Consider the following 230,686-nt stretch of genomic DNA (forward strand, 5'->3'; position numbering starts at 1 on the left):
GCTAGGTGACGCAGGTACCGTGACGTTACCCAGCACAGACGTCATCAAAGATTTCACGCTAGGGACCTTTGGCGTTGATGAGAATGCTGACAAGCTGGACATCTCTGACCTTCTTCAAGATGCCACCGCACAAGATGTCGACGACTACGTGCGCGCACATCAGGAGGGTGAGGATACCGTTCTTTCTGTCAAGACCCGTGGCGGCATTGGTGATGATGGCGAGGGTGCTGAGCAAGTTATCACACTGATTGGGGTCGATATGGAGGGAGATTCGAGCACCAGCTTCTTGTCGAACCTTATCAGTAGAGGACAGCTTGAAGTTGAATAACACTAGCCACTCTCGTCTTCATCGTTAATTTACCTATATATCTTGTCCCTGACCGAAAGCTCTCGCTTAGCGGGAGCTTTCTTTTCGCCTTCCTCATGCATCACTCCCTACAGCACCTCACGATCACTACGGCGAAAAAAAGACGAAATAAGCCAACGTATAGCACGATCAATCTGCAAAATAATACTAGCCGAATATGCATACTATCGTTAGAAATATGCTCCAACACATTACTTTCCCTGCTCTATCTCACGATACCTGAACACCGGTACAGTACTCACCTTTCTATTCCTTGATATAGGTTTAGTTTTCTACCGCCGAAAAAAACCTACTATCCGAGGATATTTCATGAGCACTGAGTTACCTATCGACGCTCCTGACACCACTTCACTGCTACCAGTGAAACTGCTTGGCCTCGAAGGCGCTGCCTCGGACACTCTGCTCGAGACATCAGGCCTCTCCCGAAGCGAGGCTCACAACGATCGTTCCAAGACGCCCTATTCCGACTGCGAGCCCGACACTGAGCACGCTCGGGCGGTGGTTGACGAGGATGGATTGGCATCCGGAATTGCCGGCGGCCTTAACGACGTTATCGGCGAAAACACTATCGACGGAGGAGTGCTTGGCTATCATTTCGGACAAGATGGCCAAGGCGGATTCCAGTGGGTCTCTCGCTCACTTCCCAGCCTGACCTCGGCGGGACACCCTGTCACCTGGACCATTAGTGACGACGGTCAAACGATCACTGGCAGTAGACACCAGGACACGCCAGTGATTCACATACGACTCATAGACGTGTCCGTGGGGCGCTACGACATTCAACTACTCGCCCCCCTGGATCACCCACGAGGCATCGTCGAGGACGATATCTCCTTCGATCTTGACTACGTCATCACTGATGGGGACGGCGACACCGCAACAGGCCGGCTGGAAATCATCATCGATGACGATACCCCCGTCTCACGTCATCGTCTTATAACAACGGATAGCGGCACATCCATTGCTATCGACGTGTTCGACGGCGTTTCCTTTGGTGCCGATGGTCCTGGTCAGCTCGTTAGTGCCAGCGTTCAAGGCGGCAGCGATATTGGGACACTCGTCTCTTTGCCGGACGGCAGCCTGTGGTTTGTCCCAAATACGCACTTTAGCGGTACGGCCATCGTCGACTACACGGTGACAGACGCGGATGGCGACCCGGTCGATGGCCAGCTCTCCATCCAGGTTAGTGCCCCCGACGACAGGCCTATTACACCCGAGACAGATGGAAACCCGGAGACCAGTGCTCCCGTGGCGGCCGTTGACGAGGATGGGCTCGCGAATGGTCTTGCTGGTGGTATCGGGGATACCCCTGGTCAAACCGTCGTTGCCGTAGGCCAGCTTGGCTATCACATCGGCAACGATGGCTTTGGCAGCTTCCTCTGGTCTACTGACGGTCTTCCCTCCATCACCTCTGGAGGCCATCCCGTGGCCTGGGCTCTTGAGGACAACGGCCTTGTTGTCTTGGGTACCGACGTTCACGGGCAGCAGGTGATATCGATCCAGCTGACGGATGTTGCCAGCGGCAGCTACTCAGTGACACTGCACGGCCCCTTGGACCATGCCGTGACTGACGCCGAGGACGACATCCCTTTCGCCATTGGCTACACCATCACCGACCGCGATGGCGACAGCGCGTCAGGCGTTCTCAATGTCCTGGTCAACGACGATAGCCCCGAGGCGAGCGATGATGTTGCCAGCGCCGACGCGGGCGCCCCCCTCATCATCGATGTGCTGGCCAACGACTCTCCCGGCGCTGACGGCCTGGATCGCATTACCAGCGCCAGCGTCGACGGCGGTTCTGCTATCGGTGAAGTCAGGATCAATGCCGATGGCAGCCTGACCTTCACCGCCAACCCGGCTTTCGATGGCACTGCAACGCTTTCCTACACCCTCATGGATCGTGATGGAGATAGCAGCGCCGCCAAAGTGGCCGTGCGTGTCCTTGCGGCGGACGACGTCCTCCGGGTCGGTGGCAACGACGACAACAGCATGACCGGCGATGCGGGCAGTGACGTCTTGATCGGGGATATCGGCGGCACTCAGCAACATATCGTGCAAGGGGGCGACTACAATGTCGCGATCATGATCGATGCCTCTCAGAGCATGCAGAGAGAGGCTGAGGGCGGCTACACTCGACTTGAACTGGTGCAGCGCTCACTCCGCTCGCTGATTCGGCAGCTCGCAGATCATGAAGGCACCATCAATCTGCGCCTGATCACCTTTAACCGTGAGCTCAGTGACACCCTTCAAATCAACCATCTTGGCACGGAAGATGTTGCCAGAGCCCTCTCCTTCATCAACCACATCGCCACCCAGAACGGCACCAATTTTGAGTCCGCCTTTGCAGATGCCAGCGACTTCTTTGAGCGAGTGAGTCACAACGGCTTCGATAACCTGAGCTACTTCTTGACCGACGGCCGGCCCAACAGTTACTTGAACAATGCGGGTGAAGCAGTGACTCCTGGCGATGGCATGTCCACGACGCGCGTCGTCATGGGGCAGAGTATTGCCGCCTTCAAGGAATTGTCGGATTTCTCCGAGGTTCACGCCATAGGCGTCAGCTTCCTGGCCAAGGAGCAACAACTGCAGTTCTTTGACAATACCGGCCAGACCGGCCGTGAGACACTGACTCTGGAAGATGGCCAGGTCTCTGGCATGGTTGGACAACCACAGCGAATTACTAGTGTCACCGAACTCGACGCAGCATTGCAAAACGACAGCACGACGGTAGCTCCGCTGGTAGTAGGCAGTGACAGGCTGAATGGCACCCAGGGTAATGATGTGATCTTCGGGGATACCCTGAACACAGATCACTTGTCGTGGATCAATCAGGACTCAGGCGTCGCCTTTTCGGCTGGCAGCCACGACGGGCTAGGCTATGCGGGATTGACCGAATATCTACGCTGGGCCGTGAACGACGGGACGGTTCCGACGGAGGATGACATCATCCACTACGTCAGAGAGCACTACCAACAGCTAAGGGACATCGGCCGCGTCGATGGTGGCAATGACATCCTTGCGGGAGCGAATGGCGATGACGTCCTGATAGGTGGAGGCGGTGACGATCTCCTTATCGGAGGAAGCGGCAACGACATACTGATTGGTGAGCTCGGCGCCGACACCTATGAGTGGCGCACCGCAAACCAAGGGACGACCGATCAACCTGCGCTGGATGAGGTCAAGGGATTCCGGTCGGGGCACTTCGGTGTCGATGCAAATGCTGACAGACTTAACCTGGCAGATCTGCTGGTGGATGCCAGCAACGGCAGCGTCGAAGACTACGTTGTGGCAAGCGGGGAACACAACCGAGTAGAACTGGCGATCAAGACGGACGGCGGCATTCACTTGGATGGGAGTAACGCTGATCAGCGGATTGTTCTGACAGGACAGATCGACTACTCAGGAGACGGCAACGACTTCCTTCATCAGCTGATCGCCAACGGGCAGCTCAACATCGAGTAATTCGCAACAAATCGGGGCACCCTGAGGTGCCCCGATACTTGTCACTATCTTGTCCACTGCCTTGACGCCAGTCTTAGCGTTCGCGCAGCACCTTGAGCATCCGCTTGAGCGGCTCGGCGGCCCCCCACAGCAGCTGGTCACCCACGCTGAAGGCGCTAAGATACTCGCCGCCCATGTTCAGCTTGCGCAGACGTCCCACCGGGATGTTCAACGTGCCGGTTGCCGCGGTCGGCGTCAGCCCGTCGATGGTGGCGTCCTTGTCATTGGGAATGACGCTGACCCACTCGTTGTGGGCAGCAATGCGCTCTTCGATCTCATCCAGCGGTACATCCTGGCGCAGCTTGATGGTGAACGCCTGGCTGTGGGAGCGCATGGCACCGATACGGACGCACAGGCCATCGATCGGCACCGGCGCGTCCTGGCGACCGAGAATCTTGTTGGTCTCGACGAAGCCCTTCCACTCCTCGCGGCTCTGACCATTGTCGAGCTTGGAGTCGATCCACGGCAACAGGCTACCGGCCAGCGGTGCACCAAAGTTGTCCGTCGGAATCTCGCCGGAGCGCATGGCCGCAGTGACCTTGCGATCGATATCCAGAATCGCGCTGGCGGGATCGGCCAGCTCGCTGGCCACGCTGTCACGCAATCCGCCCATCTGGTTGAGCAGTTCGCGCATGTGCTTGGCACCGGAGCCTGACGCCGCCTGATAGGTCATGGACGTCATCCATTCGATCATATCGGCTTCGAACAGACCGCCAAGGCCCATCAGCATCAAGCTGACGGTACAGTTACCGCCGACAAAGGTCTTCGCGCCAGCATCAAGCTGAGCGTCAATCACCTTGCGGTTGACCGGATCAAGCACGATGGTGGCATCATCGCTCATGCGCAGGGTGCTGGCAGCGTCAATCCAGTAGCCCTTCCAGCCACCGCCACGCAGGTCCTCATAGACCTTCTTGGTGTAGTCACCGCCCTGACAGGTGATGATCACGTCCAGCGCCTTCAACGCCTCGATATCGAAGGCGTCTTTCAGCGGAGGCACGTCCACACCTACGTCGGGGCCGGCCTGACCAACCTGGGAGGTGGTGAAGAACACCGGCTCGATGCCGTTGAAATCCCCATCTTCCACCATCCGCTGCATGAGCACGGAACCCACCATGCCACGCCAACCGACGAAACCGACTTTCAACATGTGAAGTCCTCTAGAAATCGAGTGAGACAATCATTATACAGAAACCGGCAGCACCTTTCAGATGCTGCCGGTAGGCTTTCCGCTTCACCCTCGCGAGACGCCGATGGCCCCTCGCTCAGCGTTGTGTTCCGCTCTCGCTCAGTCCAGTGCGGCGAGCACCGCGTCACCCATCTCGGCAGTGCTGACCTGGCGGGTGCCCGGGTAGGCGATATCCGCCGTGCGAAGCCCCTGATCCAGCACCTTGCCCACCGCCGCCTCGATGCGCTCAGCCATGGCTGGCTCATTAAGAGAGTAGCGCAACATCATCGCCACCGACAGAATCGTGGCCAGCGGGTTGGCGATGCCCTTGCCGGCGATATCCGGGGCACTACCGTGACAAGGCTCATACATGCCCTGACCGGATTCATTGAGAGACGCTGAAGGCAGCATGCCGATGGATCCCGTCAGCATGGCGGCGGCGTCCGACAGAATATCGCCGAACATGTTGCCGGTTACCACCACATCAAACTGCTTGGGCGCACGCACCAGCTGCATGGCCGCGTTGTCCACGTACATGTGGGACAGCTCGACATCGGGATACTCTGGTGCCAGACGCTCCATGACCTCACGCCACAGAATGGTGACTTCCAGCACGTTGGCCTTATCCACGCTGCACAGTTTCTTGCCGCGCTTCTGAGCCATCTCGAACGCGACACGCCCGATGCGCTCGATCTCGCTTTCGCTGTACACATAGGTATTGAAACCGACCCGCTCACCGCCACGTTCTTCGACACCACGGGGCTGACCGAAGTAGATCCCGCCCGTCAGTTCACGCACGATCATGATGTCGAGCCCAGACACAACGTCGGGCTTGAGCGTTGAGGCTTCTGCCAGCTGCGGATACAGGATCGCGGGGCGCAGGTTGCCGAACAGGCCCAGCTCCTTGCGCAGGCCCAGGAGCCCCTTCTCCGGGCGCTTGCTGAGGTCCTCGATGGTATCCCACTGAGGGCCTCCCACCGCCCCCAGCAGAATGGCGTCGGCCTGTCGCGCCTTGGACAGCGTCTCGTCAGGCAGCGGCACCCCATGCACGTCATAGGCACCACCACCCACCAGCCCCTGCTCGACCTCGACGTCCAGCCCTTTCGCCTTCAGGGCGTCCAGCACGCGAGTGGCCTGGGCGGTAATTTCCGGTCCGATGCCATCACCGGGAAGGACAAGAATCTTGCGGGTCATAACCATGTATTCCTGAGACAGTGCAAACAGTCACCCGGCCTGCTCCAGGCCGGGCGGTAAATCGCCTAGGCCTTGGCGGGCTCGCGGAACAGCCACGGACGAGCGGCCCGATGGCGAGACTCAAAGGCCGCGATGGCGTCTTCATCCTGGAGGGTGATGCCAATGTCATCCAGCCCTTCAAGCAGACAGTGCTTACGGAACGCATCTACCTCGAACTCGAGAATCTCGCCACTGGGTGTCGTCACCCGCTGGTGCTCAAGATCCACATCGAGGCAGTACCCCTCGTTGGCGTGCACTTCAGCAAACAGACGATCCACCTGATCTTCACCCAACGTGATCAACAGGATGCCGTTCTTGAAGGCATTGTTGTAGAAGATATCGGCAAAGCTCGGCGCGATGACAACGCGGAAGCCGAAGTCCTCCAGCGCCCAGGGCGCATGCTCGCGCGAACTCCCGCAACCAAAGTTACGGCGCGCAAGCAACACCTTGGCCCCCTGGTAGCGCGGCTGATTGAGCACGAAGTCCGGATTCAAGGGACGCTGACTGACGTCCTGACCCGGCTGCCCTTCGTCCAGGTAGCGCAGTTCGTCAAACAGGTTGACGCCAAAGCCGGTGCGCTTGATCGACTTGAGAAACTGCTTGGGAATAATCAGGTCGGTGTCGACATTGGCGCGATCCATTGGCGCCACCAGACCTTCGAGGCGTTCGAACTTTTGCATGGCTCAGGCCTCCTGGCGAGCGGTAGTGGAATCAAAGCTGCGCACGTCGACAAAGTGTCCGGCGATCGCAGCGGCGGCGGCCATGGCCGGGCTCACCAGGTGGGTGCGACCGCCATACCCTTGGCGACCTTCGAAGTTACGGTTGGAGGTGGAGGCACAATGCTCTCCCGCACCCAGCTTGTCGGCATTCATCGCCAGGCACATGGAACAGCCGGGCTCGCGCCATTCAAAGCCCGCCTCGATAAATACCTTGTCGAGACCTTCCTGTTCGGCCTGACGTTTCACCAGACCGGAGCCGGGCACGACCATGGCCAGCTGAACGCTGTCCGCCACCTTGCGGCCACGGGCCACCTTGGCCGCTTCGCGCAAATCCTCGATGCGCGAGTTGGTGCAGGAGCCGATGAATACCTTGTCGAGCCGGATATCGGTAATCTTCTGACGTGGCGCAAGGCCCATGTATTCCAGCGCACGGGTGATGCCGGTGCGTGCGGTGTCGTCTGCCGTCTGAGCGGGATCCGGCACCTCGCCACTGATTCCGGTCACCATTTCCGGGCTGGTACCCCAGCTGACCTGAGGCTCGATGCTCTCGGCGGCGATGGTCACTACCTTGTCGAAGACGGCATCGGCATCAGACACCAGCTGGCGCCAGTCAGCCACCGCTGCCTCCCACTGCTCGGCGGTAGGTGCGAAGGGACGTCCGGCGAGATAGTCGATGGTGGTATCGTCGACGGCAATCAGCCCAACCCGTGCTCCTGCCTCGATGGCCATGTTGCAGACTGTCATGCGCCCTTCCATGGTCAGGCTCTGGATCGCACTACCCGCAAACTCGATCGCATACCCGGTACCGCCAGCGGTGCCGATCTCGCCGATGATGGCAAGCACCACGTCCTTGGCGGTGACGCCCTGACCCAAGGCGCCCTCGACACGCACCTGCATATTCTTCATCTTCTGCGCCAGCAGACACTGGGTCGCCAGCACGTGCTCGACCTCAGAGGTGCCGATCCCGTGGGCGAGCGCGGCAAAGGCGCCATGGGTGGCCGTGTGAGAGTCACCACACACCACGGTCATGCCGGGCAGGGTTGCACCCTGCTCAGGGCCGACCACATGCACGATGCCTTGACGCGGATCATTGATGCGGAATTCCTCGATGCCAAACGCATCGCAGTTGTCATCCAGCGTCTGGACCTGGATCAACGACACTGGATCCTTGATTCCGGTATTGCCCTCAGCCCGCTCTTTTACGGTCGTTGGCACGTTGTGATCGGGGGTTGCCAGGTTGGCATCCAGGCGCCAGGGCTGGCGACCGGCGATCCTGAGCCCCTCGAACGCCTGGGGCGAGGTCACCTCGTGGAGCAGCTGCCGATCAATGTAGATCAGCGCCGTGCCGTCGTCGCGCTCTTTCACCAAGTGCTGCTGCCACAACTTGTCGTAAAGCGTCTGGCCTGCCATGCGGAATCTCCTGCCTCAAGTCCTGCCTCGAGCGTTTGCGTCAAGGTCTGTCTAAGCGTTGCGGAGGCTTGCCACGGACCGCCATGTCGGCTGGCTCGGTATCCGTGTGTCATGCCTCTCTGCGTGCTGCCACGGTGTAAGGGTATCGCTGATCTTTTCAGTGCCACTGCCCAGTGGCTTGTGCTGTGACCGGGTCGGGTTATCACAACCAGGTGCCCTGTCGGGTCATGCTGCCGGGTCATTCTGCCGGGCTAGCCGGGCACGTCGCGCTGGCGATAGAACGAGTCTCGCGCCACTCGCCAATAAAATCAATTCATGTTATTTATTCAAACGATTCCTGTATGGAATACATCTTTTTCTGGAGCCCGTCATGGATACGCAAAGTCTGCAGGCGTTCCTGGCGGTGGCGGACAGCGGCAGCTTCTCTCGCGCCGCGGAACAGCTGCATCTGACGCAGCCGGCTGTCAGCAAGCGCATCGCCACCCTGGAAACCCTGACCCGTGCGCGCCTGTTCGACCGTATCGGCAGGCGCGTCAGCCTGACCGAAGCGGGACGCCTGCTATTGCCCAGGGCGCGCCAGATCCTGGTCATGGTCGACGACAGTCGCCGGGCGCTTGGCAATCTTACCGGCGATGTCTCGGGCGCCCTGATTCTAGCGACCAGCCATCACATTGGCCTTCACCGCTTGCCGCCTATTCTGGAGGACTACGTCAGGCGTTTTCCCAAGGTGCGGCTGGACCTGCGCTTTCTGGACTCGGAACAGGCCTATCAGGGCGTGCTGGACGGCGACATCGAGGTCGCACTGGTCACGCTGTCTGCCGCGCCAGACAGCCAGCTGCATGCTCGCCAACTGTGGACGGACGAGCTGAGCTTTGTCGCGTCTCCTGAACATCCGCTGTCTCGAGAGCACCCGCTGGACCTGGCGTCCCTGGCACGCCACGACGCACTTCTGCCGGGCCCGCTGACCTTCACCCGGCAGCTGATCCTCGAGCGGCTGGCCGCCCATGGCCTGGTGCCTACCGTAGGACAGTCGACCAACTATCTGGAAACGCTGAAAATGATGGCTACCGCTGGGCTAGGCTGGACCCTCTTGCCGGACTCCATGGTCAGGCGCGAGATTGTCGATGGACGGCTCGTTAGACTGATGCCAGACGCCCAGCCTATCCATCGTCCCCTCGGCTACCTGACCCACCGGGACCGGACGCTCTCCAATGCGGCCCGCTCACTGCTGGAGCTGTTTGACACGCATGCAGAAACGCCTGCTGCCGCTGCCGATTGACACCTGGTCGTCGTAAGGTGCCTCCCTTCATGACAGCGCACCTTGCCAGCACACCGAACTCGTCACTCGACCCACTTCGTCACTCGACCCAACAGGACCACCAACGCCAAAGGGACTCAGGCATGCACACCTCATCCGCCGCGAACACGCCTCCGCTGCCCCCCTTGCGCCATCGCCTGGCGGCGCTACTGCTGCTTACCGGCTTGGCCATGCAGGTTGCGAGCATGCTGGCGCCATGGCTGCCGAGCGTGAGCGTCAGCCTCCCGTTCTGGCTCGCCAGCGCCCTGCTATGGCCGGATATCCCTCGGCGAAACCAGTGGCAGGCGGGTGTTCTGGCGCTACTCGGCGTCCTCTTTCTGGCCGTGGCAATGACGCTGTTCGATGCGCGCCCAGCGCTGATGACGTTGCTGGACGGTAACGCCTTCGTGGTGGCCATGTTGACCGGCGTCAGCTTCATCGCGCTGATCGGACGCCCGCCAACGCGCGAGCCCACAAGTCAGCCCGTCACGGGTCGCAGGGGGTTGATCGGGACCTGGCTAGGGGTCCATCTGCTCGGTGGCATCCTCAATCTGTCCACCGTCTTCATGGTCGGTGATCGCCTTGAGCGGCGCGGCCCTTTGTCGGAGCCTCAACTGCTTGGGCTCAACCGTGGATTGTCCAGCGCAGCGCTGTGGTCACCCTTCTTCGCCGCCATGGGTGTCGTGCTGTCCCTGGCGCCGTCACTCCAGTACACCACCCTGCTCAGCGTTGGCCTTCCGCTGGCCTTCGCTGGAGGGCTCTACAGCGTGATTGAACTGTCACGTCGCTTCGACGTGTCGACGGTGCCAGGCTTCTCACTATCCCCTGCTAGCCTGTTGATGCCGGCCGTCATCGCCGTCCTGGTCATGTTGTTCCACTTCGTCGTGACACCGTCACTGACGATCGTCAGCATCATCACCTTTCTTATGCCCCTACTGGCTATCGTGACGAATCTTGCACGGGGACTGAGCGTGGCCCGCGAACGCATGGTCCGGCACTTCCACTACCGACTGCCGGGCATGCGCGGGGAGATCACCCTGTTTCTCTGTGCCGGTCTGTTGACCAAGGGACTGTCGGTACTGGTGGATGCGGCAACGGCGGGCAACTGGACGCTCTTCCCCGAGTTTGGCGCGCTCGCCGCGGCCTCAAGCTACCTGGCCATCGTCATCAGCGCGATCGCTGGCCTGCACCCGATCATTGGCGTGTCGGTACTGGCCTCCATGCTGGAACTGGACGGCCCCCACCAGACCCTATTTGGCTTTGTCGCGCTTGCCTCCTGGGCCGTAGGCACCAGCGTCGGCCCACTGTCGGGCATCAACCTCTCGCTGCAGGGACGCTACGGGGTCAGCGGTTACCGCATGATGCGACACAACTTGCGTTACGCGCTGGTCATGTCACTGCTGGTGCTGGCCGCCATCGCCTGGCTCGGCCACGCCGTGGCGGCCTAAGCCCAGTCCAGGTCGCAAGGGCGCGCATTCACTCAGCGAAGGGGCCGACGCCCCTTCGCCCAAGCATCGTCACCCGACACCCGTACGCCTCAGGCAGCGCGCACGAAATAGCGATGCCCGCATTGGTGGCATGGTTCAATGCGCGTGACGCCGTGCAGCTCGACAGCCGCATCGCAGTGCACGCAGGACATCCGTCCCGGCGCGGCAAGTTCGCCCGCCGTATAGTCGGCACGGGACGCCTCCAGGTCGTCTTCAAGCCTCTCGCGCTCGATGACGCTGCGGTCGGCAATGGACAACAGCGAATCCACCACCTTTCTCGACAGAATGGTCAGGTCAATCCCCAACCAGCTGGCGACCCCCTCTCCCCCGGCGGCCAGGTAGCGGCGCATGTCTCTCAGGTCACGCTCGACCCAGGCTCGCAGCAGCGCCAGCTCATCCTTGGTGTATTCCTCAAGCTCTGCCTCGAACTCGACCGCGTCGTCCAGATCCTTCTGCAGGTTGTCCCAGGTCAGGTCCTCGGCGCCTTCCTTGAGGCGCGCAAGCATCCGCTCATAGCCGTCCCTCAGCCGATGCTCTCCTGGATTGGAATGCTGTTCACTCATGACCGTATCCTCCTTGAGATGAACGTTGCTGCCCGGACTTACCAGGCGCAACACAAGCGGCCCACCATAGCCGGACCCCAGGCAGCTGGGGTATCCTTGCGTGCATCATTGCCGCGCCGGTGGTCGCCGCGCTAACTGTTGATTCTGCACAACCCTGCCACCGGACGATACCCACACCCTGCGCGCCGCCTTGGGCGCGCCTTGATTGCAAGGTACTCGAAGACCGCGATGGACGCCCAGTACAAGCCCCACGAAATCGAACGCGACGCTCAGACATTCTGGAACGACAATCAGTGCTTCAAGGCACTAGAGGACGCGAACCGGGAAAAGTTCTACTGCCTGTCGATGTTCCCCTACCCCAGCGGCAAGCTGCACATGGGGCATGTACGCAACTACACCATCGGCGACGTGGTAACACGCTTCCAGCGCATGCAAGGCAAGAATGTGATGCAGCCGATGGGCTGGGACGCCTTTGGCATGCCTGCCGAAAATGCCGCGATCAAGAACCAGGTCCCCCCCGCCAAATGGACCTACGAGAACATCGACTATATGCGGGCACAGCTCAAGGCGCTGGGCTTCGCCTACGACTGGGACCGCGAGTTCGCCACCTGCGACAGCGACTACTATCGCTGGGAGCAGTGGTTCTTCACCAAGCTGGTCGAGAAGGGCCTGGTCTACAAGAAGATGTCCACCGTCAACTGGGATCCGGTCGATCAGACGGTCCTGGCCAACGAACAGGTCATCGATGGCTGCGGTTGGCGCTCCGGCGCGCCGGTCGAGCGCAAGGAAATCCCGCTGTGGTTCCTCAAGATCACCGACTACGCAGATGAACTGCTGGCAGACCTCGACAAGGTCGAGTGGCCTGAGCAGGTCAAGACCATGCAGCGCAACTGGATCGGCAAGTCCCGCGGCGTAGAGCTGGCCTTCGATGTGGCTGGCGACGACCCGCTGCGCGTCTACACCACCCGTCCTGACACGCTGATGGGGGTGACCTACGTGGCCGTGGCCGCCGGTCACCCGCTGGCCATCAAGGCAGCCAGCGACAAGCCCGAACTGGCCGCCTTTATCGAAGAGTGTGCCCAGGGGGGAACGTCCGAGGCCGAGCTTGCCACCATGGAAAAGCGTGGCATGGCCACAGGCTACGAGGCGATTCATCCGCTGACCGGCGATCGCGTGCCGGTATACGTGGCCAACTTTGTGCTGATGGAGTATGGCACCGGCGCCGTCATGGCCGTGCCTGGCCACGACCAGCGCGACTGGGAGTTCGCGACCAAGTACCAGCTGCCGATCCGCGCGGTGATTGCCGACGCTGACGGCAACGCCCCCGACCTGTCCGCAGGCGCCTGGGTCGAGCACGGCCCCCTGATCAACTCTGGTGAGTTCGACGGCCTCGACTTCCAGGCCGCCTTCGATGCCATCGCCGCTCGCCTCGAGCAGGAGGGCCGTGGCAACGTCAAGACCAACTACCGCCTGCGCGACTGGGGCGTCGCTCGTCAGCGCTACTGGGGCGCGCCGATTCCGGTCAAGTACGGCCCTGAAGGCCAGACCGTGCCGCTCACCGATGACGAACTGCCGGTCGCCCTGCCGCTGGAAGTCACCGTGGACGCGTCAGGCTCGCCGCTCAAGAAGATGCCCGCCTTCAGCGACCTGGGCGACGGCTGGACCCGGGAAACCGACACCTTCGACACCTTCATGGAGTCGTCCTGGTACTACGCCCGTTTCTGCTGTGCCGACAACACCGAGGCCATGCTGGATGAACGGGCCAATTACTGGCTGCCTGTCGATCTCTACATCGGCGGCATCGAACACGCCATCCTGCACCTGCTGTACGCGCGCTTCTTCCATAAGCTGATGCGCGACTTTGGCCTGGTCGACTCAGACGAGCCGTTCCAGCGTCTGCTGACCCAGGGCATGGTCATCGCAGAAACCTTCTATCGGCCCCAGTCCAACGGTGGCAAGGAATGGTTCAACCCGGCCGACGTCGAGGTCAAGCGCGACGACAAGGGCCGTCCGCTTAGCGCCACCCTGATCAGCGACGGCCAGCCGGTAGAGATGGGCGGCATCGAAAAGATGTCCAAGTCGAAGAACAATGGTGTCGATCCCCAGGCCATGATCGATCGCTTCGGGGCCGACACAGTGCGCCTGTTCATGATGTTCGCCGCACCACCGGAGCAGTCGCTGGAGTGGTCCGACTCTGGCGTTGAGGGCGCACACCGCTTCCTCAAGCGCCTGTGGCGCCAGGTCTCCGAACACCTGGACGCCGGTGCGCCGGGCACGCTTGACCAGGCCACTCTTGAGGCGCTCGATGACACCCAGCGGGAACTGCGTCGCAAGACCCACGAAACGATCAAGAAGGCCGGTGACGACATCGGTCGTCGCACCACCTTCAACACCGCCATCGCCGCGGTCATGGAGCTGAGCAACGCGCTCGCCAAGTTCAACGACACCTCCCCAGCCGGCCTGGCTGTGGAGCGGGAGGCCATCGAGGCCTGTGTGTTGCTGCTGGCGCCGATCACCCCCCATGCCTGCCACGCCCTGTGGCAGACACTGGGCCACGAAGGCGCCGTCATCGACGCCAGCTGGCCTGAAGTGGACGACAGCGCCCTCGCTCGCGACAGTATCGAGCTGGTGGTACAGGTCAACGGAAAGCTGCGAGCGCGCCTGGAAGTGCCCGCAGACGCCGACAAGGCCCAGGTTGAAGCCCTGGCGCTGGCCAACGACAACGTGCAGCGTCACGTGGATGGGAAGACGTTGCGCAAGGTCATCGTCGTGCCTGGCAAGCTGGTGAACATCGTTGCCAATTGAATGCACTGGCTCCGTCCTGCACGGGGCTCAACGCTAAATGCAGACCGCCGGGGCATCCGCCCCGGCTTCTCCGTATCGCGACAAGGAGTTCACATGCAACGACGCGACTTCCTCGGCCTGGCCCTGGCCTCAGGCGCAGGACTTTTGTTGGCCGGTTGCGGTTTTCACCTCAGGGGCGTCGGCGGCGAGGTGCTGGCTCTCGACAGCCTGGCGCTGGAAGGTGCCGACACAGACTTTGCCAAGCAGTTGGCCTCGCGCCTTGAAAACCTCGGCACTCGCATCGACGCCGATGCCCCGCTGCGCCTCAACCTGGGTGGGGAAGATATCATTACCCGTCAGGTGGGTGTGCTGGATACCGGCTCACAGGACCAGGAGCTTGTCCTGCGAGTGCCATACTCCATCCAGCGAGCCAGCGACGGCGCCTACGTGGCGGACCGCCAGGCGGTGGAAGTGATCCAGGAATTCTCGATCACCGACGACAACCTGCTGTCCCAGGACGAACTGCGTAACGATGCTCTCGAGGATGCCCGCCGCGAGGCCGTGCGTCAGATGATTGATCGCCTGCGCGCCATCCAGGAAATCTGAGTCGTTCATGAAGGTTTTCGCCGACAAGCTGCCTGACGCCCTGGCAAAATCCATTCCCCCGGTGATCATCGTCGCCGGTGATGAACCTCTGCAGCATATGGAAGCCTGCGACCTGGTACGAGCCAAGGCCAAGGACAGCGGCGTCGAGGAACGCGACGTGCTCCACGTGGAAGCCAATTTCGCCTGGGGTCGGCTGATCGAATCTGCTGCCAGCATGTCGCTGTTTGCCTCGCGCAAGCTGATCGAGTTGCGTCTCGGCAGCGCCAAGCCCGGTCAGGAAGGTGGCAAGGCGCTGAAGGAGTACGCGGAGCAGGCCCAGGGCAGTGACAACATACTGCTGGTCAGCTGTGCCAAGCTCGATGCCAGAGAGCAGAAAAGCGCCTGGTTCAAGGCCCTCGACAAGCTGGGTCTGTTTGTACCGGTGTGGCCGGTCGATGCCTCCCGTCTAGGTTTCTGGCTCAGGGACCGCGCCCAGCGACACGGCCTGTCCATGTCGATGGACGCCGCTCGGCTGCTGGGCGAGCGCACCGAAGGTAACTTGCTGGCAGCAGACCAGGAGCTGCAGAAGCTCGCCCTGATCCTGCCCGCCGGCACACAGGTATCGCCACGGGAGGTGGCTGGAGGGGTCGAAAGCAGCGCCCGCTACGACGTATTCACCCTGGTGGATGCCTGCCTCAAGGCAGAACGTGAACGCGTGCTGCGGATCCTGGCTGGCCTGGCGGCCGAGGGTACTGAACCTCCCATCATCCTGTGGGCCCTGACCCGGGAAATTCGCACGCTCCTCTCCCTGCATCAGCACCTCGATCAGGGCCAGAGCTTCGAACACGCCTGCAAGGCGCAGAAGCCCCCCATCTTTGACCGTCGACGACCCGCCTATCAGGAAGCGATTCGACGATTGCCGCTGAAACGTCTTCACAAGCTGCTGATGTTCGCTCAGCGCCTTGACCTGGCCATCAAGGGCGCCGCGGACCTGCCCCTGGAGCAAGGCATTCAGGACCTTACCCTGACGCTGGCCGGCGGACGTGGCCTGCTGGCCGAAATGCCCTGGGCCTACCGGGTAGCGCAGTAGTCGGCTACGGACGCCTCTACGCTGCCAGACGACTGCCAGACGACTGTCAGATCGTCTGACCGGTCGGCTGGCAGATCTGCTGACCGTTCTGTTGCCAGGGCCGTCGATGCTGACAGCGGGCCTGCCCGCTGCATCAGTGCTGGTGGTAGCGACGGTGATGGGTACTGACGTCGCCGCTGGGGCTACAGGTTCAGGCCCAGAAGAGGTAGTGGCCCGCAGCGTGGCGCAGAAGGCGTAGACTGAGGCAATTCCCGCTTCCCTCTTGCCCACTGAACAGCGGTCCGCCAGCGTATGAACTCTCCCGCCCCCTCCCTCAAGCGGGCCGTCATCATGCCCCTGACCATCGCCGCCACCCTGGTCCTGGCGATGGCCGCTCTGCTGCTGATCTGGCACCTCGGCGAAAATCGACAGCTGCTGGGGGCCAACCACAATGCCTTGATGGTCGACGTCGCCAGGGCCCAGGAAGAAGCGATCCGGCTACGGGCGTTGCTCAACATTCGTGATAGTGACGACGTCAGCTACTTCGAGGAAATGCAAAAGGTAGTGGTCCTGGTTGGCCATCGGCTGCATCGACTCGGTGACTCCATGTCCATGGTCGCCGCCCCCCAGGATGACGACTTCTCCCTCCATGTCTCGAGCTTGAGCGATCAACTCAGTGAGGCCGATGGGCTACAGCAACGTCTGGCCCAGGCGTTGTCTCATCCGCCGGAGCCGCTGACACCAGATACCCTCAAGGCACACACCCTGACGCCGGAAACCCTGATGCTGGCCGAGCGCCTGGAGCTGGCGCTGGAAGATATCTACACCGAGCTGGACAAACGCCTGCACGAGAGTGGCGCCCACTTGATCGAAACCAATCGCGACCTGGCGCTGGCCGTCATTTTACTGGTCTGCATGGTGCTGGCGGTTAGCATGGGCCTCCTCATCACCTGCCTGCGGCTGCGACGCTACAGCCACTCGCTGCGCCAGCTGGCCATGACCGACGAACTGACGCAGCTCAGCAATCGCCGCCAGTGGTTGGGTCAGGTGCACCGGCAGCTCGCCATGCGTCAACCACCGGATAGCCCCGTGGCGCTGCTGCTGCTCGACCTCGACCACTTCAAACAGGTCAACGATACCTTCGGACACCCCACGGGGGACAATGTTCTGGCGGCCTTTGGCATCATGCTCAAACGCCTGGCTCGCCGCGGGGACCTGGCGGCGCGTCTTGGTGGCGAGGAATTTGGCCTGCTGCTCGCCAACAGCAATGCCCACAGCGCCGAGGTAGTGGCTGAACGCATTCGCTGCGAGACCGAACGATTTACCCTGCCCGAACCTGCCCACCGCATGCAGCTGACCGTCAGCATCGGGATTGCGGTGTCTGGCCATCGCGACGACGACTTCGGCACCTTGTATCGACGTGCTGATCAAGCCCTGTACAGCGCCAAACAGGAAGGCAGAAACTGCGTTCGCCTGGGCTAGCGTGCCGCCGCTGTCAGCAACGACGACCGCTTTACCTTGACGGGGGCATGACGGACTCCGCTTTGCCACGCTGAGCACAGACTGGCGTTGCCTGGGCGTGGAATTCATCCCTCCTAGCTACATGAAAAAACTGGTGCATCTTGGTTATACTCCCCCTGTCGCGCGATATCGACGCACAGGAGGTTCGTCGCTATCGGTCGCCATCACAGAACGCTCAACAAGACACCCAGCCCTACAAGGAAGCCGCTATGACCCTTACACTTCGCCGACTGCTGTGTACTGCCCTGATGGTCTGCCTGATCCTTGGCACCGCCAGCGCCAGTGCCGCCACTGCCGTCTCAATGGCCTCCACCAGCGACGTGCTGGCAAGCCAGCAGACACAAGATGCCCGCGAGCGCATCCACAGCGTGCTGGCCCGTGACGATGTCCGCCAGCAGCTGGAGCTGCAGGGTGTCGATCCTGCCGATGTCGAACAGCGTGTCGCCGCCCTATCCGATCAGGAAGCCCAGCAAATGGCTGACCAGCTTGACCAGATGCCTGCCGGCGCCAGCGTTATCGGTGTGCTGTTTGCGGTTTTCGTGATCTTGCTGGTCACTGACATTCTGGGCCTGACAGACGTCTATCCGTTCACGCGGTAAGCCGATGTCTGTCTCGCACGTGATCATGTCGAGCGCCCGCCTGGCGGGCGCTCTTGCGTTGTTGGCTGTGCTCTCAGGCTGTGCCGCTACACCCGACCTGGATACCCGCCGCACGCAATCGCTGTCGGCCCAGCGACTGCTGGACGACGTTCCCTTTCACCCCCAGCGTGACTACCAGTGCGGACCGGCGACCCTGGCCATGTCGCTCAACCATACTGGCGTCGATGTCAGCGTCGACGATCTGATCCCGGATATCTACGTCCCGGCGCGCAAGGGCAGCTACCAGCCGGAAATGCTGGCCGCAACGCGGCGCCATGGGCGCATCCCCTTTGTGCTGGCACCGCGCCTGGAGTCTCTGCTTGAGGAAGTCGACGCCGGGCGTCCCGTGGTGGTGCTCCAGAACCTGTCACTACCCGCCTTTCCTCTGTGGCACTTCGCCATCGTCAATGGCTACGATCTGAATCAGCAGGTGCTGCGACTACGCACGGGCGTAACGCGCCAGGACAGTACCGAGTTTGGGCGTTTTGACGCCACCTGGCAGCGTTCCGATCGCTGGGCCTTCGTTGCCCTGCCGCCAGGCCAGCTGCCGGTTTCCCTCTCGGCCAGCGAGGCGATCCAGGCCACCTCCGATTTTGAACGGGTGCAGGGCGCTGGCAATGCGTTACCGGCCTGGGAGGCCGTCGTGGAGCGTTTTCCGGACGCGGCCATGGCGCGCTTTGGCCAAGCGAACGCCTATCACGCGCAAGGCCGGTTGGAAGATGCCATCGATGCCTGGAGGGCTGCGACGCAATACGATCCTGAGCTCGCCCCCGCCTGGCTCAACCTGGGTCTCACCCTGGCCTCTCAAGATGAGCCTCAGGAGGCGGTACAGGCGCTGCAGCGGGCGGCAGCATTGCCTGGACCCTGGCAGACCAGCGCACAGGAGGCACTGATCGAGCTGGAGGGCACACCATGATGCGCTACGACATCGTCATCAAGCGCGTCTACCAGGCCCCGGCCGACGACGACGGCGCGCGGGTATTGGTCGACCGGCTCTGGCCCCGAGGATGTCGACGGGAGTCACTGGCGCTGACCGACTGGTATCGAGAGGCCTCCCCCAGCCAGGCTCTGCGCCGCCAGTACCATCAAGGCGAGATCAGCCGTGCGGTGTTCGAGATCCGCTATCGCGGCGAACTGCGGGACCACCCGCATAAACTGCTGCCGCTGATGCGACTGGCACGCCGCGGGCGCCTGACGCTGCTGACGGCCACCCGCGAACTCGACGCTTCCTATCTGGCGCAGCTGCGCGAGCGCCTGCTGGAAGCCCTGCAGCAGGAAGACAGGGATGACCTCGAGCCAGCATCGCCGCCATGCATGGCCCACTTGCTTGGCGACAATGACTAGCCGGCACCCGCTCAGCCCATGCGGGGCGAACCCCGCCTGCAGGCGCATCCCGTAGACCCAAAAAAAGGTGCCTGTTGGCACCTTTTCTGGTCATGGCCGCTGGCATCAGAAGACTCGGTTCAAACCATTCTGAGCCGCCACCCGGTAGGCCTCGGCCATCGTCGGGTAGTTGAACGTGGTGCTGACGAAGTACTTCAGCGTGTTCGCCTCGCCTTCCTGCTGCATGATGGCCTGGCCAATGTGCACGATCTCCGACGCCTGGTCGCCAAAGCAATGAATGCCGTAGATCTCGAGCGTGTCCTGATCGAACAGGATCTTCAACATCCCCACCGTATCTCCGGTGATCTGCGCACGAGCGGTATCCTTGAAAAAGGCGTGCCCCACCTCGTAGGGCACCTTGGCTTCTGTCAGCTCTCGCTCGGAACGGCCAAAGGAGCTGATTTCAGGGATGGTGTAGATACCGGTAGGCACCTCGGTCACATAGCGGAAATCCCGATCCAGCAGCTCGTCGCAGGCATTCAGCCCCTGGTCGTAAGCCGCGCTGGCCAGACTCGGCCAGCCCACCACGTCGCCCGCTGCATAGATGTGCGGCAGCGCCGTGCGATAGTGTTCATCGACCTGCAACTGTCCACGACCATTCGCGGTGAGGCCGATGTTCTCAAGCCCCAGCTGGTCGGTATTCCCGGTGCGTCCGTTGGCCCACAGGAAGGCGTCCGCGCGCAACCGCTTGCCTGACTTCAGGTGAACGGTGACCCCATGCTCGTCACCCTCGACGCGCTCGTACTCTTCGTTATGACGAATCAACACACCATGCTTGCGCAGGTGGTAGGACAGCGCATCACTGATTTCGTCATCCAGAAACGACAGCAGGCTACCGCGGTTATTGATCAGGTCCACCTTGAGCCCAAGGCCGGAAAAGATCGACGCGTACTCACAGCCGATAACACCAGCGCCAAAGATAATCAGCGTGCGCGGCGTATGCTGAAGGCTGAGTATGGTGTCCGAGCAGTAGATCCGCGGGTGTCGAAAATCGATATCCGCCGGGCGGTAAGGACGTGACCCAGTGGCGATGATCACCTTGTCGGCGATCAGTTCTTCCTGGTTGTCTCCCTGCCCGCGCACCGTCAAGGTATGCTCGTCCTTGAAGCGGGCAATGCCGTGATACAGATCGATGCGGTTACGCGCGTAGAAGTTGGTACGCATCGCCACCTGCTGATCGATCGTCACCCGGGAACGTTCGCGGACCTTGGGAAAGGAAAACCAGCGGGGTTCACCGATGTCGCGAAACATCGTATTGGTGTTGAACGACATGATCTGGCGAACCTGATGACGCAGCGCCTTGGACGGGATGGTGCCCCAATGGGTGCAGTTACCGCCCACGCGCGCCTGCTTCTCGATCACTGCCACTCGCTTACCGTGCTTCGCGGCGTTGATCGCGGCGCTTTCGCCGGCGGGGCCTGTACCGATCACCACTACGTCGTAGTTGTGCACTGCCATCGTGTCATCCTTATCCTGGAAAAGTCCCTCGACCGTACAAGGGACAGCATCATCATGCAGACGGCGCCCACAGGGCGCCGTCACGGTCAGGCAAACCAAAGCATGCGTCACGCATACCGGTAGACGCAGGCTGCTCGCTGCAACGCCTTATCGGCGGGTGGCGTCGTAGCCCAGATCAAGCCCGCGATTCTCATCGGAGCGGCGACGTGCGCTGGCGGCGCGCTTCTTCGACTCCTCCTCACACACGTCGTCCTTACCGCCACAAATCTCGCAGCCATCCTTGAGGCCAAGCTGGTTAAGCCCGCCGCAGGAGCCGGCGATCGGCTTGCGTCCAAGGATGACGCCGATGGCCATGGCGCCGATAATCAGCAACATAGCGCCAAATACGATCAGGTAGGTGGTCATACGAGTGTCCTCTTGATGGAACGACAGGCCTGCCGAAGTGAGTAGCACACAGCTGCGTGAACCTTGCACCGCATCGGTCTGGGATCAGCCGTCGCATGCTCGGCACACGGGCCTTGCCCCAGCAACACGACCGACGGCCCTGACGCCGTCGAGTCGCACGCCCTGTCGACCAAAGGATTATGCCAGATTTATCCTCTGGGCAGAAACCGTCACGGCGACTACTGCCCTTTGCTTTCTTTCAAGGCACTTTCACGGCGCCTCCAAGACACTTTCCCAGCGTCAGCGGGACCGATAAACGAAAACCTCGCCACGAGGGCGAGGTTTTCGACATGCCATGGTAGGCAAGGCATCAGCCGCCAAAGTCATCCAGCATGATGTTCTCGGGCTCGACACCCAAGTCCAGCAGCATCTTGATGACAGAAGCGTTCATCATGGGCGGCCCACACATGTAGTACTCGCAATCCTCAGGCGCCGGATGGTCCTTGAGGTACATGTCGTAGAGCACGTTATGGATGAAGCCGGTCGGCCCCTCCCAGTTATCCTCGGGCTGGGGATCTGACAATGCCAGATGCCAGTCGAAGTTGTCGTGCTCTTCAGCCAGCTTGTCGTATTCTTCGTTGTAGAACGTTTCACGCCAGGAGCGTGCACCGTACCAGAACGTCATCTTGCGCTTGGTATCAAGACGCTTGAGCTGGTCGAAGATGTGGCTGCGCATCGGTGCCATGCCGGCACCACCGCCGATGAAGACCATCTCGGCGTCAGTGTCCTTGGCGAAGAACTCACCGAACGGCCCCATCACCGTCACCTTGTCACCAGGCTTGAGACTGAACACGTAAGTGGACATCAGGCCGGGCGGGTGACTGGAATTGGGCGGCGGCGTGGCGATCCGGATATTGAACTTGAGAATGCCCTTCTCTTCCGGATAGTTGGCCATTGAGTAGGCGCGAATGACCTCCTCAGTGTTCTTGTGGGAGACGTTGAACAGGCCAAACTTCTCCCAGTCACCACGGTACTCTTCCTCGATATCGAAGTCGGAGAACTTGATATCGTAGGCAGGAGCCACCAGCTGCACATAGCCGCCAGCGCGGAAGGCAACTTCCTCGCCCTCAGGCAGCTTGAGGTTCAGCTCCTTAATGAAGGTGGCGACGTTGGGGTTCTCGATGACCTCGCATTCCCACTTCTTGACGCCGAAGACCTCTTCAGGGACCTGGATCTTCATGTCCTGCTTGACCGGCACCTGGCAGGACAGACGCCAGCCCACCTTCTTCTCACGCAGGGTGAAGTGACTTTCTTCCGTGGGCAGGATGGAACCGCCCCCTTCTTCAACGCGGCACTTGCACTGGGCACAGGAGCCACCGCCGCCGCAGGCGGAAGAAAGGAAGATGCCGTTGGCTGCCAAGGTGTTGAGCAGCTTGCCGCCGGCCTGGGTGGTCAGGGTGTTCTCGGGATCGTCGTTGATCTCGATGGTCACATCGCCCGAGCTCACGAGCTTGGAGCGGGCCGCCAGAATCACCGCCGTCAGACTGATGACGATGACGGTGAACATGACGACGCCGAGCACGATGACTGTTGTATCAACCATGTCGGTTTCCTATTGCTAGCGTTCGGAACCGAGAAGAGTGCTGTGGCACCCTTCCCGTCTCACTCAGAGCTGGATGCCGGAGAAGGACATGAAGCCCAGGGACATCAGACCCACGGTAATGAAGGTGATGCCCAGCCCCTGCAACGAGGCAGGCACGTCACTGTACTTCAGCTTCTCACGAATTCCAGCCAGCGCAGTAATGGCAAGTGCCCAGCCAACACCAGCGCCCAGGCCATAGACCACGGACTCGCCGAAGTTGTAGCTACGCTCGACCATGAACAGGGTGCCACCGAGGATGGCGCAGTTCACGGTGATCAGCGGCAGGAAGACGCCAAGCGCGTTGTAGAGCGAGGGCACGAACTTGTCCAGGAACATCTCGAGGATCTGCACCAGAGCGGCGATAACGCCAATGTAGGACAGCAGACCCAGGAAGGTCAGATCGATGTTCTCGGCACCGGCGATACCGGTCCAGGACAGGGCTCCCTCCGCCAGCAGGTACTTCAGGATCAGATTGTTGACCGGAACGGTGATGGTCAGAACCGCGACCACCGCGATACCCAGGCCAATGGCAGAGGACACCTTCTTCGATACCGCCATGAAGGTACACATGCCCAGGAAGAACGCCAGGGCCATGTTCTCGACGAAGACCGAGGCAACGAAAAGGCTCAGATAGTGTTCCATCTTACACGGCCTCCTTCGGCTGGGTGTTTTCCTTCATCACGAACTCGTTGTCCTCGACCTGCTCCGGGTTGAGGCTACGCAGCACCCAGATGATCAGACCAATGATGAAGAAGGCAGACGGCGGCAGCAGCAGCAGGCCGTTCGGTACGTACCAGCCACCGTTCTGCACGGTCTCGAGGATGGTCACGCCAAACAGGCTGCCGGAACCGAACAGCTCACGGAAGAAGCCGACCGTCATCAGAATGAAGCCATAACCAAGACCGTTACCCACGCCATCCAGGAACGACAGCGCAGGCGTGTTGGTCATGGCAAAGCCTTCAGCGCGACCCATCACGATGCAGTTGGTGATGATCAGGCCAACAAAGACCGACAGCTGCTTGGACATCTCATAGGCAAACGCCTTGAGGATCTGGTCCACCACGATGACCAGCGACGCAATGATGGTCATCTGCACGATGATACGGATAGAGGACGGAATATGATTCCGAATCAGCGAGACGAACATGCTGGAGAATGCCGTCACGAAGATAACCGCCAGACTCATGACCAGAGATACGCTGAGACTGGAGGTCACCGCCAGCGCCGAGCAGATGCCAAGGATCTGCAGGGCGATGGGGTTGTTCTTGAAGATCGGCGTCAGGATGACGCCCTTGGTTGTCGGTGCGGACATCGTCAGACTCCTTCGCTGTCGTCAGAGGGGCTGGCGCTGGCAGTCGCCTGGCTGTCACCACCGTCGCGGAAGTGCTCCAGGTAGGGGCCAAAGCCTTCTTCGCCCAGCCAGAATTGCACCAGATGCGTCACCCCACGGCTGGTCAGGGAAGCACCGGACAGTGCGTCGACCTCAGTGGAATCGCTGGCGCCACCCTTCACCAGCTCGATGGCCGGATCCATGGAGTCGCTGGAGGCGTAGATTTCCTTGCCTTCCCACTGCGCTTTCCAGCGCGGGTTGTCGACCTCACCACCCAGTCCGGGTGTCTCGGAGTGGGAATAGAAGGTGATGCCACCGATGGTATTGCCATCGCCCTGCACGGACAGGTAACCACGCATCAGGCCCCACAGGCCCTGACCGCGGATCGGCAGCACGATCTGCTCGGGGTTCTCCTCGTCACCGACCAGGTAGACGGTAGAGTACTTTTCCTGACGACCGATACCGGCGACGTCACGCTCCCCGGACAGGGTACGCGACTGTGCAGGATCCTTGGCCGCCTGGAAGCCATCATAGGTCTCGGGGTCGACCGCGTCGGTATACTCACCGGTTTCCAGGTCGACGACCTTGGCGGTCACGGCCTGGGAGAACTCCTTGCCGACGTCCATTCCAGGCTCGTAAAGGTCCGCCACGGCCAGGATGTTGGACTTGCGGTCCAGCTCCTGGTTGCGCTCCTGACGCGCCTTGAGCCCCACTGCCGCCGTCGACACGATGATCGAGCAAACGATACACAGGGAGAAGGCGACCGTAAGGATCTTCTTGATGGAATTGTTGCCTTGTGCCATCAGGTGGTCTCCTCAGCCACAACCGCCGTGCGCTTGACGCGACGCTTGATGTTGGCCTGAACAAAGAAGTGATCGATCAGCGGGGCAAACAGGTTGGCAAACAGAATCGCCAGCATGATGCCTTCCGGGAAGGCCGGGTTGACCACGCGAATCAGGACCGTCATCACACCGATCAGGGCACCGAACAGGAAGCGACCCGGGTTGGTCATGGACGCAGACACAGGGTCAGTGGCCATGAACACCATGCCAAAGGCAAAGCCGCCCACCACCAGATGCCAGTACCAGGGCATCGCAAACATGGCGTTGGTGTCGGAGCCGATCAGGTTGAGAATCGAGCTCATCGCCACCATCCCCAGGAACACCCCGAGCACGATGCGCCAGGAGGCAATTCGCATGCCCAGCAACACAACGGCACCGATCAGGATCGCCAGGGTCGAGGTTTCACCCACCGAACCAGGGATGAAGCCGAGGAAGGCGTCCCACCAGCTGTACTGATCCTGCAGGGCTGCCATGCCGCTCTGATAGGCCGTGGAAAGTGCAGTGGCACCGGTATAGCCGTCTGCCGCGACCCAAACCGAGTCACCAGAGATCTGGGCCGGATAGGCGAAGTAGAGGAAGGCACGACCTGTCAGCGCCGGGTTGAGGAAGTTCTTGCCGGTACCGCCGAAGATTTCCTTGCCGATCACCACACCGAAGGTGATGCCCAGTGCGACCTGCCACAGGGGAATGGTGGCCGGAAGAATCAGGGCGTAGAGCACGGAGGTGACGAAGAAGCCTTCGTTGACCTCATGGCCGCGCTTGATCGCGAACAGCACTTCCCAGAAACCACCGATGGCAAACGTCACCAGGTAGATGGGCAGGAAGTAGGTCGCACCCAGCACGAAGTTCGACCACAGGCTGCCTGCGTCATGACCACCCGCCAGGGTCAGCAGGATCATTTCGCGCCAGCCACCCATGGAGTCGTAGCCCGCGGCGATCGCTTCGTTGGCCTGCCAGCCGGCGTTCCACATGCCGAAGAACATGGCCGGGAAGGTGCAGAACCACACGGTGATCATGATGCGCTTGAGGTCAATACCGTCGCGCACGTGAGCCGTGGTCTTGGTCACGCTGGGGGGAGAATAGAAAATCGTGTCTACCGCCTCGTAGAGCGGATAGAACTTCTCGTATTTGCCGCCCTTGTGGAAGTGCGGCTCGAGATTGTCGAGTGTCTGTCGAATACCCATCATCAGGCCTCTTTCTCGATCATGGTGAGGTTGTCACGCAGGATGGGACCGTACTCGTACTTGCCCGGGCACACATAGGTGCACAGCGCCAGGTCTTCTTCATCCAGCTCCAGACACCCCAGCTGCATGGCAGTCTCGATGTCACCGACGATCAGCGAACGCAGCAGCTGCGTGGGCATGATGTCCAGCGGCATGATCTTCTCGTAAGCACCTACCGGTACCATCGCGCGCTCGGAGCCGTTGGTAGAGGTAGTAGGTGCATAGTTGCTCAGCCCCTTGAGGCTGGAGAGGTAGATCCCGAGCACCGAGTGACGGTTGCCACCTGGGGACAGCCAGCCCATGAAGGCACGCTTGTTACCCTCTTCCAGCAGGCTCAGCTGGGTGTGGAAACGGCCCACGTAGCGCAGGCTGCCCTCGGCAGTGAAGCCAGAGAACACACCACCGCTGATCACCCGGGTGTCGTCCGGAGACTTCACTTCATGATCGAGCAGCTCATCGGTGCTGGCGCCCAGGCGCGTGCGTACCAGACGCGGACGCTCTGCACGCGGACCTGCGACGGCCACCACACGACTCATGTCCAGCTTGCCTTCTGCAAACAGCTTGCCGAACGCAATCACGTCCTGATAGCCGATGTGCCAGACGCGACGCTGCAGCGACACCGGGGACAGGAAATGGATATGGGTACCGACCAGACCAGCCGGGTGGGGACCAGCAAAGCTCTCGTGCTTGACGCCCTTGACCTTGGTGCCAGGAATCTGCGCGTCCGTTGCGGAGCACAGGAACACCTGGCCCTTGGTCAGGCGCGACAGTACCGTCAGGCCATCTTCGAAGGCTTGCGCCTGCTCGTTGATGACCACGGCCGGATCGGCAGCCAGCGGCTGGGTGTCCACCGCGGTGACAAAGATATCGGTAGGCTCAGCATCCAGCGCCGGAGTCCGCGAGAACGGGCGAGTTCGCAACGCGGTCCACAGGCCGGATTCCACCAATTGGTCGACAACCGTCTGACGTTCCAACGACGCCAGCGCATCACGCCCATGGGCCGTGAAGGTTTCGGCTTCTTCGCTCTCGTCGACCTTGATCACCACCGACAGTAGCTTGCGTTTCTCACCGCGGTTGATCGCCACCACTTCACCGGCCGCCGGAGAAGTGAAGCGTACACCGTCGATCTTCTTGTCGGTAAACAGGAGTTGGCCCAGCTTGACCTTGTCCCCCTCCTTGACCTCCATAGTCGGCTTCATGCCGATATAGTCGGTACCCAGGAGCGCCACGTGGCGCACCGGTCGCGCATCCTCGATACGCTGCTCCGGTGCTCCCGTGATGGGGAGATCCAGGCCTTTCTTGACTTCGATCATAGACTCGCCCAGTTGATGGATCGTAGATAATGGACGGAGGTTCGGTGGAAATGAGAGGAATTCTTGTTATTGACCACGCATCACCAGTCACGCCGAGGCGACATCGAACCACCCCGAAAAATCCCCAGCATTATAAAGACAAGCCAGTGAATTGACCACATGATCGAACGTAGCAGAAATGACTGTTTCGGCAGATCAGGCCCCCGACAGAAAGAAAAAACCCCTTGCCAAACAAGGTTGGCAAGGGGTTATTGAGATACCTAAAAACGGGCCGTTCCGCCCGCGCGACGCGGCTTAGGCGTGGCTGCGCGGCAGCTTGCAGAAGGACACGTTGGAAATCTGCTGCAGGATACGAATGACCTGGCAGCTGTAGCCAAACTCGTTGTCGTACCACACATAGACCACCGCATGACGGCCCTGGGCGATGGTGGCCTTGGCATCGACGATGCCCGCATGGCGATTGCCGACAAAGTCTGTGGACACGACTTCTGGAGAGTCGACGTAGTCGATCTGCTTCTGGAAAGCAGAATCGATAGACATGCGACGCAAGTAGTCGTTGAGCGACGCGGCATCGGTCTCGCGCTCGAGCGACAGGTTGAGAATCGCCATCGACACATTCGGCGTCGGCACCCGGATGGCGTTGCCGGTCAGCTTGCCACCCAACTCGGGCAGCGCCTTGGCCACTGCCTTGGCGGCACCGGTCTCGGTCAGCACCATGTTCAACGGAGCACTGCGCCCGCGACGGTCACCCTTGTGATAGTTATCAATCAGGTTCTGGTCGTTGGTGTAGGAGTGAACGGTCTCCACGTGACCATGCTCGATGCCGTACTCGTCATTCATCACCTTCAGCACCGGCACGATGGCGTTGGTGGTGCAGGAAGCGGCCGAGATGATGCGATCATCGGCAGTGATATCGGAGTGGTTGATGCCGTAGACGATATTCTTGAGGTCACCCTTGCCCGGCGCGGTCAGCAGCGCCTTGGACACTCCCTTGCACTGCAGGTGCTGGCCGAGGCCGGCCTCATCGCGCCAGATGCCGGTGTTGTCCACGACGACCGCATTGTTGATACCGTAAGCGGTGTAGTCGACATCACTCGGTGAGTCAGCGTAGATCACCTGGATGACGTTGCCGTTGGCGGTCAGGGTGCGAGATTCAGCGCAGACACTGATGGTGCCATCGAACGGACCATGGACGCTGTCGCGGCGCAGCAGGCTGGCACGCTTCTCCAGATCCTTGGCGATATCGCCGCGCCCACGCACCACGATGGCCTTGAGCCGCAGCAGGTTGCCGCCGCCGGCCTTCTCGATCAGTACGCGCGCCAGAATGCGACCAATGCGACCGAAGCCGTACAGCACCACGTCCTTGGGTTCGCCGTTACCCGCATCCGGGTCGTGGCTGTCGACGATGTCGGCCAGCTGCTCGCGCATAAAGGCCAGGGCGTCACCACCACCCTGCTTCTTGAACGCCACCCCGAGCTTGCCCACGTCAACGTGCGCCGGCCCCAGGTTGAGCTGGGTCATCGCCTGAACCAGCGGGAAGGTGTCCTGAACCGACAGCTCAGTCCCTTCAATCTTCCGCACGAAGCGATGATCCTTGAGAATTCTGATCACGCTACGGTTGAACAGGGAGCGACCGAACATGGTCGTCACCACGTTGTTGCGACGATACAGGCTGCCAATCAGCGGGATCATCTGCTCGGCCACGGCCTGGTTGTCGTGCCACTCCTGGAAGACGATGTCGGGTTGCTGGCTCACGAGAGACCTCTAAGTCTGTTGGGAAACGCGAGTATTATCTGCGCCCCCATGAGGCGGGGCAATGCCTGTATGGTCGCACTCCATGTAGGCTCGTTACAGAAATCCCAGTTTGACTACACGACCAAGATGGGGCTGGTATGATGCCTGCTCGCCCACTGAACGCCAGCGAAACGACACCGTCTATGCCTACCTTCTCGCCGCTTGACCCGCCGTTGCCTCAAGGAGTTCGCGACACCCTGTTCCTGACGACGCCTCCAGGCAGCGCTGCCGCGCTTGCCCTGGCGCGACTGGCCTCTCGGGAGCCGCTACTGGTGGTCACTCAGGACACCGCTGAAGCGCTGAGACTCGAACAGGAGCTGGCCTTCTTCGCTGACGTGCCGGTACTGCCCTTTCCCGATTGGGAAACCTTGCCCTACGACAGCTTCTCGCCACACCAGGACATCGTCTCCTCGCGACTGCGAACCCTGAGACAGCTTCAGGATGGCGTGCACGGCATCGTGCTGGTCCCCATCAATACGCTGATGCAGCGCCTGCCGCCGGTCGACTACATTGCTGGCCGCGTACTGACACTGGAAGTGGGCGCCACTCTGGAGCGAGAGGCGTTTCGAGAAACCTTGTCCCGTGCAGGCTATCGCGCGGTCGAGACCGTCTTCGAGCCTGGCGAGTATGCCCTGCGCGGTGCCTTGATCGACCTCTTCCCCATGGGCGCGGAGCATCCCCTGCGCATCGATCTGTTCGACAATGAGATCGACACGCTGCGCAGCTTTGATCCAGACACCCAGCGCAGCCTCGACAAGGTAGAACGCATCGAGCTTCTACCTGCTCACGAATATTCGCTGTCGCGCTCTGCCATTGCCTGTTTTCGCGAGGGCTTCGAGACGCTTTTCGACGTCGACCCGCGCCAATGCCCGCTATACGTCGATGCCCTCAAGGGCATTCCGTCGGCGGGACTCGAGCAATATCTGCCGTTGTTCTTCGAGACAACGGCTTCCCTGTTCGACCACCTGCCGGACGGCACCCACGTGGTCATGATGGCTGGCTGCCGCGACGCTGCTCAGCACCACTGGCAGTCCATCAGCAGTCGCTATGAAAACCTCTGCGTGGACCCCACCCGTCCGCTGTTGCCACCCCATCGGGCCTTTATTCCAGAGGCAGAGCTGTTTGCGCTGATCAAGGCCCACCCACGGATCGAACTGACCGACGCCACCGATCACCCCCATGCCCATCGCTGCCAGGCGCAGGCCGCACCCGACGTCGCCATCAACGCGCGCGCCAAGGAGCCACTGGCCGCACTAAAGAACTTTCTCGAACAGCACTCGCAGCAGCGCGTGCTGTTCGTGGCCGAGTCACGCGGTCGCCGGGAAGCCCTGGAAGACACCCTGGCGCCGGTCACCGGCGCGCTGCCGGCAAGCACCGGCTTCCTGGAATTCCTCGATGGCGACATGGCACTCGCCATCGCTGAAGGTCAGCTCGCCAACGGGCTGCTGCTCGAGCAACCGGCGCTGACCGTCATCACCGAGACCGAGTTGTTCGGTGACGTGGTGCGCCAGACCCGGCGTCAGGCCAAGGCGACGGACGACAATGAGCTCGCGGTCCGCCACCTGTCCGAACTCAAGGCAGGCGCGCCAGTGGTCCACCAGGCCCATGGCGTTGGTCGCTATCGTGGACTCGAAACCCTGGAGGCAGGCGGCCAGGCAGCCGAATTTGTCAGCCTCGAATACGCCGACGGCGCCAAGCTCTATGTGCCGGTCGACAGCCTGCATCTTATCTCCCGCTATGCCGGCGCCGACGATGAGCTGGCCCCCCTGCACCGCCTGGGCTCGGAGCAGTGGGACAAGGCCAAGCGCAAGGCCGCCGAGAAGATTCGCGATACCGCGGCAGAACTGCTCGACATCTATGCCCGGAGAGAGGCCCGCGAAGGCTTTGCCTGCGCGCCCCCGGATGCCGAATACGCCCGCTTCGTGGCCAACTTCCCGTTCGAGGAGACGCCGGACCAGCGGGTGACCATTCAGGCGGTGATTCAAGACATGACTGCACCACGCCCCATGGACCGCGTGGTCTGCGGCGACGTCGGCTTCGGCAAGACAGAGGTGGCCATGCGCGCCGCCTTCCTGGCCGTCCAGTCAGAACGGCAGGTGGTGGTGCTGGTGCCCACCACGCTGCTGGCCCGCCAGCACTACGAGAACTTCCGTGACCGCTTCGCCGATACTGCTGTCGATATCGAGCTACTGTCTCGCTTTACCAGCAGCGGCGGTCAGACCGAGACCTTCAAGCGTATCCGAGAGGGCAAGGTCGACATCGTCATCGGCACCCACAAGCTGCTGTCCCGTCAGCTCGATTTTCCTCAGCTCGGCCTGGTCATCATCGATGAGGAACACCGCTTCGGCGTCGCTCAGAAGGAGCGCCTGAAGAGCCTGCGCGCCGAGGTCGATGTATTGACCATGACCGCCACCCCCATTCCCCGCACCCTGAACATGGCCATGAGCGGCATTCGCGATCTGTCGATCATCGCGACTCCCCCTGCCCGACGACTATCGGTGAAGACCTTCGTCCAGCAACGCGAGGAAGCCGTCATCAAAGAAGCGTTGCTGCGTGAAATCCTGCGTGGTGGCCAGGTCTACTACCTGCACAACGAAGTGAAGACCATCGAGACCGCCGCCGAAAAGGTCCGAGAACTGGTGCCGGAAGCTCGCGTCGCGGTGGCTCACGGCCAGCTGCCGGAACGTTCGTTGGAGCGCGTGATGTCCGACTTCTATCACAAGCGCTTCAACGTCCTGGTGTGCTCGACCATCATCGAAACCGGCATCGACGTCCCCAGCGCCAACACCATCATCATCGAACGCGCCGACAAGTTCGGCCTGGCCCAGCTCCATCAGCTGCGTGGGCGGGTTGGCCGCAGTCACCACCAGGCCTACGCCTACCTGCTGGCCCCTCCCCCACGTTCGATGACACGAGACGCGGTAAAGCGCCTGGAAGCCATTGGCCAGGCCGAGGATCTGGGGGCTGGCTTCACCCTGGCCAGCCACGACATGGAAATCCGTGGCGCGGGCGAGTTGTTGGGTGACGAGCAGAGCGGTCAGATGGAAGCGGTTGGCTACAGCCTTTACATGGAAATGCTGGACCGCGCCGTCAAGGCCATACGCGAGGGCCGCACACCCAACATCGAGTCGCCCCTTCAGGACGGCGTGGAAGTCAGCCTCAACTTGCCTGCGCTGATTCCCGACGACTACCTGCATGACGTGCAGCAACGCCTGGTCATGTACAAGCGCATTGCCAACGCCAGCAATGAGGCGGAACTCAAGGAACTGCGGGTAGAAATGATCGATCGCTTTGGCCTGCTGCCGGGGCCGGTCAAGACACTGCTGCGTCAGACCCACCTGCGACAACGCGCTGAACGACTCGGCATCACTCGCCTGGAAGCCGGCGCCGAGCGCGGCAGGATCCTGTTTGGCGGCCAGACCGCCGTGGACCCCCTGACCCTGGTCGAGCTCATCCAAAGCGACCCCCAGAGGTATCGGCTCGAGGGTGCTGACACGCTTCGCTTCAGCGTCGACATGGCTGACGAAGAGGCACGCTTCGAAGCGATCGAAGCCCTGCTCGAACGGCTCAACCGAAAGGCTCAGGCCGCCTGACATTTGCTCTGTAAAGACTGGCGCAAAGACGCATTAGCGGGCAATCTATAGCTATCGACACACTGCCACCTGTGGCCGGGTGATCCCCGGCCCTCACACAACATCGAGACTGTTGCAATGACTTCGATTTCACTTCGCCGACCGTTAGCTCGCGCCGCCACCCTGTGTGGCCTGCTCGGCGTGCTGGCGACTCCTCTGGTGGCGGCGGACGAACTGCCCAGGGGACACTACCTGCTGCCCGAAGACGGGGACCTTATCGGCGAGGTCTACACCGTGGAAGCGGACGAAGACGACACCCTCATCGATATTGGTCACGACCATGGCATTGGCTTCAATGCAATCACTCGCGCCAATCCCGACGTCAGCATCTGGTATCCCGGAGAAGGCACCGAGGTCGTCATTCCCGCCCAGTTCATCCTGCCCGACGCACCGCGCACGGGCATCGTGGTGAACGTCGCCGAGATGCGCCTCTACTACTATCCTCCGGCCAAGGAGGGAGAACCGCGCACCGTCCAGACCTACCCGATCGCCGTCGGGCGCATGGACTGGAAAACGCCGCTGGGCTCTACCACCATCACCGAGATGGTCAAGAATCCTTCCTGGTACCCGCCCGCCTCCATTCGCCGCGAGCACGCTGAAGCCGGCAACCCGCTCCCCGGCGTGGTACCGCCAGGCCCGGAAAACCCCATGGGCACCCGCAAGATGCGCCTAGGCATTCCTGGCTACCTGATCCACGGCACCAACAAGCCTGAAGGTGTGGGCATGCGCGTCACCCACGGCTGCATTCGCATGCTGCCTGATGACGTCGAGAACCTGTTTGACCAGGTCTCCGTCGGTACGCGTGTACGCCTGGTCAACGAGCCCCTCAAGCTTGGCTGGTCTGATGAGCACCTGTATGTGCAGGCGTATCCCTATCTGGACGAGGAAGAAGGCGCGCCCATTGAGGACATGACTGCCGCCATCGAAGAAGTGGAATCCGCCGTCGAGGACAAGGATTACAGCGTCGACTTTGCACGCCTGAGAGCCGCCATGGAGACCCCCAGCGGACTGCCCGTAGCGATGCAGGCGACAGCACCGGAGCGCCCGACTCCCCTGCCTGGCAGTCTTTACGACCACATAGAACTGGTCGCTGGAGAACCCCCGCTGCTTAGCCAGGCAAGCCAGGGAGAGTAAAACCTCCGCTCCCTGCATGTCCGTCCAAAGGCGCCCTTGTGGCGCCTTTTTTTTCGCTCTCATCAGGCTCGGTCATGTAAGCAAAGTGACCGACAGAGTTGGGTGCCACGCGGCTGCTATTGCGTCTGTCATGAGATCGAACAGGCGCGGCGACTTGCGCACCCGAGACACGGATAAGGCCTGGCGCGCAAGGACATCAGAGCCGTTTTCGTCAGCGTTCACCTAGACCAGCGGCGCTTTAGTGAGCGCGCTACACCTGCCCCTTTCAGCCTGCCAGTGGCCCATCGAGCAGCCCCCGTAAACCCTGCCAAGGGGCGCCGAGTCGCGCCTACCCGCGCCTGCAGGTATGAAGTTGATGCAGGAGGACCTGCGCCAGCACGCAGGTCCCGAAACGGCCATTGCCATCGTCGATCAAGGTATTTGCCGCTGCTGCATGTCTTCACCATGCAGAGCCGTGACACTGACCCAAAAACGACTGAGGCCCAACCTTTCGGTTGGGCCTCAGCCTATCGCTTCACGACCTGGCGGACGGACAATGTCCGCACCGTTCAGGTCATCCCCCGAGGGGGCAAGGAAACGATTACTTGCGCATGGAGCGCTCGAACATGCGGTTCATCTCTTCACGGTTCTGCTGAGACAGCTGCAGAGCCGCTTGAGCGTCACGCTGTGCCTGGTTGGCAGTGTTCTGAGCCTGAGTGGCGATGCTGCGAGCTTCAGCAGCGTCGGCCTGAGCGGACTCAGCAGTCATGCGAACTTCTTCCAGAGCGCTGGAGGAAGCACAGCCAGCCAGAACGGCCAGAGAAGCGGCGGCGGCGGTCAGCTTCAGGGTAGTCTTCAGAGTCATGGTGTTCTCCTTGAGTCTTCCTTGGTACTGCGATAATGACGTCTACATGCCCCTTAGGGGAATGCATCCATCAGGCTTCCTGCAAAGGCAGGCCTTTCTTGCAGCGACTTGTGCTGCTAAGCACAGGAGTCAAACGCTGTTTTATAATACACAACGGCGCTTGTCCATAGTCTTGAACGTCCCTAGTCCACAGTCTTGAACGTCCCTAGCGCCCCTAAAGACTAGCGGATGACGACGCGAGTGCCAACACCAATCAGGCCAGAGAGTTCTCGAATTTCCTGATTGGTCACGGCGACACATCCGTTGGTCCAGTCAAAGTTGCGGTGAATATCCATATCTCCATCGCCGACACCGTGTATCCCGATATAGCCACCGAGAACCGTCTGCTGCGGAGGGCTACGATGCCGCCGATAGTAGTCGAAATACTCGTCGTAGTCTTGCTGAGAGTAGAGCCCCGACTCAAGCGCCATTCTCGCATGGGTCGGGGTGGGATAGTCCAGCCCGATGAAGATGTCGAATTTGCTGTCGAAATTGAAGCGATCGACGTGGAATTCCCCACGCGGCGTCGTCTTGTCACCCATCACTCGCTGTGATTTTGCACCGCCCCTGCCCACCGATATCGGCGAGTAGCGGGCCAGTTCCACCCCACCACGATAGACCGTGAGCCGTGACTCCTGATTGTCGATGAGCACCCACACCTCACTCGAGGAATCGGGCACGATGGCTCGCCTAAGCTGATCCTCGACCATATCGAAGCTGGCAAGGACTGCGGTGGGGAGTAGCAGCCAGGCACCAAGTATCATTTGGATAAAAAGACGACGATGACCCCGCTGGAACATGACAAGACTCACTGTGTGTAAAAGAAATGATTGGTGACTGAGTGTAAACCACGCTCTGCGAGGCATCATCAACTATCTGGCAGACACTAGTGCGCCATGGCCAACCAGGACCTCCCCTGCCTATTCATCTCAGGCCCGGCGTCTCCCTGTGGCGACACATCGCCTTTACCATTCCTCACTCGTCTGCCTTAGGGTCGCTATCTCTGCCTTTGCCATCGTTAGACAATCTCTCAAATCCTGTCGGAGATCGCGCCGACCGCCGACAGCAATAACGCCAGGTGGCCCCACGGAAGTTCCCTGACTTGCCCCCCCATCACTCTCCAGCGCGTCCAGATATGAGATCAATCGACCTAACCAACTGTCACGATCATTGGCGAGTTCACGCAAACGACGAACTTCCGCTATGTCGGGATAACGATCGCCCACCAGCATCGTATGCCAGTCGTGCTCGACCAGGTGAGCATGCTCGCTGACATCACGCAGCAGCGCATCCAGCGCCAAACCAAATAGCGCCAGCGCGCCCTCCTCGCAGGCGCGCCGGTGGGCGTCTTGGTGTTCATCGTCCCGGACCGGTGTCGCAAGCAGCAACTCCACCTGGTACAGCAACTGGTTGGTACGCGCTCTGGGGGTCACTTGCGCTTGTCCTCGACCTGCCATGAGGAGCCGTCCCAGCTTGCCTTCCATCCGCTGGCCTTGCCGTTATCACCATCCGTCATCACGAACTGCTCCTTGAGCTTGCGTGAAAAACGGATCTGCGCGGGGCGGCCATCGGGGTCCTGCTCGGGCGCGCTAAGAAGGTAGTGATACTTCTCGGGCAACTCCTCGGCGTGAGGCTTCAGCTCCTTGACCAACGGCGGGCGCGTTTCGCGATTCTTGGGAAACTTGCTCGCCGCGAGGAACAAGCCACTCGCGCCATCGCGCAGCACATAATGGTCCTCGACCTTCTGACACGCCAGCTCGGGCATCGGGATGGGATCCATCTTTGGCGGTGCGACTTCCCCGTTGCGCAGCAGCTTGCGGGTATTCTTGCAGCTGTCATTGGTGCAGCCGAAGTACTTGCCGAAGCGCCCCGACTTGAGCTGCATCTCGGAGCCACACTTGTCACACTCGATGACAGGACCATCGTAGCCCTTGATCCGGAACTTGCCTTCCTCGATCTTGTAGCCTTCGCAGTCCGGGCTGTTACCGCAGATATGCAGCTTGCGGCCCTCGTCGATCAGGTAGCTGTCCATGGCGGTGGCACACAGCGGACAGCGCTCCTTAGCGCGCAGCGCGTCGGTTTCCGCCTCTTCACCCGCGTCGGCCGCTACGGCCTCTTCACCGGGAAGCAGGTCGATCGTGGTCTTGCAGCGCTCCTTCGGCGGCAGGTTATACCCACTGCAGCCAAGGAAGACGCCGGTGGACGCGGTACGAATCTGCATCTTGCGCCCACAGCTGGGACAGTCGATGTCCGTCGGCACGGGCTGGTTGGGACGCATGCCGTCCTCACTTTCCGCCTTCGCCAGCTCCTCACGAAACTCCTGATAGAACGCATCCAGCAGCTCGCGCCAGCTGCGCTCGCCCTCGGCAATCTCGTCGAGACTATCCTCCATGCGCGCGGTGAAGGAGTAATCCATCAGGTCAGGAAAGGACTCCTTGAGACGCTCGGTGACAATGTCACCCAGCTTCTCGGCGTAGAAGCGCCGATTCTCCAGCTTCACGTAGCCGCGATCCTGAATGGTCGAGATGATCGCCGCGTAGGTCGACGGACGACCGATGCCGCGTTTCTCGAGCTCCTTGACCAGACTCGCCTCGGTGTAGCGTGCCGGCGGCTTGGTAAAGTGCTGCTTCGGGTCGAGGGCGTCCAACGCCATAGGCGTACCCTCACCCAGGTCAGGCAAGGCCTGATCGTCTTCCTTGCGCCCCATGGGCGTCATGACGCGGGTATAGCCGTCAAACTTGAGCACACGCCCCTTGGCCTTGAGCTCGTAACCGTCCACCGCCACGGTCAGCGTCGACGACAAGTACTCGGCAGGGGTCATCTGACAGGCCACAAACTGACGCCAGATCAGCTCATACAGACGCTCTGCATCGCGCTCCATGCCAGTAAGGTCGGTAGACCTGCGAGTCACCTCGGAGGGGCGAATCGCCTCGTGGGCCTCCTGGGCCCCTTCCTTGCTCGAGTAGCGATTCGGCGCCTCGGGCAGGTAACGATCACCATATTCGCTGCCGATGTACTCGCGCACGCTTTCCACCGCGTCTCTGGACAAGTTGGTCGAGTCCGTACGCATATAGGTGATGTAGCCCGCCTCGTAGAGCCGCTGGGCCAGCGTCATGGTCTTCTTCACCGAGAAGCCCAGGCGACCACTGGCAGCCTGCTGCAGGGTCGAGGTGATAAAAGGCGCGTTCGGCTTGGAACGGGTGGGCTTGTCTTCACGGGCCGAGATGGCAAGGGTTGCCTTGCGCAGCGCAGCGATCCGCTTTTCGGTCTCTGCCTCACTGGTGGGGCGAAACGCCTTGCCGTCCTGACGCACCAGCTCGAAGCGAATCGCCTCGCCCTCTGGCGTCACCAGATCAGCATGCACATCCCAGAACTCCTCCGGCACGAAGGCCCGGATCTCGCTCTCACGCTCGCTGATCAGTCGCATGGCGACGGATTGAACGCGCCCTGCCGACAGGCCTCGCGCCACCTTGGCCCACAGCAGCGGGGACAGCATGAAGCCCACCACCCGGTCGAGGAAGCGCCGTGCCTGCTGGGCTTCGACTCGCGGGATATTCAGGCTTCCCGGATCGGTAAACGCCTCCTGGATGGCATTCTTGGTGATCTCGTTGAACACCACTCGACGATAGCGTTGCTCATCCCCTCCGATGGTCTCGCGAAGGTGCCAGGCAATGGCTTCCCCTTCGCGATCAAGGTCGGTCGCGAGATAGACGGTATCGGCTTTCTCAGCCAGTTTTTTGAGCTCGGCAACGACCTTTTCCTTGCCTGGCAGCACCTCGTAATTGGCCTGCCAACCATTGTCAGGATCGATACCCATACGCCGGATGAGCTGTGTATGCGCCTTCTGGCGCTGATACACCGCCTTCTCCTCCGCCGACATCTTGCGTGTCGCGGCCGCCTGGCGAGCCCGCTCCTTAGGATCGGAGGCCGCCTTGCCAGAGCCGCTGGTCGGCAGGTCACGGATGTGGCCCACACTCGACTTCACGATGAAATCGTTGCCGAGATATTTATTGATCGTCTTGGCCTTGGCAGGCGACTCGACGATGACCAGAGACTTGCCCATAGTACTCCACGAAAGTCAGGGCGCCGCGCTCCTTGGCGTACGCCAGTATGTAACATACCCGCCGAAGCTTGACGGGGAAAAATGCGCTTACCCTAACCCAGTGCCGAACATCGCGCCAGTCACATCGACGGTTGCCCCTGGAACAGTGCGGGTCGTGTCACGGATCACGCGGCGCCTTCTATACGACGCCCGACTCGCATGGGCAAGAGACTAGCCTTAACCCCGTCGTCCGACAAGCAGCGGCCACATAACGACCTTGCCCCCGCTGGGCGGGGGCAAGGACATAGCGAGAATACGCCACAGGGCCGATCGAACGTGGCGATCAGCGCAGCGCCATAGTCACGAGCGCCGCGTCTGTCCCCGCGAGCGACTGGTCGAGCGCCGGCGCGAAGCCGCAGGTGTCGCCTGTGCGCCCTCAGGCTTGGCCGCCCCCGCAGGCTCTGACGTCGTTGCAGCAGCCCCAGCGCTGTCGGCCTTCGTGCTGTCCGCCTTCGTGCTGTCGGCCTTCGTGCCGGACGCCGAGGTAGTGGCGCCTGAAGCACTGGACGTCTTGGTGTCGCTGGACGCCTCGGAAGCGCTGGATGCCTTCGTCGTGCTCGGCTCCTTGGAAGCGCTGGGCGTCTCGGAAGCACTGGATGCCTTGGTAGCGCTGGACGCCTTGGTAGCGCTGGATGCCTTGGAACCGCTAGGCGTCTTGGAAGCGCTGGATGCCTTGGAACCGCTAGACGTCTTGGAAGCGTCCGATGCCTTCGCCACGCTAGGCGTCTTGGAAGCGCTGGATGCCTTGGGAGCGCTGGATGCCTTGGGAGCGCTGGATGCCTTGGGAGCGCTAGTTGTCTTGGACGCGTTGGGCACCTTGCCACTGCCGCTGGTGTTCCCACCCGCACCGCCATCAGAGGATGACGACCGTGTTGACCTGCGACGGCTGGCCGGCCTCGCCTTGAGGAACAACGACTTGATTCGCTCAAAGCGAGCGGCCGCGTGCTCGCTCAAGTCACCGCTGGCCGCCAGAACGTGCTCCATATGCTCGATATGGCTGTCAATTTCCTTGGCATCAAGGCCCTCAAGCAACGCAGGCACTGCCTCAAGGGCGGCTTCACGATCCTGTTTCAGAATGAAGAACTGATCGCGCATCAAGTGCTTGAAGTCCTGCAGCTGAAGCTCGGGCTCCAGCTCGCTCCGGGAGGCTTGCAGCCGGCGGAAATTACGTCCATCGGTGGCCGGAGCACCGCCAAGGACGAAGATGATCGACCTCATGACCGCTTCATGAGCTCCACCACGGGCGACCTGAGCACGGATTTCGTCGCGACGACGCTGGATGAAACGACGCCGTTCGGGTTCGGCGCCCGGCAGCCTTCGATCCGCGTCCACGGCACCGCGCAAGCCGACCAGAGACTGCAACAGGGGCTGGCCATAGATATCCAGAAATGCCTTCTCAATGGAACGGTCACGCAGCACACGCCAGGCATCAAGACTACGGGAGATCAGGCTTGAACCGATGTCTTCGTACACCCGGAAAACGTTGTCGTCGCTAAGCGCACGGCGACGTTCGCGCACCATTTCTGCCAACACCGGCAGTGGCGCCATCAGCGGGTTGCGGTCCGACAGCAGGCGATAGCCCATGCGATTGGGATGCATCCGACGCATCCAATGGGCAGACTCCGGCGTGGAAAGCGCCCGAATCCACGGCTGCAGAAACTGACGGTACAGGCCAAGATTGATCTCGGACACTCTGGCCACGGTCGCAAAGCGACGATCATCCTGCGGCTGTGGCTTGACGACCTCGTCCAGGTCGTCCAGGTCACGGGTAGAGAACTCAAGCAGGTAATCGCGCTCGATAAGCTCCGCATCAGGACGGTCGCTGGCCTTGGATACCGTGGTCTCATACAGCCCTGGTGGCAAGACGTCGATGTAGTCCATGTTGGCCGTGAACTCGGCGTGCTCCTTGCGCGACACGCTGCCCGAGACAAAGATGCCGAGGTGACCCGTCTTGTCGTGCACGCAGTAGACGATGGTCTGCTCGTTGGCAATGATGTCGTCGACACCGCCATACAGATCACGCACCCACCCCAACGCCTGGGGTGGAGGCGTAATGTCATCACCCTGGGAGCAGAACACGATCACCGGGGAGCGCACGTTGCGCAGATCAATGCGACGACCGTCTGACGTCACCAACTGCGCCGTCGACAGCCGATTACCGACGAACAGATTATCGACGATGTACTGGATCTCCTCTCCCCCCAGTACCACGTGTCCGCCCCACCAGCGTTCGAACTGAAGATAGCGTTCGGCTTCGGTATCGACATGGGCATATAGGTGGTATTGCTTGTCCCACCAAGTGTTGGCCGGGTTGAGCCGCTCGAAATTCTGTACCAGCCAGGCACCATCGAACACCCCATCCCCCATGTCCGACAGCATGTGGGTCGCCCAGCTGCCTCCGGTCATGCCACCGGTATAGCGCATCGGCGCCTTGCCGCGCTCACCGGCCCAGTAGGACAGTGGAGCCCCGGCAATCAGGATCGGCCCAAACACTTCCGGCTCCAGCGCGGCGGCCATCATGATCTGCCAGCCAGCCTGGCAGTTGCCGACCACCATCGGCTTCTCACTGTCAGGGTGAAGCTCGTTGACGTGGCGCAGGAAGGTGACCTCGGCCTCGACCACGTCCTCGACCCGCTGCCCCGGAATCGGGTACGGCATAAAGGCGATGAAGTAGCACGGATGGCCAGCCCGCAGCGCCACACCGATCTCGCTGTCGGGCTTGAAGCCACCGATCCCCGGGCCATGCCCCGCACGGGGGTCGACCACCACGAAGGGACGTGCGAGCTCATCCGTTTCGACGCCTTCCGGGGGATGCACGCGCAGTAACTCGTAGTTGACGGGACGTGGCAGCTCTTCCCCGAGCATGACGATGTCGGTATCGAAACCGAGCACCGAGGGACGGGTCTTTTCGATATGCTCGAGGTACTCGTTGCCGCGCTGCCGCATCACATCCCAATAGAGGATGCTGCGCTCGACGCTATCGCGCCAGTAATCGGCGGCGGCGCGTCCGAAACCAAAGGGATCGAGCAACGGTGCAAAGGGTTCCGCCATCGCGAACAGCGGCGCGGCAGCGCCAGGCATCAACGCATTCATAGGGACTCCTGGGGTTGCGTGACGCGCAGGAGGCGATCCGTGCGCCTGCGCACTTGTTGCACTGCAATATAGCGCATTCCCCCTGGGACTGCGAAGCCCCTTCACCATGCCACGGCACATAAGGTAGGAGTAGGCGCAAAAACACGTAGGCTAAAACGCACAATGCCCGGCATTACCGGGCATTGCTTTCATCTAACGCTGCGCATCGAACCGTTACTTGACCTCGATGCCATGGGCCTGCTGGTCGGCGTGATAGGACGACCGCACCAGAGGACCAGACGCCACGTGGGTGAAGCCCATGGCTCGGCCTTGCTCGGCAAACCAGTCAAAGGTCGCCGGCGGGACCCAACGGTCCACTGGCAGGTGATTGCGAGACGGCTGCATGTACTGACCCAGCGTCAGCATATCGACATTGTGGGCTCGCAGGTCCTTCATGACCTCGATCACCTGCTCGTCGGCTTCACCTACCCCGAGCATCAGCCCAGACTTGGTCATGACCTCCGGACGGCGCTCCTTGTAGCCCTTGAGCAGATCCAGAGACCACTGGTAGTCGGCACCAGGGCGCACCTTGCGATACAGGCTGGGCACCGTCTCCAGGTTGTGATTAAAGACGTTGGGCGGCGTGGTTTCGAGGATATCCAGCGCGACCTCCATGCGCCCCCTGAAGTCCGGCACCAGCACTTCGATCTCGATGCTCGGGCTGTCGCGGCGAATCTCGCGAATACAGTCGGCGAAATGCTGGGCACCGCCATCGCGCAGGTCGTCACGGTCAACCGAGGTCACTACCACGTACTTCAGTCGCATCTCGGCGATCGCCTCGGCGAGCTCTCGCGGCTCACGCTCATTCAAGGCATTGGGCCTGCCGTGGGCAACATCACAGAACGGACAACGACGGGTGCAGATGTCGCCCATGATCATGAAGGTGGCGGTGCCCCCGTGGAAGCACTCCCCCAGGTTGGGGCAAGACGCTTCTTCGCAGACCGTGTGCAGGCCGTGGCGACGCAGCGTGTCCTTGATGCGGGTGACTTCCTTGGATACCGGCATGCGAACCCGAAGCCAGTCGGGCTTGCGCGGGATCTCCTCGGTGGGAATCACCTTCACCGGAATCCGGGCCACCTTCTCGGCACCACGCAGCTTGACACCTCTTTCGCTGCGAGCACTTTTCTTGGCCTTGGCGGCGGCGGCCGCCGCCTGGATGGCGGAGCTGTCAGTCATGTCTCTATCCTGTGGAAGATCGCCGTCACGACTCCAGGGCGATCAATCAAAATGTTGGCCGTGGAAAGCCTCTGGCTGACCAGAACGCTCAACCAGTTCACGTTGCCCCAGCCGAAGGGCCAAGGCATCCAATAGACGCTGCGCCTCAAGCCTGGCATCCACATCAGTAGACGTCAGGTCGGCCAGCCGAGTCATCTCTAGCCCCGCATAGCCGCAGGGATTGATGAAGCTGAACGGCGTCAGATCCAGGTCCAGATTGACGGCAATGCCGTGAAAACTCGCGCCACGCCGAATCCGCAACCCCAGGGAGGCAATCTTGCGCTCCCCGACGTAGACACCGGGTGCATCTGGCCGGGCATGAGCCTCAATACCATGCTGTCCCAGGGCATCGACAACGCTGTCTTCCAACGCGCTTACCAGGTCCCTGACCCCCAGTCGCGCGCGCTTGACGTCGATCAGGGGATACAGCACCAACTGACCCGGTCCATGGTAGGTAATCTGACCACCACGGTCCGTCTCCACCAACGGGATCTCGCTGGGCATCAGCAGATGCTCTGCCTTGCCGGCCTGTCCCTGAGTGAACACCGGGGGATGCTGGACCACCCAGATCTGGTCGGGCGTCGTGCCGTCCCGCTGATCGGTCAGCTCACGCATTGCTTGCCATACGGGCTGGTAGGGCACTAGCCCAAGATGATAGACCTCGATGGGCTCCATCACACCACCATGTGCACGCGACCGGTCGCCTTGAGCTCCTCGAACAGCGCCTTGAGCTGGGTTTCACCCGTGGCACGCAGGGTCAAGCGAACAGACTGAAAACGTCCGTTGCGGCTATCGATGACCTCGAGGCTGCTCCCGGTAAAACTCGGATCATGCTTGAGCACGATCTGACTCACCGTCGCGGCAAAGTCTTCAGACGCATCACCGACCACCTTGATCGGGTAGTCACAGGGAAACGTGATGGTCACATCTGTCGGATCAGGCCCAGCTTGTGAGCGAAGATCCCGGAAGGTTCGATCGTTCATCCGATGACCCTTTGAGTGGATACCCGACTATTCTACTCAACCTTGGCGACTCGACCAAGCCAGGTGACTCGACCAGGCCGGGCGCATCGCACCCGGCTGCCCCCTCGTCGGCGGCGGACTCTGCCCGCTCACCGATCGGGTCACCTGCTCGATCGCGACAGCTTCAGTCGAACCAGCCACCCACCAAGTCACTGAAGAAACGCTGAACCTTGTCGATCATGCGCTTGAAGAAGCCACCCTCCTCGACCGCCTCCAGGGCCACCAGGTCGCGCTCGCCAACCACTTCATCGCCCAGTCGCACTTCCATGGTGCCAACCCGCTGCCCCGCGGCAATCGGCGCCACCAGACCGCTGTCGATGTCCAGGCGCGCAGTCAGCTCTCCATTGCGGTTACGCGGCACAGTCATGTAGACGCCATTGTCGACGCCTACCTTGAGCTCATTGGTGGCACCTTCCCAGACACGCGGGGTATTGAGCACCGCGCCACGATCATAGAGTTTCAGGGTCTCGTAATAGCGGAAACCGTAGCTCAACAGCTTTTGCGTTTCCTGTGCCCTCGCTTCATCGGAGTTGGTACCCATCACCACAGAAATCAGGCGCATGTCATCGCGCTTGCCCGACGACACCAGGCAGTAGCCGGCTTCTTCGGTCCAGCCCGTCTTCAGGCCATCGACGCTCGGGTCGCGCCACAGCAGGCGGTTGCGGTTCGGCTGTTCGATACCGTTGTAGGTAAAGTGCTTCTGGCTATAGATCGCGTAGTGTTCCGGGTAGTCCAGAATGATGTGACGGGCTAGACGCATCAAGTCACGGGCAGACGAGTAGTGGTTTTCGCCGGGCAGACCGGTGGCATTCTCGTAGTGGGTGTTCTCCATGCCCAGCTGGGTGGCATGCTGGTTCATCAGGTCGGCGAATGGCTCCTCACCGCCGGCCAGATACTCGGCCATGGCAACGCTGGCGTCGTTGCCGGAGACGATGACGATCCCGTGCAGCAGCTCTTCTACCGGCACCCGGGTGCCGACCTCGACGAACATCTTGGAACCGCCGGTGCGCCACGCCTTCTCGCTGATAGGCACCATGTCATCGCCCTGGATATTACCGCGGTCGAGTTCACGTTCGACCAGGTAGGCGGTCATCAGCTTGGTCAGGCTGGCCGGCGGCAGACGCTGATCAGAGTTGTGTTCAGCCAATACGCGACCACTGTTGGCGTCGATCAGAATCCAGGACTTTGCAGCGAGCTGTGGCGGAGCAGGAATCATGACCTGGGGCTCGGGCATGTCCGGCGTGGGAGCGTCAGGCTGCTGGGCACTGGTCAAGGGAGCCACCAGGGCCGCGCACACAAAAGCAACTGGCAAATAGCGGCGAGAAAGAGATGACTTGAAAATCATGGTGAACGTCTCGTTACAACAGTCGGGGAAAGCGGCGTTAAACGTCGCCGCACAATTTTAATCACACATCGATACCCGCGAACTTCACCGTGGCGCCGGCTTAACGGCGCCCACGGCTAGCGCCCATCGACGACAAAGGTCTGCTCAAAACCGGCCTGGCGCAAGCGTTCTCTGATCGGCTCCGCCTGGCCTCGACTGGCCAACGGCCCAACCTGCACCTTGTGCAGGCCAGCGTCACTGGCCACCCGCACATCCTGGTTCAAGCGCTGCTCCAGGTCTGACTTGAGGTCTCGAGCGCTGGTCGCGGAACCCAATGCCGCCACCTGAATGTAGACACCCTCGGCAGCACCCGCACTCGCCGGCGCTGGGGCCTCTGCGCGGGCATCACGCTGAGCTACCGCGGGAGCCGGTGCCGCAGACCGGGACGGCGTCGCCGCTGGCGGTGCTGATGTTTGCCCAGCCTGGGCTTGGGACGCAACAGCCCCGGACGACGCCTCAGCACCTCGCCCACCGTTGGCCTGCCACTGACCAGCATCGATGGCACTGACGCGGACTCGGCCAGTGCCATTATCGAGGATGTCCAGGCGCGCTGCCGCCGCATAGGACAGGTCGATCTCGCGGTCGTCATGAAATGGACCGCGGTCATTGACCCGCACGATGACCGAGCGACCGTTATCCAGATTGGTCACGCGAGCAAAGGTCGGCAGCGGCAACGACTTGTGGGCGGCGGTCATCTTGTACATGTCATAGATTTCGCCGTTTGAGGTGGCATAGCCATGGAACTTCTGGCCGTACCAGGAGGCTGTGCCTTCGCGCTGATACCCGCTCGGGTCGTCCATCACGTGATAGGTCTTGCCCCACACCTCATAGGTCGACCGGTTGCCTGCACGGGAGCGAGGCTCATTGCGCGGCACCGCATCCGGCACCTGACTGACATCAGGTGGGCTTTGAGGATACGCATCACCACTCATGGCGTAGCGGCCACCACTGGAACTGGGCGCCTCACTCTGGGTGGCCGCCCCGTCCGCACTTGGCGCATTGCCGGGACCACCGCTGGCACACCCGCCCAGTGCGACCAACAGCGACATGGTAGGCAGCAAGCGCGATCGCAGGCTCATGTGGTCGCCTCCAGCTCCAGCGCATTCCACCACTGGCGCTTTCCCAGGTCACGCACCTGGGCGATGGCCTCGGCAAGCTCGGTCACCGCCATGGCGTACAGATGGCTGTGATTGTACCGGGTGATCACGTAAAAATTGGTATCGGCAAGGCGATAGCGCACGCTGCCATCTTCGCTGTCGAGTGCCAGCGGAATCACCTTGCGATCGCCCGCCAGTGGCTCCTGCGGGCGAATGCCCTGGGCTTCCAGTGCGGAGACCTGCACGTAAGGGCGCTGGGTACGATTGAAATTGATCGCAGCAGGTGTGGTCGCAGGACCCTGCGCTTCCCAGTACACCTCGCCGCCGGGCTGCCAACGGTGCTCGGCAAAGTAGTTGCCAACGCTCCCAATGGCATCGACGGGGTCGGTCCACAGGTTGCGATGCCCATCGCCGTCAAAGTCCACGGCGTAGGCTTGATAGCTGGTAGGAATAAACTGGGGATAGCCCATGGCACCGGCATAGGAGCCTTTCAGGCTGCCAGGATCCACACCCTGCTCGTAGGCGATATCGAGAAAGGCCTCCAGTTCGCCCTCGAAGAACTCTCCCCGACGCGGATGGTGGAAGGCCAGCGTCGACAAGGAGTCCAGCACTCGGTGGTCGCCGGTAATCCTGCCATAGCGGGTCTCGACGCCAATGATGGCAGCGATGACCTCCGGTGGGACTCCGTAGCGCTGCTCGGCCCGCTCGAAGGCATCAAGATGGGTCTCGATAAAGGCGGCACCCTCGTTGATGCGCTCCTCTCCGAGGAAGATATTGCGATAGCGCTCCCAGGTCATATGATGCTCGGCGGCACCACTCATGGCTTCGAGCACCGACGGCTGGAACTGCGCGCTGGCCATGGTCTGCTCAAGCCATTCCCGGGAGATCCCCTGCCGCTCCAGGCGTCCCATCATGTCGTTGACGTCGGGGGTCGCGAAGTCCTGCGCCGCCGCCGACAGCGACAGCGTCGCAAGCAGGCTGCCCAACACGCTGCCCAGCCAGCCACGGCGTGTCGCACCAACGCCTTCCCTTCCCTGGATCAGGGGTACTGTCATCAATCTTCTCCCTTGGGACACGCCGTGTCGCCTGCCAGCACTATCGTAGATGCGATGGCGAACAGGGTGGCGACGGCTGTCGCACGCCCATGTGCGCTCTCTGGCGGCGATCTGGCATGAACCCGTAAGCCTGTTCATCGACGCTATCGAGGCAGCAGTCGACGGTGTGCATTGACCGCCATGAGAATACCGAAACCGGCCATCAAGGTCACGCTGGACGTCCCTCCGTAACTGACCAGAGGAAGCGGCACGCCGACCACGGGAAGAATTCCACTGACCATGCCGATATTCACAAACACATAGATGAAGAACGTCAACATGATGCCACCGCCCAGCAAGCGGCCAAAGGTGTCTTGCGCCGCGCCAGCCAGCCACAGCCCCCGCGCAACAATCAGCAGGTAGAGCACCAGAAAGGCCAGCATGCCTACCAGGCCGAATTCCTCACCCAGCACCGCGACGATGAAGTCCGTATGTCGCTCAGGCAGAAACTCGAGCTGCGACTGGGTCCCCTCTAGCCAGCCCTTGCCCCAGATACCGCCGCTGCCGATGGCCGTGGTCGACTGGATGATGTTCCAACCAGCGCCGAGCGGATCGCTCTCGGGGTCCAGAAAGGTCAATACCCGCTGCCGCTGATAATTGTGCATGTTCATCCACAATAGCGGTAAGGCGGCCCCCGCCAGGGCCACCATGGCACCGATGAACTTCCACGAAAGGCCCGCCAGCAAGATGACAAACACCGCCGCCGAAGCCACCAGCAACGAGGTACCAAGATCGGGCTGACGGGCGATCAGCCCCACCGGCAAGGCGATCAGCAATGCGCAGCCCGCCAGCACCCTCCAGTTCGGGGGCAACTCGTGCCGACTGATCCAGGCAGCGATCATCATCGGCATGGCGATCTTCATCATTTCGGAGGGCTGGAAGCGCACCACGCCAGGAATCACCAGCCAGCGCTGCGCCCCCATACCGATGTCACCGAGAATCTCGACCGCCACCAGCATGACCACACCGGTCATGTAGGCGGGCAGCGCCCAGCGCATCAAGGTCGCCGGAGAAAACTGAGCGAGCACCAGCATCACGGTCCAGGCCACACCGAAGCGAATTGCCTGGGCGGTGACCACCCGCATGTTCTCGCCGCTGGCGCTATACAGCACCGCCAGGCCGCTGACCATCAGCAGCAGCAGCATCGCCAGCAGCCACGGATCGATATGCAGCCGCTGCCACAGAGAAATGCGCCTGGCGATGCCGCTGGCGGGGGGGCGTACCGGATGACCACGCAATGATCGCACGAAATCGACGGCCATCAGTTGGCCTCCTCTGGGTCATCTTGCAGCGGATCGCTAGCGTCGGATACCGGCTTGCCGGCGTTGTGATCCAGGATCCAGGCATCCGCCATGGCTCTGGCAAGACCGGCGGCGTGGGTCGAGCCACCGCCGGCGTTTTCGACGATCACCGCGATGGCAATCTGGGGGTCTTCCACCGGAGCGAAGGCCATGAACAAGGCATGGTCGCGCAGACGTTCGCGCAGCTCGGCGGCGTTGTACTTCTGGTTCTGGCCCAGCGAGAACACCTGGGCGGTGCCGGACTTGCCGGCCATGCGATACTGAAGCCCTGCCCCCGTGCGCCGGGCGGTGCCCTCACGACCGGACAGCACCTTCTCCATGCCATTGAAGACCCGTGTCCAATAGGCATCGGGAGCATCGATATCCGCTGGAGTGTCCGGCAAGTCGACCGGCACATCTTCCGCGCCGATGCGCTTGGCCAGACGCGGGCGCACCCAATGCCCGCGATTGGCCAGTACCGCGGTGGCCGACGCCAGCTGTAGCGGCGTGATCTGCAGGTATCCCTGCCCAATGCCTACCGACAGCGTCTCCCCGGGATACCAGGGCTGGTTGAAGCGCGCACGTTTCCAGTCGCGGGACGGCAGCAGGCCATCACCCTGGCCCGCCACATCGGCGGCAACGCGAGTACCGAAGCCGAACGCGCCCAGGTTGGCGTCGATCCGATCGATGCCGAGCTCGTGTGCCAGGGAATAGAAGTAGGTGTTGTTGGACACCGCCAAGGCACGTTCGAGATTGACCCGACCGTGGCCCCAGCGCAGCCAGTTGCGATAGCGGCGCTCATCATTGGGCAGCTGGTAATAGCCAGGATCGTAGATCACTTCATCGGGCGTGACGGCGCCCTCGATCAACCCGGCCATGGCCATGAACGGCTTGATCGTGGAGCCGGCGGGATAGCTGCCGCGAGTGGCCCGGTCGAACAGCGGCAGATCGATATCGTTCTGCAGGCCACGATAGGAAGCGACATCGATACCGGTCACGAACTGATTGGTATCAAAGCCAGGCACCGATGCCATGGCCAGAATCTCGCCGGTCTGGGGGGCAATCGCGACGATGGCACCGCGGCGGTCATCCAGAAGGTCCACCGCGAGCTGCTGCATGTCCATGTCCAGGGTAAGGGTCAGGTCCTGCCCCGGTTCAGGATCGGTGTGCCCAAGCTCGCGCAACACCCTGCCGCGGGCGTTGGTCTCCACCTTGCGAAGTCCCGCTCGCCCATGCAGCTGGTCCTCGTAGAACCGTTCCACGCCAGTCTTGCCAATGAAGTGCGTCCCGGCGTAGTTGCCCGGGTCAAGAGACTCCAGCTCCTCGGCATTGATTCGCCCGACATAGCCCAGGGCGTGGGACATGATTTCGGCATCGGGATAGAAACGCAGCAACTGCGCCTGGACCTCTACCCCTGGCAAGCGGTGGCGGTTGACCGCCAGTCGCGCAATCTGCGCTTCCGTCAGATCACTCATCAGCAGCGCCGGCTGGTAGGGCCGCTGCCGCTGACGTGAGCGCACCTTGAACGCCTCGACCTCTTCTGCCGGCAGATCCAGCAGGTCGACCAACAGCTCGAGAGTGGCGTCGAGATCGTCCACCCGCTCGCGCACCAGGGTCAGGTTATAGGTGGGACGGTTTTCTGCCAGCAGCTGACCGTTGCGGTCGTAGATCAGGCCCCGCGTGGGCGGCAGGGGCTCGACCCTGACGCGATTTTTCTCGGAACGCGTGCTGTAGACCTCGTGCTGAACGATCTGCAGGTAGCAAAGGCGGCCAACCAGCAGGCCCGACAGCAGTACCACCACGACGCCAGCGAGGCTTGCTCGCATGCGGAAGATGCGTAGCGCTTGCTCGGGATTCTTGAGGGTGTCTCGACGCTTACGCATGCGAGGGGCAATCCTTGTCTGGCTCAGAAGCCGTCACCGATGGTAGGGATGCCCCACCATCAGCGTCCAGGCACGATAGAGTTGCTCGGCCAGTACCAGCCGAACCAGAGGGTGAGGCAGGGTCAAGGGGGACAATGACCAGCGCTGATGAGCCCGCGCCGACAGCGCGGGATCGAGACCATCAGGACCACCTACCAGCAACACAACGTCACGCCCACCGTGGCGCCACTGATCGGCGTGCTCTGCCAGGACTTCCGTCGTCCAGGGCTTGCCCAGCACTTCCAGCGCCACCAGGTGCTCGTCTCCACGCAAGCGCGCGTCGATACGTTCTGCTTCCTGGGTGATCGCGCGTGCCGTATCGGCATTCTTGCCACGATGCCCCGGGGCAATCTCTTCAATCTCGAGACGAAAGTCCTTGGGTAGGCGCTTGCGGTACTCCTCGACGCCGTCAGTGACCCAACCTGGCATGCGTGTACCGACCGCCAGCAGGCGGACCCTCATGCCTTGGCCTCTTCCTCTGGTGCCGGGCTGTCGCTGGGCAAGTCTGACCACAGGCGCTCTAGGTCATACAGCGCGCGAGTGTCAGGCATCATCACATGCACCACCACGCTACCGAGATCCACCAGCACCCAGTCAGCACCGTTGTCGCCTTCCACGCCAAGCGGCTGAACACCCTGCTCCTTGGCGTTGGTAATCACGCTGTTGGCCAGGGCCGCCACATGCCGTGTCGAGGTGCCGCTGGCCACCACCATCCAATCCGTTACGCTGGTCAATCGCGACACGTCGAGCACTTCGACGTCCTTCGCCTTGATATCGTCTAGCGACTCGATTACGAGCGCTTTCAATGCTTCAATCTGCATAGCCCCTCATCACTGGGTATTCATCGACCATCTATTGTACCCGCTGACGCGCCTTATGGCAGCGCGATTCCAGCGCTTCCACGAATTTCTCACTCAGCGCCGGAAATCGCTGGATTCCGATACAGTCCTTGGGACTCAATACGCTGCACCACCGGCTCGGGCAGTAGATAACGCACGCTCTCACCCAGAGCCAGGCGCTCACGCACAAAGGTGGCGGATATGGCCATGCGTGATGGCAGCGACAGGCGCAGCAAACGGCCCTGGGCCTCTTCCATCAGTGCCTGGCAGTCATTGACCTCACGACCGGCTATCAGTTCCTCAAGAGCCGCCGGCAAGGCGCCGATATGGTCTGGACGGTCGATCACGACCACATGGGCCAGGTCGAACAGCTGCTCGGGCCGATGCCACTGCGCGAGCTTCAAAAATGCGTCATGTCCCAGCGCCATGACGATCCGCGCCTTTTCACCGTAGCGCTGTCGCAATGACGCCAGGGTCAGAGCGCTGTAGGACGGCCCTTCTCGCTCCAGCTCGCACGGGTCCGCCAGCAGACCCGGGGTGTCTCCGATCCCCAACCGCAGCAGCGCCAGGCGCTCCTGAGCCGACACCTGTGGACGGCCCCTCAAGGGCGGCTGCGCCGCCGGAATCATGTGCACGCCGTCCAGGCCGAGCACGTCCCTCAGCTCTACCGCCGTGCGTAGATGACCGTGATGCACCGGGTCGAAGGTCCCCCCCAGCATGCCGATGCGTGCGGGCCCATCGGTGATGGAAAACGACACCTGCTCACTCACTGGCGAATCTGACCATCACCCAGCACCACGTACTTGCGCGTAGTGAGGCCTTCGAGACCGACGGGGCCGCGGGCGTGCAAGCGGTCGGTGGAAATGCCGATCTCGGCACCCAACCCGTACTCGAATCCGTCGGCAAAGCGAGTGGACGCATTGACGATCACTGAGCTTGAGTCAACCTCGGCCAGGAAGCGCCGCGCCAGGGTATAGTTCTCGGTGACGATCGCTTCCGTGTGTCCGGAGCTGTACTGCTCGATATGCGCCATCGCAGCGTCGATGCCATCGACCACCTTGACCGCCAGGATCGGCGCCAGATATTCGGTCGCCCAGTCCTCATCGCTGGCAGGCAACCAGCTGCCCACCACTTCGCGGGCACGCTCGCAGCCGCGCACTTCAACCCCTTTTTCCGCGTAGACACCCGCGAGCCTCGGCAGCAGAACGTCGGCCACTGCCATGTCCACCAGCAGGGTCTCCATCGCGTTACAAACACCGTAGCGATGGGTCTTGGCATTCACCGCAATGGCCTCGGCCTTGTCGAGATCCGCATGGGCATCCACGTAGACGTGGCAGATACCGTCCAGGTGCTTGATCACCGGCACCCTGGCCTCCCGACTGATGCGCTCGATCAAGGACTTTCCACCGCGGGGTATGATCACATCAACGTAGTCAGGCATGCTGATCAGATGACCCACCGCAGCGCGGTCAGTGGTCGCCACACACTGCACCGCAGCGTCCGGCATGCCCGCTTCGCCAAGCCCCTTGGCGATGCACTGCGCCAACGCGAGGTTGGAGGCACTGGCCTCGGAACCGCCACGAAGAATGCAGGCGTTGCCCGATTTGAGGCAGAGACTGGCCGCTTCCAGCGTGACGTTGGGACGCGATTCATAGATGATACCGATAACGCCAAGGGGGACGCGCATCTTGCCCACCTGGATACCACTTGGCCTGGCGGACAGATCACTGATCTCGCCGACCGGGTCGGGGAGAGCCGCGACCTGATGCAGCCCTTCGATCATCGCATCGATACGTGCATCGTTCAGCGCCAGGCGGTCGAGCAGCGCGTCATCGAGCCCCTTGTCACGACCACGCGCCATGTCATCACGATTGGCCGCTAGAATCTCTGGTCGCGCCTCATCCAGTGCCTTCGCCATGGCCTTCAGCGCATGATTCTTGGCGGCCGGAGTCACACGGCGCATGGCAGAGGCAGCCTGACGGGCACGCTGGCCGACGGCATTCATGTAAGCACTGACATCGTCGATGGTGGCGGAGGTGGCGCTGGCAGAGTCGGACACGATGGGAAGTTCTCCTTGACGTGTTCCACCCCCGAACTGGACACCAGCTAGGGGGCAGGGGAAAGCGTGGGGCGGGTCAGGAACCACTGAAGAGGCCATAGTAAGACAGCATGCGGATCAAGTACAAAGTCGGACTGTTCAAGCTGAATATCTTTGCCGCTGCCGGGCTGCTGGCAGCCTGCGCGCTGCTGTCCGACCAACCCTGGGACGGCATCTTGCTGAGCCTGGCCGCCCTGTGGTTTGCCCTGACCGGCCTGGCCCTGGAGTTCAGCCATCGGCGGCATGCCTACCGCCCCTGGCTCGCGGTCGCCAGCCTTCTGCTGGCGGCCCTGGTCATGCTGCCAGGACATACCAACGCTGCCTGGCTATGGGCCTGGCCATGCCTGCTCGCGCTGCCTCAGCCGCGCTGGATGCAGCTGCTCAATGCTTGCCTTGCCGGCCTCAGCTGGTGGAGCCTGATCGACCGACTGAGTCCTCATCACTGGATCCTGGTGGGTCTGCTGCTCACCTGCCTATGCCTTTACGCCATCAGCCGCTCATTGCCTGGAGGCCACTCCCAGCGCCTGGTGCGCAAGCGAGCCAGGCTGGCGCCAGGCCTGGCGCTGTGGTCGGCGGAGCAACTTGAACGCGACCTGGTCAAGGAAAATAGCCGTGCTGCCCGTGACGATGTCCACGCCGAGCTGCTGCTGATCCATGTCCAGGGACGGCAGCTGTGGCGCATCGCTCAAGAGGTATGCAGCCAGATCAAGTCCTTTGAAAACGCTTACCAGCTAGACCAGCGGACGCTTGGCGTGCTGTTGACCAGCCGCGACGCGGATCAGGCAAGACAGCGCCGCCAGGAGCTGCTGGATGCTATCAACGCTCCCTCGCAGTCGCGCGCAGTGCCCTTGACCCGGCTGGATAATCTACCGCGAATCCTGGAGACCCTCGGCCAACAGCGCCCTTCCCCCCAGGTGGTGGAGAAAGCGCATGACTGAACACCCGCACTGGCGACGCTCCTGGCGTCTGCTCGCCGACCTGCTCGCTGCCTTGCTGCTTGCCGCCGTCGCGCTGTGGCACTACCTGATCGGTCAGTACGAATACATCCTGCTGCCTGCCGTGCTGTGCTGTCTGGTCGGCGTCATCGCCTACCTCGACGCCCGGCGCAACTCGCGCATTACTCACTACCTGCTGCTGATATGCGCCTGCCTGATGCTATACGATCAGGCACTGATCCACTCCTCCCTCGATCCTATCTGGACGAGCCTGCCGATTGCCCTGGTCTTGCTGCTGCTGCCGCTGGGACCCGCCTTGCTGCTGTCATGCTTGGCTCTCCCCCTGTGGTTTTTGATCCACCGTCAGATGGCACCGGACGTGGCCCAGGCCGTCACCATGTTGACCTTCCTGGCGTGCTGCACCCTGGCCAGCTGGGAGCATCTGCGCCAACGGGACCTCGCTCGCGCTACCGACCCGAGCGATGCCGACTGCGACGCCCTCAATCACGCCACCCTGCACGAGCGTCTGACGGGAGAGCTTGAACGCGCCCAACACCTGGACCAGCGCCTCGCCGTGGTCATTCTGCATCTGCCTCAGCTTGAGGTTGCCAGCGAGCAGCACGGCTCACGTCTACAGCTGTCACAGCTCGATCAGCTCTGTCGTGCGGTCCACCTGCACTGCCGCGACCACGACATCCTGGGCAGGCACTGCGCCGACACCTTCTGGCTGATCCTCCCTAACACCACGGAAAGCGGCGCCTTGCTGGTGACCAAGCGACTCGAACAGGCCCTATCCGAGGTTCGCCTGGCGGACCTGGGCCCGCTGACCCTTCGCTCGCAATTGTGTGCCCTCAAGCCGGAAGAGGACTGGCAAATCTTCCTGGAGCGCTTGCAGCGACGCACCCAGACCATGACGGCGGACTGACCGGTCAGCCAATGCCCAGCGGCTCGCGACTGTGGCATCATGCCGCCTCGCCGCCAAGCAAAGGAGAGTAAGGGTGGGAAATGCCGGGGACTGGCTGATTCAATGGGCGCCTTCGCCTGGCCTGCTACTGCTATCCGTGTTCGCCATCGCGCTAGTGGAATCACTGGCCCTGGTGGGGGTGGTGGTGCCAGGCGTGGTCCTGATCACCGCAGCAGCGTCGCTTGCAGGCCATCAGGAAATCGCGGTGGGCTGGGTCATGGCGTGCGCGTTTGCCGGCGCGATCGTTGGCGATGGGGTCAGCTATACCATTGGCTACCGCTATCGGGAGCAGGTCACCACCATGTGGCCGCTGTCCCACCATCCGGAATGGCTGTCACGGGGCGCCCGCTTCTTCCAGCGTCACGGCCCACTATCGGTACTGCTGGGCAGGTTCGTCGGTCCCGTAAGGCCGATCGTGCCGCTGGTCGCGGGCATACTGCACATGCCACCCGCCACCTTCACCTGGGCCAACGTAGGCTCGGCCGCACTTTGGGCGCCAGCCTACATCCTGCCTGGCTATCTGCTGGGGCGTACCTGGCAACAGTGGCTTGCCCTGCCCCAGGACCTGCATCCCTGGCTCACCGCTCTGGGCATCACGGTTGTCGCGCTCGCCATCATCTTCTCCTTGGTCCGCCACCATGCGTCACCGCCAGGGTTCCTCTTTCGCAGCCTTTCCTGGCTGACCCTGCGCCTGCCGGGTGGCCAGCGCCTGTGGCGCTGGCTCGCCCCGACCCACGAGGACGAGCCACCACTGGCTACCTGGCTATTGCTGCTGGGCAGCCTCACCGCGCTGTGCGCCTGGACCCTGGTGGTGCTCCAGGCGGACGGCCCACTGCCCATGGACGAACGCCTCAACGCACTGGTCAGCAGTCTCGACATCCCCCACCTAGCCACCCTGTCTACGAGCCTGGCCAAGGCAGGCGACACGCTCGGGGTCATCGTTCTGGCGCTGCCCTGGCTGGGCTGGCTACTGTGGCGTCGCCGCTGGGCGGCGCTGAGTCACATCGCCGCGGGGCTTGCGGGCATCGGCCTGCTCAACACCCTGGGCAAGAGCGTCATTGGCCGACTGCGCCCGGATGCACCGGACTATCTGGCGGACTCCCTGTCCTACCCCAGCGCCCACACCTCCACGGCCGTCGTGCTCTACGGCCTCGCCGCTGCCTTCATTGCCCAGCGACTCCCCCACCATCGGCGCTTCTGGCCCTACTGGGTGGCGATTGCCATCATCGTTCCCATGGCCCTGTCACGTATTGTGCTGGGGGTACACTGGTTAAGCGACCTGATCGGCGGTGCCCTGCTGGGTCTGGTGGTGTGCGCGATGGTGCAACTGTCATGGCTGAGGCGCGAGCGGCCTGGCTTTGCGGGCTGCCCAGGCGCATATCTGGGGCTGGCGTCCCTTGTGCTGATCAGCGCCCGGATGCTGTGGCTGCCGCCCGTATAGCCAGGAACGTAAGGAGCGAGCTGCCTGAGAAACAGGGCGTCTGTGTCAGCGCTTGCCATTCCCGCTGGCCATTAGCACGTCTATCACCGACGACGGCTACCCCAGCGCCAGCCAGAAGCCGACGCCGATCATCAAGGTCCCGGCAATACGATTGAGCAGCCTGACGCTACCGCCTCGTGCCAGCAGGTGGCGAAGGCTCTTGCCACCACTCGCGTAGAGCAGCAGGCAGCTGAACTCGAGACTCAGAATAATCACCACAAGCCCCGCCAACTGCCCCATCAGCGGCCGCGAAGGCTCAAGGAACGGCGGCAACAGCGCGACGAAAAAGGCCCAGCCCTTGGGGTTGGCCACCGCAGTGACAAAGCCCTGCATCGCCAACTCCCGTCGCGCCGGAGGGGCCGCCGCGTCGATCTCATCGGGGATCGCCATGCGCCCGCGGGAGCGCCACATCAGCACCCCCAGGTAGACCAGGTAAGCGCCGCCCAGCCACTTGAACAGCGCAAACAGCGCCGGCAGCTTGAGCATCAGGGCGGCAACGCCAGCACCGGCCGAGAACGCAACCAGGCCGACGCCAACCAGCTCACCCAGCATCATCCAGAGCGCGCGCCTGACGCCTTGGGTCATGCCCAGCACCATCGCCAGCGTCATGCACATGCCAGGGGTAAGCGAGACCAGGAAAAACGTAGGGATGAAGACAGAAAGTACCGAAAGGCTGGGCATGGGTTTCCTTTCCCATAGGATTCAAAGAACAGGCGGACCTTCAATCGCCGAATGCTGGCTCGCCCCAGCGCGGCATTAAGCGATGATCGATGCCTAGCTGGTTCAAGATTCGCGCCACGATAAAGTCCACCAGATCATCGATGCTCTGTGGCTGGTGATAGAACCCGGGAGCCGCTGGCAGCACGATGGCCCCCATGCGCGTCAGGCTCAGCATATGCTCGAGATGAATGGCGGACAGCGGCGTCTCGCGAGGGACCAGCACCAGCTTGCGGCGCTCCTTCAGCGCCACATCGGCGGCACGCTCGATGAGGTTGTTGCTGGCACCACAGGCCACCGCGGACAGCGTACCGGTGGAGCAGGGACAGATCACCATGGCACTACTGGCGCCAGATCCGGAGGCCACCGGCGACATCCAGTCCTCCCGCCCGAAACAGCGAATCTGCCCCTTTTGCGCCGCAAAGCGCGAGGTCAACGCCTCCTCCAGCAACGCTGGACGTGGCGACAGCGACTCCTCGGTCTCGGTGGCGATCACCAGGTGCGCCGCCTTGGAGATCATGACCCACACCTCATGCCCGGCGCTGACCAGCACATCGATCAGCCGCAGCCCGTACTGGGCACCCGAGGCACCCGTGATGGCAACGGTGACGGGCGACTTGAAGTCCTCAGCCATGAGCGCGCTCCAACGCATCCAGCAACAGCTGATGAATGCCGCCAAACCCGCCGTTCGACATCACAACGATACGATCATAAGGCCGCGCCTCTGCGACCACTGCCGCGACCAGAGCCTCGATGTCAGTCGCCAGGTGGGCGGTGACCGGTGACGCCTCGACCACACTGTTGAGCGACCAGTCGAGCCCCGCGGGCTGATACCACCAGACCTGGTCGGCCGAGGCTACGCTGGCGGCCAGGCGGTCGCGCAGGGTGCCCAGACGCATGGTATTGGAGCGTGGCTCGATCACCGCCAGCAGCCGTCCGCGCTGGGTGGACGCCTGCAAACCCGACAGGGTGGCTTCTATCGCGGTGGGGTGATGGGCGAAGTCATCAATGACCTGAATATTGGCGATCTCGCCCCGCACTTCCTGGCGCCGCTTGGGGGTTTCGAAGCGAGACAGTGCCGCCGCTCCACGGGCAAGATCGACATCGAAGTAGCGGGCGGCGGCCAGCGCTGCCAGCGCATTGTGCGCGTTGTAGCTGCCAGTCAGCCCCCAGTCGACCACCGCGTCTTCCTCGACACCCAGGGGGTCGCGATGAATGACCCGGAAACGGCTGGCGTCTTCGCGCTCCAGCTCGATTCGCCAAGGCGACGTCGTGGCCAGCCCCATGCGCTCCACCGGCGTCCAGCACCCTGCCGCCAGCACTCTCTCCAGTGCATCGTTGTCGTCGCTGACCAGCAGCAGGCCGCGACCGGGAACGGTACGCACAAGATGGTGAAACTGCCGCTCGATAGCCGCCAGGTCAGGAAAGATGTCGGCGTGATCGAACTCCAGGTTGTTGAGCACGGCGACCAATGGGCGGTAATGCACGAACTTAGAGCGTTTGTCGAAAAAGGCGGTGTCGTACTCATCGGCTTCCACCACAAAGGGGGCCGACGCCTCGCCCAACCTGGCGGACACACCAAAGTTGCGCGGTACACCGCCGATCAGGAACCCAGGCTCGAGCCCTGCGCTGTCGAGCAACCAGGCCAGCAGACTGGCGGTGGTGGTCTTGCCGTGAGTCCCTGCCACGGCCACCACAGGACGTCCCGGCAGAACGTGTTCGGCGAGCCATTGCGCCCCTGACACGTAGGGCAAGCCCTGGTCCAGTACCGCCTCGACTTCAGGATTGCCCCGCGACAAAGCGTTGCCGATGACCACGAGGTCCGGTGCAGGCGTCAGGTGATCCCCGCTAAAGCCGTTCTGCAGCGCGATACCTGCTGCTTCCAACTGGGTGCTCATGGGCGGATAGACATTGGCATCCGAGCCGCTGACCTGATGGCCCAGTTCACGGGCCAGCAACGCCAGGCTACCCATGAAGGTGCCACAGATACCGATGATGTGAAGATGCATGTCGCCTCCATCGCTCCGCCTGACTCACCCCGACCCCCGCCCACAAGGCTCAGGGAGCGCCATGGCGACGTTAAGTTGGCGGCAGACTAGCACGCCGTGACCAAGGCCTCCAGAGCCACCCAGACAGCGGGGCGTGTTGCCTGTCACCCACCAATTTACTTTGTGTTGCCCTCGCCCACCCTTGGCAGCGCGTCACCGCCGATCTACAGTCGCCCTCGATCCGGCAACGCCCTGGCCAGTCACAGCGCCAGGGTACACGCCAGGGGCGATCCCTTGCGGGCCAGCCAGATGGGCTGGCACCTAGGGCGCCTATTGCCACAGCAGCACGCACTCAGGGTGCAGGGGACCGGGTGATCGGATAGAATCGCCGACCATGCCGGCGACCCACGCCACAGCGGCTGCACCGCAGGCCGTGCATGTCGCACTCGGAGACGGCGGCCAACCACGGCCCGACACGGACGCGACACGGCCTCCGCCTGTCCCGGGATCATCCTTCTTTCCGACCCTAGCAACCCAGGAGCCCCACGCCTCATGGCCCAGCACAATGCTTTCTACGCCCAGTCCGGTGGCGTCACCGCGGTCATCAACGCCAGCGCCTGCGGCGTCATCGAGACCTGCCGCCGCCACAGCGACCGTATCGGAAAGGTCTATGCAGGCCATAATGGCATCATCGGCGCCCTGACCGAGGATCTGATCGACGTCAGCCAGGAGTCAGACGACACCATTGCTGCGCTGCGCCACACCCCGGGCGGCGCCTTCGGCTCCTGCCGTTACAAGCTCAAGGACATCGAGAGCCACCGGGCCCAGTACGAGCGTCTGATCGAGGTGTTCAAGGCCCATGACATCCGCTACTTCTTCTACAACGGCGGCGGCGACAGTGCCGATACCTGCCTCAAGGTGTCGCAGCTCTCTGAAAAAATGGGCTATCCGCTGACCGCCATCCACGTTCCCAAGACCGTGGATAACGACCTGCCCATTACCGACAACAGCCCGGGCTTTGGCAGCGTCGCCAAGTACATCGCCACCTCCACCCTGGAAGCCTCCATGGACATCGCCTCCATGTGCGCCACCTCCACCAAGGTGTTCGTACTCGAGGTCATGGGACGCCACGCGGGCTGGATCGCCGGCGCAGGCGGCCTGGCGGGACAAGGGGAAGGCGAGCCGCCCCACCTCATCATCTTCCCCGAGATCCCCTTTGACCGTCGCCAGGTCATGGAGCGCGTCGAGTACGCCGTCAAGAACTACGGTTACTGCGTCATTGTCGTCTCCGAGGGAGCACGCTACGAAGACGGCACCTTCCTTGCCGACTCCGGCAACACGGATGCCTTTGGGCATCGCCAACTGGGCGGTGTGGCACCGACACTGGCCGGCATGGTCAAGCAGGACCTGGGCTATAAGTATCACTGGGCCGTGGCAGATTACCTGCAGCGTGCAGCACGCCACCTTGGCGCCAAGACTGACGTCGAGCAGGCCTACGCTGTCGGAGTCAAGGCAGTCGAACTGGCGCTGGACGGCCACAATGCCCAGATGCCCGCCATCAAGCGGGTCAGCGAGAACCCCTACCGCTGGGACATCGAGGCCGCGCCCCTGGCGGACGTAGCCAATCGCGAGAAATTCATGCCCCGCGACTATATTCGCGAGGACGGCTTTGGCATCAGTGAAGCGGGTCGCACCTACCTGGCCCCCCTGATCCAGGGCGAAGACTTCCCGCCTTTCGAGAATGGGCTGCCGAAAATGGCCAAGCTGAAGCTCGCCCGGGTCGCCAAGCGCCTGCCAGAGTTCAGCCTCTAAGCCACGCCCCAAGACAAACCCGAGGCTCTGCCTCGGGTTTTTTTGTGCTCCTGGCTAGGCTCAGCGCAACCACCACGACAGCACCAGCAGCACCAGCAGTACGCCGGCAATGCCTTGCCATAGGTTGGCAGGCTCCTGCCAGGCGCGGATGGACCTCGGCGCCTGTTCCTTGGGCTGCTGCCGGCTCGGCCTCACGCTATACAGGAACTCGGACAGCCGACGGAAGCGCAATGATCGCTGCGGATCCAGCGCGCGCTTCAATGCCTCATCCAGCTCCTGACTGACATCCGGACGACGACTGCGCACGCTGCGGTAGCTCAGCTGCTCCAGGTCGGTATGACTGCGTAACTGGTGGGTCGGGATGTCGTAAGGCAGCTGCCCACTCAGCAGCCAGTACACCGTCGAGGCCAGCGCGTACTGATCGCTGCGCCGCCCCACCTCGTCATCGAGCGCATATTCCGGCGCACTGTGTTCGTTGAGCCCGACCTGTTGCACCAGACGGCGTGAGCGCCGATGACCATCGACGTCACGCAGATGGCAGGCGCTGAAGTCGGCCAATACCACTTGGCCATGCTCATCGATCAGCACATTATCCGGATGGATCTGCTGATGAATCAGGTCCCGATTGTGCAGCGCCTGGATCGCCTTGCCGAGTTGCAGCGCGATGTCGAGCCGCTGCCCAAGGCTGGCACGAGGAAAGCGCGCCACCCACTGGGACAGGGTCATGCCCTCCACGTGCCGCATCAGGTAGTAGAGATGACGACGCTGGCGGGACGGTTCCACCACGCTGACCACGAAAGGCGAATGCACGCGCTCCACCACCCACTGCTGCAGCAAAAAGTGCTCCAGGTAGGCGTTTCGATTCGACAACTCAGGGCTCGGTGCCTTTAGCACACAGATGCGATCGGTCTGCAGGTCTCGCACCCGATACACGCGAGAGTGGGCTGTCCGTGACAGCACCTCCTCGATCAGCAGGCCGTCGATCTGATTGCCTGGAGCAAGCTCCGGGGGAATCGGCAGGTCGCCGTACAGGCGGCTGGGGGCATCCGGCGACACGTCGGGCAGCTCATCGACCCTGACCAGCTGGAAACAGAACGGATCGCTGCCGTAGCCGCGCTCCCCCGCTCTGGCCCCGGCCGCGGCAGCCAGCCGCTCACAGGCGGCGTCCAGGTCACTGGCATCTTCGCGTATCAGGCGCACGTAGTCCGACGGCAGCAAGGTGCCCCGCACCCCCTGGGTGGTGAACAGAAAGATATCGCCCTGCTTGAGTGGCCACTCGGTGTAGTCGATATCGATACCGACATCCATGCCCAGCGCCCTGGCCGGATAGCGGTAGCCGCCAAGGTCAGTGACGTGGTCCCGCGACAGCTGCTCGAATTCGGCCCCTCGAAGACGAAAGACCAGGGTGTCACCAACATGGAAAAGGTGGGCACTTCGCTCCTTGAACACCACGGCAGACAGTGACGACACGTAGCTGCCGCTGTCCATCTGTCGCGTCATGCCGTGACACCAGGCATTCAGGGATCGAATGACGCGCTGGGCCGACGCCTTGACGGTCCAGTGGCTGGGTGTGGCGTAGTAGTCATTGAGAAACCCGCGAACACTGAGGTCCCCGGCCTGTTTGGCCAGCGCATGCCCGGACGCTGAGTCGCTGATCAACGCGCATGCACCCTTGGGCTCTCCCTCTTCCGGCAGGCGCACCGACATCGAGCTACGCTGGCGATGCCGCTCCGGGGCAACAAAGGCCTGTCCATAACTCAGTGCAAGACGTGCAGTGGCCAAGATCACCTCCTGTGGCTCCAGCATGGGCGGTACGACTCCGGCGAACGAGGGACCACCACCATTCTGGGCGGTATGATACACATCATGTGGCGCTTATGTGTGACAACAGGCTTGTCGCCGACGGCCAGACCACTTGCGCCCATTATTGCACCGCGTCAAGATACCGCCCAACGATTGGTAATCCCGTTCAGGGGTTCGTATAATTCGACCGATTTTTTTCCGCCAGTCAGGCGGACATCTGCCCAACGAAGGACACGAGCATGAACTTCGACAACATCCCCGCCGGCAAGGATCTCCCCAACGATCTCTACGTGGCGATCGAGATTCCCGCCAACCACGCGCCGGTGAAGTACGAAATTGATAAGGACATGGGCGCCCTGCTCGTCGATCGCTTCATGGCGACCCCGATGTTCTACCCGGCCAACTACGGCTTCATCCCTCACACCCTGGCCGATGATGGCGACCCCCTCGACGCTCTGGTCGTGACACCGTATCCGGTAGCACCGGGCAGCATCGTGCGTGCGCGTCCCGTCGGCATCCTCAACATGACCGACGAAGCGGGCGAAGACGCCAAGCTGGTCTGCGTGCCGCATCCCAAGCTGTCCAGCCTCTACGACGACGTGCAGGAAGTCACCGACCTGCCTGAGCTGCTGCGTCAGCAGATTGCTCACTTCTTCGAGAACTACAAGGACCTCGAGAAAGGCAAGTGGGTGAAGGTCGAGTCCTGGGAAGGCGTCGAGGCAGCGCGCAAGGCCATCGAAAAGTCCGCCGCCGCCTACGCCAAGGCCTGATTGTTACGTAGTCTGGTTTTTACGTAGAGAACCAAGCGCCTTGATGCAAGAAGCCGCCCCTGAGGCGGCTTCTTGCGTTATGGCGATAACACGACGGTCACGACGCGCCGTCGTCAGGCAGCTCGCCATCATCCTCCGGCGAAGCTGGAGCGGCATCTTCCGCTGAGGCTTCGTCTACCTCGTCATCTGCCGCCTCGTCATTCATTGCAGCAGTTTCACCGCTTGCCGCATCCGCCTCCTGGGTGGAAGCCGAGGCTGCTGCTGAACCTCCGCCCTCACTGGCCAGTCCCTCTGTCAGGCTTAGCAGCACGCTGTCCAGACGACTGAGATGGTGGGCCATGCTCAGCGGATAGTTGGCAAAGATGCCGAGGCCGCTACCGCGCAACACCAGCGGGCTCCAGAACTGGCGTTGCATGCGCTCCAGCTCGGCCAAGGCCCGCGCATAATCATCGCTCAGCCCCGCGGCGGCGATGCTGTCGGCCTGGTCTCGCTCCAGCGCCATCAATAACTGATACAGCGCCCAAGTCTGGCCACGCGTTTCATGGAAGACATCGTCCACTCGATACCAGGGCACCTCGGCCTCCCGTGGCACCTCAATGCCAAGTTCAGTGAGCCGCTCCGTATCCGCCACGGCCGACGACAGGCGCTCCCGCAAGGCCGCCAAGGCCTCCCTTACTGACTCAAGATAGCTAGCGGCACCTACCCCCTGTTCGCCGAACGACGCACCAGCGCCATCATCGAAGCGCGCCAGGTACTCCCGAGCCGCCTGACCCGCCAATGCCAGATGATCCTCCATGGACGGCGCCAGCCAATCATCCGCGTCCTGATAGAGGGCGGCGACCAGCTCGTCGACCGCAGCGCCCGACTGGGTATCGAAGCGTGACAGGCTCGACGCCATGATCCGCGCCTGGGTCAGCACACCGGTCTCCCAGGCCGCCATATTGTCCATCCACAGCCCAGGGGGCAGCAGGTCATTACGCACGTAGCCCCCAGGCTTGTCCTGCAGGGTATCGATCAAGGTCGCCAGAGTGGCCACACTGACGGTACCGCGGGCGGCCGGAGCGGCGGAAATACGCTGCTGTTGGGTAGCGGTCTCCACGTCGAACCGGGAAGGCGCAACGCTCCACCATATGCTGAGACCCACGGCGACCATGACCAATATGGCCAGGAGGATCACCAACGGTTTCCAGATCCAGCCATAGCGTGGTGTTTCCAGCTCCTGTCGGCGCTGCTCTGCCCGCTGTCGTCGACTGCTCATTTTGCTCTCCTTGTCGCCCCTCGAACACCGCTCGCGACTTCCCCGCTGGAGGAAAGTCATCGCCCCAGTGGTAGAATAGCCCCGACCCCAGACATGCATCAGACCATAGCGCGACAGTATCGGGAACCCTGCTGTGCTTCCACGGTCTGAAGCGGAGCTCGTCGCGCGTGGCCACGATAAGCCGCGGGGACCACGTATGTGCACCAGCACACATCGCAGGCCAGTTCGCGAGCACCGTCACTGGGCCGGGTGAATGAGCAGACCGCGCAGGCTGCCTCTCTCCCACAGTTGATCATTCGTCACGTGCGCCCGACACCCTCACCGTCAACAAGGATTCGACGTGTTCCTCGCCACACGCCTACTCATCGTGATCTGCTTGTCACTGGCTCCCTGGACCGCGCAAGCACAGTTCTTCTCTTCTTCTTCCGACGAGTTCCTGCCCGTCCACGAGGCATTCAGCGCCACTGCATGGCATGACGGCGAGCGGGTTTATGTCGGCATGGAAAACGCCGACGGCTACTATCTCTACCGCCATCGCTTTGCCCTTGCCCTGCAAGACGGCTCGGGCGAACTGGGCGAGCTGACACTCCCCCCCGGGGAAGCCAAGACCGATGAGTTTCTGGGTGACGTCAATGTCTTCTATGACAGCGTCGTCTTCAGCGCGCCGCTGAACGCTCCCCAACAGGGCCCGCTGCCGCTGTCCCTGACGTTCCAGGGCTGCGCCGATGCGGGGCTGTGCTACCCGCCCGAAACCCTCAGCTTGAGCGCCCCGGAGTCCGAACCACCGCCGGCCTTTGCCGACGCCGTAAAGGCAACAGGCACTCCGTCAGCGGACACTCCGTCGGCCAGCGCCTCGGATGCCGACGTCAGCGCCGCAGCCGACAATGCCTTTGCCAGTGCCCCGATCAGCGAGGACGGCCACTTCCGTGCGTTGATGCAGGACGCCAGCCTGCCCTTGATGCTTGGCCTGTTCTTCCTCGCTGGACTGGGCCTGACCTTCACCCCCTGCGTGTTGCCGATGATCCCGATTCTGTCGTCCATCATCGTTGGCCAGAACCCAGGGCGCGGCAGGGCCTTCGTGCTGTCGGCCAGCTATGTCGCAGGCATGGCCTTTACCTATGCCCTGGTCGGCGTCCTAATGGGATTGTTCGGGGCCGGGCTCAACCTCCAGGCGAGACTGCAGTCCGCTCCGGTACTGATCGTCTTTGCCCTTCTGTTCACCCTGTTTGCGCTGGCCATGTTCGGCGTATTTGAGCTGCGTGTCGGCTCTCGCCTGGGCTCGCGCATCGACGCCTGGCAGAGCCGAGCCCAGCAAAGCGGGCCGCTCGGCCTGGCCGCCGCCGGCGCTCTCTCGGTACTGGTCGTGTCTCCCTGCGTTTCAGCCCCCCTGGCTGGCGCCCTGGTCTTCATTTCCTCCACCGGCGATGCCCTGGTGGGCGGGGCAGCCCTGCTGGCCCTCGGCCTTGGCATGGGTGTTCCTCTGCTGCTGGTCGGTGGCTTTGGCACATCCCTGCTGCCACGCTCTGGCAACTGGATGAACGGGGTCAAGATCGCCTTCGGCATTCTCTTGCTGGGGGTGGCCATCTGGCTGGTGGAACGCCTGTTGCCGGCGACCGCGTCGTTGCTGTTGTGGGCTTGCCTGGCGACCGGTACAGCACTGACGCTGGGGGCTCTGGACATGCGCTCACCCACGGGCTGGCCGCGGGTGCGACAGGGACTCGGAATCATTCTGCTGGTCTGGGGGATCACCCTGGTAGTCGGTGCTGCTGGCGGCGCAAGCGACCCGCTCAGGCCGCTGCAGGGTCTGACCTCCCCATCCAACGCAGGTAGTGCCGGAGGTACACAAGCGGTGGCCCACGCCGACCAGGTCGTGACCGGGCTCGATCAGCTTGAGGCGGGCCTTGCCCAGGACCAGGGGCCCGTATTCGTCAACGTGACGGCAGAGTGGTGCATTTCCTGCAAGATCATGGAGCGTGACGTCTTTCCCGATCCGCAGGTACAGGCAGCGCTCGACGGCTATCGCTGGATCGATGTGGACGTGACCGAGTCAAATGCCGACAGCCGAGCCCTACTGGACCAGCTGGGCCTGTTCGGCCCTCCCAGCCTGCTGTTCTTCCACAACGGAACAGAAATTCGGCAGGCCAGAATACAGGGCGAGCTTGACGCCGCCTCCCTCGCACAGCACCTCGACGCGGTCACCGAACTGCTGACTGCGACACCCGCAGCGTCGGCATCAGCGACGCCGAAAGACCATGAACGAACACCGTTCGGCCTCGCTGGACAACCCGCGCAATTTTCGGCAAACTCCGCACTACTCTGAATTCTGACACGATAGAGGCGCCATTAAACGGTAACGTGCGGCGATCTCTAACAACTTGCGTCAGGTTTACAGCGCCTGACAGACACTTCACACGATCGAGACAACGTCATGGATATTCGTAAAGTCAAGAAGCTGATTGAACTGCTGGAAGAGTCCAACATCAGCGAAATCGAGATCCAGGAAGGCGAAGAGTCGGTCCGCATCAGCCGTCATCCCCAGGGTGGCAGCTGGCAGCCGGCCCCGGCGGCTCAGCCATGGCCTGCCGCCGCTCCAGCACCGGCAGCTGCCCCTGCGCCAGCGCCTGCCGAGGCCCCGGCCGCCAGCGCCGACAGCGGCCCCAGCTATCAGGGCCAGGCGGTCGTCTCGCCGATGGTCGGTACCTTCTACCGCTCCCCCGCTCCTGGCGCCAAGCCGTTCATGGAAGTCGGCTCCAGCGTGCGCAAGGGCGACACCATCTGCATCGTCGAAGCGATGAAAATGATGAACCAGATCGAAGCCGACCGTGACGGCGTCGTCGAGGCCATCCTGGTCGAAGACGGTGAGCCGGTTGAATTCGACCAGCCCCTGGTTGTCATCTCCTGAGAAGGCCCTGGCCTTCCCTGACCATTCACTTTCGGCGGACACCACCATGTTGGACAAGGTTCTAATCGCCAACCGCGGCGAGATCGCTCTTCGCATCCTGCGCGCCTGCAAGGAGCTCGGGATCAAGACCGTCGCGGTGCATTCCAAGGCGGACCGCGAGCTGATGCACGTGCGTCTCGCCGATGAGGCGGTGTGCATTGGCCCGGCCTCCTCGGCCCAGTCTTACCTCAACATTCCTTCACTGATCAGCGCGGCCGAAGTCACCGACGCCAGCGCGATCCATCCCGGCTACGGCTTTCTGTCCGAGAACGCCGACTTCGCCGAACAGGTTGAACGCTCCGGCTTTACCTTCATCGGCCCGAAAGCCGAGACCATCCGCCTGATGGGCGACAAGGTCAGCGCCATCAACGCGATGAAGAAAGCCGGCGTGCCCACCGTACCGGGCTCTGATGGCCCGCTGAGCGACGACGAAGGCGAGCTTATCGCGACCGCTCGCCGCATCGGCTACCCGGTGATCATCAAGGCCGCAGCTGGCGGCGGTGGCCGCGGCATGCGCGTCGTCCACACCGAAGCCCACCTGGTCTCCGCCGTGACCGTGACTCGCACCGAAGCGCACGCCGCCTTCGGTGATGGCACGGTCTACATGGAGAAGTTCCTGGAGAAGCCGCGTCACGTGGAAGTCCAGGTACTGGCAGACGGTCAGGGTAACGCCATCCACCTGTACGATCGCGACTGCTCGCTGCAGCGGCGCCATCAGAAGGTCCTGGAAGAAGCCCCCGCCCCGGGCCTCGACCCCGATGCACGGGCCAAGGTACTCGACGCCTGTCGCGAGGCCTGCATCGAGATCGGCTACCGCGGCGCTGGTACCTTCGAATTCCTGTACGAGGACGGCGAGTTCTTCTTTATCGAGATGAACACCCGCGTCCAGGTGGAGCACCCGGTCACCGAGATGGTCACCGGCGTGGACATCGTCCGCGAGCAGCTGCGCATTGCCTCCGGCCTGCCGCTGTCGATCCGTCAGGAAGACGTCGAGCTGAACGGCCACGCCTTCGAGTGCCGGATCAATGCCGAGGATGCACGCACCTTCATGCCATCTCCTGGCAAGGTCACCCTGTACCATCCCCCGGGTGGTCTCGGGGTGCGCATGGATTCGCACCTGTACACGGGCTACACCGTACCGCCGCACTATGATTCCCTGATCGGCAAGCTGATCACCTGGGGTGCCGACCGCGAGACATCGCTGACACGCATGCGCAACGCGCTTGACGAGCTGCTGGTGGAAGGTATCAAGACCAATACCGATCTGCACAAGGATCTGGTGCGCGACGGGTATTTCCAGCAGGGTGGGGTCAACATCCACTACCTGGAAAAGAAACTGGGCCTCTAAGCGAGCGCTGGCCTAGGCCGGCGCACTCCAGGCCTTCCATCGCTTGACGGGCAGCTAGCGCCGCACGTCAAGCGCCAGCGGGGCGGCTTCGGCCGCCCCGCTGACGTTTACCTGACATCGAGGAACACCCCCATGCCCTGGCTCCAACTCAAGGCCGAGGTGCCTCCCCAGCACGCCGAGCTGCTCGAGGAGCTGCTGCTCGCAGAAGGTGCGACGGCCATCACCTTGCAGGACGGCGAAGACGACCCGGTGTTCGAGCCCGACAGGGGCACGACCCCGCTGTGGGATCACACCGTCCTGACCGGACTCTACGACGACCTGGATGGCCTCGCCGACATGCTGGAGCGGCTGGCCGGCGCCTGGGCGGAAACGATGCCCGATGAGCCTTGCCCGACGATCACTCACGAACTGATCGATGATCGTGACTGGGAAAGAGAATGGATGGACAGCTTCGAGCCTCTGCGCATGGGGCAGCGCCTGTGGATCGTCCCCAGCTGGCACCAGCCACCCGAGGATGACGCGGTGAACCTGCACCTCGACCCCGGACTGGCCTTCGGCACCGGCACCCACCCCACCACAGCGCTGTGCCTCGAATGGCTCGACGGGCTGGCCGTTGATGGCGCCCTGGACGACGTTGAACTGCTGGATGTGGGCTGCGGTTCAGGCATCCTCGCCATTGCCGCCCTGAAACTCGGTGCCGCCAGTGCCGTGGCCACCGACATCGACCCACAGGCGCTGACCGCCAGCCGCGACAACGCCGAGCGTAACGCTATCGAGGCCTCACGCCTGACGCTGCGCTACCCGGAACAGATGGGGGGTGAGACCTTTCCGCTGGTACTGGCCAACATCCTGGCTGGCCCTCTGGTTGAACTGGCCCCTACCATCGCAGGCCATGTCGCTCCCGGAGGCCGACTGGCGCTCTCCGGCATCCTTGAGGCCCAGGCCGATGAGGTCATCGACGCTTACCGCGATCAAGGGCTCTACATGGACGATCCTGAGCTGCGCGACGGCTGGGTACGCCTGACCGGTTATCGCCCAGAGACTCGCTGAACATTGATGACCCTGGTCACTCCCAGCGTTTGATCAGGAAAACGCCTCGTTGATGCCTTCACCAAGGCGCCTTCGAGGCGTATGATATGCAGCCCCGGAACGACGGCAACGCCCATGTCAGACCAACGTCCCAGTCACCAGCCACAGGTCAGCCAGCCTTCAGCTCGCCGGACCACGCCCCGTCAGGACACCTGGATAGGCCCGCACAAGCTGGCCAGCCCGGTGATTCTTGCGCCTATGGCGGGCGTGACCGACAGGCCCTTTCGTGCCTTGTGTCGACAGCTGGGAGCAGGCCTGGTCGTGGGCGAGATGGTCACCTCTGACCCCAACCTGTGGCATACCAGAAAGTCACGGCTGCGCATGGATCACCGCGGCGAACCCGGACCACGGGCGGTGCAGATCGCTGGAGGCGACGCCGAGATGCTCGCTACCGCCGCTCGGCTGAATGCCGAGCAGGGGGCCGAAATCATCGACATCAACATGGGATGCCCAGCCAAGAAGGTCTGCAACAAGGCTGCCGGCTCAGCCCTGCTTCGTGACGAAGCGCTGGTGGCCGAGATTCTCGACGCGGTGGTCGCTGCCGTGGACATACCGGTGACCCTGAAGATCCGCACCGGCTGGTGCGAGGACAGCAACAATGCGGTACGCATTGCGACGCTGGCCGAGAACGCGGGGATCCAGGCCTTGGCGGTGCATGGCCGCCATCGTCAGCAGCGCTACCAGGGCGACGCGGAATACGACACCATTGCCGAGGTCGCATCGAGGATTCGCATCCCGGTGTTCGCCAATGGCGATATCACCGACCCGCTAAAGGCACGCCGCGTGCTCGACTATACTGGTGCAGATGCCGTGATGGTTGGCCGCGGGGCCCAGGGCAACCCCTGGATTTTCCGCGAAATCGCTCACTATCTGGCGCATGACGAGCTACTGCCACCGGCGACCGATGATGAGCGCCGGGAGGTGTTGGGAGCGCATCTTAACGCCTTGCACGCCTTCTACGGCGAGCATATGGGCGTGAAAATCGCGCGCAAGCACCTGGGATGGTACCTGTCCAGCGATCAGCGTCTGGAGGACGATAGTCGCCGCGCGCTGAAGGCCACGTTCAATGGCCTGACGTCGGTCCAGGGCCAGCAAGACTTTATCGACGAACTTTTTCGTCACGACCCAGCTACCGCCGCGGAGCGTGTGGCCAGGGCCGTGGCACACCATGGAACCCGTGCCGCATGACCAGCCAGCCACCCATCGACCAGTCGGCATCTGCCTCGCCACTCGACACCTCAGAGCGGTCCATCGACGGCCTCCCGCCGACAGCGGCTCAGGCCGCCGATGAGCGCCCTCTGCGCGAAGCCGTATTTGCCGCCATGGAACGCTATTTTGATCACCTGGATGGGGGAACCGTGACCGACCTGCATGCCATGGTGATGGCGGAGGTCGAGGCTCCCTTGTTGTCTTCGGTACTCAGCTATACCCGCGGCAATCAAACCCGGGCGGCTGAGATGCTGGGGCTCAACCGCGGCACGCTGCGCAAGAAGCTCAAGCAATACGACCTGATCTAGACCGATTCGAGGGAGCCTGACGGCTCCCTTTTCTCGCCCTATCGTTTTTCCTCGCAATAGAGACCTTCCCATGGCCCAGTCCTCTCCCCTCCCCGTTCGCCGCGCCCTGATCAGCGTGTCGGACAAGACCGGCATCGTCGATTTCGCCCGCGCCCTGTCCGATATGGGGGTCGAACTGCTCTCCACCGGCGGCACCTACCGCCTGCTGGCCGACAACGCCATTGCCGTGACGGAAGTCTCGGAGCACACCGGTTTCCCGGAGATCATGGACGGCCGGGTCAAGACGCTGCACCCCAAGATTCACGGTGGCATCCTGGGTCGGCGCGGACAGGACGATGCCGTCATGCAACAGCATGACATCGCCCCTATCGACATGGTGGTCGTCAACCTCTACCCCTTCGCTGCCACGATCGCCCGCCCGGACTGTCGTCTCGAGGATGCCATCGAGAACATCGATATCGGTGGCCCCACCATGGTGCGTTCCTGCGCCAAGAACCATGCCCATACCAGCATCGTGGTCAACGCGGCGGACTATGACCGAGTGATTGCTGAAATGCGCGACAATGCAGGGGCCGTCACCCAGCCCACGCGTTTCGACCTGGCCGTCAAGGCATTCGAGCACACCGCAGGCTACGACGGTGCCATTGCCGACTACCTGGGACGCCTGGTCGAAGGTAGCGATGACGGCTTCCCGCGCACCTACAACCTTCAGCTCACCAAGAAGCAGTCGATGCGCTACGGCGAGAACCCTCACCAGCAGGCGGCCTTCTACGTGGAAGACAACGCCAGCGAGCCGAGCGTCTCCACCGCCGTGACCCTGCAGGGCAAACCGCTGTCGTTCAACAACGTGGCTGACACGGACGCCGCACTCGAGTGCGTGAAGAGCTTTGCGGACACTGCATGTGTCATCGTCAAACACGCCAACCCCTGTGGCGTGGCCGTAGGCGCCAGCGCGCGCGAAGCCTATGACAAGGCCTTCGCCACCGACCCGACCAGCGCCTTTGGCGGCATCATCGCCTTCAACGTGCCGCTGGATGCAGACACCGCCCGTGCGATCATCGATCGTCAGTTCGTTGAAGTCATCATCGCCCCAGGGGTGAGTGACGACGCCATCGCCATCGTCGCCGAAAAGAAGAACGTGCGACTGCTGGATATCAGTGCTCACTGGCCCGGCGAGCAGCTCGCTGCCCACGACCTCAAGCGCGTCACCGGTGGCCTGCTGGTCCAGGATCGTGACCTTGGCATGGTCGAGCGCGACGATTTGACCGTGGTGTCCGAGCGGGTGCCCAGCGAGCAGGAAATGCGTGACCTGGCCTTCGCCTGGAAGGTGGCCAAGTACGTCAAGTCCAATGCCATCGTCTACGCCAAGGATGGTCAGACCATCGGCGTGGGCGCAGGCCAGATGAGCCGCGTCTACTCCGCTCGTATCGCCGGCATCAAGGCGGCCGACGAAGGACTCTCAGTGCCCGGCTCGGTCATGGCCTCAGACGCCTTCTTCCCGTTCCGGGATGGCATCGATGCCGCCGCCAGTGCCGGCATTACCGCCGTCATTCAGCCTGGCGGCTCGATGCGCGACCAGGAAGTGATTGACGCCGCCAATGAGGCCGGCATCGCCATGGTATTTACCGGCATGCGTCACTTCCGCCACTGAAGGCAGCTACCCGCTACCTCAACGGGTGGCGGGCGCTACGCGGGCACCGGCAACGGTGCCTGCCTGCACTCAATAAAAGGGCCTCGACGCATGCGTCGAGGCCCTTTTATTAAGCGTCAGGGAAGCGGCCGCTATCGCTCACGGCCGCTCAGTTTGACGTCACTCACCGATGTCCATGCACAGATACTTGGTTTCGAGGAACTCGGCCAGGCCCTGGTGACCGCCTTCGCGCCCCAGACCTGACGCCTTGACGCCGCCAAACGGGGCCGCAGCATTGGAAATCAAGCCAGTGTTGATGCCGACCATACCGTACTCAAGTGCATCGGCAACCCGCCATACGCGGCCCAGGTCCTTCGAGTAGAAGTAGGCGGCAAGCCCAAATTCGGTATCGTTGGCCAGGGCAACCGCGTCTTCCTCGTCATCGAAGGGAAACACCGCCGCCAATGGGCCGAAGGTTTCTTCTCGTGCCACCTTCATTTCGCTACTGGCGCCACTGACCAGGGTCGGTGTGAAGTAGTTGCCGCCCAAGGGATGAGGATGACCGCCAATCCACAGCTCGGCGCCCTTGTCGACCGCATCCTGAACATGCTCATTGACCTTGCTGACGGCATTTTCGTCGATCAGCGGACCAATATTGACACCGTCCTCGGTCCCGTCGCCAACCTGAAGCTCGCTGTTCATTGCCACCGCGAGTTTCTCGCTGAACGCGTTCACCACGCTCGACTGGACCAGGAAGCGGTTGGTGCAGACGCAGGTCTGACCGGCATTTCGGAATTTGGCCGCCATGGCACCGCTGACCGCAGCGTCCAGATCCGCATCCTCGAACACGATGAACGGCGCGTTGCCGCCCAGTTCCAGCGACACCTTCTGGATATTCTGGGCCGCCTGGGCCATCAGCGTGCGGCCGACTTCGGTCGACCCGGTGAAGGTGATCTTGCGCACAACCGGCGACTCGGTCAGCGCAGCGGCGATCTCGCTGGCCGAACCCGGCACCACATTGAACACGCCACGCGGCACACCCGCCCGCTCGGCCAGCAGCGCCAGCGCAGTGGCCGACAAGGGGGTCTGACTGGCCGGCTTGACCACGATGGTACAGCCCGCCGCCAAGGCAGCCCCGGCCTTGCGCGTAATCATCGCGGCCGGGAAGTTCCATGGGGTGATCGCGCCACAGACGCCTACCGGCTGCTTAGTGACCACGATGCGCTGGCTGGACTTCACCGCTGGAATCGTCTCGCCATAGACGCGGCGCCCTTCCTCGGCAAACCAGCGCAGGAAGCTGGCGGCATAGACGATCTCACCAGCGGCTTCCTTGAGCGGCTTGCCCTGCTCAAGGGTCATGATGGTCGCAAGCTCGTCCTGATGCTCGAGCATCAGCTCGTACCATTTCATCAGGATGTCCGCACGTTCTTGTGCGGTCAGCGACCGCCAGGCCGGCAAGGCGGCCTCGGCCGCTCCGATAGCGGTCTCCGTCTCGGCCCGGCCAAGACGTGGCACTTGCGCGATGACCTCGCCATTGGCCGGATTGACGACCTCGATCTGATCCCCGCTGTCGGCTGCCACCCAACTGCCATCAATGTAGGCGAAGGGGCGATACAGCGGCATTTCCTGTAGGGCTTTCATTTAGCCTCCTGGCGATATGGCGAAAGGAACATCACTTTCATGCTAAGCGCTTCACCGGCGGATCGCCAACCCGTATCACACTGGCATCAAGCCGACGTCGCATCCGCGGCGCGGGATGCTGACAGGGTGATCGAAACAGAGTCCGCAAACCGCAGCGCGTGGGGCTTGTCGATCTCGACCTGGGTGGTCAATACCTGCTCGTGACTCATGATCAGGTCGAGTACCTCACGGGTCATGCGCTCAAGCAATTGAAAGCGATTGCCTTCCACCAGGGCGATGACTTCCTTGGTGATCGTGCGGTAGTTCAAGGCCTGTTCAATGTGGTTGAACGCAACGGCCTTGTCCGCACGGTAGCGAATGACGGCGTTGATCACCACATCCTGGCGATTGAGGATCTCCTCCTCCTTGATACCGATGTAGGTGCGCAACCGCAGATTCTTGATGCGGATGGTGGCGAGATCGTGATCTAGATGCTGATCCCCCAGAACGTGCAGAGACATGGCCCCTCCCGTGTTCGAGGCAGGTTGACGACGGCGGCTGGTATCAGCGGCCACTGACCAGCGTCAGAAACTCCTGGCGGGTGCTGGCCTTTTCGCGGAAGGCACCCAGCATCACCGAGGATGTCATGCTGGAATTCTGCTTTTCCACACCACGCATCATCATGCAGAGGTGGCGGGCCTCCACCACCACTGCCACCCCCCTGGCACCGGTCACCTGCTGGACCGCATCCGCAATCTGACGTGTCAGGTTCTCCTGGATCTGCATGCGTCGAGCATACATGTCGACGATCCGGGCAAACTTGGAAAGCCCCAGCACCTTGCCTTGAGGCAGGTAGGCGATGTGGCACTTGCCGATGAAGGGCAGCAAGTGGTGCTCGCACATCGAGTAGAGCTCGATGTCCTTGACCAGCACCATCTCATCTGTCTCCGAGGAGAACACGGCCCCATTGACGATCTCTTCCAGCGACTGAGTGTAGCCACGATTGAGAAACTGCATCGCCTTGGCGGCTCGCTTCGGCGTGTCGACAAGCCCCTCCCGCTCCGGGTCCTCGCCCAGCTCCTCAATGATGTGTCGATAGTGATTGGCGAGTGCTTCAGTCATGATCCAGCCCTTCAGGGGAGACGCCCAGGCATGCCGGGAATGTCGCTCCCGGCTATACAAGACCTGTACGTTGAATGTTTAAAATACAACTATTGCTGATTCGTGCCCATAAGTCTACCGCAGCCGGCGCTTCGTCGCAGTTCGCGATGGCCGCTCGCCAAACCTACCGCTCGATATCCACGATGCATGACGTCGGGGAGGCGCCGAACGACAGCTCAGGCTTGCGCAAGCCGCTAGCGTGGAGGTGACCGGATGCTCGTCATTGCCGGCGCCGATAACGTGACACAGTGTCGCGTAACGGTCGTGGTGGCTGCCCCGCTGTCAGCGCTGTGCTATCGTCGAACCGCCGTGTGGGGTGGCTGGGACAGGCCAACGTCCAGAGACCACTTCGCTCAGACTCATTCTTCGGAAAGATGCTTTCGTCAGCACGGTTCTTGATCCCATCGCCGCTCGTTAGCGAGCCCGGTTCTGGATCAAACACGGTGCGCTTATGAGTACAGCGCCTGCCCTGTACGATCTTCTGCGAGAAACGCCTATGTCCTGCCGCCGCCTGATGTCCCGGCCTTCATCATTGTCTATTGCCCTTCTGTCATCTCTCGCCTGCGTCGGCATGGCGCTTGCCGCCACCGCCCAGGCCGACAGTCTGGCCCTGCCCGCCCAATCTCGCATCGACGTCACCACGATCGACGGCATCGCACTGGACGGCGCCCAGAACCAGCTTCACGACGTCATGCTGACCCCCGCAAGCGACGCCAGCGGCCGCACCGATCTGCCGCACTATTGTGTTCTGGTGGGGGATGCCAAGCGCGACGGGGATCGCCTGAGAATCACCACCCAGGCGCTGACCTGCGTGGAGACCGAGGGGGGAGACAGCCACATCTATTCGGGAGAATTGGTGGCGGGCGCCTATGACGCGGACGGCCAGTTCGGGCTCGATGCCTGTGATGACAACGGTTGTGAGCTTGAGGCAAACCACGTCTTCCAGCTGGAGCTTACCCACGCCCTCGACATCGAGCAGATGCCCAACCCTTCAGCCGAGCTGAATGCCGAGCGGCGCCGCACAGGCCCCCTTACTGAGGCCGACGGCGAAGCCGAAGGCAACAACGAGACCGGCGACTAGACCTCACCACCGCCACCGTCGTAAAGCGCGGGAAGCTGGCATCACTGCTCCCGCGCCTGCCAACCGATCAACGCCGTCAACCTCCGGCCAACCAGCGTTCCTTGTCGGACAGCGCCAGGCGCTGCTGCTCCAGCTGGCGGATATGCTCATCCCAGTAGCCGTGATCCGCCACCCAGGGAAACGCTCGGGGAAAGGCCGGGTCTTCCCAACGCCCCACCAGCCAGGCGCTGTGACGCATCACGCGCAGCGTCCTCAGCGGTTCTATCAACGCCAGTTCGCCACGCTCAAACGGCAACACCTGTTCGTACCCTTCGATCACCTCGGACAGCTGCTGTGTCCTCTCCTCGGGAGCCTGGGCAGTAAACAACATCCACAGATCCTGTACCGCCGGCGCCATCAGCGCATCATCGAAGTCGACCAGGGCAAAGTGATCGTCTCGTCCCAGCATGTTGCCGACATGGCAGTCGCCATGGACACGCAACGCAGTCCCTGCCGCATCATCGTAGCGCGCCAGGGTGGCTACCAGCGTCTTTGCTACCGAGGCATAGCTGTCGCGCTGACGCTGGCTCAACCAGTCGCTGCCTAGAATCGTCTCGCGGGCTTGCTCCGCCATGATCGATGGCACCAGCTGTGCGCGGTGCGTAAAGCGTGCGCGGCGCCCCACCTCGTGGACCCTGCCAATCAGCTCTCCGAGCGCGAACAGATGATCAGGATTCTCCAGCTCGGGCGCCTGACCCGGCAGGTGGGGGAACAGTGCAAGCCGCTGCCCGTCGACCTCGTGCAGGCTATTACCCGCATCATCGCACCAGGGCGCGGCGACGTTTACCTGAGCCGCCTCGAGCTCTGCCAGAAAGGCGTGCTCTTCCTGTATTGCCTGCGATGAGAGACGACCGGGGCGGTAGAATTTGGCCACCCAGCGTCCGCCCTCTTCATCTCTGACCAGATAGACGCGATTCTCGTAGCTGTTCAGCGCGAAGGGCTCACCCGATAGCCAGAATCCCAAGGACTCGATCGCGTCTACGACGCGCTGGGGCGACAGTTCATGGAAGGGGGTCGAGGTACTCATGGAGACTCCAGCGCGCAGGTGGGAAACGACCGCGGCAGCTTAACAGAGCCAGGGTGGCGGCGTCCTGGCCATTACCCAGGCATCGACTCGCTCGGCACCGGCGTCTCGGCACGCACTGGCCAGGCGCGAGAGAGTGGCGCCCGTGGTCATCACGTCGTCGACCAACACCAAATGGCGAGGCATGGGACCCGCCACGTCGAACATGCCCTTCACCTGACGTCGTCTGGCACTCGCCGTCAGGGTGTGTTGAGGCGGGTCATTGCGCCGCCGCTGACCACGGGTCACCGGCAAGCCCAAGCGCCTACCAAGCTCGGAAGCCAACCATTCGCTCTGGTCGAAGCCCTGCTCCCGCGCCCGTTGCCGATGTCTCGGCACTCCCATCAAGACATCCGGAACCGTCGTTTCGCGTGCCTCCAGGGCCCACAGAAACAGAGCGATCAACTGATGTGCGCTGGGCCGATGGGCCCCAGCCTTGAAGCGCTGGACCAACCGGCGAATCTCGTCACGATAGATCAGTGGCGCTACTACCGTGTCCAGCGCGAGGGGAGCGGTCAAGCAGCGCCCACACAGGCGGGTCCCGGCTGGCCTTGCCTCCAGGGCTGGCGCCAAGGGTTCTGCACAACGCTCGCAGGGCGCCACGTTCCACACCAGGCAGGCCTGACAGCGTCGGCACAACGGCATCCGGGTTCCGGCTCCTGGCTCAACGGCCAGATTCGGCGCCAAGCACCAGGGGCAGCGCTGTGGCAACCACCTGGCCAGCACGTGGTCAACTTCTACGAGCCTGCAGGTTGACAGGCGGGTCAAACGCCCTATCCTGTCCGTCAACTTACCTATTTTAAAAAAGTTGACCAAAGCGAGACACTCCATGTCGGCCACCGTGACCTCTTCTTCCACCCTAGCCCTGGACAGTACCCCGCGCCACGACTGGTCCTTTGATGAAATCGAGGCCCTCTTCGCACTGCCCTTCAACGACTTGATGTTCAAGGCACAAACGATCCATCGCCAGCACTTCGATGCCAATGCGGTACAGGTGTCCACCCTGCTGTCGATCAAGACCGGCGCTTGTCCGGAAGACTGCAAGTATTGCCCCCAGTCCGGCCACTACAACACCGGTCTGGACAAGGAGAAGCTGCTCGAGATCGAGAAAGTTGTCGCCCAGGCCCGTTCCGCCAAGGACGCTGGCGCCAGCCGCTTCTGCATGGGAGCCGCCTGGCGCAGCCCGCGCCAGCGTGACCTGGACGTCGTGCTCGAAATGGTCAAGCAAGTCAAGGCGCTGGGTCTTGAAACCTGCATGACACTCGGCATGGTCGATGGGGATCAGGCGCGCCAGCTGGCGGATGCTGGTCTCGACTACTACAACCACAACCTGGATACCTCTCCCGAGTACTACGGCGAGATCATCACCACGCGCAGCTACGCCGACCGCCTCGACACCCTCGGCAATGTGCGCGATGCCGGCATGAAGATCTGTTCCGGCGGGATCCTTGGCATGGGCGAGTCCGCGCGGGATCGCGCAGGCCTGCTGAGGCAGCTGGCCAACTTGTCGCCGCACCCCGAATCGGTGCCCATCAATATGCTGGTCAAGGTGCCCGGCACCCCGCTCGAGAATGTCGAGGACCTCGACCCGATCGAATACCTGCGGGCCATCGCTGTCGCCCGCATCATGATGCCGGCCAGCCATGTCCGCCTGTCCGCCGGGCGCGAGCAGATGGATGAGTCGACCCAGGCCCTGGCATTCATGGCAGGCGCCAACTCGATCTTCTACGGCGACACCCTGCTGACCACCGGCAACCCCCAGGTGGAACGCGACAAGGCGCTGTTTGCCAAGCTCGGCCTGCACCCGGAACAGCGCGAGAGCTGCGCCACCGACGAGCAGCAGGCGGAGGCCCTCAGCCGTGAGGTGAAACGTCAGGCCAGCGTCGCCCAAAGCGAGCAGTACTACGACGCCGCCGTCTAACGACGCTGCCCCAGATGCCTTTCGCCTGCCTGCCCCTGCGGCTGATTGCCGATGCCAAGCGGGGGCAATGCAAGGCACAGAGAACACCATGAGCCAGACCTGGAACGATTACCTGAGGCTACGCGCCGACCAACGCCGGCAGGCCCAGCGCTGGCGTCAACGCCAGACACAGCGGCGGGATCTCGCGCTGCTCGATATGGCGGGCAACGACTATCTGGGCCTGCGCACCGACCCACGCCTGGCCGAAGCGGCCAGCGACGGCGCTCGTCGCTACGGCAGCGGCGCGGGAGCCTCCCATCTGGTGACCGGCCATGGTGAGCTGCATGAGGCCCTCGAGGAGGCCCTGGCACGACTCACCGGGCGACCGCGAGCACTGCTCTTCTCCACCGGCTACATGGCCAACCTTGGGGTCATTCAAGCCCTGTGCGATCCCCATGTTCAGGTGTATCAGGACCGTCTCAACCATGCTTCGCTGATCGACGGGGCACGACTGGCGGGCGCCCGCTCACGCCGTTACCACCACCTCGACCTGGCCGACCTCGACCGGCTGATGACCCGTGCGCCGGAAAAGTCCCTGGCTCTGGCCATCAGCGACGGGGTGTTCAGCATGGACGGCGACTGCGCCGACGTCGGGGAACTGGCCCGACTGTGCCAGCGCCATGGGGCCTGGCTGATGATCGATGATGCCCATGGCGTTGGTGTGCTGGGCGAGCGTGGTGACGGCTGTGTGGGTCAGCGCTACGACAGCCAGCAGGTGCCGATCCTTGTCGGCACTCTGGGCAAGGCGCTCGGCACTGGCGGCGCCTTTGTCGCCGGAGACGATGCCTTGATCGAGCACCTGATTCAGTTCGCCCGACCCTATGTGTACACCACCGCCATGCCGCCCCCGGTGGCCGCAGCCTCGCTCAAGGCCCTGGAGCTGCTTGACGCGGAACCCGAGCGCAGGCAGCACCTGCATTCGCTGGTGCAGCTGTTCCGGGATGAGGCGTCGCGCCTGGGCCTGCCGCTGATGCCATCGCACACACCGATCCAACCGATATTGCTGGGAGATGAGTCACGCACCCTGGAGTGGGCGCGGCTGCTGGAAGCCAGTGGCATCAAGGTCGGTGCGATTCGCCCGCCCACCGTACCCAATGGCCAGTCCAGACTGCGCATCACGTTAACCGCCGGCCACAGCCACGACGACATCCAGCGCCTGCTTGACGCCCTGGCCAGCTGTCAGCGGCTGGTCCCGGCCGACAGCATGGAAGAGGTTGGCGCATGACCCGCCTGGTACTGCTCTCGGGCTGGGCCATCGATGCCCGTGTCTTTGCCCCCCTCGCCCCGCATTGGTCCCAGGGCTGGGATGTGCATGCCATTGACTGGCCGGGCATGGGCACCAAGTCGTCGTCCCCATTGGCTGACCCGGGCTCCATCAGTCAGCTTGCCGAGGCCATGTCTCCTGAGCTGCTGCCCGACCAGGATACCTCGGTGGTGTGGGTGGGCTGGTCGCTGGGAGCTCTCCAGGCTGCCGCCTTGGCACGTGTCATGGGGCCCCCTGATGCGCTCGTGCTGATCGGCATGGGCTCGACCTTCTGCCACCCCGCAGGGGTCAGTCAACAGGCACTCGCCGACTTCAACAGCGCCTTTCACCGTGACCCAGACCGGGCAGTCGAGCACTTCCTACGCTGGCAGCTATCGGCAGAGCCTGAGCCTCGCCCGTCACTGGCGTCGCTCAAGGCGCTGCTGAGACCGCAGGCACAGGCCGATCACGCCACTCTCGCACACGGACTCTCGACGCTGGCCCAGGAGGATATTCACGACGTTTTCCTCAAGCCGCCCTGCCCGACGGCCACCCTGTGCGGACACGACGACCCGCTGATGGCGCCTGCGGTGCGCCATGCCGCGGATGAGCGCATCGCCGCCAGCGGACACTGCCCCATGCTTAGCCAACCGCAGCGGCTGGTCGAGGCGGTGGAGCGACAGGCACAGCGCCTGCTGGCGCACCGCCAGTCAACAGGACACGGCTACCCCCGTCAGACCTCCAGGCCCGAGCGCGATCAACCAAATCCGAGGGAGGCAGCATGGCAACGCTGACACTGGACGCGCCACTCGGCGATGAGACCTCCGCCAGCCACTGGCGGCAACGGGTGGATCGGGCCTTTTCACGGGCAGCCCCACGCTATCGGCAGCTTGCCCGCGCGCAGCTCGCCATGGCCCAGTCGTTGCTCGACGATTTGCCGCCACGGCAAGCCCAGGCTCGCCAGAGTACGGTGAATGATCACGAGCCCGTCCAAAACGTCCTGGATCTGGGCTGCGGCCCAGGGGATCTCACCTGGCAGATGTGCGACCGCTATCCCAACGCCCAGGTAATAGGACTGGACCTGTCACTGGCAATGCTCGCTGAAGCTCGCCGTCATGCTGCCCGTCCGGACGATTCACGCCCCTGCAGCGCCAGGGCATCGTCTCCTGTGTGGTTGAAGGCAGATGCCCAGTCCCTGCCTCTGGCGACGGCCAGCATCGATCTGCTGGTATCCAACCTGGCCATCCAATGGTGTCCTGACCTGGCGCAGGTACTGGCAAACGTGCATCGCGTCCTGCGCCCGGGCGGCCGGGCGGTGATCAACACCTTGCTACCCGGCACCCTGCATGAGGTGGCCAGCGCATGGCAGCGTCCCGGCCATTCCAGCGGCGTGCTGGTGTTCCCGAGCCTGGCTCAGCATCAGCAGCGTGTCGATCAGAGCCCTTGGCAGGATGCCGTCCTGCGACCCCGCGAGGTCACCTTTCACTACCCGGACATTCACGCCGTGATGGCTTCCATCAAGGGCGTCGGCGCCCAGGTGGCGCGGCCTGGCGCTGGCCTGACCCGCCGGGAACTGGCCCAGGCAAAGCAGCGTTACGAGCGCTTGCGCACGCCACAGGGACTTCCCGTGACCTACCACCAGCTGACGTTGGTACTCAACCGCTGAGCCCTCTCCGGCTCCCCCATGACCCTCAGATTTCTGCAAGATGGACCCGTGCCATGACCTGCTATTTCGTGACCGGCACCGACACCGATGCCGGCAAGACTCTCGCCAGCTCCGCGCTTTTGGCGCTCGCCAGACGCCAGGGCCTCAGCACCCTGGGCCTGAAACCGGTGGCGTCTGGATGCCAAGCGACGGCTGCAGGGTTGAGAAACATCGACGCCTTGACGCTTCAGGCCCAGAGTCGGCCTGAGGTCGACTACGCCACGATCAATCCCTATGCCTTCGAGCCCCCCATTGCCCCTCACCTGGCAGCGCGCTACGCCGACGCCGAGCTGACCTTGGCCAGGCTGGAACGGACCATTGCGCCGTCCCTGGCGCTGGGCCGCGACCTGACGCTGATCGAGGGCGCTGGCGGCTACCGCGTCCCGCTGAATGAGCAGGAAGACCTGGCAGGCCTGGCCCCTCGCCTTAGGCTGCCGGTCATTGTTGTCATTGGCCTCAAGCTGGGCTGTCTCAATCACGCCTTGCTGACCGCAGAAGCGCTGGCCCGTGACGGCGTGGTCTGCGCTGGCTGGATTGGCAACCTCATCGACGCTGACTTTGCGGCAGATGAAACCCTTTACCAGGACAACCTTGCCCATCTGACCGCGCGGCTACCGGGGCCTTGCCTGGGCATCATTCCCCGCCTGGAGGGCAGTGACCACAAGGAGCTGGCGCAGCAGGCCGCCGAGTACCTGACGCTACCCCCCGGTTAGGCCTTGGCTTTTATCGCGTCGCTTGATTCGTTGCCTTTTGTCTCGCTGCCTTTGTTCTTATCGAATTAGCTCTCATTGCATTAGCACTCATTGCGTTAGTGCTCATTGCCTCGGGCATGCTCCCTTCGCCTCAGGCATGAGCGGCCTGTCACCAAGGGCCCATCGCCATCCGCCTGGGCCCTGATGGCTGCGGCGTCGCCCAACAGCTGAAAAAGTTGACTTGCCGGTCAGGCAACGTACAATGTGCACCGCTCACCTGCATGCGGATGTGGTGGAATTGGTAGACACGCTAGATTTAGGTTCTAGTGCCTTAGCGCGTGGGAGTTCGAGTCTCCCCATCCGCACCATCTTGATGTCCCTCAGCTTTTCCCGAATTCCAGCAGATTGCCACGACGCACTAGATGTTCTGGTGTGACCCAATGGTGACGTCACTCTTTCAGAACATGTCCAGAAGGTGCTAAGAACGTGCCTCGCCAGGCGCTCAGTGATGACGCCCACTCGTCCTCTTTGATCGCTTTATCGCAGCGATAGCCATCGCGCTCACATACCTGAGGACACCGCTCGCCTCACCCCTCTCGTCGCATATCACGCTCTGGCATAGCGGCGCTGTGCTATGGCCACCGGCGCGTTGACAACTGCCAGGAAGCCGCGACGAATCGGACCACCGCTCGTGCTATCTTTAGCGGCGAACGGTACGGGATGTGCGTTCTTCCAAAAGCATTCAAGAAAAAAGGCCCCTGCATGCTGAACTACTTTGCCCTTGGCATTCTCTTTTTTGTCGCCTTGACGCTGTTCTACGGGGTTATCGTCATTCACGACATTCCCTATGGCATCGCCAAGAAGCGCAATCATCCTCATCAGGATGCTATCCACGTAGCGGGCTGGGTCAGCCTCTTCACCCTGCATGTGCTGTGGCCCTTCCTGTGGATCTGGGCCACCCTGTATCGCGATGATCGCGGCTGGGGCTTTCAGCAGATCGAGCAGGAACAGGCCAGGGAACGCAACGAGATCGATCAACTGAGGGCGGAGCTGGAGCAGCTCAGGCAGCGGCTTGATCGGCAGGAATCAGGGCAGCCTACCCCGACGGCCGAAACCGTCAGCTCAACCCAGCAGGGAGGCCAGTCCTGATGGATCTGCTTATCGTCCTGACCTACGCCGCCATCTGCATCGTCATTTTCAAGGTGTTTCGCATCCCGCTGAACAAGTGGACAGTGCCCACCGCCTTTCTGGGCGGCGTGATTGTCGTCTCGACGCTGGTGCTGTTGATGAACTACAACCACCCCTTCACTCGCCAGGTGCGTCAGGCCTACGCCGTCACGCCGCTGGTGTCGGAAGTACGAGCCCGCGTCACGTCGGTCAACGTATCCCCCAACACCCTGGTCAAGGCCGGCACCCCGCTGTTCACCCTCGATGCACGGCAGTTCGAAGCCAAGGTGGAGCGTCTGACCGCCGAGCTGGAAGACACCTTGCGCAACTCTGACAGCCGCACCGCAGGCGTGGCTGAGGCGGAAGCCAACTTGCTGGCCGCCCAGGCGGATCGCAACCAGGCCCAGCGCACCCTGGCACGCTACCAGGCGGCCTCATCGGCCTTTAGTCGACAGCAGATCGATGAAGCGGCCCAGGTCGCCGAGACCACCGCCGCCCGGGTATCCCAGGCCCAGGCAGCGCTGGAAAGAGCTCAAGCGGAACAGCGTCCCGATGCCAATGATCAGGACCCACTGGTGATCGCCAAGCGGGCCGAACTGGCCCAGGCCCAGTACGACCTGGAGAACACCATTATCCGAGCCCCGACAGACGGGTATCTTACCCAGCTGGCGGTACGCCCCGGCATGATGGCGGTGCCGCTGCCGCTCAAGCCGATGGGAGTCTTCGTGCACGATGAGCCAGGTCGTTTTACTGGCGCCTTCCGTCAGCAGGCGCTGAACCGCATTCAGCAGGGTGACGAAGCAGAGCTGACCTTCACGGCCTTGCCTGGCCAGGTGTTCAGCGCAGAGGTCATCGAGGTGCTTCCCGCCATCGCCGAGTCTCAGGTCGCGGCAGGAGATCGCCTGCTGGGCGCAGACGCCTTCAAGACAGTGGATGCCCCGGCGCTGGTGACGTTGCGGCTGCTGCCGGACCAGGACGTGCCCGACCTGCCGTTGGGCATCAGCGCCCAGGCGGCGGTCTACACCGAGCACTTCCATCACGTGGCCATCATGCGCAAGGTGCTCCTTCGCATGCTCGGATGGCAGCACTACCTCTATCTGGATCACTGACGCCAAACGACTCAGCCAAGCCCCGGGCGCCCCTACCGACGCCCGGGGCTTTTTGCTGGGCGCTGCATCGCTGCAGGCCAGAGGGCTGAAGCACAGACGACTGAAGCACCAACGACAGCCCTGGGCGCCCGTAAACGCTGACCATCATGATCCAAATCAAGAACTTGGCGGACGCTCTGATCCTACAATTCCTGCATGATCAGTCACCACATGGACCGCGGCGATGTTCACCAAGATTCTGGTACCGGTAGACGGCTCTTGCTACTCCCGTGAAGCGCTGAAGGTTGCCTGCACGCTGCTCAATGCCCATCGCAGCGACGATACTTCGCCCGCCGGAAACGCAAGCGCCGGCCAGCTAGTCTTGCTGCACGTGCCAGAAGAGCTCGGTTCGGAACCCGCCTTCGTCTGGGGCGTCTCCGCCATCGCCGCTGGTGCTGCCCTGGATGAGCGAGAGGCCATCGGCAGAGAGATTCTCGACAACGCCGGGCGTGACGCGCTTAGCCTGGGAGCTTCCAAACCGATGATCCTGCTGCGCCACGGCAGCCCAGGCCAGGTCATCCTCGACGCGGCCCGTGAGCACGGCGTCGACGCCATCGTCATGGGGCATCGCGGCATGGGCAAGTTCAAGGCCCTGATCGAAGGCAGCGTGTCACGCAAGGTCAGTCATCACGCCCGCTGCCGAGTGGTGACCGTGCACTGACGCCCGTATTAAACAAACAGACGAGCAAACGAGCAAACGAGCAAACGAGCAAACGAGCAGAAGAGCAAACGAATAGACGAGCAGAGTGCACGCCATAGCGAAGCGCGTCCCGTCCTCTGCGGCGCCAGCCATGCTAGGCTTTCTCCTACGTGGAACCATGACCCCGCGTGCCATGGTCCGAGGTTGACGAGGGAGCCATTGATGAGACATCTCCGCCTTTATGGCGCTCGGCGCAGTGCGGCCGGTACCACTCCATCTGCGGGCATGCTGCTGGGAGTGCTGGCACTCGCCACTTGCCTGGTCAGCGGCTGCTCCAGCACGTCCCCCGCGGACGGCCTGACGGAGCGCCGAGGCGACAGACAGTATGACGCTCTCGACAGCCTGCAGTTACCGGAAGACGTGCTCCCCCCACCAGGTGCCTGCCGCATCTGGTACCTGGATCTGACGCCGGACCGCCAGCCTCCTCCCGGTGACTGCAACGACCTGTATGACCAAGTGCCTCCAGGCGCCCGCCTGATTCGCGGCTAGGCTGACGCCTGCTGCTGCCAGTACCGGACCGTTCTATCGCCTGCCCAGACGGGCCTCGGCCTGCTCCAACGATGCCCAGGCTAGCCGCTTGAGCGAGTCCTGCCCCTGGTCCATGGCCTCCAGTAGCGCTCGCTTTTCCTTGAGGTAGACCCGCGCGAAGCCAGGGTCGTGCTCGACAATAGAGCCGGTGTTGTGAATCAGGTCTGCATACTTGACGGTCTGTGCATCCCCACCAGCGCGTGCCAACCGTTCCAGCGAGATCCGCTTGCGCGCGGCGCGATTGCCGACCTCTGGCCCCTCAAGGTCACTCAAGGCCACCACAAGTTCCACCACGTCAGCAGGAAACAACTCACGCAGGGTCATCTCGCTGACCTCGGTATCCTCCAGCACGTCGTGCAGCCACGCCGCGGCCTCTAGCTCGGGCCGACTCGGACAATGTTCGCGCACCAAGGCGGCAACCGCGGCAGGATGCTCGATGTAGGGAGTCTCCAGATACTTGCGGCGTTGGCCAATGGCACAGTGGGCAGCCGTCGCGAAAACACGTGCGTGTTCGACCATGACCTGGCCATCGGTGGGTTCTATGGACATCTTGGACGCCTCCATAAATTAGAACGTTTCAATATATTGAGGACAGCGAACGGTCGGCCCACTATTCTGAGTCCACCCCAACCACAACAAGGAGCCCCCATGAAGCCGGACACGATCGCACTGCATCACGGCTACACGCCCGACAACCAGAATGCCGTGGCGGTACCCATTCATCAGACCACGTCCTTTTCATTTGATAGTGCACAACACGCCGCGGATCTGTTCGACCTCAAGGTCGAAGGCAATATCTACTCGCGCATCATGAATCCCACCTGCAGCGTGCTGGAGGGGCGGGTAGCGGCACTGGAAGGCGGTATTGCCGGACTCGCGGTGGCCTCAGGGATGGCGGCAATCACCTACGCCATCCAAACCATCGCCGAAACCGGCGACAACATCGTCTCGATCAGCGAGCTGTACGGGGGCACCTACAACCTGTTTGCCCACACGCTGCCTCGTCAGGGCATCGAGGTCCGCTTTGCCGACAAGGACGACCTGGACACCATCGCCGGCCACATCGATGCCCGAACCAAAGCCATTTTCTGCGAAAGCATCGGCAACCCCTCGGGCAGCGTCGTCGACCTTGGCGCGCTGGCGACTCTGGCCCATGACCATGGCCTACCGCTGATTGTCGATAACACCGTGGCCACCCCCTTCCTGTGTCGCCCGATCGACCACGGCGCCGATATCGTGGTGCATTCGGCGACGAAATACATTGGCGGCCATGGCACCACCGTCGGTGGCGTCATCGTCGACTCCGGACGCTTCCCCTGGGCCTCCCATGCCAAGCGCTTTGCCCTGCTCAACGAAGCGGACCCGTCCTATCACGGTATCAGCTACACCCGTGACGTTGGTGAGGCCGCCTTCATCGCCAGGGCCCGCGTCGTGCCACTGCGCAACATGGGCGCGGCACTCAGCGCCCAGGCTGCCTGGAACCTGCTGCAGGGTCTGGAAACGCTATCGCTTCGAATCGAGCGTATCTGTGATAACACCCAGAAGGTCGCGGAATATCTGGAGCAGCATCCCGCCGTCTCATGGGTGAAGTACGCAGGACTCGAACACCACAAGGATCACGGGCTCGCGATCCGCTACCTGCAAGGCAAAGCGTCGGGCATTCTTAGCTTCGGTATCAACGGCGGGCGCGATGCGGGGGCACGCTTCTATGACGCTCTCGGCCTGATCCTTCGACTGGTCAACATAGGCGATGCCAAGACCTGCTCTGCCATCCCGGCCGCCACTACCCACCGCCAGTTGAACGACGAGGAATTGGCCGCCGCCGGTGTCAGCGCCGATATGGTCCGACTGTCCATCGGCATCGAGCACATCGATGACCTGCTGAGCGATCTCGACCAGGCGCTGTCTGCCTCACAAGCATGAGCGATGCTCCCACGCCCGACGTGGGAGCATGGTTCTAGTTGGAAGCAGGCACGGGCAAACCGACCGGCGTCGGCGAAGGGGGCAGCCATTCCCCCTTCGTCAGCGCCTCGGTAGGTCGATAGAAGCGCAGGGTGTAGTTCCATCCAGGCTCAATCGCCAGATAGTTCGGCACGTCGGGATCCCCGCCAAAATGCAGCGTTACCGACCCATCCTCGTTGGCGTCCGCCGTGCTGCTGGTCACCGACTGGGCGCCGTCGGCGCCGTCGATCAAGCGGCCCTGGTCGTCATACACCGTCACCGACCAGAACCCGGTGACCGGCACATCGACCGGCAGCATCAGCACCTGAGGGGTGTCGCCGTCGTTGTGCAACGGATTGATCGTGACGTAGTACGCCTCTTCAATGGGCTGGCCCAGCCAACCGGCAGCGGTCCCCCACAGATGGCGCACAGGGTCGACGTCACCCTCGGCGCCAAACATGCGGTGACTGCCCGACAGGAAGGGTGACAAGCCCAATACCGCTTCACGCACGTCAGCCAGACCCTGCACATCCCAGTCGGGCAGTGTCATCTCACCCTGTTCGGCCTGGGACCACTCGATCGCGTCCTGCTGGGCGTTGGCCTTGGCGATATCCTCAGGCGAGTCTGCATCGACCTGGGTGCGGACCATCACAAGGGCATAGCGTGACCCCACCGTGTCCTGGTCCAGGGTGATCTCACGCCCCCCATAGACCATCAGTGGAGTGAAATGGTCCTGACTCACGACCTGCAGTGACTGCAGTCGGGTGGGATCCGCCTGGGTCGAGATCGTTACCGGAGAACTCAGGTCGAATAGACCCACACTGTGCAACACATCTCGATTGGGGCGCAGCACGTTCGCGTCTGCAGGCAGTGGCGCGCGATCATGGCGTAGCGTGCCGAAGTAACCGTCATCAGCGTAGCGCTGAAAATGGTGGTCGGTCTGAGCCCTGATATAGGTATCGAGGGTAACGGCATCGCCAGCGCCGGTACCGTCCCCCTCGTCTGCCTGAACGGAAGCTAGCGTCAACATCACCGCCCCCAGGCAGCCACCCCATTGTCTCCACACCATGACGCTCCCCATGCCTGACTCGATCATTACTGTCAGCATAGCGCCGCAATCCACATCCTACGTCAACCCTGGGCCAGGGTATCGGCTGTGATGGGCACAGCTCTCGGGCCTCAACTGCCAGCGATCGTCATCTCGTCGATCAACCAGCTGCCGCTGTGAATACTGCCGCGGGTATCGACATCGTCCCCCAGCGCCACCAGCCCCTGGAACATGCGTGACAGGTTTCCGGCGATGGTAAACTCTTCGACCGGATACTGGATCCGTCCATTTTCGACCCAGAAACCGGCAGCGCCACGGGAGTAGTCGCCGGTGACGCCGTTGACCCCCTGCCCCATCAGCTCGGTCACCAGCACCCCACGGTCCATCTGCGCCAGCATGTCACCATGGGGCGTGGTGGCACCGACCAGGCGCAGATTGCGCGCACCACCGGCATTGGCCGTTGTCTGCATGCCGAGGCGCCGCGCGCTGTAGGCGGACAGCATGTAGCTGGCGATGCGGCCATCTTCGATAAAGCGATTGTCACGGGTCTGCACGCCATCACCGTCGAACGGGCTGCTCGCCATGCCGCCCACCAGCATCGGATGCTCACCAAGACCGAACCAGGACGGGAACAGCGCCTCACCCAGGCGCCCGCACAGGAACGATGCATCCCGGTAGATCGCGCCTCCAGCGAGGGCCGACATCAAGTGCCCTACCAGGCCACTGGCCAGACTCGGGTCGAACATGACCGGAAAGCGGCCGGTCTGCGGCGTCTGGCCACCAAGACGACGCAGGGTGCGCTCGGCAGCACTGTCGCCGACCTCGGCAGGATCGCGCAGGGCCTTGGGGTCCCTGGCACTGGTGTAATCGTAGTCGCGCTGCATGCCGGAGGCGTCTTCCGCGATCAGCATGCACGACAATGAGTGACGACTGCCGCGCTGACTGCCCATGAAGCCATGGCTGTTGGCGTAGACACGCACCCCCTCACCGCTGGACAGGCTGGCACCGTCAGAGCTGCGAATGCCCTCACGAGCAAGTCCGGCGGCTTCGCAGGCCAGGGCTCGCTGAATGGCCTCGTCCGTTTCCAGTGCCCAGGGATGGTGGACATCGAGATCCGGCAGTTCGGTCGCCATAAGCTGTGCATCGGCCAGGCCCGCAGCGGGATCTTCCCCGGTGTAGCGGGCGATAGCGATAGCCTTCTCGACCACGCTCTTGATCGACGCATCGCTGGCGTCGGTGGAGGAGGCACTGCCCTTGCGTTGACCGAGATAGACGGTCACCGCAATGCCCTGATCACGGGACAGCTCAACCGACTCGACATCGCCTTCACGCACGCTGACACCGATCCCCTGATCGACACTGGCACCTACCTCGCAGGCATCAGCTCCTAGCCGCCGGGCCAGTGCTACAGCGCTCTCGGCGCGCCCTTCCAGCAATCTCTGCTGGGCTGTGGCATCAAACGCCTGTGTCATCTTCTACTCCTTCTGCGGCCCGATCGACCGCTTGAGACTGTCATCCCTTGCCGCTCATGTCGGCTCGGGCTGGTATACTCCTGAGCTTTGGCGGGCGCCGCCTGTTGGCGTTCGCCTCTTCGCTGCCCCAGCTGCCTTCATCAGGGACCCGGTATGACCCAGCAAGACCTCTCCCCCGACGACCGCCCCAGCAAGTCACAACTCAAGCGCGAAATGCACGAGTTGCAGGCTCTGGGCGAACGCTTCATCGCCATGAAGCCGGACGAACGTGCACGCTTCCCGCTCTCGGACGACCTGCTGCGCGCCATCGAGGAAACCGATCGCATCCGTGCCCGCGAGGCGAGAAGGCGCCACATGCAGTACGTCGGCAAACTGATGCGCAAGGAAGACCTCGACGCCATTCAGGCCGTCTTCGATGAAATCGAACAGGCCCAGGTGCAGCGCGACCATGCCTTTCTGCGCCTGGAAAAGTGGCGCGACCGGATGATCGAGGAAGGCGACGACGCAGTCGAACCCTTCCTGGCAGACTACCCCCACGCCGACCGTCAGGCACTGCGCCAGCTCATCCGCAATGCCCGCAAGGAGCGCGAGCAGAACAAGCCGCCGACCAGCGCCAAACGGCTCTATAAACTGCTGCGCGACACGGCGGGACTCTAGCCCCGCCGGGAGCCATCTTGCCTTGCGGCGGCCACTCGGGTCGGCTGACACAGCACGACCTGAAAACTCAGTCCTGAACACTCAGAACTGAAAAAACCGCGACCTGAGACATCCATACCTGCAACACCCAAAGGCGCTGAACCTCGCGCCCATGGGCAGGTGTCAGGCGGCGCTCACGACTGGGTGCCGCCAACCGTCAGCTCATCCAGCTTCAAGGTGGGCTGACCCACGCCGACGGGAACGCCTTGCCCCTCCTTGCCGCAGACGCCAATGCCGGTGTCCAGCGCCATGTCGTGTCCAATCATCGACACTCGGCCCATGGCTTCGGGCCCGTTACCGATCAGGGTAGCCCCCTTCACCGGCGCGGTAATGCGTCCGTCCTCGATCAGATACGCCTCGCTGGCAGAGAACACAAACTTGCCGGACGTGATATCGACCTGACCGCCACCGAAACTCACGGCGTAAAGACCGCGAGAGACGCTCTTGATGATGTCTTCCGGGTCGTCCTGACCGGCCCGCATGTAGGTATTGGTCATGCGAGGCATCGGCATGTGCGCGAACGACTCGCGGCGAGCATTGCCAGTCGGTGCCATGCCCATCAGGCGGGCGTTCAACTTGTCCTGCATGTAGCCCTTGAGGATGCCGTCCTCGATCAGAGTGGTGCACTGACTCGGCGTTCCTTCATCGTCCACCGACAGCGAACCACGCCGATCGGTCAGCGTCCCGTCATCGACCACGGTGACCCCTGGCGCCGCCACCCGTTCACCGATACGGCCGGCGAACGCGGAACTGCCCTTGCGATTGAAGTCACCTTCAAGCCCGTGTCCCACCGCTTCATGAAGCAGAATTCCAGGCCACCCCGCCCCCAGCACGACGGGCATCTGCCCGGCCGGCGCATCCGCGGCTTCCAGGTTGACCAGCGCCTGGCGCACGGCCTCCTTGGCATAAGTTTCGGCGACACCCTCGTCACGCAGGCGCGCCATCGGGTAACGACCACCGCCTCCCGCGCTGCCCCGCTCCCGACGCCCATTGCGAGACGCAATCACGCTCACGTTGAAGCGCACCAGCGGACGCACATCGGTCGCCAGAGTGCCGTCACTGGCCGTGACCAGGACCACTTCATAGACGCCGGACAGCGAGGCACTGACCTGGGTAACGCTGGGGTCGGCTTCTCTGGCCACCCGGTCGGCCAGCTTCAGCATCGCGACCTTGTCCTCGGCCGACAGCCCCGACAAGGGGTCGATGCCCGCATAGCGGGGCTCCGCACTGACCACGATGCGGGGCGCCTGGTTGAGGCTGGCGCCGCTTCGCACGATGCCCGAGGCCGTTCGTCCGGTCTCCGCCAGCGCATCCGCGGTAATCTGGTTGGAATAGGCAAAGCCGGTCTTTTCACCGGCCATCGCACGCACCCCGACACCACCGTCGATGTTGTAGCTGGCTTCCTTGACCTCGCCATCCTCCAGCACCCAGCCTTCGTGCCAGGCGCGCTGGAAATACAGGTCGGCATAGTCGATGCCCGGCCCGAGGGCATGCCGCAGACCGGCATCAAGTCCGCCAAGGTCAAGCCCGCCGGGGGTCAACAGAGTGGCAACCGCCTCTTCGAGGCTCGCAGGATGTGATGTCATTGGGCACTTTCCAGAGTGATCTGGGGCGACGTCCATGGACCTTGCACCAGATAGTGAATTCGCGTCACCCGATCGATGACGTCACCGAACAGCTTGTCGGCCACGAACAGCGCCCCACCGACGATGGGAGCGCCCGCGACCACAGCGGCCAGTGGCAGGTTGTTGCTGACGGGCACCGTGACGCCGAGCATCAGGTCCAGCTGACGCCTGGCAAGGTCGGCGGAGCCGTCCAGCGTGAAGTCGGTCGCCGGTCCGTCGATGCGGATCGGCCCATCGGTTTCCAGCACTCCACCATACAGGGTTGCGTTACCGCTGACACGGTCAAAGGCGGTTCCTGAACCGGTGACGTCGGTGAAGTCCAGGCGCAGTCGACGCAGCAGGTTATCGACATTAAGAAGCCCCACCACCTTGGCCGATGGCGAACTGATGTTGGCAAAGGCACCGTCCAGCATGCTCACCTCCAGGCTACCCCTCGAACGGGCCAGGGCGAACTGCCAGGGCGCGCCGGGCCAGGCCAGTTGACTGTCCACATCCAGACGCTCGGCACGCACCGCGACCTCCTGGCCCAGCGCAGCCAGGGCGCTACCAGGATCCCCCCCGGTCAACGCCAGCCGGGACCTGGTGAGGCTGTGGCTGCTGCCAGAGGCTTCCCAGATCAGTGATCCATTGGCACTGACTTCGCCGAGGGTCAAGGCGACAGGGTCTACCGACAGACGATCATCCTGGGTCCGCCACTCGCCGCTGAAAGGGCCCATCCGATTGCCCTTGTACTGGATGGTACGGATGTCGAGCCGCCCGTCAGGCAGATCTCGCACGCGGGCAGGAAACTCGGCGGGTTCCTCGGCCACCTCAAGCTCACCAAACAGTGAACCGGCTTCGGCCCCGGCGACCGCTTGCCCTGAAGACGCCGGAATCAGGTCATCCAAGGTCAGTCGGTCGAGATCCAGCACCAGTGGCTGAAGGGTGCCGGGCCGATAGCGCATCTGTCCACTGAGCAGGCTACCGTCCAGCGAAGCGTTCCAGCGCTGGCCGCCACCCTGCTCGGGACTGGCATTGATGACCAGGGAACCCAGGCAGCGGTCGCCGTCGCTGAGGCAGTCGCTGCGGGCCTCGACCCTGGCCAGACCCACGCTGCCACTGCCACTGCCGGAACCACCACCCGGCATGCTGCCGGCCAGGGGCTTGAGGGCATCCGCCCAGGCCGTGAGATCCAGCCTTGGAAGATGCGCCAACACCGCCACGCCCCGCTCCCTGGGCCAGGCGGCAGGCGCCGACCGACCGATCCACAGCTGGCCTTGGCCACCACCGGCATCGCGCCACCTGGCGCCGACACTGTTGCCGTACTCGGCACTCAGGCTCATGGCATCACCCAGGCGTAGATCCAGCGCAAGCGGTACACGCTCCGCGGCACGCTTGCCCAGGGGGGCCGGCAGCTCGATCGTCAGGCCCTCCAGTGTACTGTCGAGCTGCAAGCGCTGAGCCTCCAGGTTCAAGCGCCCGCGCCATGGAAAGGCACCGGACATCAACGCCCCCGAAGGCAGTCCCGCCCAGTCCAGCAGCGCAAGCGCCTCGGCACGCCCCGACAGGGCAACGCTGTCGTTGCTGCCTTCCAACTCTGCGGTCACGTCACCGCCCAGCACGCGTCCATCAAGTCGCCCCGACAGGCCGCCATCGTCGCCGTGCTGCTGCCACGTCAGCGGCCCGCGAACATTCTCGAAGGAAAGCCCGGTGCTCTGGTGGGTGACCGATGACGCTTCGGCATTGGCCTCGACGCTAAGAGACAGTCCGTCAGGGTCGTCCATCGGCATACGCAAGGCCAGCTCACCCTGGACTTGCCCCTCGCCTTGCCAGTCACTGGCGGCGTCGACGCCATCCACCGGCATCTCGCCCAGGAACCGCAGTAGATCGGTCAACGAGGCAGTCATCGGTCCGTCTACGCTCAGCACCTGGTCCTGCAAGCTGACGCGAGCATCATTTGTGACCACGCCCAGGCTTTCAGCATGATCGACGCGGGCTTCCAGGCTATCGTCTTCGACGGACAGATGTCCGCGCACCTGCTGAAGCGCTGGCCAGCCATCGGCGTAGGGAACGCGCCCATCGACAATGTCGAGCTCAAGCCCAAGTGTGGTGTCCAACCTGTCACCACCCTCGCCATCACTGTCGAGGCTGTCCTGCTCACGCAGGGGCACGTGCAACCTCAGCTGTCCCTGGGGCACCCGCCCCGCCAGGCCGCTGGCAAGCCATTCGGCCAGCTCAGGGTCGACATCGTTTCGCAGCAGCGGCATCGGCAGCCACTCACTGAGCGCGGTATCGCGGGCGTTGACGTCACGCATATCGAGGGACAGGCCGAAGCCTCCGCGCCGGTCTCCGGCAATCGCCAGGCCAAATTCCCCGTCGACCTTGGCACCGCGCCAGCCTACCTGGAGATCTCGCCCACTGACGTAGCTGCGCGGACCATCGTAGGACCACTGCACCTGGCCGGTGGCGTAGTCCAGTGCCATCGGTGCCGAAAACAGGTTAGGGAAGTGCATGGACGCTGCACCGGTATCGACAAAGTCGACTTTCCCTCGAGTGCCGTCGGCCTCGACCCATACATCGAGGGGGCCCCCACCTGGCGCATCCTCCCAGGGATCCACCTCGACGCCCTCGGCGCTGACGCGGGCCCGCCACTCGCCTTCGCGCTTGCCAAAACCTAGCCCGGTGACGCGTCCTCTTGGCTGCAACGCCGATACCGCACGCGACAGCCCTTCGGGCAGGCGCACCCGTTCCCGCCACTGGGCCAGCGCCCCAAGCTCGAAGTCACTGGCGTTGGCCCACCAGCCATCCTCTCGACTGGCCACGTGCCAGAAACGCGGCAGCGCGCTGCCCTCAGGGGCCTGTTCACCGTCGTTGCCCGTCCACAGCACGTCTTCAGTGTCGCCTTCGAACCAGGCTTCCCAGTCATCGACCCCACGCCGCAGCCACTGCCCTCTCAGCTCGGCCCCCGTCATCACGATGCCGCCATGCTCTGCCGCGGGTGCCTCAGGGGCTACCGACGATGGGCCATGATCATCCTGGTTCAGCGCGATACGCGGCGCCCGTACATCCAGGCGCACATCCGCCAGCCGTCCGTTATCCCAACGGGCCCATACCGTGGCATCACCGCTGGCCTCATCCAGCCTGAGCACGTCTTCGATACCGATCAGGCGTGACAGTCCGGTCAGGCTGTCGAGCTGCATGGTGCCCTGCAGCGCCGCACTGAAATTGCCGGCGTCGCGGGTGCCCGGGGTCAGCGCCATCACCACTTCCATGGCTTCCATGGAGCGGTCTTCAATGAAAATCTCGCCTTCGATGTGGGTGCGTGTTTCGTTCCCGGTCATCAACAGCCGGGGCGCATGCAGGGTGGTCACTTCCCGCCGCCCGTGGAGCACCACGCGTAGATCATCGACCCAGGCCCGCTGACGCAGCATCACGCCGACCCAGAAGTCCAGGCGCTGCAGGTTGAATTCGCCATCAGGCATGAGTTCGGGGGGAATCCTGGCAGGCTTGGGCCACAACCAGCGACGCTCACGATCCTGGTAAAGATGCAGGGTCACGCCCTGAAAATGCGCCTTGTCGGCGACGGGAATGCCCTGCTGAAGACTGGCCAGGGTGTCCAGACGCACCTCACCCTGCTCGACTTCCAGCAGCGGATAGCTGCCCAGGGCGTCGCGCGCTTCCAGGCGCAGCCCATCCAGCGACAGCTCGGGGTCAAGCCCCCGCAGCGCCCCGTTCATTTCGACCAGGTGGGCCTCGGCCTCGAAGCGAGACTCGACCATGTCGATCAGCGTGCTTTCCAGCCGATCCACCTGGCCCAGGGAGAGACGCAGGACCACCGACAGCAGTGCGGCGAGGGCCAGCACCACCGCCACCAGCGTCAGTAACCAGCGAGTCAGCAGGCGAATCGGCCTCATCACATCACATCAGCACGATGTCGTACTGCTCCTGGGAATAGTGAGTCTCGACCTGGAAGCGGATCGTCTTGCCGATGAACTCTTCCAGATCAGCCACTGCCGCCGACTCTTCATCGAGCAGACGATCGACCACGGCCTGGGAGGCCAGCACTGCGTAGGTCTCCGCGTTGTAGGCACGCTCCTCGCGCAGGATCTCCCGGAAGATTTCGTAGCATACGGATTCCGGCGTCTTCAGCGTGCCGCGTCCCTGGCAGGATGGGCAGGGCTCGCACAGCGTCTGCTCAAGACTCTCCCGGGTCCGCTTGCGGGTCAGTTGCACCAGCCCAAGCTCGGTGACGCCGGTACACTTGGTCTTGGCGTGGTCTCGCTCGAGAGACTTCTCGAGCATTCTCAGCACCTGCCGCTGATGTTCGGGGTCCACCATGTCGATGAAATCGATAATGATGATGCCACCCAGGTTGCGCAGGCGCAGCTGCCGGGCAATGGCGGTAGCGGCCTCGAGATTGGTCTTGAAGATCGTCTCTTCCAGATTGCGATGACCCACGTAGCCGCCGGTATTGACGTCGATGGTGGTCATCGCCTCGGTGGGGTCGATCACCAGATAGCCACCGGATTTCAGCTGCACCTTGCGTGCCAGCGCTTTCTGGATTTCATCTTCCACGCTGTACAGATCGAAGATGGGGCGCTCGCCGGCATAGTGCTCGATCCGCCCGACCGCGGTCGGCATGAACTCTTCAGCGAATTCGACCAGCTTGACGAAGTTCTCGCGAGAATCGATGCGCACCTTCTCGATGTCATCACGCATGACATCGCGCAGGGTTCGCATGAACAGGGGCAGGTCGTCATAGATGACGCTGGGGGCCGGGGCCGTGATCTTGCGCTCGCTGACCTTGCGCCATAGCCGCAGCAGAAAGTGCATGTCCGCCGCCATTTCCTCGAGGGTCACACCCTCTGCAGCGGTGCGCACGATAAAACCGCCGGTGATGTCGATCTGCTGCTCGGCTTGGGCCGCCTCGACCAGCTCTCGCAGACGTTCTCGCTCGGTTTCATCCTCGATACGCTGGGACACCCCGTTATGGGGCGAATCTGGCATGTACACCAGATAGCGGGAGGGTACCGACAGGTGGGTGGTCAGGCGAGCCCCCTTGGATCCGATGGGGTCCTTGGTCACCTGGACGACCAGTGACTGGCCTTCGTGCAGGAGATGCGAAATCGACGGCTGCTCTTCGCCACTGGCAGCGTGATCACCGACGTCGTGGGCGTGAATGAAGGCCGCCCGTGACAGACCAATATCGACGAAGGCGGCCTGCATGCCGGGCAACACTCGAACGACCTTGCCCTGATAGATATTGCCGACAATACCGCGCCGCCTGGCCCGCTCGATGAAGGCTTCCTGGAGCACGCCATTTTCCACCACGGCTACGCGGGTTTCCATCGGCGTCAGGTTGATGAGTACTTCACCACTCATGCGGCTGTCCTTGTCCTTTGATGTCTGGCGCCATTATGACATAGCCACCCACCGTTGCGACGATGCCTGTCTCGGCCATCCTGGCCATACGGATTGATGCAGCATACGCGCTTTCGACCCGCTTGCCATCGCGCAGCGACAGATGACGCCAGATAAGTGGGCCTCAACGCTGCGCCACCGGTGTCGACGACGCCTGTCATCCGCCCGTGCAGAGCGATTCACCGCGACACAGTGCTCTAGGGAAGGGCCCCACACCACAGCGCCATGCCCTGCTGTCGAAGCAACGCGGCCGTCTCGAACAAGGGCAATCCCACCACCGCCGAATGGCTGCCGGCAATGCGCTCGACGAACACCGCTGCCAGCCCCTGGATGGCATATCCCCCGGCCTTGTCCTGGGGTTCACCGCTGCGCCAATACGCATGAATCTCGGCGTCTTCGATCATCCGCATGGTGACGTCAGTGACGACCGTGACCTCCAGCAGACCCGCTGGCCCGGTGACCGCCACAGCCGTCATCACCTGATGATCACGCCCGGAGAGCGAACGCAGCATGGCATACCCCTCTGCGGCATCCGCTGGCTTGCCTAGAATCTGCCCATCGCGGACCACCGCGGTATCAGATCCCAGCGTGACCCGGTCCTCACTCGCCGCCCCCGGCTGGGCCAGTCCTGCGCGCTGCCCGACGGTCGCCTTGGTCCGGGCAAGGCGCGCGACATAGTCCACGGCCTGCTCACCCGGATGCGGCGTTTCATCGATGTCCACGGGGCAGACCTCGACCTCGACACCGATACTCGCCAGCAAGTCCCGTCGACGCGGCGAGGCCGACGCCAGACGCAGCGTGTTCGACAAGGGAAGGTCGCTAGCGGAAGGCATGCACAGACTCCTGACCAGGTTACTCGCGGACCGCACGCCGGCCCAGGGCCTTGAACAGAGTGACCAGCCACGGCCACAGGGCAGCCCCGATCAGCGAGGGCATGAGAAACGACAGATGCATCGAAAAAGGCCCGAACAGCGTGCGCAGCCATTGTTCCACCAGCTGCACCAGTCCCAGCAGCACGAAGATCAGTACCGCCTGCTGAACCAGGGAGTACGTGCGAAATCTGGGATAGACCAGCGCGCCAAGAAAGGCCAGCAGCGACAAGGTCAAGGCACTCTGCCCCAGCGGCGCCCCTTCGATCAGGTCGAGCAACAGCCCCAGCGCAAAGCCGTGGAACACGCCCACGCGATCAGGCTGCGTCATGCACCAGTACAGCAGCATCAGTCCCAGCCAGTCAGGTCGCCAGACCTGCCAACCATCGGCCATGGGCATGACCTGGAGACACAGCGACAAGGCCAGTGTCAGCCACACCAGCAACAGACTGGCCCGTGGAGTGGCAGCCATCAGTTGTCCTCCTCGGTGTCGTCCTCGGGTGGCAGCAGTAGCTCGCCAAGACGGCGAGCCGACTCGATGGCAACCGGATCCAGATCAGGGTGCCAGCGGCCGCGAGACACCTCTAGCGCCGGTTCCGGTGGGAACAGCAGCAGGAAATGCCGCGAGCGCTGAAGCTGTGCCACCGGCGCCGCGCTGACCGTCGCGAACGGCTCGCCGGGATCATGACCCACGTCGCTGACCCTGGCCACCGGGTAGCCGGCGGGAAAACGTCCCGCCAGGCCGGAGCTGACCAGCAGGTCGCCGACCCGAATATCTGCGGTATCCGGTACATGCAGGACCTTCAGGGCATCGTAGTTGCCCGTTCCCTGAATGATGAAGCGCAGACCGTTGCGATTGACCTGGATGGGCAGCGCGTGACTGGCATCGGTCAGCATCAGGACGCGACTGGAATAGGCGGACAATTCACTGACCTGCCCGGCGATACCCGACGAGTCCATCACCGGCTGGCCCACATAGACGCCATCGCGACGGCCACGGTCAATCACCATCTGATGGGTGAAGGGGTCTGGATCGAGGGACAGCAGTTCGGCAGTCAGGTAGGGAACTTCATGGTCTCGGGCGGCATCGAGCAGCTCGCGCAGGCGGACGTTTTCCGCGGTCAGGCTGGCCATGCGCTGGACCCGATGGGAGAGCGTCAGCAGCTGTTCACGTAGACGCGCGTTCTCCTCGACCAGAGAACGCTGCTCGGACAATGCCAGAGCCCCCCAATTCAGCACATCACTGGGCAGGCTCACGACCCACTGGATAGGGGCAACCAGCGTCGACAGCTGGGCACGCACCGACTCCATGCGGGTGAAATGCGTATCGACAAACATCAGCCCACCCGCGAGCACCGCACACAACAACATGCGATACCCGGGGACGGAGCCATGCGAGAACAGCGGTTTGATAGGCCGACTCCCTGGAGATCCTGGGCCACACCTTGTCAGTCGCTGGAGAGCAGCTCGAAGGTATGCTGATCAATCATTTCCAGGGCCTTGCCGCCGCCACGGGCGACGCAGGTCAGCGGATCGTCCGCGACCACCACAGGCAGGCCGGTCTCTTCGGCGATCAACTTGTCGAGATCGCGCAGCAGTGCACCACCACCGGTCAACACCAGGCCACGCTCGGCGATGTCAGAGGCCAGTTCGGGGGGAGACTGCTCAAGGGCGCTCTTGACCGCTGATACGATCGAGCCGAGCGGCTCCTGCAGCGCATCCAGAATCTCGTGAGAATTCAGCGTGAAGCTGCGCGGAATGCCTTCTGCCAGGTTACGGCCACGCACGTCGATTTCGCGCAGCTCGCCACCCGGATAGGCACAGCCAATCTCTTCCTTGATGCGCTCGGCGGTCGCCTCACCGATCAAGCTGCCATAGTGGCGACGCACGTAGGAGCTGATCGCCTCGTCGAAGCGATCGCCGCCGATACGAATCGACTCGGAGTAGACCACGCCGTTGAGCGAGATGATGGCGATCTCTGTGGTACCACCACCGATATCGACGACCATCGAACCCTGGGCTTCCTCCACCGGCAACCCGGCACCGATAGCAGCCGCCATCGGCTCCTCGATCAGGAAGACTTCACGGGCACCAGCCCCCTCGGCGGATTCCTTGATGGCACGGCGCTCGACCTGGGTAGACATGCAGGGAACGCACACCAGGACCCGGGGGCTAGGCGTCAGGAAGGTGCTCTGATGCACCTTACGGATGAAATACTGGAGCATCTGCTCGGTCACGGTGAAGTCGGCGATGACGCCGTCCTTCATCGGACGAATGGCAGTGATGTTTCCCGGGGTGCGGCCCAGCATGCGCTTGGCATCGGCACCCACCGCCGCCACGCTGCGCATGTTGCCAGACTGTCGGATCGCAACCACGGAGGGTTCATCCAGGACGATCCCGCGATGACGCACGTAGATGAGCGTATTGGCCGTCCCCAGATCGATCGACAGATCGCTGGAAAACACACCTCGTAAACGTTTGAACATGGAAAAGATACCTAGTGCAGACCGGAAACCCTGTGCGGACGCAAACGGTATCACTGACCCCCCCTAGCGGCAAGCGTGTTGCGCGTCTCACTTGACCGGGCAGACCTGCCCGAGCGCCCCGGAATGTGGTACCTTCTGCGGTCATTTCATGGACCCTTCCGTCGAGGAATTGATCATGGCGCTTGAACACGCCGAGGTACTCCGTGCCGCTCACCTGGCCCGGATCGACCTTTCAGAGAATGACGCTGCCCACTACCACGATGATCTCGGCCGGATCCTGGAGATGGTTGACCAGCTCCAGGCAGTCGATACCGAGGGCGTCGCCCCCTTGGCCCATCCCCTCGATGCCACCCAGCGCCTGCGCGCCGACGAGGTCACCGAAACTGACCAACGCGACGACTTTCAACGCTGCGCACCTCAGGTCGAAAACGGCCTCTATCTGGTGCCGCGCGTCGTCGAATGACGCCTCGCCCCTTTTTTCTCGACACTGGATTCACGCACACAGGGAGCCAGGCCCATGCATGACAAGACGCTGACAGAGATCAGCCAGGCACTTGCTGCCGGCACCATCTCCAGCCGCGAGCTGACCCAGGATCTGCTCGGACGTATTGATCGCCACGACAAGACGATCAACAGCTTTATCACCGTGACCGCCGACCAGGCGCTGAGCGCCGCCGACGCCGCGGATCAGGCGCGGGCCAACGGCCAGGCAGGACCGCTGACCGGCGTACCGCTGGCGCTGAAGGATATTTTCTGTACCAAGGACGTGCGCACCAGCTGCGGCTCCAGAATGCTCGACAACTTCGTCGCGCCCTATGACGCCAGCGTGGTCGAGAAGCTCAAGGCCGCGGGCAGCGTGAGCCTTGGCAAGACCAATATGGACGAGTTCGCCATGGGCTCCTCCAACGAGTCGAGCTTCTACGGGGCGGTCAAGAACCCCTGGGATCTGAACGCTGTCCCCGGCGGCTCATCCGGCGGCAGCGCCGCTGCCATCGCCGCCGGCTTTGTGCCTGCAGCGCTGGGCACCGACACCGGCGGATCGATTCGCCAGCCGGCGGCCTTTTGCGGCATCACCGGCCTGAAGCCCACCTACGGCCGTGTATCGCGCTACGGCATGATTGCCTACGCATCCAGCCTGGATCAGGGCGGCCCCATGGCCCGCAGTGCCGAGGACTGCGCCCATCTGTTGAACGCCATCGCCGGCCATGACGTGCGCGACTCCACCAGCGTGGCTCGCGGCGTCCCCGACTACACCGAGGAACTGACAGCACCGCTGTCCGGCCTCAAGATCGGCCTGCCCCGCGAGTACTTTGGTGACGGCCTGGACAGTGGTGTTCGTCAGGCCATCGACGAGGCCATCAAGGTCTATGAGTCGCTGGGAGCCAGCGTGCGCGAGGTCAGCCTTCCGCACACTCAGTACGCCATTCCGGCCTACTACGTGATCGCGCCGGCAGAGGCCTCGTCCAACCTGTCACGCTACGACGGCGTGCGCTTTGGCCACCGTTGCGACAATCCGCTCGACCTGATCGATCTGTACAAGCGCTCTCGTGCAGAAGGCTTTGGCGAAGAGGTCAAGCGTCGCATCCTTATCGGCACCCACACCCTGTCGGAGGGCTTCTTCGACGCCTATTACAAGAAGGCGCAGCAAGTGCGCCGACTGATCCGTCAGGACTTCCTCGACGCCTTCGAAGAGGTCGACGTGCTGATGGGGCCGGCCGCGCCGACACCCGCCTTTGACCTGGGTGCCCAGAAAGACCCGGTGTCCATGTACCTGCAGGATATCTACACCATCGCGGTGAACCTGGCCGGCATTCCCGGCATCAGCGTTCCGGCAGGCTTCTCCGGCCAGCGTCCGGTTGGCCTGCAGATTCTCGGCACGCACTTTGCCGAGACCCGCCTGCTCAATGTGGCACACCAGTTCCAACAGGCCACCGACTGGCATACCAAGCGTCCCGCCATGACCGAGGAGAACCGCTGATGGAATGGGAAACCGTGATCGGTCTCGAGGTGCACGTACAGCTCGCGACCCGCTCCAAGATCTTCTCCGGCTCGTCCACCGCCTTCGGTGCCGAGCCCAACACCCAGGCCAACGCTGTCGACCTGGGGCTGCCCGGCGTGCTTCCCGTATTGAACGAGCAAGCCGTGGCCATGGCGCTCAAGTTCGGCCTGGGCATTCATGCCGACATTCCCGAAGTGTCGGTGTTTGACCGCAAGAACTACTTCTACGCCGACCTGCCCAAGGGCTACCAGACCAGCCAGATGTACCACCCCATCGTCGGCGCTGGTGAAGTGGAGATCCTGCTGGACGACGGCACCAGCAAGATCATTCGGGTTCACCATGCTCATCTGGAAGAGGATGCCGGCAAGTCGCTGCACGAAGACTTTCACGGCATGACCGGGATCGACCTGAACCGCGCGGGCACGCCCCTTCTGGAAATCGTCTCCGAGCCGGACATGCGCTCGGCCAAGGAGGCTGCGGCCTATCTCAAGGCCATCCATTCCATCGTGACGTACCTGGGAATCTCCGACGGCAACATGGCCGAAGGCTCCATGCGCTGCGACGTCAACGTCTCTGTACGTCCGAAGGGTCAGGAAGCGTTCGGCACCCGTGCCGAGATCAAGAACGTCAACTCGTTCCGCTTCGTCGAGCGCGCCATTGCCTATGAAGTCGAGCGCCAGGTCGAGCTGATCGAGGACGGCGGCAAGGTGGTGCAGGAAACCCGCCTGTATGACCCGGAGGCCGACGAGACACGCAGCATGCGGACCAAGGAAGAAGCCAACGACTACCGCTACTTCCCCTGCCCCGACCTGCTGCCCGTGGTGCTCGACTGCGCCTACGTCGACCACCTGCGCGAGAGCCTGCCCGAGCTGCCTGCGGAGAAGCGCGCGCGCTTCCAGGACCAACTGGGCCTGTCCGCCTACGACGCCGGAGTGCTGTCGGCCAGCCGTGAAATGGCGGAATACTTCGAGCAGGTCAAGGACCTCTGCGGCGACGCCAAGCAGGCGGCCAACTGGGTGCAAGGAGAACTATCCGGGGCGCTCAACCGCGACGGGCTCGACATTTCCGACAGCCCCGTCAGCGCCGAACAGCTTGGCGGCCTGATCAAGCGCGTCATCGATTCAACCATCAACGGCAAGGCGGCCAAGCAGGTCTTCCAGGCCCTGTGGAATGGGGAAGGTGACAGCGCCGACCAGATCATCGAGACCAAGGGACTCAAGCAGGTCACCGACACCGGGGCGATTGAGGCCATGGTGGATCAGGTCATCAGCGAAAGCCCCGCCCAGGTCGCCCAGTACCGGGATGCGGAGCCTGATAAGCGCGGCAAGATGATCGGCTACTTTGTCGGCCAGGTGATGAAAGCGTCTCGCGGCACCGCCAACCCTCAGCAGGTTAACGGCTTGCTCAAGGAAAAACTCGACGCTCTGTGCTGAAACTGACGCACGCCTCCCCGGGACAGCGAGGGCTGTCCCGGGGCCTCTCGTCCACTAGCGGCCTAGGAAGTCACCATGTCTGACGATGTCGGAGCCCGACTACGGGCCTTGAGAACCCTGCGCGGCATCTCTCAACGGGAATTGGCCAAGCGCTGCGGCGTCACCCATTCCAGCCTGTCGTTGATCGAACAAGGCAAGGTCAGCCCCTCCGTCAGCTCCTTGAAGAAGATCCTGGACGCCATTCCAATGAGCGTCGGCGACTTCTTCACCATGGACCTGGAGAGTAAGAATCAGGTCTTCTACAGCGCCGATGAGCTGACGGACGTGGGCAGTGGAGACGTCATCTTCAAGCTGGTCGGCGCCAACCGTGATAGCCGGGCCCTGTCGTTCATGATCGAGACCTACCCCCCAGGCAGCGATACAGGGCGCGAGATGATTACCCATCAGGGAGAGGAAGCAGGCGTCATCCTCGAGGGCGCCATCGAAATCACCATTGGCGCTGAAACCCGTATGCTCGCTGCCGGCGAAGCCTATTACTTCGACACCAATGTGCCTCATCGCTTCCGCAATCCCGGCAAAGAGGCCTGCCGACTGGTCAGCTGCGCCACCCCTGCCCGCACGTTCTAGCAGCCATCGCCTCCTCTCGCCCACCCCTCCCTTGATACGACAAGAGGCCACGCCAGGCGTGACCTCTTCCCCTGCCCCTTATCCAGGGCAAGGCGCTTTCACTGGGCGTTACACGCTCATCACAGGCTGGAGGCGCGTCATGACTCCACCTGCTCGCAGGACGCAATACTGACACCCTGCGCTTCGAGCCGCCGCAAGGTCTCGTCCAGCGCACGCTCGGCGAGACGCACCAGCTCATCGATCTCGTCACGGCTGATCACCAAGGGGGGTGAGATGACCATGGTGTCACCCACCGAGCGCATCACCAGCCCCGTTTCAAAGCAGATGTCACGACACAGATTGCCCACGGCCAGGGCCTTGTCAAAGCGCTGCCCGCTGGCCTTGTCAGCGACAATTTCCAGGGCACCGATCAACCCCAGCGAGCGTGCCTCGCCGATCAATGGATGGGCCTCCAGCGCCTTCCAGCGTGACGCCAGGTACGGCCCCAGCTCGTTGCGGACCTTGTCGACGATCCCCTCGGCCTGCATCAGCTCCAGGTTTTTCAGCGCCACAGCGGCGCAGGCGGGATGCCCTGAGTAGGTGAAGCCGTGATAGAACTCGCCCCCCTCCTCGATCAGGGTCTCGGCGACACGGTCACCGACCAGCACGCCGCCAATAGGCAGATAACCTGACGACAGCCCCTTGGCGATCGGCATCAGGTCGGGGGTCAGATCGTAGTGAACACTGCCGAACCACTCTCCCAGGCGACCAAACCCACAGATCACCTCATCCACCACCAGCAGGATATCGTACCGATCCAGCACCTCCTTGATGGCCGGCCAGTAGCTGTCTGGCGGGATGATGGCGCCACCGGCACCCTGTACCGGCTCGGCGATAAATGCCGCCACCTGATCGGCGCCCAGCTCCTGAATGCGCGCCTCAAGCGCCTCGGCGCAGCGACGACCGAAGCTGTCGGGGTCCTCACAGCTGGCATCGGGCAGGCCCTCGCCATACCAGTAGGGCTGACGAACATGGGTAATCCCCGGTACGCAGGGCCCACCCTGCTCATGCATGGGTGCCATGCCCCCAAGGCTCATCCCCGCCACCGTGGAACCGTGATAGCCGTTCTCGCGACCAATGATCCAGTGCTTTTGCGGACGCCCCTTCAATGCCCAGTAGCGCCGCACCATACGCACGACGGTGTCATTGGCTTCGGAGCCTGAACCGGTGAAGAACACCCGGTTCATGTGCGGCGGGGCGAGACGGCAGAGGGTCGCGGCCAGCTCCACCGCCGGTGGGTGCGAGGTCTTGAAGAAGTTGTTGTAGTACGGCAGCTGAGTCAGCTGCTGGGTGGCGGCGTCGACCAGCTCCTTGCGACCGTACCCCAGGTTGACGCACCACAGCCCCGCCATGGCATCCAGTATTCGGTTGCCGTCGGCGTCACGTATGTACACGCCTTGGGCATCGACGATGATGCGACTGCCCTCCTCCCCAAGCGCCTTGAAATCGGTAAAGGGATGCAGGTGGTGAGCACTGTCCAGCTGCTTGAGGGTGGTGCTGTCCTTCAGGGTCATGGCCGATTCTCCCAAAACGGCAGAGGATAAACGTTATGTTTTATTCAACATAACCACCATACGCTTTCTTGCCAAGAGATCGATCATCCTTTCGCCCAACACGCAGCTAACCCTTTGTTATATGGTTCATGACCGTAAGAAAATGTCGACATTAGATGTAAATCTTAATTTTTTTGTTTGACGACCCAATCAACATAGACCAATTTTCATTGACACAGCTCTCCCCAGACCAACAACCATTCCAATCACTTGCCGGGAGTCCCTATGCATCACCTTACCCCGTTGTTGCGCCAGTGCTTTGGGCGCGCCTGCTGCTGGGCCATCTGCCTGGCCTTTGCCGCCATCCTGTCGTCACCCGCACACGCACAGCCTGACCTTTCCACTGCCGAACTCATCCTTGCAGAGGTCCCGACTCACATCGAGGCCAGTGGTCTGGAACCGGGTGCCTCCTATCGTATCGAGACACGCCACACTCTCCCTTCCGGCAGCGAGAGACTGCTCCCTGAGCGTCAGTTGATTGCCGACGACGCCGGCCAGGCCAGCCTGGAGCTGGTGCTCGGCCAGGAGACATACACCGTCTCGCTCGTGGACGCAGACAACGTCAGCCTGGCCACTTCTGTGCTTGACCCGATTCCTGCATGGCTATCGCTGCTGCCAGCACTCAGCGCCATTACGCTGGCGCTGGCCTTTCGCCAGGTCATCGTGGCGCTGTTCACTGGCCTGCTGCTGGGCGGCTGGGTGTTGCATGGCATGCATCCAACCGCGCTGCTCAACGCCTTCGGTGACTCGGTGAATGTGCACGTGTTGAACGCCGCCAGCGACAGCGATCACATGTCCATCGTACTGTTCTGCCTGTTGATTGGCGGCATGGTGGGGATCATCTCCCGCAACGGCGGGACCCGCGGCATTGCCGAGCGCATTTCCCGGGTGGTGCGCGGACGTCGCCAAGCCCAAAGCTCCTCCGCACTGCTGGGGCTCGCCATCTTTTTCGACGACTACGCCAATGCTCTGATCGTCGGCAACACCATGCGACATATCACCGATCGGCTATGCGTCTCTCGCGCCAAGCTGGCCTACCTTGTCGACAGCACTGCGGCGCCGGTGTCCGCCATCATGCTGGTCACGACCTGGATCGGGTTTCAGGTGGGCCTGATCAGCGAGGCGATGGCGGGGATCGATGACTGGGATGCCTCGGCCTACTCGGTATTCGTCAACGCCATTCCTTACAACGCCTACCCCATTCTCGCGCTGGTCTTCGTTTTTCTGGTGGCCTGGACCGGCCGCGACTTTGGCCCGATGCTGAAAGCCGAGAGACGCGCCCTGGCATCCCCAGGGGAGCGGCAAGGCCTCAGCAGCCGAGAGGCGATCGTCGAGGAGGCCGACATCGCCACCAAGGAAGGTATCCCCCATCGCGCACTGAACGCCGTTGTGCCCATGCTGGTCCTGGTCGGGGTCACCCTCGGCGGGATTTACACCACCGGACTGGCGTCGCTCGGCGAGGGACCACATCTGCTGCGCGACGTCTTCGGGGAAGGCGACTCGTTCAGCGCCATGATGTGGGGTTCCCTTGCGGCCTGCCTATGCGCCGTCGTGCTGACCCTGGCCCAGGGGCTGATGCGCATGACGGAGACGCTTCATTACTGGTTCGAGGGCGTGAAGTCGATGCTGCTGCCGATCACCATCCTGATGATGGCCTGGGCCTTGGCAGGGGTGAATGACGCGCTGCATACCAGTGACTACCTGGTGTCCGTCCTGGGCGAGAGCCTGTCGCCACAGTGGCTGCCGGCGGTGATCTTCTGTCTTGCCGGTTTCACCGCCTTTGCTACCGGCTCGTCATGGGGTGTCATGGGCATCATGATGCCTCTGGTGGTGCCGCTGGCCTGGGCGGTTCTTGACCACCACGACATGGCCGGTAGTGCGGAAGGCATGCCACTGCTCTACGCGTCCGTGGCGGGCGTGCTGGCCGGAGCAGTGTGGGGCGACCACTGCTCTCCACTGGCCGAAACCACCCTGCTGGCGGCGATGGCCAGCGGCTGTGAGTTGATCGAACACGTCACCACACAGCTGCCCTACGCGCTGCTGGTAGGGCTGGTGGCACTGATTTTCGGTGCCGGCATGACCGGGCTGGGACTCCCCTGGTGGCTGGGGCTCGGGGCAGGCGCGCTTACGCTGACCGCCTGCCTCTACCTGCTGGGCCAACGCGCGACGGTTCCCTCAAGCACACCGACGCTCTCCCACGGCTGACCGTGCCTGCCAGGCGGCTGCCTGGCTGCACTCGACTCGCTACGAACGCTATCCACCAACGACAGCGGCACCGTCCTGAGACGGTGCCGCTGATGGTCTACCTGCGAAAAGACATGGCGATAAAAGACCGGCGAAACCGCCGAGCCGATATGGCTTAGCCTTCTTCGTTCATCATCGCCTGACGTTTTTCGTTGGCTGCCTCACTACCCTCGAGCATGTCACTGTTGTAGCCGTCCATGGCGCCTTCAGTGCTACCAGGATCAGCGTGCTCGAGCATCTCCTGCCGCTTTTCGGTGGCAGCAGCGCTGCCTTCCAGCATGGTGGCATTATCTTGCTCCATCATGCCTTCTCCCGGCTGAGATTCCGCGTGGCTTTCCTCCAACGCCTGGCGCAACTCCTCTTCTGCCGTAGACTGCTCCCCGGACATTGACGACGATTCAGCCACGGCCAGACCTGCCCCGAACAGCAGCATTGAGCCCGCCAGCATACCCATCGCAGACACACGCTTAAGCACCATCGCTCTCTCCTTGCGAACTCTCAAAAGAATTCTCCCGGGCAGCCCTGGAACTGCAATGGGGAAGGGCCACTTCCCCGGGAGCATGACCACGATGTCAGCTTAATGTAGTTTCTATGCCTGTCGAGGCATCAACATCGACGCCGCCGCCCCCAGCACTCACCGTTGTCCTGGCGAAAACCCGCGTCAGCTCAGCGTCACCGCCTCTGATGTAATCCATGTCTTACATCAAAACGAGTCAATAACCTCCATCTAACGACGATATTACCGACGACTTGCGCAAGCCTTGGCAAACCCTCGGAAGATGGCGTCGTAAAGCGGATGGGAAGCAGACTCCCACTCAGGGTGCCACTGGACAGCCAGGGTAAAGCCCGGTGCCTGCGCTACAGAAACTGCCTCCACCAGGCCATCAGGGGCCAGGGCTTCCACACGCAAGCCTTCACCCAGGCGGTCGACGCCCTGTTGATGCAGTGAATTGACCTTGGCTACCGGTTCGTCGAACAGCGCCGCCAACTGGCCTCCCGGTTCGATCGTCACGTCGTGCACGGGAGCATACTGCTGCTGCTTGTGTCCCTCGGGCTCCCGGTGATCCAGCATCCCCGGGACACGCTGTACGGCCTGATGCAGGCTGCCACCGAAGGCCACATTGATTTCCTGAAAGCCCCGGCAGATCCCCAGCAGCGGCAGTGAGCGCTCCAGCGCCAGGGGAATCCAGCTCATGGCAGCAGCATCCCGTGCCACGTCATCGCGAGTGTTTTCCGGGGCCCGTTGCGCCCCGTAACGCTCGGGCAACACATTGGTGTAGCTGCCGGTGAGCACAAGACCATCAAGGCGTGCCAGCAAGGCACTCACGTCCTCGTCGCGTTGCTCTTCCCAGACGGGAAGCACGACCGGCTCGAGACCGTAGTCACGCAGCGTTCTCACGTACTTGTCCGTGACCATGTGCGCCGGATGACCTTCGACGTCACGGCGACACGCGATGACTCCTACCAGGGGACGGATATTCATGCTCTCCCTCTTGAACGTTCACTTGTTATGGTTTGCTCAACATACATTGGTCGCATTTTCTTGCCAACCCTGGCTGAAGAAAACCACAGACAACAATCTATAAATTCATGTTTATGATACAAAAATACGCAAACAGACGGGATTCCTTCTGTGCGATGCAGTAACGGCCACGCGTAAATAATTTGACACCACCGCTTGCCCAGCGAAACACTATGCCGATCACAACGAACCAACAAAGGTGACCGCATGAGCACCCCCGGCGTCGATGAAGCCCGCGACTTTCTCCAGCGCCATCCCGAGATCGACAGCGTGGACCTGCTGATCAGTGACCTCAATGGCGTCCTGCGCGGCAAGCGAATTCCGACGGACAACCTGGAAAAGGCCTTTGTCAGCGGCATTGCGCTACCGGGCTCTGTGTTCGCCCTCGATATCACCGGAAACACCGTGGAAGAGACAGGGCTAGGGCTCGACATCGGGGATCGTGACCAGATCTGTCGTCCCGTTCCTGGCAGCCTGATGGTGGCCCCCTGGCAGCGAGACGGCCGTCATGCCCAGCTGCTCATGAGCATGCGCGACGACGACGATGGTCCTTTCTTTGCCGACCCACGCAATGTCCTGGCGGCCCAAGTTCAGCGCCTGTCGGATCGCGGTTTCAAGGCGGTCGTGGCACTGGAGCTGGAATTCTATCTGGTCGATCGTGCCCGCGATGAACTCGGCATGGCGCAGCCCTGCAAGTCCCCCGCCAGCGGCGAACGAGCCAAGGAAAGCCAGCTCTACTCCATCAGTGAACTCGATGAGTACGCCGACTTTCTCGAGGAAGTTCACGCCGCGGCCAAGACACAGCAGCTGCCCCTCGATACGGCACTGAAAGAGTGCGCCCCGGGGCAGTTCGAGATCAACCTGATTCACGGCGATGATGTGCTCAAGGCATGTGACAGCGCCGTGCTGCTCAAGCGCCTGATCAAAGGGGTCGCGCTGCGCCACGGTTTTGAAGCCACCTTCATGGCCAAGCCTTACGGCGGGGAAGCGGGCAATGGCATGCACGTGCACATGAGCCTGGTCGACCAGAATGGCGACAATGTGTTCGCAGACCCCGACGAAAATCCCCATGGCAGCCGCCTGCTGGGCAACGCCATCGCTGGCCTGATGGAGCTGATGCCCGCGTCGATGGCGCTGTTCGCGCCGAACCTCAACTCGTTCCGCCGCTTTCAACCAGGGCTCTACGTGCCCATGACCCCCTGCTGGGGATACGATAACCGCTCGGTGGCCCTGCGCATCCCTTCCGGTGCCAACGCTGCGCGCCGAGTCGAGCATCGTGTCGCGGGGGCCGACGCCAACCCTTACCTGCTGCTGGCCACGCTGCTGGCGTCTGTGCTGCATGGGCTGGCGTCAGACCTCACGCCCCCTGAGGCCACCACCGGCAACGCCTACCGCCAGCTCACGCCCACGCTGACCAATAGCTGGAGCCAGGCGCTGGATCTGCTGGAAGACTCAGCGGTCCTTGCCGAGGCCCTGGGCCGCGACTTTCTCAAGGTCTTCGTGGCCAACCGTCGAGCGGAGCGCGAGCTCGCCATGCAAAGCGTCAGTCGCCTTGAGTATGACTGGTATCTGCGCCACGTCTAAGGGCGCCTGACCCTCTCAGCATCACAGATATTCCTGCTACGCAGCGGCCCCATGGGGCCGTCGCGTAGCCCTGTCCCGACGTCAACCCGAACACAACACACCAACACGGGTCCCCTTATGACACGCACAACTCCTAAAAGCCCCAAGCGCCCGTCGTGCCTGCAGGACGTTTTCGTCAACCTGGCCACTCACCAGCCTCATCTGCAGGAGGTGATCGCATGACCACGCCCTCTTCCACCTCCTCGCATCCCTTTGCTCCTGGCAAACCTGCACAGAAAGGCAAGGGCCGAGTCTTCCTTCTGGTCGCAGGATTAGTCGCCCTGGTGGCTGGTCTCACCCTCTACCATGAAGCGGGAACGCCATTTGGCTGGATCAGTCTGGTCCCTTCGCTGATCGTACTGGTCGTGGCCATCGCCACCCACCGCACCCTTGAAGCATTGGCCATCGGCTCCCTGTCAGGCCTCATCCTGATCGAGCCGGCCGATTACATCGGGACCCTGGCCGATATCTCACTCGATGTCATGATGAACGAGACCATCGCCTGGCTGATTCTGGTCTGCGGTCTGATGGGCGGCTTTATCGCCATGCTGGAAAAGTCCGGCTGCACCCTGAGCTTCAGCCACTTCATGAGCCGCCTGGTCAAGACTCGTCGGCAATCGTTGATCAGTACCGCCGTTCTCGGCCTGCTGATCTTTATCGATGACTACCTCAACGCTCTCGCCACATCTGCTGCCATGAAGCGACTTACCGACCGCTTCGGGGTATCACGCGAAAAGCTGGCGTACATCGTCGACTCCACGGCCGCTCCGATCTGTGTGCTCGTGCCGATTTCCACCTGGGCGGTGTATTTTGCCGAATTGCTGGAGACCAATGGCGCGACCGACGGGCCTGGCATGTGGCTCTATATCCAATCGATCCCGTACATGCTGTATGGCTGGGTGGCCATGGGCCTGGTCTTTCTGGTCGCGATCGGGTTGATGCCCGACCTCGGACCGATGAAGGCGGCTGAGCGTCGCGCCAAGGCCGGACAACCCATCCCCGATGGCGCCCCCGACGAACCGCTCAGTGACGACACCCCTCGCGGCAATCCCTGGCTTGGCCTGTTCAATTTCATTGCCCCCATGGCGGTATTGATCGGCGCCAGTGCCTACTTCGAGATCGACCTGCTTAAGGGCGTCATCGCCGCCACCCTGTTCACTATCGTGCTGTTCCTGGTGCAGCGCTTGTCGACCTTCTCGAGCTTGATGGATTCGATCATGGACGGCTTCCGTACCATGATGCTGCCCCTGGCCATTGTTGCCGTCGGCTTCATGCTCAAGGAAGTCAACGATCAACTGGGCATGACCCAGTTCATGATCGATACGCTGGCTCCTTACATCACCCCCGCACTGCTGCCTGCCATAGTGTTTGCTTCCATGGCCGTCGTGGTCTTTGCTACCGGCTCCTCCTGGGGCGTCTTTGTCATCTCGATCCCGATTGTGGTGCCCATGGCCGCCCATATGGGAGTGTCGATGCCATTGGTGGTCGGCGCCCTGCTGTCCGCCTCGAGCTTCGGCAGCCATGCCTGCTTCTTCTCCGACTCGTCGGTACTGTCCTCCCAGGGCAGCGGAGTACTGCCCATGCAGCACGCCCTGACGCAGCTGCCCTACACCCTGATCGGCGCCAGCATCACCACCCTCGGCTTTATCGTGCTGGGATATAGCCTGGCGTAACGTCACGCTTCAACGCGCTGTCCTCCCTGCGACACATGCGCCTGCCAGGGAGGACAGGCGTTCTCATTGCAAATCCCGCTCACTCGCCCCTCCTCTACTACCCAGCCTCCTCTACTAGCCAGCCTCCAGGGAAGAACTGCATAAACTCTCTGACAGGCGACACGCTACGTTGTGTACTGCTCGAACGCCCTCCCCTATCGCCAAACACCATAGGGCATTTTCACGCATGTCGGTCTTCGCCCTATCTGGCCATCGACCCTTTTACCTCTCGCCCTTTCGAACACTACCGGTAGATCGCGCCTTCTATTCTGGAAAGCAAGAACGCTTGCGAGGAAGAAACATGCCCCGCAGATATTTTTCCTATATCTGACGTATTACCTAGCTACGCGCACTGATCCGCATTTCCACTGCAAAAAGGGTGACGTAACCGGCCATGAATTTATAGAGTTGCCAAGCATAAGCCACCCAAGAGTGAAAAACAGCGCAGAAAATACTGATGACAAAGTTATTTAATCGCTCCCGGACGATTAAGGGGACTCGTAACATTTGTCGACCAGATCCTGCGTCACTCTCAGTGGCCACTGCACCAAGCATGCACCTCAGTCACCTTCACCAACGCAGGCAGTGTATGACGTCTATTACCAGCATCAAAAATGACATCGCGGAACACGTTATGTGGAACCTCGATCTACAGCACGACTGCATCCGCATCACCAATGATGATGAAATCGATGTTTACCTGGCCCATCATGGCCATCAAATCATTATCGAGAGCTTGCTGTTCGAAAGCGATGCCGTTATTGATTCAGCATCTCTGAACGATCATATCCTGCGAACCCATCAGCTACTGCCCCTCTCTTCTGTAGGCATCAAGAATATTGGCGGAGTGGATTATTACATTGCGTTCGGCGCGCTCTCTTCAACATCATCACCACAAGATATTATTCATGAAATTGATGTATTGATGAGTAATATTCCGAAGTTCGTCAGTGCCTATAGTGACCACATTCGCTTAGGAGAGCCCGCATGAGTAACTGGAAAAAACTCTTTACCGCTTTACGTGGTGGTGTCAATGAGGCGACAGAGACTGTCGTCGACAGTCAGGCGATTCGGATTCTTGATCAAGAAATACGAGATGCAAAAATTGAGCTCAGAAAATCTGAACAGGCAATGACCAGCGTCGTCGCCAAGCGCAAGATTGCACAGCAGAAAGCAGCAGACTTCGCTGCCTCAATCGAAGAGTACGAACGCTATGCCAAGGAGGCCAATGCCTCTGGCAATCAGAGCCTTGCCCTGGACTGCGCGAGACGGGTCTCCGACATTAGGGACCAGCGAGAGCAGGAAGAAGCGCAAGCCACGTTCTTTATCGACTCGGAGCAGAAGCTAAAACAACATCTCTATAAGGCCAAAGAGAACCTGCGCAGTCTTGAGCAACAGGTGGATGTTGTCAAAGCAACAGCCTCCGTTCAAAAAGCCCAGGAGGCCGTGTCAAGTCACCGCCTCGGCAGCAACAATCGCATGAAGACGGCTACCGAATCCCTGGTCCGTCTTCAGGAAAAACAGAAGCAGCGACAGGCCGAAATTGAGGCCGCATATGAACTTGGCGCTGAAGAGAACGATCACGATCTTGAAATCAAACTACGAGAGGCGGGCATCAAGAAAGGGGGAGGTTCAGCAGAGGACGAACTGGCGAGAATACTGAAGGGATAGTGCGTTGATTCAGGGAATGACGCTATTCACACGAGCAAGAGAATGGATGCTTATCCTCGCCAGGCTAATTCGTTGGAAGGGGCTTCTGATTGCCAGTGTTGCCTATCTCTGCATCAGCTGGCTGCTGCTGTGGATCTTCCAGGAACCACAGCTGACCAAGCCCGATACCTTTTTCTATTGGCTCATGGTGACGGCATCTACCGTGGGGTATGGGGACTACTCTCCTGAGACCGCCGCTGGCAGATGGGTCGTGACGCTATTCATCATCCCCATTGGCCTTATGGGGTTCGGCGTACTTCTGGGTCGAATCATCGGTGGCCTGGTGGCTCACTGGAGAAGGAGCATCATGGGTCTGCGTCCTATCAAGACAGAAAATCACATCCTGGTCATGGGCTGGAATCAGGAGAGAACAGAAAGTCTTCTCAAGTTGCTGATTAGAGAGCGTCCACACCAGGAAGACCATGCTGATATCGTCCTGTGCGTCAAGGAGGAGATAGAGAACCCACTACCCGATCACGTTCATCTCGTCCGGGTAAGCAGTTTCAGTCATCACGAGGATATGGCGAGAGCCTCCGCAAAGGATGCGGCGTGTATCATCATCGATGGACACGATGATGATGCCACCTCCGCAGCTGCCCTCTATATCACCAGCATCAACCCAGATGCCCATGTGATTGCACACTGTAACAACAAGGTGATGGGAAAGCTGATGAAAAGCCACTTCCCTCGCCTAGAGACCATGCCCTCTGTCGTCACGGAGATGTTCGCCAAGTCAGCGGTAGACCCTGGGTCCAGCCGGCTAATTTATGAGCTATTGAATGTCGATCAGGGTATGACTCAGTACTCATGCATCTATGATCAAGATATCGCTATACCGGTACACACGGCCTTTCGTTGGCTGAAACAAGTCCATGACGCGACGTTGATTGCCATCGAAGGAGACGATGGGGATATTCATATCAATCCCTCCTTCGACAATAAGGTGCTGAAGGGCAATCGCATCTATTACATCGCAGATGAGCGGATTTCCGGCGTTGATTGGAGCATCGCGCATGATTAGCAAACTCTTTAAGAGAAGAGGAGATTCGACCAAGCCCCACCCCCATGAAATCATGGGGATCTATATGGGTTCCTCCCTCCACTTTGATGCCACCTTCTTTCGTGTGATCGAGCCATCTCTTATCGTCGAGGGCATGTCGCCCACTCAGATAGTCGAGGCCACCGGCAAGGTGCCACTGGACGAATCATCAGCACTGTACCGCTTCTATACCGACGACGATGGTTTTCTCGAAGTGCTGGGAGACCTAAGCGCCAACACCAACAGTCATAGTGCGGCACTCAGGCTTTGGTATTTCTATCAGACGATGGCTATTGCTAACGACGATGAGTGGAACCAGCTACTCGACCATAACATCAGCCGCACTGAAGCAGAGCTTGACGGGTACCGTTTTGACCCCTCCTGGGCAGGTACAAGCGGCATTAGTCCCCCCGTCGCCATGACAGAGGAGACCTATCACAAGAGCGGCAGCACCACCCGCACAGACCAGTTTGCCATGATGTACGAACGAGAGGCCACGGCAGGACGCCAGGAATACCTCTTGAAAATAGCCGAGGAAAAGGTAGTGGATGGACAGCTATCGCGATGCTTCGTCATTGCAACGGGCTTTGACCTTACCGCTGCCCACTTACAGATCAACTAACAGGACGTAACATGAACAGTTTGACGGCAATCCTTCAGTTCACCTTGTACTTTTCCGCATCACTTATCTTTCTGGTCGGCTTCAAGTATGCCTATACCTACATCACTCCTCACGATGAATGGAAGCTCGTGAAGGATAATAAAAACGCGGCTGCCGCTCTTGGCCTTGTCGGCGCCATTATTGGCTTTGCCATTGCCCTGGGTGGTGCTGCAGCCAATTCCATTTCACTGGTGGATTTTCTCTGCTGGGCAATTATTGCGCTCGTTGCTCAGGTGATCGCCTTTACGCTTCTTCGCGTCCTGTTTATGCCCAAGATCGTTCAGCGAATCATCGACAACGAGGTTTCTGCTGGCATCGTGCTCTGCGGCGTGTCCATATCGGTCGGCATCGTCAATGCAGCCTGCATGACCTACTAGGAGACCAGCGACATGAAGCGATCACTACGTATTAATCTTGAGCGCATGAGGAAGACAGGCGCCACCCTCCCGCCAAAGCTTACGCTTGCAGCAGCAATCTCTATCACCATGAGCGGCTGTAGCGGTTCTCGTGAATCCGCCTTCTATCAGGATGTTGCAAGCTGCATCAAGCACAATCCCGCTCATGCAGCCCAATGCTCGTCAGCGTATGAGGACGCACTGGATGAAGTCAGTCGCAGTGGTCCTCGGTATCGTCAGATGGCCGACTGCACTGCCGAATTTGGCGTCAATCAGTGTATAGCATCGGATTCTACCCCCCCTTACTACATGCCCAAGGTGGGTGGCTTTCTTTTGCAGGACCCTGACGACGATGACCACTACAACAGTTACTACCATCCTTCTACCGCGGTGCTGGTCTCCCACTCGACAACGTCACCCCTCTACGGACGCTACACCACCGTCGATGGTAGCGACCTGGGACGGCCTAGCGGCGGGCGCTTCAGCACTCCCAAGTCGGTGTTCTCTTCCAAGCCTGCCGTGACGCGCACTATATCACGCGGCGGCTTTGGCTCGTCCGTTGTCGCCAAATCACGCTCAAGCTCTAGTTCTAGCTGGAGCTTTGGCAGCTAGCCCTGGTAGAGCTTATGTATGGGGTATAGGTGTCGGCCAAGGCTTCGCGCTGCTGGCGCCACCGTCCTCGAACATCACCACGAATGAAGAGATCAAGCATGTTCCGGGTCAGCATAGAGGAGCGCCCACGTTGGCGGGCGCGCGCACGGGAGTTCGGCTTCGAATTTCACACCATCGATGGTGCTTCCTACTGGGACGAGACAGCCTACTACCAGTTCAGCCTTGACCAGATCGAGTCTGATATCGAAGCTCCTACCGAGGAGCTTCACCAGATGTGTTTGGAAGCAGTTGACCGAGTCATCGACAGCGAACGCTGGCTCGATGTATTCAGGATTCCCACATACGCCAGGGACTGGATCAGAGCATCATGGACGCAACGGGACAAGAGCCTCTACTCCAGGTTGGATCTCTGCTACGACGGCATCAACCCGGCCAAACTGTATGAGAACAACGCCGACACCCCCACCAGCCTATACGAGACAGGCTTTTGGCAGTGGCTATGGCTCGAAGACCAGGTCATCAATGGACACCTCTCTCGCCAGGTCGATCAGTTCAACTCCGTTCAGGAGAAACTCGTCAACCGGTTCCGGGAACTCTCTTCCGAGCGCCCTGGGGAGGCGCTTCATGTGAGCTGCTGCCGGGACAGCAAGGAAGACCGAGGCACGGTTCAGTATTTGCAGGATTGTGCCGAAGAGGCCGGTATCCGTACTCAATTTGTCTACGTCGACGATATCGGTCTTGGTGAAGAGGGAGACTTCACTGACAGCAAGAGTCAATGCATTCGCTGGATGTTCAAGTTGTATCCCTGGGAATTCATGTTGCGAGAAGACTATGGCGCTCATCTTCCCCAGGGCAGGACCCAGTGGCTGGAGCCTCCCTGGAAGGCCATTCTCTCGAACAAGGCCCTGCTGCCGATGTTATGGAAACTCTTTCCTGGCCATCCTAATCTGTTGCCCGCCTACTTCGAGGGCGACAGCAACGCCAAGGCGCTGGGAAGGTTTGCCCGCAAACCTCTCTTTTCCAGAGAAGGAGCCAACATTCAGATCTACGTCGACGGTCAAGTGCTGGACCAGACCGAGGGGCCCTATGACGATGAGGGCTTTATCTACCAGCAGTATTGCCCTCTTCCCCGCTTTGGAGACAACCATGTTCTGGTGGGCTCCTGGCTGATCGATGACCAGCCTGCTGGGCTCTCCATTCGGGAAGACGACACGGCTATCACCCAGGATACGTCAAGGTACCTGCCCCATGTCATCACCCCCTGATGCGACCGGTCCTGGCTCTTTCTGTACCCATCAGGGAGTCACGCTTTAACACGTCATGACGAGACATCAGTGCTGTACGTGGCAGGGTACTCAGCAGTCATCAGGATAGAGAGGTATCGCTCCAGGGTCCTGAGTCCCCCCTGGAGCCGCCTGCAACTGCCTTCTACAACCACCCCAGGGTCTGCATGGCCTGACTGGCGGGCTCAAGTCCGTAGCGGACGCACAAAAATCCGCCGAGACTAAGCGCCAGGGTATAGGGGGCGGCCATCCACACCATCCGTCGGTACGATAGGCGCACCAGCGGCGCCACCGTGGACGTGAGCAGGAAGAGGAATGCGGCCTGCCCGTTGGGCATGGCCACCGAGGGTAGGTTGGTGCCTGTGGCGACGGCGACCGACAGCAGATCAAACTGTTCAGCGCTGATCAGTGCCTGCTGGAACGCGGCCCGAATCTCGCTGATGTAGACCGTGCCAACGAACACGTTATCCGACACCATCGACAGCAGTCCGTTGCTGAGATAGACCCATCCCAACTGCTCTCCCCCGGTGTGGGCGAGTACCATGTCGATGACCGGCGCAAACAGGTACTGCTCGACGATCACCGCGACAATGGTAAAGAACACCACCAGCAGAGCAGTGAACGGCAGCGCCTCTTCAAAGGCATGCCCCAGGGCATGCTCCTCGGTAATACCCAACAGCGAGCTTGCCAGTACGAGCACGGCCAGCCCGATCAAGCCCACCGACGCCTGATGCTGTGCCAGCGCCACCATCAACCAGGTGAGCACCCCCAGCTGGACCCATAGCCGCGCGCGTTCACTCACACTTCGCTCGGCCCTGTCTTGCCGGTCATGTGCGATCAGGATCTGCCGAATCGAATCAGGCAGTCGCTGACCATAGCCACACAGATGGCGACTCTCCACCAACAGGCAGGTACCCAGGCCAGCCGCCAACACCGGGATAGTCACCGGCGCCAGTCTCAAGAAGAACTCGCCGAAGCCCCAGCCCGCCTGGTCCGCAATGATCAGGTTCTGGGGCTCCCCCACCATGGTCATCACCCCACCCAGGGCGGTACCCATGGAGGCGTGCAGCAGCAGCGAGCGCAAGAACCGACGGTACTCCTGCAGCTCAGTGCGGCTGATATCGGACAGCCGCGTATCGTCAGCGTGATCGTGACTGTCGTGCTGGCCGCGGGCCGATGCGACGCGATGATAGATGGCATAGAAACCAACGGATACGCTGATGACCACCGCCATGACGGTCAGCGCATCGAGAAACGCCGACAACGCCGCCGTCGTCAGGCAAAAGCACAGCGACAGTACACGCTTGGATGGAATACCGACCAGAAGCCGGGTGAATAGCTTCAGCAGCAGCGGCTTCATGAAGGTGATACCCGCGACCATGAAGACCAGCAGCAGTAATACATCGAGATTGGCCGAGACCTCATCCATCACGTGGTGCGCATCGGTCATGCCCATGCCGACGGCCTCCAGGGCCAGCAGCCCACCAGGCTGCAGCGGATAGCACTTGAGCGCCATGGTCAGGGTAAAGATGAATTCCGCCAGCAATAGCCAGCCAGCCACGAAGCCACCCAGCAAGAAGAACACGAGCGGGTTGATCACCAAGCAGGCGAGAAGCGAGAGCTTGTACCAGTCAGGGGAAGTCCCCAGGAAATGTCGAAATAGTGCCTGCGGTAAGGTCGTCACCATCTGCCGTCTCCTCGTCACACTCACCAGACAGGAGTATGCAAGTAGGCAGCGGCGAGAACTGCGCGTCTGGATCAAGACTTCAGCCTGAACCAAAGGGGTAGCGACTTGTCAGCGCTTAGCCATCGGGATAGCGTGAGATCAGACCCCGCCAATGAGGAATGGAATGTGAAATGGGCCCGCAGCAGCCGCGACAAGATGCACCACCACGCCGATGACGTTGGCAACCTGCTTGTGGAAGGTTTCCACTACCTGGGACTGTTCGTGATTGGCGGAATGATCGCCTGGGCCTCGGTGGGGACGTTCATCGCCATGATCAGCTCTGGGCACGCAAGCGTAGACGACATCCTGCTGCTGTTTATCTACCTTGAGCTAGGCGCCATGGTCGGCATCTACTTCAAGACCAACCACCTGCCGATTCGCTTTCTGCTCTACGTCGCCATTACTGCCCTGACCCGCTACCTGATAGGGGACATTTCCCACCATCCCAAGCCGGATATCAGCCTGCTCTATCTGTGCGGGGGCATCTTCCTGCTGGCATTGGCGGTGCTGGCCGTGCGCTATGCCTCGTACACCTTCCCCTCGAGTCGCCCTATTGATGCGCTGGGCAAGGAAGTGGACAGCCGCAAGTCGGAGTGAACGCCCTCCGTCACGCCGTTGACTGCGAACCTACCCTTTGCACCTGAACATCGGCCCATGAATATCGGCCCCTAAGCATCAGCCCATGAAAAGAAAAAAGACGCCGGAAGCCACTGACGGGCTCCGGCGTCTTTTGGAGATGCAGGGATCTTATCATCCCTTGGCGGCAATCCTCACGAGCGGTCGGTGGATTGCGTCACCACCTCCCACTGGGGCTGCCCCTGTTCCAGCAACACCCGGTCACCATCCGGCGCGCTCTCCAGGCGAGCAACCTGGCGTACACCGTCATACTCCCAGGCCACGTCATAGCCCAACGTCTTCTCGCTGGTATCGTTGACCGTGTGGCAGCGCTGCTCGGTAGTGGTCACCGTCTGCCCGGACTCGATGTGCCGCTGAACCTCTCGGCCGGCAAAGCCTCCGCCGATGGCGCCGGCCACCGTGGCGATCTTGCGCCCGCTACCGCCACCAATCTGGTTACCGACCAGGCCGCCTACGACGGCACCCGCGGCACTGCCCAGGATACTGTGAGGGTCACGGGTGGGTGCCTGACGCGACACCTGCACATTTTCGCAGACCTGGCGCGGTGTGCTGACGGTCTCGGTGACCGGCGTCACCGCGGTAATGTTGGCGAATTGAGGCCCCTGGGGCGCCTGCTGGACCTGCCAGGCACCAAAGGCCAAGCCACCGAGACCGAAGACCGCTAGGGTGGAACCGACAATGATCGACTTGCTCATGCTGTTCTCCTTGCTCCTTCACGGGCACTTATCACCCGTGATGGGCGTCTTGGCGTAGGTTGATGACACCATCCTAGCCATTATCGAACAGCGTTCGAAGGCTTCTCGGTCAACTTGCAAGGTTTTTGTCGTACTGTCGTCCCGACGCGACAAGGGTGGCCCCCATTGGCGACGCCGAGACGACAGCCCTAGAGGACGCCGACCTAGGCTTTGTCCGAAAAGTCGACGAGCGAAGGTTAGACAAGGCAAAAATCGGTGAGAAAGCGCAGTTTACGAGGTGTAAATGAGCATTTTAAGGCGATTTTTAACGCCGTATCACCAAGCGCAGGCACTTTTCGTACAAGCCCTATAGTCCCAGCTTGTCCCGGGTCTCGTAGTACCAGGCGCCGATAGCGGACAGTGGCACGCGCAGCATGCGTCCACCGGGAAACGGCAAATGAGGGAGACCGGCGAAGGCATCAAAGCGCTCATCGCGACCGGTCATCACCTCACTGATCAGCCGCCCCGCCAGATGGGTGCAGGTAACCCCGTGTCCTGAATAGCCCTGGGCGTAGTAGACGTTGTCATTGATGACACCGAACTGAGGCAGTCGGTTCAACGTCATCAGGAAGGTCCCGCTCCAGGCAAAGTCCACCTTGGTGGACTTGAGCTGCGGAAAGGTCTTTTCCATCTTCGGACGAATGACAGCCTCGATGTCAGCGGGGTCCTCGCCGCCATAGTTGACGCCGCCACCGTAGATCAATCGGTTGTCGCGTGTCAGCCGGAAATAGTCCAGCAGGTAGTTGCAGTCTTCCACCGCCATGTTGTTCGGCAGCAGCGAGCGGGCCAGGTCATCGCTCAACGGCTCGGTGGTGATGATCTGAGTACCGCAGGGCATGGACTTGGCCTCGAGCTCGGGCATGACGCCGCTCATGTAGGCGTTGCCCGCCATCACTACCCTATCAGCGTGGACTCGCCCATGGCGGGTCTTGAGCTGTACCGGCTGACCATGCACCAGAGCTTCCACCGGGCTCTGCTCGTAGATCACGCCACCCAAAGACTCAAGCGCCGCCGCTTGCCCCAGCACCAGATTCAAAGGATGCAGGTGACCGCCGGAATGATCGACCAGCGCCCCGCTGTAGCGGTCGCTGCCGACTTCACGGCGATAGCTATCGCCTTCCAGCAACTCCAGCTGATGGTGGCCGTAACGCTCCCACAAGGCCTTGTGTTCACGCAGCCCCTTGAGCTGCTTGTCGTTGCAGGCCGCAAACAGGTTGCCCTCACGCAGGTCGCAATCGATGCCGTACTGGGCAATACGCTCACGAATGATGCGGTTGCCTTCAAAGGCCATGTCTCCCAATGCCCGAGCCGTATCAGCCCCGTACTTGTCCTCGATGACATCCATGTCACGGCTATAGCTGTTGACGATCTGACCACCATTGCGACCAGAGGCACCATAACCGACACGTGCGGCTTCGAGTACGATGACCTTCAGCCCCTTCTCGGCCAGATGCAGGGCGGCGGAGATACCGGTGAATCCGGCACCTACCACACAGACATCACAACTTACGTCATCTGCCAACGCCGGACGCTGGGGACTCTCATTGGCCGAAGCGGCATACCAGGAGGCCGCGTGATGAACGCTGTTGGCTGATGCCGCCGCAGAGGACGTAGAAGCTGACCTGGCCATAAAAACCTCTCACATGGTTATTTTATTCAACATATGATCGCATTCTACGCGGTTGAAAGCGTCAAAACCAACCCCGGCGACATCAAATAATCACCACCCCAAGCTTCCCATATGCAACGAGCCAAGCAATCGCCTGGCTCGATGTCAACGCCGACACACCATCATCTACCTACACCCGAAGCAGTAGATGCTCACGCTCCCAGGAGGAGATCACCTGGAAGTACTCTCGGTGCTCGGCACGCTTGACCGCCAGATAGCTGTTGGTGAATCGCTCCCCCAGAATACCCGCCAGGGCCTCACAGCCATGCAGCAAGTCCAGCGCGGGGCCGATGTCGTCGGGCAGCTTGTTACCGCCCGACCAGGCAGACCCGACCATGGGCGGACGCGGTTCTACCTGGCCCAGCATTCCCAGGTAGCCGCAGGCCAGAGAGGCCGCCATCACCAGATAGGGGTTGGCGTCGGCTCCGGCCAACCGGTTCTCGACCCGGGTCGCCTCCGGCCCTGACACAGGGACACGCAGGCCTACCGTGCGGTTATCCATGCCCCACTCGACGTTGATGGGCGCCGAACCAGAGGTCTCGGTGCGCAGCAGACGCCGGTAGGAATTGACGTTGGGCGCCAGCAGCGGCATGGCGGCGGGCAGATAACGCTGCAGCCCGCCGATGAAATGGTGAAACAGGCGACTGGGCTGACCGTCGTCACTGGCAAACAGGTTTCGACCCGTTGCCGGATCTACCAGACTCTGGTGAATATGCATGGAGCTGCCCGGCTCGTTGGCCATCGGCTTGGCCATGAAGGTGCCATACATGCCATGACGCAGCGCCGTTTCACGCAGTACGCGCTTGAACATCACGACCTGATCCGCTAGCACCAGCGGATCACCGTGCTGGAAGTTGACCTCCATCTGCCCGGCGCCTTCCTCATGGATCAGGGTATCCAGATCCAGATCCATCGCCTCGCAGTAGTCGTACATTTCCTCGAACAGAGGATCGAACTCGTTGACCGCATCGATGGAGAAGCTCTGTCGACTGCTCTCCTGTCGACCGGTCCGCCCTACCGGGGGCTCGAGGGGGTAGTCCGAGTCGGTATTGGTCTTGACCAGAAAGAACTCGACCTCCGGGGCCACGACGGGCGTCCAGCCTCGCGCTTGATAGAGCTCCAGCACGCGCTTGAGAACGTAGCGAGGCGCCAGCTCCACCGGCTCACCAGTGAGGTAGTGACAGTCGTGAATGATCTGGGCGGTGGGATCGTCAGCCCAGGGGACCAGAAACACCGCATTGGGGTCGGGGACCAGCTCCATGTCCCGCTCGGCGGGATTCCAGAAGCGGATATCCTCGTCGTCCGGGTAGCCGCCGGTCACGGTCTGAATGAAGATCGAGTCCGGCAGGCGCGGCCGACCACCGTTCAGGTACTTGCCCGCGGGCATGATCTTGCCCTTGAGGATGCCGGTGAGATCGGTGACCAGGCACTCGACCTCGGTAATACCATATTGTTTGAACCAGTCGCTAAGCGCTGGGCTTTCCTGGCGGTTACTCATGAGAGTGTTCCGTTGCGTGAGTGTCTCACTCGGTGGCCGAGCCCCGTCCCGGGGCCCGTGGCCGGGCCGACGCCGCGAGGCGCTGAACGCCTCGCGGCAGTGGCATCACCGAGCCTTTACCTCGGACCACAGCTGCTGGAAGGTCTGCAGCTGTTGGCCTGACAGGCTGGGGGTGAAGCGAAGGCGTTCCATATCGTCTTCGGTCGGCTGGGTCGGCGGCTGCGTCAGCACCTCATCGAGGTAAGGCCGCGCGGCCTCGTTGGGGCTTGCGTAATAGTTGTAATTGGACAGCTGAGCGCCAATTTCGGCGTCCAGAATGAAGTCGATGAACTTGTGCGCGAGTTCCGGGTTGGGGGCATCCACGGGAATGACCATGGAGTCCACCCACATCTCGGCACCCTCGTCGGGAATGATGAAGGCGAGATGCTCGAAGGTTTCCGGGTCTTCATCCTTGAAGTACAGATAGTCGCCATTGAAGGACATGCCGACGTGGGTAACGCCCCGCGCCAGCTGCTGCAGCGTCGGAGTGCCATCGGTAAAACCAGAGAAGTTATCGCGGTTCTTGGTCTCGATCAGCAGTCTCGCGGCCTGTTTCAAATCATCCAGACTGCTGCACTGGAAGTTGCCTACCAGATAGGCGCAGGCGCTGCCGGTGGCCACCTGGCCGTCCTGGATCATCGAGAACGGATAGTCGCCATTGACCTCCGGATCAAACAGCAATGACCAGCTCTTCGGCGCCTCAGGGAAGGTCTCGGTGTTATACACGATACCGGTGGTGCCCCACTGATACGCCGCCGAGTACTCAGCACCCGGGTCGAAGCTGGGGTCCTTGAACTGGTCCATCAGGTTATCGAAATTCGGGATCAGTGCACGGTCAAGCTTCTGCACCAGACCCGTCTCGATCATCCGCGGAATGTAGTAGTTCGACGGCACCACAATGTCGTACTGGGACGTGCCGCCAGCATTGAGCTTGGCGATCATTTCAGGGTTCGAGTTGAAGTAGTTGGTCACGACCTCAACGTCGTACCTCTCCTCAAACGCCTCGATGATCTCGGGGTCCATGTACTCGGTCCAATTGAACAGGTACAGCTTGCCCTCTTCGGCCTGAGCGGCCCCCGTGAACAGGACGCTGGCCAAGGTGATGCCGGCGGCGATGCGGTTGCGATAGAGCATGGTGTGGGTCTCCCTGGTGCCCTGGGTCATGGAACAGGTATCGGTTATCGGTCCTTCACGCCTTGCGCCGATTGATGGCAAGGCTGGCGACAGCAGCCAGCGCCACGGCAGCGATCATCAAGGTGGCAATGGCGTTGATCTCTGGTGAAACCCCCTTCTTGATGGCCCCCCAGATATAGATCGGCAAGGTGGCGCTTTCCGGTCCCGAGGTGAAGAAGCTGATGACGAAATCATCCACCGACAGGGTAAAGGAAAGGAAGAAGGCAGATATCAACGCCGGTTTGATGGTCGGCAGCATGAAGTGCACCACCCGCTTGATCGGGGTCGCGTACAAGTCCTTGGCCGCCTCGAACAGGGTGGGGTCGAGCCCCACGAAACGGGAGTAGACAATCAGCGCCACAAACGGAATCTGAAAGGTCACGTGAGCGATGATCATCGTCCCGAGTCCAGGCTTGAACCAGCCGGTCAACTCGTGGAGCTTGACGAAAAAGGCCATCTCGGAGATGCCAAAGACGATATCCGGCAACACGATCGGCAGATAGATCAGCACGATCAACCAGCCCAGCTTGCGATGCCGGTGGCGATACATGCCGTACCCGATCAGACAGCCGATCGCCAGGGCGATCAGTGACGATGCCAGCGCCAGCACCAGGGTATTGCCGAAGGCACTCATGATCTGGTCATTGGCAAACAGCTGGTGATACCAGCGCAGGGAGATGCCGGTCATGCTGGCGGCGCTATTGGCGGCGTTGAAGGAAAACATCACCACCACAGCCAGCGGCAGGTACAGGAAGACCAGGGTCAACCACCAGAAGCCCGTCAGTCCACGCTTGAGGGTGCGCTTTCTCATATCACCACCTCCTCTCCACCGCCCAGGCGTTTGCCAATACGCCGCATGGCATAAAGCCCAGCAAAGGTTGCCAGCAGCATCAAGATGGCGCCGGCGGCGCCGAGCGGCCAGTTGGAGCCACCCGAGAACTGGTTGGCCACCAGGTTGCCCAGCATCAACGCCTTGCCTCCGCCCAGCAGCTCAGGAATCACATACATGCCAAAGGCCGGGATGGCCACCAGCACCACGCCCGCCAGCAGTCCCGGCAACGTCTGTGGAAACACCGCGTGCCAGAAGGCCTTCACCGGAGTGGCGTAGAGATCCTGGGCCGCCTCGACCTGCGCCGTATCCAGTTTTTCAAAGGCGGCATACAGCGGCAGCACCATGAACGGCAGGAAGTTGTAGACCAGGCCCAGGGTGACGGCGAAGTTCGATGGATACAGGCCCATGTTCGGGGCAATCAGTCCCAACGTTTCGGCGGCAGTCGACAGCGGCGTCCCCGGTGCCAGCAGATTCATCCAGCCAAAGGTGCGGATGACCTGATTGGTCCAGGACGGCACGACCACCAGCAGCAGCATGATCGGCCGCCAGCGAGCTCGACAGGTGGTGATGTAGTAGGCGATCGGATAGGCCACGACGACCACCAACCCTGTCGCCACCACGGTCTGCCACAGCGACCTCAACAGCGTATAGAGGTTGCCCGGGCTCCAGCCCAGAAAGCCGAATCCCGCCAGCTGGCGAAAGGACTCCAGCGACAATGGCATCTCGGGCAGTCCATAGGGCCCGTTGGTCATGAAGGCCACGCCCATCAGATAGGCACTGGGCAGCACCAGAAAAAGGATGATCCATGCAGCACCGGGACTGACGGTAAACAGCAGATGCCTGGTCTCGGTCACCATGGCTCGGCTACGGCCGAGCACAGCAGTATCGTTCATGCTCGGTCCCCCTATGCAGCAACGGTCACAAGATCTTCAGCGGCCACCACCAGGGTCACCTCGTCATCCACCTCGGGCAGCCGGTGTCCACGGTTGTTGATCGTGGCCTGGATCGTGGCCGCGCCGACCGCCAGGCGAAACTCGGCGTGACTGCCCCGATACAGGCGTTCCACCACCCTGCCATGCAGGTGATTGGCGCCCTGCTGCGTTCCCGGCAGCACGTCCAAGGTTTCAGGGCGAATCAACAGCAGCTCATCGCTGCCCGCCGTGCCCGGTTCGAGCACCAGCTCGCCCAGCTCGGTGGTCACCCGATCCCCCTGCCGGCGGCTGATGGGATAGAGGTTGTCATGTCCCATGAAGCGCGCCACAAACGCATTGACGGGCCGTTCGTAGACATCACGTGGAGGCCCCACCTGCTGGATCGTGCCTCCGTTGAGCACGGCGATACGATCGGACATGACCATGGCCTCGTCCTGATCGTGGGTCACGAACACGAAGGTCATGCCCAGCCGCTTCTGGACCCTCAGCAATTCCACCTGCAGCTGGCTGCGCAAGCCCGCATCAAGCGCCGACAGAGGCTCATCCAACAGCAGTACGTCCGGCTCGCACACCAGCGCTCGAGCCAGGGCAATGCGCTGACGCTGGCCGCCCGACAGCTGATCGATACGCCGGTCGATGAGATCCCCCAGCTGGATAAACTGCGCAATACGCGCTACCCGCTCTTCCCGCTGCTGACGATCGACACCGCGCATCTTGAGGCCAAAGGCCAGGTTCTCGCGCACGGAAAGGTGCGGAAACAGGGCATAGGACTGGAACACCGTATTGACGCTGCGCTGGTGGGGCGGCACGTCGGTGACATCACGCTGGCCGATGGTCAGACGTCCATCGTCGGCTTCTTCCAGGCCCGCGAGGATCCGCAGCAGGGTTGTCTTGCCACAGCCAGACGGCCCCAGCAGGGTAAAGAACTCTCCCGCCTGGATAGTGAGATCAACGCCATCAAGGGCCACGGTGCTGTTGCCGAAGCGCTTGTGCAGTCCCTGCATGTGGATCGACGAGGCGCTGCGCTCTGGTCCGCCGTCTGCGGGCCGGTCGTGCTCTGAAGGACCATGCTCTGACAGCTCGTGCTGTGACGAACCGTGCGGTTGTGCAACATGCTCAGCCTCGCCGGAGTCCGCGGGCGTAGCGCTGGAATCACCCGCATGCTGGGTCGCACGCTGAGCGGAAGGTATCTCGGTCATAGGGGGGATCCTCGTCATGGTCGGCACATCAGTGAAACGCTGCGGTCGGTAAAGAGTGACCGTGCGTTGCTACAGCCGATCGCGAAGCTTGTAGAAATGTGTGGCGAGCAACAACAGCGGCGTCCTCAAAAGACGACCGCCAGGGAAGCGGCGATGGGGCATGGCAGCAAAGACATCGAAGCGCTCGCTCTGGCCGGCAATCGTTTCCGCCATCAGCTTGCCGGCGAGGCCGGCCATGGCCATGCCATGTCCAGAGTATCCTTGCGCGTAGTAGACGTTGGCCGCTACACGCCCGAAGTCCGGCGCCCGATTGAAGGTGATGGCGACGTCGCCACCCCAACGGTAGTCGATCTGAACCTCGTTGAGCACGGGAAATAGACGTCGAATCTTGCCATCAATGCGCGCCTCGAGCCCGCGTGGAGGGCGCCCATCGTAGCTGACCTCACCGCCATAGATCAGGCGACGGTCCGCCGACAGCCGATAGTAATCCAGCACGAAGTTGGCATCGGACAGCGCATCGTTACGGGGCAGCACCAACGCGGCCTGCTCTTCACTCATGGGCGCGGTGGCAATCATGTAGTTGGCGCAGCGCATGACCCGCCCGCTCAGGCGGGGCAGCAATGCGTCGCCGTAGGCATTGGTCGCGACCACCACGCTGTCGGCGGTGACCTGCCCCTGGGGCGTGCGCACTCGCGCTGGGGTGCCCTGCTCGATCGACGAGACCGGACTGAAGCCGTGGAAGACGGCCCCGGCCTGCTGCGCTGCACGGGCGAGACCCAAGGTGTAGTTGAGCGGGTGGAGATGGCCCGCTTCCGACTCCCACAGGGCGGCCGGATAGGCGTCGGTCACCACATGCTCCTTGAGTGCGGCACCCTCGCGCCATTCAAGCGCACGGTAATCGTACTTCCGGGCCATGGCGTCCTGGTGCTCGCGCAGCTCGCGAACGTGGCGCGGTTTCACCGCTGCATGCAGGTAACCCCAGGCAAGCTCGCAAGGAATGTCATGCTGCTCGATGAGGTCAGCGGTCAGACGAACCGCCTCGCGACTCATCTCCCAGATATCCCGTGCAGCCGATAGCCCAAGGGCTTGCTCCACGGTACTCATGTCGGTGCCAAGCCCCGGCAGGATTTGCCCGCCACTGCGACCAGAGGCGCCGTAGCCGACCTCCTGAGCTTCCAGGACCACCACCTTGTAGCCACGCTCGGCCAGATGAAGTGCTGTCGAGCAGCCGGTAATACCCCCACCGACCACACAGACGTCCGCATGCACCTGGCCTTCTAGTGCCGGTGTCGGCGCCAGCTCCACCTTGATGGAGTCGCGGTACCAGGAGGCCGCCGCGGACGAGGAAGAATCTGTCATGGGAGAATCCGTGTTGGTTGCGTAAACGCTTGTTGTTATCGAATCTCACACCTTTTTAGCAAGGTGATGACGACAGTGTGCCATTTTTTCGCCACCAGGCGTCAAGTATCCAATAACACAAACCTACTAACCCTAAGGTCAGTAATTCCTAACGCATGGCCATCCTGATGGCCTTGACGAACATGTCTCCAGCTACGACACCTAGACTTTGCGCTTCTGGCTTCATATCGTCCCGGACGACCAAAAGACATCGTTAACGCGTCGGTCATACTGTTATGCAGCTGGCAGAACTTAGCACCATCAAGGTAAAAAAACTCGACACCTGGTCCAGGCCCAATACGCTCACATCGCCATCATCAACGATGAGCGACGAAGCAGACTAGCAGAAATACGCGAGCACACAACGCACGCCATCATCAGGGCTCTCGCGCTGACTGGGCATCGTGTCCCAACGCCTCCAGAAAGACTTCCAGCACGCGATGCGGACGCCGATCACGGCGAGTGATGGCGACGAACGGCGTCTCGTACGCGGCCTGCGCCGGGCAAAGCTCACGCAGCCGCCCCTGGGCCACCCAGATCTGGGCATGGTGATCTGGCAAGTATCCCAGGTAGGCCCCGGTGAGGATCAGAAAGGCCGCACCCTCGCGATCGGATGCGGTGGCACTGGCCTTGAGCCCCTGATGGCGCTCGCGACCGTCATCCGGGAGTGGGTAGGAAGGCACCACCGCGTCCCAGTCGGTGAGTGCGTCCAGTGCCACGTCTTTTGCGTCGAACAAGGGGTGCCCTCGACCGCAGTAGAGCCCGGAACGCTCGCTGTAGAGCGCATGACTGTCGAGACTGGTGGGAAGATTGACCGCCGGAACCACCCCCACATGCAGGCGGCCATCCAGCACTCCCCTGGCAATCTCTCCCGGGGGATCCATATGCATATTGATGCGCACATCGGGGCCCTGGGCCTTGAGGCTGGCCAGGGCATGGGTGATGCGCATCTCAGGCGAGCTGACCAGCGTGTCCGTAATGCCGATATTCAGCTCACCACGAAGGCTGTGATGCAGCGCATTCACCTCGGTGCGAAAGGCTTCGAGCCCCGACAGCAGACGTCGAGCCCCTTCCAGAACCTCGCGCCCCTCCTCGGTCAGCGCAAAGCCGCCTCGCCCCCGGCGACAGAGTTTGAGCCCAAGACGCTTTTCCAGATCCCCCATGTGCAGACTGATGGCCGACCGACTGATGCCAAGCTCGCTCTCGGCAGCGGAAAAGCCGCCGCACTCGGCCACTGCCTTGAACACCCGCAGCAGGCGGATATCAAAATCCGTGACTGGCCGCTGTCGGCTCACGGCGTCTGCTCTTGCGGCTGAGACTCGGTGGGACGCTGGCGGCACTCAGGACAGTGAGGGTCGCGGCTCAGCCGGTAATGACGCCACTCACCGGACAGGCCATCAAAGGTAGCAAGTCCCTGGTGCGACTGCCCCGCTCCCGCCAGCAGCTTGACCGCCTCAAGGGCCTGAAAACAGCCGATCACCCCCACCAGGGGGGAAATCACGCCACTCTCGGCGCAGGACAGCGCCTCATCCTGCTGGTCGTCCTGGGGGTAGAGGCAGGCGTAGCAGGGGCTCTGCTCCTGGCGCGGATCAAATACCGCCAGCTGGCCAGAGAACCGAATGGCCGCCCCGGACACCAGCGGGACGCCGGCCGCCACGCTGGCGGCATTGACCGCATAACGACTGCTGAAACGATCGGTGCAGTCCACGATGACGTCGACCTTGCTGGCCAGTGCAGCGAGGGCGGCGGTATCGAGATGCTGCTCGACGATATTCACCTGACAGCCCTCGTTGAGCGCCGTGGCAGCCTCTGCGGCAGAGCTCGCCTTGTTGCGTCCCAGGTCTGCCTGGCGATGGGCGATCTGGCGCTGCAGATTGGACAGCTCGACACTATCGGCATCGGCGATGGTCAGCTCGCCGACCCCGGCCGCGGCCAGGTACAGCGCCACCGGAGACCCCAGCCCTCCGGCCCCGACGACCAAGGCATGACTGCCGAGCAGGCGCTCCTGCCCTTCGATATCGACCTGAGGCAGCATGATCTGGCGGCTGTAACGCAGCAGTTGCTGATCATTCATGGCGCGGTCACTTGTCCTCGAATTCTGCGATGTCCGGCACATGCAGGGCGAAGTCTTCCTTCACCTCCTCCATGACCACGTAGCTCTTGGATTCCTTGACTCCGGGCAGCGTCAGGACCACATCGCCCAGCAGCTGGCGATACGCCGACATTTCCGGAATCCGGCACTTGAGAATGTAGTCGAACTGACCGGAGACCAGGTGGCACTCCTGGATCTGCGGCAACTTTGAGACCGCCCGGCGAAACTCATCGAAGACGGCGGGAGACTGCGTCTCCAGACTGATCTCCACAAAGACCAGCAGGTTGGCCTTGAGCATGCGCGGATTGAGAATGGCCTTGTAGCCGCGGATAACGCCGGAGCGCTCCAGGCGCTTGACCCGCTCCAGGCACGGCGTGGTGGACAGCCCTACCTGAGCGGCGAGGTCCACATACGACACACGGGCATTGTCCTGGAGGCAGCGAAGGATCTTGAGATCAATACGATCAAGGGAACGGTTCTTGGTTTTCATTGTGGTCCTGATGATCTAGCGGCAGGGACAGTGAGCTGGAAAGATCGACCAAAAAAGACCTGACAAAGAGGCATTTCACAACAATCTCTCGCGCCCCGCCGCGCGGTGGCAACGTATTTTTCTGATTATCAGTATCACAGCCCTCTGACGGACTCCACCCCGAGGTTCAACGCAGCGGCCGCTTCAGCGCACCACTATCCCCGTGGAAACCGCCGTCATTCGCGCCTGTCCTGCCGCTGGGTCCAAGCAGGGCGGAGAGCTATGGCAACCACTGCCCAAGCGTCACTCGCGAGTGTCCCGCCAGATCCCGAAGACTGCTGGCATTGGCATAGCCCAGTGCGATCAACTGGTCGCGCACCGCCGTCGCCTGGTCGAAGCCGTGCTCCATCATCAACCAGCCTCCAACCGTGAGGTGCTCTCGCGCCTGGTCGGCAATGGTAAAGAGGTCCGCTAATCCTCGGTCGGCGGCCACCAGCGCCGAAGCCGGTTCATAGCGCACGTCTCCCAGGTCCAGATGAGGGTCATCCGGATCAATATAGGGAGGATTGGAGGCAATCAGATCAAAGCGCTCACCCGCGACAGCCGTAAACCAGTCGCTCTGCTGAACGCGGACCTGCAGTCCATGACGACGCGCATTGCGCCGCGCCAGCGCCACGGCATCCACAGACAGGTCTACCGCGGTGACATGCCAGGCCGGGCGCTCGCTGGCAACCGCCAGGGCGATAGCCCCGGTACCGGTGCCCAGGTCGAGAAAACGGCCGACGTCAGCCTGCGCCTTTTCCAGCGCCGCCGTGACCAGGGTTTCGGTGTCGGGACGGGGGATCAGCGTACTTGGCGCCGTCTCCAGCGTCAGTCCCCAGAACTCTCGCTCGCCGGTCAGGTAGGCCACCGGGGTGCCCTGGGCGCGGGCAGCGACCAGAGCCTCGAAGCGCGCCCTTGCCAGCGGATCCATGGGGCGGTCGCCCCAGGTGTAGAGCCAGGTGCGATCGACCCCGAGCACCTTCATCGCCAGCACTTCCGCATCCAGCCGCGCAGTGGGGCTGCCAGCGGAAGCTAGCCTCGCGCCCGCGCGGCCCAGCAACAGGTCGATGCGCATCAATGCTCCTGCTGCAGCGCTGCCAGCTGTTCCGCCTGATACTCATGGATCAGCGGCTGAATCACCTCATCCAGCCCTTCACCTGACACCACCTCACCGAGCTTGTAGAGCGTCAGGTTGATGCGGTGGTCGGTCACCCGCCCCTGGGGGAAGTTATAGGTGCGGATGCGCTCACTGCGATCCCCCGACCCGACCAGCGAACGGCGGGCATCGGCCTGCTCCTGCCGCTGACTGTCCTGGGCGGATTGCTTGAGCCTGGCGGCCAGCAGTGACATCGCCTTGGCGCGATTCTTGTGCTGACTGCGCTCTTCCTGACATTCCACGACCACGCCGGTGGGCAGGTGGGTGATACGGATGGCAGAGTCGGTGGTGTTGACGTGCTGACCACCCGCACCGCTGGAACGAAAGGTATCGACGCGAAGATCGGCAGGGTTGATATCGATATCGGAGACCTCGTCCGCCTCCGGCATCACCGCGACGGTGCACGCCGAGGTATGGATACGCCCCTGGGACTCGGTGGCGGGAACTCGCTGAACGCGGTGGGCCCCGGACTCAAACTTGAGCCGTGCATAGACCCCCTCGCCCTTGACCCGCGAAATGATTTCCTTGTAACCGCCCTGCTCACCGTGGCTAGCGCTGACCACTTCGACCTTCCACCCCTGGTTTTCGGCGTAGCGGGAGTACATGCGAAACAGGTCACCGGCAAACAGCGCCGCTTCGTCACCGCCGGTGCCGGCACGCACCTCGAGAAAGACGTTACGTCCATCATCAGGGTCCTTGGGCACCAGCAGCTGCTTCAACTCGACCTCGAGCGCCTCGAGTCGCTCAAGCCCTTCTTCGCGCTCCAGCTGAGCCAGCTCACGCATATCGGCGTCGGCGTCCTCGGCCATCTGCTCGGCAGTGGCCACATCCTCTTCGATGCTGCGATAGCGCTGCCAGGCCTCTACCAGAGGCTCAAGCTCAGCGTATTCACGAGAGTAGTCACGAAAGCGAGCCTGGTCGCTGATCACATCGGGCTCTGCCAGCAGGGCAGAGAGTTCCTCGAAGCGGTCGACGAAGGCATCGAGGCGCTCACGCAGGGAAGCTTTCATCGGTTATTCCTTGAAATCATGTAAGAGGGAGCAGCACACCCGACCGCCGCAGGCCGTGCTGAGCGCATCAGCCCGGCGAATGGGACTCGCCCAGCAGCAGCTCCACAGCAGCATCCATCAGCTCCTGGCGCTCGTCGGCCGCGGCGCCTCGCAGCGCCAGGGTCGGCTGGTGCAACAGACGATTGGTCAACTGGTGGGCCAGCCGCCGAACCACGGCCTCAGGGTCTTCCCCCTTGGCCAGCCGCTCCAGGGCCTGAGCCTGGGCCTCGTCGCGCAGCGCCTCGCCCTTGGCACGCACGTCACGAATCACTTCACCGGCGCCACGAACGCGGCGCTCCTTGTGCCAGTGGGTAACGCCATGCTCGATCAGCGATTCTGCCTGATCCGCGGCCACCTGGCGGTGGCGGCGATTTTCCTCGATGACCTCCTGCAGGTCATCGACGGTATAAAGGAAGATATCGGACAGGTCCCCCACCTCGGGCTCAATGTCCCTCGGCACCGCGATGTCCACCATGAACACGGGGCGATGACGGCGACGCTTCAGCGCCCGCTCAACCATCCCCTTGCCCAGTATCGGCAGCGGCGCCGCCGTGGAAGAGATCACGATGTCGGCATGTTCCAGCGCTTCAGGAATTTCATCGAGGCTGATGGCGGTGCCACCCAGGGCACCGGCCAGCACGCTGGCGCGCTCGCGGGTGCGATTGGCCACGGTCAACTGCTGCACCCCCGCCTCATGCAGATGGCGGGCCACCAGCTCGATGGTCTCGCCCGCCCCGATCAGCAGCGCTCGGGCGCGACCGAAATCATCGAAAATGCGACTGGCCAGACTGACGGCGGCATACGCCACCGACACCGGGTTCTCACCGATGGCCGTCTCGGTACGCACCTGCTTGGCGACGGCAAAGGTATGTTGAAACAGTCGCTCGAGCTCTCCCCCCAGCCCCTGCGCCTCGCGCGCCGCCTGATAGGCGTCCTTGATCTGCCCCAGAATCTGAGGCTCACCCAGCACCATGGAATCGAGACCTACCGCCACACGCATCAGGTGTCGGGCGGCATCCCCATCCAGATAATGGTAGGCGCAGTGCAACAGCTCTTCTCGGGGTAGAGCGTGAAATCGGCTGAGCCAATCAAGTACGTCGGACTCGCCGCGAGCATCAGTGACGCAGTACAGCTCGGTACGGTTACAGGTCGACAGCACCGCCGCTTCGTGCACACCAGGCAGCGCGCGCAGCTCGTTGAGCGCCAGCGTCAGCTGCGAGGGGCCAAAAGCCACCTTTTCGCGCACCTCGATGGCGGCGGTTCGATGATTGATGCCAAGGGCGAGCAGGGTCATGCGTTCGACGTCTTCATCAGCGGGTGTCTGGGGTGGTCCAGTGAACCACTCCTGCAAGGCGCCCTATCCTACCATAGGGTGTGGCGAGCTCGCTCCCTTGTCGCCGCCTTAAGGTATTGACCTTTGCCAAGAGACGCCAAGCCGTTATGCTGGGATTCCTGATGGAAAAGATGATGCCTCAATGCCTTCGAACGCGCGCCAAGGAATGCCAGTCCGCACCCTGCTTGCCCTGTCGCTGACAACGTGGCTTGCCGGCTGCCAAAGCGTCTCCTATAGCCCCAGCGGCAGCGCCTATGACATGGCATCCGACGACCCGATGGCGGGCGCTCCCCCGATCACCCGGGGGCTCGACGCCGAGGGCCTGTCGACCCTGTTGATCGCGGAGATGGCTGGCCAGCGCGGCGACTATCGTCGAGCCACCGAAGGCTATCTGGCCGCCGCCGAACGCTATCGCTCGCCGGCCCTGGTCGAGCGCGCCACCCTGGCGGCACGCTTTACCGACGATACCGCCTTGATCGAACGCGCAGCGCGCCAGTGGCAGTCAGTCTCGCCAGAAGCCCCAGTGGCGGCTCAGATTCTCGGCAACCTGGCGGGCAGCCGCGGCAACTGGACAGAAGCGCTGCAGCAGCGGCTGATCGCCCCCGGGGAAGACGACATTACCCGCTTCGTCGACACCGCCCTATCCAGCGGCGCCGATCCTCAGGCGCTGGCGGCACAATTGAACGAGGCGTTGACCACCGGTCAGCGCGACGCGCGCCAACGGGACGACCTGCAGCTGGCCTTGGCCCTGACCGATTCCGCCTCGGGCAACCACGACGCGGCACAGCGGCGAATTGCCGCACTCGATGCCAGCAGCCGTAACAGCACCCAGGGACTGCTGGCGGAATCACGCATCGCTCTGGATGCAGGCCGCTACCAGCAGGCTCGCAGCACCGCACGCCGCGGCCTTGACCAATCACCGGAAGATCCTCGCTTCCTTCTTCTTATGGCGCGAGCCGACATCCGTCTGGGCAACCTGACCTCGGCCGAGGGGAACACCGACACGCTGCTGGATACCCGCGGCGACAATCCGCTGCTGCGGGTCGGCCTGGCCCAGCTCTACCTGGAAGAAGGCCATCGCGCGCCGGCCCGACGTCTGCTGCTGCCGCTGGTCGATGACCCCCAGGCGCCCAGCGCCCTCTATTTATTACTCGGCAGCATCGCCGAGCAGGAAGGCGACGTCGATAACGCCCTGCTGTACTACCGGCGAGTTCCCTCTGGGCCCGACTTCCTGCTGTCCCGTCAGCGGGCGGCCAGCATGCTGATCGAGGCCGATCGACTGCTGGATGCACGCGCTTTCCTGCGGGTCGAACGCCTGCGCCACGATGAGGCCTATACCGGCCTGGTGGTCACCGAAGTCCAGCTGCTCGACCAGCAGGGCATGAATGCCCAGGCCGAGACATTGCTCAACCGCGAACTGACCCGCACACCGGAAGACGGCGACCTGCGCTACTTCCGCGCCATGCGCGCCTGGACCGAGGGAGACATGGACACCTCGGAACAGGATCTACGCACTCTGGTCGAACAGCAGCCGGACAATGCGGTCGCCCTCAATGCCCTTGGCTACACCCTGGCAGATGCAGGCGATCCTGATGACTTCGCCGAGGCAAGACGACTGATTCAGCGCGCCTACGACCTGTCGCCGGACAATCCGGCGATTCTCGACAGCCTGGGCTGGATCGCCTATCGCGAAGGCAAACCTGAGGTCGCGCTACCCTGGATTGAACAGGCCTGGCGCCAGATTCCGGACCAGGAAGTGGCGGCCCACCTGATTGAGGTGCTGTGGGATCTTGGCGAGCGCGAACGCGCCCGCGACCTGCTCAAGCAGGCGCAGGAACGCTTCGAGGAGCGCCCGCTGATTGTCGACCTGCTGGATCGACGGCCAGAAATTGCCCCTGACAGTACCAGGCGTCTGCCGGGTAGGTGACCGCCCTCCCCCGCAACGCTCTACCTTTATTCTCATAGTGTGTCTCCCGATGACCCGCAAGGACCCCGCGATGATGCCTTCTCTACGACTTCCCGCTATCGCCCTTAGCCTTTCTTTATTGGCTGGCTGCGCCACCTCCCAGAGCGTGACCGAGCCGCGCACCGAGCGCGAAGCCGGCGACTGGGAAGCGCAGCTGTCCCAGGTGGAAGCCTTTACCGCCTGGAACCTGACCGGCAAGGTGGGACTGCGCACCCCTGAAGACTCCACCAGCGCCAACCTGGACTGGCGCCAGACGCCCTACCACTACCGCCTGCTGGTGACGGGACCGATGGGCGCCGGTCGCAGCACCCTGGAAGGCCGTGACGGCCGCGTCTCGTTGACGACCAGCGAAGGGCGCTTCGAGGCCGACAGCCCGGAAGCCCTGATGGAACAGCGCCTGGGCTGGTCACTGCCGGTGTCCAGTCTGACCGACTGGGTAAGAGGACTGCCCGCCGACAACAGCGACCACCGCATGACAGAAGATGAGCTCGGCTTTCCGGCCACCCTGGAACAGGACGGCTGGGAGATTGACTATCGTGGTTGGGAAGATGTGTCTGGTACCTGGCTGCCGCGCCGACTGGTCATGACCTACGACGACCTGCGCGCCACCCTGGTGGTCAATCAGTGGCAACCGCTCGAAGAATGACGCGCACCTTTGCTTAAGCCATGACGCAAACCATCACCCACGCCATCACCCACGCCATCGCTCGGCCTGTCACTAGGGCAGTCATGTGGGCAGTCATTCCAGCAGTCATTCGAGCAGCCGCGGCTGCTCGACGGCACGACCAGTAAAGGCAACATGGCCATGCCCCAGCCACCCACCGCCGCAGCGCGGCTGACCTTGCCCGCCCCGGCGAAGCTAAACCGCATGCTGCATATCGTCGGCCGTCGAGCCGACGGCTATCACGAGCTGCAGACGCTGTTCCAGTTCCTCGACCATGGCGACGACATTACCATCGAGCTGCGCGAGGATGGCCAGCTGGTGCTGGACGCTGCCCTCGACGGCGTTGCTCCCCAGGACAACCTGGTGTGGCGCGCCGCCAGGCTGCTGCAACAGACCAGCGGCTGCCACCTCGGCGCTACGCTCTCGGTGACCAAGCGGCTGCCCATGGGGGGTGGCCTGGGCGGCGGGAGCAGCGATGCTGCCAGCGTGCTGGCAGGACTCAACCATCTATGGGGTCTGGGCATCCCTCGCCCGCAGCTGGCTGAGCTTGGGCTCAGCCTCGGCGCCGACGTTCCGGTCTTCGTCAACGCCCACGCCGCCTGGGCCGAGGGCATCGGTGAGCGCCTGACCCCGGCGAACCTCGATACCCCCTGGTTTGTGGTCGTGCACCCCGGTATCAGCGTATCGACCCCCGCCGTCTTCACTGCGCCAGAATTGACACGGAACACCCCCGCCATTACCATGGCGCGCGCACTCAAGGGGGGAGCGTCGAGCTGGCGCAACGATTGCGAAGACACTGTCAGGCAGCGCTATCCTGACGTGGCTCGTGCCTTGGACTGGCTGAACACCCGGGCGCCGTCGATGTTGACGGGTACCGGAGCATGTGTTTTTGCCCGTCTGACGTCGGAAGCCGACGCGGTGGCGCTGCTTGAAGCAATAGAGCAGCAGCAACCGGACTGGCACGCCTTCAAGGCCAAGGGCCTGAATCGATCGCCTCTCCTCGACGCCCTGCCCGATGATTGAGGCAGGACGTTATTGCTGGGGTATCGCCAAGCGGTAAGGCACCGGTTTTTGGTATCGGCATGCGGAGGTTCGAATCCTCCTACCCCAGCCAACTTCCTTCTGAGTCCTGGACTCACTCCCCCAGACTCACACTGAAGACCCAACACAGCAAAGGTGGCTGCGCGTGTCAAAATTGATGGTTTTCGCCGGGAATGCCAACCCCGAACTCGCCCGTAAGGTCGCCGAGAGCCTGGACAGCCGGCTTGGCAATGCCACGGTCGGTCAGTTCAGCGACGGAGAGGTCGCGGTCGAGATCAACGAGAACGTGCGCGGCAAGGATGTCTTTGTCCTGCAGTCCACCTGTGCACCGACCAACGACAACCTGATGGAACTGATCCTGATGGTTGATGCCCTGCGCCGGGCCTCCGCTACCCGTATCACGGCAGTGGTGCCCTACTTCGGCTATGCCCGCCAGGATCGCCGCGTGCGCTCTGCCCGTGTACCGATCTCGGCCAAGATCGTCGCCGACATGATGGTCAAGGCGGGCGTTGACCGGGTGATGACCATGGACCTGCACGCCGATCAGATCCAGGGCTTCTTCGATGTTCCGGTCGACAACGTCTACGGTTCACCGATCCTGCTCGACGACATCGAGCGCCAGAACTACGACGATCTGGTAGTGGTCTCCCCCGACGTTGGCGGCGTTGTCCGTGCACGTGCCATCGCCAAGCAGCTGAACGCTGATCTGGCGATCATCGACAAGCGTCGTCCCCAGGCCAACCAGGCCCAGGTGATGCATATCATCGGTGATATTCAAGACCGCACCTGTGTGGTCGTGGACGACATGATCGACACCGCTGGCACCCTGTGCAAGGCCGGTGAGGCCCTCAAGGATCACGGCGCGCGCCGTGTGGTGGCCTATGCCACCCACCCGATCCTGTCTGGCCCTGCGGTGGACAACATTTCCGAGTCGGTTCTGGACGAGGTCGTGGTGGCAGACACCATCCCGCTGTCCGAAACCGCTCGTCGCAGCGGGCGTATTCGCCAGCTGAGCGTGGCCGGCCTGATTGCGGAAGCGATTCGCCGTGTCAGCAATGAAGAATCCGTCAGCGCGATGTTCCACTGAGCCTGCGAAAGGCCAGCACATTGCGCGGGTAACGCGCCCCGGTCTCCGGGGCACCTGGAACCATCGAGGTCTGGTCGCGGGCTCGGTGGCTTCCTTACTTTTAGCCAAGAGGCAAATCCATGTCTGACTACAAACTTACCGCCAACGTTCGTAACGACCTGGGGAAAGGTGCGAGCCGCCGCCTGCGTCGTGCGAACCAGCAAGTGCCTGCCATCATCTACGGTGGCGAGAAGACGCCGCAGCCCATCGCTGTGGACAAGACCGCCTTCTACAAGGCCCTGGAAGAAGAAGCCTTCTTCTCCTCCGTCATCACCCTTGAGGTAGATGGCAAGGCCCAGCAGGTTGTCGTGCGTGACCTCCAGCGTCACCCGTACAAGCCGCTGGTGACCCACGCTGACTTCCTGCGTGTCGATGCGACTCACGAGATCACCATGCGCGTACCGCTGCACGTGGTCGGTCAGGACGAGTCCAAGGCGCTCAAGGAGCAGGACGGTGAACTGCACCAGCTGGCCAACGACGTTGAAATCAGCTGCCTGCCGAAAGATCTGCCCGACTACCTCGAAGTCGACATCTCCGGCCTGGAGCTGGGCAGCACTCTGCACCTGTCCGACCTGAAGGCGCCGGCTGGCGTCACCATCGTCGAGCTGACCTACGGCGAAGACCATGACCAGGCCATCGTCAACGTGACCAAGGCCAAGGCCATGCAGTCCGACGAAGAAGCTGCCGAGGACGAAGCTGCCGCCGCTGATGCCAGCGCCGACGCTGCCGAGGAAGCGAAGAACGAAGGCGAAGAAGGCGACAAGGAGTAATCCCTGTCCGCTTGATTCAAGGGCCACTGCGGTGGCCCTTTTCGTTTTCATCGATCGCTTTGCCCAGCGTCGCGCCGCCGAGGCCCTGAGCAAAGCGCTTGCCCGCACCGCGGCCGGAGACATGAGCATGACACGGATCAAGGCACTGATTGGCCTGGCCAATCCCGGCGCCCAGTATGAGGCGACCCGCCACAACGCTGGCGCATGGCTGGTAGAGGAAGTGGCCCGCCAGGCGTCTGCCGAGCTACGCCCGGAAAAGAAGTTTCTTGGGCTTTATGCCAAGGCCTTTGTGGAAGGACAAGACCTGCACCTGCTGGTACCGACGACCTACATGAATCGCTCCGGCGCCGCCGTCGCCGCCCTTGCCAACTTCTTCAAGCTGGCCCCTGACGAGATGCTCGTCGCCCATGATGAACTCGACCTGCCCCCTGGCAGCGCCCGCTACAAGCAGGGCGGCGGCCACGGTGGACACAACGGCCTGCGCGACATCATCAGCGCACTGGGAAATGACAAGTCGTTCCATCGTGCGCGCATCGGCATCGGCCATCCGGGCAGCGCCAATCTGGTCACCAACTACGTGCTTGGTCGTCCCGGCAAGAGCGAGCGAGAGGCGATCGACGGCGCGCTGATCGAGTGCCTGGCGACACTGCCTCAGGCCCTGGCGGGCGACTGGGCCAAGGCGATGAATCGCCTGCACAGCCATTCGGCCTGACGACAGACTCCCGCGGCAGCGCTCAGCGGGTCGAGACAGGCTGTCACTCTGCCACTCGACGTCATACACTGATGCGCTTTCTGCGATGACTCGACTTCCTTCACCTTCTTTCAGGAATCACCCATGGGATTCAACTGCGGCATCGTTGGCCTGCCCAATGTCGGCAAGTCCACCCTCTTCAACGCCCTGACCAAGTCCGGCATCGACGCCGAGAACTTCCCGTTCTGCACCATCGAGCCCAATGTCGGCATCGTGCCGATGCCGGATCCGCGTCTCGATAAGCTGGCGGAGATCGTCAAGCCGGAGAAGGTCGTACCGACCACCATGGAATTCGTGGATATTGCCGGCCTGGTCGCCGGCGCGTCCAAGGGTGAAGGCCTCGGCAACCAGTTCCTCGCCAATATCCGTGAGACCCAGGCCATCGCCCACGTGGTGCGCTGCTTCGACAACGACAACGTCATCCACGTGGCCAACCAGGTCGATCCGGCGGCGGATATCGAGACCATCAACCTGGAACTGGCCCTGGCCGACCTGGATACCGTGGAAAAGGCCATCCAGCGCCTGGTTCGCGTGGTCAAGGGCGGCGACAAGGACGCCATCGCCACCAAGGCGGTGCTCGACCGCATCCAGCCTCACCTGGCAGAAGGCCAGCCGCTGCGCAGCTTCGATCTCTCTGACGACGAGAAGAAGCAGATCAAGAGCTTTGGTTTCCTGACGCTAAAGCCCACCATGTACATCGCCAACGTCAACGAGGATGGATTCGACAACAATCCTTACCTCGACGTGGTGAAGGGTATTGCCGAGGCGGAAGGCGCGGTAGTGGTGCCTGTGTGCAACCAGCTCGAGGCGGAGATCGCCGAACTCGACGACGAGGAACGCGAGATGTTCCTGGCCGAGATGGGCATGGAAGAGCCCGGCCTCGATCGCGTGATTCGCGCTGGCTACGCGCTGCTGGGTCTGCAGACCTACTTCACGGCGGGTGTGAAGGAAGTGCGTGCCTGGACCGTCAAGGTCGGCGCGACGGCCCCGGAAGGCGCTGGCGTCATTCATACCGATTTTCAGAAAGGCTTCATCCGCGCCGAAGTCGTGGCCTACGAAGACTTTGTCAGCCTCAACGGTGAGCAGGGTGCGAAGGACGCCGGCAAGTGGCGCCTGGAAGGCAAGGACTACGTGCTGAAAGACGGTGACGTGGTGCACTTCCGCTTCAACGTCTGATCCAGGCGCTATACGCTTGGGTCTGGGCTGAGCTGAGCTGAGCGGGGCCCGCCACCACTCGCTGGTGTCGAAACGCAGGCCCGGCCAGCACGATGAGCAGAACGGCACCGAGGTACGCCTCGGTGCCGTTTTTGGTAGCGCCAGAGCGAGACAGCGACTAACGAAAATCCCGCGACGTCACGCTCAGCGCCTTCCACCAGGCGCCGATATCCTCCAGGCGGCCAGCGATCACATGCACCACACTCCCCTCTCGCTCCAGGTGGCCGGTCACTCTCAGTACCTGTGCATTGAGTAACGCCTGACGTTGAGCCTTGGCGGTGTCTCGCCACACCACCACATTGATATTGCCGCTATCGTCCTCGAGGGTCACAAAGGTGACACCAGAGGCCGTACCGGGCCGCTGCCGCGTGGTCACGAGCCCAGCCACCTGAACCAGGCAGCCGTGATCCACGGTCAACAGCTGCTGGGCGGTCAGACAGCCATCGAGCCCATGGCGTTGCCCCGCCGTGGACTCACGCAGCAGCGCCATGGGATGGCGCCCAAGACTGAGCCCGAGGTGACGATAGTCCGCCTCAAGGTCATCTTGCTCAAGGGGCGGCATCAACGCCGTGCTGTCGTCATCGAGCAGCTCGGTGTCCCCCAGGGCCAGGCCTGGCTGAGGCGCCAGCAGATCCCAGCGGGCCTGATAGCGGTGTCCCGACAGACCGGCCAGGGCACCCGCAGAGGCCAGCGCCTCCCAGTCCTGTGAGCGAATCGATACACGTCGGCGCACATCGGCAAGACGGGTAAAGGGGGATCGGTCACGCTCCTCCAGAAGCGCCAGCACTGCCTCCCTGCTGAGCCCCTTCACCAGATGCAACCCCAACCGCACCGCTGGCCCTGCGGGATGCCCTGGCGCGTCCGCTGCCTCAGGGGGAGCCTCATCATCGACCTCCAGCGTCGACTCCCAGCGGCTTTGCAGCAGGTCTACCGGCCTCACCTGAACCCCATGGCGCTGAGCGTCCTGCAACAGTTGAGACGGCGAATAGAAGCCCATGGGCTGACTATTGAGCAGTCCACAGCAGAAGGCCGCGGGGTGATGGCACTTGAGCCAGGCGGACACATAGACCAGGTGGGCGAAGCTGGCCGCGTGGGACTCGGGGAAACCGTACTGACCGAAGCCTTCTATCTGGCGACAGATGGCCGCCGCGAATTCGTCGGTGTAGCCACGCTCGCGCAGGCCGGCGGTCAGCTTGTGCTGGTGCTCGGCGATGGTACCCGCCCGCCGCCAGGCCGCCATGGCGCGCCTTAGCTGGTCAGCCTCGCCACCGCTATAGCCCGCCGCCACCATGGCGAGCTTGATGACCTGTTCCTGGAAGATGGGGACTCCCAGGGTTCGCTCGAGTACCTTTCGGACATCCGCGCTGGGGTACTCGACCTGTTCCAACCCGTCCCGGCGGCGCAGATACGGGTGGACCATGTCGCCCTGGATCGGCCCCGGCCTGACGATGGCAATCTCGATCACCAGGTCGTAGTAATTCTGGGGCTTTAGCCTGGGCAACATGTTCATCTGGGCACGACTCTCGACCTGGAAGACACCGATGCTGTCTCCACGGGACAGCATGCGATAGACCTCCGGATCTTCCCGAGGAATCGCCGCGAGCGCCTCGATGGGGGTAATGACCCGGTCACCGCCATGGTCAGATGGCGAGTCGCAGTTTTCCCGCCGGGCCTGTTGCTGGCTGTGTTTTGGTTCCTGGCTCTGTTTAGGTTCGTGGCTGTGTTTCGGTGGCTGGCCCAGTAGGCCAAGGGTCTTGCGTATCGCGGTCAACATGCCCAGCGCCAGCACGTCGACCTTCAGCAAGCCCAGGCTTTCCAGATCGTCCTTGTTCCACTGAATCAGCGTGCGCTCCTGCATGGCGGCATTTTCCACCGGGACCAATTCATGCAGCGGCCCCCGAGAAATGACAAACCCACCCACGTGCTGTGACAGATGGCGTGGAAAGCCCAGCAGTTGCTCGACCAGCTCTACCAGGTGCTGACGAAGGCTGCGCGCGCCATCCTCGCTGCCCGGCTCGATCGATCCGGCCCCAGGGGAAGACGATGCCGTCACCGCGACGGGCTGAGCAAGCTCCATGCGCAACCCGGTCAACCACGCCTGTTCGCCGTCACGTCGATCCAGTCGGCTGGCAAGCCAGCTCAGGTAGCTGGGCTGAAGCCCTAGCGCCCTACCCACGTCCTTCAGCGCGCTGCGAGGACGATAGCTGATCACCGTGGCGGCCAGCCCGGCTCGCTCCCGCCCATAGCGACGATAGATGTACTGGATCACTTCCTCACGTCGCTCATGCTCGAAATCGACATCAATATCCGGCGGCTCGTCACGCTCTTCGGAAATGAAGCGCTCGAACAGCAACTGCACCTGGCGTGGATCCACCTCGGTAATGAACAGGCAATAGCACACCACCGAGTTGGCGGCGGATCCCCTGCCCTGACACAGGATGCCCTGTCCGCGGGCAAAGGCCACGATATCCTCGATGGTCAGGAAGAAGGGGGCATACTGCATCCGCTCGATCAGCGACAGCTCGTGCTGAATCTGCGCGGCAATCTCGACAGGCGTTCCATCCGGAAAGCGCTTGGCCTGTCCCTGCTCCACCTTGTGGACCAACCAACTCATGGGGGTATGGCCCTCGGGCACCAGCTCCTCGGGGTATTCATAGCGCAGCTGGCCAAGATCGAACTGGCAGCGCTCGGCAATGCGCACGCTCTCATCGAGCATGTCACGGCTAAAGCACTCGGCCAGGCGTGGCAGCGAACGCAGACAGCGCTCTGCATTAGGCTCGAGCAGGTAGCCCGCCTGCTGCACGCTGGTGCCATGACGCAGCGCCGTCAGCACGTCCTGCAGACGCTTGCGCGCAGCCTGATGCATCAGCACCCCACCGGCAGCGACCAAGGGCAGCCCAAGACGTTTCGCCATGGTGACGGTGTGGTGATGACGCACCTCTTCACCGGCATCAAAGTGGCGCAGCAGCATGACCCAGCTACGCCCAGGATAATGCTGCTTCAGCCAGGCCATGCGATAGGCACAGCGATCATCACTGCCCGCTGGGTCATACAGCAGCAGGCAATCCTCAAGCCCTGAGAGCTCCTCCCAGTCCAACCGATAATGGCCCTTGGGGGCCCTCCGTCGGGCCAGGGTGATCATCCGGCAAAGTTGCGCATAGCCCTGGCGATTCTCGGCCAGCACCACCACCGCCTGATCCTCAAAACGAAATTCCGCGCCGACTAGCAGAGTCATATCCAGATCGCGGGCGGCCTCCCAGGCGCGCACCACGCCGGACACGGAACATTCATCGGTGATAGCCAGCGCGCGATAGCCCAGGCAGGCCGCCTTCTCCACCAGCTCGTGGGGGTGAGAGGCCCCCTTGAGAAAGGTGAAGTTCGTCAGACAATAGAGCTCCGCATAGGCCAGCGGCGGCGCCCCAGAGGCTGTATGGGCTGCAGGCGCTATCCGTGGGGCAGCGTGTTCCGATGAGGGCTCGCAGTGTTCAACCGAACCAGCCATGCAGCCACCATTGCCCGGTGTGGTCACGGAAGATCCAGCCACAGCGGGCATCGCCAAATCTCACGACGTAGTAATCCCGCCGGGCCGGGGCGGCGTCCCACCAGCCACTGGCCAGGCGTTCTGGCCCGGCAAGCCACTCAAGCTGCGACAGCGCTGCCGACGACATGGCCAGCGGGGTGGGCAGCAGCCAGGCAGGACGCGGGCCCTGGGTCAACACCTGCGCCGCTGCGCGGCTGCACCGCTCAAGCGTCGAGGCTCGCTCAGGGCGATGATCCTCGCGCCAGCGAGGCTGCATGACACTGTTCTGACCAAGCCGGGTTCGCAGGCGGCTGAACAGGGCATCGGCCGTTTCTCTGGGGGGCGCCGTATCGAACAGGTCCTGGGCGGGCTGCTCCTGCTGCGTCAATTCGCTGACCTCAAGTCGCAGACGGCGCACTGGCGCATTGAGCTCACAGCGCTCCAGCCGCAACCGACATAGCTCGAGCCAGGCATCGGCAGACTGCTCTCCTCCGGCATGTCCCACCGAGATGTGCTGCTCTGCATCCCGCTGATAGAGCGTCAGCTGCAGCGACAGCGCCTTGGCACAGCGCACATGCAGAAAGCCCTCCATTTCCATCAGCAGTCGCTTCAAGGGGAACAGCAGCGCAGGCGCCAATTCGATGTCATGGTTCAACTCGAGCTCACGCTCCAGCCGCGGTGGCGGCTCAAAGACGGGCAGCAGGTCAGGCACAGCACCGGTCAGCCGCTTTAGCCATTGGGTCAGATCGGGACCCAGTCGCGAAGCCAGTGATGCCGTCGGCAGAGCCAGCAGATCGCGAACACGCTGGAAGCCTAGCCCTTGCAAACGCGCCAACTGGGCACGCGGCAGCGCCAGCTGGGACAACGACAGCTGCCCCAGCCGCCGATGATGGCCATCAACATCGGCTCCAGGGCTCTGAATACCAGTGCTCCGAACATCAGTGCCCCGAACATCAGTGCCCCGAACAGCGAGGTCCTCAACGTGTGGGCGGACGCCCCCCGCACGAGCCAGCAGCACCGCCGCCAAGGGCGTATGCCCCGTAGCGCAGACGAGATCGAGCTCCAGACCGGCCAGCTCGCTCTCCAGCCTGGACCACAGCGCGGCAAGACCACCGAAGTAATGGAGCATCGAGCCAATTTCCAGCACCACGCCCCGGGCAGGCTCGCCACCGAGGCTAGGCTCGAAACTGACACGCGCGCTAAAACGCCCCACCCACAGGGCGAGCCCTTCCAGCCGCTGTCGACATGCGGCCGTGTCCGCCGCGAACAATTGCAGCTCAGGCTCCAGGCTGAGCGCCGTGCTCACGGTCATGCCGGGCCGCACTCCTTGACGCTGGGCCTTGCTGCATACCTGCTGGACACGCTCTCCATTGGCCGATACCAGCGCCTTGGGCTGCGTGTCGCCAAGAGCCACCACGTCAAGCTCAAAGCGAGGACCATGCAGGCACAGCCATAACCCCTTCATGGCGCCCCCCTGTTCACCGGTGACAGGGACGAGGTCGGCAGATCCAAGGTGATCGTTTTTGCCGGTATGGCACCCTTGCGCTTGAAGGCCTCCACCTCAAGCCGACCATTCGCGCTGCCTCCCAGGCGCAAACGCCAGGGCGCAGCAGACCCTTGCTGGCCAAGCGATGCAGGGCGCAGCAATACGCCGACCCCGGTGCCCCCCGCCATCGCCAGTTGCAGGCGACGCAACCAGCTGCCCTGGAGGGCGCCAAACCAGCCAAGCACCAGGTCACAACAGCCACTTTTCACCACCTGTTCCATGGCCCACAGACGTTCTTTGGTGGTGCCTGTCTGAATGACATGGATCTTGGTGATACCGATGCCCGCCGCCTGCAGTGCCAGGGCATGAGGTATCCAAGGGGGATCCAGCAAGACAATCCGCTGGCTGCGGGTCATCAGTGGCGCCAGCAGGCGGATTTCACCGATACCGGGATGGTCAAGCAGCCACTCCATCAGGTCTCCACGGGGCCAGCCACCACCCATCACCTCATCCAGTGTCGCGAATCCGCTTGGCACAACCAGAGCATCCGCCTGAGAGGTCTCCCAGTCCCGCGCAGGATCACGGCCCGCGCGCCATAACGTTCCCCGTTGCATTAGTTGAGTGATGTCGACGGGGTGTGCTGCTGTCATGGCGCCCCCTCCTTGAAAGTGATGCGAGTCATGCTGAACAGAATACTGTTATTTTATACAGTATTTAAGGAATGCCAAGCGATGACGGCTTGAGACGTCGCCAAGACGTCAACGCAGTCAGCGTGACATGGGGTCTGTCGTCAGGGCTCAGCACTGCATAGGTTCCGCCGAGAAAGGCGGGACAAGAGGAGTAAGGTGAACACAGACCGTGACGCAGCTCACCGCAGCCTGGAAAAGACTGTGGAATAGTCGTGCGGAACATTTGCCTGCTGCCCGAAGGCGTACGCCAGTGACCACCACTCCCCTTCCCGCTTCCCTTCCCGCTCCCCCAGACCTTGTGATGTCAGCGTTTGAGATCAGGGTGCAGGGCTGCGTTCAGGGCGTCGGGTTTCGCCCTTGGGTATGGCAGCTCGCCACCGCTATTGGCGTGACGGGGAATGTCCGCAATGATGGCCAGGGGGTCGTGATTCGCGCTCAGGGGTCCCCGGCGCAGTTGGCGACGCTGCTGACAAAGCTCGACAGTGAGCCGCCACCGCTGGCGACCATCACAGGCATCGCATCGTCCGAGTTGACCCCAGTGGAATCGATCACCGATTTCACCATCATCGACAGTCGGCCCGGCCTGACTCGCACCGATATTGCGGCAGATGCCGCTGTCTGCGCCGCGTGCAAAGCCGAGATTCTCGATCCGATGCAGCGCCGCTCGGGCTATGCATTGACCAATTGCACCCACTGCGGCCCGCGACTGTCGATTATCCGGGCCATGCCCTACGACCGTGCCGCCACGACCATGGCGGCCTTTCCGCTTTGCGCCAGCTGCCGCCAGGAATACCGCTCCCCTGCCGATCGGCGCTTCCACGCGCAGCCCATCGCCTGCCCCGACTGCGGTCCACGGGTCTCGCTGGTGCGCCTTGATCGCGACCATGGTGTGCCCGCCACCGACCCGGGGAACCACGCTGCTATCTTTTATGGCAGCCCTGAAAGCAGCCCTGATGCCGACCCGATCATGGCCGCGGCAGAGCTGATCTGCGCGGGTCATATCGTGGCCATCAAGGGACTCGGCGGCTATCAGCTCGCCTGTGATGCCTCTCGAGAGGATGTGGTCGCACGACTGCGCCAATTGAAGCGTCGACCGACGCGGCCCCTGGCGTTGATGATGGCGGATCTCGCGATGGTCTCCCGCTACTGCCACGTCAGCCCGCGGGAGGCCGAGGCGCTAGAGAGCCCGGCGGCGCCGATCGTCCTGCTGGAGCGACGCAAGGGTCCGCCCATGTCGGCCACCGACACGCACATGTCTCCCAAAAGGCCTAGCCAGGCCCCCAACCTGGCTTTAGATATCGCCCCGAATCCGGCTCCCGACATCGCCCCGAACCTGGCTCTAGATATCGCCCCGAACCTGGCTCCAGGCCTCGACCGCCTGGGGGTGATGCTGCCGTCCACGCCCCTGCACCTGTTGCTGTTTCGACATTTCGACGTACCGCTGGTACTGACCAGTGGCAATGCCTCGGGCGAGCCGCAGCTGATCGATGATGCTCGTCTGACTGTTGCACTGGGAGCCATGGCCAGCCACGCCCTGAGCCATGATCGCGGCATCGTCAGGCGCGTTGATGACAGCCTGGTTCAGGACGCCGCGGGAGCCTTGCGCGTCCTGCGGCGGGCTCGGGGCTTCGCGCCAACGTCGCTGCCATTGCCGCCGGGGTTCGAGGATATTGGCCCTGGCCTCGCCCTTGGCCCGCAGCAGAAAGCTACGTTCTGCCTGATCGATCGAGAACGCGCCATTCTGTCGCCTCATCAGGGCGACCTGGACGATCCCGCCACCCTGGATGACTTCGAGCATAATCTGCAGGATTTTCTGAAGCTCTACGACCATCGTCCTGATTGGCTGGCCTGCGATCGTCACCCGGACTACCACACGAGCCACCTGGCCACAGCGATGGCCGCTCGCGAGGGGCTGACGATAACGCAAGTCGGCCACCACCATGCCCATATTGCCGCCTGCCTGGGCGAACATGGCCGACCACTGTCTGCACCGCCGGTACTGGGTATCGCCCTGGATGGCCTCGGCCTTGGCCTGAATGGTGAGCTATGGGGTGGAGAGTGCCTGCTGGCGGACTACCAACAGTGTCAGCGCGTGGCAGCATTGAAGGCGGTGCCGATGCCCGGAGGCGCAGCCGCCGCCCGAGAACCCTGGCGCAATCTTGTAGCCCAGTGGTTCGCCGGCCCTGGCATTGACGCCTTGCTAGGAGGCTATCCCCAACTGGAGGTGGTCAAGCGGCTTGGCGGCATACCCTTGCCAGCCCTGGTTGCCATGCTCAAGGCAGGCCTCAACAGCCCCAAGGCGTCATCCTGCGGCAGGCTGTTCGACGCCGTCGCGGCGGCACTCGAGCTGAGCTTCGAGCACCAGCATCACGAAGGCGAAGCCGCCATGGCGCTGGAAACACAGGCTGCCAGGGCACTGGCCCGCATGTCCGTGCACGACCTCAGCACCGACCCAGGCTATCCCTTCGACATTACCGTTTCTGACACTGGCGTCATGCTGCTGGACCCAGCCCCCCTGTGGCCGGCGCTATTTGATGATCTGGCCAGGGGCTGCGACCCGGCCCTCTGCGCGGCGCGCTTTCATCTGGGCCTGGCCACCGCCTTGGCTCGTGTCACCTCGACACTCTCGCAAGACCACCCTTTTGACACCGTGGCCCTGAGTGGTGGCTGCTTCCACAACCGTAGCTTGCTTGCGCTGGTCGAGCAGCGCCTTGGTGCGCAGGGCTTCAAGGTGCTGAGTCACCGCCAGGTACCGGCCAATGATGGGGGCATCGCCCTTGGCCAGGCGCTGATCGCCGCAGCACCTGCTCGCCGTCTGCCCCCACCACACTCGCCATTACACCCTTGTCTAGTGCCCGACGGCCATGACGACGACGCACAGGAGAGTACCCATGTGCCTGGGAATCCCGGGGCAGATCATCGCGATCGATGATATCGACAACCGTCTGGCCACCGTGGACGTCAGTGGCGTCCGCCGCCAGATCAACATCGCCTGCATCATCGATGATGCCCATCCGCCCGAATCCTGCGTGGGAGACTGGGTGCTGGTACACGTCGGGTTTGCCCTGAACCGGATAGACGCTGCCGCCGCGGAACGAACCCTGGCGATGCTGGACATGCTCGGTGATACCCACGAATTCGATGCCTTGATCGACAGCCAGGAGAAGCGGCAATGAAGTTTATCGATGAATTCCGCGACCACACACGAGCCCGCCAGACCCTGGAGCATATCACCACGCTGGTCGAGAAGATCTGTCGTGATCGCGCTGCCCCCCTTCGCATCATGGAGGTCTGCGGAGGCCACACCCACGCGATCTTCCACTATGGGCTGGAGGCGATGCTGCCCGATCAGCTGGAGCTGATCCACGGCCCGGGCTGCCCGGTCTGCGTGCTGCCCATGGGACGCGTCGATGACTGCCTGGCGATCGCTGAACGCCCCGAGGTCATCCTGGCGACCTTTGGTGATGCCATCAGGGTCCCGGGCTCTCGCAAGAGCCTGCTTCAGGCCAAGGCCGAAGGCGCCGACGTGCGCATCGTCTACTCGCCCATGGATGCACTGGATCTCGCTATCCGCCATCCAGAACGGGAAGTGGTGTTCTTCGGCCTGGGCTTCGAGACCACCATCCCCTCCACGGCTCTGACCATCACCCAGGCGCAGCGCCAGCGCATCACCAACTTCTCGGTGTTCTGCAACCACATCACCATCATTCCCACGCTGAAGGCCATTCTCGAGAATCCCGATCATCGCTTGGACGGTTTTCTCGGGCCGGGCCATGTGTCAATGATCATCGGCACCGAGCCCTACCGCTTCATCGCTGAACATTACCGTTGCCCGGTGGTCATCTCCGGCTTCGAGCCCCTGGACATGCTGCAATCTCTGCTGATGGTGGTGCGCCAGCTGCACGACGGCCGCACCGAGGTCGAAAACCAGTACCAGCGGCTGGTTTCCCGAGACGGTAATCCCGCTGCACTGCAGGCTGTCCACGAAGTGTACGAATCCCGCCAGTCCTGCGAGTGGCGGGGCCTGGGGCCCATCGAGGACTCCGGCATGCAGATCAGGCAGGCATACGCCGCCTACGATGCCGAGCGCAAGTTCTCGCTCCCGAACCAGCAGGTGGCCGACCCCGAGGCGCTGCGCTGTGGCGAGGTACTGACCGGCAATCTCAAGCCCTGGCAGTGTGAATTGTTCGGTAGCCAGTGCTCCCCGGAGTCCCCCTGCGGCGCCCTTATGGTCTCGAGTGAAGGCGCCTGCGCCGCTTACTTCCAATATGGCGGCCCCCGCGCAGAACAGCATGAAGAGGTCTCGCCATGAGCCACAAGCGCACTCTGGCCACGGTCAATGCAGTCTCCATCACCCAGGCCCATGGGGGTGGCGGCAAGGCCATGAAGGACCTGATAGATGATGTCTTCATCAGGGCCTTCGGCGCCCCTGAGAATACCCTCGAGGATCAGGCTCGACTGGCGCTGGAACCCCTCTGCCGTGCCGGGGATCGGCTGGCCATGACCAGTGATGGCTTCGTGGTGAAACCTCTGTTCTTTCCGGGTGGGGACATCGGCAGCCTGGCGGTCTGCGGCACCGTCAATGACCTGGCGGTAGGTGGCGCCCTTCCGCGCTATCTGTCCTGCTCGGTGATTCTGGAAGAAGGACTGCCGGTCGAAGACCTGAGACGTATTGCCCGATCCATGAAGGAAGCGGCAGACCGTGCCGGGGTCGCCATCGTGACCGGCGATACCAAGGTGGTGGAGCGCGGTGCCTGTGACGGTATCTTCATCACCACCACCGGTGTGGGGGTGATCCCTGCCGAGCGCCGCCTGAGCATCGAGCAGATTCAGGCGACAGACGTGGTCATCGTCAACGGCTGGCTGGGCGACCACGGTGCAGCGATCCTGGCCGCCCGTGGAGATCTCTCGCTGGAGACGGCTCTAGAGAGCGACTGCGCCGCCCTCAATGGCCTGGTGGAAGCACTGCTCGAGGCGGTGCCGAACACCCGCTGCCTGCGCGATGCCACCCGCGGTGGGGTCGCCACGGTGCTCAACGAGATGGCCGAGGCCTCCCAACTGTCCATCGAACTTCAGGATGCGTCCTTGCCGCTGCGCCGAGAGGTCAGGGGCATGTGCGAGATCCTGGGCCTGGACCCTCTCTATCTGGCCAACGAAGGCAAGCTGGTGGCCGTGGTACCGGCGGATCGTGCCGATGCCGCCCTGGCCGCGCTCAAGCGCCATCCCCTGGGCCGGGACGCCAGCGTGATCGGCCACGCCTACTCCGGCAAACCCGGACGGGTTACCCTGCGCACCTTATTTGGAGGCCAGCGAATCGTCGACATGCTGGTGGGTGAGCAGCTTCCCAGGATTTGTTGAGCCGCAAACGCTTGATGATCTATGCAGCGCGGTCTTAGGTGGCGTCACTGGGCGTCACTGGGCCCCGCCGCGTCGCCACCCTCAATCCCATAGTCGATTCCATAGCGCTTGAGCTTGGCGCGCAGCCCAATGCGCGAAAGCCCAAGCTCCTCGGCGGCACGTGTCTTGTTGCCGGCATGCCGGGTCAACGCTTCGAGCAGGCAGCGCGTCTCCAACAGTTCGATCTGCTCCCGCAGGGTCGCCGCGGGAGCGGTCGTCGAGGCGGGGTGACTCTGCCGATGGCTATCACGAACGCAGGGTTCTCCTGGGACTGCGCCTAGGCCCCCGTCTGTCTCCTCTGCTCTGATCTCACTCCTGACTTCACTTCTGGCGGCACCTCCGGCTTCCCTCCTGACCGGCCCCTTGTTCCTTTCTTCACAACCCCATCCTTCACAACCCCATCCTTCACAACCCCATCCTTCACGACCCCATCCTTCACGACCCCGCTCTTCACGGCCCGGCTCTTCACTGCACTGCTCTTCACGGAACATGCCGGCATGGGGTGGTGTTCGCAGTGCTTCGGGCAGCAGCTCCAGACCAATGGTCGCGCCGGTCGTCATCATCAGCATGCGCGTAATCTGATTTTCCAGCTCGCGCACGTTACCGCTCCAGGGTTGGGCCGATAGACAGTCAAGCACGCCAGGACCAAACCCCGAGACACGCACGCCGTGACGGCTGGCCAGCTGCATCAACAGCGCTTCTGCCAGCGAAGGAATATCCTCAGGCCGTTCACGCAGTGCCGGCAAGGCCACCGTGGCAACGTTCAAACGATGGTACAGGTCTTCCCGAAAGCGGCCCGCCGCCACCTCTGCCGCCAGATCACGGTGGGTGGCGGCAATCACCCGCACATCCAGCTGACGCACAGTGTTGGTACCCACCGGACGTATCTCGCCCTCCTGCAGGAAGCGCAGCAATCTCAGCTGGAAGGCGGGCGAGGCGTCCCCAACCTCGTCGAGCAGCAGCGTGCCCTGCTGCGCCCGTTCCAACATACCGATACGGTGGGCACTGGCGCCGGTAAAGGCCCCCTTGCAATGTCCAAACAGCTCGCTTTCCAGCAACTCGTCTGACACCGCGCCGCAATCCAGCGCCAGAAAGGGCATCTCGGAGCGCAGGCTGGCTGAATGTATGGCCCTCGCCATCAGCTCCTTGCCGGTGCCACTTTCTCCTGTCACCAATACCGGGACGTCGAAGCCGGCTATCCGAGCAGCCAGATGACAGAGGCCATCAAGGGGCGACCCCGGCAAACGGATGATTCGCTCAAACCCGCGGGACTGTTGCAGCTGCTGTCGATGCGCGGCCAGACGCGCCTGAACAACCGGCTGTGACAGCGCCTGTTCGGCGCGTAGCCGGCGTGTTTCTCGCTCGAGCCAGTAGTGCTGCTGAGCATGCTCAACGGCGCGTACCAGCGTCCACGGCAGATGCTGACGAAAGAGACGCTGAAACGCCTCGGGCAGCGCCACGTCGCTGTCGCCTCCCCTGACCATCGCTGCCGCATGCTCGGACTCCCCCTCAGACGCCTCATCCAGCACGAGAAGACCACGCACGTCAGGCCAGCGCTGGGTCAGCTCCTGGACCCAGCCCGGCGACAACGGCACCTGGGTATCGACGACCAGCACCCCAACCCATTGCCGCGCCAGCTGCTCCCGGGCCCCTGGCCAATCCTGTGCGACCAGACACTCCGGCGCAGGCGATGACAGCCCGCTGAGCAGAGACTCGTACAGCGACTGGCCCACCACCAGCACACCGGGAAGCGCATCCGCTGCGACCAGGCCCGCCCCCAGCGCCGAGCGTTCCGTCAGGGAAGACACGTCACAGGACCTTGAGGCCTGGCGCCTCGCCTTGCTCCAGCTTCTCGAGGCGTTGGCGCGCCGCCTCCAGCGCGCGCTGCCGCAGCATTTCTCGCCGCTGGGCGATCCACTGAAGCCAGCGGTCCATGCCCTCGCCACTGCGGGCCGACAGCCGGATAATCTCGATATCCGGGTTGATCTGGCGGGCGTAGGCTTCACAGGCCTCTATATCGACATCCACATGGGGCGCCAGATCCATCTTGCTCAACAGCATGAGGGAGGCTGCGGCGAACATGTGGGGATACTTCAGCGGCTTGTCCTCTCCCTCTGTCAGCGACAGGATGACCACCTTGGCATCTTCACCAAGGTCGAACCCTGAAGGGCACACCAGGTTGCCGACGTTCTCGATGAACAGCAGCCCAAGCTCCGCCGGCATCACCCTGGGAAGCGCTCGCTCGATCATCGATGCATCCAGATGGCAGCCCTTTCCGGTATTGACCTGAAGCGCCGGGACTCCCGTCTCACGAATGCGCTGAGCGTCGTTGGCCGTCTGCTGGTCGCCTTCAATGACCGCCAGCCCATCAGGCCCCAGCCGCCGAATCGTCTCGACCAGCAGCGTGGTCTTGCCGGAGCCTGGACTGGACACCAGGTTCAACGACAGCACGCTTTTCGCTTCAAGCTGCTGGCGTACGCTGTCGGCGATCCGGTTGTTGCGCGACAGCACGTCTGTCTCGATCTCGATCAGCCGGCGCTGCGACAATCCCGCCACCTCGACGCCAGCGGGTCCCGAACCACAGTCCAGATGCGCCTCCGCACCGGCGGTGACACTGCCCATGGCATGCCGGGGGCCTTGTTCATCCGCGGGGCCTGCCTGGCTATGGCTAAGGTCATGGCTATGGCTATGGCTATGGCTATGATCATGGTGATGGTCATGCCCATGATCGTGGTGATGGTCGTGGCTATGAGCGTGGCTATGATCGTGACCCTGGTCGTGGCTATGTCCGTGATGATGCGCGTGATGATCGTGCCTATGGTCATGCGCGTGGTCATGATGGGTGTGGTCGTCCTCACCGGGACGGTTCTGCACGCCAGTCCCGGCGCAACCGCATACGGTACACATCAGATTACCTCCAGTTCCTTGATGCGAAGTTCTTCTCCGCCGGTAACTCTCAGGCGCGAGCTGGAACAGCACGGACAATGATCGCCCCGCTGCTTGAGCGTCACGGTCTGGTTGCAGCCAAAGCACCAGGCGACGGCAGCCACCTCGACGATCTCAAGCCTGGCGCCCTCGACGAGGGTTCCTCGAGCGCTCAGGTCGAACCCAAACCGCAGCGCGTCGGGCTCGACACACGCCAGGGCGCCGACCTCCAGGCAGACTCGGGTGACCTGGGTGAACGGATCGCTGCGGGCGTGCTCTTCAATCAGCTCCACGATCCCCTGGCACAGGCTCAACTCATGCATGCTGGCCCCCCCGCTCTCCGGCTGCGTTGACGTCTCCTCCCGCTTGCTGCGATGCAGGCCAGGTCATATCCGTCGTCTGCCACACCACCGGCAGACAAGGGTCTGCGCAGCTAAGGGCGATGGCCACGCGCTGCCGGGCACCGCTGTCGCCTGAGCCGTAGGCAGAGCTCAGCAGTCGTGCCAGAAATCCCGGCTGACACCCGCCCGCATCATCGTCGTGGTCATCTGCGAGGGGTGTATCGAGCATGGCATCGGTAGGGGTATGGATACGGTACGCCATGACCCGGCCATCGCGGCAATCGACCTGATGCCACAACCGGCCACGAGCAGCCTCTGCCCAGCCGTCGCCAGGACGGGATCGACCAAACCAGGCACGCGCTGACGACGCTGGGCATGTGCCGCTGCGGGACGTACCATCGCCGCCAGCTGCGTCATCTCTGACATCACGCAAACCCTCGATCAGGCGTGCCACCTCGACGACGCGCGCCAGCATCCGAACATGCAGGCTCCAGCCATGCCGGGCGATGAGCGGCGCCAAGGCCGGGTCAGAGGCAACGCGTCGCACGAAGCTGGGGTCATTGACCGCCTCCATGCGTCCAGCCCCGGGCGGCCAGTCAGCCGTCTGCCGTAGTACCTGAGCAGGCAGGCTGGGTGAGGCGCTCCACCACGCCGAGAGATCGGCGAGCACCCGGTTCGCCCGCTGGGCCAATAGCCGGTGCTCAAACTCCTCAAGGTCAGCCAGCCCCATGCTGGCCAGCCCCTGCAGCTCGTTGCCCGCCGCCGGATGCCCCATGGCCCCAGGCCAGTCGCGCAACATCACCAGCGCGTGCTCTCGCAGCACTTCACACTGGATGTCGGTGTGCTGGGCAGCTGGCACCGCCAGCCCCATGGCAGACGCGGCGGCGGCGGTCTGGGCGGCGGCGCAGAGGTTATACAGACATCCCACCATGGCCAGAGCCTCGGCGGGACGACGGTCCTTTAGCCAGTGAGTGGGCAGACGGCCACGCTGTCGAACGCGAAAGACAGGCGAGTTGGTGCCTTCAGGCCGGTGAGGGTCATGGTCGATGACCAGAGCAAGCATCATCAGGATGTTGCCTTTCCAGACAGGCCGATGGTTACCACGTCACGACGTGAGCGCGGACGCTGCGAAGCGCTCAGATGCGGTTGGTGAATATCGGGATCTTGCTGGTCCGCTGGTGAGGAGTCGTCCGTGGATGGGGCCTCGTCATCCTGAGCGCTGTGCTGTCTGGCGGCGATATCCGCGTGACGATCCGTCTCAGCGCGATGGGCCGCATCGAACAGGGCATCCATGACCGCATGGGCAACGTCTAGCGCATATTCCTGGCTCGTGAACTCGCTCATGTCCGAGAACAGGGCGCAGGCAAAAAAACCGCCTACGGGCGCGCTCAGGTTGTAGATGAACTCATACTCCCCCGAGGGAAAGGCCACTATCCGCTTGTCTCCTGAACGCAGATCGGTCACTTCATCGGTCGCAGGGATAAGCACCAGATTCATCAGCCAGGGCGCGATCAACACGCCCAACTGCCCCTGGCATTTCGATGTCGTGGATTGCCACTCCCGAAAGCCCACCGACGCGACGCTAAGCCCTGGATGACAGAAGGGCATGTCTTTCATGCGCGATGCCTGGGTCTCACGGAAGGCCTCGACCAGCGAACGGACCTGGCTGCTGGCCTGACTGATGACCTGACTATTGGCCCCGTTACTGGGCGGACTATTGGCCCTGTTAGCAGCCCCGTGACGGGTGCTGGTGGAGCCCTGAGGGAAGGACGCCTCGATTGACGTTGCAGACGCAGGTTCTGCCGCACCCAAGGGTGCCACGCCCGACACGCTAGTCCCCCCGTGAGCGTCCTCAGGTTGAGCTCGAGCGACCGCGGACGGCGGCTCACCCTGGCCCGGCTCGATGATGGCTGTGGTGGCGGGGGCGTTATCATCACTCAGCACCATAAACTGTTGGCTATCGCCATCGCAGCTGGGGCAGCGCCAATCCGCTGGAAGACGAGAAAATGGCGTGCCTGGCGCTATTTGCCTGCTGCTGTCACCCATTGCCGGGTCATAGCAGTACCAGCAAATCTTGCATTCAAGACGGGCGTTATCGTCCAGACGCGCCGCGTCGCCAAGGAAGGACCCTTCAAACTGGGAATGGATCACGCCATGGCCTCCAGCGTCTGTTCAAGCCGGACCACAGAGTCGGCGATGTCCTCAGGCGCCGCGCAGGCCACCTCAGGGATGTCGGACACTTCGATGACGTCGAGAATCAGCGCATCCTGGGAATTGAAATAACGCACCCGCCAGACATGCTCCAGCGCCGTGCTGTCGATACGGCAATTGCCGTAGCCCCGGGACAGAATCGATACCTCGCCCTGGCCCAGCGCCAGCTCAAGGTAATGAAGGTCCTCCGGGGTATGGGGCAGGAGCGACAGGTTGATGGCGTAGGGCTCATCGCCGGGACGGTGAGCGTGACAGCGCTCGACCAGCTCCGTGACGATAAAGGGGCCATTGACGACCCCTGCCGCCGTTTCCGGTGGGCAGAAAATTCGCTTGGGTGGCGTCTTCAGTGCGGCGCTGGGCACCCTGCCGATCTCGATTCGCTCGTCAGCCCCGCCACTGCCTACCGTGGTCACTCGCCATAGCCCGGCGAAGATGGACTCCTGTACATCGCAGGATGGCTCACCCGTCGCACGCACCGAGACCTCTCCTTCCCCGAGTGTATCGGCCACCACCCGACGGTTTTCGTCGTCCAGCGGTGGAAGCTCAACCACCAGATTGCCGCCTTCCGGCGTCCACCGAGACGCGGCGGCGGCCAAGGCCTTCAACGCCGTAAGAGCCGGGCGAATGCGTTCGGGGTCTTCCACTTCAGGCAACGAGGCATGAAAGGTGCGCATGTCCGACGGCATGGGAAGATAGTCGAGTTCGGCACCTTCTTGACTGCCGGGCCCTACCCCACCCAAGGAGGGAGAAAAGTGGTTCAGCGTCATGATCCATTCCTTTTTATAGGCCCGCCAATCACCCCAACGACTTATGACTGCCTGGCGATCAACTGGGCGTGCGGCGATGTTCCCTCGACGATAGCGCCGACCTCTTCGAGATAGTCCTGCCAGTCACGAACCCGCGACACCACGCCCTTTAGCTGACCTTGCTCGACGAAAACCAGAGAAGGCACCGGCCAGACCTGGAAGCGCTCTCTTATCAGGTCCTCGTCCTGTCGCTGGACAACCGCAGGCATAAACTTGCCGGCAAAGGCACTCACCAGCTCCGGGAGAATGGCAGCCACGTCCTGGGTTTCGAGATTGGTCTCTGGATCGCCACTCAACAGCAGTACGTGCAACCCTTCCTCTGCCATGAACGCCTGCAATTCCGCCCCCGCCAGGCAGGGATAGTCCAGTTCATTGATCAAGCGCCCCAAGGGTCCCGTCATTGCTCTCTCCCAACGACTCTCGAATCTTTTCTCACATCCTTTCTCGCACCTTTTCTCACATCCTTTCTCGCACCTTTTCTCACGCCAGTGTCCTCCCGCATCCCGACTTCTTCGCCGAGCTTTTCCCCGAGCGGCCGCAACGCTCCAGCTTGTCTCAGCCGCTGGTCCTGCCGGCCCTTCGGGCTGCCTCGAGGTGTGGCGGTAGCCTGGGGGCTTCTGCCTCCAGGTCCGCGAAGTAGCCTGCTTCCATGGCGCCTCCCTTGGCGACTAACGCCACGGCCTCCAAGGCGCTGCGTATCAGCTGGGCTTCCTCCGGGTCGAGCACACGCCGAGCCGCACCCAGAAACACCAGCAGCCAATCGCCTATCTCCACGTCACCGATCAGCGCGATATCCACCTGTTCAGCCGCGCTTCCCTCTGCTCGGCAGCACAGGGCGAGCGAACCGGATACGTCCACCACCTGCATCGGGATGCCTACACACATGACTGCCACCTATCGTGCGGTGAGAGCCTATCGGCGGTTGTGGCCAGCCCCATCCTCATGGCGCACCTCCCTCACTGGGGCAGCCAGAACTGTCCAGACAAGTGGGCCCTTGAATCGGAGAGCGGGACGCAGAGGGCTGATGATGTTGTCGCTCCGCCACGCAACTCGGGTCGGTCTCGTTTTCGGTATCGGTCAGGGCCTCGGCATGGCTTGCCTGGACGAGAAATCGCGCGTCGCCAAGGCGACAAGCGTCTCGCGACGACGGGCGCTGTCCTTCGTAGTGATCCAGTGCCAGGGCTGGTGCGGCCAGTCCGTCCTGATCCGCGATCGCCTCACGAGGACGCAGCGTCACCTTCCAGGCGCCAAGCTCTTCCACGGCCAGCTGGATCACCTCATCGATACGGGCGGCTACCTCAGGGCACAGCGATCCGCCGTAGTCATCAATGACCTGCGGCTGCACGCCAATCAGCGTGAGATGTCGAGGTTGCCACCCCAGCAACTGCGCCGCCGCCAGCACCTCCTGAAAGCCCGTCTGATGCAGTGACATCTTCTTGGCTCCCATAAAGCTCGGAACCTCATCGTCACGCACGACATGGATCGTCGCGGGAGGAAGCCCGTAGTCGATGGCATCAATGACCAGCAGCTCGCTGCATGCCTGGATGTAGGGCAGCAGATAAAGACCCTGGGTGCCTCCATCCAGCACCGTTACCTTAGGGGGCACATCAAAACGTCGGTGGAGGGCTTCAACCGCCCGAACGCCAAATCCCTCATCGGCCCAGAGCACATTGCCGATTCCCAACACCAATATCGAAGATGCTTGGCTGTCATTGTTATCCATGGCTAAAGGCATTCGGCTCCCACCTACAAAGGCGCTAAGTTCCTGTCATATCAGCCGCTGATACCGGTAAACAGAAGACAACATAAAGGTGCTCGGTATCGACATATAGGCATGTAAAAACAGTGAATTACTGAGCGAACACTAGCGCTTCACCAAACAAAAACTCAGTGTCGCAGAATAGCTCGGGCTGTAATCAAGAAAAAATGTCTCTATTGATCCAGCACAATTTAAAGGAAAAGGGGTAAGCACCCTGTCCTTTTTCTTCCACTAACAGGCGACTTCATCGCTGGCACGGCACACATAGGTGAGATGCGTCTCGATAAGGTGTATCAAGAAAAGCCAGGAGTTACCCAGTCGCTCGTTAACGAGAGAGAAGCTTTCGCGACAGGGGCTATCGAGCAAGAGCTTTCGAGACAGAGGCTTTCTAAACAGGCTAATGCGAGATATATCAACGGCCACTTATTTCTGCATGGGACGGAAAAGCTGGCACCTTTTCCTGACATCTAGAGGAGTTATCAACTGACAAGAATTGCTAGCGGGTTGGTAAATAGCCCGCTAGCGTGTGTACGACAAGGCCACTACTTCTAGACCTTCTGGATCTTCCGAATCGTTTGAACCCTCTAAATCTTCGGGACCTCCTGAATCAGTGCATCAGAAGGGTTCATCGTCCTTGAAGGTACGTTCCCCCGAGATCATCGTCGAGACAATGCTCTGTCTCGACATGATGTCTTCGCGTATCGCGACGTATACGTGAATGATGATAAACACCACCATGACCCACATGCCAAGCCGGTGCAGGGTGTGAACATCCAGGCTCTGCCCTACCAGCGGAATGACCCAGCCAAACAGGCTGTCCTGCCAGCTCCCCCTGAGAGCCCCCTCAGCGTACAGCGCCATCCCCGTGACGATCATGAACAATGTTCCCAGGGTGATAAAAAGGAACATTGCCAGCTGCGCCAGGGGATTGTGCCCCACGTACTTGCGCGGACGCTTTTCAAGGAAAAGGTACCAGCGCAGCTCGAACCAGACCTCACGCCACCATTCGCTGCGATGCAGCGGCAGTCTGAACAGCTGCTTGGCATGATGGTTACCCACCAATGACCAGTAGAAGCGGAACAAGAAGCCAATAGTCAGTACGTATCCCGCGGTGAAATGCGCAAAACGGATGTAGCCCATCACGAAGTGATCGCTGGCCTCACCAGATACCGTCGGCAGCGGCTTGCCGATGAAGTAGCCGGTGACGATCAGCACGAGAATCGCCAAGGCATTGGTCCAGTGCCATAGCCGTAATGGGGCTTCGTACACGTAGACCGAGGTCTGCCTGACGGAATCAGGTAGCACGCCGGCCTCAGTACCGGCGCCCCCTTCGCGTGATGCGCCCGGCTGGCCCGACACTTCTGGATCAACAGAAGCCGCAGACGTCTGCGCAACATCCGGCGTCTTGGATTGCTGAGACATGATTCCTCCCCCGCTATCGCACGGTTACGCGGGACAGCTCTTCTCCGTCCTCGCTCATCACATGGGTGGAGCACGCCAGGCAAGGATCAAAGGAGTGCAGGGTGCGCAGGATTTCCACCGGTTCGTCCGGCCTTTCCATCGGGGTCCCCATCAACGAGGCCTCGAAGGCTCCGATATTGCCTTCGGCATCCCTGGGGCTGCCGTTCCAGGTGGTGGGCACGATGCACTGATAGTTCTCGATCTTGCCGTCCTTGATGCGAATCCAGTGGCCGTTCATGCCCCTGGGAGCCGCCACGATACCCACGCCACGGGCTTCACTGGGCCAGGAGGCCGGGTCCCACTTCTCGATGTTGGCCGTGGCGAGGTCACCTGCTCGAATATTGGCCACCAGTTTGTGCCAGTCATCGAGCATCATGGAGGCGCAGTAATGCGCCTCAAGCGCCCGCGCCAGGGTGCGCCCTATCGTCGAAGGCAGTGCCTGGCGTGGCGTAAGGCGGGTGCCGGCAAGCTGATTGAAGGCCGCCAGGGAGCTGTCGACCTGGTCGATGACGAACTCGTTGCCCTGGGCGTAATTGAGGATATAGCGGGCCAGTGGCCCCACCTCCATGGCGTGCCCGCGCCAGCGCGGCGACTTTATCCAGGAGTACTTGGCCGACTCATCCAGCTCCTTGATGTGGGTACGGGTACCTACGGTTGCCTGGCCCAGCTCGTAGTGGTGCTCTGTCTCGCCGTCCCACGGGTGAAGCCCCTTTGACTCGTCGGCGTAGCGATACCATGAATGGGCCACGAACTCCTGGATCTGCTCAGGATCGGTGGGGTCGACCTCGTGCACCTCGTCCCAGTTACCACCGACGATGGCACCGCCCTTCAATTGATCGGTGGACTTGTCGTAGTTGACCTTGGAGTAGTCGCCGTAATCCATCACATTGCTGCCGGCGAGACCGCCGCCATGGAGCCAGTCCTTGTAGAAGCTGGCAATGGCGATCACATCCGGCAGGTAGACGTTCTGGGAGAACGCAAAGGCCTCTTCCATACGAGCCCGAACGAAATTGAGTCGCTCCATATTGAGCGGAGCCCCGGCAGCCAGGTCACCGTCGATATTGATGGCGCAAGGCACCCCTCCCACCATGTAGTTGGGATGCGGGTTCTTGCCGCCGAACACCGTATGGACCTTGACGATCTCCTTCTGCAGATCGAGTGCCTCCAGATAGTGGGCGGTGGCCATGAGATCCGCCTCCGGTGACAGCTTGTACGCCGGGTTGTCCCAGTAGCCGTTCTTGAACAGGCCCAGCTGGCCAGACTCGATAAAGGTCTTCAGACGATTCTGCACATCCCGAAAGTAGCCAGGGGATGACAGCGGATGGTTGGGGCCGGTCAGTTGCTGCAGACGAGATGTGGCCCTGGGATCGGCGCGCAGCGCATTGACGGGATTGACCCAGTCGAGCGCATGCAGGTGATAGAAGTGGACCACGTGATCGTGCCACTGCAGCACCTTTGCCATCATTTCCCGAATCAGGTGAGCATTGCGCGGGATGCGTATATCCAGGGCATTTTCCACCGCTCTCACCGATGCCAGCGCGTGACAGCCTGTGCAGACGCCGCAGATGCGCTCGACAAAGGCCCAGGCATCCCGAGGATCACGGCCCTTCAAAATGACCTCAAGCCCACGCCACATGGTGCCCGTGGAGACCGCATTGCGAATGATGTTGTTGTCATCCACATTGACCTCACAGCGCATGTGTCCCTCGATGCGCGTGACGGGATCCACCACGATGCGACGGCCGCTTCTATCCAGATCGAACCCGTTGGGTGTGCGCGTCTGTGTCATCAGACCTCCTCCTTGCTGACGGATGACTGGCGCTTGACCTGCGCCCGTTTCAATGCGGTGACCGCGGCATGAATGGCGACCGCGCTGCCCACACCGGTCGCCACGGCACCACCGATCTGGTCGGCATTGGCCTCGATACCGAATTGGTGAACGTCCTGCAGGCGGGCGTACCAGGACCCTTTATCCCAAAAACCATCCTCCGAGCAGCCGATACAGCCGTGACCCGCCTGGATGGGGAAACTCACGCCTTCATTCCAGCGCACGGTGGAACAGGCGTTGTAGGTGGTCGGACCCTTGCAGCCGACCTTGTAAAGGCAATAGCCGCGCCTCGCCCCCTCGTCATCGAAGGCCTCGACAAATTGGCCAGCATCGAAGTGCGGACGCCGATAGCATTTGTCATGGATTCGCTGGGAATAGAACATCTTCGGACGCCCGGTACGATCCAGCTCGGGCAGGCGATCGAAGGTCAGCATGTAGGTGATGACGCCGGTCATGACCTCTGCGATGGGGGGACAGCCCGGCACCTTGATGATCGGCTTGTCGGTGATGACCTTGTGCACTGGGGTGGCCCGGGTGGGGTTGGGCCTGGCGGCCTGAACACACCCGTGACTGGCGCAGGAGCCCCAAGAGATGACTGCCTTGGCATGGGCCGCCGCCTCCCGCAGCTGATCTACGAACGGCCGGCCTCCCACGATGCAGAACATGCCGTCTTCGTTGAGCGGTGGATTACCCTCCACCGCCAGGATGTAGTTGCCCTTGTAGCGTTCGATGGTGTCGGCAAGCGCCGCCTCAGCCTGATGCCCCGCTGCGGCCATCAAGGTGTCGTCGTAGTCCAGCGAGATCATGGACAGCACCACATCCTTCACCAATGGGTGAGCCGACCGGATAAAGGACTCTGAGCAACATGTGCATTCCAGGCCATGGACCCACACCACCGGTGTGCGGGGTTTGGTTTCCATGGCGTGGGCAATCTTGGCCGTATAGGCGGGCCCCAGGCCCAGCGCTGCTGCAGTCAGAGAGCAAAACTTGAGGAACGAGCGACGCGTGACTCCCTGTCGGCGCATCACGTCGTAAAAGGTCTCGATGGGTTCCATCATCAACGACTCCCCTGTCGTGGTCGTCAATCGATCTTCAATCGGCGTTTGGCGCCCTGCTGGCGATGGCGTATCCATCGCGCGGGATCAGGACGGCTTTATGGCTAGCGCCGACGCTCACGGTCCACAAGAGAAAAGCAATACATGTGCCAACGACGTTTTCGTTATATCTTTCAGACAGGTAGCAGTATTTTCACGTTGCCGGCGGTAACCCGGCGACCGGTCGCTGTGCGCCAGGTTTTCGGCCCAGCCGGCACATCAGCACAGGGCGGCAAGCAACTTGCCAGCGCCGCTAATCGGCCACACCGCCGCCTTCCAGCTTGACATTCCAGGTCAGCCAAGTAGAATGCAGCGCCATTGAAAGGCTACGTAGCTCAGTTGGTTAGAGCACATCACTCATAATGATGGGGTCCCCTGTTCGAGTCAGGGCGTAGCCACCAGATACAGAAAAAGCCCGTCGATCCCTGATCGACGGGCTTTTTTGTTGTGACGAGATAGGCCGAGGAACCCTGACCTTTCCCCCAAGCTTCAGGGGCCGGTAGGCCTGGAAACAAGGATGACGGCGCGACTGTCTAGGGCGTGCCGTCTCTCTGCATCCTGCGGGCGCTGATGCGGGATGTCTGATGCCAGCTGTCACATGCCCGACCAGCGACCCTAACTCGTTGGGTTCCTCGAGGGTCAGACCAGTGTTGGCTGGTTGAAAAACGCGGTCAGTACGCGAGTCAGATGCTCGACATCCTGGCTGCCTGCGGTCTCGCGAATCGAGTGCATGGCCCACTGCGGAACGCCAACATCCAGCGTAGGCACCCCAAGCTCAGTCGCGGTAATCGGCCCGATGGTGCTGCCGCAGCCCATGTCGGCCCGGGTGATAAAGGTCTGCACCGGCACGTCCGCCTGCTCGCACAGATCACGGAACATGGCGGCCGTGGCACTGTTGGTGGCATAGCGCTGATTGGCATTGGTCTTGATCACTGGCCCGCCATTGAGACTTGGACCGTGCTGCGCGTCATGCTTGTCCTTGAAGTTCGGATGCAGGGCGTGGGCATTGTCACAGGAGATCATGCGCGAAAACTGAATCAGGCGAATGTAGCCTTCTTCCGTCCCCTCACCGACCTGCCCATTCACGCGCTTCAGCACGTCCGCCAGGAACGGGCCCTGGGCACCGCAGGCGCTGGCACTACCGACTTCCTCGTGGTCATTGGCCACCAGCACCATGCCCTGGTCGCCATCGGCATCCAGCATGGCCTCAAGCCCCATGAAGCAGGACAGCAGGTTGTCCAGCCGGGCACTGGCGATCAGCTCCTGGCGCAGCCCTACCAGTGACGGCGGCTGCAGGTCGTAGAAGCCCAGTTCGAAGTCCAGCACCTTGGCATCGCCGAGTCCGTGCTGCTGCTCCAGCCATTCCTGCAGCAGGCTCTCCAGGGTCGCGTCCTCATCGGCCTGCATGACGACCGGGGCCATCTGGGTCTGGGCATTCATCGCACGCCCATCGTTGGCTTCACGATCCAGATGAATCGCCAGGCTGGGAATGATCGCAATCGCCTGCTCGACGTTGATCAGCACGCCCTTCACCTGGCCATTCGGCAGTCTGACGTGAATGCGGCCTGCCAGGCCCAGATCCCGGTCAAACCAGGGCGACAGCAGCGCGCCGCCATAGACCTGAACGCCCAGCTGCAACCACCCCGCCGAACGCTGGGCAGCATGGGTCTTGAGTCGTAGATTGGGGCTGTCGGTATGAGCACCGACCATCCGCAGCGATGACAGAGGTTGCGTGCTGGGCAGGTTCACCGCAATGATGGAGGAGTCATTGCGAGTCACATAGAAGCGGTCACCGGGAACCAATTCCCAGCTGTCGGTCTCCAACAGATGGCGGTAGCCCGCATCTTCGAGCCGCTGAGCCATGTTCGCAGTGGCATGCCAAGGGCTGGGTGAACGGCGAAGAAAGTCGAGCAACCGACTGAGCCTTTTGGCGCATTCGGTATCATCCTTTGGCAAGCACTCCTGTGACATGGGCGTCCTCTGATGCATGATAGTAATGGTTCAAGGTTTGTCCTTTACTCTGTTAACACGGTAAAGGACAAGGATTGACAGCAAGCTGCTACAATGCGAATCCGGTCCAAGGGACCCGCCGACCGAGTCGGTGTCAGACCGACGAGTGTACACGAATCCTGGAGTGCTTCATTGATGAGCCTGATTGAGTCTGCGGGTCGCGCCCTGGCGCTTTCCCTGCTGATCGCGGCCCCAACGGCGCTGGCCACTCCCACGCCCGGCGACGACCAGCGTCAGGCGGCCATGGAGGTGGCCGAATCGCTGCGTTACGGCCACTACGCGGATGTGAAGCTGGACGACCAATGGTCCAACCGCGCCTTCCAGCGCTACCTCGACGTGTTGGATGGACAACGCGCCTACTTCCTTCAAGACGACGTGGATGACTTCGGTGATCTACGCACCGGCATGGATGAAGCCTTGCTGGATGGCTCCCTGGCCAGGGCCTACGACCTCTACCAGCGCTATCACGAGCGCGCCGAAGCACGCCTTGACTGGATGCTGGACGAGATCGATGACCTCGACATGTCCTTCGATGGGCTGGGTCGACTGGAGCTGGATCGCGAAGACGCCTCCTGGGCCGCCTCTCAGGAGAGCCTGGACGAGCTGTGGCGCAAGCGCCTGGCCAACGCCGCCCTGACGCTGTCGATCAGTGGACAGGACGACGACAAGGTCATCGATACCCTGCGCGAGCGCTACGAGACCCAGAAGCACCGTCTTGAGCAGACCAACTCAGAGGATGTGTTCGGACTGATCATGGCCGCCGCTACCGGCACCGTTGACCCCCACACGGAATACCTGTCGCCGCGCCAGGGTGAATCCTTCGACATTCAGATGCGACTGTCACTGGAAGGCATCGGCGCACTGCTTCAGGCCGACGGCGAATACGTCAAGGTGGCCAGCCTGGTGCCGGGCGGCCCCGCCGAGAAGGATGGCGCACTCAAGCCTGCCGACCGCATCATCGGCGTTGGCCAGGAAGGCGAGGACATCGTCAACGTGGTCGGCATGCGCCTGGATGACGTGGTCGAGCTGATTCGCGGTCCCAAGGGCTCCGAGGTGCGTCTCGAGGTGGTGCCCGGTGAAGCCGTCGATATGACCCGCTCCACCGTGGTCGATATCACCCGCGACACCGTCAAGCTCGAGGATCAGGCGGCTTCCAGCGAAGTCATCGAGGTTCAGCGCGAAGACGGGGTGCACAAGGTCGGCGTCATCGAGGTGCCCGCCTTCTACGTGGACTTCGACGCCTGGCAGGCGGGAGAAGAGAACTACCGCTCCACCACCCGTGACGTCGCCGCCGAGGTCGAGAAGCTCAAGGCCGAAGGCGTCGAGGGCATCGTCCTCGATCTGCGCAACAACGGTGGTGGTGCCCTGCAGGAAGCCAACTCGATGATCGGCCTGTTCATCGATCGCGGCCCTACCGTGCAGGTTCGTGATGCCCGTGGGCGCATCAGCCTGTACGGTGACACCGACAGCGGCACCCTCTACGACGGTCCGCTGGTGGTTCTGGTCAACCGCCTGTCTGCCTCTGCCTCGGAAATCTTCGCAGGTGCCATCCAGGATTACGGCCGTGGCCTGATCGTGGGTTCCAACACCTTCGGCAAGGGCACCGTGCAGACCCTCAATGACCTGAGCTACGGCCAGATCAAGCTGACCCGCGCCAAGTTCTACCGGATCTCTGGGGAGAGCACCCAGAACCGCGGCGTCAAGCCGGACATCATGTACCCCAGCCTGCTCGACCCCGAGATTATCGGTGAGAGCGCGCTGGACAACGCCCTGCCCTGGGACACGGTACGTGACGTTCAGTACCGCAGCTATGGCACCCCGCGCCAGTACCTGAAGGAACTGCGCACACGCCACCAGCAGCGGGCCGACGACCACCCCAACTTCCATTACCTGGAGCAGCGGGCAGAACTGGCGAGCCGCCTGCGCGAGCAGCACACCAGCGTCAGCCTCAACCGCGAGCAGCGTCAGCGTGAAGCCGACGCCCAGGACGCCGAGATGCTGTCGCTCGAGAACGAGCGCCGTGAAGCCCTCGGCCTCGATATCCTCGAGGAATGGGGCGATGCCCGCGAAAGCGGTGACGATGCCGACCTGGCCGCCGAGGAAGACGCCGAAGAGGAACAGCCCGTCGACCGCGCCGAAGTCGAAGAGTCAGCGGAAATCCTGCTCGACTTCGCCGAACTCGGCCCGAGCTGGCAGTACGCGGTAAAAGGCTAAGTCGCGATAAAGCCACATAGCTGCACGCAGAACGAAAAAGCCGGGGCATCAAGTCCCGGCTTTTTTGGTTTTAGGCCCCCACAACAGCAAGCCCACATCACGACTGTTGCATATCTAAAGCGGGTTATCTTCCGGCAAAGTCACGCCGAAGCGCGTCAACTCAAAGGCTATCTACCCTCCCCGACGCGACAGTCAACAGTACCCCTTACTAAAGCACGTGACGTATTCAGCAATGTGACCGGCAGTGTTGCGAGATATCGCTCAAGAAAGGCTTTCTCCATCCTTCCGTCCTGTTCACGTGAGCTCTGATCTCATTTCATCTACCTCACCCCACTACGGCCTGGTGAACGCGCCCCTCCGCGTGGCGTTGCACTGCGCTGCGCTGCGCTGCGCTCACCATGAAGCGATATCACACGCCATCTGGCGATTGGGAGGATGCGATTTAGAGCAATAGTCGCCTATCGGAGGAATACACGACGCGTAGCCTTGCTGAAGGCTCGCCATAACAACATCCAAAGGGAGCCGCGGCGAAAAGGACCCACAGCCACCTGGCACGGGGAAGGACGGCATTTAGCCAGATGGAGGACAGGCCAGCCCGAGGCAATTGATGACGTGTTCCATCACCCGCATAGGAGCATCACCATGAAGCATTCCTCTCCCTTTGACCTGTTCGTCAACGAGTACAACGAAGACATACCCGAGCATCACTTCCCCAGAAGCAGCATCTCGGCCTCAGCGGCGGAGGCCATTGTCAACTCGGAGGCCTGGACCGACGCCCACCCCGTCATGAACCTTTCCTCCTTCGTCACCACCTTTACCGAACCCGAAGCTCTCAAGGTGCTTGAACAGCACTTTCTGAAGAACTTTATTGACCATGACATGTACCCACAGCTATTCGCTATAGAGCAGCGAATGGTCCGTTGGCTGCATGACCTGTGGAACGGGCCGAAGGAGGCCACCCCGTATGGAGCGGCGACGGTGGGCTCCTCTGAAGCCTGCATGCTGGCAGGACTGGCCCACAAGTGGAACTGGCGCCAGGCGCGCGAGGCCGCTGGCAAGGAGACGTCGCGGCCCAACCTGGTGACCGGTGGCAACGTGCAGATCGTGTGGAAGAAATTCCTGCGCTACTTCGATGTCGAACCCAGGATTGCGCCACTCAAGCCCGGCAATTATCGACTGACCACCGAACACCTTGATGCACTGGTGGACGAGAATACCATCGCCGTCGTCGCCATCGCTGGCCAGACCTTCACGGGTGAAGATGATGATATCGAAGCGATTCATGACTGGCTGGACGACTACGAGCGACGCACTGGCCACAACGTGCCCATGCATATCGATGGCGCGTCCGGGGGTTTCGTCAATCCCTTCCTCTACCCCGACTACCCGTGGGACTTTCGACTGGCCCGGGTCAAGTCCATCAATGCATCAGGCCATAAGTTTGGGCTGGTGCCTCCGGGATTGGGTTGGGTGATCTTCCGTGACCGTGAGACCTTCAACGAGGATCTGGTGTTCTACGTCAATTACCTTGGCGGCGAGATGCCCACGGCCACCCTCAACTTTTCCCGCAGCGCTGCCCAAGTCGCCTACCAGTACTACACCTTCATTCGCCTCGGGTACGACGGTTACCGCGAGATCATGCTACATACCGTCGAGAACGCCAAATACCTGCGCACCTTGCTGGTGGAAAGCGGCTACTTCGACATCATGAATCAGACACAGCGAATTTCGGTAGTCGCGCTCACGCTGAAAGACGGCTTCGATACCTTCAATGAGTTTGATATCTCCGCCAAGGTGCGTGAACGTGGATGGGTACTCTCGGCTTACTCCATGCCACCGAATGCAGAAACCGTGACCAGTCTGCGCATCGTGGTGCGCCCCCACCTCAACCGCAACGTCATCAAGGGCTTGGCTAAAGACATCGTCACTGCCTGCGACTGGCTAAAAGCACATGGCGGCACATCAGTCGCCCCGACGTTGCACGATCATACGAAAACAGCCATCAGCAAGTGTTGAGCGCCCTCCCAAGGCCGCTGGCCACCGCCAGCGGCACCCTATCCCGCAACACGGGGCAAAGAGCTACAGCAGATCGTTGCTCGTCGCTCGTCACGCCTGCTCGACTTCGCCAAGCCAGGCCTGTGCTGGTGGCGGTACGCGGTAGAAGGCTAGGCAGCCACGGAACGATATAGCTGCACGCAGAACGAAAAAGCCGGGGCATCAAGCCCCGGCTTTTTTTGGTTCTAGCGGTCTGAAGCCAGCCATCGACAACCTAACGGCGAACAGCCCTTCTCTCTCTTCTCTCTCGTCTCTCCCTCCAAAGCCACATCACGACCAAGAGTTCGAGCACGGCGAAGCCCACAAACGCCACCCCGTAGCCCAATCGAGCCTGACGCTGCTGCGCCTCGGTCGGAAACAGCTCCAGCGAGCCCTGCAAACATCCAGCACCGCTCAACAGCATCAACACGAGCAGCAGCACCGCTGCACACCAGAGTAGGACTCTCACGTTAATCCCGCCTTGTTTGCCTGCAGCACCTGGCAATGTCGTGGCCAATGGATAAACGACTGTGCATGCTAGTGATGACGTTGAAAGCCAGGTCGACACAAATGCAAATGCTATACGATCAGGCGACTCCCAAAAATCCACAAACCACAATATAAATCGCGACTTGCAAGAAAGGGCCCGGCATATAAATGTCGACCTATCGGCCAGGCTATAGAAAGCACTGGAAGCAAAGCTCGCCGAGAGCGAAGCCGAGCAATGGCAGAGGGAGAACAGCAACGCTATCAAAGCTTACAACGATGCTGTCTCTGAGCATGGGTGCCTCGCCGAAGAGTACAGGACATTCTAATGCCCCAGTTCGACGTGTACGCTAACCCCAGCGCGTCGACGAAAAGGATGTACCCCTACCTTCTGGAGCTACAGAGCGATATCCTATCGGCGCAGGCCACCCAAATTGTGGGCCTTTGGAGGAAAATCTGGCCAGGACGGAGAAGGGCTGAACCGCACTACGCCAAAGAAGACCTTCGACAGCGAAGAATCGTTGATTCTTATTCCACAAATCGCATCACTGCCTATCAGCTTTCTAAAAGCGCACATCGGCACTCTAGAGCAAATACGAGATGGAATGGTCGCCGCACTCGACCTCACGATAGTTGGGTTCTAGTGTGGGATATAGCTATCTAACGCCCTGTTAAGGTGTGAGCAACTCTGCCATAAAACCAACATAGTGCACCGTAAACACGATACCCAACCTTGAACTGAAAATGCCAAGCGCTGGGAATCACTCTTGAATTATTTATTATATAAATTTTATGACACTCGATTTCTAAGTTCCATTGCTCGTTCAAAGCCAACAACTTGGATATTAAAACCATAATATGCAAGCATAACTCCCCAACTATCTAACCTAAAAGAAGTTCCGTTTCTTACAGCAACTCCCATTGATTGAAGCAAAGCCTCATACTCATTTTGCCCCATAGCATTACGATATGGCTTATGTTGATTGCTTTCTAAAAATGACTTAACTGCTCTCAAGGCGGGTAAAGAAGCCGCGCGCATTACTTGAGTTAATGTATTAAAGTCATCTAGTGAAATATTGTTCTTCGCAAAATGTACACACAGGTTGCCCAAGACCTTCGCCTTTAATGGACGCTCAGCTTCCGTAAGAATATCAAAGATTGTTTCAGACGCCTCTTCAGCTTTATCGTTATCTGCAAATATCTCATTAAGGAAGTGAAGAGCTTCAACTTCACTTAACTGTGAAGCCGACTTTATGAAATTTGCATAATTTCGCGTGACTTTAGCGACTAGATACTTATCTCTTGCGCTTTTTATTGAAAACGCATACTCAACAAATGGAATTTCAGCTAGTGCTTCACTTTCAATAAACAAATCAATAGATGATTCTGCGGCTTGAGACAGCTCCGTTGCCGATGAACCAACATTTAGCAAATTATTTTTCATGTTTTTAATGCTCGAAAATCTCAAGCTTAATGCCTCCATCCAATCTATGTATTAACTCTGCGGATATACATAACGCCCGCCAGCAGGCGTGCGGTTTTTTTGCATCGCCTGCCTTGCCTTGTTAGGTGTGTGGGTTCTGCTATTAACAGTTAATGGCAATGAACCGTTCCGACGCTATTATCCATATGGCAACACTGCCCGGGTGAAGAACTTTTCCGGCACCCGCCCCCGTGGGCTAGAGCGGTGCCGCTAACCAAAGTAAGAACGATTGCGATAATAAGAACTTTCATATCTCCCCCTGCTTCTGATTGGATTTATTCTCGGGACCTGAAACTACACACATAACGTCCGCATTTTAGGCTGGTTTGGATCGCAGCGGAATACCAGTCCGACGACATGCGCTTGCTAGGCATTGATAACCTTGCTGCGAGGGAGGAATCTAAGCTCAATATCCACAGGACAACGATCAACCTTTTTCTTCAACATTCTTTTGACTCGCTCAATCTCTTCTTCCTCAAAGTAATACACGACAGCGAGAATAAGTTTGAATTTTGATTCAAAGTATCGGTCGGCAATTACCGCTTGATATAAAATTCGGTCCAGCACCATCATTAGAGTATGTGGTGACCGGAATGCTTTTACTTCTAAGAAGGTAAACTTACCGGATGGAGCTTGCAAAAATGCATCAAATTTTGCTTCGGTTTCACCAATACCAATATTTATTTCAGCATCTACCTTTAACTCGGAAGCAATGTGATTAATGACCGACCTTTCAATAATTTTCAATTCCTCACGGAATTCCCGATGGGATTTTTGACGCTCTTCAAGCTCGGCATCTGCGCTAGCTATAGGAGCTCTTTGCGGCTTTAGTTCTTCGCTTTCTTCATCTACGCAAAGGGATTCAGTAACTTCTTTTTCTAGCTTCTCTTCCTGCTCCTCTGGTGTGAGTGTTCTTAAAAAGGACTTATCATCCTGAAAATCCCCTGGAGCGTACAATTTTCCATGATGGTTTATTACCAACTTGTAGAATGTAATTAATACAAGAACTGGAAATACAACTATAAATATTATTAGCGGCCATCTTTCGGCGACTGTCAGGCTTTCAGCAGCTGAGTCGAGCAGTAAACTTGCAAAGCCATAAATCAAAGAAATGAATAACGCAATGATCCCCAATGGATTCCTTGCGAAATCTTTTGCTCCTTTTAAAAACTTCATATTTGATTCCTAGTGATGCCTAACGCCCAAAACAGCGGAGCATTTATGCGTCCGCCTGCTTTTGCTTGTTAGACTCTTCGTTAGCAAGCTGCATACGGACATACGAGTTGCCAATAAGGGCGCCAGTAAGAAAATAAAATGCTTTACGAACCATATTATTGTATGTTGACTTTCTATTCATCGTTTTTGGCGTATATCGTAGCACGGCACAAGCCCATGCCTTCAAGTCTTTGTGATAATCTTGAAAATCAAGCTGGTGTGCAAGCTTGTTTCGAATTCTATTGATTTCCTTTAGATGCTTAACTGAATCAACTAACTCCATCGGGTCGCCGTCCTCAAGTGCCACCAGCAGATCGACTTTTTTATTGAACATCAGCCCTAAGCTTTGAAGTTTCCCTTTTTCCTTAATATGCAAAGAAAGCTGCTCATTTAAGGCCTGCTCCAAAATCAAATGCCCTTTCAGCAGTATCAGCTCGATATCGTTTCCCTTTTTCAAGTGAATATCTAAGGAGTCTAGTATTTCTTCAGGAGTCATAGTCTAATCTAACGCCTCGCATCCGCCGTGACCTGCGTAGCAGACGTCGGTTGCATGCGCTTGTTATGTGACTTCAACCTCTTATTCTCCATCTGTAATTTTACTTTCACTGATGTCTGATGTTGTGCCGTCCCCAGTGGCAATGTTTACATTAACCGATAACAAAGTCATATTCACAATTCGCATATCCATAAATTATATGTGAACACTCTGGGCATAAATCTTTCATTTTCGATGCTTCAGCTAAATAGCTACTGCCGCATTCATCACATTTTCCATCTGAAGAAGCACTCACAACCTAGTCGAGCTCCTATACTTGCATCCAACGATTACAGTTCTGAGTTGTTTTCCGAGCACATCTCTAAAGTCACATAACGCCTCAATAACCGGCGCGGCTTTGCTGCGTCCGGCGCCGTAGGCGCGAAGTTGATTGACTTGTTATGTGTTGCAGCTTACGCACCTTTACTTAACCCCAGATATGCGATGTATAGACTAAGTAGTGATGCACCGAAACCCCACAGCCATTTCCAGTGAGCCAAGTAAAACTCAACGACTGAATGAGCAATATCCGAGGTCCAGTGCCTATCGGTATAAATTCCAATAATCTGCGGGTCATCGTACGTTTTCATCTCTCCGTCGTACCAGTCTGTTATCTTCTTTAACATGACACTCCTCTACGTCTTGGACACATAACATTTTTATTCATAGGCATGCTCACTTCGCTTCCGCATGAGCACACCTAAATTGCAGCCTATATCTTTGAATTCTTACGTAACTTCTCCACTTTACGTCTGAGCAATCCGGAATAAAATGTGCATGCTCATCTTCAAAGCGCGCTCGCCCAAAATCGCTCTTTAGCGATTACAAAGCAATTGGTTGGCCGTAAATTTAAAGCGCATGTGCGCAACAACCCCGGGCACTAATGCATCATGTCGAGCATGCCTTTAAATCCTGTGCGTTTTTTTGTATACACGAATGAATACTGCACCCAGAGAAACGGCGCAGGCATGTCGAGAAGATCCCCATCACCTGCGCACTACCAAACAGCCACGCTACCGCCACAGCGGCCACGGGAAATGACCACCCAGTGCGACGAAGGCCGCTGTGCGATCAGGAGAAGGGGGAGTCAGTGCGGGCAACCGGGTACGCAGCATCCCGCCAATTAGATGGCGTCGTGCTGCATGTAACGTCAGATTAGCGTTGGCTGGTCATCCCTTGGCCATAGTCGGCTTTCCTATCCCTACGCATGATCGTTTTGTCGTGCTCTAACCGGCACTTTCATGGCTTGGTATATGCCAATAAGAGCAGAATAGACAAAATATGCGTGGAATGGGAAAGAATTTACGAGTTTTTTAGTTTAGGGCTTACAAGCTGTTGAAATTCAGAAATAACGCAGCTAGACGCTTCTTTGTATTCGTAGCGGAAGATGGAGATGAGAGTGGATAAAATACGGTTGAACTGAGACGCCCAACGCTAGCAAGTAGTCACTTACTCTACTGCATTGCGCTCTTTGACTGACATCTTGCCTGGCGTGGCACCTCTGGCTTTTATCCGGACATACGGACGCATCGACCTCGTCTGCAGAAATCGCTCTGAATTCAGCGCATCAACTTGCCGGGGGGCAATTGGCTCCGCCCTTTCGCATACAGACAGACGCCATGGGTCTTGCCAGTGCGTTATTACGCCCTGCCGGCTTGAGGGTTCGCGTCGCCTTCCACCACATTGGTTTCGCCCTCCTCCTCCGCTGCGGGGTTGGCGTACTTCATCCACGTCTTGCCCAAGTGATTGCGTAGTTCATTACCCACCTGCGTAGGATCACGGGCTTCCAGGGCGGCCATGATCGCTTCGTGTTCTTCCATGGCCACCGACCACTTTTCGTTCTTCAGGTTGGAGAGGTAACGCACGCGATAGAGCTGTCGGCTCAGGGTGGCGTGGATCTCGATCAGTGAGTTGTTGCCGGAAAGCGCGACGATGCGGTTATGAATCGCCTGGTTTAAACGAAAATAGTTCTGCCGGTCGCGACGCAGGAAGGCGGCCTTCATCTCGAAGTGAAGGGCCTGCAGTTCGGCGATGTCATCGTCGGTGGCATTGGCACAGCAGAGCTCTGCGGCGGACTGCTCCAGCACGCTCAGCACGTAGGCCTTTTCCTGTACGTCCTGGGGGCTGACGTCGGCGACCACGGCGCCTCGCCGCGGGGAAATGACGACCAGGCCCTCGGCCGCGAGGATCTTGAAGGCCTCGCGCATTGGGGTACGTGAGACGTCCAGCTCTTCGGCCAGCTTGCGCTCTGGCAGCCGTTGCCCGGGCTGAAAATGGTCCATCACGATGTGCTCGCGAAGGTAGTTCGCCACCTTCTCTACCAGCCCTTCCCGTGGGTCCATTGCCGCTTCATCCATCGTCGTCGCCATCATGATCCTGAGGTGCGATAAGAATGGCATACCAAAAATTCTCAATCAAACTTGGGCGCGTTATGACGCAAACTTTTAATCGCATATTTTTCATGTGCTTATACCTAAATACACAGGAATTACTACCAAGGTCTAGGTGCCCAAGGTTTGACCTTAAAAATGGTATACCACTAAATTTCACAGCATCCATGAACCACTCGCCCCACCCAGCCCGCCGCCTGAAGCGAGCATGGCTGCCCCTCAACAGCGGGGCGAAATGGGCCAGCCAGCACGGAGATGCCTCACTACATGAACTACTTACACCACTTTGATACCGCCGCTACCGTCGAAGCCTGCGTGGCAGGTGCCGGCGACTTTGGCCGAGGCATCCTCCGTCAGGCCCAGCAGATGGCGGGCATGAATGCGCGTATCGCGGTCGACATCAACGCCGCAGTAGCAGCAGAAGCCCTTGAAAAGGCAGGAATTCCGCTTTCGCGAATCGCGGTATGCCATTCTGCCGAGGAGGCTTCGGCTGCGTGGCAGGCTGGCCACTATCTGGCGACCGGTGACCTGGAGATCGTCAAGCACCTGGATTTCGATATCCTGGTGGAAAGCACTGGTATACCAAATGCGGGTGCGGCTCACGCTGCCAGCGCACTCAAGGCAGGTAAGCATGTCGGCATTGCTACCAAGGAAACAGAATCCGTGGTCGGTCCCTACCTGACCCGCCTGGGCAATCGTCACAATCGCCTGTTCACACCACTGGACGGTGACCAGCCGAGCCTGTTGATTGGCCTGGTCAGCTGGGCGCAGACACTGGGATTCGACATCATCGCTGCCGGCAAGAGCAGTGAATACGACTTTGTCTGGGATGAGGACGACCAGGCGATCTGGTGCAACGGCACTCGCTATGACGCGCCGGACATGGCCAACCTGTGGACACTGCCAGAAGGCGATGAACGCAGCGTGGTGCGTGCACGGGGCGAACACCTCAACGCCATTCCGCAGATCTCCGCTCCGGATCTGTGCGAGATGACCAATGTGGCCAACGCCACTGGCCTGCTGCCCGATGATCCTGCCTTTCATGCCCTGGTGCTGCGCACCCACGAAGTGCCGACGCTGCTGGACCTGGAGGCCAATGGTGGCGTGCTCTCCGGCAGTGGCCGCCTGGAGGTGTTCAACTGCCTGCGCCGCCCGGACGAGCTGAGCTTTGCCGGCGGCGTGTTTGTCGTCGTTCGCTGTGAAGATGACCACGCCTGGCAGGTGCTGGAAGGCAAGGGGCATATCCTCAGTCGCAGCAAGAAGAGCGCCATGGTCTATCTGCCGCGCCACCTGCTTGGCCTCGAAGCACCGATCTCCCTGCTTGACGCCGTGCTGAAGGGTCTGCCCTCCGGCGGCGGTCAGGCGACCCGCCCGGCAGTGGACCTGGTCGCAAGGGCGACGGCTCCGCTGGAAGGCGGCCAGGCGCTGGAAATGAAGGGCCACCACCGACACATCGCAGGCCTTCAGCCAGAGGTGCACCCGGCCTCAGCCCTGGTCGCCAAGACGCCCGTGCCGTTCTACCTGCTTCCAGGCGCCACGCTGAAGCGCGATATCGCTGCAGGACAGCTGATTACCCTGGCCGATGTGACGCTTCCCGAGTCGACTCTGCTGACGCTGCGCCGTGAGCAGGATGCGATGTTCTTCTCGACTGCCGAACACATTTCGTCGCCGGCCTGACGTCGGGCCGAACCCACTGGCACTCAACGGGCTAAAGCCCACGCCTAACCACAACAATCCTTCCGGAGAACGCCATGCTTAGCCGACATCTCGTCCTTACTGCCAGCGCCTTTGGCCTGACCCTTGCTGCTGCCAGTCCCGCTGTCTTCGCAGCCGATGACGCCGCGGACTTTCCGTCCAAGCCCCTGCAATTCCTGGTTGCCGCCGGCGCCGGTGGCGGTACCGACAACTTCGCGCGCACCATCAAGCCGCTGCTCGAAGAGGCCATGGATACCCGCGTCACGGTGATCAACCTGCCATCCGCATCCGGGGCACTGGCTCACCAGCGCACCGCCAATGGTGACGCCGATGGCCACACCCTGGACTTCGCCTCGTCCACCCTGGTGACCTCGCTGGCGGCCGGCCAGAACCCCACTGGCCTCGACCAGCTGACGCCGGTGGCGCGCATGCAGTCCGACGTGATGACCCTGATCGTCGATCCGGACAAGTACGCCGATTTCGACGCCTTCATGGAGCACGCCAAGGCCAATCCCGGCGAAGTGATCATCGGCGGCACCCACGCAGCAAGCCCGGACCGCATGGCCTTCCTGTCATTCCGTGACGCCACGGGCCTGGACATCAATTTCATCCCTTATGACGAAGAAGGCAGCGTGGCGGCCAACGTCATGGGCGGCAACATCGATGGCCTGTTCGGTGAAATCAGCTCGGTCCTGAGCTACATGGAATCCGGCGAGATGATGCCGATCCTGGTCTTCGCGGAAGAGCGCCTGGGCAACTTCCCGGACATTCCCACCACGGTGGAAAACGGCTGGGACCTGACCGATGGCAACGAGCGCGGCATCTTCGTCCACGCCGACACGCCTGACGCCATCGTCGAAAAACTCGAGACCACCCTGAAGGGCGTCTACGACTCCGAGACGTACCAGGAGTACGAAGAGCGCGTCAACCTGCACTACCGTGAAGGCTGGCTGGGTAGCGACGCCTACCGCGAGAAGCTCGAGCAGAACCTGGAGCTGTACACGCGCCTGCTGGAAAACAACTGATCTGTACACCGGGTGTGCGCCGCAACGGCTCGTCAGGGCCGTGACGGCCACCCCCATGAGGGCCGGGCTATGCCCGGCTCCCACCCCGGGGCCAGAGACAGCGGTCTGCTCTGCCCCATCGTGAACCGAGCCTCACCATGCATACCAAGTTCACCGTCTTTGCAGTCCTGCTGCTGGTCCTTGCCGGCATCACGCTGGTACCGACCCTGAATTTCCCCAGCTCCGAGGACGTCTCGACCTTCATCGGCCCGCGCTTGTGGCCCTTGTCCTTGCTGCTGCTGTTGATCGTCCTGTCGGCCACTCTGCTGGTGAGCACGCGACTGACCCAGAAGAAGGAAGCCCAGCAAGGCCTCAGTCGTGAACGCGACCCAGAGTCAGCGACTGACGTGCCCAACGCCACGGCAGACGATCCACTGGTCGCGCCAACTGAGCTGAACAGCTCGGCAGCCCCTTCAGCGTCAGGCGTTATCGCGGCCTACCGCCACTGGTGGGTGATGGGGGCTACCGTGGCCTACACGCTGCTGATGCCCGTCACCGGATTCCTGCTGGCCACCGTCATGTTCACCCTGGCCTGCACGCTACTGCTCGGCGCGCGCCACTGGGCCGCCCTGCTGGCCACCGTGGTCATTGCAGCGGTGCTGATACAGGGCGTGTTCTCTACCCTGCTGGGCATACCGTTGCCATGACCCTCAGTCGATACGATCTTTTACCCGTGCTTCCCAGGAGCTGACGATGCTGGAGAGTTTTCTGAGTGGGCTAGGCGTGGTCTTCCAGCCCTTGAACCTTCTGATTCTGACCTCGGCCGTCTTCATCGGCTTTATCGGTGGCGCCCTGCCAGGCATCAGCGGTGTGATTCTGGTGGTCATCCTGCTGCCGGTCACCTATGGCATGGATCCGACCCAGGCGTTCATGCTGCTGACGGCCATCTACGGCTCTACCGTGTTCTCGGGGCTGATCACCGCCATTCTCTACCGCGCACCCGGCACCCCGGAAGCCGTGATGACAGCCTTCGACGGCTACCCCATGACCCAACAGGGGGAAGCGGGCAAGGCCCTGGGTATCGGCGTGCTCAGTTCTGCCATCGGCGGTCTGGTCGGCACCATCGCGCTGATCATCTTCACCCCCTTTGCTGGCCTCGGTGGCGCTGAAGTTCTCGTCGCCCGAGTACTTTGCCCTGGCCATTCTTGGCCTGACCGTGGTCGCCTCACTGGGCGGCAGGCTGATCCTTGGACTGATCGGGGCTACCCTCGGTCTGTTGATCGCCACCATCGGCATTGACCCTCTTACCGGCACCAGTCGCTACACCTTCAACAACCTCAACCTGGCGGAAGGGGTTGGCCTGATTCCCGTCATCGTCGGGCTTTTTGCGGTGTCCGAGGTGATGAAGCGTTCACTTTCCCGGGATGCCGAACAGCCGCTGACCAAGGTCAAGATCAAGATCTTCGACGCCCCCATCCTGAAGAAGATCGGGGTGACTCTGTCGCGCTCGTCGATTCTCGGGGTGATCATCGGCATTCTGCCCGGCATCGGCGCCAGCACCGCCGCCATGGTCAGCTACAGCGAGACGGTGCGCTGGTCCAAGCATCCGGAAAAGTTCGGCAAGGGCGCACCGGAAGGCATTGCCGCACCGGAAGCCGCCAACAACGCCGCCGCCATGGGCGCCCTGGTCCCCCTGTTTGCGCTGGGCATTCCGGGCAGCGGCACTACCGCGATCATCCTTGGCGCCTTTATCATGCATGGCCTGCAGCCGGGGCCGATGTTCATGCTGACCTCAAGCGACCTGATCTATGCCGTATTCGCCGGACTGTTCGTGGTGAACTTCATGATCCTGGCGTTCTCCAAGCCGTTCATCAAGCTGTTCACCCGCCTGCTCAACGTCCCTTACTCGGCACTCGGCCCGATCATCCTGATGTGCTGCATCGTCGGCACCTACTCGGTGCGCAATTCGATGTTCGACGTGTGGCTGATGCTGGGTTTCGGCGTCCTCGGCTTTCTTCTCGAGAAGATCAAGTTCCCGCTGGTGTCGATCATTCTCGGCCTGGTCCTCGGCCCCATCGCTGAAAGCGAATTGCGGCGCTCGCTGGCCATGTCCCAGGGGGATCTCAGCATCTTCTTTTCTCGCCCGATCAGCGCCAGCTTGATCGTGATTGCCGTACTGCTGCTAAGCACCACCATCATCATCGCCCTGCGCAAGCGGGCCAGAACCCGTGCAGCGGCGATGGGCTGAGGGGATCAAGTCGCACACTGGCGAATCTTCCCCATCCCCCCACGCAGAAACGACATCGCCCTCGCTGCCACAGGCAGCGAGGGCGATCTTGCTTCTACTGATGGGCACCGCACCCCCTGGGCCAAGACACCTCCCGCCCTACCAATCAGACCCGCCGTCAACCAGGTCCGCTGCCAACGAGCGAACAAGGCAGCGATACAAGGGCGGATCAATAGTCATGGCCTGCATCCACCGCGGCAGGCGCTTCAGGGTGCAGGCGCTGGATGTGCACCCGCCGGGCAAGGCGAATGAGCGGGCGTATCATCATCTCGATACTGCCGATCAGAAACAGCCAGGTCCCTATATAGGCAAGCGACTCGTAGAAAAATAGAATACTGCCGATGATAAACCAGGTGCCGATCAAGAGGTCGTTGACGATGCTGAGCACCTCATAGCGCTGGCGAATGATCAGCTCTTCATGACCGATGTGCAGGGTCAGAGTGGGCGTTTTCGACGACTGTTGCGAGGTTGTCATGGGGTCTTCCCTTTCGCAGTGGTTGTCCGGCGCCCCGTCGCGTTTCAGCGCTAGAGGGAGCAACCTGGTATCCAGAATAACCGTATGCAAAACAGGATAGAGGCAGTCAGTTTGGCGGAGCAAGACGAGGTAGCACCACAGGCACGCAACGCGAGCAGGACATGACAAATAGGCGGAAAATGGACGAAACGAGCGCGCGATCGTTAACGCCAGGTACCGAAAACCGACAAGGAAAGCCCAGAATTCCAAGGACAATAACGAAAGGCAAGGAAGGAAAAGAAAGGCAGCAAACTCAGGAGTGTCGCTAGATAGCGCAGAATGCACTGGCTCCCCGAACAGGACTCGAACCTGTGACCCAATGATTAACAGTCATTTGCTCTACCAACTGAGCTATCGGGGAACGACAATGTGCAGTGCTAAACAGTGCAGTGCTAAATAGCTCACTGCTAAATGATGCAGCGCTAAATGGCGTCAGGTAACGACCTTGAGCCGGGCGACAATTCTTGCAAGGTACGGAGCATCATAACGTTGCGCCAAGATGGCTCCCCGAACAGGACTCGAACCTGTGACCCAATGATTAACAGTCATTTGCTCTACCAACTGAGCTATCGGGGAATGACCTTGAATTGTCGGTGCAAGAGGCGGGATCAACCTTGAAGGTTGGCTCCCCGAACAGGACTCGAACCTGTGACCCAATGATTAACAGTCATTTGCTCTACCAACTGAGCTATCGGGGAATCGCCTTGAGCACGGGGCGTAGTATACGGATCACGCCGAGATCGTCAAGCCCACCTGAAGGTTTATTGCCGGACAGGTCGACTTAACTCGCTGATCCGCCTCACAACCTTGGATAGCGCCCCAGCCTGACGCCGACAGCATCACGGCGACATCGCTCTGACGACACCGGCTGACACCGGACGCCCTGGAACCAGACATGCTGAAACGACAGCGCCCGCTGACCAAAGTCAGCGGGCGCTGTCTAAATCCTGGTGGCTACGCCCTGACTCGAACAGGGGACCCCATCATTATGAGTGATGTGCTCTAACCAACTGAGCTACGTAGCCTTTTGGCCGTCAGGCAATAACATCGCCGTGTCGACGGGGGTGAATTATGCACACCCCCCAAGGACTTGGCAAGCCTGACCGCCAAATTTTCAGCCGCCAAATTTTCAGCGACGAAGACTCACAAGGGCTGTCGCCACCTATAAAAGGTGTCAGTCGATACCCAGCGACGCCTTGACGGCTGGCAGCGCGGGCTCGCCATCGGCGGTATTGACGCCTTCAAGCCATGCCTCCAGCAGTGCCGGATTCGCCTTCAGGTAATCCTGGGCAGCCTCCTCCGGCGCCACGCCATCGTCCATGATGGATCCCATCAACTGGTTCTCCATCTCCAGGGTAAAGCTCAGATTGTTGAGCAGTGCGCCAACGTTCGGGCAGCTCTCGCTGTAGCCGGCACGTGTGTTGGTATAGACCGTGGCGCCCCCCAGGTCAGGACCAAAGTAATCGTCTGCGCCCTCCAGATAGGCCATATCGAAATTGGTATTCATCGGGTGAGGCTCCCACCCCAGGAAGACCATCCAGGACTCATCCGGGACCCTAGCCCGCAACTCGGCCAGCATGCCTGCTTCACTGGAGTCGACCAGCGACCAGTCGCCGAGACCGAAGGCGTCGTCGTCGATCATCTGCTGGATCAACTCATTGCCGTCGTTCCCGGCCTCGATGCCATGCAGCTCGCTGTCGAACTTGTCGGCGTGCTGGGCGAGATCCGCCACCGAGGTGACGCCTGCGTCGTGCACATACTGAGGCACCGCCAGGGTGTACTTGGCGCCTTCCAGGTTGGCACCCAGGCGGTCGACGTCACCCTGCTCCACGTAAGGGTCGCTGATGGACGCCATGGAAGGCATCCAGTTACCCAGGAACACGTCGAAGTCACCGTTCTTCATACCTGAATAAGCAATCGGCACCGATACCGTATCGATGCGCGTCTCGTAGCCCATGGCCTGCAGAACCTGAGTGGTGAGCGCGGTGGTCGCTGTGATGTCGGTCCAGCCGACTTCAGCGAAACGCACCGGCTGGCAGCTGTCATCGGCGGCCATCGCCTGGGGGGCGGCAAGGCCGGCGATGGCTGCCGCCAGCACGGACAGAGCGGGAATCGTCGGGGTCGTCATCATGCACTCCTTATTCGGATTATCGGTTGCAGTATGGTGGCCTGTTCACAACGGTGCCGTTGAATCGACCAGATTTTGATTGAACGTCCAATCAATAAAAGGCATACTCTCTACATCCTAACCTCGGGGACACCTCGAGGAGCAAGTCACCGTTTCAACTCTCGAGCACCTGAAAGCTCGTGAGGCAGTGGTAGAGAGGTCTGTCATGCCCAAGGTAGGAATGGAGCCAATCCGCAGGCAACAGCTGATACAAGCCACCATGGCCGCCATCCATGAGGTCGGCCTGGCGGATGCCACCGTGATGCGTATCGCACGTCACGCGGGCGTGTCTGCTGGCATCATCAGCCACTATTTTGGCGGCAAGGACGGCCTGCTCGAAGCTACCATGCGGCAGATTCAGCACGACCTGGGCGACGCGGTCGCTGCACGTCGCAAAGCCCTCTCCGACAACAGCCCAAGAGCGCATCTGGAAGCCATCATCGATGGCAACTTTGACTCATCCCAGACCAACGCTCGCGCGGCCGGCACCTGGCTCGCCTTCTGGGCCAACTCGATGCACAAGGCCGACCTGCAGCGCCTGCAGAAGATCAACGATCGCCGGCTTTACGCCAACCTCTGCTACCAGTTCAAACGCCTGATGCCCCGTGACGAGGCACAGCGCGCCGCCAACGGCATGGCCGCCATGATCGACGGCCTGTGGCTTCGCGGCACCCTCTCGCCCGAGGGGCTGGACACCCGCCAGGCGCGTGAATTGGCGCGGGAGTACCTGCATCGTCTACTGGACCAGGCGGCCAGGACGTAGCGCATCCACTTGATCAGGCCGCCTGCCACCATCTGCAGAAAGCCTAGCCTGGATCAAGAGACGCCCCATCACCGTGCGAGGCATGCGCCTCAACGTCAGGGCACACTCGATGGCGCCGTCCGCGATCACCCCATCACCTTTATTAGCTCGCTCTCACCATAGGAGGATGTCATGGCAACGCTCGACACCCAGAAGCTCTATATCAATGGCCGTCTGACAGACGCCACCTCCAACGAGACGTTCAGCGTCACCAACCCCTACGACGGTAGCCACCTGGCAGACGTCCAGGTGGCCAGCGACGCCGACGTGGATGCCGCCGTGGCTGCCGCCCAGCAAGGCCAGAAGGTCTGGGGCGCCATGTCCGGCATGGAGCGAGGCCGCATTCTCAACCGCGCCGTGGCCCTGCTGCGTGAGCGCAACGATGAGATCGCGGAACTCGAGACCCGTAACACGGGCAAGCCCTTCAGCGAGACCTCCACGGTCGACATCGTCACCGGTGCCGACGTGCTGGAGTACTACGCAGGCCTGGCCGCCGCCATCGAAGGCAGCCAGATTCCGCTGCGCGAAGACAGCTTCGTCTACACCCGTCGCGAGCCGCTTGGCGTGATCGGTTCCATCGGCGCATGGAACTACCCGATCCAGATTGCCTGCTGGAAGTCAGCCCCTGCCCTCGCCGCCGGCAACGCGGTGGTCTTCAAGCCCAGCGAAGTCACCCCGCTGACCACCATGATCCTGGCCGAGGTGTTCACCGAAGCCGGCCTGCCGGATGGCGTCTTCAACGTCGTCCATGGCGAGGCTGAGGTGGGCCAGGCGATTACCGGCCATCCTGACATCGCCAAGGTGTCCTTCACTGGCGAGGTCGGCACCGGCAAGAAGGTCATGTCTGCCTCGGCGGCTTCCAGCCTCAAGGACGTGACCATGGAGCTGGGTGGCAAGTCACCGTTGATCGTATGTCGCGATGCGGACCTGGACCGTGCGGCCGACGCCGCCATGATGGCCAACTTCTACTCCAGCGGCCAGATCTGCACCAACGGCACGCGGGTCTTCGTCGATAACGCCATCAAGGCGGACTTCGAGGCGCGCCTGGCGACTCGTGTAGCGCGAATCAAGGCAGGCGATCCGATGGATCCGGCCGTGAACTTCGGCCCGCTGGTCAGCTTCGAGCATCAGCAGAAGGTCCTGTCGTACATCGCCCTGGGCCAGCAGGAAGGCGCTCGTGTGTTGGCCGGCGGCGAAACCTGGGATCAGGGTGACTGGGCCAAGGGTGCCTGGGCGGCGCCTACGGTGTTCACCGACTGCACCGACGATATGCGCATCGTCCGCGAAGAGATTTTCGGACCGGTCATGTCCGTGCTCGGCTTTGATAGCGAGGAAGAAGTGCTCCAGCGTGCCAACGCCACCACCTATGGCCTGGCGGCGGGCGTCTTTACCGAAAGCCTCAACCGCGCACACCGCATGATCCACCGCCTTGAAGCCGGCATCTGCTGGATCAACACCTGGGGCGAGTCGCCGGCCGAAATGCCGGTCGGCGGCTACAAGCAATCGGGTGTCGGCCGTGAAAACGGTATCGAGACACTGGCCCACTACACCCAGACCAAGTCGGTCCAGGTCGAGATGGGACCCTTCGAGTCGGTTTTCTAACCTCACCACATCCAGGGTCGGGGCCCCCACCCCGACCCCATGTGACAGGCTTGCGCGGAATCCCCTGCCCTTTCTCTTGATGGCTCGCCCTCCGGGCCATCCGACACCGCGTCGCGCCTGACCCCGACATCTCACTTATTCTCCCGGGAGGCGTTTCATGCCACAGCATCGTGAATACGACTACGTCATCATTGGCGCCGGCTCAGCCGGCAACGTTCTAGCGACTCGCCTGACAGAAGATCCTGACGTCCAGGTGCTGCTGCTCGAAGCAGGTGGCAAGGATCACCGCTTCGACTTTCGCACCCAGATGCCCGCCGCGCTGGCCTATCCGCTGCAGGGCAAGCGCTACAACTGGGCGTTTGAAACCGACCCCGAGCCGCACATGGACAATCGCCGCATGGAGTGCGGTCGCGGCAAGGGCCTGGGCGGTTCCTCGCTGATCAACGGCATGTGCTACATCCGTGGCAATGCCCTGGACTATGACGGCTGGGCCCAGCGTGCCGGGCTGGAAGACTGGCACTATGCCAACTGCCTTCCCTACTTCCGCAAGGCCGAGACCCGTGACATCGGCCCCAACGACTATCATGGTGGCGATGGCCCGGTCAGCGTGACCACACCGAAGGAAGGCAACAATCCGCTTTATCACGCCTTTATCGAGGCAGGCCAGCAGGCGGGCTACCCGGCCACTGAAGACGTCAACGGCTACCAGCAGGAAGGCTTCGGACCCATGGACCGTTTCGTCACCCCCAATGGCCGTCGCGCCTCCACCGCCAGGGGCTATCTCGATGAAGCCAAGCAGCGTCCCAACCTGACCATCGAAACCCGCGCGACCACCGATGTGATCCTGTTCGAGGGCAAGCGCGCGGTCGGGGTACGCTATCAGCGCAAGGGCCAGGACCAGCAGGTGCGCATCCGTCGCGAAGTGCTGCTGTGTGCCGGTGCCATCGCCTCGCCGCAGATCCTGCAGCGCTCCGGCATCGGACCGGCCGACCTGCTTGAGGAGCTGGGTATCGAGGCCGTTCAGGTCAATGACAACGTCGGTGCCCATCTGCAGGACCACCTGGAGATGTACATCCAGTATGAGTGCAAGAAGCCGATCTCCCTCTACCCGGCGTTGAAGTGGTACAACCAGCCAGCCATCGGCGCAGAATGGATGTTCAAGGGCACCGGCATCGGCGCCAGCAATCAGTTCGAGGCAGCCGGGTTCATTCGTACCAGCCAGGAGGAAGCCTGGCCCAACCTGCAGTACCACTTCCTGCCCATCGCGATCAGCTATAACGGCAAGAGTGCGGTACAGGCCCACGGCTTCCAGGCCCACGTCGGTTCCATGCGCTCGGAGAGCGAGGGCCGCGTGCGCTTGACCTCTCTTGATCCCAAGGCGGCGCCGTCCATCCTGTTCAACTACATGTCCACCGAGAAGGACTGGGAAGAGTTCCGCGACGCCATTCGCCTGACCCGTGAGATCATCGCCCAGCCGGCCATGGACGAGTATCGCGGTCGCGAGATTTCTCCGGGACCGGACGTCAACACCGACGAGGAACTCGACGCCTTCGTGCGCCAGCACGCCGAGACCGCCTACCATCCCTGCGGCACCTGCCGGATGGGAGATGGCGACGACTGCGTGGTAGATGGCGCAGGTCGCGTGCACGGGGTGGAACGCCTGCGCGTGGTAGACGCCTCGCTGTTCCCGGTGATTCCCACTGGCAACCTCAATGCGCCGACGATCATGCTGGCAGAGCGAATGGCCGACAAGATTCGTGGCCAGCAGACACTGCCGCCGAGCGACGCGCCCTATTACGTGGCCAACGGTGCCCCTGCCCAGGCCACCCCGCAGCGCCGGCTCGAGGACGCCCACCCCACCCAGGGTGAGCGCCGCCTTGCAGCAGGCACCGACGGCTCGACACCTACTGGCTAGCGAAGCCCGCTGCCACACGCAGCATGTCGACGTCATCCCCCTGGCCCTGTGTTCATCACAGGGCTTTTTTGTGCAGCTCAGAGACGTTTGATTCGACCATGGTGCAAGACCAGGCGTTTTCAGTGGCTGGTTGCCAGTCGATGGGCTAATCTGCAAGAATTCAAACAGGCGTTTTATTCCAATCACCGGCAACACTCTGCCTCTATCGCCAGCCAAGGAGACTCTCCATGCTTAGCCTGCTCCTGCTCGTCTTCACGGTCGTTGGCCTGATCGCCATCGCCCACCGTGAAGCAGGGTCTGCCCCCGCGACCGCTCTGCCTGCGGTACTGGGTATCGTCGGCCTACTGCTCGATGCCGAAGTCGTCGGTGTGCTGCTGTTGATCAGCGCTGCCGTGATCGCCGTGTGTGGCCTGCCCGCACTGCGCCGCCACTGGCTCTCGCCGCGCCTGTTCGCCATGTTCAAAAAGGTCGCGCCCAAGGTCTCTGACACCGAGCGCACCGCGCTGGAAGCAGGCAGTGTGGCCTGGGATGGGGAGCTGTTCTCCGGCCGCCCCGACTGGCAGCGCCTGCTCGACTTCAAGGACGATGGCCTCAGCGACGAGGAACGTGCCTTCATCGACCATCAGTGCACCGTCGCCGCCGGCATGTGCAACGCCTGGGACATTGCCCGCGAGCGCGCCGACCTGCCCCCGGAGCTGTGGGACTACCTGAAGAAGGAACGCTTCTTCGGCATGATCATTCCCAAGCAGTATGGCGGCCTCGGCTTCTCTGCCAAGGCACAGTCTGCGGTACTGCAGAAGCTGGCCGTCAATGAGACGCTGATGTCCACCGTGGGCGTGCCCAACTCCCTCGGCCCCGGCGAACTGCTGCTCAAGTACGGCACCCAGGAACAGAAAGATCATTACCTGCCGCGCCTGGCCGATGGACGCGAGATCCCCTGTTTCGGCCTGACCGGCCCCCGTGCCGGCTCCGACGCCACGTCGCTGCCGGACGTCGGCATCGTGTGCAAGAAGGAAGTCGACGGCAAGGAGGTGCTTGGCCTGCGCCTGACCTTCAACAAGCGCTGGATCACCCTGGCGCCCATCGCCACCGTGGTTGGCCTGGCCTTCCGCATGTTCGACCCGGACCACCTGCTGGGCGACAAGGAAGATCTGGGTATCACCTGTGCCCTGGTGCCACGAGACACGGACGGCATGGACATCGGTCGCCGCCACCACCCCATCGGTAGCCCCTTCATGAATGGCCCGATCCGCGGCAAGGATGTGTTTGTCCCGCTGGATACCATCATTGGTGGCCCGGACATGGCGGGTGAAGGCTGGCGCATGTTGATCGAATGTCTGTCGGTGGGTCGCTGCATCACCCTGCCCTCCGGCGCCACGGGCACGGGACGCTACGCCATTGGCTGGGCTGGCGGCTTTGCCCGCATTCGCCGCCAGTTCAACGTGCCGGTGGCCGAGATGGAAGGCATCCAGGAGCCCCTGGCACGCCTCACCGCTAAGGCCTACATCGCCCAGGCAGCGGTCTACCAGACCGCCAACACGATCGACCACGGTCATGCACCGGCCGTGCCCTCCACCATCCTCAAGAGCCAGCTGACCGAGTTCCAGCGAGACATTCTCGCCGATGCCATGGACATTCATGGCGGCAAGGCCGTCACCCTGGGCCCGCGCAACTATCTGGGCATTGGCTACAGCGCGAACCCGGTGGCCATCACGGTGGAAGGCGCCAACATCATGACCCGCAACCTGATGGTATTTGGACAGGGTGCCATCCGCTGCCATCCCTACGTGCTTGAAGAGCTGGCGGCCAAGGATGCTGACGATGCAAAGGCCTTCGATCGCGCCTTCTTCCGCCATGCCGGCCTGATCTTCGGTAACGCGGCACGCGCCTTCTCCATGGGACTTGGCCTGGGCAAGCCTGCCAACCCCTTCGATGACGTCGCTGGGCCCTACGCCAAGGAGGTCTGCCGTCTTTCCGCTGGCTTCAGCCTGTGCGCGGATGCGGCCATGGCAAGCCTGGGAGCCGAACTCAAGCAGCGAGAAATGCTGTCGGCACGACTCGGTGACGTGCTGTCCAACCTCTACCTGGTCAGCATGGTGATCAAGCAGTGGCATGAGGGCGACAAGGTCGAAGGCGAAGCCGAGCTGATGCACTACGCCTGCCGCTTCCTGCTCAACCGCGCCGAGACCGCCTTTGTCGAGGTATTCGACAACTTGCCGAACAAGGCCCTGGGCAAGACATTGAAGGTGCTGGTCATGCCGCTGGGGCGGCGCTGGGCCCGTCCTCACGACGATCTTGCCCGGGCCATTGCCAGGTCCGTTTCCACGGGCTCGGCGCTGCGCAAGAAGCTGCTTCAGGGCGCCTGGGACAGCAACGACCAGGTGCAAGACAACCCGGTGGCACGCTACAACGCCCTGCTGGAGACCCAGGACCGCGCCGAGGCGCTGTATCGCCAGATCAATCGCGCCTATGCCAAAGGCAAGTTGCCGGTGCAGGCCCTGCATCCGGAAGAGCGTCTGGAAGCCGCACTGGCCGAAGGATTGATCAACGAAGACGACGCCGATTTCATGCGCAAGCGTGAGGCCGAGGTGCTGGATATGCTCAGCGTGGATGACTTTGCCTTCGATGCCTTTGTCACCGACAAGGACAAGGTCAACCTGCACAACGCGACCGCCTGAGTCATCGGCACTGCATCACCACAACGCCCGGCACTCGCCGGGCGTTGTCGTTGTGAAGAGCATTTTCCCTGTGGCCCCTACTTCAGCGGCCATACCAGCATGATGAGTGGTATCGCGACCAGCATCACCACCAGCGTCAGCGGCAAGCCAAGACGCCAGTAGTCGCTGAAGTGGTATCCCGCTGGGCCCATCACCAGAGTATTCGACTGATGACCGATGGGAGTGAGGAAGGCGCAGGAGGCGCTGATCGCCACGATCATCAGGAAGGGGTCGAGTGACAGCCCGAATCCGTTGGCCAGGCTGGCGGCAATCGGCGCCATCAGCAGCGCAGCTGCGGCATTGTTGATGACGTTGGAGAGCAAGGTGCTGACCATGAACAGCCCTGCGAGCACCAGCAAGGGTGGCCATTGGCTGCCCCACCCCAACAGCGTGTCCGCAATCAACTGAGCGCCACCGCTGGTTTCCAGCGACTGCCCCACCGGTATCATCGCTCCCAGCAGTACGATCACCGGACCATCGATGGCCCGGTAGCCCTCTCGCAGGGGCAGTACCCCGACCACCAGGGTCACCAGGGCGGCCAGGGACAGCGCCACCGCCGCCGGCAGCAGATCAAACAGCATGGCCATGATGGCCGCCACGAAGATGCCGATGGACAGGGCCAGCTGACGCGGCTGCCCCAGCGTCAGCCGACGATCCGCCAAGGGCAGGCAGCCCAGTACCGTCAGGCTCTCACCCAGTCCCTCCGGATCGCCCTGCAGCAACAGCACATCACCGGGGCGGAAGCGGATATCCCTGAGCCGCTGCTGCAGCCTTCCACCATCCCTGGCCACCGCCACCAGGTGTAGCCCGTATTGATGGTGCAAGCGCAGCTCCGCCGCGGTGCGACCGCTGATCGCGGCGTCATTGCGCACAATGGCCTCGATCAGATGAAGGTCCTCGTCCTCGGAGCGCTCCTTGCGGCTGTCCTCTTCTGCCTCGTCTTGCTGTGCCGAGTTGCCCGAGTGAGCTCCCCTCTGCGTCCCTTCCTCGTCACTACCGACATCATCCCGCGCCCGGTCCAGGGTCTGGCGACGCTCGATGGCTTCCTCGTCCTGGCTGAGCAGATGTCGCGTGCGCTGCGCCAGAGAAGCTGTCTCACGGTTGTCGTCGCCGCCGTCTGGCAGGTCGTCGCCCTCGGCGCCCTCTGGCAGGTCGTCGCCCTCTGGGGTAGGCACATCGCTCGGCGCCAGACCAACGCGCAACCCGGCCTGATCCTCAAGCGCCTTCAGTTCGTCGGGGCCCGCCTCGAGCAGCAGGATATCGTCTTGTCGCAGTACCCCATAAAAGGAATGGCCGGCATAGCGCCGTCCATCACGTACCAGCGCCAGCACCGGCACGTTGTCGTCCAGCTTGCGCCTGAGCTTGTGCAACGACCAGCCCAGCGCCTTGGCATCCGCCCCGACCCGCACTTCGACCAGGTAGTGAGCGGTATCGAACATGGCATCCCGACTAGCCTGGCCAGTGCGCCGTGGCACCAGACGCCATCCCAGCAGGACAATGAAGGCAACTCCGGCCAGGGCCACGGCTCCGCCCACGGGCAAGAAGTCGAACATGGCGAATCGCTCACCCGAGAGCGAGGCGCGATAGCTGGAGATGATGATGTTGGGCGGCGTGCCGATCAGCGTGGTCAGACCGCCCAGCAGTGACCCGAACGCCAGGGGCATCAGCAAGATGGACGGAGAGGTGTCGTGTTCCCGGGAGAGCCTCAGCGCTACCGGCAACAGCAGCGCCAGCGCACCGACATTGTTCATGAAGCCGGACAACAGCGTGACCAGCCCCGTCAACGCCAGCAACTGCAGGATCAGGCGATCTCCAACCTTGAGTACCTGGGCGGAGATCACGTCGACCACGCCTGCGTGCTCGAAGCCCCTGGAAAGCACCAGCACCGCCACCACGGTAATCACCGCCGGGTGGCCGAAGCCGGTAAAGGCGTCGTCAGCCGGTACCAGCCCCAACACCACTGACGCCAGGAGTGATGCCAGAGCCACCAGGTCGAAGCGCCAGCGCCCCCATACAAAGGCCGCCAGCGTCAGCCCAAGCACCACAAACACCAGAAGACTGTCATCCATGTCGGCCTCCTCCATGGTCAGAGCACTACGAAACACTGCATCAGTGTCCAGCGAAACGCTGATTGAGAGTAGCCTACATCAGTGAATTACGTAGCAGGTTCCTCAAAAGGCAGGGGCTGTTGGCCTCGACGCACCTCGAACACATTCAGCGTCATCGCCACCAGCGCGTAGTACCCCAGCACTCCTACCAGCTCCACTACGGCCTCTTCGCCAAACGCATCCACCGCCTCACGGTAGGTGGACTCATCCACTCGGCGGGTGTCATAGAGCTGGTAGGCCAAGCGGTGCACCAGCGCCTCCTGGGGGTCCTCGAAGGGCGGCTGCCGGCCCTCGCGCAGTGCCTCTACAACTGCCGGGGAGAGACCGGCCTCCAGCGCGATGGGGGCATGAATCTGCCACTCGGCCTGGGACTTCCACCACGCAGCGGTTGCCAGGATGGCAAGCTCCGTCAAGCGCAGTGGCAGGCGTGTCCCATAGCGGCAGAAGGCCCCAAGACGCTGGGCGTTGTCGGCCAGCTCCGGGCTATGCACCCAGGCGAGAAACGGGCCGTCCAGATTGCCGCGCGGTCCGCTGAGGATGTCGGACAGCACGCGCCGCTGCTCATCGGTCATGCTGGCATCGGTGAGCTCCGGCAGGCGGGATCGGATGGACATCTTGGTTTCCTCAAATGGGATCTTGGGTAAAGTGGGTGAGCACCACAGCGCGCAGCCGACGCCTAGGTACCACCGGCAAGGCATTCGACCAGCGCTGTGTCGATGGCGGCCTCAAGCTTGTCGACGATCTCATCCAGGTGCCTGTCTTCGACAATATAGGGAGGGGCCAGCAGCACATGATCACCGCGCCGACCGTCGAGGGTGCCCCCCGCCGGGTAGCACATCAACCCCTGGGACATCGCAGCCGACTTGATCCGTGCATTCAGTCGACGCTCTGCCGGGAACGGTGCCTGGGTCTCACGGTCAGCGACCAGTTCCAGGCCAAGGAACAGGCCACGGCCACGCACATCACCCACCTGGGGATGATCGCCAAAGCGCTCCAGCAGACGGCGCTGCAAGCCTTCGCCCTGGTGACGCACCCGTTCAAGCAGTGCACGGTCCTCGATACTGCGCTGGACAGCAAGCGCCCCGGCACATGCCGTGGCGTGGCCAATGTAGGTATGCCCATGCTGAAAGAAGCCTGATCCCTCGGCAATGGCGTCGCGAATTCGCTGGCTTGCCAGCGTCGCACCAATCGGCTGGTAGCCACCTCCCAATCCCTTGGCAATGGTGACGATATCCGGGCTGATCCCCTCCTGCTCGCAGGCAAACAGTGAGCCTGTGCGCCCCATGCCACACATCACCTCATCCAGAATCAACAGGATGCCGTGACGATCACAGATCTCGCGGACCCGCTGGAAGTACCCAGGCACGGCGGTCACCGCGCCGAGCGTAGCCCCGACGACAGGCTCTGCCACGAATGCCATGACACGCTCGGCGCCGAGCTGAGCGATGGTCTGCTCGAGCTCTTGTGCCAGGCGCTCGCCATAGGCGATGTCGCTCTCTCCCGCCTGTTTGCCGCGGTAGGCATAGCAGGGGCTGACATGTGTCGTCTCGCTGAGCAGCGGTTCGAACGGTTGGCGACGCCAGGCATTACCCCCGGTGGCCAGGGCTCCCAAGGTGTTGCCGTGGTAGCTCTGTCGACGAGCGATGACCTGGGTACGCTCCGGCTGGCCGATCTCGAGGAAGTACTGACGCGCCATCTTCAATGCTGCCTCTACCGCCTCGGAACCGCCGGAGACAAAGTACACGCTGGCGATACCCTCAGGGGCTCGCTCTACCAGAAAATCGGCCAGCGCTTCCATCGGTTCTGAGGTGAAAAAGCTGGAATGAGCGTAGGCCATCCTGGAGACCTGTTCAGCGATGGCCTGCTGCACCTGGGTATCGCTGTGGCCCAGGCAGGACACTGCCGCCCCGCCGCTGGCGTCCAGATAACGCTTGCCACTGGCATCAATGAGGTAGGGACCATCCCCGGCCACCGCGGTGGGGTAGGTAGAAGTGAGATGGCGATGAAAGACGCGGCTCATGCTGGCTCCCGGGGTGGTTGGCCCATGGCAGGTAGAAGGTACGGCGGGTCACGTGCGTCGAGGCGGCCAAGGGCATCTGACCGAGACATCTGCTGGTGAGCACGAGCTCAGGATCAGGCGCTGGTCAGTGGCTGGACGGCATCGACATCATCACCGCCAACAACAAATGCAAATATTAAATGCTTTTCAGATTGTTTCAATGCATTATTTGCAAAAGATCGCCTTCTCTACGCGTCTTCTGAGATAGCTGGCAAGATAAGCAGCTGTTTTCACATGGCCTCTATCGCCGAATGTTTCAGACAAGGAGCCAAGATGCCGTCCTCTCCCCCTGCTAACGCGCCGGTGCCTCGCCATCTTGCTGACCTTCAACGTCTCGCCGAGAGCATCCGTGAGGGGCATTCCTCGCTGCGTCTTGGGCGGCGCTCACTGGCCGTATTAACGGCCCTGATCGAGAGCCCTCAGTCCACTGCGGTGGCATCGATCAGCGAACTGGCGCAGCGCCTCGACGTGAATCCATCCACGCTGACACGTCTTGCCCAGCGACTGGGGTTCGACGGGTTCGGCGAGCTGCAAGGGGTCTTTCGTCGCGAGGTGGCCGACGGCGGGGAGCATTTCTACAGCGACCTCGCTGCGAAGCTGTCGACGGACCAGGACGAGGGCAAGGGCGTGGCGCGACTGGCACGTCTAGGCCGCCAGGAAAGCGCGAACTTTGCCGCGCTGTTGCACCAGCTGGAAGCGGGCACCTATGACGCTGTCGTCGAGCTGCTGGCCACAGGACCCAGGGTAAGAATCCACGGCCAGCGCCAGTTTGCTTCGCTTGCGCAGTTCATGGCCTATGGATTGGGCATGCTACGTGCCGACGCAGCCGAGCTCGATGCGGGGCGACAGGGAGTGGCCGACGCCCTTGCTCAACTGGACGCGGGTGACGTACTGGTCGTGGTCAGTTGCTTTCCCTACACCACCAGCGTGCTGGAAACCGCGAAGGTAGCGGCAAAGGCAGGTATCCGGATCATTGCGCTGACAGACAGCGAATCGTCGCCGCTGTCACGGGTCGCAGAACACCGCTTCCTGGTACCCAACGACAGCCTGTTCTTTTCCAACGCCATGGGCGCCTTCTTCCTGTTGGCGCAAGGGCTACTGACTGAGGTGGCAGACCGACTCGGCCATGAAGGACTGGCCGCGCTGAGACGACGAGAAAAGATGATCCGAGAGTTAGGAGCATCACTATAGAGGCAGCCCAGATAAAGCTGGGCAAGTCAGGGCGGGGTCAGATAGGGCGGGGTCAGCGAGCCCGCCACGCGGGCTCGCTGCCTGCGCCCGACGATCGCCGTCAAGCGCGGGGGACACTCAGGGCAGTAGCACCGTCGAGCCGGTTGTCTTGCGTGACGCCAGCGCGTCCTGGGCCTTGCCCGCCTCTGCCAGCGAGAAACGCTGGGCCACATCAATCTTCACCTGGCCGCTCTCGATCATATCGAACAGCTCATCCGCCATGTCCTGCAGCCGCTCAGGCGTATCCGCGTAGCCATTGAGGCTGGGACGCGTCACATACAGCGCGCCCTTCTGGTTGAGGATGCCAATATTGACGCCTTCCACCGGCCCCGAGGCGTTGCCGAAGCTGACCATCAAGCCTCGCGGTTTCAGACAGTCGAGCGACGTCTCCCAGGTGTCCTTGCCAACGCTGTCATAGACCACGTCGACCATGGCACCGCCCGTCAACTCACGCACACGCTCCACCACATCTTCCTTGGTGTAGTCGATGGTGGCCCAGGCGCCGTTACGCTTGGCAAGCTCAGCCTTCTCGTCGGAGCTGACCGTACCGATGAGCTTGACCCCAAGCGCCTTCGCCCATTGGCAGGCAATGGAACCCACGCCACCGGCGGCGGCATGGAACAGAATGGTTTCGCCACCCTGCAGCGGATAGGTCTGGCGCAGCAGGTACTGCACGGTCAGGCCCTTCAGCATGGCCCCGGCGGCGGTCTCGCAGCTGATGCCTTCGGGCAAGGCCACGACCTTGTCGGCCGGCAGGGTATGCAACTCAGCGTAGGCGCCCAGAGGCCCCTGGGCATAGGCCACGCGATCCCCGACCTGTAAATGCTCGACGCCGTCACCCACGGCATCGATCACGCCTGCCCCTTCGGTGCCAAGCCCAGAAGGTAGCGATGGCGCCGGGTAGAGTCCGGTACGAAAATAGATATCGATAAAGTTGAGGCCGACCGCCTCGTTGGCAACGCGCACTTCACCCGGTCCGGGGGCCGACGTGGGCGTATCCACCAGTTCCAGCACGTCTGAACCACCGGTACGAGCGAACTGAATCCGCTTGGCCATGGAAAAGATTCCTTACACTGCTAACGGGATGTACGCCCAGTCAAGCGCTATGCGCGAGTGGGGTCAAGCCCAATGTCTTCCATCTTCCTCTGCCGGGCGGCATTTGAGGGTACACCCCACACCAGGTTGTGTGGGCAAAGCGAAGCGCCGCTCTCACTTCGCCTTGACAAGACAATAGATGTTATCGACACTCATCAAACTGTATACATTATCGACATGATAATGCATACATGAATAACGCGCTGCACAGAGGCAGAACCACCGCGATGGATCGCCGTTCATGGACCTTAACCTCATGCGACGACCGCCAGGCCCTGTTCAGTCCACTGAGAAAGGCGCACTGACGTCTCCCACTGACGAGATTGCTAACATGAAGAAGAGCCTGATTTCTGCTGCTGCCCTGCTGTCCTGCTCTGCCGCGCTAATGACGGTTGCGGGTGGAGCCTGGGCTGACGACGCCGCCCAGTCGGAGGTGGCCGAGGAGTGCCAGCTGACGATCGACAGTACCGACCAGATGCAGTACGACAAGAGCGAGATGAGCGTACCGGCGAGTTGCGAGACCGTCAGCCTGACGCTGACGCACTCCGGCACCATGGCCAAGAATGTCATGGGCCACAACTGGGTGTTGGCACCTAGCGATGCCTATCAGGAGATTGCCTCCGCGGGGATGCAGGCGGGGCTCGACAACAACTACCTGCCTGACGATGACCGCATTGTGGCTGCCACCGATGTCATCGGCGGCGGAGAGTCCACGCAAATCACCTTCAGCACAGAAGGGCTGGACGACAAGGACCTGACCTTCTTCTGCTCCTTCCCCGGCCATTCTTCGATCATGAAAGGCAGCTTCAGCCTGAGCGAAGGCTAAGCCCGCGCGCCTGCGACATAACGTCGACAGCGGCCTGCCTCCGGCTCCAGGGCCACCCTGGAGCCTCTGCCGGCGCGACCCGGGCTTCCTCCGTTCATGGTGCCAGTGAGCGGATCAACAACCACCTTGCCCGGTGAGCGCCGACCCGCCCGTCAGAGGGTGCAGGACATGATTCCCGCTACAGCGTTCGCTTTAGGGTGAACCGACAAGTTGGCTACAGGGTCTGCGGAAAGCTCTCAAGCCCCCGCACAAAGCGATTCTTGTAGTCTTCGAACAAGGCCTTGTCCTGCTTGAAGTTCGCCACCACAGAAGCGTCGTCCACACTCAAGGTCCGCGGCAGATTATCCAGACTGGTCGCCGGATGCTTCGGTCCCAGTCCGATCTGCAGCTCACCCGGGCCCTGCAACCAACGCTGGATCCCCGCAGCGGTAAATTCCGCCTTCTGTGCGTCGCTGACCACATCCACCCGCAGCGGTGCACGTAGCGCAAGCTCGGCAACCAGGCGCAGCGCCGGGTTCAGGGTTTTCTTCTTGGGCGCATCGCCCTTGTCTCCCGCGGTATCTGCGTCCGGGTCCAGCGAGGTCAACTGTGCCACGTTCATGCTGGTGCCCGCTTCATCACTGACCAGCAAGGCCAGTGCAACCGGGCGCGATTGATCGTCGACCAGCGCGATCAGCCGGGCCGCTTCCTGCTTGAACAAGACCCCGATCACGCCAGCGAAGGTCACCAGCGGTGCGATGCCCGCCTGGTGCCCGTAGGCTTCTGCGCACAGGCGAGCCAGGCAGGCCTCTCGTTGCTGGGGCTGGTTGATTTTGACGACCTTCATCACTGACCTCTGATTGCTGATACCTTGGGCGCCACAACCGTGCAACACTGGACGGCTGGAGCCTACATCGAAAGCCGCGAGACTAGCATATTCTTGACGCTCTCGCTGGAGTCCTGACCGCGTTCGAGGATCATGGCCGGTGGCTTCCTCAATCGGTCATCTTTATGTGTCACGATGACCAGGCACCAAGCCGACGACGCCGGATGGCAACGCCGTCAGCGGATCATCGGCCCATTGCGTGGCGCTGCCTTTTGCGATGGTCTTGCCGCCACGCCAGACAAGGAGAGCCCATGACTCACCGAAGCTTGCCGCCTCTGGCGCTGCCCCGCCAGATGGCCCACCGTGGACTATCGGCCCACGCCCCGGAGAACACCTTGAGTGCCGTGCAGCTGGCATGGGAGGCCGGTATTACCTGGGTGGAGCTCGACGTGCAGTTGCTCGGCGACGGAACCCCGGTGATCTGGCATGACCCGGGAATGCGTCGCTGCTCGAACGGTCGCGGCAAGCTGGCCAAGCTGAGGCTGGAGCAGGCACAGGAGTACGATGTGGGCGCCTGGTACGCAGAGCGCTTTCGCGGTGAACGCATGGCGACACTCGACGACATGCTCAATCTGCTGGATCGCCGTGACATGGCGGTCAACCTGGAGCTCAAGATCACTCGCGGCCGCGACCCCGAAGCGCTGGCCGAATCGGTGATTCCCCGGTTGATGGAAGCCCTGCCCTACGACAGGCGCCTGGTTTCGTCCTTCAGCCCGGCCGCGCTGGATCATGCCCGCAGCATCGCTTCAGCAGAACAGCTGGCACTGGGCGTGCTTACCGACAAGGTGGGCAAGGGGTGGCGCCAAGACGTCGAGGCGATAACGGCCTACAGCCTTCACTGCGACTGGAAGAAATTGAAGGAACCCCGCGCCCGGGAGGTGGTAGAAAGCGGCACCGCGCTCCTTTGCTACACAGCCAATGATCCTCTGGCCTTCCAGCGCTACTGGGACTGGGGGGTGACCAGCGTCATCTCCGATGATCCCGGCCGTTTTCTGAGTCCTCCTGTCGCCAACTGAACCGGCGGGAGCGTCGCCTGAGACTCATGAGAGCAAGACGCGAGATCACGACAAGAGAGCACGACTCAACCAAGCGCTTGCTTGGCAAACCTGGGGCATGCTCGCTATGGTAGGACCAGCCTTCCACCAGCGAGCGCCTCGACATGCTCAACAGCGATGCCCCCGTTAGCCCCCAGACCTTCCACCGCCAACGTATGACGATCCCCTTGCACCAGGGTCTCGATACACTCGCCTCCTCAGCCGAGTCAGCGGGTCTTGAGGTAGCACGTTGGCATCCCGGCGGTGACACCACTGGGGTGCCGCTCGTGCTGATGCACGACTCACTGGGCAGTATCGCGCTGTGGCGGGACTTTCCCGAACGGCTATGCCGGAAGACCGGTCGCGAGGTCATCGCCTACGACCGCCTGGGCTTCGGCCAGTCCAGCGCACATCCTGGGCAGTTGCCCCACAGCTTCGTCACTGATGAAGCGCATCAAGGTTTCGCCGCGGTACACCGTGCACTGGGGTTGGAGGGCTTTATCCTTGTCGGGCACAGCGTGGGCGGAGCCATGGCGGCGGCAATAGCGGCTCGCTACCGTGACTGCCATGGGCTGATCACCATGGCCGCACAAGCCTTTGTTGAACCGCGCACTCTTGCCGGAATTGGCGAGGCCCGCGATGCCTTCGCTCGGCCCGGCCAGATGGAACGACTCGAAAAGTACCATGGCGCCAAGGCCCGCTGGGTGCTGGACGCCTGGGTCGACACCTGGCTGGATCCCGATTTCCGCGGTTGGACGCTGGATGACCGCTTGGCCCAGATCACCTGTCCGGTGCTGGTTCTGCACGGTGATCAAGATGAGTATGGCTCCGAAGCCCAGCCCCGCCGCTACGCCGAACTGCCAGCCGGTCCCTGCCAGATGCAGATTCTGAAGGAATGCGGCCATGTACCCCACCGTGAGCAACCCGACCGGGTGGTGGAGATCATCACATCCTTTGTGAACGAATCACGCTGATATCCGGGCATCAGGCGATAACGGCAGCGCCCTTGTCCTGAACCGTACCGGAGTGCCGTCCCCGTATCGCCGAGGCATCGCCGGCAAGCCGCTTGATCGACAGCTGTCTTTTAACCCCGTTCGATAACGCCTTCCATCTACCGCTGATCCAGTGTTCTCCGTCTGTTTAGGATAGGGTCTCCAACAACGAGAACCTGTCACCATGATGATTGTGCTTGAGATCGCCATCACCCTGATGATTGCGATCCCCCTCCTTATCTATCTCTTCAATGTCATTCGAAATGTCATTCAGAAGCGCCGACGCAAGGCCAAGCTGGAGTGGGACGAGCAGGCTTTGAATGTCGATAGCGTCACAGAACTGTGCTCCGACAGCAGTCCGACAAGCAACGCTCATCATTCACAGCCCCACCCTACATCGCAGACCCACCCCAGCCGCCACGAAGGCTCTGATACTGCCGTTGACACCGCTATCCGCCGGGACGCAGGGGCTTCCTTCTTCGCCAACTGGTTTGGCGGTGATGGCGGAGGCAGCAGCGGTGACAGCTGCGCAGGTGGCGGCGGTGACAGTGGCGGAGGTGGCGGTGATAGCGGCGGTGGTGGCTGCGACTAATTCGCCAGGCCCCGCATTACTGCAGGAGTCGCACCAGGGCATCCATGTCCAGATGCTGTTCGATGGCATCCGCCAGGCGATCGAGCTGCTGTTCCCGGTGGGCATTGAGGTCAACATGCCGCTGGGCCTGCGGGTCAAGTCCGAGCCTGGCGAGCAGCGCCTCGCAGGCATCGGGTCCATCGAACAGCCCGTGCAGATAGGTGCCCATGACCTGGCCATCCTCGCTGACGGCGCCTTCGTCACGGCCTTCCAGCCGCAGCAGGGGTCGGGACAGTGCCGGACCTCGACTTACCCCCTGATGAATCTCGTAGCCGTGGATGCTGCGGTGCCCACCAGCGTGTTCAATCCGACCGCTGACCTGTTTCAACTGCTTGCGAGGCAGCATGGTCGTGGTCATGGCAAGCCAGCCGAGTCCTGCGACACCGCCCGGCTCGCCCTCGACTCCGTCGGGGTCGTCGATCCACTCCCCCAGCATCTGAAAGCCCCCGCAGATGCCGAGCACTCGACCACCGTAACGAAGATGCCGGCGAATTCGCGCTTCCCAGCCCTGGCGGCGCAGCCAAGCCAGGTCGGCGCGGGTGTTCTTGCTGCCCGGCAACAGGATGACATCGGCCGGAGGCGGTGGTTGGTCCGGACCCACCAGGCTCAGCTTGATGCCTGGGTGTAGCCGCAGCGGATCCAGGTCCGTGTGATTGCTGATGCGTGGCAGCGCAGGCACCACCACCCTGAGCGCTTCCCCCTCGTGTTCATCGAGTGCCTGTTCCAGGGACAGACTGTCCTCGGCGTCCAGCCACAGCCCCTGAAGATAGGGCAAAACGCCCAGCACCGGCCGTGCTTCACGCCGGGACAGCCAGTCGAGCCCCGGCTCCAGCAGCCCGATATCACCGCGAAAGCGATTGATCACAAACCCCTTGATACGCGCATTCTCGGTATCGCTGACCAGCGCCAGGGTGCCACAGAGCTGAGCGAACACGCCGCCGCGATCGATATCCCCCACCAACAGGACGGGGCAGTCCACGGCTTCAGCGAAGCCCATGTTGGCGATATCTCCCTCGCGCAGATTGATCTCCGCAGGACTGCCCGCCCCCTCGGCAATAATCACATCGAAGCGCTCGGCCAGGCGACGGTGGCAGTCCAGTACGGTCTGGCGCGCAGTGCTCTTGTACGCGTGGTAGTCCAGGGCCGCCATGCTGCCGTGTACCTGGCCGGCCAGGATTACCTGAGCGCCCTTGTCGCTCTCAGGCTTCAGCAGTACCGGATTCATGTCCGAGTGGGCGGCCACTCCGGCGGCCTGGGCTTGCAGTGCCGTCGAGCGACCGATTTCTCCGCCATCCACGGTCACGGCGCTGTTCAACGCCATGTTCTGAGGCTTGAAGGGAGCCACCTTGACGCCACGACGGGCCAGCGCGCGACATAGCCCCGCCACCACTGTGGTCTTGCCGGCATCCGACGTGGTGCCCTGAATCATCAACGTTGCCATTACACCCTTCCCTCTCCGTTCCCGCGCACTTTCCCGCGAGCTTTCCCACGCACTCTTCCACAACACCCAGGAACTGCCGTTCGGCCACCCTACAATTCGATGCCCTTCTGCGCCTTGATGCCCTGCTCCTTGAATGCGTGCTTGACGACCTTCATCTCGGTCACGGTATCGGCCAGTTCAATCAGTGGCTGCGGTGCATGTCTGCCCGTGACCACCACATGCTGCATGGGTGGCCTTGCCTGCAGGTCATCGAGTACCCGGTCAAGATCGAGGTATCCGTGGCGCAGCGCGATATTCAGCTCGTCGAGCAGCACCAGCGCGATATCAGGGTCCGCCAGCAATTCCCTGGCCTTGTCCCAGGCGGCTTCGGCAGCGGCCACGTCACGGCGTCGGTCCTGGGTATCCCAGGTATAGCCCTCTCCCATGACGTGAAAGGTGACGCCAGGCTGGCGACGATAGAAGGCCTCTTCGCCGGTAGAGAAGGCGCCCTTGATGAATTGCACCACCGCCACCTTCATGCCGTGGCCCAGGGCCCGACCCAGCATGCCGAAGCCGGAGGAACTCTTGCCCTTGCCAGGCCCGGTCAACACCAGCAGCACGCCCTGCTCCTTGTCGGCACGGGCGATGCGCTCGTTCATGATGCGCTGCTTGGCTTCCATGCGCCGGGCATGGCGCTCGGGATCAACGTGTCGTGATGAAGGTGTCGTCAGACTCATGGGGCCTTCCCTGTGTCGGTTTCAAGGAGCATGGGGCAGAGGCAACGCGAGGCACGAAGACACAGGCGCCGTCGACTTCAACAACGCTGAGTGGCTGCTGGTACAGCCGCTCCAGGGCGGCTGGCACCAGCATGGCGTCACTTGGCCCCCAGCAGGCACTGCCATCGGAATAGAGCAGCAACAGGTGATCACACCAGCGTGCTGCCAGGTTAAGATCATGCAAGCACATCACCACCGCGGCGCCATGGCTTGCCTGCTCGTGCAGCAGTGACATGGTGCCGACCTGATGATGCAGGTCGAGGTGGTTGGTGGGCTCATCCACCAACCAGATATCCGGGTCCTGAGTCAGCACTGTCGCCAGACTGACCCGCTGGCGCTCCCCCCCGGACAGGGACGACAACAGTCGCCCCCCCAAGTGAGCGATGTCCAGGCGCTCCAGCGCCAGCCAGGCGCGTTGGATATCGTCTTCGGACTCGTTGTGCCAGGCGCGCAGGAAGGGATGTCGCCCCATCAAGGCGGTCTCCAGCACCGTGGCGGGAAATTCGTCGTGGCGTTCCTGAAAGACGACGCCCAGGCGCTGGGCCAAGGAGCGGCGGCGCCAACGAGGGAGCGCCTTACCGGCCAGCGTCACGCTGCCACTTCTCGGCGATTTCAGTCCTGCCAGTGTATGCAGCAGGGTACTCTTGCCGGCCCCGTTGGGCCCGAGGATGCCCCAGCGGCTGCCGGGTTCGAACACCATCGACATGGGCTGGCCGCCCGAGCGCCCCGGCACATCGATGACCAGGTCGGAACAGGCCAGGCCTTTGCCGACATCGCTGTCCGCAGACCTCCCTGCCTCATGTCGCGGAGCTGACCTGTGGGCCTGTGCAGATGAGTTCGAGGTGGTCATCAGCGCTCCTCAGCCGCGGCTTCGATGCAGCAGATACAGAAAACTCGGGACCCCGACCAGCGCAGTGATCACCCCGACCGGCAGTTGCTGAGGGGCGATCAGGGTGCGCGCCAGGGTATCTGCCAGCGTCAGCAAGGCGCCACCGGCCAGCAACGAGGCCGGCAGTATCAGCCGCTGGTCGGCGCCTAAGCGCAGCCTCAACATATGGGGCACCATCAAGCCGACAAAGCCCACCGCACCGGCCGTGGTCACCGCCGTGGCGGTGGCCAGGCTAGCGCCCAGATACAGTCCCCATTCCAGAGGTCGCACGGCAACACCCAGCGCCAACGCCTGCGGGCCACCACGCGCCAGCACGTTCAGGGTCCTGCCCAGCGGTACCAGCACGGCTCCAGCCAGCGCGCCCACCACCAATACCGGCCAGGGACTGCGCGCGTAGGCCATGTCTCCCATCAGCCAATACAGCATGCCGGGTAGTTCCTCTACTGGGCTGACCGCCAGCAGGAAGGTGATAATGGCGCCCCAGCCGGACGCCATCACCACCCCCGTCAACAGCAGCCTTGCCGGCGACCAGCTGCCGCTGCCGTGGGCCAGGCCAAACACCAGCAAAATCGATATCAGGGCACCGCTAAAGGCGGATAGCGACACCAGAGCAGCGCCAAGACCGGCCAGCATGGCGCCAAGGGCAGCCACTGACGCGCCTCCCGACAGACCCAGCACATAGGGGTCTGCCAGCGGATTTCTCAACAGCACCTGCATCAAGGCACCCGCCAGCGCCAGCAGCGCGCCGGTCCCGAAGGCCGCCAGGGCACGCGGCAGGCGCAGCTCCCACACCAGCGTGTGGTGCAGGGGGCTACCGTGTCCGAGCAGGGTCTGCCACAACTCCAGCGGCGACAGCGCGACACTGCCCACCGATACGGCCAGCAGCAAAGCCAGCACACCCACCAGCAGCAAAGCCCACAGCGGTCGCCGTCGGGAGGTGCGGGAGCTGAGCGTTCTAGCGCCGTTCACGTGCTGTCTCCAGGTGGTCGCACAGCCTGCGTGTTCCCTCGACCAGCCGCGGCGTGGCCCGCTGCACCAGGTCCGGATTGATGAAGAACAGATTGTCTTGAGCCACCGCGGTCATCTGTGGCCAGGCTCGCCAGGCATCCAGCCAGGTGGAATCGGCCTTGCCCATGCCTCCGGTAATGATGACCTCCGGGTCCGCCGCCAACACCGCCTCCCGTGAAAGGCGAGGCACCAATGGCGCCTCGCTGGCAAACAGATTGACGCCGCCGCAGAGTGCCAGCGCGCGACTGATCCAGTGTTCGCCGTTGACGGTCATCAGCGGTTTCTCCCATACCTGATAGAAGACCTCGACCGGCGGCGAGTCACTATAGCGCGCGCTGAGCGAAGCCACCGAGTCGCGCAGCTTGCCGGCCGCGGCATCTCCGGTGTCCTGGGTACCGGCCAGGCGGCCGAAGCGCTCCAGCGTCGAGGCGATGTGCTCGAAGTCCGAGGCGTCCGAGCGGAACACCGGCAGACCGAATGCCTCCAGGCGATCCACCTGCTGGCCGGGATTACCCCCGGCCCAGGCCACCACCAGGTCCGGCTCCAGCGCCAGCAGGGCCTCCAGATCAAGGCGATCGTAGCTGCCTACCTGAGGCAGCTCGCGGGCCGCTTCCGGATAGTCGCTGAAGCTGACGACACCCACCACGCGCTCTCCCGCTCCCGCGGCGAACAGAAGCTCCGTCACACTGGGCGACAGCGCGACGATGCGCTGGGCAGGCGATGCCAGACACAGCTCGGCCCCGCTATCATCTACCACGCAGCGAGACTGCGCGGCATCGGCAAGCGCCATGGATCCAGGAGCAAGTGCCGTCAACGCCAGGCACAGCGCAGCCGGCACCGATGTCAGCAGAGCTCGGTACCCTCTAAGGCCACGCCATTGACGTCGACGGCCAGCACTCACAGGTTAAACCCGACGCTCAGGTAGGCGGCACGTCCGGGGTTTTCGTAGTCCCAGAGTGTGCCATTGCTCGCGGTCACGTACTCGCGATCGAAGACGTTCTCGAGCGTCAGGTTGGCCTTCCAATCCGGCGCAAAGACCCAGCCCGCGCGCAGGTCCAGGGTACCGTAGCCGGCCAGGCGTTCATCGTTGTCGACGTCATTGTAGCGGTGGTCCTGGGCGACGAAGGAGGCCCCCAGATTCCAGTCACCCAGCTGGCGATCGGCGTCCAGGCGCAGGGTCTGGCTGGCGCGCCTTCTCAATTGCTTGCCCGTGTTGCGGTCTTCCGGGTCGGTATAGGCGACGCTGGCGGCCAGGGTCCACTGGTCGAGCTCGAGCCCGGTGGCAAGCTCGACCCCACGAATTCGAGCCTCATCCACGTTGACCAGACCGTCGTCCCCCGATGCGATCAGATCATCGACGTTGGTCTGGTAGAGCGCCAGATCCCAGAACATTCGCTGGTACTGGCCGCGCAGACCAAGCTCCCAGGTTTCGGACTCTTCGGCGTCAAGGTCGCTATTGCTGTAATTGAAGAACTCTGGAAGGTACAGGTCGTTGAAGGTCGGGGCACGGAAGGCGGTGCCATAGCTGGCACGCAGGGTGTGCTGGTCGTCGAGGGCGTAGCCCAGCGCCAGGTGGCCGGTGACCTCATCGCCGAACGCCTCGTTGTCATCGTGACGCAGGCCCGCCTGCAGCGAGAATGGCTCAAAGTCCATCAATGCCTGGGCAAACACCGCCATATTGTCGCGACTGGTCTCTTGGTACTCGGTGGTGCCATCGACCCTATCTTCCTGATACTCGGCGCCGGCGATCAACTCATGGGCGCCCAGCAGCAAGGTATTGTCCCAACGCGCGGTACGCGTCTCGGTATCGATTACCGAAGTGCCATAGGATTCAGAATGTGACTCCAGCTCATCGCGGGCCTCGCTCAGGGTAAGGCGCGACGACCAGATATCGGTCACCGGCACCTCGGCGTAGACCCCCGCTACCTGCTGCACATAGTCGGAGTCGCCGCCTTCGTATTCGTTGTTGCCGCTGGCCCGCAGGCCAAGAAACCCGAGGCGTGTACCGCTATCGAAGGTGTGCGACAGACTGACCAGGCCCGAGGTGTTGTCATAGCCCTTGTCGTCGCCGCCGTCGCGGATTTCGGTGCCGTCACTGTCCAGGCGGGTGGCGCTGAGCTGATAGGAAGTGCCGCCATCACGGCCCGACAGACTGGCCGAGGCTCGCTGGGTATTGAAGGAGCCGGTACCAATCTGGACGCTGGGCGTCGGCCCCTGTTCATCGGGCTTGTCGGTGAACAGCTGTACCACCCCGCCCACCGCGTCGGCGCCGTAGAGCGCACCGCGGGGCCCGCGTACCACCTCGATGCGCTCGAACATGCGCGGCTCCAGGTACTGCCAGGCAGGTGCTCCAGTGGTGGCAGAGCGCAGGCGGATACCGTCGATCATCATCACAGTAGCGGAGCTGTCGGTTCCGCGAATAAAGACGCTGGCCTGCTTGCCAAAGCCACCGCTGGTGGACACGTCAACACCGGGCACGCCACGCAGGGCGTCGGGAATGCTGACCGGATCGCGGCGCCTTAGCGTCTCTTCGTCGATGACACTGACCGAGGACAGCGATTGACTGGCCGTGCGCGGCGTCAGCGTCGCAGATACGACCACAGGATCAAGCTCGGCTGTGACAGCTTCAGCAGAGGCAGATTCGGCAGAGACAGCGGGGAACTCAGACGCTGTGGAGACGGTAGACGTGGACGATTGCGCGTTGGCCTGCCCCACCAGCAACCAGGGGGCGGCGGCAAGTCCAGCGACCATCACGGCATGGCGAGCGGTCAAACGTTGACGACACTGGACTGACGGAACAGCAGAAGAGCAAGAAGACGACATCGGTGTATCCCTTGGTGCCGCGCGTCCCCGCACGGCATGAACCCTTGAAGGCCGAGGAGCGGGAGGGAAACCTGACGTGGCGCTGGCACGCCTGTCGTCGAATCATCGCCGGTCGCTGACGACGATGACCCGGCAGCTCGTCAAGGCATGAGGTCAGCCGAGACGCGCCAGCAACAAGAGATGCCGTGCACCGGGACCCCACCGCCCCTTGGCATGGCTCTTCAGGCCGGTCTCCGGGCTTACGAGCAGAACCCTTGTGGCTCTGGCGCGCTTGCCTTCCCGTGGCCTGTCTAGAGGCAGCACAGTGGCATGATGAAGCACGCTTGACTCGATCACCGTTGCGGGGGCAGCGCCGGGTTCACACCGACTTCCCGTTTCACCCCACGTGTCTATTGACGTTCGTGACCCGCGCGCCTTGCGAAGTAAGAAGGCTGACGCCGGGGCCGTCCTGCACGTTGGTTGGGGCACCTGAGAGTGGACGTAAGCTAGCAACCCGGGTGACGGGCGTCAACGACACAGATCAGGCGGCACGCCCCAGCATCAAGGAAGGGCGCCGGACAGCGGCATCATCAGACCATGGCGCACCAACGTGACCGAGTCAGCCTGTTGGCAGGCATCCTGGCCAAGCCAGCCCATCAGGTCACGCTGCCGACGCTGTTCGGGGTCGACGGGCACGATGCCACGGCCGACCTCCTGCACGATCACGATACGCGGACCAGGCCCCGAGCGCAGCCGCGTGAAGGCGTCGCGCCACTGGCCTTGCAACTCCTGATCGGAAGCCCCGGGCAGCGCCCAGGTCAGCCAGTCCAACCAGTCGCAGACGACCAGCGACTCCGCTGAACCCAGTGCGTCGACGCTGCCGCTCAACCACTCATGCGCCTTACACCAGCGGGCGCCGGGGTACTGCTCTGCTACTCGCTGGTGCTTGCCACTGTGGGCACCGCCGAGGAAGACGTGCATGTGATCTCCCCTGCCTGTCGGGTCAGTGTCCAGCGTCGCCCGGCCGCCTGGCCAACGACACCCTGCCAGAACGGGACGCCCTCGAACTCACGTCTCAGTTCACGGATCACGCCGCCATGGGTGACCACCAGCACTCGCCGGTGCCCCGCCTCGACGGCGGCATCAAAGATCGCATCAAGCGCCAGCGCCAGTCGCTCGCGCAGATCCTGAGCGGATTCGCCTCCCGGCGGGGCCAGCTCGCCGGCGCTGTCGATCCAGTCGCGGTACACCGGATCATCCTTGAGCTCTTCCCACTGGCGGCCTTCGAATTCACCAAAGTCATTCTCGCGCAGGCGCCGGTCCAACCGTGGAGCGGGCCAGCCTCGCCCCTCGGCAATATGGGCGAGCGTCTGACAGCAGCGCGTCAGGTCGCTGGCCACCACCGCGTCAAAGACCTCATCGGCGAGTTCGTCCCGCAGGCGGTCCATATCGCCAAGCGCGTCGGGCATCAGCAGCGGAATATCCCGCTGACCTTGATACCGCTTGTCGAGATTCCATTGCGTCAGCCCGTGGCGCACCACCACCAGCTCGAGACGACTATCAGAAGCCATACTTCTCCTCCTTCGATGGCGCTGCCCAGCATATCGCCGTTGATACCGCGAAAGGCCTGGATCATCCCGCGACCAAAGCACCAGGTAAAGGCCCCCATGGCCAGCGCCATGCCCAGCAGCCCGAACAACGGAGCCACCAGCACCAAGGCCAGGCAGGGCAGCAAGGCAAGCGCGAGGTCGCCCCAGTAGAGCCCCTGTTGCCACTGATAGGCCAGCCCCTGGGGCCGGGCAGCGGGTACGCTGATCAGAAGCGCTACCGCCGCCCCCCGGGACAGGGCGGGCAGTACCACCAGCCCCCACAGTGGTGCCTCCAGCGCCAGCCAGCACCACAGCAGTGCTCCCTTCCATGCCAGCAGAAACACCAGTGCCAGGATGCCGAAACTGCCCACCTGGGGATCCTTCATGATCTCCCAGCGACGTTCCAGCGAGGTGTTGCTGCCAAGGGCGTCGGCCAGGTCCATGATACCATCCAGATGCAGCCCGCCGGTCGCGCCGACCCACAGGGTCAGCAGCAACAGCGCTCTCAGCGGGTCCGGCAAGGCACTGGAGGCAGCCGCCAGCGACGCCAATAGCCCGCCTATGGCGAGCCCCACCAGCGGGTAGCAACGTGCCGCCCAGCGCCGATTGGCGTCATTCCAGTCGATCGCGATCGGCAGCGGTATCCGGGTCAAAAACTGGATCGCCAGCCCCAGACCCGCCAGCATCGGCGCACAGCGTGTTGTCATGTCTTTCACCAGATTCTCCTGCCGCATCTTCCTTGCACGCTGTCCTGTCAGAGGTACGGGCCCAGCCGTCAGCGAGCCACTGGCTCATCACTGGTCTTGGCCACTACCTGCCACTATCTGCCACTACCGGCCACTCAATCATCTGCCCTGCCACCACTTCGATCACCCGGTCGGCCCGACGTGCCAACAGCCGATGTAGCCGCTGCAGTTCTCGCACATACCAGCGCACCAGCGCATCCTGGGCAGGTAGCTCCTCATTGAGGTCGTTGGACACCACGACCAGGTGGATATCCCGCTGACGCGCATCGGCCAGTACGGCCGCCAGCTCCGCCTGAGCAAGCCGTGCTGCCTGGCGCCTTGGGCCGGGATCGATGCCGTCGGCAAACAGGCGTTGGCTTGTCCATAGGGTCAGGCAATCCAGCAGGACGCTATCGCCAGGAGCCACGGTACGCCAGGGGTCGAGCAGCTGCAGCGGTGCTTCCAGGGTGCGCCAGTGGCGATCACGGCGGGCCCGGTGACGGGCCACTCGAGCCGCCATTTCGCGGTCACTGGAGCGAGCCGTCGCCAGATACCAGAGTTGGCTACTGGGCCTGTCAGCGTGCAGCGCAAGAGCCGCCTGTTCAGCGACACGACTCTTGCCGGAGCGAACGCCTCCCGCGATAAAGACGATCATGCGCCGCTGCCCCAGCGCTCTGCCTGTGGCGAGTCGCGCCACTCTTCCAGCCGCCGTATCAGCAGCTGATTCCCCTGTCGTTGCTGCAATGCCACACGCACCCAGGCACCGTCGAGGCCAGCGAAGGTGTGGGTGTGACGAACCATCACGCCATCACGCGCCAGGTGTCTGACGAGGCCTTCACCCCTTGCTCGGGATGGCGCCCCTGGCGGGCGAAACAGGACAAAGTTGGCTTGGGTCGGCAGGGCGACCAGGCCAAGCCTGCCCAGCGCCAGTGGCAGATAGGCACGCTCGGCCATGACCCAGTCCCGCGTCCTGCTGGCAAAGTCGGTATCCGCCAGAAGGGCCGGCACCAGGGCACTGGCCAGTCCATTGACGCTCCACGCTGGCTGATGACGCTGCAGCCGCCGACAGCAGCTCGCCGACGCCACCAGGTAGCCAAGGCGCAAGCCAGCCAGGGCGTAAAATTTGGTCAATGAGCGCAGCAACACCAGCGGCAGCCCCTGGTCCACCAGCGCCGTCAATGACATTCCAGGGTCGGCAAAGTCGACAAAGGCCTCGTCCACCACCACCAGAGCCCCACGGCGTCTTGCCGCCTCTAGCAATGTCACAACGTCCTCGCGGGCCATGCAGGCACCGGTGGGATTGTTGGGCCGACAGAGGAATATCAGATCGACCTTGTTGGCGGAGGCGTCCAGGCGAGACGTCAACCGTTCGATATCCAGCGTCGCACCCTCGGGATGCAGCTCATATCGCTCGACGGCGATCCCGTTGAGCGCGCAAGCTCGCGCATACTCTCCAAAGGTGGGCTCGACGATCAGCGCGCGCCCGCTTCGGTATGCACTGGCCACAAGATGGATGGCTTCGGCGCCGCCGTTGGTCAACAGCAACCGATCAGCGCAGATCCCCAACGCGGCTGCCAAGGCCGCATAGGCCGCGGGGTGGCCAGGATCAGGATAGTGCCGGACGCTCTCCAGGCTGTCCTTCAGCCAATCGGCCAGCCAATCGGGAGGCCCCAGGGGGTTGAGACTGGCACTGAGGTCGAGCCGCGGTTCGGTCCCCGCCAGGCCGAGCCGCTGCAGCAAAGCAATGCCCTGCCCGCCATGTTCGGGCCAGTCCGCCTTCGTCCCTCGCTGATTCACGCCACACTCCCCAGAGCCAGTATCGCCAACGACATCACTATCAGGCTGCCCAGAGTGCCGGCGTAAAGACACTGAATCGCCGCCGCGATGTGTGCAGGCCTCAGTGGCTGCAACGGTGTGCCGAGTACGGCGCGCCGGCTGACCTGCTCGCCATACCGATTGATACCTCCCAGCTGCACCCCCAGCAGGTTTGCCACCATGGCTTCAGGCCAGCCCGCATTGGGACTGGGGTGAGACGGTGCCTGGCGGCGGGTCGCACCAAGCGCGCCCTGTACATTGCCATGCACCTGATAGTCGCCGCGCAGAGACGCTGGCACTATCCACCGGACTAGCCACATGAACAGCCACATGACCAGCCACATGGCAAGCGCCGTCAGCCGTGCCGGCACCAGGTTGACCAGGTCATCGAGTCGCGCCGCTGCCCAGCCAAACGCCAGGTAGCGCTCACTGCGGTGGCCGACCATGGAATCCAGGGTATTGATCGCCTTGTAAGCCAGCGCCAGCGGCGCTCCGCCTACCAGCGCCCAGAACAGGGGGGCGGTGATACCGTCGACGGTGTTCTCGGCCACGCTCTCCACGCAGGCGCGGGTCACACCGGTCTCATCGAGCTCGCGAGTATCGCGCCCCACGATCGCCGACACCGCCAGGCGTGCGCTCGCCAGGTCGCCGGCCATCAGAGGAACCGCCACCTGCCGCGCTGCCAGCACCAATCCTCGGCAGGCCAGGCACGTCCATATCAACAGCAGTTCCAGCGCCAGGCCCCACCAGGGGCTGACGGAGGCTGCCAGGCCAAGGGCGAACGCCGATGCGGCCCACACCAGCCCCACCACGATCAGCACCAGCGCTATGCCATTGAGGCGACGCCCTATCTGGCTGCCACGATTGAGGACGCTCTCCAGCTTGGCAATCAAGCGTCCCATCCCCACCACCGGGTGTGGCAGCCAGCGAGGATCACCCAGCCACAGGTCCAGGATCAGCGCCAGCACCACCACGATGAGCCCAACACTGCTGAAGGGGGCCAGGCCCAGCGGCTCAAACCAGGACAAGCCCTCCGGCGCCTTATCGGCAAGGACCGCCTGCCACTCGCTTGCTGCATTCATCGAGGCCCATCGACTCCCTTCGCTGCCATCGACACTCATTGGCCAGCATCGACGCCGGCATCATCGAAGGTCGCCATTTCTGCGAGCATGTCGCAGGCGCTTTGCAGCAGCGGATAGGCCAAGGCAGCCCCACTGCCCTCGCCCAGTCTGAGGCCAAGCGTCAGCAGTGGCTCCCCGCCGAGGGCGGCCAGGGCCTCGCCATGCCCCGCTTCATCGCTGCGATGACCAAACACCAGGTAGTCGCGCACACCGGGGGCCAGGCGCGTCGCGGCGAGCGCCGCCACCGTGGCGATAAAACCATCTACCAGCACCGGGGTGCGACTGGCCGCAGCGGACACGCAGGCTCCCGCCATGGCCACAATCTCAAGCCCACCGAACCGCGCCAGGGTATCCAGTGCCGTGCGCCCGGTTCCGCGGGCCAGCGCCCTGCCGATAACCTCACGCTTATGGCGTAGACGTTGATCGTCGATACCCGTGCCGCGTCCGGTCACGGCATCCACCGAGAGCCCGGTAAAGGCGGCCAGCAAGGCGCTGCTCGCGGTGGTATTGGCGATCCCCATTTCACCCAAGATCAGGCACCCGGCACCCTGATCGGTGGCCCGCCGCGCGGCGCGGACACCGACGTTCAGGGCAGCCTGCACGTCATCCTGGCTCATGGCATCTTCCCTGGCGATATTGCCGGTGCCGCTTCTGACTCGATCAACGACAACCCCTGCCACTCCCGCGCAGGATGTGGACACACCTACATCGACCACTTCCAGGCGAGCCTTGAGGCGTCTGGCGAAAACATTGATGGCGGCCCCACCCTGGGCAAAGTTGGCCACCATCTGCGCAGTGACGGAGGCAGGGAACGCCGACACGCCCTCCGCCGCTACCCCGTGATCGGCAGCGAAGACGATGACGGCAGGCGGGTCGACACGCGGCAATGCCTGCCCGGTCATTGCCGCCAGGTCCGCCACCAGGTGTTCCAACTTGCCCAGGCTACCCGGCGGCTTGGTCAGACGGTCAAGACGAGCGCAGGCGCGCTGCCGTGCCAGCGGGTCCAGGGGGGGAATGCTGTCAAGCAGCTCGGTGAGAGTCGGGGGCGGGTTCAGCTCAGGCACGTCAGATCATCCGGTGGGCTGGAGCGCCGCATCCAGCGGCGTTTCAAGTGGTCCGCTCGCCGGACGACAGCGGCGGAGTCGAAAGGGCGAGCTTAGCAGATCGCCTCAACGGCTTCTGCATCACCTGAGTGGCGTGTACAACGCCCTGAGTCGACCTCCCTCCTGTGCTCCGCCCAGTCAGCCCCTCTTGAGGGAGCGCATCCCTTAGACGCTGCCACCAGACTCCAGCTGCAGGCCTCGGCAATCCTTGGAAGCGCACGTTCAAACGGCCAGCTGACCACCGAACGGCTGCTGACGGCAGTAACGCCATCTGGAAGACATGCGAATCCACGGCGATCACGCACGAGCGGATGCTAGCGCCTGCGGAATGCCGCTCTGCCCGGCATAAATGTCTCATAACATTGATAATGATCAGGGAGTTGCCGAAATGTCATATCGACACAGGATATTCAGCAACTATGCTGATCTGCAGTCGCCTTACGCACTGAAGCATGCCTTGCGCATGCTTCAGTGCGTCGCGTTTAGGGAAAGCGCGCCCCCCTCTCCCATGGCAAACAAGGACCCTACCCTCTCGCTTCAAGACGCCAGTTCTGGCAAGGCGTCGCAAGACCCGGAGATACCGTAGCACCACCGCGGTAACCAAGCCGTTTTCACATCATGCACTGAAACACGCTAACGAAAAGGAGTGATCATGAGATTGCATTCGTCGGTATCCAGTACGCCCTGGAAGGGCATCGTGGTGGCATCGCTGGCAGCTGTCAGCCTTGCCGCAAGCATCCAGCCTGCCGCGGCTACCGAAGAGGACGATTCGTCGGACAAGCCAAACATCCTGGTGATCATGGGTGACGATATCGGCTGGTTCAACACCAGTGCCTATAACAGCGGCATGATGGGATATACCACCCCGAACATCGACAGCATTGCCGAGGAAGGTATCCGCTTTACCGATGCCTACGGACAGCAAAGCTGCACCGCGGGACGAGCCGCCTTCATTACTGGGCAGTCGCCCAAACGCACCGGACTCCTCAAGATCGGTATGCCGGGCGATCCCCTTGGCCTTCAGCCGGAAGACCCCACCATCGCTGAGATCCTCAAGCCGATGGGCTACGCCACCGGCCAGTTCGGCAAGAACCACCTGGGTGATCGCGACGAGTACCTGCCGACCAATCACGGCTTCGACGAATTCTTCGGCAACCTCTACCACCTGAATGCGGAAGAAGAACCGGAAAACCCCGACTATCCGGGTGACCCAGAATTCCGTGAACAGTTCGGCCCACGTGGCGTCATTCACTCCACCGCCGATGGCCAGATCGAGGATACCGGCCCGCTGACCAAACAGCGCATGGAAACCATCGATGAGGAATTCCTGGCCGCGACAGAGGACTTCATCGAGCGTCAGGAAGCCTCCGATACCCCCTGGTTCGTGTGGTACAACACCACCCGAATGCACATCTTTACCCACCTGAAGGAAGAGAGCGAAGGCCGCACCGGGCTGGGTGTCTATGCCGACGGTATGGTCGAACATGACGCTCTGGTGGGTCGCCTGCTCGACAAGCTCGAAGAGCTGGGCGCTGATGACAACACCATCATCATCTACACCACCGACAACGGCGCCGAGAAGTTTACCTGGCCGGATGGCGGGACCACGCCGTTCCGCGGCGAAAAGGCGACCACCTGGGAAGGCGGTATTCGCGTTCCATTCATGATGAGCTGGCCGGGCCACATCGAACCGGGACAGGTCTCCAACGAGATCCTGTCACTGGAAGACATGTTCCCGACGCTGATTGCCGCCGCGGGTGAGCCCGACATCAAGCAGAAGCTGCTGGACGGCTACAGCGCCGGAGACAAGGACTTCAACGTTCATATCGATGGCTACAATCTGCTGCCTAACCTTACCGGTGCCGAGGATGCGGGCGAGTGGCCGCGCAACACCTTCTTTGCCTTCGTCGATGACGGATCGCTGGGTGCCGTGCGCTTCGATCGCTTCAAGGCCCACTTCAGCATCCAGGAGCATGAGGGGATGGACGCATGGCGGCGTCCGCAGACCCAGCTCAAGGCCCCGCTCTTGATCGACCTGCAGGCGGACCCCTTCGAGGCGGCCCCGCTGGATTCTTCCTACTATGACGACTGGCAGCTGCGTCGCATGTATGCCTTTGGTCCGGTAGGCAAGATCGTGGCGGACTTCATGGCCACCTTTGAAGAATACCCCCAGCGCCAGGAAGCCGGCTCCTTTACGCCGAAGCAATAACGCTTCCCTGGTAAACCAACAAGAGGCCGCCCTTGGGCGGCCTCTTGTCGTTGCGCCCCCTTCCATCGCGAGCGCCAAACAACTGGATATAAAAACAGTTATCTACTAACCTATGACCATCGAAAACGGCCGAGGATCAGACCCGATGGATCCGATCAAGGGACGCGGCGCCACCTTCTCACCGGCCAACCGCTTTGCCCCGACCCGCAGCGAGGCGGAGCATGACGGCTGGTGGCAGGAGGCGATGCCCGAGCGCATCGCTACGGTAACGGCAACAGAATCCGCCAAGAGCGCCCTGTCGTGGAACCGCTCACCCGATCTGCCCTTTGACCGTTCCATCAATCCTTACCGAGGCTGTGAGCATGGCTGCATCTACTGCTATGCGCGGCCAAGTCATGCCTATTGGGACATGTCCCCCGGGATCGATTTCGAAACACGCCTGATCGCCCGAACCGGGCTGGTGGAGCGGCTTCGTGAAGAGCTGTGCAAACCACAGTACATCTGCCGCCCCATCAACCTGTCCGGCAATACCGATGCCTATCAACCCATCGAAGCCGAGTACCGCTCTACGGGGGCGTTACTCGAGCTGCTGCTGGAATGCCGACACCCGGTCACCTTGATCACCAAGAGCACGCTGATCCTGCGCGACAAGGAGGTGTTACAGGCCTTGGCGAGACGGCGGCTGGTCAAGGTCATGATCAGCCTCACCAGCCTGGATCACGATCTCAAACGGCGCTTGGAGCCCAGGGCTGCCTCGCCCAAGGCAAGGCTGAAAACCTTGCACGAGCTGGCGGCTCTCGGCATCCCCACCGGCGCCCTGATATCACCGGTCATTCCCGGATTGACCGACCATGAGCTTGAAACCTTGCTGACCGCTGCGAAAGACGCGGGAGCCAGCAGTGCAGGTTGGATGCTGCTGCGTCTACCCCATGAAGTCGCCCCATTGTTTGCAGAGTGGCTCGAGCACCATTACCCACAACGTGCAGCAAAGGTGATGAGCCTGATTCGCCAGTGTCGCAACGGACAGGACTACGACAGCCGTTTTGGTCACCGCATGCGCGGCCAAGGGGTCTTCGCCGACCTGCTCGATCAGCGCTACCGTAAGGCCTGCCGTCGCCTTGGCCTGCCACAGCGCGATGAAACGACGCTGGACACCTCCAGCTTCAGGCCTCCCCAGCGGCAGGGGTCACTGTTCTAACCCGTATCGGCTTCTCTTTGTAGCTGAACAGGCTCGGTATCAGCAGCCGCTGTCTTCCCGCAGGTCCTCAAGAATACGTCCGGTTGCGGCTATGTTGGCCTCCAAATGATCTTCCCGATGGGGCTCTTCCAGCGCCTCGCTTTGCCATTGTTGCATCGCAGGTAGCGCGCCCAGGCGCTCAAGATAGTCTCGCGCCTGACCCTCCATGGGAAGGTCGTAGGTCTGCTGCCTGAAGGCTATCGGGGCGAAAAAGGCATCCACGGCAGAAAACGCCCCGCCGCCGAGGTAAGGGCCGCCAAAGCGCGCCAAGCCATCCTCAAACAGCTCATTGAGACGTTCGAGATCTCGCAACACTTCGGGGCTCAGCTGATGGAGCCTGACGCGCAAGGCACAGTGCATTGGGCACTGCTCGCGCAGCGCGAGAAACCCTGAGTGCATCTCGGCGCAGGCACTTCTGGCCCAGGCCCGGGCCTCAGGGTCAGCGGGCCAGACGCCAGCATGGCGCTCAGCCAGATACTCGACAATGGATAAAGAATCCCACACGACCTGATGGCCATCATGCAGGCAAGGGACCCTGCCGCTGGGTGAGAAGCGACGAAAGGCGTCAAAGCTGTCGCCCTGCTCATCAAACGGATGAAAGGCCAGCTCGAAGGGGATCTCCCCCTGGCGCAGGGTCAGCCAGGCCCGCAGTGACCAGGATGACATCTGACGATTGGCAATATGCAGCACGTACATGGCACCTTTCCTTGGCCCTTACCATCAACCGCGTCATTGACTGGGGGCGATCCTGGCAAGGCGGCAGAGGAACCTCAAGCAGCGAGGGAAATCTCGTACCCGGTGTACTTGCGCAGGTTGATCACTCCGCTATCGAACATCAGGTACTGCCCCTTGATTCCCATCAAGGTACCTTCCACCACCGGATGTTTATCCAGGTTATGCGACGTCACCTTGGTGGGATGTTCCAGTACAGGGTAGGCAAAATGCCGAACGCTATCATCCAGCACCCGGATGGCATCAGCACCGAAACGCTCACGCAGGCTCGATAGCCCGCTCGATAGCCGCTCCAGCAAAAGATCACGCTCGGCCACCAGGTCCAGCTCCTCGACCTGGCCCTTGAGCATGGCTCGCCAGTTGGTGCGATCCGAGACTTCCTCCTTGAACAGCACTTCGACGAAGCCCGACTGCTGGCGCGTATCGACCTCGAGAATGGGCAGTGCCTGAATGGCACCCTGGTCCAGCCAGCGGGTAGGTACCTGAGTACCGCGGGTAATACCGACCTTGAGCCCGGAGGCATTGGACAGGTACACCACATGGGGCTGAAAACAGAAGCGTTCACCCCACTGTGGGTCACGACAGGTTCCCGCGAAGAAGTGACACAGCTCAGGCTTCATGATGCAGCTGTCACACTGGGCGAGGCGCTTGAAGCAGGGATAGCAGTGGCCCTGGCCAAAACTTTTCTTGGTGGGTCGCCCACAGTGGGTGCAGGCGATGGCGCCACTCCACTCGAGGCGCAGGGTGTGGCCCAGGTAGTCGTTGAGCGGCAGACGGTTCTCGCCGGCCTTGAGGGTGTAGCGCGCGGGGGAATCGGGTTCGACCCCCATCTTGGACAGACAACCGTGGGCAAGCACTTCAGTCACGACTGGCATCCCGGGCAAGCCCCGCCATCTCCGCAGATACCCCCGCACCACTGGCAGCCGCACCGCACGTACGCTGCTCGAGATAGCCAATACGGCTGTCCTCGGGCACGTTATTTTCATGCTCGTAGCGCATCACGGCTTCCATGCAAAGCTCGGTCTGCTCGGGGGTCAGCATCCGCCCGTCTGGCCACTTGCGCAGCGATACCGCCTGTTTCAGGCTCTGATAGATCGCCGGCGTCATTTGGGAAATCATTCGCTCGAAGGTCATGTCGCTCATGGGATCGCTCTAGTGTCGGCGTGAGGTGCGTGAATGATACCAGCCCAGTAGCAGCCCCACGAGCAATCCGCCCAGGTGCGCCTCGTTGGCCACATTGCCAAAGCCGACGAAACCCGCCAGATCGGTCATGGTGAAGATCATCCAGCCCAGCATGAACACCACCAGCATCTGGGGCACGAAGAAGCCGCTGCTGGGAGCCCGCCGAGACATCAACCAGACATACCCCAGCAGGCCAAAGTCGACGCCGGACATGCCACCAAACAGCACCGTGCCGGTGGCATATTGGGCTAGGTTGCCCGCCAGCCCCGCCAGCACGACGATGATCAGCATTCTTCCTGGCCCATTCAGGCGCTCTACCTGGCGTCCGAAGTACCACAACCACATCATGTTGAAGACCAGGTGCATCCAGCCAAAATGCAGGAAGATCGGCGACAAGGGCCGCCACACCTGCCCCGATGCCAGGGCGTCAGGAATGGTACCGACAGCAAGGGCGCCCTGACTGATGCCCAGCGGCACGATCGCCAACCAGGCAAGCACCATGTCTCCCCACACGGCGATCGCTGCAAATACCACAACGCACAGCGCCAGCGTCGCGAGCGTCACCGGATGCTGACGCAACAGCAACGCCCAATCTACCTGGCCACGCGACCTCGAGGCTGCCGGCGGAGGCATCGCCTCACCCTGTTGCCAGCGCCTGACCAGCTCGGCCGTGGCATCACGTTGCTTGAGATCGGCCAGCCACAGGGTTTGTCCCTCTTCGTCTTGCGTGATGCGATGGCTGATGCGCTGCGCCCACAGCGCCTGACGCAGTTCGCGGGTGTCGATCTCATGTGGTATCAGCAAGACCCGATACATGGCGTCTCCATGGAGTGGCGATAAACGCGCTGCACGTCATGCCTGTGTACGGGTTTCCCCATACAAATGCTGCGCATACAAAAGTCCGGCGGAGGGGGCCGCCGGACAAGAGCAAGGGATCATTCAAGGGAACACCTATTCAGACGCCCACTTGCCCAAAGGGTTCAACTCGTCGGCAAAATTTAATGTAACGCTTTGTATCAATCGAAAGTGATCTCCCGCGGCAGCGGTCGCTGGCTGACATCTCGAGGCACCGGCACCCACACAAAATGGTTGGCATCGAGTCGCGACTCGAAGCTGTAGCGATAGGCGACCAGGCGTCCGTACTTCACCGCACTGTAGTCCAGGCAGGCCACGTTGGGGGCTGGCAGCGCCGGTATCCCCTCGCACCAGTAGTGGCCAATGAACAGCGGTGGCTCATCGGGCCCATAGTAGCTGAGGGAGGCACGCTCGGCATCGCTGAGTGGACGACTCTCGAGATCGCCGGGCAGGTTGTCCGGCTGAAACACCACATCCCCCCAGGTGACGGGGCTGTTGGCCCAGAAATGGGTGCGAAAACTGCGTCGAGTAAAGCCGTCTCCCGAATGGATCGCAATGCCCTCAGGCAATGGAATGGAACCGCCACGCGTCAGGCGCTCCAGGATACGCGACTCGAGGGTGCCATGCTGGGAGGCGCGAAGCAGGAATTCCTGATCCACACGCCCGTCAGGCCGTAGCTGCTGAAAGGCCTGGACCAGAGCCGTATCCCAGCAGGCATGCACGACACGAATGCCATCCATCTCCAGATACAGCGGAATCTCTCGGAACCAGGCAAGAGCATCGTCCCACTCCTGGGGATGATCGCGATATTGCTCAAGCGTCTCCCGAATGATGCGGTTATGACGGGGCGTATGCGGACGCAGCCATTCACGTCCATGGCCTGGCGGCGCCTTCTGGGTGTAGGTCAGGGCGCTGATTTCGTGGTTGCCAAGCACAATGTAGGCTTCGCCCTCCTCTACCATGCGTCGCGCAATAGTGACCGCCAGGCGAATACGCGGTCCGCGATCGATAAGATCGCCAAGGAAGATGACCTTGCGGTGGGGGTGGCGATAGACGCCATTGCGCAGGTGATAGCCAAGACGCTCGAGCAGGGTTGCCAGGGTCGCCCCGCAGCCGTGCACATCGCCGATCAGATCGTAACCGTCCAGTCGACTCACCTCAGTCTCCCAACCTGTTGCTCCAGCCCAGTTTACTGCGCAGGACGTCGTAAAAATTGTGCCCGAGGGGGTGTACGAGTTGAACGTTCTGAGGCTTGCGGCGAATCACCAGGACATCGTCAGGCTTGGCGACGGCACGGGTCTGCCCATCGCAGCTGATGTGCGGGTAGGTCTGGTTGGTCTCACCGATATGACAGCGGATCTCGCAATCGGCATCGATGACGATGGGGCGACTCGAC

Annotated in this window: 198 protein-coding genes, 7 tRNA genes and 1 riboswitch (1 of these 206 cut by a window edge); of the genes, 86 read left to right on the forward strand and 119 right to left on the reverse strand. The window is 61.9% G+C overall.

Going from position 1 to position 230,686, the window contains the following annotated elements:
* Both KUV72_RS12285 and KUV72_RS12290 read left to right on the forward strand, forming a co-directional pair.
* On the forward strand, positions 1-328 hold a 328-nt coding region (locus KUV72_RS12285; RefSeq protein WP_222238618.1), incomplete at its 5' end, for a type I secretion C-terminal target domain-containing protein.
* Positions 329-676: 348 nt separating this feature from the next.
* Positions 677-3,829, forward strand: a complete 3,153-nt coding sequence (locus tag KUV72_RS12290; RefSeq protein ID WP_222238619.1) for an Ig-like domain-containing protein — start codon at positions 677-679, stop codon at positions 3,827-3,829.
* A gap of 73 nt (positions 3,830-3,902) precedes the next feature.
* Here KUV72_RS12290 and asd read toward each other — a convergent pair whose 3' ends face one another.
* The 4 genes from asd to leuC all read right to left on the reverse strand — a co-directional run bounded on the left by asd (position 3,903) and on the right by leuC (position 8,395).
* Complete coding sequence (gene asd / locus KUV72_RS12295) at positions 3,903-5,015, reverse strand: aspartate-semialdehyde dehydrogenase (RefSeq protein WP_222238620.1); 1,113 nt, start codon at positions 5,013-5,015, stop codon at positions 3,903-3,905.
* A 138-nt stretch (positions 5,016-5,153) separates the two neighbouring features.
* Positions 5,154-6,227, reverse strand: a complete 1,074-nt coding sequence (gene leuB / locus KUV72_RS12300; RefSeq protein WP_206943232.1) for a 3-isopropylmalate dehydrogenase — start codon at positions 6,225-6,227, stop codon at positions 5,154-5,156.
* Positions 6,228-6,292: 65 nt separating this feature from the next.
* On the reverse strand, positions 6,293-6,946 hold the full coding sequence (leuD, locus tag KUV72_RS12305; protein ID WP_206943234.1) for a 3-isopropylmalate dehydratase small subunit: 654 nt from the start codon (positions 6,944-6,946) through the stop codon (positions 6,293-6,295).
* Positions 6,947-6,949: 3 nt separating this feature from the next.
* Positions 6,950-8,395 carry a 3-isopropylmalate dehydratase large subunit gene (gene leuC / locus KUV72_RS12310; protein ID WP_222238621.1) on the reverse strand — a complete coding sequence of 482 codons (1,446 nt, stop codon included), beginning with the start codon at positions 8,393-8,395 and terminating at the stop codon, positions 6,950-6,952.
* Positions 8,396-8,765: 370 nt separating this feature from the next.
* On the opposite strand from leuC, the gene KUV72_RS12315 reads away from it, so the two are divergent.
* Positions 8,766-9,674, forward strand: a complete 909-nt coding sequence (locus tag KUV72_RS12315; protein ID WP_206943238.1) for a LysR family transcriptional regulator — start codon at positions 8,766-8,768, stop codon at positions 9,672-9,674.
* 122 nt (positions 9,675-9,796) lie between these two features.
* Positions 9,797-11,140 carry a hypothetical protein gene (locus KUV72_RS12320; RefSeq protein ID WP_222238622.1) on the forward strand — a complete coding sequence of 448 codons (1,344 nt, stop codon included), beginning with the start codon at positions 9,797-9,799 and terminating at the stop codon, positions 11,138-11,140.
* A gap of 89 nt (positions 11,141-11,229) precedes the next feature.
* On the opposite strand, the gene KUV72_RS12325 is transcribed toward KUV72_RS12320, so the two are convergent.
* Complete coding sequence (locus KUV72_RS12325) at positions 11,230-11,742, reverse strand: zinc ribbon-containing protein (protein WP_206943242.1); 513 nt, start codon at positions 11,740-11,742, stop codon at positions 11,230-11,232.
* 228 nt (positions 11,743-11,970) lie between these two features.
* Between KUV72_RS12325 and leuS the strand changes: the two genes are divergently transcribed.
* The 7 genes from leuS to KUV72_RS12360 all read left to right on the forward strand — a co-directional run bounded on the left by leuS (position 11,971) and on the right by KUV72_RS12360 (position 19,683).
* Positions 11,971-14,547, forward strand: a complete 2,577-nt coding sequence (gene leuS / locus KUV72_RS12330; protein ID WP_222238623.1) for a leucine--tRNA ligase — start codon at positions 11,971-11,973, stop codon at positions 14,545-14,547.
* A gap of 93 nt (positions 14,548-14,640) precedes the next feature.
* Complete coding sequence (gene lptE / locus KUV72_RS12335; protein ID WP_222163430.1) at positions 14,641-15,132, forward strand: LPS assembly lipoprotein LptE; 492 nt, start codon at positions 14,641-14,643, stop codon at positions 15,130-15,132.
* A 7-nt stretch (positions 15,133-15,139) separates the two neighbouring features.
* On the forward strand, positions 15,140-16,201 hold the full coding sequence (gene holA, locus KUV72_RS12340; protein ID WP_222238624.1) for a DNA polymerase III subunit delta: 1,062 nt from the start codon (positions 15,140-15,142) through the stop codon (positions 16,199-16,201).
* A 291-nt stretch (positions 16,202-16,492) separates the two neighbouring features.
* Positions 16,493-17,662, forward strand: a complete 1,170-nt coding sequence (locus KUV72_RS12345; RefSeq protein WP_206943249.1) for a GGDEF domain-containing protein — start codon at positions 16,493-16,495, stop codon at positions 17,660-17,662.
* A 248-nt stretch (positions 17,663-17,910) separates the two neighbouring features.
* Positions 17,911-18,300 (forward strand): PA2779 family protein, encoded by a 390-nt coding sequence (locus tag KUV72_RS12350; RefSeq protein ID WP_222238625.1) that lies wholly within the window; start codon positions 17,911-17,913, stop codon positions 18,298-18,300.
* Positions 18,301-18,304: 4 nt separating this feature from the next.
* The gene (locus KUV72_RS12355) at positions 18,305-19,255 is read left to right on the forward strand and encodes a PA2778 family cysteine peptidase (protein WP_222238626.1); all 951 of its coding nucleotides are present in this window, start codon (positions 18,305-18,307) and stop codon (positions 19,253-19,255) included.
* Positions 19,252-19,683, forward strand: a complete 432-nt coding sequence (locus KUV72_RS12360) for a DUF488 domain-containing protein (RefSeq protein WP_409995892.1) — start codon at positions 19,252-19,254, stop codon at positions 19,681-19,683. Before KUV72_RS12355 ends, KUV72_RS12360 begins: the two co-directional genes overlap by 4 nt.
* A 105-nt stretch (positions 19,684-19,788) precedes the next feature.
* Here the strand turns inward: KUV72_RS12360 and sthA are convergent, their stop codons facing one another.
* The 9 genes from sthA to KUV72_RS12405 all read right to left on the reverse strand — a co-directional run bounded on the left by sthA (position 19,789) and on the right by KUV72_RS12405 (position 29,669).
* On the reverse strand, positions 19,789-21,180 hold the full coding sequence (sthA, locus tag KUV72_RS12365) for a Si-specific NAD(P)(+) transhydrogenase (RefSeq protein WP_206943252.1): 1,392 nt from the start codon (positions 21,178-21,180) through the stop codon (positions 19,789-19,791).
* A gap of 147 nt (positions 21,181-21,327) precedes the next feature.
* Complete coding sequence (gene nqrM, locus KUV72_RS12370) at positions 21,328-21,585, reverse strand: (Na+)-NQR maturation NqrM (protein WP_206943253.1); 258 nt, start codon at positions 21,583-21,585, stop codon at positions 21,328-21,330.
* A gap of 349 nt (positions 21,586-21,934) precedes the next feature.
* A complete protein-coding gene (gene nqrF / locus KUV72_RS12375; protein WP_222163435.1) occupies positions 21,935-23,167 on the reverse strand; it encodes an NADH:ubiquinone reductase (Na(+)-transporting) subunit F in 1,233 nt (410 codons plus the stop codon).
* A gap of 63 nt (positions 23,168-23,230) precedes the next feature.
* Positions 23,231-23,848, reverse strand: coding sequence for an NADH:ubiquinone reductase (Na(+)-transporting) subunit E (gene nqrE, locus KUV72_RS12380; RefSeq protein WP_206943255.1), 618 nt, complete (start codon positions 23,846-23,848; stop codon positions 23,231-23,233).
* A 1-nt stretch (position 23,849) separates the two neighbouring features.
* Positions 23,850-24,518 carry an NADH:ubiquinone reductase (Na(+)-transporting) subunit D gene (locus KUV72_RS12385; RefSeq protein WP_206943256.1) on the reverse strand — a complete coding sequence of 223 codons (669 nt, stop codon included), beginning with the start codon at positions 24,516-24,518 and terminating at the stop codon, positions 23,850-23,852.
* Between the two features lie 2 nt (positions 24,519-24,520).
* Positions 24,521-25,339 (reverse strand): Na(+)-translocating NADH-quinone reductase subunit C, encoded by an 819-nt coding sequence (locus KUV72_RS12390; RefSeq protein ID WP_222238627.1) that lies wholly within the window; start codon positions 25,337-25,339, stop codon positions 24,521-24,523.
* The gene (locus KUV72_RS12395; protein ID WP_206943258.1) at positions 25,339-26,565 is read right to left on the reverse strand and encodes an NADH:ubiquinone reductase (Na(+)-transporting) subunit B; all 1,227 of its coding nucleotides are present in this window, start codon (positions 26,563-26,565) and stop codon (positions 25,339-25,341) included. Before KUV72_RS12395 ends, KUV72_RS12390 begins: the two co-directional genes overlap by 1 nt.
* On the reverse strand, positions 26,565-27,914 hold the full coding sequence (locus tag KUV72_RS12400; protein WP_222238628.1) for a Na(+)-translocating NADH-quinone reductase subunit A: 1,350 nt from the start codon (positions 27,912-27,914) through the stop codon (positions 26,565-26,567). The genes KUV72_RS12395 and KUV72_RS12400 overlap by 1 nt, the downstream gene beginning before the upstream one ends.
* Positions 27,915-28,208: 294 nt before the next feature.
* Positions 28,209-29,669: a glyceraldehyde-3-phosphate dehydrogenase gene (locus KUV72_RS12405; protein ID WP_222238629.1), complete on the reverse strand. Its 1,461-nt coding sequence runs from the start codon at positions 29,667-29,669 to the stop codon at positions 28,209-28,211.
* A 182-nt stretch (positions 29,670-29,851) separates the two neighbouring features.
* Between KUV72_RS12405 and mfd the strand changes: the two genes are divergently transcribed.
* Both mfd and KUV72_RS12415 read left to right on the forward strand, forming a co-directional pair.
* The gene (mfd, locus tag KUV72_RS12410; protein ID WP_222238630.1) at positions 29,852-33,301 is read left to right on the forward strand and encodes a transcription-repair coupling factor; all 3,450 of its coding nucleotides are present in this window, start codon (positions 29,852-29,854) and stop codon (positions 33,299-33,301) included.
* A 117-nt stretch (positions 33,302-33,418) separates the two neighbouring features.
* The gene (locus KUV72_RS12415) at positions 33,419-34,474 is read left to right on the forward strand and encodes a L,D-transpeptidase family protein (RefSeq protein WP_206943263.1); all 1,056 of its coding nucleotides are present in this window, start codon (positions 33,419-33,421) and stop codon (positions 34,472-34,474) included.
* Positions 34,475-35,054: 580 nt separating this feature from the next.
* On the opposite strand, the gene KUV72_RS12420 is transcribed toward KUV72_RS12415, so the two are convergent.
* From KUV72_RS12420 to KUV72_RS12500, 17 genes are all read right to left on the reverse strand, one after another.
* On the reverse strand, positions 35,055-35,318 hold the full coding sequence (locus KUV72_RS12420) for an Lpp/OprI family alanine-zipper lipoprotein (protein WP_045992670.1): 264 nt from the start codon (positions 35,316-35,318) through the stop codon (positions 35,055-35,057).
* A 221-nt stretch (positions 35,319-35,539) separates the two neighbouring features.
* The gene (locus tag KUV72_RS12425; protein WP_315857896.1) at positions 35,540-36,037 is read right to left on the reverse strand and encodes a L,D-transpeptidase; all 498 of its coding nucleotides are present in this window, start codon (positions 36,035-36,037) and stop codon (positions 35,540-35,542) included.
* Between the two features lie 285 nt (positions 36,038-36,322).
* The gene (locus KUV72_RS12430; RefSeq protein WP_224852068.1) at positions 36,323-36,841 is read right to left on the reverse strand and encodes a DUF6586 family protein; all 519 of its coding nucleotides are present in this window, start codon (positions 36,839-36,841) and stop codon (positions 36,323-36,325) included.
* Positions 36,787-39,420: a type I DNA topoisomerase gene (gene topA / locus KUV72_RS12435; RefSeq protein WP_222238632.1), complete on the reverse strand. Its 2,634-nt coding sequence runs from the start codon at positions 39,418-39,420 to the stop codon at positions 36,787-36,789. Before topA ends, KUV72_RS12430 begins: the two co-directional genes overlap by 55 nt.
* 339 nt (positions 39,421-39,759) lie before the next feature.
* Positions 39,760-42,552, reverse strand: coding sequence for a DUF3141 domain-containing protein (locus tag KUV72_RS12440; protein WP_222238633.1), 2,793 nt, complete (start codon positions 42,550-42,552; stop codon positions 39,760-39,762).
* A 213-nt stretch (positions 42,553-42,765) separates the two neighbouring features.
* On the reverse strand, positions 42,766-43,767 hold the full coding sequence (lipA, locus tag KUV72_RS12445; RefSeq protein WP_206943267.1) for a lipoyl synthase: 1,002 nt from the start codon (positions 43,765-43,767) through the stop codon (positions 42,766-42,768).
* Between the two features lie 42 nt (positions 43,768-43,809).
* A complete protein-coding gene (gene lipB / locus KUV72_RS12450) occupies positions 43,810-44,481 on the reverse strand; it encodes a lipoyl(octanoyl) transferase LipB (protein ID WP_206943268.1) in 672 nt (223 codons plus the stop codon).
* A complete protein-coding gene (locus KUV72_RS12455; protein WP_222238634.1) occupies positions 44,481-44,789 on the reverse strand; it encodes a YbeD family protein in 309 nt (102 codons plus the stop codon). The genes lipB and KUV72_RS12455 overlap by 1 nt, the downstream gene beginning before the upstream one ends.
* Positions 44,790-44,952: 163 nt before the next feature.
* Complete coding sequence (locus KUV72_RS12460; protein ID WP_206943271.1) at positions 44,953-46,173, reverse strand: D-alanyl-D-alanine carboxypeptidase family protein; 1,221 nt, start codon at positions 46,171-46,173, stop codon at positions 44,953-44,955.
* A 116-nt stretch (positions 46,174-46,289) separates the two neighbouring features.
* Positions 46,290-47,291, reverse strand: coding sequence for a septal ring lytic transglycosylase RlpA family protein (locus KUV72_RS12465; RefSeq protein ID WP_222238635.1), 1,002 nt, complete (start codon positions 47,289-47,291; stop codon positions 46,290-46,292).
* Complete coding sequence (mltB, locus tag KUV72_RS12470) at positions 47,288-48,364, reverse strand: lytic murein transglycosylase B (RefSeq protein ID WP_222238636.1); 1,077 nt, start codon at positions 48,362-48,364, stop codon at positions 47,288-47,290. The genes KUV72_RS12465 and mltB overlap by 4 nt, the downstream gene beginning before the upstream one ends.
* Positions 48,365-48,507: 143 nt before the next feature.
* A complete protein-coding gene (rodA, locus tag KUV72_RS12475; RefSeq protein WP_206943277.1) occupies positions 48,508-49,665 on the reverse strand; it encodes a rod shape-determining protein RodA in 1,158 nt (385 codons plus the stop codon).
* On the reverse strand, positions 49,665-51,566 hold the full coding sequence (mrdA, locus tag KUV72_RS12480; RefSeq protein WP_222238637.1) for a penicillin-binding protein 2: 1,902 nt from the start codon (positions 51,564-51,566) through the stop codon (positions 49,665-49,667). The genes rodA and mrdA overlap by 1 nt, the downstream gene beginning before the upstream one ends.
* A gap of 33 nt (positions 51,567-51,599) precedes the next feature.
* Positions 51,600-52,067 (reverse strand): 23S rRNA (pseudouridine(1915)-N(3))-methyltransferase RlmH, encoded by a 468-nt coding sequence (gene rlmH, locus KUV72_RS12485; protein WP_222163457.1) that lies wholly within the window; start codon positions 52,065-52,067, stop codon positions 51,600-51,602.
* Positions 52,064-52,426 carry a ribosome silencing factor gene (gene rsfS, locus KUV72_RS12490; protein WP_206943283.1) on the reverse strand — a complete coding sequence of 121 codons (363 nt, stop codon included), beginning with the start codon at positions 52,424-52,426 and terminating at the stop codon, positions 52,064-52,066. The genes rlmH and rsfS overlap by 4 nt, the downstream gene beginning before the upstream one ends.
* An 89-nt stretch (positions 52,427-52,515) precedes the next feature.
* Entirely contained in the window at positions 52,516-53,163 is a 648-nt protein-coding gene (nadD, locus tag KUV72_RS12495; RefSeq protein ID WP_222238759.1) for a nicotinate-nucleotide adenylyltransferase, read from the reverse strand.
* A 47-nt stretch (positions 53,164-53,210) separates the two neighbouring features.
* Positions 53,211-54,449 (reverse strand): glutamate-5-semialdehyde dehydrogenase, encoded by a 1,239-nt coding sequence (locus KUV72_RS12500; protein ID WP_261317493.1) that lies wholly within the window; start codon positions 54,447-54,449, stop codon positions 53,211-53,213.
* Positions 54,450-54,613: 164 nt separating this feature from the next.
* Between KUV72_RS12500 and KUV72_RS12505 the strand changes: the two genes are divergently transcribed.
* From KUV72_RS12505 to KUV72_RS12515, 3 genes are all read left to right on the forward strand, one after another.
* Complete coding sequence (locus KUV72_RS12505) at positions 54,614-55,480, forward strand: hypothetical protein (protein WP_222238639.1); 867 nt, start codon at positions 54,614-54,616, stop codon at positions 55,478-55,480.
* The gene (locus KUV72_RS12510) at positions 55,473-56,402 is read left to right on the forward strand and encodes a GGDEF domain-containing protein (protein WP_222238640.1); all 930 of its coding nucleotides are present in this window, start codon (positions 55,473-55,475) and stop codon (positions 56,400-56,402) included. Before KUV72_RS12505 ends, KUV72_RS12510 begins: the two co-directional genes overlap by 8 nt.
* Positions 56,403-56,475: 73 nt before the next feature.
* On the forward strand, positions 56,476-57,882 hold the full coding sequence (locus KUV72_RS12515) for a bifunctional DedA family/phosphatase PAP2 family protein (RefSeq protein WP_206943291.1): 1,407 nt from the start codon (positions 56,476-56,478) through the stop codon (positions 57,880-57,882).
* A gap of 96 nt (positions 57,883-57,978) precedes the next feature.
* Here the strand turns inward: KUV72_RS12515 and KUV72_RS12520 are convergent, their stop codons facing one another.
* Genes KUV72_RS12520 through mpl form a run of 3 tightly spaced genes read right to left on the reverse strand, consistent with a single transcriptional unit; the run spans position 57,979 to position 60,647 of the window.
* Positions 57,979-58,602 (reverse strand): LysE family translocator, encoded by a 624-nt coding sequence (locus tag KUV72_RS12520; protein ID WP_206943293.1) that lies wholly within the window; start codon positions 58,600-58,602, stop codon positions 57,979-57,981.
* Between the two features lie 40 nt (positions 58,603-58,642).
* Positions 58,643-59,272, reverse strand: a complete 630-nt coding sequence (locus KUV72_RS12525; protein WP_222238641.1) for a flavin prenyltransferase UbiX — start codon at positions 59,270-59,272, stop codon at positions 58,643-58,645.
* A complete protein-coding gene (gene mpl, locus KUV72_RS12530; RefSeq protein WP_222238642.1) occupies positions 59,265-60,647 on the reverse strand; it encodes a UDP-N-acetylmuramate:L-alanyl-gamma-D-glutamyl-meso-diaminopimelate ligase in 1,383 nt (460 codons plus the stop codon). Before mpl ends, KUV72_RS12525 begins: the two co-directional genes overlap by 8 nt.
* A gap of 531 nt (positions 60,648-61,178) precedes the next feature.
* Between mpl and KUV72_RS12535 the strand changes: the two genes are divergently transcribed.
* Complete coding sequence (locus KUV72_RS12535) at positions 61,179-62,438, forward strand: 6-phosphofructokinase (protein ID WP_206943299.1); 1,260 nt, start codon at positions 61,179-61,181, stop codon at positions 62,436-62,438.
* 60 nt (positions 62,439-62,498) lie between these two features.
* Here KUV72_RS12535 and KUV72_RS12540 read toward each other — a convergent pair whose 3' ends face one another.
* Positions 62,499-64,220, reverse strand: coding sequence for a bifunctional protein-serine/threonine kinase/phosphatase (locus tag KUV72_RS12540; protein ID WP_206943304.1), 1,722 nt, complete (start codon positions 64,218-64,220; stop codon positions 62,499-62,501).
* Between the two features lie 260 nt (positions 64,221-64,480).
* On the opposite strand from KUV72_RS12540, the gene ppa reads away from it, so the two are divergent.
* Positions 64,481-65,011, forward strand: coding sequence for an inorganic diphosphatase (gene ppa, locus KUV72_RS12545; RefSeq protein WP_206943306.1), 531 nt, complete (start codon positions 64,481-64,483; stop codon positions 65,009-65,011).
* 97 nt (positions 65,012-65,108) lie between these two features.
* On the opposite strand, the gene KUV72_RS12550 is transcribed toward ppa, so the two are convergent.
* On the reverse strand, positions 65,109-66,269 hold the full coding sequence (locus KUV72_RS12550) for a DUF2333 family protein (RefSeq protein WP_222238643.1): 1,161 nt from the start codon (positions 66,267-66,269) through the stop codon (positions 65,109-65,111).
* 340 nt (positions 66,270-66,609) lie between these two features.
* On the opposite strand from KUV72_RS12550, the gene dsbD reads away from it, so the two are divergent.
* From dsbD to purH, 7 genes are all read left to right on the forward strand, one after another.
* Entirely contained in the window at positions 66,610-68,589 is a 1,980-nt protein-coding gene (gene dsbD / locus KUV72_RS12555) for a protein-disulfide reductase DsbD (RefSeq protein ID WP_222238644.1), read from the forward strand.
* 108 nt (positions 68,590-68,697) lie between these two features.
* Complete coding sequence (gene accB, locus KUV72_RS12560) at positions 68,698-69,171, forward strand: acetyl-CoA carboxylase biotin carboxyl carrier protein (RefSeq protein ID WP_206943310.1); 474 nt, start codon at positions 68,698-68,700, stop codon at positions 69,169-69,171.
* 46 nt (positions 69,172-69,217) lie between these two features.
* Positions 69,218-70,558 carry an acetyl-CoA carboxylase biotin carboxylase subunit gene (gene accC / locus KUV72_RS12565; RefSeq protein WP_206943311.1) on the forward strand — a complete coding sequence of 447 codons (1,341 nt, stop codon included), beginning with the start codon at positions 69,218-69,220 and terminating at the stop codon, positions 70,556-70,558.
* Positions 70,559-70,690: 132 nt separating this feature from the next.
* Positions 70,691-71,608 carry a 50S ribosomal protein L11 methyltransferase gene (prmA, locus tag KUV72_RS12570; protein ID WP_206943312.1) on the forward strand — a complete coding sequence of 306 codons (918 nt, stop codon included), beginning with the start codon at positions 70,691-70,693 and terminating at the stop codon, positions 71,606-71,608.
* Positions 71,609-71,722: 114 nt separating this feature from the next.
* Positions 71,723-72,835, forward strand: coding sequence for a tRNA dihydrouridine synthase DusB (dusB, locus tag KUV72_RS12575; RefSeq protein ID WP_206943313.1), 1,113 nt, complete (start codon positions 71,723-71,725; stop codon positions 72,833-72,835).
* On the forward strand, positions 72,832-73,164 hold the full coding sequence (fis, locus tag KUV72_RS12580) for a DNA-binding transcriptional regulator Fis (RefSeq protein WP_206943314.1): 333 nt from the start codon (positions 72,832-72,834) through the stop codon (positions 73,162-73,164). The genes dusB and fis overlap by 4 nt, the downstream gene beginning before the upstream one ends.
* Positions 73,165-73,234: 70 nt before the next feature.
* Positions 73,235-74,815, forward strand: coding sequence for a bifunctional phosphoribosylaminoimidazolecarboxamide formyltransferase/IMP cyclohydrolase (gene purH, locus KUV72_RS12585; protein WP_222238645.1), 1,581 nt, complete (start codon positions 73,235-73,237; stop codon positions 74,813-74,815).
* A gap of 159 nt (positions 74,816-74,974) precedes the next feature.
* Here the strand turns inward: purH and KUV72_RS12590 are convergent, their stop codons facing one another.
* The 3 genes from KUV72_RS12590 to folE form a co-directional block, all read right to left on the reverse strand.
* Positions 74,975-76,435 carry an NAD-dependent succinate-semialdehyde dehydrogenase gene (locus tag KUV72_RS12590; RefSeq protein WP_206943317.1) on the reverse strand — a complete coding sequence of 487 codons (1,461 nt, stop codon included), beginning with the start codon at positions 76,433-76,435 and terminating at the stop codon, positions 74,975-74,977.
* Positions 76,436-76,521: 86 nt separating this feature from the next.
* A complete protein-coding gene (gene folX, locus KUV72_RS12595; RefSeq protein ID WP_222238646.1) occupies positions 76,522-76,935 on the reverse strand; it encodes a dihydroneopterin triphosphate 2'-epimerase in 414 nt (137 codons plus the stop codon).
* Between the two features lie 43 nt (positions 76,936-76,978).
* Complete coding sequence (gene folE, locus KUV72_RS12600; RefSeq protein WP_206943322.1) at positions 76,979-77,536, reverse strand: GTP cyclohydrolase I FolE; 558 nt, start codon at positions 77,534-77,536, stop codon at positions 76,979-76,981.
* Positions 77,537-78,026: 490 nt separating this feature from the next.
* Between folE and KUV72_RS12605 the strand changes: the two genes are divergently transcribed.
* Positions 78,027-78,656: a hypothetical protein gene (locus KUV72_RS12605; RefSeq protein ID WP_222238647.1), complete on the forward strand. Its 630-nt coding sequence runs from the start codon at positions 78,027-78,029 to the stop codon at positions 78,654-78,656.
* Positions 78,657-78,732: 76 nt separating this feature from the next.
* Here KUV72_RS12605 and KUV72_RS12610 read toward each other — a convergent pair whose 3' ends face one another.
* Together KUV72_RS12610 and KUV72_RS12615 are read right to left on the reverse strand one after the other, a co-directional pair.
* Complete coding sequence (locus KUV72_RS12610) at positions 78,733-79,722, reverse strand: serine/threonine protein kinase (protein ID WP_222238648.1); 990 nt, start codon at positions 79,720-79,722, stop codon at positions 78,733-78,735.
* A 39-nt stretch (positions 79,723-79,761) separates the two neighbouring features.
* Positions 79,762-80,403 (reverse strand): ComF family protein, encoded by a 642-nt coding sequence (locus KUV72_RS12615; protein WP_222238649.1) that lies wholly within the window; start codon positions 80,401-80,403, stop codon positions 79,762-79,764.
* 184 nt (positions 80,404-80,587) lie between these two features.
* Here KUV72_RS12615 and bioB point away from each other — a divergent pair, with 184 nt between their 5' ends.
* The 10 genes from bioB (at position 80,588) to KUV72_RS12665 (ending at position 88,862) form a co-directional block, all read left to right on the forward strand.
* Entirely contained in the window at positions 80,588-81,679 is a 1,092-nt protein-coding gene (bioB, locus tag KUV72_RS12620; protein ID WP_222238650.1) for a biotin synthase BioB, read from the forward strand.
* 88 nt (positions 81,680-81,767) lie between these two features.
* Positions 81,768-82,943 (forward strand): 8-amino-7-oxononanoate synthase, encoded by a 1,176-nt coding sequence (gene bioF / locus KUV72_RS12625; RefSeq protein WP_222238651.1) that lies wholly within the window; start codon positions 81,768-81,770, stop codon positions 82,941-82,943.
* On the forward strand, positions 82,940-83,755 hold the full coding sequence (locus KUV72_RS12630; RefSeq protein WP_222238652.1) for an alpha/beta fold hydrolase: 816 nt from the start codon (positions 82,940-82,942) through the stop codon (positions 83,753-83,755). Before bioF ends, KUV72_RS12630 begins: the two co-directional genes overlap by 4 nt.
* Positions 83,743-84,627, forward strand: coding sequence for a methyltransferase domain-containing protein (locus KUV72_RS12635; protein WP_222238653.1), 885 nt, complete (start codon positions 83,743-83,745; stop codon positions 84,625-84,627). Before KUV72_RS12630 ends, KUV72_RS12635 begins: the two co-directional genes overlap by 13 nt.
* A gap of 53 nt (positions 84,628-84,680) precedes the next feature.
* Entirely contained in the window at positions 84,681-85,379 is a 699-nt protein-coding gene (bioD, locus tag KUV72_RS12640; protein ID WP_222238654.1) for a dethiobiotin synthase, read from the forward strand.
* Between the two features lie 262 nt (positions 85,380-85,641).
* Positions 85,642-85,726: transfer RNA gene (locus KUV72_RS12645), tRNA-Leu, on the forward strand.
* Between the two features lie 394 nt (positions 85,727-86,120).
* Positions 86,121-86,507: a DUF3302 domain-containing protein gene (locus KUV72_RS20005; RefSeq protein ID WP_222238655.1), complete on the forward strand. Its 387-nt coding sequence runs from the start codon at positions 86,121-86,123 to the stop codon at positions 86,505-86,507.
* Positions 86,507-87,634 (forward strand): HlyD family secretion protein, encoded by a 1,128-nt coding sequence (locus KUV72_RS12655; protein ID WP_206943340.1) that lies wholly within the window; start codon positions 86,507-86,509, stop codon positions 87,632-87,634. The genes KUV72_RS20005 and KUV72_RS12655 overlap by 1 nt, the downstream gene beginning before the upstream one ends.
* Positions 87,635-87,857: 223 nt before the next feature.
* Positions 87,858-88,334, forward strand: a complete 477-nt coding sequence (locus tag KUV72_RS12660; protein WP_222238656.1) for a universal stress protein — start codon at positions 87,858-87,860, stop codon at positions 88,332-88,334.
* Positions 88,335-88,535: 201 nt separating this feature from the next.
* Positions 88,536-88,862, forward strand: a complete 327-nt coding sequence (locus KUV72_RS12665; protein WP_222238657.1) for a hypothetical protein — start codon at positions 88,536-88,538, stop codon at positions 88,860-88,862.
* 33 nt (positions 88,863-88,895) lie between these two features.
* Here the strand turns inward: KUV72_RS12665 and KUV72_RS12670 are convergent, their stop codons facing one another.
* Positions 88,896-89,450 carry an HD domain-containing protein gene (locus KUV72_RS12670; RefSeq protein WP_261317480.1) on the reverse strand — a complete coding sequence of 185 codons (555 nt, stop codon included), beginning with the start codon at positions 89,448-89,450 and terminating at the stop codon, positions 88,896-88,898.
* Between the two features lie 99 nt (positions 89,451-89,549).
* On the opposite strand from KUV72_RS12670, the gene KUV72_RS12675 reads away from it, so the two are divergent.
* Entirely contained in the window at positions 89,550-90,824 is a 1,275-nt protein-coding gene (locus tag KUV72_RS12675; RefSeq protein ID WP_222163502.1) for an O-acetylhomoserine aminocarboxypropyltransferase/cysteine synthase family protein, read from the forward strand.
* A gap of 34 nt (positions 90,825-90,858) precedes the next feature.
* Here the strand turns inward: KUV72_RS12675 and KUV72_RS12680 are convergent, their stop codons facing one another.
* Both KUV72_RS12680 and pmbA read right to left on the reverse strand, forming a co-directional pair.
* Positions 90,859-91,950, reverse strand: coding sequence for a DUF1214 domain-containing protein (locus KUV72_RS12680; RefSeq protein WP_222163508.1), 1,092 nt, complete (start codon positions 91,948-91,950; stop codon positions 90,859-90,861).
* A gap of 71 nt (positions 91,951-92,021) precedes the next feature.
* Positions 92,022-93,362: a metalloprotease PmbA gene (pmbA, locus tag KUV72_RS12685; protein ID WP_222163509.1), complete on the reverse strand. Its 1,341-nt coding sequence runs from the start codon at positions 93,360-93,362 to the stop codon at positions 92,022-92,024.
* Positions 93,363-93,515: 153 nt separating this feature from the next.
* Here pmbA and yjgA point away from each other — a divergent pair, with 153 nt between their 5' ends.
* Positions 93,516-94,019, forward strand: a complete 504-nt coding sequence (gene yjgA, locus KUV72_RS12690; protein WP_222238658.1) for a ribosome biogenesis factor YjgA — start codon at positions 93,516-93,518, stop codon at positions 94,017-94,019.
* A 173-nt stretch (positions 94,020-94,192) separates the two neighbouring features.
* Here the strand turns inward: yjgA and tldD are convergent, their stop codons facing one another.
* The 7 genes from tldD to KUV72_RS12725 form a co-directional block, all read right to left on the reverse strand.
* Complete coding sequence (gene tldD / locus KUV72_RS12695; protein ID WP_222238659.1) at positions 94,193-95,644, reverse strand: metalloprotease TldD; 1,452 nt, start codon at positions 95,642-95,644, stop codon at positions 94,193-94,195.
* Positions 95,641-99,576, reverse strand: a complete 3,936-nt coding sequence (locus KUV72_RS12700) for a YhdP family protein (protein ID WP_222238660.1) — start codon at positions 99,574-99,576, stop codon at positions 95,641-95,643. The genes tldD and KUV72_RS12700 overlap by 4 nt, the downstream gene beginning before the upstream one ends.
* A gap of 4 nt (positions 99,577-99,580) precedes the next feature.
* Positions 99,581-101,044 (reverse strand): ribonuclease G, encoded by a 1,464-nt coding sequence (gene rng, locus KUV72_RS12705; protein ID WP_206943351.1) that lies wholly within the window; start codon positions 101,042-101,044, stop codon positions 99,581-99,583.
* A gap of 236 nt (positions 101,045-101,280) precedes the next feature.
* Entirely contained in the window at positions 101,281-101,916 is a 636-nt protein-coding gene (locus KUV72_RS12710; RefSeq protein ID WP_222163514.1) for a Maf family protein, read from the reverse strand.
* Positions 101,917-101,935: 19 nt separating this feature from the next.
* Positions 101,936-102,424, reverse strand: coding sequence for a rod shape-determining protein MreD (gene mreD, locus KUV72_RS12715; RefSeq protein WP_206943353.1), 489 nt, complete (start codon positions 102,422-102,424; stop codon positions 101,936-101,938).
* Positions 102,424-103,323 carry a rod shape-determining protein MreC gene (gene mreC / locus KUV72_RS12720; RefSeq protein ID WP_206943355.1) on the reverse strand — a complete coding sequence of 300 codons (900 nt, stop codon included), beginning with the start codon at positions 103,321-103,323 and terminating at the stop codon, positions 102,424-102,426. The genes mreD and mreC overlap by 1 nt, the downstream gene beginning before the upstream one ends.
* 77 nt (positions 103,324-103,400) lie before the next feature.
* Positions 103,401-104,438 (reverse strand): rod shape-determining protein, encoded by a 1,038-nt coding sequence (locus KUV72_RS12725; RefSeq protein ID WP_206943356.1) that lies wholly within the window; start codon positions 104,436-104,438, stop codon positions 103,401-103,403.
* A 175-nt stretch (positions 104,439-104,613) separates the two neighbouring features.
* Here KUV72_RS12725 and gatC point away from each other — a divergent pair, with 175 nt between their 5' ends.
* From gatC to KUV72_RS12745, 4 genes are all read left to right on the forward strand, one after another.
* Positions 104,614-104,901, forward strand: a complete 288-nt coding sequence (gene gatC, locus KUV72_RS12730; RefSeq protein ID WP_206943358.1) for an Asp-tRNA(Asn)/Glu-tRNA(Gln) amidotransferase subunit GatC — start codon at positions 104,614-104,616, stop codon at positions 104,899-104,901.
* A gap of 54 nt (positions 104,902-104,955) precedes the next feature.
* A complete protein-coding gene (gatA, locus tag KUV72_RS12735) occupies positions 104,956-106,416 on the forward strand; it encodes an Asp-tRNA(Asn)/Glu-tRNA(Gln) amidotransferase subunit GatA (RefSeq protein WP_206943360.1) in 1,461 nt (486 codons plus the stop codon).
* Positions 106,416-107,870, forward strand: coding sequence for an Asp-tRNA(Asn)/Glu-tRNA(Gln) amidotransferase subunit GatB (gatB, locus tag KUV72_RS12740; protein WP_222238661.1), 1,455 nt, complete (start codon positions 106,416-106,418; stop codon positions 107,868-107,870). Before gatA ends, gatB begins: the two co-directional genes overlap by 1 nt.
* Positions 107,871-107,945: 75 nt before the next feature.
* On the forward strand, positions 107,946-108,497 hold the full coding sequence (locus KUV72_RS12745; protein ID WP_206943364.1) for a cupin domain-containing protein: 552 nt from the start codon (positions 107,946-107,948) through the stop codon (positions 108,495-108,497).
* Positions 108,498-108,634: 137 nt separating this feature from the next.
* Here KUV72_RS12745 and KUV72_RS12750 read toward each other — a convergent pair whose 3' ends face one another.
* Positions 108,635-110,050 carry an aspartate aminotransferase family protein gene (locus tag KUV72_RS12750; RefSeq protein ID WP_222238662.1) on the reverse strand — a complete coding sequence of 472 codons (1,416 nt, stop codon included), beginning with the start codon at positions 110,048-110,050 and terminating at the stop codon, positions 108,635-108,637.
* Between the two features lie 264 nt (positions 110,051-110,314).
* Here KUV72_RS12750 and KUV72_RS12755 point away from each other — a divergent pair, with 264 nt between their 5' ends.
* The gene (locus tag KUV72_RS12755) at positions 110,315-112,294 is read left to right on the forward strand and encodes a Na+/H+ antiporter NhaC family protein (protein ID WP_222238663.1); all 1,980 of its coding nucleotides are present in this window, start codon (positions 110,315-110,317) and stop codon (positions 112,292-112,294) included.
* A gap of 154 nt (positions 112,295-112,448) precedes the next feature.
* Here KUV72_RS12755 and KUV72_RS12760 read toward each other — a convergent pair whose 3' ends face one another.
* Together KUV72_RS12760 and KUV72_RS12765 are read right to left on the reverse strand one after the other, a co-directional pair.
* Positions 112,449-112,811, reverse strand: a complete 363-nt coding sequence (locus KUV72_RS12760) for a hypothetical protein (RefSeq protein ID WP_206943369.1) — start codon at positions 112,809-112,811, stop codon at positions 112,449-112,451.
* A gap of 261 nt (positions 112,812-113,072) precedes the next feature.
* Entirely contained in the window at positions 113,073-113,816 is a 744-nt protein-coding gene (locus tag KUV72_RS12765; protein WP_222163524.1) for a gamma-glutamyl-gamma-aminobutyrate hydrolase family protein, read from the reverse strand.
* Positions 113,817-114,062: 246 nt separating this feature from the next.
* Here KUV72_RS12765 and KUV72_RS12770 point away from each other — a divergent pair, with 246 nt between their 5' ends.
* From KUV72_RS12770 to KUV72_RS12810, 9 genes are all read left to right on the forward strand, one after another.
* Positions 114,063-115,439 (forward strand): glutamine synthetase family protein, encoded by a 1,377-nt coding sequence (locus tag KUV72_RS12770; RefSeq protein WP_222238664.1) that lies wholly within the window; start codon positions 114,063-114,065, stop codon positions 115,437-115,439.
* Between the two features lie 218 nt (positions 115,440-115,657).
* Positions 115,658-117,151, forward strand: a complete 1,494-nt coding sequence (locus KUV72_RS12775) for a Na+/H+ antiporter NhaC family protein (RefSeq protein WP_222238665.1) — start codon at positions 115,658-115,660, stop codon at positions 117,149-117,151.
* Positions 117,152-117,779: 628 nt separating this feature from the next.
* Positions 117,780-118,181 (forward strand): DUF2170 family protein, encoded by a 402-nt coding sequence (locus tag KUV72_RS12780; RefSeq protein WP_222238666.1) that lies wholly within the window; start codon positions 117,780-117,782, stop codon positions 118,179-118,181.
* Entirely contained in the window at positions 118,178-118,861 is a 684-nt protein-coding gene (locus KUV72_RS12785) for a PspA/IM30 family protein (RefSeq protein ID WP_222238667.1), read from the forward strand. Before KUV72_RS12780 ends, KUV72_RS12785 begins: the two co-directional genes overlap by 4 nt.
* A gap of 46 nt (positions 118,862-118,907) precedes the next feature.
* Positions 118,908-119,921 carry a potassium channel protein gene (locus KUV72_RS12790; protein ID WP_222238668.1) on the forward strand — a complete coding sequence of 338 codons (1,014 nt, stop codon included), beginning with the start codon at positions 118,908-118,910 and terminating at the stop codon, positions 119,919-119,921.
* Positions 119,914-120,561 carry a YjfK family protein gene (locus tag KUV72_RS12795; protein ID WP_222238669.1) on the forward strand — a complete coding sequence of 216 codons (648 nt, stop codon included), beginning with the start codon at positions 119,914-119,916 and terminating at the stop codon, positions 120,559-120,561. The genes KUV72_RS12790 and KUV72_RS12795 overlap by 8 nt, the downstream gene beginning before the upstream one ends.
* Positions 120,562-120,572: 11 nt before the next feature.
* A complete protein-coding gene (locus KUV72_RS12800) occupies positions 120,573-120,977 on the forward strand; it encodes a DUF350 domain-containing protein (protein WP_222238670.1) in 405 nt (134 codons plus the stop codon).
* A 108-nt stretch (positions 120,978-121,085) separates the two neighbouring features.
* Positions 121,086-121,607: a DUF1190 domain-containing protein gene (locus KUV72_RS12805; protein WP_222238671.1), complete on the forward strand. Its 522-nt coding sequence runs from the start codon at positions 121,086-121,088 to the stop codon at positions 121,605-121,607.
* A 98-nt stretch (positions 121,608-121,705) separates the two neighbouring features.
* Entirely contained in the window at positions 121,706-122,872 is a 1,167-nt protein-coding gene (locus KUV72_RS12810) for a glutathionylspermidine synthase family protein (RefSeq protein ID WP_222238672.1), read from the forward strand.
* A 163-nt stretch (positions 122,873-123,035) separates the two neighbouring features.
* On the opposite strand, the gene nhaB is transcribed toward KUV72_RS12810, so the two are convergent.
* Positions 123,036-124,577 carry a sodium/proton antiporter NhaB gene (gene nhaB, locus KUV72_RS12815; RefSeq protein ID WP_222238673.1) on the reverse strand — a complete coding sequence of 514 codons (1,542 nt, stop codon included), beginning with the start codon at positions 124,575-124,577 and terminating at the stop codon, positions 123,036-123,038.
* Positions 124,578-124,742: 165 nt separating this feature from the next.
* Between nhaB and KUV72_RS12820 the strand changes: the two genes are divergently transcribed.
* Positions 124,743-125,213 (forward strand): phosphate-starvation-inducible protein PsiE, encoded by a 471-nt coding sequence (locus KUV72_RS12820; RefSeq protein WP_222238674.1) that lies wholly within the window; start codon positions 124,743-124,745, stop codon positions 125,211-125,213.
* A gap of 173 nt (positions 125,214-125,386) precedes the next feature.
* On the opposite strand, the gene KUV72_RS12825 is transcribed toward KUV72_RS12820, so the two are convergent.
* From KUV72_RS12825 to hemA, 14 genes are all read right to left on the reverse strand, one after another.
* Positions 125,387-125,947: a glycine zipper 2TM domain-containing protein gene (locus KUV72_RS12825; protein ID WP_206943382.1), complete on the reverse strand. Its 561-nt coding sequence runs from the start codon at positions 125,945-125,947 to the stop codon at positions 125,387-125,389.
* A 346-nt stretch (positions 125,948-126,293) separates the two neighbouring features.
* Positions 126,294-127,616, reverse strand: coding sequence for an NAD(P)/FAD-dependent oxidoreductase (locus KUV72_RS12830; RefSeq protein WP_206943383.1), 1,323 nt, complete (start codon positions 127,614-127,616; stop codon positions 126,294-126,296).
* 169 nt (positions 127,617-127,785) lie between these two features.
* The gene (locus KUV72_RS12835; protein ID WP_222238675.1) at positions 127,786-129,153 is read right to left on the reverse strand and encodes a glutamine synthetase family protein; all 1,368 of its coding nucleotides are present in this window, start codon (positions 129,151-129,153) and stop codon (positions 127,786-127,788) included.
* A gap of 105 nt (positions 129,154-129,258) precedes the next feature.
* Positions 129,259-130,326: a PotD/PotF family extracellular solute-binding protein gene (locus KUV72_RS12840; RefSeq protein ID WP_206943385.1), complete on the reverse strand. Its 1,068-nt coding sequence runs from the start codon at positions 130,324-130,326 to the stop codon at positions 129,259-129,261.
* Between the two features lie 55 nt (positions 130,327-130,381).
* Positions 130,382-131,176: an ABC transporter permease gene (locus KUV72_RS12845; RefSeq protein WP_222238676.1), complete on the reverse strand. Its 795-nt coding sequence runs from the start codon at positions 131,174-131,176 to the stop codon at positions 130,382-130,384.
* Positions 131,173-132,090, reverse strand: coding sequence for an ABC transporter permease (locus tag KUV72_RS12850; RefSeq protein WP_222238677.1), 918 nt, complete (start codon positions 132,088-132,090; stop codon positions 131,173-131,175). Before KUV72_RS12850 ends, KUV72_RS12845 begins: the two co-directional genes overlap by 4 nt.
* Before the next feature lie 11 nt (positions 132,091-132,101).
* The gene (locus KUV72_RS12855; protein WP_222238678.1) at positions 132,102-133,328 is read right to left on the reverse strand and encodes an ABC transporter ATP-binding protein; all 1,227 of its coding nucleotides are present in this window, start codon (positions 133,326-133,328) and stop codon (positions 132,102-132,104) included.
* 69 nt (positions 133,329-133,397) lie between these two features.
* Entirely contained in the window at positions 133,398-134,687 is a 1,290-nt protein-coding gene (locus tag KUV72_RS12860; protein ID WP_222238679.1) for an NAD(P)/FAD-dependent oxidoreductase, read from the reverse strand.
* A gap of 416 nt (positions 134,688-135,103) precedes the next feature.
* Entirely contained in the window at positions 135,104-136,021 is a 918-nt protein-coding gene (locus tag KUV72_RS12865; protein ID WP_315857897.1) for a LysR family transcriptional regulator, read from the reverse strand.
* A complete protein-coding gene (locus KUV72_RS12870; RefSeq protein WP_222238681.1) occupies positions 136,018-136,800 on the reverse strand; it encodes a HesA/MoeB/ThiF family protein in 783 nt (260 codons plus the stop codon). Before KUV72_RS12870 ends, KUV72_RS12865 begins: the two co-directional genes overlap by 4 nt.
* Positions 136,801-136,807: 7 nt before the next feature.
* A complete protein-coding gene (locus KUV72_RS12875) occupies positions 136,808-137,308 on the reverse strand; it encodes an Lrp/AsnC ligand binding domain-containing protein (RefSeq protein ID WP_206943397.1) in 501 nt (166 codons plus the stop codon).
* A gap of 259 nt (positions 137,309-137,567) precedes the next feature.
* Positions 137,568-138,404, reverse strand: coding sequence for a peptide chain release factor N(5)-glutamine methyltransferase (gene prmC / locus KUV72_RS12880; RefSeq protein WP_222238682.1), 837 nt, complete (start codon positions 138,402-138,404; stop codon positions 137,568-137,570).
* Positions 138,404-139,495, reverse strand: coding sequence for a peptide chain release factor 1 (gene prfA / locus KUV72_RS12885; RefSeq protein ID WP_206943402.1), 1,092 nt, complete (start codon positions 139,493-139,495; stop codon positions 138,404-138,406). Before prfA ends, prmC begins: the two co-directional genes overlap by 1 nt.
* Positions 139,496-139,562: 67 nt before the next feature.
* Entirely contained in the window at positions 139,563-140,828 is a 1,266-nt protein-coding gene (gene hemA / locus KUV72_RS12890; protein ID WP_222163703.1) for a glutamyl-tRNA reductase, read from the reverse strand.
* A gap of 181 nt (positions 140,829-141,009) precedes the next feature.
* Between hemA and KUV72_RS12895 the strand changes: the two genes are divergently transcribed.
* From KUV72_RS12895 to ychF, 8 genes are all read left to right on the forward strand, one after another.
* Complete coding sequence (locus tag KUV72_RS12895; RefSeq protein WP_261317481.1) at positions 141,010-142,794, forward strand: tetratricopeptide repeat protein; 1,785 nt, start codon at positions 141,010-141,012, stop codon at positions 142,792-142,794.
* A gap of 70 nt (positions 142,795-142,864) precedes the next feature.
* Positions 142,865-143,479, forward strand: a complete 615-nt coding sequence (gene lolB / locus KUV72_RS12900; protein ID WP_224852063.1) for a lipoprotein insertase outer membrane protein LolB — start codon at positions 142,865-142,867, stop codon at positions 143,477-143,479.
* A 159-nt stretch (positions 143,480-143,638) separates the two neighbouring features.
* Positions 143,639-144,520, forward strand: coding sequence for a 4-(cytidine 5'-diphospho)-2-C-methyl-D-erythritol kinase (ispE, locus tag KUV72_RS12905; protein ID WP_222238683.1), 882 nt, complete (start codon positions 143,639-143,641; stop codon positions 144,518-144,520).
* A 16-nt stretch (positions 144,521-144,536) separates the two neighbouring features.
* A tRNA-Gln gene (locus KUV72_RS12910) sits at positions 144,537-144,611 on the forward strand.
* A gap of 72 nt (positions 144,612-144,683) precedes the next feature.
* Positions 144,684-145,625 carry a ribose-phosphate pyrophosphokinase gene (locus tag KUV72_RS12915; protein WP_206943411.1) on the forward strand — a complete coding sequence of 314 codons (942 nt, stop codon included), beginning with the start codon at positions 144,684-144,686 and terminating at the stop codon, positions 145,623-145,625.
* Positions 145,626-145,744: 119 nt separating this feature from the next.
* Positions 145,745-146,434, forward strand: coding sequence for a 50S ribosomal protein L25/general stress protein Ctc (locus KUV72_RS12920; protein WP_222163545.1), 690 nt, complete (start codon positions 145,745-145,747; stop codon positions 146,432-146,434).
* Between the two features lie 127 nt (positions 146,435-146,561).
* Positions 146,562-147,146 carry an aminoacyl-tRNA hydrolase gene (pth, locus tag KUV72_RS12925; protein ID WP_206943628.1) on the forward strand — a complete coding sequence of 195 codons (585 nt, stop codon included), beginning with the start codon at positions 146,562-146,564 and terminating at the stop codon, positions 147,144-147,146.
* Between the two features lie 123 nt (positions 147,147-147,269).
* Entirely contained in the window at positions 147,270-148,361 is a 1,092-nt protein-coding gene (gene ychF / locus KUV72_RS12930) for a redox-regulated ATPase YchF (protein ID WP_206943415.1), read from the forward strand.
* A 157-nt stretch (positions 148,362-148,518) separates the two neighbouring features.
* Here the strand turns inward: ychF and KUV72_RS12935 are convergent, their stop codons facing one another.
* From KUV72_RS12935 to imuA, 3 genes are read right to left on the reverse strand one after another with little or no spacing between them, the layout of a single operon-like run.
* Positions 148,519-151,902: an error-prone DNA polymerase gene (locus tag KUV72_RS12935; protein ID WP_222238684.1), complete on the reverse strand. Its 3,384-nt coding sequence runs from the start codon at positions 151,900-151,902 to the stop codon at positions 148,519-148,521.
* Positions 151,886-153,385, reverse strand: coding sequence for a Y-family DNA polymerase (locus tag KUV72_RS12940; RefSeq protein WP_222238685.1), 1,500 nt, complete (start codon positions 153,383-153,385; stop codon positions 151,886-151,888). Before KUV72_RS12940 ends, KUV72_RS12935 begins: the two co-directional genes overlap by 17 nt.
* Entirely contained in the window at positions 153,382-154,056 is a 675-nt protein-coding gene (gene imuA / locus KUV72_RS12945; protein WP_222238686.1) for a translesion DNA synthesis-associated protein ImuA, read from the reverse strand. The genes KUV72_RS12940 and imuA overlap by 4 nt, the downstream gene beginning before the upstream one ends.
* Positions 154,057-154,396: 340 nt before the next feature.
* On the opposite strand from imuA, the gene KUV72_RS12950 reads away from it, so the two are divergent.
* The 4 genes from KUV72_RS12950 to hypE are packed head-to-tail and all read left to right on the forward strand — an operon-like array spanning position 154,397 to position 159,453.
* The gene (locus KUV72_RS12950; RefSeq protein WP_222238687.1) at positions 154,397-157,027 is read left to right on the forward strand and encodes a carbamoyltransferase HypF; all 2,631 of its coding nucleotides are present in this window, start codon (positions 154,397-154,399) and stop codon (positions 157,025-157,027) included.
* Positions 156,987-157,271 (forward strand): HypC/HybG/HupF family hydrogenase formation chaperone, encoded by a 285-nt coding sequence (locus KUV72_RS12955; protein ID WP_222238688.1) that lies wholly within the window; start codon positions 156,987-156,989, stop codon positions 157,269-157,271. The genes KUV72_RS12950 and KUV72_RS12955 overlap by 41 nt, the downstream gene beginning before the upstream one ends.
* Positions 157,268-158,407, forward strand: coding sequence for a hydrogenase formation protein HypD (hypD, locus tag KUV72_RS12960; protein WP_222238689.1), 1,140 nt, complete (start codon positions 157,268-157,270; stop codon positions 158,405-158,407). Before KUV72_RS12955 ends, hypD begins: the two co-directional genes overlap by 4 nt.
* A complete protein-coding gene (hypE, locus tag KUV72_RS12965; RefSeq protein ID WP_222238690.1) occupies positions 158,404-159,453 on the forward strand; it encodes a hydrogenase expression/formation protein HypE in 1,050 nt (349 codons plus the stop codon). The genes hypD and hypE overlap by 4 nt, the downstream gene beginning before the upstream one ends.
* A gap of 44 nt (positions 159,454-159,497) precedes the next feature.
* Here hypE and KUV72_RS12970 read toward each other — a convergent pair whose 3' ends face one another.
* From KUV72_RS12970 to KUV72_RS13025, 12 genes are all read right to left on the reverse strand, one after another.
* A complete protein-coding gene (locus tag KUV72_RS12970) occupies positions 159,498-161,300 on the reverse strand; it encodes a sigma-54 dependent transcriptional regulator (protein ID WP_222238691.1) in 1,803 nt (600 codons plus the stop codon).
* Position 161,301: 1 nt separating this feature from the next.
* Complete coding sequence (gene hypB / locus KUV72_RS12975) at positions 161,302-162,399, reverse strand: hydrogenase nickel incorporation protein HypB (protein WP_222238692.1); 1,098 nt, start codon at positions 162,397-162,399, stop codon at positions 161,302-161,304.
* Positions 162,399-162,740: a hydrogenase maturation nickel metallochaperone HypA gene (gene hypA / locus KUV72_RS12980; RefSeq protein ID WP_222238693.1), complete on the reverse strand. Its 342-nt coding sequence runs from the start codon at positions 162,738-162,740 to the stop codon at positions 162,399-162,401. The genes hypB and hypA overlap by 1 nt, the downstream gene beginning before the upstream one ends.
* Positions 162,733-163,824: a hypothetical protein gene (locus tag KUV72_RS12985; RefSeq protein WP_222238694.1), complete on the reverse strand. Its 1,092-nt coding sequence runs from the start codon at positions 163,822-163,824 to the stop codon at positions 162,733-162,735. Before KUV72_RS12985 ends, hypA begins: the two co-directional genes overlap by 8 nt.
* Positions 163,824-164,909, reverse strand: a complete 1,086-nt coding sequence (gene hybE, locus KUV72_RS12990) for a [NiFe]-hydrogenase assembly chaperone HybE (RefSeq protein WP_222238695.1) — start codon at positions 164,907-164,909, stop codon at positions 163,824-163,826. The genes KUV72_RS12985 and hybE overlap by 1 nt, the downstream gene beginning before the upstream one ends.
* Positions 164,906-165,736 carry a hydrogenase expression/formation protein gene (locus KUV72_RS12995; protein WP_222238696.1) on the reverse strand — a complete coding sequence of 277 codons (831 nt, stop codon included), beginning with the start codon at positions 165,734-165,736 and terminating at the stop codon, positions 164,906-164,908. The genes hybE and KUV72_RS12995 overlap by 4 nt, the downstream gene beginning before the upstream one ends.
* A 41-nt stretch (positions 165,737-165,777) precedes the next feature.
* Positions 165,778-166,176 carry a hypothetical protein gene (locus tag KUV72_RS13000; protein WP_222238697.1) on the reverse strand — a complete coding sequence of 133 codons (399 nt, stop codon included), beginning with the start codon at positions 166,174-166,176 and terminating at the stop codon, positions 165,778-165,780.
* A 154-nt stretch (positions 166,177-166,330) separates the two neighbouring features.
* Positions 166,331-166,660, reverse strand: coding sequence for a HypC/HybG/HupF family hydrogenase formation chaperone (locus tag KUV72_RS13005; RefSeq protein ID WP_222238698.1), 330 nt, complete (start codon positions 166,658-166,660; stop codon positions 166,331-166,333).
* A 55-nt stretch (positions 166,661-166,715) separates the two neighbouring features.
* Positions 166,716-167,510, reverse strand: coding sequence for a HyaD/HybD family hydrogenase maturation endopeptidase (locus KUV72_RS13010; protein ID WP_261317482.1), 795 nt, complete (start codon positions 167,508-167,510; stop codon positions 166,716-166,718).
* 639 nt (positions 167,511-168,149) lie between these two features.
* Positions 168,150-168,956: a Ni/Fe-hydrogenase, b-type cytochrome subunit gene (gene cybH / locus KUV72_RS13015; RefSeq protein ID WP_222238699.1), complete on the reverse strand. Its 807-nt coding sequence runs from the start codon at positions 168,954-168,956 to the stop codon at positions 168,150-168,152.
* 13 nt (positions 168,957-168,969) lie between these two features.
* Entirely contained in the window at positions 168,970-170,784 is a 1,815-nt protein-coding gene (locus KUV72_RS13020) for a nickel-dependent hydrogenase large subunit (protein WP_222238700.1), read from the reverse strand.
* Entirely contained in the window at positions 170,784-171,881 is a 1,098-nt protein-coding gene (locus KUV72_RS13025) for a hydrogenase small subunit (RefSeq protein ID WP_277987396.1), read from the reverse strand. The genes KUV72_RS13020 and KUV72_RS13025 overlap by 1 nt, the downstream gene beginning before the upstream one ends.
* A gap of 360 nt (positions 171,882-172,241) precedes the next feature.
* On the opposite strand from KUV72_RS13025, the gene KUV72_RS13030 reads away from it, so the two are divergent.
* Positions 172,242-172,318 (forward strand) — tRNA-Met (locus KUV72_RS13030).
* Between the two features lie 238 nt (positions 172,319-172,556).
* On the opposite strand, the gene KUV72_RS13035 is transcribed toward KUV72_RS13030, so the two are convergent.
* Complete coding sequence (locus tag KUV72_RS13035; RefSeq protein ID WP_222238701.1) at positions 172,557-173,888, reverse strand: M18 family aminopeptidase; 1,332 nt, start codon at positions 173,886-173,888, stop codon at positions 172,557-172,559.
* 174 nt (positions 173,889-174,062) lie between these two features.
* Here KUV72_RS13035 and KUV72_RS13040 point away from each other — a divergent pair, with 174 nt between their 5' ends.
* The 4 genes from KUV72_RS13040 to KUV72_RS20085 all read left to right on the forward strand — a co-directional run bounded on the left by KUV72_RS13040 (position 174,063) and on the right by KUV72_RS20085 (position 179,325).
* Complete coding sequence (locus KUV72_RS13040; RefSeq protein WP_222238702.1) at positions 174,063-176,141, forward strand: carboxy terminal-processing peptidase; 2,079 nt, start codon at positions 174,063-174,065, stop codon at positions 176,139-176,141.
* 642 nt (positions 176,142-176,783) lie between these two features.
* Entirely contained in the window at positions 176,784-178,157 is a 1,374-nt protein-coding gene (locus tag KUV72_RS13045; RefSeq protein ID WP_222238703.1) for a glutamate decarboxylase, read from the forward strand.
* A gap of 707 nt (positions 178,158-178,864) precedes the next feature.
* Positions 178,865-178,990: a type II toxin-antitoxin system CcdA family antitoxin gene (locus KUV72_RS20080; RefSeq protein ID WP_222238763.1), complete on the forward strand. Its 126-nt coding sequence runs from the start codon at positions 178,865-178,867 to the stop codon at positions 178,988-178,990.
* Positions 178,990-179,325 (forward strand): CcdB family protein, encoded by a 336-nt coding sequence (locus tag KUV72_RS20085; RefSeq protein ID WP_222238704.1) that lies wholly within the window; start codon positions 178,990-178,992, stop codon positions 179,323-179,325. The genes KUV72_RS20080 and KUV72_RS20085 overlap by 1 nt, the downstream gene beginning before the upstream one ends.
* Before the next feature lie 126 nt (positions 179,326-179,451).
* Here the strand turns inward: KUV72_RS20085 and KUV72_RS13060 are convergent, their stop codons facing one another.
* The 4 genes from KUV72_RS13060 to KUV72_RS13075 form a co-directional block, all read right to left on the reverse strand.
* Positions 179,452-180,105 carry a hypothetical protein gene (locus KUV72_RS13060; protein WP_222238705.1) on the reverse strand — a complete coding sequence of 218 codons (654 nt, stop codon included), beginning with the start codon at positions 180,103-180,105 and terminating at the stop codon, positions 179,452-179,454.
* Positions 180,106-180,510: 405 nt separating this feature from the next.
* Positions 180,511-181,320 (reverse strand): hypothetical protein, encoded by an 810-nt coding sequence (locus KUV72_RS13065; protein ID WP_222238706.1) that lies wholly within the window; start codon positions 181,318-181,320, stop codon positions 180,511-180,513.
* Between the two features lie 43 nt (positions 181,321-181,363).
* Entirely contained in the window at positions 181,364-181,855 is a 492-nt protein-coding gene (locus tag KUV72_RS13070) for a hypothetical protein (RefSeq protein WP_222238707.1), read from the reverse strand.
* A 1,679-nt stretch (positions 181,856-183,534) separates the two neighbouring features.
* A complete protein-coding gene (locus KUV72_RS13075; protein WP_261317483.1) occupies positions 183,535-184,263 on the reverse strand; it encodes a GntR family transcriptional regulator in 729 nt (242 codons plus the stop codon).
* 288 nt (positions 184,264-184,551) lie between these two features.
* On the opposite strand from KUV72_RS13075, the gene KUV72_RS13080 reads away from it, so the two are divergent.
* The 5 genes from KUV72_RS13080 (at position 184,552) to KUV72_RS13095 (ending at position 189,231) form a co-directional block, all read left to right on the forward strand.
* Positions 184,552-185,961, forward strand: a complete 1,410-nt coding sequence (locus tag KUV72_RS13080) for a flagellar biosynthesis protein FlgA (protein WP_222238708.1) — start codon at positions 184,552-184,554, stop codon at positions 185,959-185,961.
* Positions 185,962-186,035: 74 nt separating this feature from the next.
* On the forward strand, positions 186,036-187,004 hold the full coding sequence (locus KUV72_RS13085; protein ID WP_222238709.1) for a tripartite tricarboxylate transporter substrate binding protein: 969 nt from the start codon (positions 186,036-186,038) through the stop codon (positions 187,002-187,004).
* A 137-nt stretch (positions 187,005-187,141) separates the two neighbouring features.
* Positions 187,142-187,690 (forward strand): tripartite tricarboxylate transporter TctB family protein, encoded by a 549-nt coding sequence (locus KUV72_RS13090; RefSeq protein ID WP_222238710.1) that lies wholly within the window; start codon positions 187,142-187,144, stop codon positions 187,688-187,690.
* Positions 187,691-187,736: 46 nt separating this feature from the next.
* Positions 187,737-188,282, forward strand: a complete 546-nt coding sequence (locus tag KUV72_RS19900; protein WP_261317484.1) for a tripartite tricarboxylate transporter permease — start codon at positions 187,737-187,739, stop codon at positions 188,280-188,282.
* Positions 188,185-189,231, forward strand: a complete 1,047-nt coding sequence (locus KUV72_RS13095) for a tripartite tricarboxylate transporter permease (RefSeq protein ID WP_315857900.1) — start codon at positions 188,185-188,187, stop codon at positions 189,229-189,231. Before KUV72_RS19900 ends, KUV72_RS13095 begins: the two co-directional genes overlap by 98 nt.
* A 208-nt stretch (positions 189,232-189,439) precedes the next feature.
* Here KUV72_RS13095 and KUV72_RS13100 read toward each other — a convergent pair whose 3' ends face one another.
* From KUV72_RS13100 to KUV72_RS13125, 6 genes are all read right to left on the reverse strand, one after another.
* Positions 189,440-189,745, reverse strand: coding sequence for a YrhK family protein (locus tag KUV72_RS13100; protein WP_222238711.1), 306 nt, complete (start codon positions 189,743-189,745; stop codon positions 189,440-189,442).
* Positions 189,746-190,069: 324 nt separating this feature from the next.
* Positions 190,070-190,145, reverse strand: a tRNA-Asn gene (locus tag KUV72_RS13105).
* Positions 190,146-190,284: 139 nt separating this feature from the next.
* Positions 190,285-190,360, reverse strand: a tRNA-Asn gene (locus KUV72_RS13110).
* Positions 190,361-190,406: 46 nt separating this feature from the next.
* A tRNA-Asn gene (locus KUV72_RS13115) sits at positions 190,407-190,482 on the reverse strand.
* A gap of 250 nt (positions 190,483-190,732) precedes the next feature.
* Positions 190,733-190,809 (reverse strand) — tRNA-Met (locus tag KUV72_RS13120).
* Between the two features lie 149 nt (positions 190,810-190,958).
* On the reverse strand, positions 190,959-191,840 hold the full coding sequence (locus KUV72_RS13125) for a choline ABC transporter substrate-binding protein (RefSeq protein WP_261389692.1): 882 nt from the start codon (positions 191,838-191,840) through the stop codon (positions 190,959-190,961).
* Between the two features lie 277 nt (positions 191,841-192,117).
* Here KUV72_RS13125 and betI point away from each other — a divergent pair, with 277 nt between their 5' ends.
* From betI to KUV72_RS13145, 4 genes are all read left to right on the forward strand, one after another.
* Complete coding sequence (gene betI / locus KUV72_RS13130; protein ID WP_206943477.1) at positions 192,118-192,714, forward strand: transcriptional regulator BetI; 597 nt, start codon at positions 192,118-192,120, stop codon at positions 192,712-192,714.
* A gap of 171 nt (positions 192,715-192,885) precedes the next feature.
* Positions 192,886-194,355, forward strand: a complete 1,470-nt coding sequence (betB, locus tag KUV72_RS13135; protein WP_206943479.1) for a betaine-aldehyde dehydrogenase — start codon at positions 192,886-192,888, stop codon at positions 194,353-194,355.
* Positions 194,356-194,512: 157 nt separating this feature from the next.
* Positions 194,513-196,270 carry a choline dehydrogenase gene (gene betA / locus KUV72_RS13140; RefSeq protein ID WP_261317485.1) on the forward strand — a complete coding sequence of 586 codons (1,758 nt, stop codon included), beginning with the start codon at positions 194,513-194,515 and terminating at the stop codon, positions 196,268-196,270.
* Positions 196,271-196,497: 227 nt separating this feature from the next.
* Positions 196,498-198,948: an acyl-CoA dehydrogenase gene (locus tag KUV72_RS13145; protein ID WP_222238713.1), complete on the forward strand. Its 2,451-nt coding sequence runs from the start codon at positions 196,498-196,500 to the stop codon at positions 198,946-198,948.
* 77 nt (positions 198,949-199,025) lie between these two features.
* Here KUV72_RS13145 and KUV72_RS13150 read toward each other — a convergent pair whose 3' ends face one another.
* The 3 genes from KUV72_RS13150 to KUV72_RS13160 form a co-directional block, all read right to left on the reverse strand.
* Entirely contained in the window at positions 199,026-201,056 is a 2,031-nt protein-coding gene (locus tag KUV72_RS13150; protein WP_222238714.1) for an SLC13 family permease, read from the reverse strand.
* Between the two features lie 86 nt (positions 201,057-201,142).
* Entirely contained in the window at positions 201,143-201,709 is a 567-nt protein-coding gene (locus tag KUV72_RS13155) for a carboxymuconolactone decarboxylase family protein (protein ID WP_222163630.1), read from the reverse strand.
* Positions 201,710-201,771: 62 nt separating this feature from the next.
* Entirely contained in the window at positions 201,772-203,115 is a 1,344-nt protein-coding gene (locus tag KUV72_RS13160; RefSeq protein ID WP_222238715.1) for an aspartate aminotransferase family protein, read from the reverse strand.
* Positions 203,116-203,427: 312 nt separating this feature from the next.
* Between KUV72_RS13160 and KUV72_RS13165 the strand changes: the two genes are divergently transcribed.
* Positions 203,428-204,345, forward strand: coding sequence for a MurR/RpiR family transcriptional regulator (locus KUV72_RS13165; RefSeq protein ID WP_222163634.1), 918 nt, complete (start codon positions 203,428-203,430; stop codon positions 204,343-204,345).
* Between the two features lie 117 nt (positions 204,346-204,462).
* Here KUV72_RS13165 and KUV72_RS13170 read toward each other — a convergent pair whose 3' ends face one another.
* Positions 204,463-205,440 carry an NADPH:quinone reductase gene (locus tag KUV72_RS13170; protein WP_222238716.1) on the reverse strand — a complete coding sequence of 326 codons (978 nt, stop codon included), beginning with the start codon at positions 205,438-205,440 and terminating at the stop codon, positions 204,463-204,465.
* Positions 205,441-205,810: 370 nt separating this feature from the next.
* Between KUV72_RS13170 and azu the strand changes: the two genes are divergently transcribed.
* Complete coding sequence (gene azu, locus KUV72_RS13175) at positions 205,811-206,305, forward strand: azurin (RefSeq protein WP_224907462.1); 495 nt, start codon at positions 205,811-205,813, stop codon at positions 206,303-206,305.
* Between the two features lie 214 nt (positions 206,306-206,519).
* Here azu and KUV72_RS13180 read toward each other — a convergent pair whose 3' ends face one another.
* Entirely contained in the window at positions 206,520-207,131 is a 612-nt protein-coding gene (locus tag KUV72_RS13180; RefSeq protein ID WP_206943492.1) for a hypothetical protein, read from the reverse strand.
* 290 nt (positions 207,132-207,421) lie between these two features.
* Here KUV72_RS13180 and KUV72_RS13185 point away from each other — a divergent pair, with 290 nt between their 5' ends.
* The 3 genes from KUV72_RS13185 to KUV72_RS13195 all read left to right on the forward strand — a co-directional run bounded on the left by KUV72_RS13185 (position 207,422) and on the right by KUV72_RS13195 (position 209,788).
* Positions 207,422-208,186 (forward strand): glycerophosphodiester phosphodiesterase family protein, encoded by a 765-nt coding sequence (locus KUV72_RS13185; RefSeq protein WP_222238717.1) that lies wholly within the window; start codon positions 207,422-207,424, stop codon positions 208,184-208,186.
* Positions 208,187-208,329: 143 nt separating this feature from the next.
* Positions 208,330-209,178: an alpha/beta fold hydrolase gene (locus KUV72_RS13190; RefSeq protein ID WP_222238718.1), complete on the forward strand. Its 849-nt coding sequence runs from the start codon at positions 208,330-208,332 to the stop codon at positions 209,176-209,178.
* A gap of 202 nt (positions 209,179-209,380) precedes the next feature.
* Positions 209,381-209,788: a hypothetical protein gene (locus KUV72_RS13195; protein ID WP_222238719.1), complete on the forward strand. Its 408-nt coding sequence runs from the start codon at positions 209,381-209,383 to the stop codon at positions 209,786-209,788.
* Positions 209,789-209,804: 16 nt separating this feature from the next.
* Here the strand turns inward: KUV72_RS13195 and KUV72_RS13200 are convergent, their stop codons facing one another.
* The 13 genes from KUV72_RS13200 to cobT all read right to left on the reverse strand — a co-directional run bounded on the left by KUV72_RS13200 (position 209,805) and on the right by cobT (position 223,036).
* Complete coding sequence (locus tag KUV72_RS13200) at positions 209,805-211,268, reverse strand: cobyric acid synthase (RefSeq protein ID WP_222238720.1); 1,464 nt, start codon at positions 211,266-211,268, stop codon at positions 209,805-209,807.
* A gap of 89 nt (positions 211,269-211,357) precedes the next feature.
* Positions 211,358-211,984: a cob(I)yrinic acid a,c-diamide adenosyltransferase gene (cobO, locus tag KUV72_RS13205; RefSeq protein WP_206943497.1), complete on the reverse strand. Its 627-nt coding sequence runs from the start codon at positions 211,982-211,984 to the stop codon at positions 211,358-211,360.
* Complete coding sequence (locus tag KUV72_RS13210) at positions 211,950-212,873, reverse strand: ABC transporter ATP-binding protein (RefSeq protein WP_222238721.1); 924 nt, start codon at positions 212,871-212,873, stop codon at positions 211,950-211,952. Before KUV72_RS13210 ends, cobO begins: the two co-directional genes overlap by 35 nt.
* A 9-nt stretch (positions 212,874-212,882) precedes the next feature.
* Positions 212,883-213,881: a FecCD family ABC transporter permease gene (locus KUV72_RS13215; RefSeq protein WP_222238722.1), complete on the reverse strand. Its 999-nt coding sequence runs from the start codon at positions 213,879-213,881 to the stop codon at positions 212,883-212,885.
* The gene (locus KUV72_RS13220) at positions 213,868-214,710 is read right to left on the reverse strand and encodes a cobalamin-binding protein (protein ID WP_222238723.1); all 843 of its coding nucleotides are present in this window, start codon (positions 214,708-214,710) and stop codon (positions 213,868-213,870) included. Before KUV72_RS13220 ends, KUV72_RS13215 begins: the two co-directional genes overlap by 14 nt.
* 107 nt (positions 214,711-214,817) lie before the next feature.
* On the reverse strand, positions 214,818-216,743 hold the full coding sequence (locus KUV72_RS13225) for a TonB-dependent receptor domain-containing protein (protein ID WP_261317486.1): 1,926 nt from the start codon (positions 216,741-216,743) through the stop codon (positions 214,818-214,820).
* A gap of 206 nt (positions 216,744-216,949) precedes the next feature.
* Positions 216,950-217,168, reverse strand: a riboswitch (cobalamin riboswitch).
* A 115-nt stretch (positions 217,169-217,283) separates the two neighbouring features.
* A complete protein-coding gene (locus KUV72_RS13230; RefSeq protein ID WP_222238724.1) occupies positions 217,284-217,703 on the reverse strand; it encodes a bifunctional adenosylcobinamide kinase/adenosylcobinamide-phosphate guanylyltransferase in 420 nt (139 codons plus the stop codon).
* On the reverse strand, positions 217,655-218,293 hold the full coding sequence (locus tag KUV72_RS13235; protein WP_222238725.1) for a histidine phosphatase family protein: 639 nt from the start codon (positions 218,291-218,293) through the stop codon (positions 217,655-217,657). Before KUV72_RS13235 ends, KUV72_RS13230 begins: the two co-directional genes overlap by 49 nt.
* Positions 218,245-219,018: an adenosylcobinamide-GDP ribazoletransferase gene (locus KUV72_RS13240; RefSeq protein ID WP_261317500.1), complete on the reverse strand. Its 774-nt coding sequence runs from the start codon at positions 219,016-219,018 to the stop codon at positions 218,245-218,247. The genes KUV72_RS13235 and KUV72_RS13240 overlap by 49 nt, the downstream gene beginning before the upstream one ends.
* 103 nt (positions 219,019-219,121) lie before the next feature.
* Positions 219,122-219,691 (reverse strand): bifunctional adenosylcobinamide kinase/adenosylcobinamide-phosphate guanylyltransferase, encoded by a 570-nt coding sequence (locus KUV72_RS13245; protein WP_222238726.1) that lies wholly within the window; start codon positions 219,689-219,691, stop codon positions 219,122-219,124.
* Positions 219,688-220,833 carry a threonine-phosphate decarboxylase CobD gene (cobD, locus tag KUV72_RS13250; RefSeq protein ID WP_222238727.1) on the reverse strand — a complete coding sequence of 382 codons (1,146 nt, stop codon included), beginning with the start codon at positions 220,831-220,833 and terminating at the stop codon, positions 219,688-219,690. Before cobD ends, KUV72_RS13245 begins: the two co-directional genes overlap by 4 nt.
* Positions 220,830-221,933 carry an adenosylcobinamide-phosphate synthase CbiB gene (cbiB, locus tag KUV72_RS13255; RefSeq protein WP_222238728.1) on the reverse strand — a complete coding sequence of 368 codons (1,104 nt, stop codon included), beginning with the start codon at positions 221,931-221,933 and terminating at the stop codon, positions 220,830-220,832. The genes cobD and cbiB overlap by 4 nt, the downstream gene beginning before the upstream one ends.
* Positions 221,934-221,968: 35 nt before the next feature.
* Positions 221,969-223,036 (reverse strand): nicotinate-nucleotide--dimethylbenzimidazole phosphoribosyltransferase, encoded by a 1,068-nt coding sequence (gene cobT / locus KUV72_RS13260; protein ID WP_409995893.1) that lies wholly within the window; start codon positions 223,034-223,036, stop codon positions 221,969-221,971.
* Between the two features lie 691 nt (positions 223,037-223,727).
* Between cobT and KUV72_RS13265 the strand changes: the two genes are divergently transcribed.
* A complete protein-coding gene (locus KUV72_RS13265) occupies positions 223,728-225,284 on the forward strand; it encodes an arylsulfatase (RefSeq protein ID WP_222163649.1) in 1,557 nt (518 codons plus the stop codon).
* Between the two features lie 145 nt (positions 225,285-225,429).
* Entirely contained in the window at positions 225,430-226,482 is a 1,053-nt protein-coding gene (locus KUV72_RS13270; RefSeq protein ID WP_222238729.1) for a PA0069 family radical SAM protein, read from the forward strand.
* 39 nt (positions 226,483-226,521) lie between these two features.
* Here KUV72_RS13270 and KUV72_RS13275 read toward each other — a convergent pair whose 3' ends face one another.
* The 6 genes from KUV72_RS13275 to KUV72_RS13300 form a co-directional block, all read right to left on the reverse strand.
* Positions 226,522-227,217: a glutathione S-transferase family protein gene (locus KUV72_RS13275; protein ID WP_222238730.1), complete on the reverse strand. Its 696-nt coding sequence runs from the start codon at positions 227,215-227,217 to the stop codon at positions 226,522-226,524.
* 74 nt (positions 227,218-227,291) lie between these two features.
* The gene (locus KUV72_RS13280; RefSeq protein ID WP_222238768.1) at positions 227,292-228,083 is read right to left on the reverse strand and encodes a DUF2797 domain-containing protein; all 792 of its coding nucleotides are present in this window, start codon (positions 228,081-228,083) and stop codon (positions 227,292-227,294) included.
* Positions 228,084-228,111: 28 nt separating this feature from the next.
* Positions 228,112-228,396: a YeaC family protein gene (locus tag KUV72_RS13285; protein WP_206943524.1), complete on the reverse strand. Its 285-nt coding sequence runs from the start codon at positions 228,394-228,396 to the stop codon at positions 228,112-228,114.
* A gap of 9 nt (positions 228,397-228,405) precedes the next feature.
* Positions 228,406-229,251: a rhomboid family intramembrane serine protease gene (locus KUV72_RS13290; protein ID WP_222238731.1), complete on the reverse strand. Its 846-nt coding sequence runs from the start codon at positions 229,249-229,251 to the stop codon at positions 228,406-228,408.
* A 200-nt stretch (positions 229,252-229,451) separates the two neighbouring features.
* Positions 229,452-230,438, reverse strand: a complete 987-nt coding sequence (locus KUV72_RS13295; protein ID WP_222163716.1) for a metallophosphoesterase — start codon at positions 230,436-230,438, stop codon at positions 229,452-229,454.
* A 10-nt stretch (positions 230,439-230,448) separates the two neighbouring features.
* On the reverse strand, positions 230,449-230,686 hold the final stretch of the coding sequence (locus tag KUV72_RS13300) for an NAD(+) kinase (RefSeq protein WP_206943535.1). The gene runs 644 nt beyond the window's last position; only the last 238 of its 882 coding nucleotides appear in the window; its start codon lies off the right edge, out of view; its stop codon occupies positions 230,449-230,451.

Source organism: Halomonas sp. DP4Y7-1 (genome assembly GCF_019800705.1).
Taxonomy (GTDB): domain Bacteria; phylum Pseudomonadota; class Gammaproteobacteria; order Pseudomonadales; family Halomonadaceae; genus Halomonas; species Halomonas litopenaei_A.

Bases quoted from the DNA above. Each gene is read 5' to 3' on its own strand.
- KUV72_RS12290 (WP_222238619.1), top strand. From the start codon at position 677: ATGAGCACTGAGTTACCTATCGACGCTCCTGACACCACTTCACTGCTA.
- asd (WP_222238620.1), bottom strand. From the start codon at position 5,015: ATGTTGAAAGTCGGTTTCGTCGGTTGGCGTGGCATGGTGGGTTCCGTG.
- leuB (WP_206943232.1), bottom strand. From the start codon at position 6,227: ATGACCCGCAAGATTCTTGTCCTTCCCGGTGATGGCATCGGACCGGAA.
- leuD (WP_206943234.1), bottom strand. From the start codon at position 6,946: ATGCAAAAGTTCGAACGCCTCGAAGGTCTGGTGGCGCCAATGGATCGC.
- leuC (WP_222238621.1), bottom strand. From the start codon at position 8,395: ATGGCAGGCCAGACGCTTTACGACAAGTTGTGGCAGCAGCACTTGGTG.
- KUV72_RS12315 (WP_206943238.1), top strand. From the start codon at position 8,766: ATGGATACGCAAAGTCTGCAGGCGTTCCTGGCGGTGGCGGACAGCGGC.
- KUV72_RS12320 (WP_222238622.1), top strand. From the start codon at position 9,797: ATGCACACCTCATCCGCCGCGAACACGCCTCCGCTGCCCCCCTTGCGC.
- KUV72_RS12325 (WP_206943242.1), bottom strand. From the start codon at position 11,742: ATGAGTGAACAGCATTCCAATCCAGGAGAGCATCGGCTGAGGGACGGC.
- leuS (WP_222238623.1), top strand. From the start codon at position 11,971: ATGGACGCCCAGTACAAGCCCCACGAAATCGAACGCGACGCTCAGACA.
- lptE (WP_222163430.1), top strand. From the start codon at position 14,641: ATGCAACGACGCGACTTCCTCGGCCTGGCCCTGGCCTCAGGCGCAGGA.
- holA (WP_222238624.1), top strand. From the start codon at position 15,140: ATGAAGGTTTTCGCCGACAAGCTGCCTGACGCCCTGGCAAAATCCATT.
- KUV72_RS12345 (WP_206943249.1), top strand. From the start codon at position 16,493: ATGAACTCTCCCGCCCCCTCCCTCAAGCGGGCCGTCATCATGCCCCTG.
- KUV72_RS12350 (WP_222238625.1), top strand. From the start codon at position 17,911: ATGACCCTTACACTTCGCCGACTGCTGTGTACTGCCCTGATGGTCTGC.
- KUV72_RS12355 (WP_222238626.1), top strand. From the start codon at position 18,305: ATGTCTGTCTCGCACGTGATCATGTCGAGCGCCCGCCTGGCGGGCGCT.
- KUV72_RS12360 (WP_409995892.1), top strand. From the start codon at position 19,252: ATGATGCGCTACGACATCGTCATCAAGCGCGTCTACCAGGCCCCGGCC.
- sthA (WP_206943252.1), bottom strand. From the start codon at position 21,180: ATGGCAGTGCACAACTACGACGTAGTGGTGATCGGTACAGGCCCCGCC.
- nqrM (WP_206943253.1), bottom strand. From the start codon at position 21,585: ATGACCACCTACCTGATCGTATTTGGCGCTATGTTGCTGATTATCGGC.
- nqrF (WP_222163435.1), bottom strand. From the start codon at position 23,167: ATGGTTGATACAACAGTCATCGTGCTCGGCGTCGTCATGTTCACCGTC.
- nqrE (WP_206943255.1), bottom strand. From the start codon at position 23,848: ATGGAACACTATCTGAGCCTTTTCGTTGCCTCGGTCTTCGTCGAGAAC.
- KUV72_RS12385 (WP_206943256.1), bottom strand. From the start codon at position 24,518: ATGTCCGCACCGACAACCAAGGGCGTCATCCTGACGCCGATCTTCAAG.
- KUV72_RS12390 (WP_222238627.1), bottom strand. From the start codon at position 25,339: ATGGCACAAGGCAACAATTCCATCAAGAAGATCCTTACGGTCGCCTTC.
- KUV72_RS12395 (WP_206943258.1), bottom strand. From the start codon at position 26,565: ATGATGGGTATTCGACAGACACTCGACAATCTCGAGCCGCACTTCCAC.
- KUV72_RS12400 (WP_222238628.1), bottom strand. From the start codon at position 27,914: ATGATCGAAGTCAAGAAAGGCCTGGATCTCCCCATCACGGGAGCACCG.
- mfd (WP_222238630.1), top strand. From the start codon at position 29,852: ATGCCTACCTTCTCGCCGCTTGACCCGCCGTTGCCTCAAGGAGTTCGC.
- KUV72_RS12415 (WP_206943263.1), top strand. From the start codon at position 33,419: ATGACTTCGATTTCACTTCGCCGACCGTTAGCTCGCGCCGCCACCCTG.
- KUV72_RS12420 (WP_045992670.1), bottom strand. From the start codon at position 35,318: ATGACTCTGAAGACTACCCTGAAGCTGACCGCCGCCGCCGCTTCTCTG.
- KUV72_RS12430 (WP_224852068.1), bottom strand. From the start codon at position 36,841: ATGGAAGGCAAGCTGGGACGGCTCCTCATGGCAGGTCGAGGACAAGCG.
- topA (WP_222238632.1), bottom strand. From the start codon at position 39,420: ATGGGCAAGTCTCTGGTCATCGTCGAGTCGCCTGCCAAGGCCAAGACG.
- KUV72_RS12440 (WP_222238633.1), bottom strand. From the start codon at position 42,552: ATGAATGCGTTGATGCCTGGCGCTGCCGCGCCGCTGTTCGCGATGGCG.
- lipA (WP_206943267.1), bottom strand. From the start codon at position 43,767: ATGACTGACAGCTCCGCCATCCAGGCGGCGGCCGCCGCCGCCAAGGCC.
- lipB (WP_206943268.1), bottom strand. From the start codon at position 44,481: ATGGAGCCCATCGAGGTCTATCATCTTGGGCTAGTGCCCTACCAGCCC.
- KUV72_RS12455 (WP_222238634.1), bottom strand. From the start codon at position 44,789: ATGAACGATCGAACCTTCCGGGATCTTCGCTCACAAGCTGGGCCTGAT.
- KUV72_RS12460 (WP_206943271.1), bottom strand. From the start codon at position 46,173: ATGATTTTCAAGTCATCTCTTTCTCGCCGCTATTTGCCAGTTGCTTTT.
- KUV72_RS12465 (WP_222238635.1), bottom strand. From the start codon at position 47,291: ATGAGCCTGCGATCGCGCTTGCTGCCTACCATGTCGCTGTTGGTCGCA.
- mltB (WP_222238636.1), bottom strand. From the start codon at position 48,364: ATGACAGTACCCCTGATCCAGGGAAGGGAAGGCGTTGGTGCGACACGC.
- rodA (WP_206943277.1), bottom strand. From the start codon at position 49,665: ATGGCCGTCGATTTCGTGCGATCATTGCGTGGTCATCCGGTACGCCCC.
- mrdA (WP_222238637.1), bottom strand. From the start codon at position 51,566: ATGCGTAAGCGTCGAGACACCCTCAAGAATCCCGAGCAAGCGCTACGC.
- rlmH (WP_222163457.1), bottom strand. From the start codon at position 52,067: ATGAGGGTCCGCCTGCTGGCGGTCGGTACACGCATGCCAGGTTGGGTC.
- rsfS (WP_206943283.1), bottom strand. From the start codon at position 52,426: ATGCAGATTGAAGCATTGAAAGCGCTCGTAATCGAGTCGCTAGACGAT.
- nadD (WP_222238759.1), bottom strand. From the start codon at position 53,163: ATGCTGGGGGGGACCTTCGACCCGGTGCATCACGGTCATCTACGCACG.
- KUV72_RS12500 (WP_261317493.1), bottom strand. From the start codon at position 54,449: ATGAATGCCGTCGGCCAGCGTGCCCGTCAGGCTGCCTCTGCCATGCGC.
- KUV72_RS12505 (WP_222238639.1), top strand. From the start codon at position 54,614: ATGCGGATCAAGTACAAAGTCGGACTGTTCAAGCTGAATATCTTTGCC.
- KUV72_RS12510 (WP_222238640.1), top strand. From the start codon at position 55,473: ATGACTGAACACCCGCACTGGCGACGCTCCTGGCGTCTGCTCGCCGAC.
- KUV72_RS12520 (WP_206943293.1), bottom strand. From the start codon at position 58,602: ATGCCCAGCCTTTCGGTACTTTCTGTCTTCATCCCTACGTTTTTCCTG.
- KUV72_RS12525 (WP_222238641.1), bottom strand. From the start codon at position 59,272: ATGGCTGAGGACTTCAAGTCGCCCGTCACCGTTGCCATCACGGGTGCC.
- mpl (WP_222238642.1), bottom strand. From the start codon at position 60,647: ATGCATCTTCACATCATCGGTATCTGTGGCACCTTCATGGGTAGCCTG.
- KUV72_RS12535 (WP_206943299.1), top strand. From the start codon at position 61,179: ATGGCCCAGCACAATGCTTTCTACGCCCAGTCCGGTGGCGTCACCGCG.
- ppa (WP_206943306.1), top strand. From the start codon at position 64,481: ATGAACTTCGACAACATCCCCGCCGGCAAGGATCTCCCCAACGATCTC.
- KUV72_RS12550 (WP_222238643.1), bottom strand. From the start codon at position 66,269: ATGAGCAGTCGACGACAGCGGGCAGAGCAGCGCCGACAGGAGCTGGAA.
- accB (WP_206943310.1), top strand. From the start codon at position 68,698: ATGGATATTCGTAAAGTCAAGAAGCTGATTGAACTGCTGGAAGAGTCC.
- accC (WP_206943311.1), top strand. From the start codon at position 69,218: ATGTTGGACAAGGTTCTAATCGCCAACCGCGGCGAGATCGCTCTTCGC.
- prmA (WP_206943312.1), top strand. From the start codon at position 70,691: ATGCCCTGGCTCCAACTCAAGGCCGAGGTGCCTCCCCAGCACGCCGAG.
- dusB (WP_206943313.1), top strand. From the start codon at position 71,723: ATGTCAGACCAACGTCCCAGTCACCAGCCACAGGTCAGCCAGCCTTCA.
- fis (WP_206943314.1), top strand. From the start codon at position 72,832: ATGACCAGCCAGCCACCCATCGACCAGTCGGCATCTGCCTCGCCACTC.
- purH (WP_222238645.1), top strand. From the start codon at position 73,235: ATGGCCCAGTCCTCTCCCCTCCCCGTTCGCCGCGCCCTGATCAGCGTG.
- KUV72_RS12590 (WP_206943317.1), bottom strand. From the start codon at position 76,435: ATGAAAGCCCTACAGGAAATGCCGCTGTATCGCCCCTTCGCCTACATT.
- folX (WP_222238646.1), bottom strand. From the start codon at position 76,935: ATGTCTCTGCACGTTCTGGGGGATCAGCATCTAGATCACGATCTCGCC.
- folE (WP_206943322.1), bottom strand. From the start codon at position 77,536: ATGACTGAAGCACTCGCCAATCACTATCGACACATCATTGAGGAGCTG.
- KUV72_RS12605 (WP_222238647.1), top strand. From the start codon at position 78,027: ATGAGTACAGCGCCTGCCCTGTACGATCTTCTGCGAGAAACGCCTATG.
- KUV72_RS12610 (WP_222238648.1), bottom strand. From the start codon at position 79,722: ATGAGTACCTCGACCCCCTTCCATGAACTGTCGCCCCAGCGCGTCGTA.
- KUV72_RS12615 (WP_222238649.1), bottom strand. From the start codon at position 80,403: ATGCCGTTGTGCCGACGCTGTCAGGCCTGCCTGGTGTGGAACGTGGCG.
- bioB (WP_222238650.1), top strand. From the start codon at position 80,588: ATGTCGGCCACCGTGACCTCTTCTTCCACCCTAGCCCTGGACAGTACC.
- bioF (WP_222238651.1), top strand. From the start codon at position 81,768: ATGAGCCAGACCTGGAACGATTACCTGAGGCTACGCGCCGACCAACGC.
- KUV72_RS12630 (WP_222238652.1), top strand. From the start codon at position 82,940: ATGACCCGCCTGGTACTGCTCTCGGGCTGGGCCATCGATGCCCGTGTC.
- KUV72_RS12635 (WP_222238653.1), top strand. From the start codon at position 83,743: ATGGCAACGCTGACACTGGACGCGCCACTCGGCGATGAGACCTCCGCC.
- bioD (WP_222238654.1), top strand. From the start codon at position 84,681: ATGACCTGCTATTTCGTGACCGGCACCGACACCGATGCCGGCAAGACT.
- KUV72_RS20005 (WP_222238655.1), top strand. From the start codon at position 86,121: ATGCTGAACTACTTTGCCCTTGGCATTCTCTTTTTTGTCGCCTTGACG.
- KUV72_RS12655 (WP_206943340.1), top strand. From the start codon at position 86,507: ATGGATCTGCTTATCGTCCTGACCTACGCCGCCATCTGCATCGTCATT.
- KUV72_RS12660 (WP_222238656.1), top strand. From the start codon at position 87,858: ATGTTCACCAAGATTCTGGTACCGGTAGACGGCTCTTGCTACTCCCGT.
- KUV72_RS12665 (WP_222238657.1), top strand. From the start codon at position 88,536: ATGAGACATCTCCGCCTTTATGGCGCTCGGCGCAGTGCGGCCGGTACC.
- KUV72_RS12670 (WP_261317480.1), bottom strand. From the start codon at position 89,450: ATGTCCATAGAACCCACCGATGGCCAGGTCATGGTCGAACACGCACGT.
- KUV72_RS12675 (WP_222163502.1), top strand. From the start codon at position 89,550: ATGAAGCCGGACACGATCGCACTGCATCACGGCTACACGCCCGACAAC.
- KUV72_RS12680 (WP_222163508.1), bottom strand. From the start codon at position 91,950: ATGCTGACAGTAATGATCGAGTCAGGCATGGGGAGCGTCATGGTGTGG.
- pmbA (WP_222163509.1), bottom strand. From the start codon at position 93,362: ATGACACAGGCGTTTGATGCCACAGCCCAGCAGAGATTGCTGGAAGGG.
- yjgA (WP_222238658.1), top strand. From the start codon at position 93,516: ATGACCCAGCAAGACCTCTCCCCCGACGACCGCCCCAGCAAGTCACAA.
- tldD (WP_222238659.1), bottom strand. From the start codon at position 95,644: ATGACATCACATCCTGCGAGCCTCGAAGAGGCGGTTGCCACTCTGTTG.
- KUV72_RS12700 (WP_222238660.1), bottom strand. From the start codon at position 99,576: ATGAGGCCGATTCGCCTGCTGACTCGCTGGTTACTGACGCTGGTGGCG.
- rng (WP_206943351.1), bottom strand. From the start codon at position 101,044: ATGAGTGGTGAAGTACTCATCAACCTGACGCCGATGGAAACCCGCGTA.
- KUV72_RS12710 (WP_222163514.1), bottom strand. From the start codon at position 101,916: ATGCCTTCCGCTAGCGACCTTCCCTTGTCGAACACGCTGCGTCTGGCG.
- mreD (WP_206943353.1), bottom strand. From the start codon at position 102,424: ATGGCTGCCACTCCACGGGCCAGTCTGTTGCTGGTGTGGCTGACACTG.
- mreC (WP_206943355.1), bottom strand. From the start codon at position 103,323: ATGTTGTTGTGTGCGGTGCTCGCGGGTGGGCTGATGTTTGTCGATACG.
- KUV72_RS12725 (WP_206943356.1), bottom strand. From the start codon at position 104,438: ATGTTCAAACGTTTACGAGGTGTGTTTTCCAGCGATCTGTCGATCGAT.
- gatC (WP_206943358.1), top strand. From the start codon at position 104,614: ATGGCGCTTGAACACGCCGAGGTACTCCGTGCCGCTCACCTGGCCCGG.
- gatA (WP_206943360.1), top strand. From the start codon at position 104,956: ATGCATGACAAGACGCTGACAGAGATCAGCCAGGCACTTGCTGCCGGC.
- gatB (WP_222238661.1), top strand. From the start codon at position 106,416: ATGGAATGGGAAACCGTGATCGGTCTCGAGGTGCACGTACAGCTCGCG.
- KUV72_RS12745 (WP_206943364.1), top strand. From the start codon at position 107,946: ATGTCTGACGATGTCGGAGCCCGACTACGGGCCTTGAGAACCCTGCGC.
- KUV72_RS12750 (WP_222238662.1), bottom strand. From the start codon at position 110,050: ATGACCCTGAAGGACAGCACCACCCTCAAGCAGCTGGACAGTGCTCAC.
- KUV72_RS12755 (WP_222238663.1), top strand. From the start codon at position 110,315: ATGCATCACCTTACCCCGTTGTTGCGCCAGTGCTTTGGGCGCGCCTGC.
- KUV72_RS12760 (WP_206943369.1), bottom strand. From the start codon at position 112,811: ATGGTGCTTAAGCGTGTGTCTGCGATGGGTATGCTGGCGGGCTCAATG.
- KUV72_RS12765 (WP_222163524.1), bottom strand. From the start codon at position 113,816: ATGAATATCCGTCCCCTGGTAGGAGTCATCGCGTGTCGCCGTGACGTC.
- KUV72_RS12770 (WP_222238664.1), top strand. From the start codon at position 114,063: ATGAGCACCCCCGGCGTCGATGAAGCCCGCGACTTTCTCCAGCGCCAT.
- KUV72_RS12775 (WP_222238665.1), top strand. From the start codon at position 115,658: ATGACCACGCCCTCTTCCACCTCCTCGCATCCCTTTGCTCCTGGCAAA.
- KUV72_RS12780 (WP_222238666.1), top strand. From the start codon at position 117,780: ATGACGTCTATTACCAGCATCAAAAATGACATCGCGGAACACGTTATG.
- KUV72_RS12785 (WP_222238667.1), top strand. From the start codon at position 118,178: ATGAGTAACTGGAAAAAACTCTTTACCGCTTTACGTGGTGGTGTCAAT.
- KUV72_RS12790 (WP_222238668.1), top strand. From the start codon at position 118,908: ATGCTTATCCTCGCCAGGCTAATTCGTTGGAAGGGGCTTCTGATTGCC.
- KUV72_RS12795 (WP_222238669.1), top strand. From the start codon at position 119,914: ATGATTAGCAAACTCTTTAAGAGAAGAGGAGATTCGACCAAGCCCCAC.
- KUV72_RS12800 (WP_222238670.1), top strand. From the start codon at position 120,573: ATGAACAGTTTGACGGCAATCCTTCAGTTCACCTTGTACTTTTCCGCA.
- KUV72_RS12805 (WP_222238671.1), top strand. From the start codon at position 121,086: ATGAGCGGCTGTAGCGGTTCTCGTGAATCCGCCTTCTATCAGGATGTT.
- KUV72_RS12810 (WP_222238672.1), top strand. From the start codon at position 121,706: ATGTTCCGGGTCAGCATAGAGGAGCGCCCACGTTGGCGGGCGCGCGCA.
- nhaB (WP_222238673.1), bottom strand. From the start codon at position 124,577: ATGGTGACGACCTTACCGCAGGCACTATTTCGACATTTCCTGGGGACT.
- KUV72_RS12825 (WP_206943382.1), bottom strand. From the start codon at position 125,947: ATGAGCAAGTCGATCATTGTCGGTTCCACCCTAGCGGTCTTCGGTCTC.
- KUV72_RS12830 (WP_206943383.1), bottom strand. From the start codon at position 127,616: ATGGCCAGGTCAGCTTCTACGTCCTCTGCGGCGGCATCAGCCAACAGC.
- KUV72_RS12835 (WP_222238675.1), bottom strand. From the start codon at position 129,153: ATGAGTAACCGCCAGGAAAGCCCAGCGCTTAGCGACTGGTTCAAACAA.
- KUV72_RS12840 (WP_206943385.1), bottom strand. From the start codon at position 130,326: ATGCTCTATCGCAACCGCATCGCCGCCGGCATCACCTTGGCCAGCGTC.
- KUV72_RS12845 (WP_222238676.1), bottom strand. From the start codon at position 131,176: ATGAGAAAGCGCACCCTCAAGCGTGGACTGACGGGCTTCTGGTGGTTG.
- KUV72_RS12850 (WP_222238677.1), bottom strand. From the start codon at position 132,090: ATGAACGATACTGCTGTGCTCGGCCGTAGCCGAGCCATGGTGACCGAG.
- KUV72_RS12855 (WP_222238678.1), bottom strand. From the start codon at position 133,328: ATGACCGAGATACCTTCCGCTCAGCGTGCGACCCAGCATGCGGGTGAT.
- KUV72_RS12860 (WP_222238679.1), bottom strand. From the start codon at position 134,687: ATGACAGATTCTTCCTCGTCCGCGGCGGCCTCCTGGTACCGCGACTCC.
- KUV72_RS12870 (WP_222238681.1), bottom strand. From the start codon at position 136,800: ATGAATGATCAGCAACTGCTGCGTTACAGCCGCCAGATCATGCTGCCT.
- KUV72_RS12875 (WP_206943397.1), bottom strand. From the start codon at position 137,308: ATGAAAACCAAGAACCGTTCCCTTGATCGTATTGATCTCAAGATCCTT.
- prmC (WP_222238682.1), bottom strand. From the start codon at position 138,404: ATGCGCATCGACCTGTTGCTGGGCCGCGCGGGCGCGAGGCTAGCTTCC.
- prfA (WP_206943402.1), bottom strand. From the start codon at position 139,495: ATGAAAGCTTCCCTGCGTGAGCGCCTCGATGCCTTCGTCGACCGCTTC.
- hemA (WP_222163703.1), bottom strand. From the start codon at position 140,828: ATGACCCTGCTCGCCCTTGGCATCAATCATCGAACCGCCGCCATCGAG.
- KUV72_RS12895 (WP_261317481.1), top strand. From the start codon at position 141,010: ATGCCTTCGAACGCGCGCCAAGGAATGCCAGTCCGCACCCTGCTTGCC.
- lolB (WP_224852063.1), top strand. From the start codon at position 142,865: ATGATGCCTTCTCTACGACTTCCCGCTATCGCCCTTAGCCTTTCTTTA.
- ispE (WP_222238683.1), top strand. From the start codon at position 143,639: ATGCCCCAGCCACCCACCGCCGCAGCGCGGCTGACCTTGCCCGCCCCG.
- KUV72_RS12920 (WP_222163545.1), top strand. From the start codon at position 145,745: ATGTCTGACTACAAACTTACCGCCAACGTTCGTAACGACCTGGGGAAA.
- pth (WP_206943628.1), top strand. From the start codon at position 146,562: ATGACACGGATCAAGGCACTGATTGGCCTGGCCAATCCCGGCGCCCAG.
- ychF (WP_206943415.1), top strand. From the start codon at position 147,270: ATGGGATTCAACTGCGGCATCGTTGGCCTGCCCAATGTCGGCAAGTCC.
- KUV72_RS12935 (WP_222238684.1), bottom strand. From the start codon at position 151,902: ATGGCTGGTTCGGTTGAACACTGCGAGCCCTCATCGGAACACGCTGCC.
- KUV72_RS12940 (WP_222238685.1), bottom strand. From the start codon at position 153,385: ATGAAGGGGTTATGGCTGTGCCTGCATGGTCCTCGCTTTGAGCTTGAC.
- imuA (WP_222238686.1), bottom strand. From the start codon at position 154,056: ATGACAGCAGCACACCCCGTCGACATCACTCAACTAATGCAACGGGGA.
- KUV72_RS12950 (WP_222238687.1), top strand. From the start codon at position 154,397: ATGTCAGCGTTTGAGATCAGGGTGCAGGGCTGCGTTCAGGGCGTCGGG.
- KUV72_RS12955 (WP_222238688.1), top strand. From the start codon at position 156,987: ATGTGCCTGGGAATCCCGGGGCAGATCATCGCGATCGATGATATCGAC.
- hypD (WP_222238689.1), top strand. From the start codon at position 157,268: ATGAAGTTTATCGATGAATTCCGCGACCACACACGAGCCCGCCAGACC.
- hypE (WP_222238690.1), top strand. From the start codon at position 158,404: ATGAGCCACAAGCGCACTCTGGCCACGGTCAATGCAGTCTCCATCACC.
- hypB (WP_222238692.1), bottom strand. From the start codon at position 162,399: ATGTGTACCGTATGCGGTTGCGCCGGGACTGGCGTGCAGAACCGTCCC.
- hypA (WP_222238693.1), bottom strand. From the start codon at position 162,740: ATGCATGAGTTGAGCCTGTGCCAGGGGATCGTGGAGCTGATTGAAGAG.
- KUV72_RS12985 (WP_222238694.1), bottom strand. From the start codon at position 163,824: ATGATGCTTGCTCTGGTCATCGACCATGACCCTCACCGGCCTGAAGGC.
- KUV72_RS12995 (WP_222238696.1), bottom strand. From the start codon at position 165,736: ATGACGCTGAACCACTTTTCTCCCTCCTTGGGTGGGGTAGGGCCCGGC.
- KUV72_RS13000 (WP_222238697.1), bottom strand. From the start codon at position 166,176: ATGACGGGACCCTTGGGGCGCTTGATCAATGAACTGGACTATCCCTGC.
- KUV72_RS13005 (WP_222238698.1), bottom strand. From the start codon at position 166,660: ATGTGTGTAGGCATCCCGATGCAGGTGGTGGACGTATCCGGTTCGCTC.
- KUV72_RS13010 (WP_261317482.1), bottom strand. From the start codon at position 167,510: ATGCCTTTAGCCATGGATAACAATGACAGCCAAGCATCTTCGATATTG.
- cybH (WP_222238699.1), bottom strand. From the start codon at position 168,956: ATGTCTCAGCAATCCAAGACGCCGGATGTTGCGCAGACGTCTGCGGCT.
- KUV72_RS13020 (WP_222238700.1), bottom strand. From the start codon at position 170,784: ATGACACAGACGCGCACACCCAACGGGTTCGATCTGGATAGAAGCGGC.
- KUV72_RS13025 (WP_277987396.1), bottom strand. From the start codon at position 171,881: ATGATGGAACCCATCGAGACCTTTTACGACGTGATGCGCCGACAGGGA.
- KUV72_RS13035 (WP_222238701.1), bottom strand. From the start codon at position 173,888: ATGTCACAGGAGTGCTTGCCAAAGGATGATACCGAATGCGCCAAAAGG.
- KUV72_RS13040 (WP_222238702.1), top strand. From the start codon at position 174,063: ATGAGCCTGATTGAGTCTGCGGGTCGCGCCCTGGCGCTTTCCCTGCTG.
- KUV72_RS13045 (WP_222238703.1), top strand. From the start codon at position 176,784: ATGAAGCATTCCTCTCCCTTTGACCTGTTCGTCAACGAGTACAACGAA.
- KUV72_RS20085 (WP_222238704.1), top strand. From the start codon at position 178,990: ATGCCCCAGTTCGACGTGTACGCTAACCCCAGCGCGTCGACGAAAAGG.
- KUV72_RS13060 (WP_222238705.1), bottom strand. From the start codon at position 180,105: ATGAAAAATAATTTGCTAAATGTTGGTTCATCGGCAACGGAGCTGTCT.
- KUV72_RS13065 (WP_222238706.1), bottom strand. From the start codon at position 181,320: ATGAAGTTTTTAAAAGGAGCAAAAGATTTCGCAAGGAATCCATTGGGG.
- KUV72_RS13070 (WP_222238707.1), bottom strand. From the start codon at position 181,855: ATGACTCCTGAAGAAATACTAGACTCCTTAGATATTCACTTGAAAAAG.
- KUV72_RS13075 (WP_261317483.1), bottom strand. From the start codon at position 184,263: ATGGCGACGACGATGGATGAAGCGGCAATGGACCCACGGGAAGGGCTG.
- KUV72_RS13080 (WP_222238708.1), top strand. From the start codon at position 184,552: ATGAACTACTTACACCACTTTGATACCGCCGCTACCGTCGAAGCCTGC.
- KUV72_RS13085 (WP_222238709.1), top strand. From the start codon at position 186,036: ATGCTTAGCCGACATCTCGTCCTTACTGCCAGCGCCTTTGGCCTGACC.
- KUV72_RS13090 (WP_222238710.1), top strand. From the start codon at position 187,142: ATGCATACCAAGTTCACCGTCTTTGCAGTCCTGCTGCTGGTCCTTGCC.
- KUV72_RS19900 (WP_261317484.1), top strand. From the start codon at position 187,737: ATGCTGGAGAGTTTTCTGAGTGGGCTAGGCGTGGTCTTCCAGCCCTTG.
- KUV72_RS13100 (WP_222238711.1), bottom strand. From the start codon at position 189,745: ATGACAACCTCGCAACAGTCGTCGAAAACGCCCACTCTGACCCTGCAC.
- KUV72_RS13125 (WP_261389692.1), bottom strand. From the start codon at position 191,840: ATGGCCGCCGATGACAGCTGCCAGCCGGTGCGTTTCGCTGAAGTCGGC.
- betI (WP_206943477.1), top strand. From the start codon at position 192,118: ATGCCCAAGGTAGGAATGGAGCCAATCCGCAGGCAACAGCTGATACAA.
- betB (WP_206943479.1), top strand. From the start codon at position 192,886: ATGGCAACGCTCGACACCCAGAAGCTCTATATCAATGGCCGTCTGACA.
- betA (WP_261317485.1), top strand. From the start codon at position 194,513: ATGCCACAGCATCGTGAATACGACTACGTCATCATTGGCGCCGGCTCA.
- KUV72_RS13145 (WP_222238713.1), top strand. From the start codon at position 196,498: ATGCTTAGCCTGCTCCTGCTCGTCTTCACGGTCGTTGGCCTGATCGCC.
- KUV72_RS13150 (WP_222238714.1), bottom strand. From the start codon at position 201,056: ATGGATGACAGTCTTCTGGTGTTTGTGGTGCTTGGGCTGACGCTGGCG.
- KUV72_RS13155 (WP_222163630.1), bottom strand. From the start codon at position 201,709: ATGTCCATCCGATCCCGCCTGCCGGAGCTCACCGATGCCAGCATGACC.
- KUV72_RS13160 (WP_222238715.1), bottom strand. From the start codon at position 203,115: ATGAGCCGCGTCTTTCATCGCCATCTCACTTCTACCTACCCCACCGCG.
- KUV72_RS13165 (WP_222163634.1), top strand. From the start codon at position 203,428: ATGCCGTCCTCTCCCCCTGCTAACGCGCCGGTGCCTCGCCATCTTGCT.
- KUV72_RS13170 (WP_222238716.1), bottom strand. From the start codon at position 205,440: ATGGCCAAGCGGATTCAGTTCGCTCGTACCGGTGGTTCAGACGTGCTG.
- azu (WP_224907462.1), top strand. From the start codon at position 205,811: ATGAAGAAGAGCCTGATTTCTGCTGCTGCCCTGCTGTCCTGCTCTGCC.
- KUV72_RS13180 (WP_206943492.1), bottom strand. From the start codon at position 207,131: ATGAAGGTCGTCAAAATCAACCAGCCCCAGCAACGAGAGGCCTGCCTG.
- KUV72_RS13185 (WP_222238717.1), top strand. From the start codon at position 207,422: ATGACTCACCGAAGCTTGCCGCCTCTGGCGCTGCCCCGCCAGATGGCC.
- KUV72_RS13190 (WP_222238718.1), top strand. From the start codon at position 208,330: ATGCTCAACAGCGATGCCCCCGTTAGCCCCCAGACCTTCCACCGCCAA.
- KUV72_RS13195 (WP_222238719.1), top strand. From the start codon at position 209,381: ATGATGATTGTGCTTGAGATCGCCATCACCCTGATGATTGCGATCCCC.
- KUV72_RS13200 (WP_222238720.1), bottom strand. From the start codon at position 211,268: ATGGCAACGTTGATGATTCAGGGCACCACGTCGGATGCCGGCAAGACC.
- cobO (WP_206943497.1), bottom strand. From the start codon at position 211,984: ATGAGTCTGACGACACCTTCATCACGACACGTTGATCCCGAGCGCCAT.
- KUV72_RS13210 (WP_222238721.1), bottom strand. From the start codon at position 212,873: ATGACCACCTCGAACTCATCTGCACAGGCCCACAGGTCAGCTCCGCGA.
- KUV72_RS13220 (WP_222238723.1), bottom strand. From the start codon at position 214,710: ATGGCGCTTGCCGATGCCGCGCAGTCTCGCTGCGTGGTAGATGATAGC.
- KUV72_RS13225 (WP_261317486.1), bottom strand. From the start codon at position 216,743: ATGTCGTCTTCTTGCTCTTCTGCTGTTCCGTCAGTCCAGTGTCGTCAA.
- KUV72_RS13230 (WP_222238724.1), bottom strand. From the start codon at position 217,703: ATGCACGTCTTCCTCGGCGGTGCCCACAGTGGCAAGCACCAGCGAGTA.
- KUV72_RS13235 (WP_222238725.1), bottom strand. From the start codon at position 218,293: ATGGCTTCTGATAGTCGTCTCGAGCTGGTGGTGGTGCGCCACGGGCTG.
- KUV72_RS13240 (WP_261317500.1), bottom strand. From the start codon at position 219,018: ATGACAACACGCTGTGCGCCGATGCTGGCGGGTCTGGGGCTGGCGATC.
- KUV72_RS13245 (WP_222238726.1), bottom strand. From the start codon at position 219,691: ATGATCGTCTTTATCGCGGGAGGCGTTCGCTCCGGCAAGAGTCGTGTC.
- cbiB (WP_222238728.1), bottom strand. From the start codon at position 221,933: ATGAATGCAGCAAGCGAGTGGCAGGCGGTCCTTGCCGATAAGGCGCCG.
- KUV72_RS13265 (WP_222163649.1), top strand. From the start codon at position 223,728: ATGAGATTGCATTCGTCGGTATCCAGTACGCCCTGGAAGGGCATCGTG.
- KUV72_RS13270 (WP_222238729.1), top strand. From the start codon at position 225,430: ATGGATCCGATCAAGGGACGCGGCGCCACCTTCTCACCGGCCAACCGC.
- KUV72_RS13275 (WP_222238730.1), bottom strand. From the start codon at position 227,217: ATGTACGTGCTGCATATTGCCAATCGTCAGATGTCATCCTGGTCACTG.
- KUV72_RS13280 (WP_222238768.1), bottom strand. From the start codon at position 228,083: ATGGGGGTCGAACCCGATTCCCCCGCGCGCTACACCCTCAAGGCCGGC.
- KUV72_RS13285 (WP_206943524.1), bottom strand. From the start codon at position 228,396: ATGAGCGACATGACCTTCGAGCGAATGATTTCCCAAATGACGCCGGCG.
- KUV72_RS13290 (WP_222238731.1), bottom strand. From the start codon at position 229,251: ATGTATCGGGTCTTGCTGATACCACATGAGATCGACACCCGCGAACTG.